This window comes from Mesorhizobium opportunistum WSM2075 (assembly GCF_000176035.2).
Lineage (GTDB): Bacteria > Pseudomonadota > Alphaproteobacteria > Rhizobiales > Rhizobiaceae > Mesorhizobium > Mesorhizobium opportunistum.
Genome location: NC_015675.1, coordinates 1 through 228,438, shown reverse-complemented (window position 1 = coordinate 228,438; position 228,438 = coordinate 1). Strand labels below are relative to the sequence as shown.

Below are 228,438 nucleotides of genomic sequence, written 5' to 3'. Positions count from 1 at the left end.
TCGGCGATCTGCTTCAACTGGTCGAAGGTAGCCGGCGGGCCGAGATCCCAGCCATACTTCTCCCTGAATTCCTTCTGCAGTTCCGGCTTGGAGAACCAGTCCTTGCGATAGGTCCAGCCGACGACGTCGCCCATGGCCGGCAGCGCCCAGTAGTTCGGCGTGTTCTTCGGCCATTCCGAATAGCCGACCACGGTTGCCGGCACGAAGTCGTCCATGCTGATTTTCTCCTTGTCGAAGAAGTCGTTCAGCTTGACGTAGTGGCCGTTCTCGGCGGCCCCGCCGATCCACTGGCTGTCGCCGATGATCAGGTCGCAGAGCTTGCCGTGCGAATTCAGCTCGTTGAGGAAACGGTCGGCGTAATTGGTCCACGGCACGAATTCGAATTTCATGCCGATGCCGGTTTCCTTGGTAAAATCCTTGGACAGTTCGACAAGCGCGTTTGCCGGGTCCCAGGCGGCCCAGCACAGCGTCAGGTCTTCAGCGTGCGCGGCGTTCGAGACGGCTGTCGACGCTGATATCGCCGAGGTCAGTCCCAACGCCAGTTTAAAGCTCGATTTCATGCCTTCCTCCCATTTGCGAAACGCGCCCGGATGACGGTTTCAAGAGCCCTCAACCCCTCTCCTCAGGGGCCTAAACATGGCAGCGCCAGAGCGCCGCGAATGTTTAGTAATTTGTTTAGTGATGCAATTTTTACTAAACAAGGCAAGCGAATTCGTCGCTGCGCCGCAGCATGACGGCGCCGGCATCTGAAAACGTTGGGAAAAGCGCGGAGCGTGGTGTCGACGGCCGCGGAGTCTGGAGGCCGTGCGGGCTGATTTCGACCAGGCTCGCAGGCCGTCTCCCGGCTCAGTCGACCTTCTTGGTGCTCACCATGACCGTCCGGATCGGTGGTGCCGGCGGCAGCAGCGCGCGAATGTCGCCGAAAGGAAATATCGGCTCGAAGCGGAAGGCTTCGGCCTGCGAGGCTTGCTCACCATTGCACTGGCCGGAGCGAAAAAGGTTCTGCGTCCGGGCGGCGTCGGCGAAGCGGTCCGGGTCCTGCGATTGGTGCATGCGGATGGCCTGCGCCTTGATCTCGGCGTGGTTGGAAATATCGATATAGTGCGTCGGCGAAAATCCGGTGCCGCCCATCGTGTCGGCATGCAGCACCGGAACGCTGAACGAGGCCGCGATTCGTACGCCGTCGGACAGCGCGCGGTGATCAGCGTGATAGTCGTTGGGTGCGTGCGTGATCACCAGGTCCGGCCCGATCTCGCGAATGAGCCCTTTCAGCGCGCCGATCAGCGCGGCGTCGGCCACCAGCTCGCCGTCGGGAAAGTCGAGGAAGCGCGGCGTCGCCCCCAGCAGCGCGGCCGCGGCCGTGGCTTCCTCGCGCCGGACACGGGCGAGAATGACGGGATCGCTCTTACCGCCCCTGGCCCCATCCGTGGCCACGGCAAAAGTGAGCTCTGCGCCTTGCGCCGCATAGGCGGCCATCGTACCGAACATGAAGATCTCGATGTCGTCCGGATGCGCACCGAGAGCCAGTATTTTCAATGCTTCTCTCCCCGGAAATGGAACAACGTGACGAACGGAATCCTGCTCGCGCTGATCGCCTATGCAAGCTATTCGGGCAGCGATGCCGTTATCAAGAGCCTGGGCGGACAGTTCACCGTCTTCGAGATCGGTTTCTTCGCCACCTTGTTTGCCGGCTGTTTCCTGTTCTTCACCCGCCCGGCGGGCGAACGCTGGCGCGATTTCTGGCGCATGAAGCGGCCATGGGCCGTGCAAGCCCGGGCCTGGGCCGGCATCCCGTCCGGGGTACTCAGCGTCTATGCTTTCACCCACATTCCCCTGGCCGAAGTCTACGCCTTGATCTTCCTGGCACCCTTGCTGGTCACCATCCTGTCGACCGTCATCCTGAAGGAAAAGGTCGGCCCCTGGCGATGGCTGGCCGTGGTCGCCGGCTTTGCCGGGGTGATGCTGGTGGTGCGGCCGGGCTTTCGTGAATTGAACCTCGGCCATCTGGCCGCCTTCGTGGTTGCCTTCCTCGCTGCGACCAGCGTCATCCTGATGCGCTCGCTCGCCCAGCAGGAGAAGCGCACGTCGATGCTCGGCGTACTCGTCGGCTATGGCCTGGTGTTCAACGGGCTCGGCGCCGCGACCACCTCGTTTACCTTGCCGAATGCCATGCAGTTGGTTTGGCTGGCGTTGGCCGGCGCCTTCACCGCCGGCGGACAATTGCTGCAGCTGCTCGCCGCCAAATACGCCCCAGCCAACCGTATTGCGCCGACACATTATTCGCAGATCGTCTGGGCGGTCATCCTCGGCGCGCTGTTCTTTCAGGAATATCCCGACTGGCTGTCGCTGGTCGGCCTCGCGGTCGTCGGCGGTTCCGGCCTGCTGACCATGGTGCGCGAGGAAGCAAGGCTGGGCACGGTGCGCTGGAACCCGTTTTCGCGGACCCGGCTTTGAGCTGGTGCCAGTTGCACGGCGACCGTGAGCGCTGATATGCGGACGCGATGATCGCAGAACCCTTGCCGCAACTTCCGGTATCAGCCGTGTTGCCGGCGCTGAGCGAGGCGCTTGGCTCCGGCAACAGCGCCGTGCTGGTGGCGCCGCCCGGTGCCGGCAAGACGACGCTGGTGCCGCTGGCGCTGCTCGATGCGCCGTGGCTGGGTGCCGGCAAGATCGTGCTGCTCGAACCGCGCCGGCTTGCCGCCCGCGCCGCCGCCCGCCGCATGGCTGAACTGCTCGACGAAGAACCCGGCGCCGCCGTCGGCTATGCCATGCGCATGGAAAACCGCACCTCGGCAAAAACCAGGATATTGGTCGTCACCGAAGGCGTGCTGGCGCGCATGATCCTCGACGATCCCGAATTGCCCGGCGTCTCGGCGGTGATCTTCGACGAATTCCACGAGCGTTCGCTCGATGGCGATTTCGGCTTGGCGCTGGCGCTCGATGTGCAAGGCGCCCTGCGGCCGGACCTGCGGCTGCTGGTGATGTCGGCGACACTCGATGGCGCGCGCGTCGCAAAACTCCTGTCGGGCGCGCCGGTTATCGAAAGCGAGGGCCGTGCCTTCCCCGTCGACATCCGCTACGACGAACGGCCTGCCGGCATCCCTATCGAGGACGCCATGGCCAAGGCGATCCGCAACGCTCTCGCGGACGAAAGCGGCAGCGTGCTTGCCTTCCTGCCCGGCCAGCGCGAGATCGAGCGCACCGCCGAGCGGCTGTCCGGCAAGATCGGCGCCGACACCGACATCGTGCCGCTCTATGGCATGCTCGACGGCAAGGCGCAGGACGCGGCGATCAAGCCGGCGCAACCAGGCCGCCGCAAGGTGGTGCTGGCGACCTCGATCGCCGAGACCTCGATCACCATCGACGGCGTGCGGGTCGTCATCGATTCCGGCCTGTCACGGCTGCCGCGCTATGAGCCAGCGAGCGGTCTCACCCGGCTGGAGACGGTGCGCGTCAGCAAGGCATCGGCCGACCAGCGCGCCGGCCGCGCCGGGCGCACGCAAGCTGGCGTCGCCATCCGGCTGTGGCGCGCCGAGCAGACGGCGGCATTGCCCGCCTTCACGCCGCCGGAAATCCTCGAAGCGGACCTTTCGGGCCTGCTGCTCGACTGCGCCGCCTTTGGCGTCGCCGATCCCGCGACGCTCGCCTTCCTCGATCCGCCGCCGGCCCCGGCGCTCAACGAGGCAAGGGTGCTGCTGCGCGCGCTCCATGCCATCGACGAGGCCGGGCGTCTGACCGAAGCGGGCGCGTCGATGCGCAAGCTCGCTCTGCCGGTGCGGCTGGCGCATATGGTCGCCGAGGCTGCGAAGAGCGGCCATGCCGGGGAGGCGGCCATGCTGGCCGTGTTGCTCACCGAACGCGGGCTTGGCGGCGACGGCGCTGATCTGGAGCGACGGCTGATGCGCTTTCGTGGGGAGAGATCGCCGCGCGCTACCGCCGCGCGGCAACTGGCTGAGAGGCTGGCAAGGCAGGTGGGCGGTACAAAACAAAGCGAAGCTGCTTCAGCCGGTCCTCTGCTCATCCACGCCTGGCCGGACCGCGTCGCCAAGGCGCGCGGTGAACGCGGGCGCTTCGTGCTGGCCAATGGCTCCGGCGCCATGCTCGATGCCGCCGATCCGCTGGCCGGCGAGCCGTTTCTGGTCGTCGCCGACCTGCAAGGCAAGGCGCAGAATGCGCGCATCGCGGCAGCGGCGGCAATCGGCGAGGACGACATCCGCGCCGCGCTGGCCGACCGGATCGAAACGCGCAGGCAAACGAGCTTCGATCGCGAGCGCAGCGCCGTGCGGGTGCGCGAAACCGTGCGCCTCGGCGCCATCACGCTCGCCGAGCGCATGCTGCCGCCGCCTTCAGGCGCCGATGCGGACAGGGCGATCCTCGACGCCTTGCGCGAACACGGATTGTCGCTGCTGAGCTGGAACAAGGAGGCCGAAACGCTGCGCCAACGGCTCTCATGGCTGCATCGTGGGCTTGGGTCGCCATGGCCCGACATGTCGGATGCTGCCCTCATCGAGCGCCTTGACGACTGGCTGCTGCCGTTCCTGTCCGGGGCCGCATCCTTCGCCGCCATCGATTCCGCTGCTGTTTCGGCCGGGCTGGCTTCGCTTGTGCCGCACGACCTCCAGCGCAAGATCGACACGCTGGCGCCGACCCATTTCGACGCGCCGTCCGGCAGCCATTTGCCGATCCGCTATGACGGCGAATGGCCGGTGCTGGCGGTGCGCGTGCAGGAATTGTTCGGCCTCGATCGCCATCCTTCGATCGCCAACGGCACGGTACCGCTGACGCTCGAACTGTTGTCGCCGGCGCACCGGCCGATCCAGACCACGCGCGACCTGCCCGGCTTCTGGCGCGGCTCCTGGGCGGATGTGCGGGCCGACATGCGCGGCCGCTATCCCAAGCACGTCTGGCCGGAAAATCCGCTGCAGGCGGCGGCTACTGCAAGAGCGAAGCCGAGAGGCACGTAACCTCGGGAAGCTTGGGCGGACCGCTTGGATCAGGAAGGATTCCCTTGAAAATTTGGCGCAAACATCAACCACTTCGTCATCCGCGGGCGGAGCAAGGAGCGCAGCGACGCGGCGCAGACCCGAGGATCCATGCCGGGACTCTGAAGCGTCACCACGGTCCAGAATTCTGCGCCGCTGCACTCCACGTCCAGGGTCGCGGCATGGATCCGAGGGTCTCCGCGACGGAGCTTCGCTCCTGCTTCGCCCAGGGATGACGACGTCGGGGGGCTTCGGCCAATCGCGAATGCCGACTGCGCACCGCTACTAGCGCTTGCCCTCTTGCGGCTGTAATCCATGGCCATGATCAACGTTTTGCGTTCGCCCGATTTCCAGCAGAGCCAGAGACTGCGCCTCAACACGCTGATCCGGCTGCGCTGGCTTGCCATTGTCGGCCAGAGCGTGACGGTGCTCGTCGTCGCCTACGGCCTGAAATTCCCGCTGCCGGTCAGCCTGTGCTTCGCGCTGATCGCCTGCTCGGCCTGGATGAACCTGTATCTCGCCTTCCGCTTTCCGGCGGCCCACCGGCTCACCCCGTTCGCCGCCTTCGGCATCCTGATCTTCGACAGCCTGCAGCTTGCCGGCCTGCTTTACATGACCGGTGGCCTGACCAATCCGTTCTCGCTGCTGATGACCGTACCCGTCGTCATCTCGGCGACGTCGCTGCCGTTGCGGCTGACCGCGCTGCTCGGCGGGCTGGTGATGATCGCGGCGACCTTGCTTGTGTTCATCCACCTGCCACTGCCTTGGCATGAGGGCGCGCCGCTGGAGATGCCCTTCATCTATGTCGCCGGCATGTGGATGGCGGTGCTGTCCTCGATCGCCTTCACGGCGATGTATGCCTTCCGGGTGGCGGCCGAAGCCCGGCTTCTGGCCAATGCGCTTGCCGCCACGGAACTGGTGCTGCAGCGTGAGCAGCATCTTTCGGCGCTCGACGGCCTCGCGGCGGCGGCGGCGCACGAACTGGGCACGCCGCTCGCCACCATCACGCTCGTCGTCAAGGAGATGGAAAAAGCACTCGGCAGCGATCCAAAATACGGCGAGGACGTAAAACTGCTTCGCTCACAGAGCGAACGCTGCCGCGAAATACTCAAGCGCCTCACCAGTCTGTCGACCGAGGGCGAAGCGCATCTTTCCCGCCTGCCGCTGACCTCGCTCGTCGAGGAGGTCACCGCGCCGCATCGCGACTTCGGCATCTCGATCAAGCTTCGGCCCGGCGAGCGAACCGGGCCGGAACCGGTCGGGCGCCGCAATCCGGGCGTCATCTACGGCCTCGGCAATTTGGTCGAGAATGCCGTCGATTTCGCCCGCAAGAGCGTCACCGTGCGCTGGAGCTGGGACGAGGCCATCGTCACCTTCTCGATCATCGACGACGGGCCCGGCTTCCCGCCCGAGATCATCGACCGCATCGGCGAGCCCTATATGTCGACGCGCCAGGGCAACGAAGCCGGCGGAGGCCTGGGGCTTGGCCTGTTCATCGCCAAGACGCTGCTCGAACGCTCCGGCGCCACGCTCGACTTCCGCAACTCGAGCGGACTGGGCGAGGGCGCCGTGGTGCAGATCTCGTGGCCCAGAAACGTCTTCCTGAACCCGGAATCGGCGCCCGCGACGATGTTTGACACTGCGTAAATTGGACAATAGCGACGCAAAACTATATCTGCGTAAAATTAAGGCAGCAGGATTTTTAAGACGATGACTGGCGATGAAAATATCGGTGCAATGGTTGAAGGCGAGGACACCTCCCTTCTGATCGTCGATGACGACAAGCCGTTCCTCACACGCCTGGCCCGGGCCATGGAAACCAGGGGATTCGTGGTCGAGACGGCCGAGAGCGTCGAGGAGGCGGTCGGCAAGGCGCGGGCCAATCCGCCCGCCTACGCCGTGGTCGACATGCGGCTCGGCGACGGCAACGGGCTCGACGTCGTCGCCGCCATCCGCGAGAAGCGCGAGGACTCCCGCACCATCATCCTGACCGGCTACGGCAACATCGCCACCGCGGTGACCGCGGTAAAACTCGGCGCCGTCGATTATCTGTCGAAACCCGCCGATGCCGACGACATCTTCGCCGCACTCACCCGCACCGCCGGCGAGCGCGCCGCGCCCCCGGAAAATCCGATGTCGGCCGACCGCGTCCGCTGGGAGCACATCCAGCGGGTCTACGAAATGTGCGAGCGTAACGTCTCCGAAACCGCGCGCCGGCTCAACATGCATCGTCGCACGCTGCAGCGCATACTGGCCAAGCGCGCGCCGCGTTAGGATCGCAGGACACGCGGGGCAATCGCTTGGATCGTTGCGGAGACCACCCAATTGTTGAAGACGGCGCCGCCCCTCATCGCCCTGCCGGGCACTTCTCCCCGTATAGTGACGGGGAGAAGGGGCTGACGCCGCGCCGACATCTCTTCTGCAGCGCTGACAATTGGCGAAAGCATCGATGACAAGACCCCTCTCCCCGTCACTATACGGGGAGAGGATGCCGGCAGGCAGGTGAGGGGCAGAGCTGGCGTTCGGAATTGGTTGATGGGGCAAATTCGAATCTGAGGTGACGGAGGCGACATGCAGGACTTGAAGCAGCGGCCGGTTTCCGTCTTCCGCGAATTTCTCGACAGCGAGGCGGCCGGCGGCGTCATTCTCATGGTGGCGGCGGCGCTTGCCCTGATCGTTGCCAACTCGCCGCTTTCCGAAACCTATTTCTCGGTTCTCCACGCCTATCTCGGCCCGCTCAGCGTCTCGCATTGGGTCAACGACGGGCTGATGGCGGTGTTCTTCCTGCTCGTCGGCCTCGAGATCAAGCGCGAGATGCTGGACGGCCAGTTGTCCACCTGGCCCAGGCGCGTGCTGCCCGGCGTCGCGGCCGCCGGCGGCATGGTGGTGCCGGCGCTCGTCTATGTCTTCGTCAACCGCGGCAATTCGGCCGCGCTCGCCGGCTGGGCTATCCCGACCGCCACCGACATCGCTTTCGCGCTCGGCGTGCTGTCGCTGCTCGGCAGCCGCGTGCCGGCATCGCTGAAGGTTTTCCTCACCGCGCTTGCCATCATCGACGACCTCGGCGCCGTCATTATCATCGCCATCTTCTACACCAGCGGCCTGTCGCTGGCGTATCTGGGAGCGGCCTTCGCCGTCATTGCCGCGCTCGTCGTGCTCAACCGCATGCGGGTGATGACGCTGGTGCCTTACCTGGTACTCGGCGCCATATTGTGGGTGCTGGTGCTGAAATCGGGCGTCCATGCCACGCTTGCCGGCGTGGCGCTGGCTTTGACCATTCCGCTCGAACGCTCCGCCGGGATCGGCCATGACCTCGACCGTTCGCCGCTGCACCGGCTCGAACATGGCCTGCACAAGATCGTGCCGTTCATCGTCATTCCGATCTTCGGCTTTGCCAATGCCGGCGTTTCGTTCGCCGGCCTGAGCCTTGGCGCGCTGATCGAGCCGTTGACGCTGGGTGTCGCCGCCGGCCTCGTGCTCGGCAAGCTGGTCGGCGTCTTCGGCTCCTCCGCGCTCGCCATAGGGCTTGGGCTGGCTGATTTGCCGGCCCATGCCGGCTGGCGGCATATGATCGGCATTTCGCTGCTCTGCGGCATCGGCTTCACCATGAGCCTGTTCATCGGCCTGCTCGCCTTCGCCAGCGATGTCGCGCTGCAGGACGCCGTCAAGGTCGGTATCCTTGCCGGCTCCTTCATCGCTGCCATCCTCGGCGCCGCCGTGCTGTTGATGGCACCGGCGGCTGGCGAGGAGAGCGAGGAGTAGCGCGCGTCCGGAAGCTACTCGCTCTCCCCGTCGAGCGCCGGAACCGACACGCCTGCCAACTCCGCCGCCAGCAGCCGTGAGGCTCCGGCGCGCGCGATCCGCAGCATCAGCGCCTTTCGCGTTGCCGCCGCCATGCGGTGCTCGGGTGCATCGCGTAGGATTTCGGCGCCGTAGCCGTCGGAGAGGATGAAGCCGCACTCCTCCGGAAAAATCTCCGAAGGCACGCCGGGATGGGTGGCGAAGAAGAACCGGTCGGAATGCAGCCGGTAGTCGGGCCATTTGCGGTCGACGCGAAAATCCTCGATCGAGGATTTGATCTCGATGATCCAGACGTCGCCTTGCCGGGTCAGCGCCACGAGATCGGCGCGGCGGCCGGTCGCCAGCGACAGCTCAGGCAACACATGCGCGCCCATTTCCATGAGCAGCCGCTGCACGCCACGCCGCACCAGCATGGCACGCTCCGACTGGCGCCCGTCGATCAATGGATTGATTGCAATAGGGGAGATGATTGGCATGGCAGGCACCATGCCAGATTCTGTTCACGGTTTGAACCCGTTTTTGTGGGGCGACTATCGGTTTGAGAAACCCAAAAGCCCCCAAAAGAAGTCAGGCCTCAGCTCTTGAAGGCCTAATTGGGAGGCAATACCATCGACTCGATGGGGTTGGTGAAGTGACGTTGAACGACGATAAGGGCGAACATCTTTGGGCATTTGACCTTGCCGCTTTGCGCGAGGCCTTCGGCAAGTACGTTCAGGAGCACAAGACCACGGTTCCTGAATGGGGCGAACACGCCAAGCTGTTCCTCGAAAAACAGAGAGATCACCAGGTACAGTCCCGCCTTCCGTGATCGCACCATATTTTCCTGAGTATAATCTGGTATTGATCCGGTGCGGCCTCACGCTGTGCCGATTAATTTTCATTTTTAACTATAAAGAATTGCAGGACTAAAGTCTTGCATCTCGCCAACGAAGGTCTGACGTAACCGCTTTGGTTCCGTTCTTGTCCATTGGATGTTCTATTACTTTAGTAAATCAGCATATAGCGCGATCTGCCCATTTTTTCGACGTTCGGTTTCTAGCCGGGCTTTCTTTTAGTCCTGGAGGTCCGGATTTCTCTCGATGACATCTGCGGTATGCCGACATGGGCCGACATGTCCTGTGCCTCGACTTCCTTTGCGGTGACTTCCCGCAGAGTGTTCAACAGCACCATGCCAGACACCTAGCTGTCGGTTGCGGGCCTCATCCATCCTTGCCATCTCCGCTCCACGGCGAGAATGCGACTTCCCGGGTGGAGACTGGACGGGGCCGCCGGCCACAGGCTGCCAACCGGGCTCCGGGGCAACGGCCCGATCCGCCCGCCTTCCGCGATCGCACCATAATTTGTCTGAGCGCGGTCTGGTAATGATCCGTCGCGGCCCCATGTCGCGCCGATCACCTTCCGTTCTTAACTATAAGCGGCAGGACTAAAGTCTTGCGTTGTCTGCGCAAAGGTCTGACGTAACCGCTTTGGTTCCGTTCTTGTCCATTGGACGTTCCGTACTTTAGCCAATTAGCATATTAGACTTACCTAAATCAGTTTTCGCGCGCGAGTCAGCCGAAGCACGCCTATCCGGTCCGTTCCAGACATTGAACGGATGGGTACACGAGGTCATCGCGCCGGCCGGCAAACCTCTTTTCGCTATCGCCTCGCCGAAACGGCTCCGTCGCCGGCCGCCCCCGCCATATCGTCCAGGATCGGGCAGTCCGGCCTGTTGTCGCCATGGCAGGCGTGGATCAGCGTCTGCAGGGTCGAACGCATCGACTGCAGCTCGCGCACCTTCTCCTCGATCGCCTTGACATGGGCAGCGGCGATCTCGCGCACGTCGTGGCTGGCGCGGCTGCGGTCCTGGTAGAGCGCCATCAGCTGGTGGCAATCATCGATGGAAAAGCCGAGATTGCGCGCGCGGCGCAGGAAGGCCAGCCGGTGGATATCGTCGCCGGAATAGTCGCGGTAGCCGTTGGCGGCGCGCGCGGGCGCGATCAGGCCGATCTCCTCATAGTAACGGATGGTCTTGGCCGGCAGGCCTGAGCGGTTGGCGGCGTCCCCGACATTCATGGCGGTTTCCCTGATTTTGCCGGCCCGCGGTTCGGGCCCATTGAATTTGCTTCACAATCTGGTGAAGGCTGTTGCCGAAATGCCATAGTGATACGCTTACCAGCAGGTAAGGCCCTGGATATAGGCATCGGGTGCTTGGCAAGCAAAGCAAATGCCAGCATGAATGATGGCGAGAAGGCGGCCGACTCGTGCCGCTCTAAGTTTGGGCGGGGCTCCGGATCACCTCATGCGCATGAAGTCGCTTGCAATAGTTGCCGCAATGGCGCTGTCCACTGCACTCGCCGGTTGCAGCACCATTGGCGGGCAGATATTTTCCAACGACTATGGCGCGGTGACCGATGCCGGTTACCAGCTGCCGCGCATCCCGATCGAGAAGGTGCCGTCGAAGTATCACCGCCAGGAAGTGAATTACGACACCAAGGAAAAACCCGGCACGATCATCGTCGACACGCAGAACAAGTTCCTCTACTTCGTCGAGGGCGACGGCCTGGCGATCCGCTACGGCATCGGCGTCGGCCGCGAGGGCTTCGAGTGGCATGGCACCGCCCATATCGCGATCAAGCGTGAGTGGCCGACCTGGACGCCGCCTTCGCAGATGATCAAGCGCCAGCCGGAACTCGCCAAGTTCGCCAGCGGCATGGAGCCGGGCCTGAAGAACCCGCTCGGCGCTCGCGCCATGTATCTCTTCAACAAGGGCGGTGACATGGGTTACCGCCTGCACGGCAGCCCGGAATGGAACTCGATCGGCAAGGCGATGTCGTCGGGCTGCATCCGGCTGATGAATCAGGACGTCATCGACCTTTATGATCGCGCCTCGGTCGGCGCCAAGGTCATCGTCCTCTGATCGTGGTCGCAAGGACCAGGGTCAAAGCAGTTCGTACGCGGACCGTCTAGGCAACAATGGACGTCCCAAAACAGAAAACCGGGCAATTCGGCCCGGTTTTTTGTTTTTTACAGTTGGCAAATAGAGCGAAACGATCAGGCGACCTGCTCGACCTGCTGCACTTCCGGCACGAAATGGCGAAGCAGGTTCTGGATGCCGTGCTTCAGCGTCGCCGTCGATGACGGGCAACCGGCGCAGGCGCCCTTCATGTGCAGGAACACGGTGCCATTCTCGAAACCGCGGAAGGTGATGTCGCCGCCATCCTGGGCCACCGCCGGGCGCACCCGCGTGTCGAGCAGCTCCTTGATGGTGATGACGAGCTCCTCGTCCGCCTTGTCGTAGAATTCGCCGGTCTGGCTGGTTTCGGCGGCGGGACCCGCCTTGGCCATGACAGGCGCGCCGGACATGAAATGCTCCATGATGGCGCCGAGGATCGCCGGCTTCAAATGCTGCCAGTCGGGGCCGTCCTTGGTCACGGTGATGAAGTCATAGCCGAAGAACACGCCGGTGACGCCGGGGATTTCGAACAGCCGGCCGGCCAGCGGCGACGCCACGGCCGCACTGTCGGCATCGCGGAAATCGGCGGTGCCTTCCAGAAGCACTTCCTTGCCGGGCAGGAATTTCAGCGTCGCCGGGTTCGGCGTCGATTCGGTCTGGATGAACATGGACGTCTCCGTGCCCGTATTGGGCAGATAGTTTGGAATAGTTCTAAATAAGCTCTATCGGCTGAACATTCAAGCGGAACGCGTCGCCGGAACGGCTGGCTGGCGGAATGTTTTTGCTAGCTGGGGAATCGAAATTCCTGGCAGGCTTCAGGCGAGACTGTCGATCTCCTCGTCGGAAAGATTCTGCGGCACCACAGTCACAGGGATCGGGAAGGCAGCACCCTTGCCGGCCACGGCGCCGACCAGCGGCCCCGGGCCTTCCTTGCCGGCGCCGGCCGCCAGCACCAGGATGGCGATATCCTGGTCTTCCTCGATCAGCCTGTGGATCTCCTCCGTCGGCTTGCCTTCGCGCACCACCATCTCCGGCTCGATGCCGAGCTTCTGGCGCACCTTGTTGGCATAGCCATCAAGCGCCGCGCGCGCCGTGGCGTTGGCCTCTTCTCGCATGATCTTCTCGACGCCCAGCCAATGCTGGAAATCATCAGGGACGATGACATAGAGCAGCACCAGCGTGCCGCTGGTGCTCTGCGCCCGCTTCGAGGCGTAGGCGACGGCACGCTCGCATTCCGGCGTATCGTCGATGATCGTCAGGAATTTCCTGCGATGACCGGCTTCACGGATGAGGCGTTTGGAGACCATGTCTATCTGCTCGATGTGTTTTCGGCCGCAATCTGCCACCGCCATCATTTGGCCGCAAGCGGCCGGCTGGCGGCGGTGTCTTGGTACAGGTCAGCCCTGTAGCAGGCCGACGATGTCGCGCACCGTCTTCATCGTCGTTTCGGCCAGCACGCCGGCGCGTTCGCCGCCATCCCTGAGCACCGCGTCGACATAGGCGCGATCGCCCTGGATGCGGCGCATCTCGCTGGCGATTGGCGCCAGCTTCTCCACCGCCAGATCGGCCAGCGCCGGCTTGAACACCGAAAATTGCTGGCCGCCGAATTCCTTCAGCACCTCGGCTTTGGAAAGCTCGGCGAGACCGGCATAGATGCCGACCAGGTTTTCGGCTTCCGGCCGGGTTTCCAGCCCGTCGACTTCGCTCGGCAAGGCTTCCGGATCGGTCTTGGCCTTGCGGATCTTCTTCGAGATGGTGTCGGCGTCATCCGTCAGGTTGATGCGCGACAGGTCCGACGGGTCCGACTTCGACATCTTCTTCGACCCGTCGCGCAGGCTCATGATGCGCGCCGCCGGGCCGCCGATGACCGGTTCGGTGATCGGGAAGAAGCCGTTCACCGTCTCGTCGCCGACCTGCATCTCGACGCCGACGCCAAGGCTGGCGATGCGATCGGAGAAGTCGTTGTTGAATTTCTGCGCGATGTCGCGGGTCAGCTCCAGGTGCTGCTTCTGGTCTTCGCCGACCGGCACATGGGTGGCGCGGTAAAGCAGGATGTCGGCGGCCATCAGCGAGGGATAGGCGAGCAGGCCCAGCGAAGCGTTTTCGCGATCCTTGCCGGCCTTGTCCTTGAACTGCGTCATCTTGTTCATCCAGCCGATGCGCGCCACGCAATTGAAGATCCAGGCAAGCTCGGCATGCTGCATGACCCGCGACTGGTTGAAGACGATATGCTTCTTCGGGTCGATGCCGGAGGCGAGGAACGCCGCGGTGATCGACCGCGTCTGGTCAGCAAGGTCATCATAGACGAGCTGCGCGGTCAGCGAATGCAGGTCGACGACGCAATAGATGCAGTCGGACGTGTCCTGCAGGGCGACGAATTTCTTGATGGCGCCGAGATAGTTGCCGAGGTGCAGATTGCCGGTCGGCTGGACACCAGAGAAGACGAGTGGCTTGAAGGCGGACATGGGTTTCCTCATGGCTTGTGGAGGGCCGTATAAGCATGATTCCAAAAAGTTGCAGACTTTTTGGAGCCAATCATGCGGCTGGAAACCGCGCGCGGCGAAAGTCTTGCGACGGCGCGCTTATGGACGAAGGGGGCGGCAGGATCAAGGGGCTGGTTGGCCCTCCAAAGGCTCCTCAAGATATTGACATTTTGATGTAGGTGGCTACATTATTTCCGCTACATTCGATTGGGTAGGCACGTTATGACGATCAACATCAACAACAAAGAAGCGGATGACTTAACGCGCACCTTCGCTAGAATTGAGGGCGTTGGCATAACCGAGGCGATCGTGATTGCCATGCGCGAAGCGCTTGAGCGCCGCCGCAATCGCGAGACGCCGTTGGAGACGGCGGCAAGGCTGCGCGCCGAATTTGGAATCGAGCTCAGCGAGCAGGCGCGCAAACCGCTGCCGCGCTCGGTCTACGACGAATTGTCCGGCGAAGACTGATGTTTGTCGACGCAGCCGCTATCGTCGCGATGCTCAGCCACGAGGCCGAAGCGCAGCGCTGCGCACGGGCCGTCTTGGAAGCATCGGCTCCGTTCACGTCGGCAATCGCGGTGTGGGAAGCGGCAATGGCCCTTTCGCGATCCGAAAAGCTAGCGGTGCCGGTCGAAGTGAGCCTCAAGATAGTCAGTCGTTTTCTCGAAGAACGGGCTATTGCCGTGCGGGAGCTTCCGCCTGCCGCTGACGCAACGTCATTGTCCGTTGAGGCTGCGTCGCGGTTTCGCAACAAGGCCATCCGACTGAATTTGGCGGATTGTTTTCACTATGCTTGCGCGCGCTACTATGCCGTCCCGATGCTTTCGACAGCCGACGAATTCCGGCTCACGGATCTGAAGACTGTTCCTTAGGCTGTGGTGTCTCCTTGCGTCCGACATTGCGCCGGATCATGCCGAAATCGGCGCCACCCGTGGCAAACGCTGTGACGAAGTAGAGCAGCGCTCCACCGGCGACGAGCGTCAGAAGCGTCGTCGCTTTGACCACCAGCGGCGAGCCGGGGCCGAGTCTGACGGCCAGCCAATGCTCCGCAAAATACAGCGCCACCGCCATCACCGCCGCCGACAGCACCAGGCGTGGAATGCGCTTCAGGAGCGGTACGTCGCGGCCCCAATGGCCGCGCCGGATAAGCACGCCAAGCAGCATCAGCGCGTTGACCCAGCCGGCCACGGCAGACGCCACTGCGATGCCGGGTGCGCCCATCCTGGGAAACAGCGTCAGCGCGGTGGCGACATTCACCGCCACCGAGATGGCGGCGAAGATCATCGGCGTGCGCGTGTCCTCGCGGGCGAAATAGCCGGGGGTGAAGGCCTTGATCAGCACGAAGGCCGGCAGGCCCAGGCCGAAGATCGCCAGGATCGCCGCCACCGTCGGCGTCGAATGGTTGGCGGCGAACGCGCCGCGCTCATAGACCAGCCGCACGATCGGCTCCGACATCACCCAGAGTGCCGCCGCCGCCGGCAAGGTCATGAACAGGGTGAACTCGACGGAGCGGTTCTGCAGATTGGCCGCCTCGATCAGATTGCCTGATTTCAACGCCCGCGACAGCTCGGGCAACAGCACGATCGCCACTGCCACGCCGACGACGCCGAGCGGCAGCTGATAGACGCGGTCGGCATAGGCGAGCGAGGACACGGCGCTGTCTTGCGCCGACGCGATCGCCGTGCCGATCAGCTGGTTGATCTGGGTGATGCCGCCGGTGATCGCTGCCGGCAGCGCTAGGATCAACAGCCGCTTCACGTTCGGCGTCATCTTCGGCCGGCGGAAGCCGATAGAGATGCCGGCGTTGCGCACCGCCACCCAGACGATGGCGAGCTGCACGATGCCTGCCGCCAAAACGCCCCAGGACAGGCTGAAGCCGACAGCACGTGCATCCAGCCCATGATACCAGGCGTAGCCAAGCACGCTGATCAGGATGATGTTGAGGAACGCGGGCGCGATCGCCGCCGCGAAATAGCGGCGCAGCGAATTCAGCATGCCCGCCATCATGGCGGCAAGCGACATGCAGATGAGGTACGGGAACATGATCGTCGCCAGTGCGACGGTCGTCTCGAACTTTCCAGGCGTGTCGGCAAAGCCCGGCGCCACCAGGTAGCGCACGATCAGCGGCATCGCCAGTTCCATGACGATGGTCAGCGCCAGCAGCGCGGTGAACAGCACGCCGAACACTTCCTCGGAGAAGCGCTTGGCGCCATCAGTGCCGTGCGTTTCGATCTCCTTGGCAAACAGCGGCACGAAGGCGGCGTTGAAGGCGCCCTCGGCGAACAGCCGGCGAAAGGTGTTGGGAAACTGGAAGGCGGCGTTGAACGCGTCGGCCACCGGCCCGGTGCCCAGTGCCGCCGCCATCAGCATCTCGCGGCCAAACCCCAGTGCGCGGCTCATCAGCGTGCCGGAAGCGACTGTTGCGAATTTCTTGACGAGGCTCATGCGTTCGGAGACTGCCTGTGAGCAATTCCAGGAAAAGCGTTAAACGGTTTTCCGTCCGGAATTGTGTTGAAACAAAAAGTTGGAGCTATTCGCCGTTTCCGTGAAACGGCGAATAGCTCTGGAGATTGGGACAAAGTGATGATGGCTCTCACTCGGCGGCCGCCTTGGCCCTGCCGCCGCGCTCCGGCGCGGCGCCTTCGAGCGTCGCTATCAGCCGGTTGCGGATCGTGGCAATGCGGGCCGGACTGTCGATCTTCTGGCCGGTGAGGTCGGTGACGTAGAAGGTGTCGATGACCTTTTCGCCGAAGGTGGTGATGTGGGCCGACGCAATGTCGAGCGACAGGTCGGACAGGGTTCTGGTGATCTCCGACAGCAGGCCAGGGCGGTCGAGCCCCTCGACCTCGATGACCGAAAAGCGGTTCGACAGCGCATTGCGGATTTCGGCGCGGGGCGGGATCTTGAACACCTTGGAGCCGCGCCGTGGCTTGGTGCGCTTCTCGATCATCTCCGGCAGCCAGCTCTTGCCGGACAGCACGTCCTCGATCAGCCGACCGACACGCTCGGCGCGCCGCCGCTCGTCCTCGTCACGGTCGAACTCCCTCGAGATCAGGATCGTGTCGAGGGCGCGGCCGTCCGACGTGGTGAAGATCTGCGCGTCGACAATGTTGCCGCCGGCGCCGGCGCATGCCCCGGCAATGACGGAGAGAAGACGCGGGTGGTCCTGCGCCAGAACGGTGATTTCGGTCACCGCTTCGAACTGGTGCGTCTTGACCATGGTGGCAAGCTTTTTGCCCGCCGCATCCGCATCGCGGATGAATTCGGCATGGCGAAGCTGGTCCGGCAGGTCGACGGTCAGGAGATAATTCTCGTAGTGCTGGCCGACATAGCGTTTGCGGGCCTTGTCTGGCCAGTCGGCGAGCGCCTCGGCCAGACGCTCGCGCGACGCCGCCGTCCGCTGCGCACGTGACACTTCCGAGAAGCCGCCGGTCAAAAGCAGTTCGGTCTCATAGTAGAGCGTGCGCAGCAACTGGCCCTTCCAGCCGTTCCAGACACCTGGTCCCACGCCCCTGATGTCGCAAACGGTCAGGATCAAAAGCATCTTCAGCCGCTCGACCGACTGCACGATCGCGGCGAAATCCTCGATGGTCTTGCGGTCGTTGAGGTCGCGGGTCTGCGCCGTCATCGACATCACGAGATGGTTCTCGACCAGCCAGGCAACGGTTTCGGTATCGGCCGGCGACAGCCCCATATGCGGGCAGATGCGGCGTGCGATCCGGGCGCCGGCCTCCGAATGATCCTCTGGCCTGCCCTTGGCGATGTCGTGCAACAGCACCGCGACATAGAGCGCCTCGCGGCTCTTCTTCAGGCCAGGCATCAGCGAATGCGACAGCGGATGCACCTTCTCGCCATCGCCGCGCTCGATCTCGGCCAGCACGCCGATACAGCGGATCAGGTGCTCGTCCACCGTGTAGTGGTGGTACATCGAGAACTGCATCATGGCGACGATCTTGCCGAAATCCGGGATCAGCCGGCCCAGCAGCCCGGCCTCGTTCATGCGGCGCAGGTTGAGCTCGGCATTGCGGTCCGACGTCAAAATGTCGAGGAACAGCCGGTTGGCCTCTTCGTCGCGCCTGAGCGACTTGTTGACCAGGCCGAGCGAGCGGGTGAGCAGCTTCAGCGCATCGGGATGGAATTCCAGCCCGTGCTTGTCGGCGAACCAGAATAGTCTCAGCAGATTGACCGGGTCGCGTTCGAACACCTGGTCGTCGGCGATGTTGATGCGATGGTTGTCGACAATGAAATCCGACGTGCCGGCCAGCTTGCGCTTGCGGCGCTGGAAGGTGAGGAAGATGCGGTTGAAGCCGGGAACATGCTTGGCCTGCTCCTCCTCCAGTGCCGCGCAGAAGATGCGCGTGAGGTCGCCGACATCCTTGGCGACGAGGAAGTAGTGCTTCATGAAGCGCTCGACCGCCGACAGGCCGGGATGGGTGGTATAACCCAGCCGTTCGGCGATCTCGCGCTGGATGTCGAAATGCAGCCGCTCCTCGGCCTTGCCGGTGAGGAAATGCATGTGGCAGCGCACCGCCCACAGGAAGTCCTCGGCCTTCTGGAATTCGCGATACTCGGCATCGGTGAAGACGCCCTTCTCGACCAGTTCTTCTCCAGTGCGCACCCGATAGAAATACTTGCCGATCCAGAACAGCGTCTGCAGGTCGCGCAGGCCGCCCTTGCCGTCCTTGACATTGGGCTCGACAAGATAGCGGCTTTCGCCGGCCTTGGCGTGGCGCTCGTCGCGTTCGGCGAGCTTGGCCTGGACATATTCCGGACCGGTGGTGCGCACCACCTCATGGTCGAAGCGCAGCATCAACTCGTCATAGAGCTTGCGCTCGCCCCACAGGAAGCGCGCCTCCAGGATCGAGGTGCGAATGGTGATGTCGGTGCGCGACAGCCGCAGGCACTCGTCGATGTTGCGGGTGGCATGGCCGACCTTCAGCCCGAGGTCCCACAGCATGTAGAGCATGTATTCGACTGTCTGTTCGCCCCACGGCGTCTGCTTGTAGGGCAAGAGGAACAGAAGGTCGATGTCGGATCCCGGCGCCAGCGTGCCGCGGCCATAGCCGCCGACCGCAACCACGACCATGCGCTCGGCCGACGACGGGTTCTTCACCCGGTAGACATGGGTCGCGGCGAAATCGTAAAGCGCCCGGATCAGCTCATCCATCACATGCGACAGCCGCTCGGCGCAGGCATTGCCGCCGCCATCCTGCCTCAGCATGGCCTCGGCTTTTCTGCGGCCCTCGGCGAGCCGGCCCTTGAGAAGCTGGAGAACGGCCGCGCGGATGACAGGGCTGGAACCATCGCCGGCGCTCGCCGCGGTCAGCGCCGTCATCTCGCGGCGCAAGGTTTCGCCGTCGATCAGTTCATCGAGCTTCAGGGAGATTTTCGCCATAGGTATCGGTTGGCCTTGCCTTTTGGGCGGCGTCTATAGCGCGTTTTCGCGGCGCTGGGTATGGGGCCGGCCGACAGCCCGGAATTGGCTTAGTCGATTGCCTCGATGGGGCCGAAGGGCACGACAATCTGCCGCCGCAGCCTGCAGAAGTCGGCGATCCACCTCATGGTCCGCCCGGCTTCCCGGCTGATTCTCACCGCCGTCGGCTTCCTCTGCCTTGTCATAAGCCCACTCGCGGTCCGCGCGGCATCTCGTTCCTGGTCGAGCAGGCTCGGCAGCCTGTAGCCGACGAACTGGTCTTGCGCGCAGAGGGCGGGAACAAGTTGGTAGATATTCCTGCCGGCCGACATAGCGGGGTTAAAGATGAGATCGTCGACAGCTATGTTGACTTGCGCCGTTGCCTCCAGAAACTCGCGCGCCATTTGCCGCGAGAGGAGATAACCCCCAGCCCCTGGATGGCCCTTGCGGAGCCGGACCGTGGAAAAACCGTGTCCGGCAGGGGCCCTTCTCCTCTGGATCACGGTTCTGGAGAAGAACGTCTCGAGCTTCACGACGTCCGCGTCCTCCGGAACCCAGCTCGTATCGCCCAGCAACGCACCGGCTCTGCCGGAAAACACCATGTCGTCCTCGAAGACGGCGCCGTACGGGGCGTCGTCCTGGGCGATGATCGTCCAGCAGGCACGATGGCTATGCAGGCAGGCGATCTCGCTGCCGGCGAGGGGCCGGATGGCATGTATCGCGTGCTGCGGCTGCTGCACCAGATTGGGATGTTCCTGGGCATCGATCCCCGCGACCCGCTCGAACCCAATGCCGATGCGGGCGAACTCCGATGTCATGTGGACAAGTCGGTCGGGAGATCGATCGAGATTGATGACCAGGCGCTTCATTTGACGAAATCGTTGTCTTCCGGGAGTGGCGGCGTTCTCTAGCACACCGGAGCCGGTGTCTGTTGACTTTTTAAGAGTATTTTGCGCCGTGATGAAATGATAGTGCCGAAATGGTCAATTTCTACTTTGCCGGCCACAGCAAGTTCGAAGCAGTGCCTGAACCAAAACTACCGGGCTTTCGGATACGGATCGGTCTTGCCCTTTGGGCGTCTAAAGCGCGTTCTCGTTGCCGCCGGCGGCCAGGCAAGACATCGGCTCTTCAGCCGCAGGGGGATCGAGCGCAATGACCGTATAATGCCGCAGCTTGCAGTGATCGACGACCCACTCGACGACCCGCCTGATTTCTACCCTTATCTTCTCGGCGAGGGGCTTTCTGCGCTTGATGGTCAGCCCGCTTGCGACCCATTCGGCTTCGCGCTCTTCGTAAAGCAGGCTTGGCAATCTGTCGCCCACGAACTGGTCCTGCGCACAGAGTGCGGGAACGAGTTGGTAGATCGTCTTGCTTGCCGACGTCGGGAACACGGGGTTGAAGAGGAGATCGTCGGCAGCTGCGCTGGCCTGCGCGGTAGCTTCCAGGAGGTCGCGCGCCATCTGCCTGGAGACGATGTAGCCGCCGGTCCCCATATGGCTCCTGCGAAGCCTGAATAGGGAGAAGCCGTTGCCGACGGCGATCCTTTTCCTCTGGATCATGGTCTTGCTGAAGAATGTTTCGAGTTTGACGGCATCGGCATCGGCCGAAATCCAGCCACTATCGGCCAGAAGGGCACCGGCTTTCGCGGAGAACACGACGTCGTCCTCGAAGACGGCGCCATAAGGGGCATCGTCTTGAGCGATGATCGACCAGCAGGCGCGATGGCTGTGCATGCAGGCGACCTCGCTGGAGGACAGGCGCCGGACGGCGTAGATCGAAAATTGTGGCTGCAGCACCAACTCAGGATGGTCACGGGCATCGGTCGCGACGATTCGCGCGAAGGCGATGCCGATGCGGGCAAACTCCGCCGTGATGTGGGCGAGCCGGTCGGGAGACCGATCAAGATTGATGACCAGACATTTCATTGATTTACCGGGATTCGAATTGTTGTCGGAGGGCCGAGCGTTAGCACACGCAGCGCTACGGAATGTCGACTTTTTCTGGGCGAACAGCCGGGTTGAGCCTCGAAATACGAATAATCAAAACAGCCCTTGACCTTCCAGTTACTGGAAGCACTACCTCCGGCTGGAAGCAGTTGGAAAGAGGCCTTCGCAATGGCGCATTCAGATCACGATCATCACACGCATGGCGGCTGCTGCGCGCCGAAAGCCGTGGACGCGGGCGCGGTCCTGCGCGATCCGGTCTGCGGCATGACCGTGGATCCGGCCGCCGGCAAGCCGACAGCAGAACATGGCGGCCGGCTCTATCACTTCTGCAGCGAAGGCTGCCGCACGAAATTCCAGGCCGAGCCGGAGAAATACCTGACGGCCATCGACCCCGTCTGCGGCATAAGCGTCGATCGCGCCACGGCCAGGCACTTTGTCCGCCATGAAGGCCAGGGCTTCTATTTCTGCTCCGCCGGCTGCAAGGCGAAGTTCGAGGCGGCCCCGCAAGCCTATCTCGGCGACAAGCCGGTGCCGGCGCCGATGCCCAAGGGTACGCAGTACACCTGCCCCATGCATCCCGAGATCGTCCGCGACAAGCCCGGCTCCTGCCCGATCTGTGGCATGGCGCTGGAGCCAATGGGCGTGCCGACTGGCGATGAAGGACCTAATCCGGAGCTGGTCGACTTCACCAGGCGGTTCTGGGTCAGCGCGGCCCTGTCGATCCCGCTTCTGATCGTCGCCATGGCGCCGATGGTCGGCCTGTCGTTCGAAGGACTGGTCGGGGATCGCACAAAGGTCTGGATCGAGCTGGCCCTGGCAAGCCCGGTGGTGCTTTGGGCCGCCTTTCCCTTCTTTCATCGCGGCTGGGAATCGATACTCAACCGCAGCCCCAATATGTGGACGCTGATTTCGCTCGGTGTCGGTGCCGCCTATCTCTACAGCGTCGTCGCCACGCTGTTCCCGGACATTTTCCCGCATCAGTTCCGCGGCCATGGCGGTGCGGTGCCGGTCTATTTTGAGGCTGCCGCCGTCATCGTCGCGCTGGTCTTCCTCGGCCAGGTGCTGGAATTGCGCGCCCGAGAAAAGACCGGTTCGGCGATCCGCGCCCTGCTCGATCTGGCGCCCAAGACAGCGCGGCGGATCGCTGAAGACGGCTCCGAGAGCGACGTCCCGCTGGACGGCGTCAAGGCCGGGGACCGCTTGCGCGTCCGTCCGGGCGAAGCCGTTCCGGTCGACGGCACCGTGCTCGAAGGCCGCTCTTCCATCGACGAATCGATGATCACGGGCGAGCCGTTGCCGGTCGAAAAGACCGAAGGCGACGCGCTGACCGGCGGCACGCTCAACAGGCAAGGCTCGCTGATCATGCGCGCCGAACGGATCGGTTCCGAGACCACGCTCGCGCGCATCGTCGAACTCGTCGCCAAGGCACAGCGCTCGCGCGCGCCGATCCAGGGGTTGGCCGACCGCGTTTCCTTCTACTTTGTTCCGGCCGTCGTCCTGGTTGCCGTCGCGGCCTTCATTGCCTGGGCGGTCCTTGGTCCAGAGCCCAGCCTGGTCTTTGCCGTCGTCTCGGCGGTCTCGGTGCTGATCATCGCCTGTCCCTGTGCGCTTGGGCTTGCCACGCCGATGTCGATCATGACCGCCACCGGGCGCGGCGCTCTTGCCGGCGTGCTGATCAAGGAGGCCGCCGCACTCGAACGCTTTGCCTCCGTCGACACGCTGATCGTCGACAAGACCGGCACGCTGACCGAAGGCCGGCCGAAGCTGACCGATATCGTAACTGCCAGCGGCTTTGCCGAGGACGACTTGCTGGGGCTTGCGGCAAGTCTCGAGAAGGGGTCTGAACACCCCTTGGCCGAGGCCATCGTCGAAGGCGCCGCGGCGCGCGGCGTGACCGTCGCCCACGTCGGCGATTTCGAGGCGACCACCGGCAAGGGCGTTTCAGGCACCGTGTCGGGCAAGACTGTCGCGCTCGGCAATGCCGCGATGATGCGCGATCTCGGCGTCGATGTTTCCGCCGTTGCGGCCAGCGCGGAGGCGTTGCAGGGCGACGGCAAGACGGCGATGTTCGTCGCTGTCGGCGGCAGGCTGGCCGGCATCGTCGCCGTTGCCGATCCGGTCAAGGCGACCACCGCCGAGGCGATCAAGGCCCTGCATGACAGCGGCTTGAGGATCATCATGGCGACCGGCGACAATGAACGCACGGCCAAGGCGATCGCCGGCAGCCTCGGTATCGACGAGGTGCGCGCCGGGCTCTTGCCGGAACAGAAGGCAGCGCTCGTCGACGAGTTGCGCGGCACGAGCGCCGGCGTCGCCATGGCCGGCGATGGCGTCAACGACGCACCCGCGCTTGCCGCCGCCGATGTCGGCATCGCCATGGGTACCGGCGCCGATGTCGCGGTCGAAAGTGCTGGCATCACCCTGGTCAAGGGCGATCTCAACGGCATCGTGCGGGCCCGCGCGCTGGCCCAGGCCACCATCCGCAACATCCGCCAGAACCTGTTCTTCGCCTTCCTCTACAATGTGCTTGGCGTACCGGTCGCCGCCGGCGTGCTCTATCCGCTCACCGGCACGCTTTTGTCGCCGATGCTGGCGGCGGCGGCGATGAGCCTGTCGTCGGTGTCGGTAATCGCCAACGCATTGCGGCTGAGAACGTTGAAACTCTGATCCAAACCCCCAAATACGAAATCCCTGCAACAGGAGACCATGAATGACCTTGGCTAAGAAACTCGTGCTTTTGCTGATGGCGGCCGGAATGCTGCTTGCAGTCTTCCTCGAAAGCGTCCCCGCGCAAAGCGAAGAGATGAAACACGACATGACCGGCATGGCAATGGGCGCGGAAAGCCCGTCGACCGAGGGCTACAAGGCGGCGATGGACAAGATGCACGCCGGCATGATGGCCTCGCAGTATACCGGCAATGCCGACGTCGATTTCGTCCGAGGCATGATCCCGCACCATCAGGGCGCCATCGACATGGCCAAGGTCGAGCTTGCCAATGGCAAGGATCCCGAAATCCGCAAGCTGGCCGAGGCGGTCATCGCCGCGCAGGAGACCGAGATCAAGCAGATGCAGGACTGGCTTGCTGCCCATCCGGTTAAATAGGGGTCCGACAGATCGCCGGGGGCGAGAACGCCTCTGGATTTCTCGCCCGGCCTGTGATGCGATCCGGTCCCGAACGGAGCCTGCCATGCCATCGACCGTCAGAACCACCACGCTGCCCTCCGGCGAAGCCATTGCCGTGCTCGGCCAGGGCACGTGGAAGATGGGCGAGGATATCAGGCGCCGTGGCGATGAGATCGCTGCTCTCAAGCTTGGCCTCGATCTCGGCGTCACGCTGATCGACACCGCCGAGATGTATGCCAGCGGCGGTGCCGAGGAGGTCGTGGCCGAAGCCATAGCCGGGCGCCGCGCCGAGGTTTTCCTGGTCTCGAAAGTTCTGCCGTCGAACGCTTCGCGCGCGGGCGTGCAGCGCGCCTGCGAGAACAGCCTGAAGCGCCTCGCCACCGACCGCATCGACCTCTATCTCTTGCATTGGCCTGGCAGCGTGCCCTTGGCGGAGACGGTCGAAGCCTTCGAGGCGTTGAAGAAAGCCGGCAAGATTCGCCACTGGGGCGTCAGCAATTTCGACATCGAGGAGATGGAAGACCTCGCCGGCTTGCCCGATGGCGGTAATGTCCAGACCAACCAGGTGCTTTACAATCTGGTCCGGCGCGGCCTCGAGTTCGATCTAGCGCCCTGGAGCCGCAAGCGCGGCATTCCGCTGATGGCCTATTCGCCGGTCGAACAGGGTGCATTGGCGCGCAATGCCAGGCTCGACGCGGTCGCCGCCCGCCATGGCGCCACCGCGGCACAAATCGCCCTGGCCTGGGTGATGCAGCAAGAGGGCGTCATCGCCATTCCCAAGGCCAGCAGCCAGGAGCACGTCCGCCAGAACTTTGCCGCGCTCGACATCAAGCTTATCGGTGAAGATCTCGCCGATCTCGACCGTGCCTTCCCGCCGCCGACGCGAAAGCGCGGGCTGGAGATGATCTAGACAGCGCAGGTCGCGTTCCTTCACACCCCCCTCTGGCCTGCCGGCGATCTCCCCCGCAAGGGGGGAGATTGGACGTAACCTTGGCTTTCGCCAATCACCAACAGTGTAGGATGAGCGGAGCGCGGGAGCTGCCGATCTCCCCCCTTGCGGGGGAGATGCCCGGTAGGGCAGAGGGGGGTGCTGTCCCGCCAGCCCTTACCGGCTACATCAGCCCCTTCAGCCGGTAAAGCGCCTCCAGCGCTTCCCTCGGCGTCATCTCGTCGGGATTGATCTCGCCGAGCGCGGCGCCCAGCGCGTCGCTCTTCACCGGCTTCGGTGCTTCGCGCTTCACCGCCACGGAAAACAGCGGCAAATCGTCGACCAGCCGGTTGGTCTTGCCGGAAACCTCGCCTTCCTCCAGCTGGTGCAGCACTTGTTTGGCCCGGTCGACCACCGCTTCCGGCAGACCGGCGAGGCGCGCCACCTGGACGCCGTAGGAGCGATCGGCCGCACCCTTTCCGACCTCGTGCAGGAAGACGACGTCGTTTTCCCATTCCTTGACGCGCATGGTGACGTTGTGGAGCCGCGCCAGCTTGCCGGCGAGCGAGGTCATTTCGTGGAAATGGGTGGCGAAAATTGCCCGGCAGCGGTTCTTCTCGTGCAAATATTCCACCGCCGCCCAGGCGATCGACAGGCCGTCGAAAGTGGCGGTGCCGCGGCCGATCTCGTCCAGGATCACCAGCGCCCGTTCGCCGGCCTGGTTGAGGATCGCCGCCGTCTCGACCATCTCGACCATGAAGGTCGAACGGCCGCGCGCCAGGTCGTCGGAAGCGCCGACGCGCGAGAACAGCCGGTCGACGACACCGATATGGGCCGATGCCGCCGGCACGAACGAGCCGGTCTGGGCGAGAATGGCGATCAGCGCGTTTTGCCGCAGGAACGTCGATTTACCGCCCATGTTGGGGCCGGTCAGAAGCCAGATCGCGCCGTTTTTGGCGTTCCCCTCCGGCGAAAGGTCGCAATCATTGGCGACAAACGGACCCTCGCCGGAACGGCGCAGGGCCTGCTCGACCACGGGATGCCTGCCGCCGGAAATCTCGAAGGCGAGGCTCGAATCCACCACCGGCCGGCACCAGGCCTCGCTTTCCGACAAAAGCGCCAATGCCGCCGAGACGTCGAGCACGGCGAGCGCATCGGCGCCGGCGCGGATTTTATCCGCCTCGCCGACCGCTTCCGCCGTCAGCGCATCGAAGGCGGCGAGCTCGATGCCGAGCGCCCGGTCGGCGGCATTGGCGATCTTGGTCTCGAGTTCGGCGAGTTCGGTCGTGGTGAAGCGCATGGCATTGGCCATGGTCTGGCGGTGGATGAAGCGCGCCTTGGCGCCATCGCTGCCGGTCATCACCGCATGATGGTTGGCGGTCACTTCGATGTAGTAGCCGAGCACATTGTTGTGCCGGATCTTCAGCGAGCGGATGCCGGTCTCCTCGATCAGCGAGCGCTCCAGCCCGGCGATCACTTTTCGCGACTCGTCGCGCAACGCCCGCATCTCGTCGAGTTCGCCGTGATAGCCGCCGCGCAGGAAGCCGCCGTCGCGCTTGAGCAGCGGCAGTTCCTCGCCAAGCGCCTGCGTCAGATGCCGGGCCAGCGCCTGGGGCAGCGCATGAATGGCGGCGAGCGCATCAGCCAATTCCTGGGGCAGGGCGGTCTCCGCAAAGATTTCGGCGATGGCGCCGGCCGCCTCGAAGCCGGCGCGCAATGCGCCGAGGTCCCGCGGGCCGCCCCGGTTGAGCGCCAGCCTGGAAAGCGCGCGCGGCATGTCCGCGACGCTCTTCAAGCTTGTCCGCACCGCCTGGCACAGCCGCGTTTCGGACCGAAAGAACGACACCGAATCCAGGCGTGCGCCGATCGCAGCCGGGTCGGTCAGCGGCGCCATCAGCCGGTCGGCGAGCAGCCTGGCGCCGCCACCGGTCACCGTGCGGTCGATCGCCTTGAACAACGAGCCTTCGCGGTTGCCCGACAATGTGCGGAGCAGCTCCAGATTCCCACGTGTCGCCGGATCGATGAACAGCGTCGAGCCCTGTTCCTCGCGCTCGGGCCGCGACAATGGCGGGCGCTCGGCCTTCTGCGTCTTCTCGACATAGGCAATGGCGCCCGAGATTGCCGACAGCTCGGCGCGCGAAAACGTGCCGAAACTGTCCGGCGTCGCCACGTCGAAGAAGCGGGCGATGCGCCCGGTGGCCGAGGCCGAATCGAACAGCGATGGCGGCTGCGGGTTGGCGACCCGGCCAAGCACGTCGAACACCGGCTTCAGCTCGGCATCGTAAAACACCGGTTCGGCGACGATCAGCTCGCGCGGATCGACGCGAAAAATGTCGGCCAGCAGCCGGTCGGCGGTGGTCTCGGCGACGCGGAAGGCGCCTGTCGAGATGTCGATCCAGGCCAATGCGAAGGAATGATCGGCTCCGCCCTTCACTCGTCCCAGCGCCATCAGGAAGCTCGATTCCGATGGCGCCAGCAATTTGTCCTCGGTGATGGTGCCCGGCGTCACCAGCCGCACCACGTCGCGGCGCACCACCGATTTGGAGCCGCGCTTCTTGGCCTCGGCCGGATCCTCGATCTGCTCGCAGACGGCAACGCGAAAACCCTGGCCGATCAGCTTCTGCAGGTAATCGTCGGCGGCATGCACCGGCACGCCGCACATCGGGATGTCATGGCCCTGGTGCTTGCCGCGCTTGGTCAAGACGATGCCCAGTGCCCGGCTGGCCTTTTCGGCATCGTCGAAGAACAGCTCGTAGAAATCGCCCATGCGGTAGAACAGCAGCGAATCCGGGTTCGCCGCCTTGATCTCGATGAACTGCTCCATCATCGGCGTGACGGCGGGCGCACCAGGCTGTAGCGGCGTCATCGCCTCGGGGGCGTCTGGCTCGTTCGGGCTGTGCATGTTCATGCGCGGCACGCTAGCAGATGTGATTGCCGGGTTTAATGCCGGAGCCTCGAAAAGCAGGGGACGACTGGCTGGTCGCTTGCCGGCATTTGCGCGCCGGCCTGCGATTCCCGCGCGCTGGCGGTTTACACGCGGCGGCGCGTGGTCTTAATTCGGACCGAAACAAGGCACCCGCTTCAAGGAGGTGCTGCACCGGCGAGGAAATCAGGACATCATGGCCAGGAAAACCGAGAACAGCGGTCCGTCCGTCAGCGCGCAGGAAGCGCTCGAATTCCACGCGATGGGCCGGCCCGGCAAGCTGGAGATCGTCGCCACCAAGCCGATGACGACGCAGCGCGATCTCAGCCTCGCCTATTCGCCGGGTGTCGCCGTGCCGGTGCGCGCCATCGCCGAGGATCCGAGCCGCGCCTTCGACTACACGACGCGCGGCAACATGGTCGCCGTCATCTCCAACGGCACCGCCATTCTCGGTCTGGGAAATCTCGGCGCGCTGGCCTCCAAGCCGGTCATGGAAGGCAAGGCGGTGTTGTTCAAGCGCTTCGCCGATGTCGATTCGATCGATCTCGAGGTCGACACCGAGGATGCCGAGGAGTTCATCAACTGCGTGCGTTATCTCGGCCCCTCCTTCGGCGGCATCAATCTCGAAGACATCAAGGCGCCGGAATGCTTCATCATCGAGCAGCGCCTGCGCGAGCTGATGGATATCCCGGTCTTCCACGACGACCAGCACGGCACCGCCATCATTTCGTCCGCCGGCCTGATCAACGCGCTGGAGGTCACTGGTCGCGACATGAAGACCACCAGGCTGGTCTGCAATGGCGCCGGTGCCGCCGGCATCGCCTGCATCGAGCTGATGAAGGCGATGGGTTTTGCCCCGGAAAACATCATCCTGTGCGACACCAAGGGCGTCGTCTACCAGGGCCGCACCGAAGGCATGAACCAGTGGAAGTCGGCGCATGCGGTCAAGACCGACAGGCGCAGCCTTGCCGAAGCGCTCGACGGCGCCGACGTCTTCCTCGGCCTCTCCGCCAAGGGTGCGCTGACCACCGCCATGGTGCAGTCGATGGCCAAGAACCCGATCATCTTCGCCATGGCCAATCCCGATCCCGAGATCACGCCGGAAGAAGTGGCCGAGATCCGCACCGACGCGATCATGGCCACGGGGCGGTCCGATTACCCCAACCAGGTCAACAACGTGCTCGGCTTCCCCTATATCTTCCGCGGTGCGCTGGATGTGCGGGCGACCACCATCAACGACGACATGAAGATCGCCGCCGCGCGCGCGCTCGCCGAACTGGCGCGCCAGGACGTGCCTGACGACGTCGCCGCCGCCTACCAGGGCAACAGGCCGAGATTCGGACCCAATTACATCATCCCGGTGCCGTTCGACCCGCGCCTGATCTCGGCCATTCCGCTCGCGGTGGCCAAGGCGGCGATGGATTCGGGCGTTGCCCGCAAGCCGATCCTCGACCTCGACCGCTACGCGCAGGAACTGTCCGCCCGGCGCGATCCGATCGCCTCCACCTTGCAGCGCATCTATGACCGCGTGCGCCGCCAGCCCAAGCGCATCGTCTTCGCCGAGGGCGAGGAGGAGCAGGTGATGCGCGCCGCCGTCTCCTATGTGAACCAGAAACTCGGCACCGCCATCCTGCTCGGCCGCGACGACGTCATCAAGGAGAACGCCAAGCACGCCGGCATCGACCTCAACAAGCAAGGCATCGAGATCATCAATGCCCGGCTGTCGCGCCGCAACGGCATCTACACCGACTACCTCTACGAGCGCATGCAGCGCAAAGGCTTCCTGTTTCGCGATTGCCAGCGCCTGATCAACAATGACCGCAACCACTTCGCCGCCTGCATGGTGGCGCTGGGCGATGCCGACGGCATCGTCACCGGCGTCACCCGCAACTATTCCACCGCGCTCGACGACATCCGCCGCGTCATCGACGCCAAGCCTGGTCACCGCGTCATCGGCGTCTCGATCGTGCTGGCGCGAGGCAAGACCGTGCTGGTCGCCGACACCGCCGTGCACGACATGCCCAACGCCGAGCAGATCGCCGACATCGCCGAGGAAGCGGCCGGCTTTGCCCGCCGCATGGGCTACGAGCCGAGGCTCGCAATGCTCGCCTATTCCACCTTCGGCCACCCGCAGGGCGAGCGCTCGGAGCGCGTCCAGGAGGCCGTGCGCATCCTCGACAAGCGCCGCGTCGACTTCGAGTATGACGGTGAAATGGCCGCCGACGTCGCGCTCAACGCACGCGCCATGGCACAATACCCGTTCATCAGGCTGACTGGTCCGGCCAATGTGCTGGTCATGCCGGCCTTCCACTCGGCCTCGATCTCGACCAAGATGCTGCAGGAACTTGGCGGCTCGACGGTCATCGGCCCGCTGCTGGTCGGCCTCAACAAGCCGGTCCAGATCGTCTCGCTGAATGCCAAGGATAGCGACATCGTCAACATGGCGGCGATCGCGGCCTATACGGCGGGGACTTGAGCGGCGATCCGGGCAGCAGGCAAGAGCCGATTGTGAGCCTGTGAACGCTTTTCCAGCGAAGCTCAGCCCGGCGGGAAAACCCGCGCGGCCTCGACCACATCCTCGACCTGATCCGCTCGCAGCAGATCGATCGGTATGCGGCCGTCGAGTTGCGCCGCCGGGCGTGTCAGCCACAGCCAGGCGAGCCTCGGATTGCCGATCAGCTTGAGCACGTCGCTTATGCCTGCCACCGGCCTGCCGTCGACGAACTGCGCCAGCGGGAAGACGTGTTTGCGGCCGCCCTTGCGCAAGGCGATGACATCGCCGCGTCGTTGCCAGCGGTGCAGGGTCGAACGAGCGATGCGCAGGTTTTCTTCCAGATAGGTCGAGCCGGCGACGCGGCCAGCCCAGTCCTCGATCAGCATCGATTCGAGGTCGTCGGATTGCGGGGAAGGTGGTTCGCCGGCCGACAACGGCACCGGCAGGCCGGCGGTGCCGGCTTCGCTGCGGCGCGCCGCTTCAGCCGCGAGCGCGCGCACGAATTTCTGGGCAAGGCCGGGAAGGTCGGCATGGATGGTATCGATGGCGCGCTGGTGTCTCGGCGACAGCGAGGTGACGGCGGACGCTATGCTGCCGGCAATCTTGCCGACGGAGACCACGGTGGATTGGTTTATGGCCTCGTCATAGTGGGCAAGCGCGCGTTCGACGTCTTCCGCGACCATCTCCGCGAAGTCGTCCTGCCCGAGACCGGTTGTCTGAAATCTGTTCATGCATCTGTCTTCCGGGCCGCGCTCCTCCCTTAGCCGCGGCCGGTTGCTGAATTTCTAGTGCTGAAAACGAAGATCGCGGCGGCAACGTCTCGCGCCGCCCGACAGCTTGCTGCCTTGCATTTTTGAACATCCCATCTGATTGCGGGCGCCCCGAAATGTTCAGTCGCGGGAGGCTCGCGATTTCGTGTAGGAGCGATATGTGACAGTGACGCGACGGTGAGCAGCGGGGCGCTTTTTCCTTCTCCCCTTGTGGGAGAAGGTGGATCGGCGCGCAGCGCCGAGACGGATGAGGGGTGCGTGACGGATCGCCGTCCTGTCAAGCTGGAGCACCCCTCATCCGTCGCCTTCGGCGACACCTTCTCCCACAGGGGGAGAAGGAAAAAAGTGCCCCTACAACAACCCCGCCTGCTCAGCCTCGCGGCGCAAATTCTGCCTTGGCCTTGGCCCGATCTGCTGGATCACCAATCCGGCCGCCAGTGAGCCAAGGTCACCGCAGGTCTTGAGGTCGCGGCCTTGCGTGTAGCCATGCAGGAAGCCGGCGGCGTAGAGGTCGCCGGCGCCGGTCGTGTCGACCAGCTCCTTGATGGCGGTGGCCTTGATGACCACGGTCTCGTCGCCGCGCACGATGACGGAGCCTTTCTCGGACCGCGTCACGGCGGCGATCCGGCAATCCTTGCGGATCTGCGCCAGCGCGTCGTCGAACGACGATGTCTGGTAGAGCGACTTGATCTCGTGGCTGTTGGCAAAGACGATATCGACGGTGCCCGAGCGCATCAACTCGAGGAATTCGTCGCGGTAGCGGTCGACGCAGAACGAATCCGACAGCGTCATCGACACTTCGCGGCCTGCCGCGTGCGCCAGCCTGGCTGTCTGCCGGATCGCTTCCTTGGCGCGCGGCGGATCCCACAGATAGCCCTCGAAATAGGTGACCTTGGCGCCAGACGCCTTGTCGGCCTCGACGTCCTCCGGCCCGAGCTCGACGCAGGCGCCGAGATAGGTGTTCATCGAGCGCTCGCCATCGGGGGTGACGAAGATCATCGAGCGCGCCGTCGGCGGCTCGCCCTTGAGCGGTTTGGTGTCGAAGGCGACGCCTTGGGCATGGATGTCGTGCGCGTAGATTTCGCCCAGCGCATCGTTGGAAACCTTGCCGAAGAACGCGGCTCGGCCGCCGAAGGAGGCGACGCCGGCCGCCGTGTTGCCGGCGCTGCCGCCGGAGGCTTCGATCGCCGGACCCATGCGGCTGTAGAGCAGTTCGGCGCGCTGGGTATCGATGAGGTTCATCGCGCCCTTGATGATGCCGTTGGTTTCGAGGAATTCCTCCTCGCACTGGGCGATGATGTCGACAATGGCATTGCCGATGCAAAGCACGTCATAATCCGGCATCAATATCTCCGCCAAAAACCAGAGCCAGCTTCTTGCCATGCAGGCCGGGCGCGGGTCTAGCGATTCGAAACGGCTTTGCCTAGAGCGCGGCACTCAACTTTGGCGGATCATCCCAGCGCATCCACGTGAGGCGCTACGACAATTCGACCGTGGCCGAAGCATTTTGTCGCGACCTTGCCTACATTCTGGCCTGTTCGATCACAGCCCGAAGGCGAGCCAGCGGATGCCGACACGAAACGATACAACGACCGACCTGGCGCTGCTCGGCGTGCTGGCTGTATTGTGGGGTGCCTCCTACACCTTCATAAAGATCGGCGTCGAGACGATCCCGCCGATCACGTTCATCGCCACGCGCACGTTGATTGCCGGCGCTATTCTTCTGGCCATCATCCATTGGCGTGGGCTCGCCATGCCCAGCGATGCGGCGAGCTGGCGCCGCTTCGCCTTCCAGGCATGCCTCAACAGCGTCGTCCCGTTCACGCTGATCGCCGCCGCCGAGCGCTCGGTGGATGCCGGCCTCGCCACCATCCTGAACGCGACGTCGCCGATCTTCACCTTCCTGCTCACCGCGCTGATCACCCGCCATGAACCGGTCACGCTGCGCAAACTGGTCGGTGTCGGCGCCGGCATTGCCGGCATCTGCCTCATCATCGGTACCGAAGCGCTGGGCGGTCTCGGTCATGAACTCTGGGCACAAGTCGCCATCGTCGTGGCGACGGTCTGCTATGCCGGCGCCGCGATCTTCGGCCGTGGCTTCAAGGGCCTCGATCCGATGCTGCCGGCCGCCGGTTCCATGCTCTGCGGCGCCGTTATGCTGGTGCCGCTCAGCCTGGTGGTGGACCAGCCCTGGACGCTCACGCCATCTCTGGCGTCGATCCTGGCGCTGCTCGGCCTCTCGATATTCTCGACGGCGCTCGCCTTCGTCATCTATTTCCGCCTCATCCACACGCTGGGCTCGGTCGGCACGACGTCGCAGGCCTATCTGCGCGTGCCGATCGGCGTTGGCATCGGCGCTGTCTTCCTCGGCGAAACCCTGGGGCCGACTGTATGGCTCGGCATGGCTTGTGTCGTTGCCGGCGTCGCGGCCATGACCATCCCGGTTCGCAAGCCGGCGCTTGCAAGATAGCTGCGCGCTTGTGCTCATGGCTTGGGCTGCCTATCTCGGGAGCGTCCGTCCATTCGGCGGTGTCTGCTCATCGAGGGTTGAAGCACGGTGATTTTCGACGCTGCCCGTACCGCGGCCCTTGAGCTGCTCTCGCCGCCTTTTCGGGCCGTCTTCCTCAAGACGCTGGGCTTGACCCTGCTGGCGCTGGTCGCCCTGTGGTTCGGCCTGACCAGCCTTGTCGAATGGCTGGCCTTGCCATGGCTGCAGACGCTGTTGCCGGGCATACCGTCCTGGGCCGGCTGGCTGGGCGGCATCATTGCGGCAATTGCGCTCGCCTTCGGCATGGCATTGCTCGTCGCGCCGGTCACGGCCGCGATCGCCGGCCTGTTCCTCGACGATGTCGCCGAAGTGGTCGAGCGCACCGACTATCCAGCCGATCCGCCCGGCCGCGCAATGCCGGCGCTGCGCTCGCTGGTGCTGGCGATAAAGTTCTTCGGCGTCGTCATCCTCGGCAACATCGTCGCCCTGTTGCTCCTGCTGGTGCCGGGCATCAACATCGCCGCCTTCTTCATCGTCAACGGTTACCTGCTCGGGCGGGAATTCTTCGAATTCGCCGCCATGCGGTTCCGTCCGGAGGAGGATGCCAGGGCCTTGCGCAGGCACCATGCCGGAACGGTGTTCCTCGCCGGGCTGGTCATCGCGGCCTTCCTCGCGGTGCCGCTGCTCAACCTGGTGACGCCGCTTTTCGCCGCCGCCATGATGGTGCACCTGCACAAGGCGATTTCGGCGCGCGAAGCGGCACGCCGCTCGCGGGACTAGAGCATTTCACCGTTTCACGGAAACGGCGAACCGCTCTATCTCTTTGTTTTTACGCAATTCCGGACGGAAAACCGTGTCACACTTTTCCTGGAATTGCTCTAACTCGGCTCAGCGGCGCAGGAATCCACCAGTAGGGATACTAAGCGGCGCGCCGCCGCTTTGCATGTCGACGACGGCCAGCATCATGCGCCCGGCCTGTTCATGAGGACTCGCGGAACAGCGCCTGCAACTTGCCGAACGGCATGGCGGCGCGGGTGAAGCCGAACGTGCCGTCCTGCTGGATTTCGCGCGCCGCCGTCTCCAGCATGCCGTAGGCGAAGTTGGTCAGCCACGGCCCGAGCGAAATGCGCTTGACGCCGGCCATGGCGAGATCGGCGATGGTGAAGCCTGGCCGCGCCATGACATTGACCGGCTTGCTCACCGCCGAACAGATGGTGCGCACCATCTCGACGTCGTCGATGCCCGGCGCATAGAGCACGTCGGCGCCTGCCTTCTCGAAGGCCTGCAGCCGCTTGATGGTGTCGTCGAGGTCGGACTTGCCCCACAAGAAGTTCTCGGCCCGCGCCGTGAACACGAAATCGCGCTTCAGCGCCCGCGCCGCCTCCACCGCCGCCGCGACGCGCTCGACCGCGTGGGCAAAATCATAGATCGGCTTGTCGGGGTCACCTGTGTGGTCCTCGATCGAGCAGCCGGCAAGGCCCGCCGCTTCCGCCGCGAAGATCGTTTCGGCGGCCTGCTCGGCGCTGTCGCCCTTGCCTTTTTCGAGATCGGCCGAAACCGGCAGGCTGGTCGCCGCCGTCACGTCGCGGCAATGATGGATCATCTGGTCGAAGGTCACGGCGCCATCCGGCAGGCCGCGCGAAAAGGCAAAGCCGGCGCTGGTCGTCGCCAGCGCCTTGAAGCCGAACGAGCCAAGCAGCTTCGTCGTGCCGACATCCCAGGGATTGGGCATGACGAAGGTCGAGGCATGCAGGTCGCGAAAGATCTTACCCTTGTCCATGGTAGTTCCCCCATCATGTGCAGTGCGATGGCGCCGATTTTAGCTTGCCCGCCTTGCCCGGGCAAACGAATGCGCCGGGTTCAGAAGCGTTTCTCGTTCTCTGCTGCCAATTTTTCGAACGCGTCGGAATCCTTGACGTAATGCGTCTTGTCCCAATGATAGGTGACGGAAATCTCGTGCGACGCAGCCTTGGGCGCGGCCTCGTCACAGCTTTCACCGCTTGGCTCGGTGGCGTCGGTGACTGTCGCCTTGATGGCGGCATAAGGCTGTCCGTCCGCGATGGTCTGGAACCCGATGTCCTGCTTGCGGCTGTAGGCGCACAGCTTCTCATCGAACGTATAGATCATGTCGACCAGTTCGAACCTGTCCTTGGCAACCATGATCAGTGGCGTGGCCACATAGTTCTGGTTCGAATTGAAATGCGCGCTCATGGTTATCAGCGCATCGTCGCCCTCGCCGATCGAAAGCTTGTTCGGCTCGCGGAAATAGGTGCTGCGGTCGACCGCGACATTGGCCGCGTCGAGCAATTTCGGCTTGGCCGTGATGTCGTACAGCGCCAGCACCGCGTAGCCCTCGGCGCTGTCGGGAGAATCGCCAAGGTCGAACAGCATCGCCAGCCGGTCCTTGCCGCCGGCCTTGATGGCCAGCACCGCGGCATTGAAAAAGCCCGAGGTCTCGGGTGGCGAACCGCCATCGTCCGGTCCCTCGATGTGGCGCATGTCGATGGGCGACCCGCCCTTGTAGAAGCCGTCCTTGTCCGCGGCGAGATCAGGGATGACCATCCTGGCAAGATCGAGATAGGTCACATCGGCGCGGCCGGGCAGCGCGCTGCCGAGATCCGGAAAGCTGACGGCTTGCGCTCCGGCTACAGCCCACGAGAACGGCAGCAGCACCAAGGCGATGATGAAGCGAAAGAGATTCGTTGGCATGGACGCCTCGGGCTGTCGGGCGCACGGACCGTAGCACAGCGCCCTACGGCGTCCAGCCCGTCCATCAAGCCCGGCGGATCAGTGGATCGGCACCAGTCCCGCCAGTTCGCGCATGTCGTCGAACAGGATGCCGCCGGCGTGGATCAGGCCATCGCGGTCGGAATAGGGGTCGCCATGATAGGAAAACACCCGCATGCCGGCGGCAATGCCGGCCTGCGTGCCGGCGACGCTGTCCTCGATGACGATGCAGTCGGCAGGCGGAAAGCCCATCGTCTTGGCCGCATGCAGGAACAGGTCGGGGAACGGTTTGCCGCGCGAGACCATGGTGGCGCTGAACATCGCATGTTCGAACAGCGGCAACAGCCCGGTCTGGCCAAGCGTGATGTGCATCTTCGAGATCCGGGCCGACGTGGCGACGCAATAGGCGATGCCGGCCGCGCGAACCGCCTCGATGAATTCGCGGACATAGGGGATCGCCTCGACGCCGTGGGCGAACAGGTCCGGCAGGCCGGCGTTCCAGCGATCGACGAAGTCGGCGCCGAGCCGGACTTCGGTCTGCGCCTCGATCTCCTTCTGCACCGACACCATGCTGCGGCCGGAGAAGTTCTTGCGGCAATATTCGAACGTCGTTGGATAGCCGGCCGCGGTGAGCCATTCGGCGAGGCGTCGGTTGGCGAGATTCTCCGTGTCGACCAGGATCCCGTCGCAGTCGAAGATGACCAGCTTTGGAATTTGCATCAGGCGGTGCCGGTCGATCCGAACCCGCCCGAGCCACGCGCCGTGCCGCCGGCCAGCGAGCGCTCTTCGACGCCCACCTGCGTCACCGCGGCGAAAACCAGCTGGGCAATGCGCATGCCGCGCGTCACGGCGAAATCCTCGTCGCCGAGATTGATCAGCAGCACCTTCACCTCGCCGCGATAGTCGCTGTCGACCGTGCCCGGTGAATTGAGGACGGTAAGACCATGTTTGAAAGCCAGGCCGGAGCGCGGCCGCACCTGGCCTTCCATGCCTTCGGGTATTTCAAGGATCAGCCCGGTCGGCACAAGAGCGCGCTTTCCCGGCAGGATCAGCAGCGGCCGGTCGTCAGGCACCGCCGCGCGCAGGTCCATGCCGGCGGCGCCGGCGCTTTCGTAGGCGGGAAGCGGTAGTCCTTCAGCGTGCGGCAACCTGACGACGCCGACAGTTGGACCGATGACGGAGGAGTTTTGGAGGGCTGCGCGCATAAAATCGATCCTATCGGCGCGATTGCCGATTCGGTCAATTCGCCCGCAAGCCTATCAACGGCTTTCTTTCAGGCATCAGTATGGCCTGAGGTGTGTTGAGATTCAGGTCAGGCCGAGTCGAAAACGGCGGATTTCGAGAACCGGAGCGGAGCGGACATTCGGTCCGTGAGCACCGGAAGCGGAGAAACCCGTCGTTTGCAGGCCGGCATCACCTGAATATCAACATACCTTAGCGCACTTCCATAGGAACCACCGTCGTCTCCTTGATCTCCTCCATCACGAAGGAGGCAGAGACATCCGACAGCGCCACCTTGGCGATCAGCCGCTGGTAGAGTCGGTCGTAGGCTTTCACGTCGGCGACGCGGGCGCGCAGGACATAGTCGAGATCGCCGGACATGCGGTAGACGCCGGTGATCTCGGAAAGACCGGTCACCGCCGCGCGGAACTTCTGCAGCCAGTCGGGATCGTGATTGGACGTGCGGACCAGAATGAACACCGAAAGGCCAAGTCCGAGCTTCTCGGCATCGACCAGCGCCACCCGGCCGGTGATGACGCCATCCTCCTCGAGCCGCTTGACGCGCCGCCAGCAGGCATTGCGCGACAAGGCCACACGTTCCGACAGCTGGTCGACCGACAGCGTGCCGTCGCGTTGCAATTCGGTCAGCAATTTCCGGTCGATTTCATCGATATTCAGCGCCATGTGGGATGTGTGTCCCACAAAATGGCAAAACACAAGGACATTTTGAGACCAATGAACCTGCAAAGCGTGTCAGGATACTCATATCGGAACCTGAAGCGCTGAAGGGAGCCAGCATGTCGGTCGCAAGGATTTTCACCTCTCATCCGGCCAAGGTCGGCGAAACCTATTTCAGCCACATGGCCTTTGCCGGCTGGTTCTCCTCGCGCCTGCTGATGGCGGCCAGTGCCGCGCTCGTTCACGCTTTCTTGCCATTTCTGTTTGAGACTACCGCCAGCCGAATCGTCCGCGAGCTTTACGAGCGGACGCATAACAGAGGCACACACGCGACCAATGAGCCCACGGGCCTTCTGGATCGCGCCTAAAGGACGATAGCGATGTGCCGGTGGGCGGCCTATCTCGGTGAAGCGGTCTTTCTCGAAGACATTCTTACCGCGCCCTGCCACTCGCTGATTGCCCAGAGCCACTGCGCCCAGGAAGCGAAGTCGCCGACCAATGGCGATGGTTTCGGCCTTGCCTGGTATGGCGACCGGCCCGAGCCCGGTCTCTACCGCGACATCCTGCCGGCCTGGTCCGATCCCAATCTGAAGAGCCTGTGCCGGCAGATCAAATCCGGCTTGTTCCTTGCCCATGTGCGGGCCTCGACCGGCGGTGCCACCAGCCGCATGAACTGCCATCCGTTCATCTCGGGCCGTTGGTCGTTCATGCACAATGGCCAGATAGGCGGCTTCGAAAAGATCCGCCGCGCGCTTGAGAACACGCTCTGCGACGCAGTCTTCGACCAGCGCGAAGGCACCACCGATTCCGAATTGTTCTTCCTGCTGATGATCGATGAGGGACTGGCCGACGACCCGCAAGGCGCAGTGTCGCGCGCCGCCAGCCGCGTACTCGACGCTTCGCGCCGCGCCGGCCTTGAACCGGTGCTGAAACTCACCGCCGCCTTCTCGGACGGGCAGGCGCTGCATGCGGTGCGCTATGCCACCGACGCTCACGCGCCGACGCTCTACACCTCCGCCCTGCGAAAAGGCGGCGGCCGCTGCATCGTGTCCGAACCCTTCGATCGCGAGGGCGGCGATTGGCAGGCCATCCCGCCGTCGAGCTTCGTCACCATGACCCGCGATGGCATCGCCATTCGACCGTTTGCGCCCGCATCCGCCAGGCTGGCCTTGGCCCTCTAGGTCGGCGCCGCGACACCCGGCGTTGGCACTTCAGGGGCTTTGCCGCGCGTGCTTCAGCCAGTGGCGGTCGAAGACATCGAGGATGGCGCGGAACTCGGCTGGCGGGATCTGGTGGACGCCGCCATCGCTACCTCCAACGAGGAACCGCGTGAGCTGCCGGTCGACCTGCTCGGGATGCTCGATGGACATGCCGACCGATGCCAGATCTGCCGAAATCGACTCATCGGGCAGCAGGTATCCGCCCCACGGGGTGGCGCCCCGCGCCTGATCGCGCAGACGCACCATGAGGATCCTTGTCAGCGACGGCTGCGCCTCCGGACCGATAATAGCCGTTCCACACATATAGCCGCCAAGAACACTCCCCGGCTGCGACCGCGGGAACAGGCTGACGAAGAACTGCGCATCCCCGCCGACTTCCTTCAGATGCATGTAAAGGGCACGCTTGGCTGGCGTGACCGGGCCGCCAATCACCAATTGGCCTGTCGGCAAGATTTCGCGATAGCTGGCGGTCAGGCCATGTGAGCCAGGCCCCGGCTCCATCGACAGGATGCCCCTGATGAATTGGCCGCGATAGTAAGGCGACCAGGCACGCGAATAGCATGCATACGTACCGGCAAGCGCCAAGGCGAGGCTGCGCTCTTCATGGTTGGACGAGGTCTCGAACTGAGACCCGGCGCGGCGTTCGAGATCTGCGCTGTCGATGTTGTGGCGGGTCGCGATAGCGGCCGTGAAGTTTGGCAGGTCGCAGTCGGCGATCCATGCGCCTGACTGTTCCAAGCCCAGCAGCTTCGCCCAGTCGTCATACACACTATGCTCGCGCGGCTGGGCGCGGCCCTGCAGCCATTTGTCGGCACGGCCGAGATCGAATGAGGTCTTCGGATTGACGGACCGGAAAGCCGCCGCCAGATCCTTGCGGGTTACCGTCCCCAACAACGCCGAAGTCAGCCGTAATTTCTGAGCAATGTGCTGTGCCACGCGGCTGCCTTTGCGGTTTGGTTTCCGCCATAACACGCTGCGGCAAACCTCCCATCCTTACTTTTCGATTTGCTAATATAAGAGGAATTCCAGAGAATTCCACGGCATTCCGCGCGTGCAGCCTTCCCGGCTTGTGGGCCGGCGCTAAGCTCGCGGAGGGCAAGGGGCATACTGTCAGCGAACGTTCTGAACGTGCGCCGGGGAGGTCATTCCCCTTTCTTTCGAAAAGCTGTGACACGCTCCCATCGAGCAACGGCGAAACCAGGCTGAGAAGCCCGGTAGCAACCGAACCGTAATGCCACCTCGAATTGAAGGAATGACCGGATGACCGCAAACGCCTCTTCCAGACTGACATTCATCGTATTTACCGCAGGCTGCATCGCACTGGTGCTGCTGTTTCGATACGCGCCGGCCGGCGACTCTCACTCGAGATATCTCAAGGGCGCAACGGCTGTGGTGGCCGCCAAGCCGACCCGCATCGACGTCGATAACGAGGCGCACGCCATTCGCTTCTATATCGACGGCAAGCAGGTCGCCCTGCTCGACGAGTCCGGATTCAGGCAGTGAGGCAGCCAAGCCGCGCACAGCGGCGAGGTGGAGTTGATGACTCCATAAAGAGGAACTTGGGCGCGACGCATGAGCCTATCCAGGAAATGCGCGCGCTTTGTAGCCAGAGAGGAAAACTGTCATGAAACTCGTTCTGTCCGCACTGCTCGTGCTGCTTGTCTTGTCGCAAGCGGCGGAGGCCAAGAAGAAAGTTGCGGTGACGCAAGACAATGCCGCCACGGCCCAGGTGACCCGGCCGCCCCTGGACGACACGTCGACAGGCGGGATCAGGTCGGCCGCGGGTGCAACCGCGACGGCCACCGAAGGGCAGCAATACCCGCCGGCGTTGTATTTCAATTTCCAGTAAGCCAATTGCTTGTCGACGCGGGTGCTTGTCGACGCAGGGGATCGATGATCCGCAACGGGATATCGCTTCGAGCTATTTAGGGAGAGCTCGAGGATCGCGGCTCCCCCCGAGTGCTGCCGGCCGGATGCCCAATCGTGATTGGCTGGCGAGGTGGAACCATAGCGAAGGTCACGGCCCCGTCGATGACCGGCAGGAACATTTCGCAGCCGAAATGAAGCGAGATCGTCGACTAAATCCGATTGGCCTTGACCGGCGCAATTCCAATCAAGCACAGCCGATCCTCGAATGCTCAACTCCGCTTGAAGCCGTGCCTCGATCCGCCATCTTAAAGGCGAGTGCGGCTAAGCCGGAGCATTCCTCATGGACATTGCCTTCTCCTCAACCGTCGATCTCGCCATGGCAATCGCCGCGCGCAAAATCTCCGCCGTCGAGGCACTCGACGCCCATCTGGCGCAGATCGACAGTCATAACGAGGCGGTCAACGCGGTCGTCTCGCTCGACAGGGAAGGCGCCCGCGAACGCGCCAAAAAGGCGGACGCAGCGCTGGTACGCGGCGAAGCGCTCGGTCCGCTGCATGGCGTTCCCTTCACCCTGAAGGACATGCACGAGACAGCAGGCATGAAAACAACGGTCGGCTTTCCCCCCTTCGCCGATTATGTGGCGAAAGAAGACGGGCCGGTCGCGGGCAGGCTGAAGGCGGCCGGCGGCGTGCTGATGGCCAAGACCAACGTCGCCAGTATGCTGTCCGATTGGCAGTCGAACAATCCGCTGTTCGGCCGCACAAGCAATCCTTGGAACCTTGAGCGCACCTCTGGCGGCTCCAGCGGCGGCGCGGCAGCGGCGATCGCTGCTGGCATGACGCCGTTCGATGTCGGTACCGACATGCAGGATTCGATCCGTCTCCCAGCCGCCTTTTGCGGCGTCTACGGCTTGAAACCAACGGAGCATCGCGTCTCGTTGGCCGGTGCCTTTCCCAATCCGGGCGATGCCGCGCGCAGCGTCCGGTTGATGTCCTGCGTCGGGCCGCTGGCGCGCAGCGTGGACGATTTGTCCTTGATCTATCGCATCATTGCCGGATCGGACGGGCGCGACACCGATCTGGCGCCGGTGCCGGTCGAGGACATGCCGAAGCTCGAGCTCAAGACACTGCGCATCGCTTTTGCACCGACCTTTCCCGGCTTCCCGGTGACCGACGCTATCGGTTCTGCTGTTGAAAATATCGCAAGGCAGTTGCAGTCGGCCGGCGCGACTGTCGAGAAAGCGAACCTTCCAAAACTGGATTTGCATGACGATCTCGCGCAAGGCGGCGCGCTGATCGGCATGATGATGGAGGCCGCGCAGCCCGAGCCGCCGGACGAGCCGACACCCGTCTCGCGCTGGTTCGAGGCGCTCGCCCGCCGTGACAGATCGATTCTCGCCTGGAATCAGTTCCTTGAAAAACATGATGCGCTGCTCTGCCCGGTCGCCATGACCACGGCCTTTTCACATTGCGAGCCTGGCACGCCGATCAAAGTCGACGGCAAGGACCAAAGCTATTGGATGCTGCCGGCCTATGGTGCTGTCTTCAACTACAGCGGCCACCCGGCGCTTTCGATGCCCTGCGGACAGAACAGCGACGGCCTGCCGATCGGCCTGCAACTGGTCGGCAGGCGGTGGTCGGAATCACGGCTGCTCGGCATCGCCAGGGCAATGACGCCGTTGACCGGTGGCTTCAGCCGCCCGCCAGGCTATTGAGCGAAGCGAGCCAATCCGTAAGGCGCCAGCAGCGAATCGCGCTCGCCATCAAGGATTTCACGAGCGGCAAACAGGCCGACGGCCGGCGCCAGCGTGATGCCGGAATGCATGACGCTGACATAGACACCGTCCATGCCCTCGGCGCGGCCGATGATCGGAAAACCGTCGATCGGCGTCGGCCGGTAGCCGACCGTGTGGAAATCGAGCGTCAGCCCGTCTCCGCCGCGCAGGCTGGCTTTCAGGACCGCGAACAGTTCGCTGGCGGTGACCTGCGCATCCATGCCGGGGTCGGCGCCGCTGAAATCGGAACCGGCGATGATACGGCCCTCGGCCGTCTGGCGCATATGCAGCCGCTCGGCCAGCACCAGTCCGTTCAGCAGTTTCTCGTGGGGCCGCGAGTGGACGATCAGGCCGGGTGGAGTCTCGAGCGGCAGATTTATGCCGGCGGTGGCGGCAATATCCGCCGAGCCGACGCCGGCCGCGATCACCACCTCGTCGGTGGCAAGCAGCCCATGCGATGTGTCGACGCCCGAAATCCTGCCGCCTGTCTGGACAAGCGCCGTCACCGTGCTGGAGATGATCCCCGCGCCGCGTCGTTCGGCATCGGCCAACAGCGCCTTCGTTGCCGCGACCGGCTCGACAACGCCCTCTTCGGCGACATGCAAAGCAACGTCCGGAAGTTCGATGAGATTAGGCTCTATACGGGCCGCGCCGGCGCGGTCGACGCGCTCGATGCCGTAGCCCCAGGTCGAATGCTGCGCGCTATAGGTTTCCATGTCGGTCGCCGACAGATCCCAGCACAGGCCGCCGCACCAACTGAGTGGCAGGCCGGGCAGGTCCCGCGCCAGCCGCGACCATTCGGCCATGGCGCGGGTGCGCAGCCGGAAATAGGGCTCCGGATTGCCCCATGTGGCATTGATCCAGGCAAAGGAGTTCGGCGTGGCGACCCCACCTGCGGCGCTGTCGGCGGCGATGACCGTCACCCGCGCCCCGGCCCTGGTCAGGTGCCAGGCCATGGAAGCACCGATGATACCGGCGCCGATGACGATCACTTGCTTGGCTGCGCCCATGCGGAACCTCCGTCGAACAGGGTCTTCTGATGCCATCGCATCGAACCTATCTCAAGTGCCGGCAGACCAATCCGGCCAAATCTGTTCGACAGGCCCGAAATGCGCTGCTAGAAGCCCACGCCACAGACAGGATTCCAAAAATTGGCTGAAGACATCGAACAGGCGGTATCGCGCCGTCGCACCTTCGCGATCATCGCGCATCCGGACGCCGGCAAGACGACGCTCACCGAGAAGCTGCTGCTGTTCGGCGGCGCCATCCAGCTTGCCGGCGAGGTCAAGGCCAAGAAGGACCGCATCCAGACCCGGTCCGACTGGATGAAGATCGAGCGCGAGCGCGGCATTTCGGTTGTCACCTCGGTGATGACCTTCGAGTATGAGGACAATGTCTTCAACCTGCTCGACACGCCCGGCCACGAGGATTTCGCCGACGACACCTATCGCACGCTGTCGGCGGTCGATTCGGCGGTCATGGTCATCGACGCCGCCAAGGGCATCGAGCCGCGCACGCTGAAGCTGTTCGAGGTCTGCCGGCTGCGTGATATCCCGATCATCACCTTCGTCAACAAGATGGACCGCGAAAGCCGCGACCCGTTCGAAATCCTCGACGAGATCGAGCAGAAGCTGGCGCTGGATACAGCGCCCGTCACCTGGCCGATCGGCCGCGGCAAGACATTTTCCGGCACCTACCATTTGGCGCTGAACGCGGTGCGCAAGGGCGACGACGAGAAAGAACGCACGCCCGTCAATGGTCCCGATTCCAACCGTGTCGCCGGCCTGCTGCCGGAGAACGAGCGCGAGGCTTTCATCGAGGAACTGGAACTGGCGCGAGAAGCGTGCCGACCCCTTGATATAGAAGCCTTTCGCGAGGGCCATCTGACGCCGGTCTATTTCGGCTCGGCGCTGCGCAATTATGGCGTTCGCGACCTGATCGAGGCGCTCGGCGCCTTCGGCCCGCCGCCGCGCGCGCAGGAGGCAGACACCCGCACGATCGAGGCGACCGAGGAGAAGATGACCTCCTTCGTCTTCAAGATCCAGGCCAACATGGACCCCAACCACCGTGACCGCATCGCTTTCGTGCGCGTCTGCTCGGGCAAGCTCGAGCGCGGCATGAAGGCCAAGCTGGTGCGCACGGGCAAACCGATGTCGCTGTCGGCGCCGCAGTTCTTCTTTGCCCGCACGCGCGTCACCGCCGACGAAGCGTTCGCCGGCGATGTCGTCGGCATTCCCAACCACGGCACGCTGCGCATCGGCGACACGCTGACCGAAGGCGAGGAGATCCTGTTTCGCGGCGTGCCGAATTTCGCGCCCGAAATCCTGCGTCGTGTGCGTCTCGGCGATGCGATGAAGGCCAAGAAACTCAAGGAAGCGTTGCACCAGATGGCCGAGGAGGGCGTCGTCCAGCTGTTTTCACCCGAGGACGGCTCGCCGGCCATCGTCGGCGTCGTCGGCGCGCTGCAGCTCGACGTGCTGAAGGAACGGCTGAACTTCGAATACACGCTGCCGGTCGAATTCGAAATGTCGCGCTTCTCAGTGTGTCGCTGGATCTCGGCCGACGACAAGGCCGAGACGCTGCGCTTCATCGAAGCGCATCGCGGCGACATCGCCCGCGACCTCGACAACGACCCGGTGTTTTTGGCCCAGCACGCCTTCTCGCTGAACTACGAAGCCGAACGCTGGAAAGCGATCCGCTTCGCCACCATCAAGGACTACCAGGTCCGCGACAAGGCGGCGTAAGCGCCAGCTTGCCTTCTCCCCGTTCACGGGGAGAAGGTGCCCGAAGGGCGGATGAGGGGCAGCGCGGCGTTGAGGGCTTCAATCAGCCTCTTGCAGCCGCTTCGATCGTGGCAATATCGATCTTGCCCATCTTCATCATCGCCGACATCACCCGGCCGGCCTTGGCCCTGTCCGGGTCCAGAAGCAGCTTCGGCAGCTGCTCCGGCACGACCTGCCAGGAGACGCCGAACTTGTCTTTCAGCCAGCTGCAGGGGCCAGGCTCGCCGTCCTCGGTGAGCTTCTCCCAGAAATAATCCACCTCTTCCTGCGTCTTGCAGTCGATCGACTGTGACATCGCCTCGTTGAACTTGAATTGCGGCCCGCCATTGAGCGCCTGAAACGGCACGCCGTCGAGTTCGAACGTGGTCACCAGCACCTTGCCTTCATCGGCGTGGCCTTCGGGCCAACGCATCACGCTCAGCACCTTCGAATTCTTGAAGATGGAGACATAGAAATTCATCGCCTCCTCGGCCTGGCCGTCGAACCACAGGCAGGTGGTGATCTTTTGCATGTCGTGCTCCTCGGTTTGCTCTTTTGCTGTTACAGGGAAACGGCTGACTCCGAGAATGGTGCCATTCCTGCCGTCTGCCCAAGGACGGCCATGCGCCGAGCGATCCGACAGCGGCCTGAAATTTTTTGCGATATCCGGTTTTTCGCGGAATCTGGCGCATAGCAAAATTGTGGCCAGACCGGACTTGCGCGTCTATAACGCCTGCGATCCGAATTCAGCGCCGCCGCGCCCTTCTTCGGCTGCGGCCAGCCACCAAGGAAAAAACATGCCTGCCTATCGCTCCCGCACCACCACCCATGGCCGCAACATGGCCGGCGCCCGGGGCCTCTGGCGCGCCACTGGCATGAAGGACAGTGATTTCGGCAAGCCGATCATCGCCGTGGTCAATTCCTTCACCCAGTTCGTGCCGGGCCATGTCCATTTGAAGGATCTTGGCCAATTGGTCGCGCGCGAGATCGAGAAGGCCGGCGGCGTCGCCAAGGAGTTCAACACCATCGCCGTCGATGATGGCATCGCCATGGGCCATGACGGCATGCTCTATTCGCTGCCGTCGCGCGAGCTGATCGCCGATTCCGTCGAATACATGGTCAACGCCCACTGCGCCGACGCCATGGTCTGCATCTCCAATTGCGACAAGATCACCCCCGGCATGCTGATGGCCTCGTTGCGCCTCAACATCCCGACGGTCTTCGTCTCCGGCGGGCCGATGGAGGCGGGCAAGGTGGTGCTGGCCGGCAAGACGCAGGCGCTCGACCTAGTCGACGCCATGGTCGCGGCCGCCGACGACAAGATCTCCGACGAGGACGTCAAGGTCATCGAGCGCTCGGCCTGCCCGACCTGCGGCTCCTGCTCGGGCATGTTCACCGCCAATTCGATGAACTGCCTGACCGAGGCGCTTGGCCTATCGCTGCCCGGCAACGGTTCGACGCTGGCGACGCATGCCGACCGCAAGCGGCTGTTCGTCGAGGCCGGCCATCTCATCGTCGATCTGGCCCAGCGCTACTATGAACAGGACGACGAGACCGCACTGCCGCGCAGCATCGCCTCCAAGGGCGCCTTCGAGAACGCCATGACGCTCGACATCGCCATGGGCGGCTCGACCAACACGGTGCTGCATATATTGGCTGCCGCGCATGAGGGCGAGGTCGACTTTACGATGGAGGACATCGACCGGCTGTCGCGGCGGGTTCCGGTGCTCTGCAAGGTGGCGCCGGCCAAGTCCGACGTCCACATGGAAGACGTTCACCGCGCCGGCGGCATCATGGCGATCCTCGGCCAGCTCGACAATGCCGGGTTGATCAACCGCGACCTGCCGACGGTGCACACATCAAGCCTCGGCGAAGCGCTCGACCATTGGGATATCTCCCGCACGACGAGCCAGAATGTTCGCGATTTCTTCCTGGCAGCGCCCGGCGGCGTGCCGACGCAGGTCGCCTTCAGCCAGGATCGCCGCTGGGACGACCTTGATCTCGATCGCGAGAAAGGCGTCATCCGCTCGGCCGAGACGCCATTCTCGAAGGACGGCGGCCTTGCCGTGCTGAAGGGCAATCTGGCACTCGACGGCTGTATCGTGAAGACCGCCGGCGTCGATGAATCGATCCTGAAATTCACCGGCCCGGCCCGCGTGTTCGAAAGCCAGGACGCCTCGGTCAAGGCGATCCTCTCCAACGAGATCAAGGCCGGCGACGTCGTCGTCATCCGCTATGAAGGCCCGCGCGGTGGCCCCGGCATGCAGGAAATGCTCTACCCGACCAGCTATCTGAAGTCGAAGGGCCTCGGCAAGGCCTGCGCACTGGTCACCGACGGCCGCTTCTCCGGCGGCACATCGGGCCTGTCGATCGGCCATGCTTCGCCGGAAGCGGCGGAGGGCGGCACGATTGGGCTGGTGCAGGAGGGCGACACGATCGAGATTGACATCCCCAACCGCACCATCCGCCTGGCGGTCAGCGATGAAGAGCTCGATGCCCGGCGTGCTGCAATGGAGGCAAAAGGCGCCCTGGCCTGGAAGCCCGCGGAAAAGCGCAAGCGCAAGGTGACGACGGCGCTCCGCGCCTACGCCGCCTTCGCCACCAGCGCCGACAAGGGCGCGGTGCGGCACGTACCGGAATAGCGCGGTTCTTCCCTTCTCCCCTTGTGGGAGAAGGTGGATCGGCGCGCAGCGCCGAGACGGTTGAGGGGTGGGGTGACGGAGTGCCAGCGGCGCCAAGCTGAAGCACCCCTCATCCGACCTCGCTACGCGAGGCCACCTTCTCCCGCAAGGCGAGAAGGAAGAAGCGCCTCACGGCATCAGCTGATACTCATAAAGCTTCTGATACAGCCCGCCCTGCTTGAGCAAGGTCCGGTGTGGGCCGCTCTCTACCACCTTGCCCCCTTCCAGCACCACGATCGTGTCGGCCTGGTGAACCGTCGACAGGCGGTGGGCGATGACGATCGTCGTGCGGCCTTCGGTCAGTTGCTGCAGCGCGTCGCGGAACAGGGCTTCTGACTCGGCGTCGAGCGCGCTGGTCGCCTCGTCCAGAAGCAGGATTTCGGCGTTGCGCAGCATGGCGCGCGCGATCGAGATGCGCTGGCGCTGGCCGCCGGACAAAAGGCCGCCATTCTCGCCGACATCGGTCTCATAGCCTTTCGCCTGCGCGATGATGAAGTCATGCGCGTTGGCCGCCCTGGCGGCGGCGATCACCTCTTCGTCGGTCGCATCCTGCCGCCCGAGCCGGATGTTGTGCATGATCGTGCCGGCAAACAGGAACGTATCCTGGCTGACATAGGCGATCTTTTCCCGCAGCGAGGCGAGCGTCGCGTGGGAGATGTCCTGGCCGTCGAGCAGCACCTTGCCGCCCTGCGGGTCGTACATGCGCATGATCAGGTTCAGGATCGTCGACTTGCCGCTGCCGGAAGGCCCGACCAGCGCCGTCATCTTGCCGGGCGCCAGGGTCAGGTCGAACCGATCCAGGACCGGCGGGCCATTTTGATAGGCGAAGCTGACGGCGTCGAAGCGGATCTCGCCCGGTCCTGCCAGAAGCGGTCTCGCATCCGGTTTTTCGGCCAGCGTCAGCGGTTCGTCGGCGAGTTGGAACATCATGCGCACGCCGACAATGCCGCTTTCGAGCGAGATGCGCACGCGCGCGAGCCGCTTTGCCGGTTCATAAGCCAGCAGCAGCGCCGCGATGAAGGCCATGATGTTGCCGGGCATCTGGCCGCCCTGCAGAACCAGCATGCCGCTCACCATGACCGCACCGGCGATCGCCAGCCCGGCCAGCGTCTCCATCACCGGGCTGGTCACCGCTTCCAGCGCGGCGATGTTGTTGGCCCTGTCCTCGACGTCTGAAACCGCCTTGTACATGCGCTTGCGCATCAGGCCTTCGAGGTTGAAGGACTTGACCACGCGCACGCCGATCGCGGTTTCCTGCATCACCTGAACGATCTGGCCGACCGAGCGGAACTCCATGGCAGCGAACTTGCGCACACGCTTCAGGATGCCGTTGACGCCATAGATGGCGACTGGCCCGACGACGAAGCAGATCAGCGACAGCGCCGGCTGCTGCCATACCATGACCCCAATCAGGGCAGCCAAGGTCACCAGATCGCGCACATAGGAGGTGACGATCAGGTCGAGCACGTTGCGCGCCGCCTGGGCATTGTTGGTCATGCGGGTGATCAGGTCGGACGACGAGGTCGAATGATAGAATTCGATGCCTTGCGCCAGGATGCGATCGTAGATCTTGCGCTGTCGCTCGGCGATGATGGCGTTGCCGACCCGGCTCATGAAATAGGCCTGCACGAAATTGGCGAGGCCCTTGACGACGAAGATTCCGGCGACCGCCAAGGCAATCATGTTGACGCGGTCGACCCGTTTGTCGATCACGAATTCATTGGTGATTTCGCGCAGGATCCAGGCGCTGGCAGCCGTCATGCCGGCCACCACCAGCATCGACAGGATGGCGGCGCCGTAGCCAACCCTGTGCTGCCGGAAGGATTCCCTGAGCAGCCTTGCGACGAGGCGCTGGTTTTCCGTCGAACGGAAGAAACGAAACAACGGCTGATCCTTGATGCCGGGAGGACGAAGGCGGCTTATAGAGGGAGTTGCCGCCGGAGGGAACTGTCCGCAACGGTCGGCAAGAAACGGCTGCGGCATGGTGCCTTTTGCGCCACCATGCCAGAGTGATTCTTCAGGGGATGACGAACGATGGATTTCGACCTTATCGTGCGCGGCGGAACGCTGCCTGACGGCACCATCGCCGATATCGGCATTATCGGTGAGACAATCGCGGCAATCGAGCCCGAACTGAATGTCACCGCCGGTGTGGCAATCGATGCATATGGCAATCTGGTGTCGCCGCCCTTCGTCGACCCGCATTTCCACATGGACGCGACGCTCTCCTACGGCATTCCGCGCATCAACGCGTCGGGCACGCTGCTCGAAGGCATTTCGCTCTGGGGCGAACTGAAGCCGCTGCTGACACATGAGGCGGTGCGCGACCGGGCGCTCGCCTATTGCGACTGGGCGGTGTCTATGGGCCTGCTCGCCATCCGCACCCATGTCGATGTCTGCGACGACCGGCTGCTGGCGGTCGAGGCGCTGCTCGACGTCAAGAAGGCGATCGCCCCTTACATAGACCTGCAATTGGTGGCTTTTCCGCAGGACGGCTTCTATCGCTCGCCGACGGCGCGCCAAAACACCATTCGCGCACTGGACATGGGCGTCGACGTGGTCGGCGGCATTCCGCATTTCGAACGCACCATGGCCGATGGTACGCGCTCGGTGACCGAACTCTGCGAGATCGCGGCAAAACGCGGCCTGATGGTCGACCTGCATTGCGACGAGACCGACGACCCGCTGTCGCGCCACATCGAGCAGCTGGCCTATGAGACGCAGCGCCTGGGCCTGCAGGGCAAGGTGGCCGGCTCGCACCTCACCTCGATGCATTCGATGGACAATTACTATGTCTCGAAGCTCCTGCCGCTGATTGCCGAGGCCGGTGTGTCGGCCATTCCCAACCCGCTGATCAACATCATGCTGCAGGGCCGCCACGACACCTTCCCGAAGCGCCGCGGCCTGACCCGGGTCAAGGAGATGCAGGCGCTGGGCATTCGCGTCGGCTGGGGCCAGGATTGCGTGCTCGACCCCTGGTATTCGCTCGGCACCGCCGACATGCTCGACGTCGCCTTCATGGGGCTGCATGTGGCCCAGATGTCGAGCCCGGCCGACATGGCGCGCTGCTTCGACATGGTCACCAGCGTCAATGCTGCGATCATGGGGCTCGATCATCTCGGCCTGGCGGTCGGCAAGCGCGCCAGCCTTGTCATTCTCGATGCCGGCTCTCCGATCGAGGCGCTGCGCCTGCGCGCCGAGCGCATTTGCGTCATCGCCAGGGGCAAGGTGGTGGCGGAAAGGACAAGGCAGGACACCAGGCTGTCCATCCCCGGCCGGCCGGCAACGGTCAACCGCAGGCATCAGGCCGGGTAGGCCCAGTCGATTCCCGGTTCTGGTCTCGCCCTTTCCCGGATTCTCCTCGTCAAAGTGGCCGCTTCCGTCTAGGACGCAGTTACGAAAAGGGAGGAATCGGGATCGGCATGACGCAACCCGTGGCGCAAAATTCCACGATCAGGAACGTGCTTCTGGCCGGCATTCTGCTCATGCTGGCCGGCGATTTCCTGTTTGCGCTGAACGATGCGATGGGCAAGTGGCTGGTCGCCAGCTTCTCCGTTGGCCAGGTGGTGCTGATCCGGTCGATCGGCGCCTTCTTCGTGCTTGGTCCGATGATCGCCAACCAGGGCGCCGGCAGACTGTTCCAGATGGAGCGGCCGGGGCTGCAGATCCTGCGCGTGGTGGCGACGACGCTGGACACAGCCTTGTTCTACGCCGCCGTCGTCTATCTGCCGCTCGCCGACGTCATGAGCTTCTACATGGCCGGGCCGATCTATGTCGCCGCGCTATCGCACTTCCTGCTCGGCGAAAAGGTCGGCTGGCGCCGCTGGGCGGCGATCCTGCTCGGCTTCTGCGGCGTGCTGATCATGCTGAAGCCGTCTTCGGCGGCGTTTTCGCTGTCGTCGGGCTTTGCGCTCGTCGGCAGCATCGCCTTTGCCTTTGCCATCATCCTCAACCGCCGGCTGCGCGGCACCAGCGACACCAATCTGGTGACGTGGCAGACCATCGGCACGCTGGTGGTCGGCGGCGTCATGACCATCGGCGCCTGGCAGACACCGTCGGCGCTCGATTTCGGCGCCATGCTGCTGCTCGGCATCGTCTCCTGCGGCGCGCATCTGATGATCACCAGGGCGCTCAAGCTGGCGCCGGCCTCGACGCTGGCGCCGCTGCATTACACGCTGCTGTTATGGGCGGTGGTCTTCGGGCTGGCGTTCTTCGGCGATGTTCCCGGCCCGCGCATCCTGATCGGTTCCGGCATCGTGGTGCTCGCCGGCCTGTTCATCTTCCACCGCCAGAAAGTGGTCGAGACCACGGTGCCGCCCGAAAACGTGCCGAAGGGCGTGAACTAGCCCCTACGCACGGCCGCCAGGTGCCGTGAAAACTCCGGCGTCTCCATCAACGCCTTGCAGCGGGCAAACCGCCCGTCGGCATAGGCGCGGAAGTCGTCGACCGGATTGTCGTTGGCGAGCTGGATCAGACCCCACAGCGTCCACAAGAGGTCGCACATCGCCTTGTAGATGACGACGCGGCCGCGCTCCGCCGGCGTCGCTTCGCCGCCGAAATAGGCGCGCATCATCTCCTCGTCCTGCGCGGCATCGAATCTGCCTTCCACGCTGAGGTCGCCGAGATCCCAGAGCGGGTCGTTCATCCCGGAATATTCCCAGTCGACGATCCACATCCGCTCTCCGGTATCGAGAAAGTTCTCGCACAGCGGATCGCAGTGGCAGGCGACGACGGGGAGCGGATGCGCGGCAAGCGCCGATCGCACGGTCTCGGCCTCGCGCACCACATCGTGATAGCCGGCGGGCAGCGCGACATTCTTGGTCGACAGCACCTTGAGATAGTCGTCGATCATCGCAAACAGTTCGAAGCGGAACGGGAACACGGCGCCCGAAGCATGCAGCTTGCGGAAGGCCTCGCCGGCACGCGCCGGACTGCCTGGCCGGGTCCTGAATTTCTCCGGCGACATCGTCTCGGCGCCGGCGATGAAGCGCGTCACCATCATCCCGGTGCCGGGGTCGACATGCAGCACCTCGGGGCTGACGCCTGCCTTGGCTGCCTCGTGCGCCGCCACCGCCTCATTGGCGCGGTTGATATACTCTTCCGTGCCCTTGCCGGGAATGCGCAGGCAGAACTCACCGGCCCTGAAGACCAGGTTGGTGAGGCCGCCGAGCCGATCCAGCGGCCCGGTATAGCCGGCCAGCATCGGAATTGCGGCAAGTTTCGCCCGCGCCTCGTCCGTCACCATGCCTTCGCCCCACGCGGTTATTTCTCGCCGCAACGGTTCCACAAATTTCGCCGTTTGGCTATCATCCGATCGAAGGCAACTCGATCGGGCGAGAAAGCATGACGGACGCTAAACACCTGGGCGCGCTCAGCGCAGCCTATGCCGCGACACGGCCCGAGGAAGTGGCGGCACTGTATGACCGCTGGTCGCAAACCTATGACGCCGACATGTCGGCCGCCGGCTACCGCCATCCGACGATCTGTCTTGCCTTGCTGGCCCGCCATCTGCCGCGCGGCTCAGTCCCGCTGCTCGACGCTGGCGCGGGCACCGGGCTCATCGGCGAATGGTTGAACATTGCAGGCTATCCTGAGGTCGAGGCGCTCGACATCTCGCAAGGCATGCTGGATCAGGCCGCCCGCAAGGGCGTCTATTCGGCGCTGCATTGCCTGGCGCTTGGCGGCAAGCTGCCCTTTGCCGATGATGCCTATGCCGGCATCGTCTCTGCCGGCGTCTTCACCTCGGGCCATGTCGGCGTCGAAGGGCTGGACGAACTGATCCGCATCTGCCGGCCGGGCGGCATCATCGTGCTGACGGTCAAGAACACGCTCTGGGATCAAGGTTTTGCCGCGCGCATCGCCGAACTCGAGGCGCAAAGCCTCGTCACCCGCGTCGAGGAAACGCGGCCTTATGTCTCCATGCCGGGCGAGGCCGACACCGTGCCCAGCCGCGGTCTTGCCCTGCGCGTCAACTAGAGCAATTCCAGGAAAGTGTGAGCGGTTTCCCGGGAAAAACGCGTAGCGCTTTTCTTGGGAATTGCGTCAAAACAGCAGAACCTAGGCCTTCACTCGCCCCGCTGCCGGATCGTACATCGGCTCGAGATGGATTTTGGCTGGCGCCCGCTCCATGGCCACGACCAGTTCATAGTCGCCCGAGGCGAGAAAATCGTCGCTCACCCCATCGGCGTTGCGCACATAGCCGTAGCCGATGTTCTTGCCGAGCGTGTAGCCGTAGCCGCCGCTGGTCAGATAGCCGACCGGCTCGCCATTGCGCAGGATGGTCTCGCGTCCGAGCAGTACGATGTCGGGATCATCGACCGTGAAGCCGGCAAAGCGTTTCTTCAATGCCGTGCCGTTGGCCTTCTCCAGCGCGCGCCGGCCGACAAAATCGGTGTTCTTGCGCAGCTTGACCGCCCAACCGAGCCCGGCTTCCTGCGGCGTGTCGTTGGGCGTGATGTCGGCGCCCCAGGCGCGATAGCCCTTTTCCAGCCGCAGCGATTCCAGCGCGCGATAGCCGACAGGGCGGATGCCATGCCTCTTGCCGGCCGTCATCAGCGCGTCGAAGACTTCACCGGTGGCGGCGATCGGTACGTGCAGCTCCCAGCCGAGTTCGCCGACATAGGTGACGCGCAACGCCCGTACCGTGTGGCCGGCAATGGCAATTTCCCGGACATGACCGAACGGGAATGCTGCGTTCGACACGTCCGCATCGGTCACATCAGCCAGTACATCGCGCGCCCGGGGGCCCATCAGCGACAGCGTGCCGAAATCCTCGGTGACATCGGCAAGCGTGGCATCGAGGCCCTCGCCGATATGGTCGCTGATCCACGAGGCATCGTGGGTGCGGAACCCGGTGCCGGTGACGATGTAGAATGTCTCCTCGGCCAGCCGCGCCACGGTCAGGTCGGCCTCGATGCCGCCGCGCGTGTTGAGAAGCTGGGTGTAGGTCAGCCGGCCGGCCGGCTTGCTGACGTCGTTGGCGCAGATCCAGTCCAGCGCCTTCGCCGCGTCAGGCCCGCTCAACTCGTATTTGGCGAACGACGACTGGTCAAATATGCCGACCTTTTCACGCACATGCCGGTGTTCGTCGCCAACCGCCGCAAACCAGTTCTGCCGGCCCATGGAATAGATGTCCCGCGGTTCGACCCCCTCTGGCGCGAACCAGTTCGGCCGTTCCCAGCCGAGCTTCGAGCCGAACACGGCCTGCTGCCGCTTCAGCCGCTCATAAAGCGGCGAGACGATGCGCGGCCGGCCGCTGACATATTCCTCGTGCGGGAAGCCGATCGTGTAGTGCTTGCCATAGGCTTCCAGCGTGCGGTCGCACACCCATTGCCGGTCGCGATGCAAGTTGGAAAAGCGCCTGATGTCGACCACCCACAGGTCGAGCGGCGCCTCGCCATCGACCACCCATTGCGCCAGCACCCAGCCGGCGCCGCCGCCGGACGCGATGCCGAAGGCGTTGAAGCCGGCGCCGACGAACATGTTGGCGCATTCCGGTGCCGTGCCGAGGATGAAATTGCCGTCCGGCGTAAAGCTCTCCGGCCCGTTGATCATCTGCTTGACGCCGACGGTTTCGAGCGCCGGCACGCGCGCGATCGCCTGTGTCATGTGCTGCTCGAAATGATCGTAATCGTCGTCGAACAGCCGGAATTCCCAATCGTCGGGCACGTCGCCGCCCGGCAGATCGGTCTTCCAGGCCTGCGGATTGGGCTCGTAGCCGCCCATCACCAGGCCGCCGACCTCCTCCTTGAAATAGGTGCGGCGGTCGGGGTCGCGGATGGTCGGCGCGTCGGTCGCCAGGCCAGCGATCTTCTCGGTGATGATGTACTGGTGCTTCACCGGCTGCAGCGGCACGTTGATGCCGGCCATGGCGCCGACCTGCCGCGCCCACTGCCCGGCACAGTTCACCACCTTGTCGCAGGCAATGTCGCCCTTGTTGGTCTTCACCGCGGTGATGCGGCCGTCCTTCATCTCGAAACCGGTGACGCGCACATCCTCGTAAAGCTTGGCGCCATGCATGCGCGCGCCCTTGGCCAGCGACTGCGTGATGTCCGAGGGGCTCGCCTGGCCATCGGTCGGCAGCCAGGAAGCGCCGACGAGATCGCCGGTTTCCATCAGCGGCCACATCGCCTTGACCTCCGCCGGCGACAAAAGCTGCATGTCCATGCCGAAGCTCTTCGCCGTCGTCGCCAGCCTTTTGTATTCGGTCCAGCGGTCGGCATTGGTGGCGAGCCGCAGGCAGCCGGTCATCTTCCAGCCGGTGGCAAGGCCGGTTTCGGCCTCCAGCCCCTTGTAGAGCTCGACCGAGTATTTGAGTACGCGGGTGATCGAGGCCGACGAGCGCAATTGCCCGACCAGGCCGGCGGCGTGCCAGGTCGAGCCCGAGGTCAGCTTGCCTTGCTCGAGCAGCACCACCTCGGCCTTGTGGTCGCGCGCCAGATGATAGGCCGTCGAACAGCCGATGATGCCGCCGCCGATGACGACGATCGCGGCATGGCCAGGCAATGTCATGATTTCAGGATCCCGTATTTTGTCCGGTAGTTTTCCAGCGCTGCGTCGAGCCGCACCAGGTTTTCCTCGGTATAGGCGACGTAGTCGATGCCCGGCGCGTCGAGATAGAGTTCCGACACCATGCTCCACATTGCCTCGCGCAGCAGCGAGGCGCATTGCATGGCCGCGTGCGAGCGGCGGATCGCCTCGTCCGGCTCCTTCATGAAATAGGCGGTCAGGAAAGCGAAGGATTCCTCATCGCTCATGCCGGCATTCGAGGCAACGCCGGAAAGGTCGAACATGGCCGTGTTGAAACCGGCATATTCGAAATCGATCAGCCACAGCCTGTTGCCGTCGTCGAGAATGTTGGCCGGCAACAGATCGTTGTGGCCAAAGACGATCGGCAGCAGTTTCTGAGCGCGCTCCAGTTCGTCCGCCAGTGTCAGCAGGTGCGGCAGTTCGCTGCGCTTGCGGCTGCCGCCTTCCTCCAGCGTACGTGCATAATCGCGGATGACGTGGAACACCCAGAACATGAAGCCGGCGCCGGAGATATGGTTGGGCATCTCCCGGTGGAAGCCGCGCATCAGGGCCGCGACCCGGCCAAGATTGGCGCGCACATCGTCGGCCAGATAGGTCCTGGCGCCAAGATACGCCGTCACCATGATCCCCGGTTCGGCATAGTGCACCGCCGGCGCAAAACCGGCGGCGTGCGCGGCCCGCGCGGTCATCACCTCTCGCTCGCGGAAGACATGGTGGAAGGGATAGTCCTGGCCGAAGCGCACGACATGCCGTCCCGCGGCGTCGCTGACCACATAGTTGGCATTGCTCAGGCCGCCGGGCAGCGGGGCGATCTCGATGGCCCCGGTCCAGCAGGGCAGGGCACGGATGCGGTCTTCTGCAATCACGGAGTTATCCCTGGTTTATGGCCTGGTTTGCTGGGTTTCGACGAGGCGCTACGGGCAGCGCGACGACAGCGGGGAGAAACGCGGATAATCTCGTCGGTGCGGGACGCCAGGATCGGTATCCCGCACCGCACCGACGAGCCCCGTGGCCAGGTTTTTGAGCCCGGCATCCGCCCCCGCGGATCTGAAAATTCCTTGCGCCAGCCAGATGCCAAGCTGTCTGACCAGTGAGTTGCGGCTCTGCCATCGCCCTCCCGTTGCAGCTCCGAACCCTCTGAGATTGGATTTCACGCCAAGGCTGCCCGGCTGTCAACAAAAAGATGTGACCTTTTTTGGGTATTTTGCCCGAAATGAAGGGATAGTTCCTTTAAAACCGCTTGAATTACCTTAGAATCGGTCAAAGTTCTGAACCCGGGAAACCAGATGGTCCATTCGAAACGCCACGGCGAAATCCTGCGGCTGCTGCAGGAGGAGGGCACCGTCACCATCGCCAGCCTGGCCGACCGGCTGGGTGTTTCGCTCGAAACCGTACGCCGCGACGTCAAGCCGCTCACCGGCGACGGCTCGGTCCTGAAGATGCATGGTGCCATCGGCCTGCCTTCGATGGTCGGCGAAGCGCCATTCGAACGGCGCATGCGCGAGAATGCCGATGCCAAGCGCGTCATTGCCCGCATGGTCGCCGCCACCATCCGCGACGGCGAATCGATCATGCTCGACACCGGCACCACGACCTCGTTCCTGGCGCGGGAACTGCTCGGCCACCGGCGGCTGACGGTCGTCACCAATTCGTCCGACATCGCCCGCACGCTGGCCACCATCAACGGCAACAAGGTCTATATGGCCGGCGGCGAGTTGCGCAGCGATTCCGGTGCCGCCTTCGGTGCCTCGGCCATCGAGTTCGTCAGCCGTTTCTCGGTCAGCCACGCCGTCATATCCACCGGCGCCGTCGATGCGGTGACGGGCGTCATGGATTATGATCTCGAAGAGGCGGAATTCGCACGCATGGTACTGTCGCGCGGCCAGCGCTCGCTTGTGATCACCGACCACACGAAATTCGGCCGCCAGGGCCTGGTCCAGGTCTGCAGTTTCGCCGGCTTTTCCGAACTCGCCACCGACCGCTTGCCGCCACGCGATATTGCCGCTGCCCTCGCACAGGCCGGCGCACGGCTCAGCATTGCCGGCGACGTTGCCGGATTCTGATCCAGTCTGTTGACGACTGGGCCTGTTGACGATTGGCCGACCGGCACTTCCCACAGCCGCTTGCGCCGTGTTTAGTCCGGCCATGGCTTTCACCATCCGCCAGTTGCAGTTCTTCATTGCCGTCGCCGAGCAAGGCACGGTGTCGGGTGCGGCTCAAAATCTTTCCATCTCGCAATCGTCCGTCACCGAAGCGATCAAGGAGCTCGAAAGCGATCTCGGGGTCGAACTGTTCGAACGCCATCCGCGCGGCCTCAACATCACCCACAAGGGCCACCAGTTCCTGCGCCACGCGACGAAGATTCTCGCCGACGTTTCCGATGCCCGCCGCTCCTTCTCCGGCGAGCAGGCGGCGACCGGCGGGCGGCTGCAACTCGGCGTCACCTCACTGGTCGCCGGCTATGTGCTGTCGGATCTGCTTTCGCGCTACCGCCGCGCCTATCCGGGCGTCGAGGTCTCGGCCATCGAGGACAATGGCGACTACCTCGAACATCTCCTGATCGGCGGCAAGCTCGACATAGCCGTCATGGTCACGTCCAATCTGCGCGACCGCACCGCCCTGCAATCGGAAATCCTCGAGGTCTCGGCCTATCGCCTGTGGCTGCCGCTCGGCCATCCGCTCGCCGGCGCCGACATCATCGGCATCGGCGACATCGCCTCCGAGCCGCTGATCATGCTCACCGTCGATGAGATCGAGGAGAACACCGGCAAGCTGCTGACGGCGATCGGCGCCAGGCCGCATGTCGCCTTCCGCACTCGTTCCGTGGAAGCCGTGCGCAGCCTGGTCGCCACCGGCGCCGGCGTGGCGCTGCTGCCCGACCTTGTCTACCGCCCATGGTCGCTGGAAGGCGACCGCATCGAATCGCGTGATATCTCCGGCTCCTTGCCGGTGGTGCAGGTCGGCATGGTCTGGCGGCGCGGCTCGGGCCTGCCGCAGTCGGCGCGCGATTTCATCGGGCTTGCCCAGTCGCAAAGGATGGTCCGCCAGCGCCTCTGATCCAGCAGTGTCAGCTATCGGAAAAACCGATACCGCCCTTCTGATAAATGAATTTGCGAAACCGGAGTTTTCCAAGCACTTTCCCTACAGGGAACAAAGCCGCCACAGCAGCGCGGCCCCTCAAATGGGAGATCGATGATGAATTCATTCCTGAAGTCATGCACGGCGCTGACGGTCGCGCTCGCCTTCTCCGGCCAGGCCATCGCCCAGGTCAAGGAACTCGGCAAGGGCGAAGGCGAGGTCAATATCGTTGCCTGGCCGGGCTATATCGAGCGCGGCGAGACCGACAAGGGCTATGACTGGGTCACCGCCTTCGAGAAGGAGAGCGGCTGCAAGGTCAACGTCAAGACCGCCAACACCTCGGACGAGATGGTCTCGCTGATGAACGAGGGCGGTTTCGACCTCGTCACGGCCTCGGGCGATGCCTCGCTGCGCCTCGTCGCCGGCAAGCGCGTGCAGCCGATCAACACCGATCTCATCCCGAGCTGGAAGTCGGTCGACGACCGGCTGAAGGACGCGCCCTGGTTCACCGTCGACAAGGTCCACTACGGCGTTCCCTATCAGTGGGGACCGAACATCCTGATGTACAACACCGAGGTCTTCAAGGAAGCGCCGAAGAGCTGGAACGTCGTCTTCGAGGAGATGAAGCTGCCCGACGGCAAGTCCAACAAGGGCCGCGTCCAGGCCTATGACGGACCGATCCACATCGCCGACGCCGCCAACTATCTGATGTTCCACAAGCCGGAACTCGGCATCAAGGACCCCTACGAGCTCAACGAAGACCAGTACAAGGCAGCCCTCGACCTGCTGCGCGTGCAGCGCACGCTGGTCGGCCGCTACTGGCACGATGCCGCCATCCAGGTCGACGATTTCCAGAACGAAGGCGTCGTGGCCTCCGGTTCATGGCCGTATCAGGTCAACACACTGGTCGCCGCCAAGAAGCCGGTTGCCTCGACCGTGCCGGAGGAAGGCGTCACCGGCTGGGCCGACACCACCATGATGGAAGCCGACGCGGCACATCCGAACTGTGCCTATATGTGGCTCGAACATTCGCTGTCGCCCAAGGTGCAAGGCGACGTCTCGGCCTGGTTCGGATCGCTCCCCGTGGTGCCCGCCGCCTGCAAGGGCAACGAATTGCTTGGCGAGGAAGGCTGCAAGACCAACGGCTACGACAATTTCGACAAGATCAAGTTCTGGAAGACGCCGGTCTCGAAATGCGCCACCCAGAACAACCAGTGCGTGCCTTACTACCGCTGGGTCTCGGACTATATCGGCGTCATCGGCGGACGGTGATTTCTCTTACCTCCCCCTCGCGGGGAGGGTCGACGCGCAGTGTCGCGGTGGGGGACTGTCCGATAGGTCCGCGCCATCACCCCACCCGTGGCTTCGCCGCGACCTCCCCCATCGAGGGGGAGGTGAAGCGGCGCGTGAATTCGTCCTCGTTTGACCCGCCAAAAAACAGACTGGCAGCCATGACATCAGCCGTTTCCTTCCAGAAGGTTTCCCGCCATTTCGGCAGCGTTCGCGCCGTCGATGCGGTCGATCTCGACATTGCGCCGGGCGAGTTCTTCGCCATGCTCGGGCCGTCGGGTTCGGGCAAGACCACGTGCCTGCGCCTGATCGCCGGATTCGAGCAGCCGACTGCGGGTTCGATCTCGATCTTCGGTGAGCGCGCCGAGGGCGTTCCGCCCTATCGCCGCAACGTCAACACGGTGTTTCAGGACTATGCGCTGTTCCCGCATCTCAACGTGCTCGACAACGTCGCCTACGGGCTGATGGTCAAGGGCGTCGGCAAGGCCGGGCGGCACAAGGCGGCTGAGGAAGCGCTGACGCTGGTGCGCCTGCCTGGCTATGGCGCCCGCCGCCCCGGCCAGCTTTCCGGCGGCCAGCGCCAGCGCGTCGCGCTTGCCCGTGCGCTGGTCAACCAGCCCAAGGTGCTGCTGCTCGACGAGCCGCTCGGTGCGCTGGACCTGAAACTGCGCGAGAACATGCAGGAAGAGCTGAAGTCGCTGCAGAAGGCGCTCGGTATCACCTTCGTCTTCGTCACCCACGACCAGGGCGAGGCGCTGTCGATGGCCGATCGCGTCGCCGTCTTCAATGACGGCAAGATCATGCAGATCGGCACGCCGGAGGACATCTACCAGCGGCCGAAGACGCGCTTCGTCGCCGATTTCGTCGGCTCGTCCAACGTGCTGCCGCCGGATTTCGTTCAGCGCTATTCCGGCCAGCACCGCTGGGGCAGCCTGCGTCCCGAATCCATTCGTGTCGGCCGCGCCGCAAGCGGCGAAGGCGTCGCCGCCCGCCTCGTCTCGACCAACTATCTCGGCGCCACCACCAGGCTGGCGTTCGATGCCGACGGCTTGAAGCTGCATGCCATCGTGCCGGCCGGCGCGGCCCTCCCGGCGGAAGGCGACGCCGTGGTGCTGACCTTCAACCGCGAGAGCCTGCATCTGATGGATGAGCCGGCATGATTGAGGTTTGCGCCAAGCACCCCCCTCTGTCCTACCGGACATCTCCCCCGCAAGGGGGGAGATTCGCTGTCACCAACGGCTTCCCCAATCGTCTCCGCTGCAGAACTGGCAGGACAGACAAGCTGCTGATCTCCCCCCTTGCGGGGGAGATGTCCGGCAGGACAGAGGGGGGTGTGACGGATCGCGGCCTGGCCTCGATTGATCCAATCGCCGCGGTCGCCCCATGACCATCGCCGCGCTCAACGCCAATCCCGCGCCCGCCATCCTGCCGGGCAGCGGCGGCCTGCGCGGCGCGCTGTCGGACCTGTTCTGGCGCCGGCCGCAGCTCCTGCTGCTCCTCATGCTGCTGCCGCCGGTTTTGTGGCTCGGCATCGTCTATATCGGCTCGCTGTTCGCCCTTTTGGCGCAAAGCTTTTTCTCCATCGACGAGTTCTCCGGCCTCATCAACCGGGAGTTCACGCTGAAGACCTATGGCGACCTGTTCCAGGCGGCCAATCTCGACATCATCCTGCGCACGGTGACGATGGCGGCGCTGGTCACGCTGGCCTCGGCCATTGTCGCCTTTCCGATCGCCTACTACGCCGCACGCTATGCGCGCGGCCGCTGGAAGGCGCTGTTCTATCTCGGCGTCATGCTGCCGCTGTGGTCGAGCTACCTGGTCAAGATCTATGCCTGGAAGCTGATCCTGGCCAAGGAAGGCATTCTCACCTGGCTGCTCGCCAAGCTGCATTTGCTGTGGCTGCTCGATGCCTGGCTGTCGCTGCCGGTGGTCGGCGGCAACTCGCTGTCGGTATCGTTCACCGGCACCTTCATCGTCTTCGTCTATGTCTGGCTGCCCTTCATGATCCTGCCGGTGCAGGCCGCGCTCGAACGCGTGCCCGCCAATCTGGTCGAGGCCTCGTCCGATCTCGGTGCCTCGCCGGGCCAGACCTTCCGCAATGTGCTGTTCCCGCTGGCGCTGCCCGGCATCGTCGCCGGCTCGATCTTCAGCTTCTCGCTGACATTGGGCGACTACATCATCCCGCAGATCATCGGCACCTCGCGCCTGTTCATCGGCCAGGCCGTCTATTCGCAGCAGGGCACCGCCGGCAACATCCCGCTCGCCGCCGCCTTCACCGTGGTGCCGATCGTCATCATGGGCTTCTACCTGTGGGGCGCCAAGCGCATGGGGGCTTTCGATGCGCTCTGACCGTGGTCAATCGGCTCCGCTCGGCCTGAAGATCGCCGCCGCCTGCGGCCTGCTGTTCCTGCATCTGCCGATCCTGCTAATCTTCGTCTATGCCTTCACGACGGAAGAGAAGAGCTTCGTCTGGCCGCCGCCCGGGCTGACCACGCAGTGGTTCGCCGTCACCTGGAACCGGCCGGATGTCTGGGAAGCGCTGTCGCTTTCGGTGCGCGTCGCCGCCATCTCGACGGCGATTGCTTTGATCCTCGGCACACTCTGTGCCGCCGCGGTGTCGCGGACAAAATTCTTCGGCCGCGAGACCATCTCGCTGCTGGTCATCTTGCCGATCGCCTTGCCCGGTATCATCACCGGCATCGCCCTGCGGTCGGCCTTCGCGCTCGCCGACATCCCGTTCTCGTTCTGGACGATCGTGCTCGGCCACGCCACCTTTTGCGTGGTCGTCGTCTACAACAACGCGGTTGCCCGCTTCCGCCGCACCTCCGGCTCGATGATCGAGGCCTCGATGGATCTCGGCGCCGACGGCTTCCAGACCTTCCGGCATGTCGTGCTGCCTAACATCGCCACCGCGCTGCTTGCCGGCGGCATGCTGGCCTTCGCGCTTTCGTTCGACGAAGTCATCGTCACCACCTTCACCGCCGGCCAGCAGCAGACCGTGCCGATCTGGATGCTGGAGGAGCTGATCCGTCCGCGCCAGCGCCCGGTCACCAATGTCGTGGCCATGGTCGTCGTGTTGGTGACGCTGCTGCCCATCCTGTTTGCCTATTACCTGACCCGCGACGGAGACCAGATCGCTGGGGGTGGAAAATGAAAACGGCGAATAGGGAGTAGCGAATAGCGAATAGGGAAATCGATACCTGACCCTATTCGCTATTCGCTACTCGCTACTCGCTCCTGATCAAGGAGGAACCCAATGGACACTCAGATGCTGATCGGCTCGAAATTCGAGAAGGGCACGGACGCCGAGGAGCCGATCCTCAATCCGAAGACCGGGGCGGCCATCCTCAACCTGCCCGAGGCCAGCCAGGCGCAGATCGAGGCGGCGGTAGCGGCCGCCGAACAGGCGTTCGTCTTGTGGTCGCGCACCACGCCGGCGCAGCGATCGGGCTATCTGCTCAAAATCGCTGATCGCATCGAGGCGGAAGCGAAGGAGTTCGCGGCGCTCGAGGCGCTGAACTGCGGCAAGCCGATCAATTCAGTGCTCAATGACGAGATCCCGGCGATCGTCGACTGCTACCGCTTCTTTGCCGGCGCTGTCCGTTCGATGCCTGGTGTCGTCGCCGGTGAGTATCTGCCCGGGCACACCTCGATGGTGCGGCGCGACCCGATCGGCATCGTCGCCTCGATCGCGCCCTGGAACTATCCGCTGATGATGATGGCCTGGAAGGTCGCGCCGGCGATTGCCGGCGGCAACACCGTCGTCTTCAAGCCGTCGGAGCAGACGCCGCTGACGGCGCTGAAGCTGGCGAAAATCCTGGCCGAGATCCTGCCCGAAGGCGTCGTCAACGTCGTGCTCGGCCGTGGCGACAGTGTCGGCAACACGCTGATCAACCACCCCAAGGTCAATATGATCTCGATCACTGGCGACGTCGCTACCGGCAAGAAGGTGCTGCAGGCGGCCGCCAAATCGGTCAAGCGCACGCATCTTGAACTCGGCGGCAAGGCGCCGGTCATCGTCTTCGACGACGCCGACCTTGGCTCCGTCGTCGCAGGCCTGCGCGCCTTCGGCTATTACAATGCCGGCCAGGACTGCACCGCCGCCTGCCGCATCTATGCCGGCAAGAAGATCTACGACAAGCTCGTCGCCGATCTCTCGTCGGCCGTATCGACCATCAAGTACAATCTATCAGACGATACCGAGAACGAGATCGGGCCGCTGATCTCGCGCCGCCAGCGCGACCGCGTGTCGAGCTTCGTCGAGCGCGCCTCGGAACTGAAGCACATCGAGATCACCACCGGCGGCAAGCCGGGCGAGGGCACCGGCTTCTACTATCAGCCGACCGTCGTTGCCGGCGCGCTGCAGGAGGACGAGATCGTACGCCGCGAAGTCTTCGGTCCGGTCGTCTCGGTCACCCGTTTCACGGAAGTCGACGAGGCGGTGGGCTGGGCCAATGACAGCGACTACGGCCTGGCGTCGTCGGTGTGGACCAAGGACGTCTCGCGCGCCATGGCGACGGCCGCACGCCTGCAATATGGCTGCACCTGGATCAACACCCACTTCATGCTGACCAACGAGATGCCGCATGGCGGGCTGAAGCAGTCAGGCTACGGCAAGGACATGTCGCTCTATGCGCTGGAGGATTATACCGCGGTGCGCCATGTGATGGTGGCGCATGGGTAGTAGCGCTTCTACCTCTCCCCCTGTGGGAGAGGTCGGATTGCCCCGATTTGCGCTTCGCAAATCGGTTGGCAATCCGGGTGAGGGGTAGCTTGGCGCCAAGCTGGAACACCCCTCATCCGTCTCGACGCTGACGCGTTGATCCACCTTCTCCCGCAAGGGGAGAAGGAAGGTCGAGCGTAATCGCTACTCCACGATGCGATAGATGTTCCACAGGCTGGTGCCCGACACGACAAAGGGCTCCATTTCCTTGCCCCATTTGGCATGCGCGTCGATTTTGCCGATCTTAGCGAAGAACGCCTCCAACTGGGCCAGGCTCTCGACCTGATGATGCGACTCGACCGTTGCTTCTCTCGCACCGATCGATCCCGTCATGATCTGGAATTGCAGGTCGGCGATGCCGACCTGCGACCCGATCTCGCGTTCCCATTTCTTGAGCAGTTCGAGCACGGTCTGCTTGTGTCCGAACTTGGCGTCGATCTGCCATCTCGCGCTGAACATTTTTGTTCTCCCTCGGTGGTTTGCGGTTGATCTACTCGTCCCAGGCCTGCACGACGGTCTGCCGTGCGATCTGCCCGTTCTTCAGCTCCAGCATCGCCGCGGCGAACACCTTGGTGCCATCCGGATAGGAGCAGGCCTGGGTGAAGGCCAGGCTGTCGCCGTTGGCGATGGTGGTGTCGACCTTGTGGGTCATCGCGCGGCTGCAGATGTCGTCCCAGAACGTCGTGATCGCCGCGCGCCCGCGGATTTCACGTGGCTTGCTCGGCGGGTTGTTGCGGTCGATCACCCGCACCAGCGCGTCATCGGCATAGAAGCTCGACAGCATCTTGCCGTCACGGCCTTCGATCGCCTTCTTGATCGCCGCGCCATCCACTGTTTGAGTCTTGGTCAGCATTTTATCCTCCATGTGCCCGTCTACCCGATCGGGCGGTTGATGCTTGGAAGCACGGCCTGTCGGTCATCGACGGGCCGTGTTTTTCACTGCGACTTCGCCTTCACGGCTGCGAAGACGTCGTCGGTCTGCTTCTTGAAGGTCGCCAGATCGACCTGGCTGCCGTTGAGGATCGTCGACCAGTGGCGCACGATCGCCGCCATCGCGATCGTCTCCTTGATCTCCTCGTCGCTCGCACCGTTGAGCTTGGCAGCCTCTGTGTGGAAATAGATGCAGTACTGGCAGGGGATCTGCGCGGCGACCGCAAGGCCCATCAGTTCCTTGGTCTTGCCGTCCAGCGCGGTGTTGGGGTTGAGCTGCACCCCCTTGATCTCGGCCCAGGCGCCGGCGATGGCGACGTCGGGCAGCGTCTTGAACATGTCCGGCACCGAACCGAGCGTTGCCTCGATGTCCTTGTAGGCGGCCGCCGCCGATGCATCCTCGGCTCTCGCGGGAGAGATCGTGAACAGCGCGCCAATGCCTGCCGCTATCACAAGTGATCTGACATTCAGGTTTGACTTGAGCATTTCATCCTCCGTTCGCAGTGCCTTCCTGGCGATACCCGCCTGGCCTGCATGGGGATATTGATAGCCCTTACATCGGCCTCGCCGCTTCGCCCGAAAGCGCCATGGCTCTCATGGCCCGTCCGGGCCAGCGTGCCTGACGGAAAATGCCGCCGCCGCCGCTCGCGAGGGAAGGTCGAGCTTGAGCAATATGTTGGCGACGTGGCGCTTGACCGTGTGCTCGCTCAGCCTGAGTTCGGCGGCGATCGCGGCATTGCTCTTGCCGTCGGCGATCAGGTTCACGACCTCGCTCTCGCGCACTGTCAGCGAGGCCGGCTCGGCCGCCTTGACCTTGGGACGGCAGGCCGGTTCCAAATGCTGTTCGGACATAGCGAGCACAAGCGCCAGCGGCTCGTCCAGCTCATCGATGCTGACACGCCCCGCTTCCACGAAGTGAAGTCCCGAACCGACCGCCAGGTCGGCGACCAGCCGCGACGCCAGTATGTCGCCGCGCCCGGCGTGAGCGGCGAGCTGAATGGTCACGCGACCCGTCAATCCTATGGGAGGGCCGCGCGTCTCGATCTCGCCGACATGCGCGCCCTGTGCGCTTGCCACGCCGATCTGCTGCGCTGCGTCGCGCAACGCCGCCGCGCAGCGCAATGCACGCCCAGGTCCATCGAAGCGTGAAATCATCATCTCGCCGTGTATATCCACGCAGCGCCCGCCATGGCGTCCGACAAGCGTCCGCCATGTTTCGTGGAAATGCTGGCTGCGTTCGCTCCACATCCGGTCGCCAAGCCGCGCCGTATCGTAGATACGTGTCACCAGAAGCGCCGCCAGAACGCGCTCCGCTTCCGCCACCGCGCGCTCGCCGGTCAGGAACTCCTCGATCAGGTCGGCCACCCTGTCGACATCGCCGGTCCAGATCGGATGGTCGCGCCCCGGGATTTCGACCAGCCGCGCATTGGGGATCTTCCTGGCCAGGAAGCGGCTGGCGTCGGGATCGACCCGGACGTCGTTGCGGCGATGGATCAGCAGCGTCGGCGCGCCGATCGCCGCCAGCACGCCGCGTATATCGATCTCGGCGTTCATCCGCGCCAGTGCCGCCGCCGCGGTCGGGCTTGCCGACAGGCGTTCGAAGCGCGCCCACCAGGTTGAAAAACGGGCATCGTCAACCCGGCCCGGCGCGAAATGGGGCAAGGTGGCGCCGGTGCCCCAGGCCGTCTCGGCCATCTCGATGAAGGCGTCGAGGCGCTCCGGCGGCATCACCCATTTGTGGAAATGCGCATAGCCGCCATAGAGCGCCAATGCCCGTGTCCGCTCCGGATAGGTGGCGGCGAACAGCATGGCCATCGGTGCGCCCTCGGAAGCGCCGAGCAGCGCGGCACGCCCACTGCCGGCCGCATCCATCACCGCGCGCACATCGTCCATGCGGGTTTCCAGGCTGGGCAAGTTATGGACATCGACACGGTCGGAAAGGCCCGTGCCGCGCTTGTCGAACAGGATCAGCCGCGAGAACGCCGAAAGCCGCTTGAGCAACCGGCTGTAGCCCTCGTCATCCCAGTGCAGGTCGAGGTTGGAAATGAAGCCTGGCACGAAGACGAGATCGAACGATCCCTGGCCGACCACCTGATAGGCGATCCGCACCTCGCCACTGAGGGCATATCGGGTCTCGATCGGCCTCACGAGTTTTCCGCCCGGCCTGACGATTTCTGATCGTCAACCATAGCAGAGCCGCGCCGCTTGCGGCAGCATAAACTTTAGCAGGCAGGAATATAAGCCTGCGTGGCCCCTGCGGCCTATTTTTGTGAGGCGGCGATGTCGGCCGGGGAGGCCTTCAATCCCAGCTTGAGATCGGCCTCGGCAGGCGAGATCGGCCGCTTGATCCTGGCGGAAGCGACCACGACGAGTTCGTCGAAGCCTTCGCCGCCACTGTCCAGCATCTCGAAGAACTGCCGGCGCATCCTGGGTTCCCAGAACTTGTTGATGTGCTCGGCGACGCCCGCGACACCCTCTTCGCGCGGCCTGGAGTGGAAAAAGGCCGCGATCTGGTTGGCCATGCGCACCAGCTTCTCGCTGGTGCTCGTGATGTGGTCTTCGTCATGCGACATGCTGGGCAACTCCCAAGACCACCCGGTCAGGGTGGGTGAAAACATCGAAATCATCGCCGCGCACCAGCGCCACCAGCGTCATGCCGGCCTCTTGCGCCGTGCGGATGGCAAGTGCTGTCGGCGCCGAGACGGCGATGATGAAGGCGGAACCGATCGCCGCCGTCTTCTGCACCATCTCGACCGAGACACGGCTGGTCACCACGACGGCGCCCGTCGAACCGTCGATGCCGGCCTTGGCCAGGGCGCCAGCCAGCTTGTCCAGCGCATTGTGGCGGCCGACATCCTCGCGCGCCAGGACGACGCCTTTGCCCGGAACGTAGAAACCGGCGGCATGCACGGCGCCGGTCTCGGCGTGCAGCGGCTGCACCTTCGACAGGAGCTTCACGGAGCGGGCGATATCGTTCGCATCAAGTGTAAGTTTTGACGCACCAACCGCATCGACGGAGCGCATCGCTTCCTCGATGGATTCGATGCCGCAGAGCCCGCAGCCGACCGGCCCGGCAAGCCTGCGCCGCCGCGCCTCGAAGCGCGTGTTGGCCTGGTCCTTCAGCCGGATCTGGATATCGATGCCGGCGCCATGATCCTCGACCTCGATCGCCTCGATTTCCCCAGTCACGGCGATGATGCCTTCGGTCAACGAGAAGCCGAGGGCGAAATCCTCGAAATCGGCCGGGCTCGCCATCATCACCGCATGGGTGGTGCCGGCGAACGAGAATGCCACCGGCGTCTCCTCCGGCACCATCCGGTTGGCCGCGACAGTGCCACTGGCGCGGTGCGCCAGGCGGGAGATTTGCGTAATGGCTTGACGTTTGCGGGTCACGCACCCCCCTCTGGCCTGCAGGCCCTTGGCAGCAGCCGTGGGGACCCGCGCCTTTCCTCTCTCCCGTCGATCGGGGGAGAGGTGTCAAGCGAAGCTTGACGGAGTGGGGGTCGACTGCACGCCAGATAAGCCGGATTGCCTGCTCTTTGGCTTGTGCCCGACTTCCGGCGGTAGTGTGTAGCAGGGCCGGCTTCCCCCACTCCGTCGCTGCTTCGCAGCGCCACCTCTCCCCCCTCCGGAGGGAGAGGAAAGACGCCAAGATTGGCGAGCTCGCGCCCTTCCTCTCCCCCGTCGATCGGGGGAGAGGTGTCGAGCGAAGCTCGACGGAGTGGGGGTCGAACAACCGTCGAGATTGATGCTTTTATCGTCGAACGCCTCGGCACGGCTACTCCGCCGCTTCCAGCGGTGCGATACGGCGGCTGTTGCGCGCTTGCTCGTCATAATCGCGCTGCCAGTCCGACGGCCCATTGGAGGCGCCGACCTGAACCGCCGTCACCTTGTACTCCGGACAGTTCGTCGCCCAGTCGGAGAAGTCGGTGGTGATGACATTGGCCTGCGTGTCCGGATGGTGGAACGTCGTATAGACCACGCCTGGCGACACCCGATCGGTGATCAGCGCCCGCAGCGTCGTCTCGCCAGAACGGCTGGTCAGCCGCACCCAGTCGCCATCGCGCAGGCCACGGTTCTCGGCATCGTGCGGGTGGATCTCCAACCGGTCTTCCGAGTGCCACATGACGTTGTCGGTGCGCCTTGTCTGCGCCCCGACATTGTACTGGCTGAGAATGCGGCCGGTGGTGAGCAGCAGCGGGAAGCGCGGCCCGGTCCGCTCGTCGGTCGCCACATATTCTGTGCGGATGAACTTGCCCTTGCCGCGCACGAAGCCATCGACATGCATGATCGGCGTGCCGAGCGGTGCCTTCTCGTTGCAGGGCCATTGCACCGATCCGACACGGTCGAGCAGCTCGAACGAGACGCCGGCGAAGCTCGGCGTCGTCTGGGCGATCTCGTCCATGATCTCAGAGGGATGCTGGTAGTTCCAGTCGAGCCCGATCGCGCGGGCAAGCTCCTGTGTCGCTTCCCAGTCGGCGTAGCGTGCCTTCGGCTCCAGAACCTTGCGCACCATGTTGATGCGGCGCTCGGCATTGGTGAAGGTGCCGTCCTTCTCGAGGAACGTCGAGCCCGGCAGGAAGACATGCGCGTAGTTGGCCGTCTCGTTGAGGAAAAGGTCGTGCACGACCACGCATTCCATGGCCGCCAGGCCGGCCGCGACATGCTTGGTGTCGGGGTCGGACTGCAGGATGTCCTCGCCCTGGATGTAGATGCCCTTGAAGGAGCCATCGACGGCGGCATCCAGCATGTTGGGGATGCGCAGGCCCGGCTCGTCGTCGAGCTTCACGCCCCACAGGCTCTCGTAGATGTCGCGCACGGCGTCGCCCGAAATATGGCGATAGCCCGGCAATTCATGCGGGAAAGAGCCCATGTCGCACGAGCCCTGCACGTTGTTCTGGCCGCGCAGCGGGTTAACGCCGACGCCCGGCCGGCCGATATTGCCGGTCGCCATGGCAAGGTTGGCGATGGCCATGACCGTGGTCGAACCCTGGCTGTGCTCCGTCACGCCCAGTCCGTAATAGATCGCGCCATTGCCGCCGGTGGCATAGAGACGCGCGGCACCCCGGATCAGCTCGGGATCGACGCCGGACAATTTGCCGACGGTCTCGGGGCTGTTTTCCGGCAAGGCGACGAAGGACGCCCAGTCCTGGAATTCCGTCCAGTCGCAGCGCTCGCGGATGAAGGCCTCGTTGAACAGGCCTTCGGTGACGATGACATGCGCCAGCGCCGTCAGCACCGCCACATTGGTGCCGGGCTTCAGCGGCAGGTGATAGTCCGCTTCGATATGCGCCGACTTGACCATCTCGGTGCGGCGCGGATCGAGCACGATCAGCCTGGCGCCCTGCCGCAGCCGCTTCTTCAGCCGCGAGGCGAACACCGGGTGTGCCGAAGCCGGATTGGCGCCGATGATGACGCCGACGTCGGTGTAATCGACCGAATCGAAATCCTGCGTGCCGGCCGAGGTGCCATAGGTCTGGCCGAGCCCGTAGCCCGTCGGCGAATGGCAGACGCGCGCGCAGGTGTCGACATTGTTGTTGCGGAAGCCCTGGCGCACCAGCTTCTGCACGAGATAGGTCTCTTCATTGGTGCAGCGCGACGAGGTGATGCCGCCAATGGATGTGCGTCCGTATTGATACTGGATACGGCGGAATTCCTTGGCCGTATGGGCGATCGCCTCTTCCCAGCTCACCTCGCGCCAGGGATCGCTGACCTTCTCGCGGATCATCGGCGACAGGATGCGGTCCTTGTGGGTGGCGTAGCCATAAGCGAAACGGCCCTTCACGCAGGAATGGCCGTGGTTTGCCTTGCCCTCCTTGTAGGGCATCATGCGAATGACTTCGTCGTCCTTGACTTCCGCCTTGAACGAGCAGCCGACGCCGCAATAGGCGCAGGTGGTGACGGCCGAGCGCTCCGGCAGGCCCTTGGCAAGCACGGTCTTCTCGCGCAGCGCATCGGTCGGGCAGGCCTGCACGCAGGCGCCGCAGGATACGCATTCGGAAGCGATGAAATCCTCGTGCATGCCGGCGACCATGCGCGATTCGAAACCGCGGCCCTCGATCGTCAGCGCGAAGGTGCCTTGCACTTCCTCGCAGGCGCGCACGCAGCGCGAGCAGACGATGCATTGCGCCGGATCATAGGTGAAATAGGGATTGGATTCATCGCGGGCGATGTAGTCGACCGCCAGTGAGCCATGGCCGGGCGCAACGCCGTCTTCCGGCTTGACGTGATTGCGGCCCTCGACGCCGTAGCGGTTCTCGGCCAGGCCGACCGACTTCGCCACCGCGTCGAACTCACTGGCGCCGGTTCCGGCCTTCTCGTTCCAGCCGGTCGGATGGTCGGAGACATAGAGTTCCATGACGCCGCGGCGAATGGCGTCGAGCCGCTCGGACTGCGTCTTGACCACCATGCCTTCGCCGACCGGCGTCGTGCAGGATGCCGGCGTGCCGCCGCGTCCTTCGATCTCGACCAGGCAGACGCGGCAGGAGCCGAACGAGTCCAGCATGTCGGTGGCGCAGAGTTTCGGGATCTCGACCCCGGCTTCCATCGCCGCACGCATGATCGACGTGCCTTCCGGCACGCTGATGCTGCGGCCATCGACGGTCAGCGTGACCTGCTTTTGCGCCTTCGATTCCGGGGTTCCGTAATCGAGTTCTTCGATGAGTGTCGGGAAGTCGGCCTTGATGTTCATCTGCCAGCTCCTATTCAGCAGCCACGCGCGCGGGCGCCGGCTTGAAATCCTCGGGGAAATGGGTGATCGAACTCATCACCGGGTAGGGCGTGAAGCCGCCCAGCGCGCAGAGCGATCCGAACTTCATCGTGTTGCAGAGGTCGGTGACCAGAGCGAGGTTCTTTTCCGGCTCGATGCCGGCGGCGAGCCTGTCGATGGTCTCCACCCCGCGCGTCGAGCCGATGCGGCAAGGGGTGCACTTGCCGCAGCTTTCGATGGCGCAGAACTCCATGGCGAAGCGCGCCTGCTTCAGCATGTCGGCGGTGTCGTCGAACACGGTGATGCCGGCATGGCCGATCAGCCCGTCACGCTTGGCGAATTCTTCATAGTCGAACGGCGTGTCGAACAGCGCGCGCGGGAAATAGGCGCCGAGCGGCCCGCCGACCTGCACGGCCTTCACCGGCCGCCCGGTGGCCGTGCCGCCGCCGATATCATCGACGATCTCGCCCAGCGTCAGGCCGAAGGCGGTTTCGAACAGGCCGCCATGCTTGACGTTGCCGGCAATCTGGATCGGGATCGTGCCGCGCGAGCGGCCCATGCCGAAATCCTTGTAGAAGGCGGCACCCTTGTCCATGACGACAGGGACGGAAGCCAGCGAGATGACGTTGTTGATCACCGTCGGCTTGCCGAACAACCCTTGGATCGCCGGCAGCGGCGGCTTGGCGCGCACCACGCCACGCTTGCCTTCGAGGCTGTTGAGCAGCGAAGTTTCCTCACCGCAGACATAGGCGCCGGCGCCGACGCGGATCTCCATGTCGAAGGCGTTGGGCGAGCCCAGCACGTTGGTGCCGAGCACGCCGGCTTTGCGGGCGACTTCGACGGCCTTGTTCATGACAGCCACCGCATGCGGATATTCCGAGCGGATATAGACGAAACCCTTGGTCGCGCCTGTGGCGATGCCGGCGATCGCCATGCCTTCGATCAGCACGAAGGGATCGCCTTCCATGATCATGCGATCGGCGAAAGTGGCGCTGTCCCCCTCGTCGGCATTGCAGACGATGTATTTGCGGTCACCCGTCGTATCCAGCACCGTCTTCCACTTGATGCCGGTGGGGAAGCCGGCGCCGCCGCGGCCGCGCAGACCGGACTCCGTCACCTGTTTGACGATGTCGGCGGGCGACATGGCCACCGCGTTCTGCAGGCCCTTCAGTCCGCCGAGCGATTTATAGGCGTCGAGCGACAGCGGGTCGTTGATGCCGCAGCGCGCGAAGGTCAGCCTGGTCTGCTTGGCCAGGAAGGGGATCTTGTCCGGCGCGCCCAGCCAGCGCTTGTGATGGCCGCCGGTGAGGAAGCCGCTGTCGAACAGGCTCTTGACGTCGGAAGCCTTGACGGGACCGTAGGCGACGCGGCCGTTGGCGGTCGCGACCTCGACCATCGGTTCCAGGAAATAGGCGCCGCGCGAGCCGTTTCGCACGATCTTGGCCTCGATGCCGCGCTCGGCGAGCTCCGCGCGAACCGCCTTGGCGACCTTTTCGGCGCCCAGCGCCAGCGCGCCGGAATCGCCGGGAATGTAGATGCGGGGGATCATGAGCGCACCTCGGCGACGATCTCGTCGATCTTGTCGTCGTCAAGCCGTCCTATCACCTCGCCGTCGAGCATTGCCGAAGGCGAACAGGCGCAAAGCCCGAGGCAATAGACGGGCTCGAGTGTAACCGATCCGTCGCGGGTGGTCTCATGGAAATCGATGCCGAGCAGCTGCTTGACCTTGGCGGCGACAGCATCCGAGCCCATCGACTGGCAGGCTTCCGCCTGGCAAAGCTTGAGCACATGGCGGCCGGCCGGCCGGGCACGGAAATCATGATAGAAGGTCACGACGCCATGCACCTCCGCCCTGGAGAGGTTCAGCCCGTCGGCGATGACGGGCAGCACGTCATGCGGCACGTGACCGAATTCCTCCTGGATGCCGTGCAGGATCGGCAGCAGCGGACCCTCGACATCCTTCAACTCTTGGACGATCGCGGCCGTGCGCGATGCGATCTCGGTACTTGCAGGCTGCATCGTCATGCAGCGCCCTCCCTGGTCGTGGCTTTCCCTATGCATGTCGCCCAAAAATGCGAAGCGGTGTTAGGGCAACGACATGCATAAGGCGCAATATCGCTAAGTGCTTAAGAAATCAGAGGAAACCCCCGAAATCAATAAAGCGGTTTCGTCGCTCGATAGAAAATTTCTATCAAGCGTCTTCTCAGGCATTTCTAGCCTAGCGATGGGTGCGGAAATCGTCTGCCAGCGCCATCGCCTCGTCCAGCAGCGCCTGCACGAGCGGCGTGTGCGGCTCGCGCGGTGCCGCCACCAGCCCGACGGTATGGCTGGCATCCGGCTCGACGATCGGTATGGCCCGGATCGGCTCCGAAAAGCCGAATGTTTCCGCGAGGTTGAGAGGCATGATCGATGACCATTTGCCGGTCCGGATATGCGAGAACAAGACAATCATCGAGTTGGATTCCAGCGTCGGCCGCACCTGCACGCCGGCTTCCGCCAGATGCTGGTCGATGATGCGCCGGTTCTGCATGTCCGGCGTCAGCAGGCAGAGCGGCAGATGGCTGATCTCGGCCCACGTCACTTTGTCGCGGTCGGAATAGGGGTTTCCGACCGCCGTGATCAGCTGGTAGCGCTCGTCATAGAGCGGCACGCTGGTCACCCGCCCCAGGGGTTCGTTGTCGAGATAGGTGATGCCGGCATCGACATCGAAATTGCCGAGCAGCGTCAGCACCTCGATCGACGTCCGCGACAGGACGGAAAAAGTGACGCCGGGATGCTTTTCGCGGAACGGCGTTGTCAGCCGCGCCACCATGGCCAGCGCCGTCGGGACGGCGGCGATGCGGATGCGGCCGGCAAGGCCGTGGCGCGCCGCGCGCATTTCCTCGCGCATGGTCCTTGAGTCGCCGACGATGCGCCGCGCCCAAACCAGCACCTGCTTGCCTTCCGGCGTCAGGCCCTGGAAGCGCGAGCCGCGCAGCACCAGCATGACGCCGAGCTGGCCTTCCAGCTGCTTGATCCCGGCCGAAAGCGTCGGCTGGGTGACGCCGCACACTTCCGCCGCCCGGCCGAAATGCTCTTCCTTGGCCAGCGCGATGAAGAATTCGAGTTTGTCGATCATGCCATCCTTCCGGTCGTCGCGCAGGCTCGGGCAATTTGTCCTTTGCCGCAAGCGATATGCATAACGCCCGCATCCACATCTTTTCAGCCGGCTTACGGTTCCCCGCGGCGCCGTGCGGCGCTATGTCAGTAAAACGGTCGTGAACCGGCCGCGATGGGAGACTGACATGCTGGGCTGGTTCCGCAAGCTGCTGCCGCGCGAAGATCGCTTCTTTGATCTGTTCGAGCGCCATTCCCGCACGGTGGTCGGCGGCGCGGAGGCGCTGCAGCTCCTCCTCCAGGGCAAGGATATCGATCGCTGGTGCCAGAAGATCGTCGATCTCGAGGACGAAGCCGACCACATCACCGCCGAAGTCCTGCTTGCCGTGCGGCGCTCCTTCATCACGCCGTTCGATCGCGGCGACATCAAGGACCTGATCCAGTCGATGGATGATGCCATCGATATGATGCACAAGACCGTCAAGACGGTGAGACTGTTCGAAAAGAAGGAATTCGATCCGCTGATGCAGGAAATGGGCGGCGTCATCGTCGCTGCCGCCAAGCTGGTGGCCGAGGCGATCCCGCTGCTCGCCAAGGTCGGTACGCACACGGTGCGCCTCAACGCCATCGCCGAAGAAGTCATGCGCGTCGAAAGCCGGGCCGATGATCTGCATGAGCAGGGGCTGAAAAACCTGTTCAGGAAACACGGCAGCAGCGACCCTATGGCTTATCTGATCGGCAGCGAGATCTATGGCCAGCTCGAGAAGGTGGTCGACCGTTTCGAGGACGTCGCCAACGAGATCAGCGGCATCGTCATCGAGAACGTCTAGGCAATGGAAGCCACCATAGCCTTTCCCCTGCTGGCCGGCCTTGTCGCCGTCGCGCTGTTCTTCGATTTTCTCAACGGCCTGCACGACGCGGCCAACTCCATCGCCACGATCGTCTCCACGCGCGTGCTGAGGCCGCATTATGCGGTGTTCTGGGCGGCTTTCTTCAATTTCATCGCCTTCATGTTCTTCGGCCTGCATGTCGCTGAAACCGTGGGCAAGGGCATCGTCGACGTCAGCATCGTCACGCCGGCGGTGATCTTCTCGGCTCTCGTGGGCGCCATCGTCTGGAACATCGTCACCTGGATCGCCGGCATCCCATCGAGCAGCTCGCACGCGCTGATCGGCGGGCTGGTCGGCGCCGGCGTTGCAAAGGCGGGCGTCGGCGCCATCGTCTGGTCGGGGCTCGGCAAGACGGTCGCTGCGATCGTTCTGTCGCCGGCAACGGGTTTTGTCCTGGCGCTCGTCCTCATCCTCGTGGTTTCGTGGCTGTTCGTGCGCCAGACGCCGTTTGCCGTCGACAGCACCTTCCGCGTGCTGCAGTTCTTTTCCGCCTCGCTCTATTCGCTCGGACATGGCGGCAACGATGCCCAGAAGACCATGGGCATCATCGCCGTGCTGCTCTATTCGCAAGGCATGCTCGGCGAGAAATTCTACGTGCCGCTGTGGGTCGTCCTCACCTGCCAGTCGGCGCTGGCGCTGGGCACGCTGTTCGGCGGCTGGCGCATCGTTCACACGATGGGCTCGAAGATCACCAGGTTGAATCCGATGCAGGGTTTCTGCGCCGAGACCGGCGGTGCCATAACGCTGTTCGCCGCCACCTGGCTCGGCATTCCCGTATCGACCACGCATACGATCACCGGTGCCATCATCGGTGTCGGCGCCGCACGCCGCGTTTCGGCGGTGCGCTGGGGCATCGCCGGCAACATCGTCATCGCCTGGATCGTCACCTTGCCGGCGACGGCGGCGATTTCGGCTCTCACCTATCTCGCCGTCAACCTGACGGGCTGAGGCAACATCGCGGCGCCCGGACCCCCCGGCAATCGCGATGCGGTCTACTGGCTCACAAGATTGAGGATGTTGCCGTCCGGATCCTTGAACCAGGCGACCTTCATGCTTTGGCCGACATGGACGTCACCCTCGATCGTCAGCCCGGGCATTTCGTAGTGTTCGAAGGCAACGCCTTTCGATTTCAACGATTTGACGACAGTCTCGATCTGATCGCCGACCGTCCAGGTCACCGCCGTCGCCTTGTTGGTCCCGGCAAATTGTGAATGATAGACATTGATGAACGTGTCGCCGCTTTTGTAGACGATCAGTTCGCCACCCATGTCGTCGACCTGCTTGAGGCCCAGAGTCCCCGCATAAAAGGCCTTTGCTCTCGCCAGGTCCTTCACCGCGATGTTGGCCGTGGCGTTGCTGTTTTCGAGCATGATCCTATCCTTCCCTGATTGTCTTCCCTCATCCTCATTGAAATAGGTCGCGCGCCATGCTTGGCGACTTGTGCCCGCCGGTGCTCTCGTTCGCATCGGCCAAGGAGGCGTCAAGGGGTGCGTCGAGGCGGCTGCTTGGTTCTGCCCGAAAACTACACTATCTGAGGGGCCGAACGCCGAGGAAAAGATCATGTCCGTTACCAAGGAAATCGTCACCGAGCGCCTGAAGACGGTCAATGGGCCTGACTTCACCAGCAATATCGTCGATCTCGGCATGGTCTCCGAGATATTCATCGCCGACGCAAAAGTGTTCTTCTCGATCACGGTTCCCGCCGCCAGGGCGCAGGAGATGGAGCCGTTGCGCGCCGCCGCGGAGCGTGTCGTCAAGGCAATCCCCGGTGTCGCCGGCGCCGTCGTCGCGCTGACGGCGGAAAAGAAGGGCGGTGGCATGGAGGCGCCGGTTCCGGCGCGTCCCGCTGCCAGGCCGGCACCATCGGCTCCGCCCGCCGCTGCGCGCGCCGCGCCGCATGCCCCAGCTTCGCACAGCCATGGCAAGCGCGGCGTGCCCGGCATCGAGGCGATCATCGCCGTTGCTTCCGGCAAGGGCGGCGTCGGCAAGTCGACCACCGCCGTCAACATCGCGCTTGGCCTTGCCGCCAACGGCCTGCGCGTCGGCGTGCTCGATGCCGACATCTACGGCCCGTCGATGCCCAGGCTGCTCAACATTCACGGCCGGCCGCAGACGGTCGACGGTAAGATCCTGAAGCCGATGGAGAATTATGGGCTGAAGGTGATGTCGATGGGTTTCCTCGTCGACGAGGAGACACCGATGATCTGGCGCGGCCCGATGGTGATGTCGGCGCTGACGCAGATGCTGCGCGAGGTCGAATGGGGGCGGCTCGACGTGCTTGTGGTCGACATGCCCCCCGGCACCGGCGACGCCCAGCTGACCATGGCCCAGCAGGTGCCGCTGGCCGGCGCCGTCATCGTCTCGACGCCGCAGGACCTGGCGCTGATCGATGCCCGCAAGGGGCTGAACATGTTCAGGAAGGTCGACGTGCCGCTGCTCGGCATCGTCGAGAACATGAGCTACTTCCTGGCGCCCGACACCGGCAAGCGCTACGATATCTTTGGCCATGGCGGCGCACGCCGCGAGGCAGAGCGCCTCGGCGTCACCTTCCTCGGCGAAGTGCCGCTGGAGATGGGCATTCGCGAAAGCTCCGATGAAGGTTCGCCGGTGGTGGCATCGAAGCCCGACAGCGCCGAGGCGAAGATTTATCGCGATATTGCTTCGAAGGTCTGGGATCGGGTCAACGAGGAGCGTGGCGCCGCCGAAGCGGCGGTGCCGAACATCGTCTTCGAGTGATTCTCAAGGGCGAGGGCCTAGCCGCCCACTTTCTCGCCGAAAGTCGAAAAGAATTGTCCGGCCAGCTTCTTCGAGGTCGACTCGATCAGCCGGCTGCCAAGCTGGGCGATCTTGCCGCCGACATCGGCCTTGGCCGCGTATTTCAGGACGGTGGCATCCGGCCCATCCTCGGTCAGCGTCACGTCGGCACCGCCCTTGGCAAAGCCGGCAATACCGCCCTTGCCTTCGCCCTGGATGGTGTAGGCATGCGGCGGCTTGAGGTTTTTCAGCGTCACCTCGCCGTTGAAGGTCGCCTTGATCGGTCCGATCTTCAGGACGACCGTCGCCGCCATCTCGGTCGGCGACTTCATCTCCAGGCTCTGGCAGCCGGGAATGCTCTCCTTGAGTACCGCCGGATCGTTCAAAGCTTCCCATACTTTCTGTATAGGTGCGGCGATACGTTCCTCGCCTTCGATCACCAAAGCCATCAAAACCTCCCGGACCACCGATGTCGGATTGGTCGTAGCGTGCGGGTCGATACATGTCTATCGCACCAAAGTGCGGGTTCAGATCACGCGTGCCCCTTGCCTGCATCCGCGCGTTGTCATATCGATTTGTCATACAAATACGGAGACCATGATGGCTGGCGCCCCCACGAAGAAGAAAAAGTTTCGCTCGCAAGAGTGGTTCGACAACCCTGACAATCCGGGAATGACCGCGCTCTATCTCGAGCGCTACCTGAATTACGGGCTGACGCGCGCCGAATTGATGTCGGGCAAGCCGCTGATCGGCATCGCCCAGACCGGCTCGGACCTTTCGCCTTGCAACCGGCACCACATCGAACTCGCCAAGCGTGTGCGCGAAGGCATCGTCTCGATGGGCGGCATTCCATTCGAGTTTCCGTGCCATCCGATCCAGGAAACGGGCAAGCGCCCGACCGCGGCACTCGACCGCAATCTCGCCTATCTCAGCCTCGTCGAGGTGCTCTACGGCTATCCGCTCGACGGCGTGGTGCTGACCATCGGCTGCGACAAGACGACGCCAGCGCTGTTGATGGCGGCGGCCACCGTCAACATTCCGGCCATCGCGCTGTCGGTCGGCCCGATGCTCAATGGCTGGCACAAGGGCAAGCGCACCGGCTCCGGCACCATCGTCTGGGAATCGCGCCAGCGCCTGTCGGCCGGCGAGATCGGCTATGACGAGTTCATGGACATCGTCGCCTCCTCGGCGCCGTCCACCGGCTATTGCAACACCATGGGCACCGCCACCACGATGAATTCGCTGGCCGAGGCGCTCGGCATGCAACTGCCGGGTTCGGCCGCCATCCCGGCGCCCTATCGCGAGCGCGGCCAGATTTCTTACGAGACCGGCAAGCGCATCGTCGAGATGGTGCATGAGGACCTGAAACCGTCCGACATCATGACGCGCAAGGCCTTCGAGAACGCCATCGTCGTCAACTCGGCGATCGGCGGCTCCACCAACGCGCCGATCCACCTCAATGCGATTGCCCGCCATCTCGGCGTGCCGCTCGACAATGACGACTGGCAGAAGATCGGCCTCAAGGTGCCGCTCATCGTCAATCTGCAGCCGACGGGCGAGTATCTCGGCGAGGATTACCATCATGCCGGCGGCGTGCCGGCCGTGGTGGCCGAACTGATGAAGGGCGGGCTGTTGCCGCATCCCGATGCGCTGACCGTCAACGGCAAGTCGATCGGTGACAATTGCAAGGGGGTCGCCAACGAGAATGCCGAGGTCATCCGCAGCGTCGACAAGCCGCTGAAGGCCAATGCCGGCTTCATCAACCTCAGGGGCAATCTGTTCGATTCGGCGATCATGAAGACCAGCGGCATCTCGCCCGAATTCCGCGAGCGCTATCTGTCCAACCCGAAGGATCCCGAAGCCTTCGAAGGCAACGCCATGGTCTTCGACGGCCCCGAGGATTACCACGCCCGCATCGACGATCCGGCGCAAGGCATCGACGAGCACACCATCCTGTTCATGCGCGGCGCCGGCCCGGTCGGCTATCCCGGTGGCGCCGAGGTGGTCAACATGCAGCCGCCGGCCTACCTGATCAAGAAGGGCATCCACGCACTCGCCTGTATCGGTGACGGCCGCCAGTCGGGCACGTCAGGCTCTCCGTCGATCCTGAATGCCTCGCCCGAAGCCGCGATCGGCGGCGGCCTGGCGCTGCTCAAGACAGGCGACCGCGTCCGCATCGATCTCAGGAAGGGCACCGCCGATATCCTGGTCACCGATGACGAGATCACGCGGCGCCGTGCCGAACTGCAGAACAATGGCGGCTTTCACTATCCCAAACACCAGACGCCGTGGCAGGAGATCCAGCGCGGCATGGTCGACCAGTTCTCCGAGGGAATGGTGCTGAAGCCGGCGGTGAAATACCAGGATGTCGCGCACACCAGCGGCGTGCCCAGAGACAATCACTGATCGCTCCGGGGACAATCATAGATTATTCCTGGCGACAATCACGGATGTTGGATCGACGGCTGGCGGCCTGCTTACGCAGGTCGCCAGCCGTGTTTCGTTTGGCGTGGCGCGCCGACGGCGGATAGAGACCGTGCGATCCTTGACAAGCGCGCCCGACAAATCCACTGTCATGGCAAGGGGTGTATCGCGAAGACCCCGTGAGGCGTCAGCCCAACGTTCGCGTCCAGGCTTCTCTATCAGGAGGTGGACGCCATGCCGTCAACAACCGCTATCACCGTATCGCAACTGTCCCGTCTGGTCGGTCTGCCGGGTGCACCCATGATCATCGATGTCCGCATCGATGAGGATTTCGACGCCGATCAGCGCCTGCTGCCGGCCTCATGCCGACGCAATTTCAAAACCGTTTCGACCTGGGCTTCCGAATTTGCCGGCAGCCAGGTCGCGGTCGTCTGTCAGAAAGGTCAAAAACTCTCGCAAGGCGTAGCCGCATGGCTGCGGCATGAGGGTATTTCCGCTGAATCCCTCGAAGGCGGCTTCGAAGCCTGGCGCGACGCGAATGGGCTTTTGGTCCGCACCGAAAAATTGCCGCCGCGCGATGAAAAAGGCCGTACAGTTTGGGTGACGCGATCGCGCCCGAAGGTCGACCGCATCGCTTGTCCCTGGCTGATCCGGCGTTTCGTCGATCCTCATGCGATCTTCCTGTTCGTCGAGGCGGCCGAAGTGCCTGCTGTCGCCGACCGCTTTCAGGCCGTGCCTTTCGACATCGACAATGTGTTCTGGAGCCATCGCGGCGATCGCTGCACCTTCGACACGATGATCGAGGAGTTCGGGCTCAAATCCGAGGCGCTCGATCGCCTTGCCCTGGTCGTGCGCGCCGCCGACACTGCAAGCCTCGATCTGGTGCCCCAGGCCGCAGGCTTTCTGGCTGCATCGCTCGGCCTGTCGCGCATGTTTCGCGACGATTTGGAGCAGTTGGAAGCAGGCATGCTGCTCTACGACGCGTTCTTCCGCTGGTGCCGCGACGCCACCGAAGAAACCCACAATTGGCCAGGAGCAGCTGGGGGTAAAACGGCATGAGCGCTCTTGTGCCGCAGGATGCGGCGGTAAACAGCGAGGCGCCGGCCGCACCGACCTTTGCCGAAGCCTTGAGGCTCTGGACGAAAATCGGATTGCTCAGCTTCGGCGGGCCGGCCGGGCAGATCGCCTTGATGCACAAGGAACTGGTCGAGGAGCGGCGCTGGATCGGTGAACAGCGTTTCCTGCATGCGCTGAACTACTGCATGCTGCTGCCTGGCCCGGAAGCCCAGCAGCTCGCCGTCTATATTGGCTGGCTGCTGCACAGGACGATCGGCGGCCTCGTCGCCGGCATGCTGTTCGTCGTGCCGGGCGCGCTCGTCATGCTGATCCTGAGCGTTCTCTACGCACTCTATGGCGACGTGCCGCTCGTCGAGGCGCTGTTTTTCGGGGTGAAGGCGGCGGTGCTGGCCATCGTCGTCCAGGCGGTGATCCGGATCGGACGGCGCGCCCTGAAAAACCCGGTCATGGTGTCGATCGCGGTCGCGGCTTTCATCGCCATCTATGCGTTGAATGTGCCGTTCCCGCTCATCGTCCTGTTCGCGGGCCTGACAGGATGGCTGGGAGACCGCGTCGTTCCAGGCCTGTTTTCCGGCTCCGCCCATGGCAAGGGCGACATTGCCGATATCAAGGGCGCGGTCGACCTGATGTTCGAGCGCGGCGAACTGACCCATGTCACGCCGACCAAATGGCATGCGCCGCGCACTGTCGCCATCTGGCTGCCGATCTGGCTCGGACCTGTTCTTGCGATCTGGTGGTTGACCGGCTCCGCGAGCGTCTGGACCGAGATAGGCCGATTTTTCAGCCTGATGGCGGTCGTCACCTTCGGCGGCGCCTATGCGGTGCTTGCCTATGTCGCGCAGGCTGCTGTCCAGTCCTTCGGCTGGCTCGCCCCTGGTGAAATGGTCGATGGTCTCGGGCTTGCCGAGACCACGCCAGGCCCGCTCATCCTGGTGCTGCAGTTCGTCGGCTTCATCGCCGCGTTCCGCCACCCCGGGGGGCTGGACCCATTGCTTGCCGGGTCGCTCGGAGCACTGCTCACGCTGTGGGTAACGTTCACGCCCTGCTTCTTCTGGATATTCCTCGGTGCGCCTTACATCGAGGCGCTGCGCGGCAACAAGGCCTTGTCGGCCGCATTGGGCGCGATCACCGCCGCCGTCGTTGGCGTCATCATGAATCTCGCTCTGTGGTTTGCCTTGCACGTCGTTTTCCGTGAGGTGCACACGATAGGTCCAGGCATGAATGTGCCGGTGCTCTCGTCGATCGACTGGCGCGCGGCGCTGCTTTCCCTGGCCGCCATGATCGCCATCCTGAAGCTGAAGATCGGCATGCTGCCGACGCTCGCCGGATCGGCTCTGGCCGGCGTCCTGTTGTTGGCGGTAAGCGGCTAATGCATGTCGCCCAAAAGTGACTCGGTTTTGGGAGAACGACATGCATCAAAACAAAGACCTAAAGCGCGGCGCTTTAGGATCCGTTGCCTTTGTAATCCGCTTGCGAACCACCTAACTGGTTGGAAACGGATTGGGCCATCATGGCAGGACGGCGCTCTTCCCTCGGCTTCCTCGGAATGTTCGGCCGCTCGGGCGATCTGAGGCAGCTCGACACGGCCTTGCGCGGCGCCGACCTGCATCCCGCCCTTGTGCCTGAGGGCGTAAAACTCACCATCGTCAATCTGATGAAGGACCATTGGCCCGACGAGCCGCCGCCGCAGGCCTATCCGCAAGTCGCGCGCCTGTTCAGCTATTGCATTGCCGGGCCGGAGACGTTCGAGCGGTCCCAAGGTCTGCAGCAGCGGCAGGATGCCGAGCAACGGATCGAGGCCGCGGTCGACGCCGGCGACAGTTTCGACGCGAAGATCGTGCTGATGGCGCTGCACGCCAAGCTGATCAATGCCGAAGTCGTCGAACGCTACGGGCTCGGCACGGACTAGGGTGCGTCGATATTCAGGTGATGCCGGTCTGCAAACGATAGCTTGCTGCGCTTCCGTTGCTCACGTACCCAAAAGTACGCTCCGCTCCGGTTCTCGCAAGCCACCGTTTTCGATTCGGCCTGACCTGAATCTCAACACACCCTTTGACGAGAGAAGCGGCGCTACCCGCCCATATTGGCGCGCGGCAGCTTGATCATCTCGCCAAAACGGGCGCGCAATTTGTCGTCGAGCGGCTTCGGCACGTGGCGCGGGAAACGTTCGGCAAGGACGCGCTTCTTCTCGATGATGGCGCGCTGCAGGATGTCGGGCCGGCCCTTCTCGTTCCATTCCTTCGGCGAAAACCGGTCGCCGACGGCGGGATAGAAATATTCCGTCTGCATCAACCGCAGCGTCTGCTCGTTGCCGAGATAGTGGCCCGGTCCCCTCAGGCAGACATCGGCGATGGTGTCGATCGACAGCGCCTCGTCGGTCACCTCGATGCCGCGCACGCAGCGCAGGCAGTGGCCGAGCATGTCATTGTCGATGATCAGGCTTTCCAGGCAGAAGCCGAGCAGCGATGCATGCATGCCCGCCGATTCATAGACCAGGTTGAGCCCGGCAAGGCCGGCCATCACATCGGTGATGCCCTTCTCGTAGCCGGACTGGATATCGGGCAGTTTCGAATCCGTCATGCCGGCGGCCGAACCACCCGGCAGATCGTAGAACTGTGCCATCTGCGCGCAGGCAGCCGTCAGCACCGCCTGTTCGGCCGAGCCGCCGGACATGGCGCCGGTGCGCAGATCGGACACGAACGGCCAGGTGCCGAAGATCGCCGGATGTCCCGGCTTCAGGGCGTTGACATAGACCAGACCGGCCAGCACTTCGGCCACGGCTTGCACGACGGCGCCGGCAATCGCCGCCGGCGCGGTCGCGCCGGCCTGTCCAGCCGACAGCAACAGGATCGGGATGCCGCCATCGACGCAGGCTTCAAGCACGCCACAGGCGTCCTCGGCGAACTTCATCGGCGGCACGACGAAGCAGTTCGAGTTCGACACGAACGGTCTGGCGCGGAAATTCTCCTCGCCGCCGGCGATGGCATAGAGCATTTCGAGCGCCGGCTGCACGTTCTCGCGCACCGTGAAAGAGGTGCCGACATGTTTGGACGTGCCCATCACGCAGGCGTAGAGCGTGTTGAAGTCCATTTCGAGCGGATCGGGAATGTCGCGCGGCACCATCGGCCGCTGGAAGAAATGGATGTTGTCGAGCCCCTCGACGATGCGGGCGGCGTCATAGATGTCCTGCAGCAGCGATTCGCGGTATTCGCGCTTCTCGACATCGACCAGATGGACCGCGGCACCGGCCGTGCCGTAATGCACGCGCTTGCCCTGGATCACCATATCGTGTTTCGGGTCCTGGCCGTGCAAGGTGAAATTCCGGGCAGCTTTCTTGATCGTGTCGAGCACCAGCGCGCGTGGAAAACGAATGCGGCCATCGTCGCCATAGGTGGCGCCGACCTTGGTCAGCGCCTCGATGCAGGAAGGGATGGCATTGGCAAAGCCGACCGTCTCCAGCAGCGTCAGCACCGCTTCATGGATGCGCTCTTGGTCATTGCCCGCCAGCGGTCCGTAGCTGCCGCCCTCGAGGCCGGCGCGCACCGGCTTGATGTCGTCGGCCAACGGCGCTGCCCGCATGGCGCGGCGCGCTTCGCGCCCGCCGGAGCGGCGCGAACGCTGGTCCGCCGCTTCCTGCTTTTCAACAACCACTGACATGGAGGCACTCCACCTTTTCTCGGAAACAGGGTGGCGGTTGGTCCACCATCGGCTGCTTCTTCCCCTTTGTGCCACGACTATGCCGCCGGCATTGGCACAGACTATGAGCCAGCCGGTCTGGTTGCATATGCCAGGGCTAAAGAAGCCGGAGCCGCTGTTATGCGGCTCCGGTCAAGGGGATCGGCGAGTGGATCAGGCCGCGGCCGGCCTGCGTCCGGCTGCGGTGGCGAGCTCGCGGATGCCTGGCTCGATATGCTGCAGGGCGATCGAGGAAATGCCCAAGCGCATGAAACGCGAAGGCTTTTCCGTGCGGTCGAAGAACCGGTCGCCAGGCTCTATGATGACACTGCGCGAGGCCGCGGCCTCGGCCAGTCCACGCGAATCAGTGCCGCGTGGCCCTTCGAGCCACAGCGAGGTGCCGCCGGCCGAGTCGGTCGAACGCCATTCCGGCAGGAAGGCGGAAATCGCATGGACCAGGCGCTTGCGCCGTTCGTCGAAGGCGCTCGACAGCCGCCGCACCAGCGCTTCGTGATGCCCGAGCGACAGGAAGAGTGCCACGGCACGCTGGTTGTTTGCCGGCGGGTGACGCAGCATGAAGCGGCGCAGGGCCCTGAGCTCCGCGATCAGTCCAGCCGACGCCACGATGTAGCCAAGCCGCAGGCCCGGAGCCAGCGTCTTCGACATCGATCCGACATAGACGACGCGGCCGGAGCGATCGAGGCTCTTCAGCGCCTGCTGCGGCGCCTCGTCGAGAAGCTGGCTGTCATAGCCGTCCTCGATGATGATCTGGTTGTGCCGGTTGGCGCGCGCCAGAAGATCCTGTCGCCGCTCGGCCGACAACGGCACCATGGTCGGGCAATGATGGCTGGGCGTGACGAAGACGAAGCCGGAATCATTGGGGATAGAAGAGGTTACGATGCCGGACTGGTCGACCGGCACTGGCTGGATGTCGGCGCCCGCAAGCCGGAAGATCGAGCGGGCATCGGGGTAGCCGGGATCTTCCATCGCCACCTTGGAGCCCTTGGTCATCAAAAGTGTCGCCAGCATGTAGAGCGCGTTCTGGGCGCCCAGCGTGACGATGATCTCGTCGGGATTGGCGAAGATTCCGCGCCGGGGCAGGAGCCGCGCCTGGATCTGCTCGATCAGGAGCGGATCGTCGCGATCGACCATGTCGGACGCCCAGTTGCGGATTTCCAGCACCGCCAGCGCCATGCGGTTGCACTCGCGCCACTCGGCGGTCGGGAACAGCGCCGGGTCGAACTGGCCATAGACGAACGGGTAGGACGACTTGATCCAGTTCTCGTGCTTGGCCGGCGGCGGCATATCGCTTGCCGCGATCTGCCGGCGTGCCTTCCAGTCGATCTCGTTGGCCTGGTCGGGCGCCTTCTGGTGCGGCTTGGCGGGTGTCGCCAGCACGTCGGGATTGACGAAATGGCCGCGACGCTCGCGCGCCACCAGGAACCCCTGGTCGACGAGCTGCTGGAACGCCAGAACCACGGTTCCGCGCGCCACGCCGAGTTTCTCGGCCAGGATCCGGCATGAGGGGAGCGGCATCGAAGCGGCGATTTGGCGGTCTAGGATGGCGGCCACGATCGCCTGGCGGATCTGTGCCTGGAGGGTTTGGCCGGATTCGGCCGAAATCCGGAACAGGCCGGACCATATGGCCGTGTCATTGCGCTGTGGCATGGGAAATGTTCCTCGATGGCCAGCTTTTTTCGTTTGGCTGGACCAGTCGAATGTAGCGGTGGCACAAGGGGTTGCGCCAATCAATTTTTCTGATCTTTGGGATTTATGCCAGTGATCCTTCGTCCGAGACCGCGCCGCTGATACATTCTGTCATCGCATCGTGATGCGATGCGGCATAACCGCGTATTGACCGGACCGAGTTCGGCTCAATAGTTGTGGCGCGACGACACGCGCCGGAAACATCCGGTCTGGTATGGTGCGTCGAAGACGCCAGGAGTTTCCCGCCAGTGGATCAGACAGCCTTCCAGAAACAACTCGCCGCCTTGCGCGACCATCGCGCCGGTGCGCCGGGCGACATGCGCCAGGCCTTCGCTGCCGATCCGCAGCGATTTGCGACGTTCTCCGCCACCGACGGTGATATGTTGCTCGACTGGTCGAAATGCGCCGTCGACGCGACCACCATGGATTTGCTGGAAGGGCTCGCCAAGGCTGCCGATCTCGAAGGTCGCCGTGCAGCCATGTTCGCCGGCAAGAAGATCAACATCACCGAGGACCGCGCCGTGCTGCACACGGCGCTGCGCAACCTGAGCGGCAAGGGTGTCACGGTCGACGGCCAGGACGTCAAGGCGGACGTGATCGCCGTGCTCGACGCGATGGGCGCCTTCGCCGACGCGATCCGCTCCGGCAAGGCGGCCGGCGCCACCGGCAAGAAGATCACCGACATCGTCAACATCGGCATCGGCGGTTCGGATCTCGGTCCGGCCATGGTGACCCTGGCGCTCGCCCCCTATCATGACGGCCCGCGCGCGCATTATGTTTCCAACATCGACGGCGCTCACATCCATGACACGCTGAAAAGCCTGTCCGCCGAAACCACGCTGTTCATCATCGCCTCCAAGACCTTCACCACCGTCGAGACGATGACCAATGCGCAGACGGCGCGGGACTGGGTGCAGAAGGCGCTCGGCAAGGAGGCGGTCGGCAAGCATTTCGCCGCCGTCTCGACCGCGCTCGACCTGGTCGCCAAGTTCGGCATCGCGCCCGATCGCGTCTTCGGCTTCTGGGACTGGGTCGGCGGCCGCTATTCGGTCTGGGGCGCGATCGGCCTGCCTGTCATGATCGCGGTCGGTCCACGGAATTTCCGCGCCTTCCTCGATGGCGCGCACGAGATGGACGAGCACTTCCGCACCGCGCCGCTGCGCAAGAACCTGCCGGCACTGCTGGGGCTGGTGGGCTGGTGGCACCGGGTGATCTGCAAATACCCGGCCCGCGCCGTCATCCCCTACGACCAGCGCCTGTCCAGGCTGCCGGCCTATCTGCAGCAGCTCGACATGGAATCGAACGGCAAGAGCGTCACCCTCGAAGGCACCGCGGTGACCACACCGACCGGACCGCTGGTCTGGGGCGAGCCCGGCACCAACGGCCAGCACGCCTTCTTCCAGCTGCTGCACCAGGGCACCGATTTCATCCCGGTCGAATTCCTTGCCGCCGCCGTCGGCCACGAGCCCGATCTCAAGCATCAGCACGACCTGCTGCTCGCCAATTGCCTGGCACAGTCTGAAGCCTTCATGAAGGGCCGCACGCTGGAGGAGGCGCGCGCGCAGATGCTGGCCAAGGGCATGAAGCCCGCCGACGTCGACCGCATCGCGCCGCATCGCGTCTTCTCGGGCAACCGGCCCTCGCTGACCATCCTCTACCGCAAGCTCGACCCGCGCACCCTGGGTCGGGTGATCGCGCTTTACGAGCACCGCGTCTTCGTCGAAGGAACGCTCTTCAACATCAACTCCTTCGACCAATGGGGCGTCGAGCTCGGCAAGGAACTGGCCACCGGCCTCCTGCCTGTCGTGGAAGGCAAGGAAAGTGCCGCAAAGCGGGACGCCTCGACCGCCGGCCTTGTCGGACATATCCACCAATTGCGTGGTTCGGAGTGAAGCGTTTGGCCGACATCAAGGGAATATTGTTCGACAAGGATGGAACGCTTGTCGACTTCAACGCGACCTGGCTTGGCGTCGCCGACTTCATGGCCATGGACGCGGCCGAAGGTGATCGCTGGAAGGCCGACAGGCTGCTTGCCGCGGCCGGCTTCGATTTCGCCAACCGCCGCTTCAAGCCTGATTCAATCTTTGCCTCGGGTACCAACATGGACGTCGTCGAATTGTGGTTCCCGCGGCTGTCCGACGAGGACCAGATGCTGGCCGTCGCTCGCTTCAACGAGATCACCTCGATGCAGGGCTCGGCGATGGCGGTGGCGCTGCCTGGTATCGTCGACACGCTGGCGGCACTGCATAAAAGAGCCTACCGGCTCGGTGTCGCCACCAACGATTCGACCAGCGGCGCTGAAAAGACGCTGGTCACGCTGGGCGTCGCCCAACTCTTCGATGCCGCCTATGGCTACGACGCGGTGGCCAATCCCAAGCCTGCACCCGACACGATCCAGGCCTTCTGCGATCTTACCGGACTGAAGCCGGCGGCGATCGCCATGGTCGGCGACAACCGCCACGATCTCGAAATGGCGCGGGCTGGTGGCTGCGGCCTGGCGGTGGGCGTGCTCTCCGGCACCGGCACGCGCGAATCGCTGGCCGAAATCGCCGACGTCATCCTGGATTCGGTTGCCGACCTGCCGGATTTCCTTTCGGCGCGGGTCAAGGAGACGGTCTGACGACGGGCGCCTGGGGGTCAAAACTCAAATCAACTTGAGCTTGCCCGCCAATGGTCGAGATGGGTGGAGCCTTGGGCCGTGGCGGTGCCGGTGACGGCGGCCCTGGGTTGGAGCCGTGGAGCGAGCAGCAGGACGCCGAGCGCGAAGGGAATGAGGCAGGCAAGCGCGTTGCGCAGGCCGACCAGGTCGGCAATGAGGCCGACGACCGGTGGGCCGATGACGTAGCCGGAAAAGCAGATCAGCGATAGCGACGCGACGTTCATGGCGGCGGAGCGGCCGGATTGACGGGCCGCTGCTGTAACCGATATCGGGAAGATCAGTGAGGCGGCAAAGCCCATCAGCGCAAATCCGACCAACGCCGGCCACACGCCGGGCGCGACCCAGATCACCAGCAGGCCCAGGACGCCCGAGACGCCGCAGCAGTGGGCGATGAAGACCGGTCCGACACGATCGACGAGCCGGTCGCCGGTCAGCCGTGTTGCGGCCATGACGGCGGCGAAGACGCCGAAGCCGGCACCGGTGAGCGCAGCCTGAGCACCATGCTCGATCCGCAGGTACACAGCTGCCCAGTCGGCCATGGCGCCTTCCAGCACGCAGGCGCAGAACGGCAGCAAGCACAGGACCAGCAGCGGGAAATCTGGCAAGGCCAAGGCCGGCCCCGGCTCCGACGAAATCGGGCTATGGCCGAGCCGGCCGGTCGAGGCGTAGGCCAGCGCCATCAGAATCGGGGCTGCGACGATGAGGGTTACGATGGCGTCCAGATGCAGCGACAGTGCCAGGCTGCCCAGCGCCGCACCGATGAGGTTGCCGACGCTCCACAGGCCGTGGCAGCTCGACATGATCCGCCGGCCGACGCGGGACTCGACGGCATCGGCGGTGGCGTTCATGGCGACTTCAACGCCGGCAATGCCGGACCCGTAGAAGAACAGTGCGATCGCAAAGCTCGGAAAATCCCAGGCGAGGCCGGGAAGGGTTGAGGTCAATGCCAGCCAGAGGAAGGTGACGCGGATGGCGGCCCGCTCGGAGAAGCGCGAGATGACGAAGGTTCCGATCAGCGGTAGCGATGACATGATGCCGAGCGGCAGAGCGGCAAGCGCCAACCCGAGCTGGCCGACGTCGAGGCCCAGATGCGCCTGGATGTCCGGCAGGTGCGGCAACCACTTGGCGATGATCAGTCCATCCATAAAGAAGATCAGGCGAATGGCAGTTACCGGCGACATTTCGAGCCTCCCTGATCGACTTGGTCAACACTGCTCGGCCGCATGGCGTCGCAAGTCGTCAGCAGGACTTGCGATCCGATGGACAGACTCGTCCCCGTCGGATTGATCAGGAAGACGTGGGAACCGCCGATAAGCCTGTCGGCAAAACAGCGTGCCAGTGGCTGCTCGGGATCACGATCCTCGGTTCGGGGCGTGATGGCGTTGAGGGTACAACCCTTGGCGAACGCCCTATGCCGGCTCAGTCCAACGCCAAGCCCGTCATTCTTCTCGCCATTGGCGACGTCAACATTGCTGGCGTGAGCACCCAGACGGAACAAGGCGCCAAATGCGTCAATCCCCCTGGAAAACGAACCGACCGTTCTCGCGGCAATTCTCGACACGCGCATTCCCCCCGCGAGCCAAGCCTGCGCTGACCCGATGACCTCTCGTCAGCGAAACATAAGTGAACTGCCGTAACGGCAGCGCTTGGTTGAACGCGTCGCCGAGCGCCGAACGTTAGATTCCAGTTAGGATATCGTCAGGCCGGAGAGAAAACTCGGTCCCTCGATCATTGCCTGTTGGCAAGTTGTCCCGGGCTGGGCGGGACGCCAGAGAAACCGGCTGATCTGTTGTTTGCCCTACGTCAATCGTGGCATCCGACCCCATGACCGCTATTGGCGCAAAGCGGTGCGCACTACGCTCGACATAAAGATCGGCTTTCTTGCCAGTCATCTTGAAAGCTGCCAGGCCGTTAACGGCCCCAGCGGCAAGTGCCCAGCACCGTTTCTCGTCCGGCCAATCAAGGCCGAGGAGAACTCACATGGGCCATTCTCAATTCGATGATGCCAACCGCGAACGCGCAGCTTGCGACCTGGTCAAGATCAGGATTCGCGATGTGGTCGCCGGACCGGAAATCAGGACCCGAGCAAGCGTCGTTCAACAGAAGACCGGTCGTCCCGTCCGGTTCGAGATCACGAGCGATGTGAGAGCCAGCCTTCTCTGTTGGCTCGAACGGCGTGGCGGCACGGTCAAAGACTATGCGTTTCCGAGCCGGATCAATCACGCTCACCACATGAGCACGATGCAGTACGCCCGCTTGGTTGACGAATGGGTGACTGCGATTGCCGTCCACTGCGCCGGTTGCGCGCGCAGATATGCAGACGATCCGACTGGCGCTCTACGCTCACCGGCGTACTTTGCTACTCGTCCATCAAGCCACGTTTGCGCAGGACGTCGTACTTGAGAATTTCACCCCTAATGGTGTCGCCCCATCGACCAACGAACGCCATCGTGTCGGTAGCATGGAGATGTGCAGTGAGTGCGGCCTGGTCTCTCCACCGCTCGGCGACCAGGAGGCGGCCGGCAAGCGGATCGTCCACAGCCGCGTCATAGGAAAGATTTCCGTCCCGCTGCCGCGTAGCTATGGCGAGGTTCTGGAGATCCTGGATAAACTCGGCGACCGACGAGGGCTCGACGTACATATAACCGGTAACAATCAGCATCATGGCTTACCTTGGTGGATCCCGCTCGACCCGTCTGCACTTCCGACGATCGGGCGGCTGAAAGCAACAAATCAGACGGCCAGCACGATCTTGCCTTGAATACTGCCGTCAGCGGCGCGCTGGTGCGCGCGCGATGCCTCGGCCAGCGGGAATGTGCTGTCGATGACGACACGCACAATGCCGTCCTCGAGCAGGCGGGCGATTTTTGCCAACTGCGCGCCATTGGATCGAACCTGTGTGGATGAGACCGTGATTCCCAGCTTCTCTGCCTCCTCGTGACCCGTGAAGCCCAGCGGGTTGATCAGGAACAGCGCGCCGCCCGGCTTCAGAACATGGAAGAAGCGCTCCATGTCCGCGCCGCCCACCGCGTCGAGGACAAGGTCGACGTCTCGGACGACTTCTTCGGTCGCGGTCGTCTTGTAGTCGACGAACTGATCCACGCCGAGATCTCGCATCAGCCCCTCGTTCTTGGCCGATGCCACCGCGATGACGCGAGCGCCCCGCCATTTCGCCAACTGGACAGCCAGATGCCCGACACCGCCTCCGGCGCCGTTGATTAGCACCGTCTTGCCGTCGAGCGGCACCGGCTCATGCCGGAAGGGCTGGAACGGATTCGGCTCGTCGTGGCCAAGTTCGATCAAGAACTGCCATGCCGTCAGAAGCGACATCGGTGCGCCGGCCGCATGAATATGGTCGATGCCGGCTGGTTTCAACGCAAGCTGCGATGCCGGCACACTGACATAATGCGCGTAGGCATTGCTACCCGTCATTAGCTCATGGGGAAAGCGAACCATTGCATAGACCTCGTCGCCGATGCTGAACTCACCGGCGTCGGCGCCAACCGCTTCAATGACGCCCGACACGTCCGTGCCGAGAATCAGTGGGAAGGATGCGTTGGGTCGCCATTCTGGCGGCAGTGCGCGATAGCCGTCCCGCAGATACCAGTCGGGCGGATTAAGCCCCGCCGCCTGGACGCGGACAAGCACCTCGCCGGGCTTCACATCTGGCCTCGGCGCGTCTTCGTACACCAGCACCTCGGGACCACCGAATGCGTGCAGACGGGCTGCCTTCATCTTATCGCTCATTTGGTCAAATCTCCGCTCATCATGTCGTTGGAGCAGATTTAGTGGCATCATCCTTGGTTGATAATCGGGGCAGATGGCGCTTAAGTAATGCCATGGTGGAACATATCGCCTTGGATCGGCTCACTGGTATCATCGCCTTCGCGCGTGCCGGATCGCTGGGCAGCTACACGGCAGCGGCGCGCGCGCTGTCGATTTCCCCGTCGGCGGTCAGCAAGAGCATCCAGCGGCTCGAGCGGCATTTAGGATTGTCGCTGTTTACCCGTACGACGCGGTCGCTCACCTTCACGCCCGAAGGGCGCGACCTGCATGAGCGCGCGCTGCGTCTGCTACGCGAGGCGGAGGAAATCGAGCAGGCGGCAATGACCGCGCGCTCCGAACCATCGGGCACGTTGCGCGTGGCCGCGTCGCTGCCGATCGGACTCCACCTGATCGCTCCGGCTTTGCCGGCTTTCCGTCGGCTCCACCCGAACCTGGTCGTCGATCTCAGGCTGGGTGACCAGACAGTGGACATGATTGAGGAAGGCATCGATGTCGCCATACGCATCGGTGATCTGGCTGACACCCGGCTGCTATCACGCAAGCTCGCACCCCATCGGCTTTGCTGCTTCGCCTCGCCGGCCTATCTCGAGGAACGCGGCACCCCGACCCATCCCGATGACCTGGTAGGGCACGACACCGTCAATCTTCGGTATCAGAGCACAGGCCAGACCTTTCGCTGGCCCTTCCGGATTGGCGACCACGAGATCGAGATCGTGCCCAATGCTGGTGTGGTCGCCGATGCCAGCGATGCCGTGCTCATCATGCTGGCAGCCGGTGGCGGGATAGGCATAGGCGCCTCCTTCATGGCGGCTCCCTATGTGAAGCGCGGCGATCTGGTCCCAGTGCTGTCCACGTTCGCCGTCGAGCGAAATAACGTCACCGTGCTCTGGCCGGCAAGCCGACGCGCCAACCCCGCGGTGCGCGCCTTTCTGACCATGCTCGACGCCGCTTTCATGCGGCGAATGGCAGTTTCAAGCATCGACTGATCTGGCGCGGAAGGGCCGCTTTCGACCCGCAAACTCGGTCATTCAGAGTGATTGGGTTGTGATCCTAGCGCCAGCGATCTTCTGCCCTCGAAACGAAAGACGCTGCTCGGTCTGGTCGCCGCACCCTTCGCGTCGCCAAAATCCGGCACCTTGTATTCGGCGACCAGGCGCAGCCGCGAGCGGGGCAGATAGGCCCGGCCCGGATCGCCGACCAGCACCTCGATGCCGGCGGCGAGGCAGCGGTCGAGGAAAGGCATGACGCGGCGCGCGACGTCCTGCCCGTAGAACACATCGCCGGCGAGCACCATGTCGACCGCCGGTGGCGCACCCTTGGTGACATCGTCTCCGACCACGGTGATGGCGACGCCGTTCGCCGCCGCATTGAGTGTAAGCGCGGCGACGCCGTTGCGGTCGATCTCGGCGGCAATCACCGTGCGCGCGCCGGCCTTCGCGGCGGCGATGCCGACGATGCCCGATCCCGCCCCGAGGTCGAGCACGCGGCGGCCCGTCACCGTCGACGGATTGTCCAGGATGTAGCGCGCCAGCACGGCGCCGCCGGCCCACGCATAAGCCCAGTAGGGCGGTTGCGGTTCGGGCCCGTCGTCGTCCGCATCACCTTCGTTTTCAGGGTCGACGAGCCGTCTCAAACCGCTGCCCGGATGGGCCGTGTAAAACCGGATTTCCGGAAGCGCGGGCACCGGGACGAGGCGCATGTTCGCCTTGATGAATTCAGCCGGGTCGAGGCGCAATCCATGATCCGGCCCACCATCGCCGGCACGATCGCTATCCAAGACCGTTCCTATTCGCGCAATGCCCGCCGCAGGATCTTGCCGACCGGCGTCTTCGGCAATTCGGTCCTGAACTCGATGTATCTCGGCCGCTTGTAGCCGGTCAGGTTCTCGCGGCAAAAGGCGGTGATCGTCTCCACGGTCAGGGCCGGATCCTTCTTGACGATGAACAGCTTCGGCACCTCGCCCGAGTGCTCGTCCGGCACGCCGATCGCCGCCACCTCGAGCACGCCCGGATGCATCGCCACCACCTCCTCGAGTTCCGTCGGATAGACGTTGAAACCCGAGACGAGGATCATGTCCTTCTTGCGGTCGACGATCTTGGTGTAGCCGCGCTCGTCCATGAAACCCATGTCGCCCGACTTGAAGAAGCCGTCCTTGGTCATCACCTTGGCGGTCTCGTCCGGCCGGTTCCAGTAGCCGGCCATCACCTGCGGCCCCCTGATGCAGATCTCGCCGACTTCTCCCAGCGGGACGTTGTTGCCGTCATCGTCGCGGATGGCGATTTCGGTCGAGGGCAGCGGCAGGCCGATGGTGCCGGTGAAGTCGCCGGAACTGAATTTGTTGGCCGTCGCCACCGGCGAGGTCTCCGACAGGCCATAGCCTTCCGAGACCGGGCAGCCGGTCAGCGCCTTCCAGCGCTCGGCGACGCCCTTCTGCACCGCCATGCCGCCGCCCAGCGTCAGGACCAGCGGCTTGAAGTCGAGCTTGCGAAAATCCTCGTTGTTGAGCAGCGCGTTGAACAGTGTGTTGAGACCGGGGAATATATGGATCGGGTACTTTCCCAGTTCCTTGACGAAACCTGGAATGTCGCGCGGATTGGGGATCAGTATATTCTGGCCGCCCATTTGCATGCCCATCAGCGCATTCACGGTCAGCGCGAAGATATGGTAGAGCGGCAGTGCGCAGATGAGGTTGAGATGCGCGGGTTTGGGCTTGATCGTATAAGCGTCCTCGACCCAGAGCGAATTCTGCGCGACGTTGGCCAGCACGTTGCTGTGCAGCAGGGTAGCGCCCTTCGAGATTCCCGTGGTGCCGCCGGTATATTGCAGGAAGGCGACGTCATTGGCGGCCACCGTGGCCGGCTTGAAATTCATGCCGCCGCCGGCCTTCAGGGCGGCGTTGAACTTGACATGGCCGGGCAACGACCAGGTCGGTACCATTTTCTTGACGCGGCGCACGACCAGATTGACGATCGTGCCCTTCAGGCCGCCGAGCATGTCGCCCATGGCAGCGACGACGACATGCTTGACCGAGGTCCTGGCGACGATCGCCTGCAAGGTGTTGGCGAAGTTTTCCAGGATGACGATGGCCTGCGCGCCGGAATCCTTGAGCTGATGTTCCAGTTCGCGTGGCGTGTAGAGGGGATTGATGTTCACCACCGTGTAGCCGGCGCGGACCACCGCCATCATCGCCACCGGATACTGCAGCACATTCGGCATCATCAGCGCGACGCGTGACCCCTTCTGCAAACCCGTCGACTGCAGATAGGCGCCGAAAGCCGCCGAAAGCCGCTCGAGCTCCGCATAGGTGATAGACTTGCCCATGCAGGTGAAGGCCGGCTGGCCGGCAAACTGCTTGCAGGCGCCAACGAGGAAGTCGCCGATGGAGTTGTAGGGAAGGGCCCCGATTTCGGCCGGCATGTTCTTGGGATAGCTCTTCAGCCACAGTTTTTCCGGCAGACCGGCGGTAAGTTCGGTGAGTGCTTTCGGCAGCCGCTTGGCCGGCGCCGGCTTCGGTGCCGGGACTGCCTTGGCCGGCAATGCGGCCTTCGCCGCCCCGGTCTTGTTCGCCCCAGTTTTTGCTGGAGAGGCCTTTGCTGGAGAAATCTTTGCGGCAGGGGCCTTTGTCGGAGAGGTCTTTGCCGGGGCGGCTTTCGCCGCCGGATTGGTGACGCTCTTGGTGGCAGCGGCCGCTTTTGCCGCGGGTGCCTTCACGGCGGGCTTGGCTGCTGTCTTCGCGGCCGCGGTTTTGGCCGTGGCCTTTCCTTTCCCGTCGGTGCCGGCGGCTGGTTTCGAGACTGCCTTGGCCGACGCCTTCACCGGCGTCTTCGATGCTTTTGCCACCCATTCCTCCCTAGCAATTCCTGTTCGACTGTTTCTTGGTTGCCGGTGCCGCGCCCACCTCCGATTGATGGAGACGTCCTTCGCTGCCGCCAGCCTGTCCATCCCAGCCTGTTTATCTATGTATTGCCTCTATCGGCGGCGGTGCAAGTCTTGCCCCAGCGGCAAGGTGCCGAAAGATTTGCCGTCGAAAATCTTTCCCGACGGCGACCTCTGGAACCGGCATCTTTCCCGGCACCTTTCGAAGTCGGGGATTGGTTGGAAGCGGCTGCGGCATCGATTCCACCAGATGGCAGATCAATAAAAAAATGCAGTCGTTAATAATAGCGTGAATAGAAAAAACTGCTAATTTTTTCTGCCATTTAGCAAAATCGCGGATTTTTTTCCTGCTTCCCGCGGGGCAAGCAAACGGGGTGTTCCAAAGCCGGAAAAACGGTGCTTATATGCGCGCTTCGCGAGCCTGATAGAGGGGCTTGGAAGAACATCAGGGAGTGCTCAATGAAGAAGAAACTGACTTTTGCAGCCGCGTTGCTGGCTGCAAGCGTCCTGGGAGGCGTGGCCAACGCGAAAACTCTGGTTTATTGCGCGGAAGCATCGCCAGAGGGTTTCGACCCGGCGCCGTACACCGCGGGCCAGACGTTCGACGCGTCCTCGCGCACCGTCTTCAACCGCCTCGTCGAATTCGATCACGGCAAGACCACGACCTCGCCGGGGCTGGCTGAAAGCTGGACGATCTCCGACGACGGCAAGGAATATACGTTCAAGCTGCGCAAGGGCGTCAAGTTCGCCGCCACCGACTATTTCACCCCGACGCGCGACTTCAACGCCGACGACGTGGTGTTCTCGTTCCAGCGCCAGGTCGACAAGACCGGCCCCTGGTTCCAGTACATCCCGGGCATCGCCTACCAGTATTACAATGACCAGTTCGGCGACAACATCACCAAGGTCGAGAAGGTCGACGATCTGACGGTGAAGTTCACCCTCAAGGAGCCGGCGATCACCTTCATTCCGACGCTGGGCATGGACTTCGCCTCGGTCGTCTCCAAGGAATACGCCGACAAGCTGCAGGCCGACAAGACGCCTGAACTGTTCAACCAGAAGCCGATCGGCACCGGCCCGTTCATCTTCGTCGACTATCAGACCGACGCCGCCATCCGCTACAAGGCCAACCCGGACTATTGGGGCGGCAAGCAGAAGATCGACGACCTTGTCTTCGCCATCACCACCGATCCGGCGGTGCGCGCGCAGAAGCTCAAGGCCGGCGAGTGCAACATCATGTCGTATCCGGCACCGGCCGACATCGCCGGCCTCCAGGCCGATGCGAACCTGAAGGTCGACGAGCAGGAAGGCCTCAATGTCGGCGCGCTGATGTACAACACCCAGCAGAAGCCGTTCGACGACGTGCGCGTCCGCAAGGCGCTCAACATGGCCATCAACAAGAAGGCCATCATCGACGCGGTCTTCCAGGGTGCTGGCCAGGTGGCGGTCAACCCGATCCCGCCGACCATGTGGTCCTACAACAAGGACGTGAAGGACGATCCGTACGATCCGGATGCGGCCAAGAAGCTGCTTGAGGAAGCCGGCGTCAAGGATCTCAAGATGAATGTCTGGGCCATGCCGGTGTCGCGTCCGTACATGCCGAACGCGCGCCGCACCGCCGAGCTGATCCAGGCCGATTTCGCCAAGGTCGGCGTCACCGTCAACATCGTCAGCTACGATTGGGGCGAATACCTCAAGCGCGCTTCGGCGGTCGATCACGACGGCGCCGTCATCGTCGGCTGGACCGGCGACAATGGCGATCCGGATAACTTCCTCGGCGTGCTCCTGAGCTGCGCTTCCGTCGGTTCGAACAACCGCGCGGAATGGTGCAACAAGGACTTCGATGCGCTCATCAACAAGGCCAAGACGGTTTCGGACCAGGCCGAGCGCACCAAGCTCTACGAACAGGCACAGGTCATCTTCAAGGAGCAGGCACCGTGGGCGACGCTCGCCCACTCCAAGGTGTTCATGCCGATGCAGAAGACCGTTTCCGGCTTTGCGATGGATCCTCTCGGCATCCACCGCTTCGACGGCGTCGATATCGCCGAATAAGGTTCGCGAAACGGGGGCGGCGCCACACGGTGCCGTCCCCACTCGCCCGCCATGCTGCGTTATATCCTCGGTAAGCTCGCCCTCATCATCCCGACCTTCATCGGGATAACCATCCTCGCCTTCGGCTTCGTGCGCATCCTGCCCGGTGATCCGGTGCTGGTGCTCGCGGGCGAACGCGGCCTGTCGCCCGAACGCCATACGGCGCTGATGCATCAGTTCGGTTTCGACCTGCCGATCTGGCAACAATACCTGACCTATCTGACCAACATCCTCAGCGGCGATTTCGGCACCTCGTTTTCCACCAAGACGCCGGTGCTCAAGGATTTCCTGGTGCGGTTCCCGGCAACGGTCGAGCTCGCCATCTTCGCCATGATCTTTGCCGTCGTGCTCGGCGTCGCCGCCGGCATCTTCGCCGCGATCCGCCGTGGCTCCTGGTTCGACCAGCTCACCATGGGCACCGCGCTTGCCGGCTATTCCATGCCGATCTTCTGGTGGGGCCTGCTGCTGATCATCGTGTTCTCCGGCACGCTGCACTGGACCCCGGTTTCCGGCCGCATCGACCTTCTCTACTTCTTCAAGCCGGTCACCGGCTTCATGACCATCGATTCCCTGATCTCGGGGCAGAAGGGCGCCTTCCGCTCGGCACTGTCGCACCTTGTCCTGCCCACCATCGTGCTCGGCACGATACCGCTGGCCGTCATCGCCAGGCAGACGCGATCGGCCATGCTCGAGGTGCTGGGCGAGGACTATGTGCGAACCGCGCGCGCCAAGGGCCTGGCGCCGCGTCGCGTCATCGGCCTGCATGCCTTCCGCAACGCGCTGATCCCGGTCGTCACCACCATCGGCCTGCAGGTCGGCACGCTCCTGACCGGCGCCATCCTGACCGAGAGCATCTTCTCCTGGCCAGGCATCGGCAAATGGATGATCGACGCCATTTCCAAGCGCGACTATTTCACCGTGCAGGGCGGGTTGCTTTTGATCGCCCTCATCGTCATGTCGGTAAACCTTATCGTCGACGTGCTCTACGCCGTCATCAACCCGCGCATACGGGCGAATTGACATGACCAACGAAGGCCCAGCCACAATCGAAGCCGCGACCGTCGTCAAGCCGCAGGACGCGCGGCTGCAGATGTTCGCCGAGTTCTGGCACTACTTCTCCGTCAACAAGGGCGCGGTGATCGGCCTTTTCGTCTTCGCGCTGCTGATCCTGATCGCCATCTTCGCGCCGTTGCTCGCTCCGCATTCGCCTGACGACCAGTTCCGCGACTTCTTCCTGACGCCGCCGGCCTGGCAAGCGGGCGGCAATGCGCAGTTCCTGCTCGGCACCGACGCCGTCGGCCGCGATATGCTGTCGCGCCTGATCTATGGCTCGCGCTTCTCGCTCGCCATCGGCTTCGTCGTGGTCACGACGGCGCTGATCTCCGGCGTCATCCTCGGCCTGCTCGCCGGCTACTGCCGTGGCTGGGTCGACACGCTGATCATGCGCATCATGGACATCATCCTGGCCTTCCCATCGCTGCTCCTGGCGCTGGTGCTGGTCGCGGTGCTTGGCCCTGGCCTCGTCAATGCCATGATCGCCATCGCCTTCGTGCTGCAGCCGCACTTTGCCCGGCTCACCCGCGCCGCCGTGATGGCGGAAAAGAACCGCGAATATGTCATCTCCGCCAAAGTCGCCGGCGCCAGCCATCTCAGGCTGATGCTGGTCACCATCCTGCCCAACTGCATCGCGCCCTTGATCGTGCAGGCGACGCTGTCCTTCTCCAACGCCATTCTCGAGGCGGCCGCACTCGGCTTCCTAGGCATGGGCGCGCAGCCGCCAACGCCGGAATGGGGCACGATGCTGGCCGAAGCGCGCGAGTTCATCCTGCGCGCCTGGTGGGTGGTGACCTTCCCGGGCCTCGCCATCCTGATCACCGTCTTTGCCATCAACCTGATCGGTGACGGCCTGCGCGATGCGCTCGACCCCAAGCTGAAGAGGTCGTGAGCATGTCCCTGCTCGAGATCAAGAACCTTACCGTTTCCTTCGACACCGCGGCCGGGCCGTTCATGGCCGTGCAAGGCATCGATCTGTCGATCGAGCCGCGCGAGGTGCTGGCGATCGTCGGCGAGTCCGGCTCCGGCAAGTCGGTGTCGATGCTGGCGGTGATGGGGCTGTTGCCCAACACCGCGACGGTCAAGGCCGACCGCATGGCATTCGACGGCGTCGACCTCCTGAAGCTCAGCCCGTCCGAGCGCCGCAAGATCGTCGGCAAGGACATCTCGATGATTTTCCAGGAGCCGATCGCCAGTCTCAATCCGTGCTTCACGGTCGGCTTCCAGATCGAGGAGGTGCTGCGCTTCCACATGGGCATGGATCGCGCCCAGCGTCGGGCCCGTGCCATCGAACTGATGAAGCTGGTCGGCATCGCCGATCCGGAAGAGCGGCTGAGCTCGTTCCCGCACCAGATGTCCGGCGGCCAGTGCCAGCGCGTCATGATCGCCATCGCCATTGCCTGCAATCCGAAGCTGCTGATTGCCGACGAGCCGACGACCGCGCTCGACGTCACCATCCAGAAGCAGATCCTCGATCTGCTGGTCTCGCTGCAGGCCAAATACGGCATGGGCCTGATCATGATCACCCACAATATGGGCGTGGTGGCCGAGACCGCCGACCGCGTCATCGTCCAGTACAAGGGCCGCAAGATGGAAGAGGCCGACGTGCTGTCATTGTTCGAATCGCCGAAAAGCAATTACACGCGCGCGCTGCTCTCGGCCTTGCCGGAGAACGCCGTTGGCGACCGGCTGCCGACCGTTTCCGACATGCTGTTCGAGCCTGCGCCCTCTGCTGCGGGAGCCTCGGCATGAGCACCACCGTCCTCGAAGGCAAGAACATCGTCCGCGACTACCACATCGGCGGCGGGCTGTTCACCGGACCGCGCACCGTGCATGCGGTCAAGGGCGTCTCCTTCACTGTCGACAAGGGCAAGACGCTCGCCATCGTCGGTGAAAGCGGCTGCGGCAAGTCCACGCTCGCCCGCATCATCACGCTGATCGATCCGGCGACGTCGGGTGACCTGTTCATCGACGGCAACAAGGTCGATATCGCCAGGGGCGGATTGACCAGGGAGATGCGCCGCAAGGTGCAGATCGTCTTCCAGAATCCCTACGGCTCGCTCAATCCGCGCCAGAAGATCGGCGACGTGCTGGGCGAACCGCTGCTGATCAACACCGACAAGCCAGCCGCCGAGCGGCGCGACCTGGCGATGAAGATGCTGAAGAAGGTCGGCCTCGGCCACGAGCACTATAACCGCTACCCGCACATGTTCTCGGGCGGCCAGCGCCAGCGCATCGCCATTGCGCGCGCTCTGATGCTCAATCCAAGTCTTCTGGTGCTGGACGAACCGGTTTCGGCGCTGGACCTCTCCGTGCAGGCGCAGGTGCTCAATCTGCTCGCCGACCTGCAGGACGAGTTCCAGCTGACCTATGTCTTCATCAGCCACGATTTGTCCGTCGTGCGCTACATCGCCGACGACGTGATGGTGATGTATTTCGGCGAAGCCGTCGAATACGGCTCGCGCGACGAGGTCTTTTCAGACCCCAAGCACAGCTACACCAAGACACTCTTCGCCGCGACGCCGCGCGCCGACGTCGCCTCGATCAAGGCGAGACTGGCTAAGAAGAAGGCGGCCTGAGGTCGAGCGTCACCGTGCCAGGCGAAGGTGGTCCGTCGCGGAGACCGCCATACCGCGAAGATAGCGATCCTTCGCGCCCCCCTCTGTCCTGCCGGCATCTCGCGAAGAGATCAGCTCACGACAGCTTCGCAACAATTGCGCGCAACGCCTCGCCGAAACGGTGGATCTCCTCGACGGTGTTGTAATGGACCAGCGAGGCGCGGATGGCGCCGCTGTCCATCGACAGATTGAGCCGCTTCATCAGGCGCGGCGCATACATGTGGCCGTCGCGGATGCCGATCTGCATCTCGGCCATTTCCTCGACGATCCGCTGCGGCGACAGCTTGCCGATGTTGAAGCAGAAAGTTGGCACGCGCTCATGGATGCGTGCCTCGTCGGCGACACCGTAGATGGTCGCCCCGCACCCTTTCAGCACAGCCAGCATCTCGCGCGCCAGCACAAGCTCGTAGTCGCGGATGGCGCCCATGCCGGCGACGATGTTCTCGCGCCGCGAGCGGTTGTTGGAAGGTGCTAGATTGCGGCCGATCAGTTCCAGATACTGCACGGCGGCATCCATGCCCGACACGTTCTCGTAGATGAAGGTGCCGGCCTCGACCTTGTAGGGCGGCTCGTCGGGAATGAAATCCTCGCGGAAGGTCGGCAGCCGCTTCAGCGTTTCGAAGCGGCCCCACAGGAAGCCCATATGTGGCGAGAAGTTCTTGTAGCCGGAGCAGACGAGATAGTCGCAGTCCCAAGCCTGCACGTCGATCAGCCCGTGCGGTCCGTAATGGACGCAGTCGAGGAACACTTCCGCGCCGGCCGCGTGCGCGATCTTCGCCACGGATGCCACGTTGACGATTGACCCGATCGAATGCGCCGTCACCGTGCAGGCGACGAGGCGGGTGCGCTCGGAGACCAGCGGGCGCAGATCGTCGACATGCAAATTGCCGTCCTCGCGCATCCGCCACCACTTGAATTTGGCGCCGGCGGGTTCCAGCGCGAGCCACGTGGCGATGTTGGCATCGTGGTCCATGTCGGTGATGACGATCTCGTCGCGCTCTCCTTCCGTGTCCCTGGCAAGCATCTGGCCGATGCCGAGGCTGACCAGTCGGATGAACGAGGTGGCGTTCATGCCGAAGCAGATTTCCGCCGGGCTGTAGGCGTTGATCAGCAGCGCCACGCTCTCGCGCGCGTCGGCAACCGACTGGTCGACGGTGACACTGCGGCCATAGCGGCCGCCGCGCTGCACATTGTGCGAAACCAGATGGTTGGTCACCGCGTCGAGCACGCTCTGCGGGATCTGCGCGCCGGCGGCGTTGTCCAGGAAGATGAAATCGCCGGCCCGTTGCAGGGCGGGAAACATGGCGCGGATGGCGTCGACGGGGAACGCGGCGGCGCTCGCATTGTCGGTTTGGTGCTTGTTCACGGGCAGGCTCCTGCGAAGGACTTGGTCGGGGTGGGTTAGGTTGGCGAGGTCAGCGCGTCTTTTCGGTCTTGAAGCGGTCTTCAAGCAGGCTGACGAGACGGACCATCGGCCAGAGGAAGATGAGATAGACCAGCGCCGCGCCGATCAGCGGCGAGGGATTGGCGTAGAGCGACTGCGCATTGGTCGCTTCCTTGAGCAACTCCGGCAGCGCCACGGTCGAGGCGAGCGAGGTGTCCTTGAACATGGAGACGCAATTGCTGGTCATCGGCGGGATCACCACGCGGATCGCTTGCGGCAGCACCACCTTGCGCAGGGTCAAAAGGAACGGCAGGCCAAGCGCCTGCGAGGCCTCGAACTGGCCGCGCGGAATGCTCTCTATGCCGGAGCGGAACACTTCCGCCGAATAGGCCGACATGATGATGGCGAACGCCGTCACGGCGGACGCCCAGGACGACAAGCGAATGCCGAGGAAGGGCAGCGCGTAGTAGATCAGGATCAGTACCACCAGCACCGGCAGGGCGCGGAAGATGTCGGTGTAGCCGACCGCCAGCCACCGCAGCGGCTTCGGCGCATAGAGCCGCAGCAGGCTGATCACCAGGCCGATCGGGATGCCGATGCCGATGCTCAGGATTCCGAGCAGCAGCGTGTTCAGGAAACCACGCAACAGCGCCGGCAGGCTCGACGCGATGACATCGGCGTTGAAGAAAGTGTCGATCAGCGACATGGAAGCGTTCCCGAGAGCAAAGCATGCTCAGGTTGAAACCAGTTGACCCGCGCCTGCAGCGGGGCGGCCCGCGGCAGCCGATGCCGGAGCATGAAATGAGTCGTGCCGGCGTGGAAGGCCGGCACGATGTCAATGCATTGCCGCTCAGGCCTTCGGCAGCGGCATTTCCTTGACGGTCGACGAATCGGCCGGCGCGTCGCTGCCGAACCACTTCTTGTGGATCGCGGCCAGCGTGCCGTCCTTTTTCATCGCGGTCAGCGCGTCGTTCAGCTTGCCGAGCAGCGGATGGTCCTTGGTCATCATCAGGCCGTACTGTTCGCCGGTCTTGATGCGCTGCTTGACCTTCAAATCCTTCATCTTGGTGAAGGAGTATTCCATGCCCGGAATGTCGCTGACGGCGGCATCGACGCGGCCGGCGCTGAGGTCGAGCAGCAGGTTCTGCTGCGTGTCGTAGCCCTTCACGTCGCTGAAGCCGTCGGCTTCCTGGTGCCCCTTGACCCAGGTCTCGCCGGTCGAGCCCGAAAGCACGCCGACGATCTTGCCCTTGAGGTCGGCCTCGGTGTTGACAGCGCTGTCGGTCTTCGTCGCGATGCCCATGTCGGAATCATAGTAGGGCTGCGTGAAGGACTGCGATTTCAGCCGCTCCGGCGTGATGGTGATCGACGAGATCGCGACATCGATGCGCTTCGAGGTGGTGGCGGCGAACAAGGCCTGGAAGCCGAGATCGGCGATATCGGTGGTCATGCCTGCGCGCTTTGCCGCTTCGTTGACGATGTCGACCTCGAAACCCTCGAAGGTGCCGCTCTCGTTCTTATACTCGAAGGGCGGATTGGTTGGGTAGGCGCCGACATTGAGCACATCGGCGGCATAGGCGGTGGCAGGGCCGGCGGCGATACCGATGGTGGCCGCGAGCAGGATGAGATTGCGACGGGTGAGCTTCATTGTTGGTCCCTCTGGGGTGTTCCCTCTGGTTGTTGATCGGGCGGGTTCCCCCGCACGGTTTCTTGCCGCCCCACCTCCCAGCGGGGCGTCAATTCATGGCAGCGAGCCTGCGCGCGCGATTGGCGAGATTCTTTGTATGCGGATCACGGGCGCGCACGCCATCGAAAGCATAGCGCGCGTTCGACGATGACTGGGCCGGTACAAACGACAAGGACTGAACCCCCTCCCACCCCGAACTCCACGACGGACTGGCCAGCAACCCCTTTGGCACGGCAGTCGCCCATCGACTTTGAATGCTTATCCGAAGTGCCGCGCTTTTCAAGGCGAAAGTTTTAAGCTTAAAAAGCTTGGCTGGCCTGTTGCCTGGCCGATGCGCCTTTTTTGCCTGGCGGCGCCAGTCTCAAGCCAATTCGTCGCGTGCGGCGGCGCAGTTGGCGGCGGTGCCGGCGCCAAGAAACATCGTGTCGCTGGCCAGCACGAAGAAACTCGCCCCGATGGCCGCCCATCGGCCGACATTCTGCGGGCTGGCGCAAAATATGCCCGATGTCCTGCCATGGGCGACCGTCGCGCCGATAATCGTCCGGATTGCATCAGCGAGTCTGCCAGCGCCGTTCGGTCCGACCGCATCGATCGACACCGAGAGATCGCCGGGGCCGACGAAGACCACGTCGACGCCGTCCACGGCCGTGATCGCCTCGATGTTGGCCAACCCCTCCGCTGTCTCGACCTGGACCGCGACGACGATCCTGTCGTTGGCGCCGGCCAGATATTCGGGAATGCGATAGCCATAGCCGGCGGCCCGGCCGGGTCCGACGCCGCGCTCGCCCTTCGGCGGATAGCGAGATGCCTTCACCGCTGCTTGCGCCTGGGCGGCGGTCGAGACGCGCGGCACCAGCACGCCTTGCGCGCCGCTGTCGAGCGCGGCCTGGATCGCTTCCGGCGCATGGCCGGGAACGCGCACCATCGCCGGTACGCGGTGGACATCGGCCGCACGCACCATGGTCTCGATCATGTCGCGCGAAATCTGCGCATGCTCCCAGTCGATGCAGAGGAAATCGAGGCCGGACTGCGCCATCACTTCGACCGCGACGGGATGAGGAATGGCGGCGAAGGAACCGACGAGGTTCGTCCTGCCGATGCATTTCTGGCGGAATTCGCTCATGCCGTTCCCTTTTTCATGCTGCCTGGATTCATATCCGCAAACCATCGCCAGACGAAGCTATTTCATGCTTGAAATATTTTCGCAGGGCCGTAGCGTGCAATCTTCGCCGGGAGGTCGCGACATGAAACCACATCCCTTGCACGGCCCCAACAAACTGAAGCTCGGCGTCTTTTCCACCAATGCCGATGGCGGCCTGGCCATCACCGATGTGCCGGAACGCTGGACGGCAAGCTGGCAGGACAATCTGACGGCAGCGCAAATCGCCGACCGCGCGGGCCTGGAGTTCATGCTGCCGATCGCCCGCTGGCGCGGCTTTGGCGGCCGCAACAATGTGCGCGAATGGTCGTTCGAGACTTTTACCTGGGCGGCGGCGCTCGCCATGGCCACCGACCGGATCGGCCTGTTCATGACCGTGCATGTGCCGCTGGTGCATCCGCTCTATGCCGCCAAGGCGCTGGCAACGGTCGACCACATCAGCCAGGGCCGCGCCGGCCTCAACATCGTCTGCGGCTGGGACCCCAGGGAATTCGGCATGTTCGGCACGCCGCTCGTCGAAAAGGGCTACGACCAGGCTGCGGAATGGATCGAGATACTCGAAAGGCTTTATGCATCGGGCGAGCCTCTCGACTATGAAGGCACCTACTATCGCCTCAAGGAGGCGGTGAGCCGGCCGGCCAGCCTGCAGGTTCCGCGCCCGGTGACCATGAACGCCGCTTTCGGCGGCCCGGGCCGCGATTTCGCCGCCGCCCGATGCGACTATCTGTTCACGACCTTCTCGGAGATGGGCGATGCCGGCAAGCATGTCGCCGACATCAGCGAGCGGGCCGACAGAGTGGGCCGCAATGTCGGCGTCTACACCGTGGCGCATGTCGTCTGCCGCCCGACCATGGAGGAGGCGCAGGCCTATTACACGCGCTATGCCGTCGACATGGCCGACCACGACGCGGTCGATGCCCACATGGCCGGCAAGAAGGAATTCTCGCAGTCGCACGACCCGCATGCCTATGACCGCTACCGGCAGCGTTTCGCCGGCGGCGCCGGCACATATCCTTTGATCGGAACACCGGAAACGATCGCCGCCGACATGGCCGCCATTGCCGGGCATGGCTACCAGGGCATCGCCCTGTCCTTCGTCAATTACACGCAGGAGCTGCCCTATTTCTGCGATCACGTGCTGCCGATTTTGCGGAAGGCGGGGCTGCGCGCATAAATTATTCCGGAATCACCGCCGTCGCCTGGATCTCCACCTTGGCGCGGTCCTCGACCAGCGCCATCACCTGCATGGCGGCCATCGCCGGAAAATGCCGGCCGATCACCTCGCGGTAGGCCTCGCCGATCCCCCTGAGATTGGCCAGATATTCGGCCTTGTCGGTGAAATACCAGGTCATCGAGGTGATGTGCTGGGGCGTGGCGCCCGCCTCGGCCAGCACCGCGACGATATTCGCAAGCGTTTGCTTCACCTGGCCGACAAAGTCGTCGGTTTCGAATTGGCACTGCCCGTTCCAGCCGACCTGTCCGCCGACGAAGACGAGCCGCCCACGCGCCGCGACGCCATTGGCGTAGCCGACCGGTTTGGCCCAGCCCGCCGGCTGCAAAATCTCGTGCATTTCAAGCCTCCCGGTATTTCAAAAATTCAAGTCTCAAAATCGAATGCCGCTCGCCGTCAGGCCGCGCCCATCACTTGCCGCGCGATGACCACTTTCTGCACGTCCGAGGCGCCCTCATAGATGCGCAGCGCGCGGATCTCGCGATACAAGCTTTCGACGATATGGCCTTTGCGGACCCCGTTGCCGCCATGCAGCTGCACGGCCTTGTCGATCACCTCTTGCGCCTTGTCGGTGGCGAACAGCTTGGCCATTGCCGCCTCGCGCGTCACCCGGGCCGCGCCCATGTCCTTGGTCCAGGCGGCGCGGTAGATAAGAAGGGCCGCCGCATCGACGTCGAGCGCCATGTCGGCGATGTGTCCCTGCACCATCTGCAGTTCGCCCATCGGCGCGCCGAACAGCTTGCGTTCGGCCACCCTCTTGATGCTCTCATCCAGCGCGCGGCGGGCAAAGCCGAGCGCCGCCGCGCCGACTGTCGAACGGAACACGTCGAGCACCGACATGGCGATACGGAAGCCGTCGCCGGGCTTGCCGATCAGTGCGGAGGCCGGCAGGCGCACCTGGTCGAAGGACAGCCGCGCCAGCGGATGCGGCGCGATCACTTCGAGACGCTCGGCGATGCCAAGCCCTTTGGCGTCGCCTGGCACGAGAAAGGCGGAAAGCCCCTTGGCTCCCGGCGCCTCGCCGGTGCGGGCAAAGACGACATAGAGATCGGCGATGCCGCCGTTGGAAATCCAGGTTTTTTCGCCCGTAAGGACATAGCCGTCGCCGTCGCGGGTCGCCGTCATCTCCGTGTTGGCGACATCCGAGCCAGAGCGCGGTTCCGACAGGGCGAAGGCCGAAATCGCCTTGCCGGCGCGTGTCTTCGAAAGCCATTGCTGCTGCTCCGGCGTGCCGAACAGGCTGAGCGCGCCAGTGCCCAATCCTTGCATGGCGAAGGCGAAATCCGCCAACCCGTCATGCCGCGCCAGCGTCTCGCGCGTGATGCACAAAGTGCGCACGTCGAGTGGTCCGGGATTGTCGGTGTCGAGTGCCGTCGGTTTCAGCCAGCCGTCGCGGCCAAGTTTCGTCACGAGTTCGCGGCAGGCGGCGTCGACGTCGTGGTGATCGACGGGGAGGTTTTGTTGGCACCAGGATTCGAGGTTTTCGGCCAGTTCCCGGTGGCGGTCTTCGAAGAAGGGCCAGTTGAGGAAGGAACGGTCAGGCATTGGTGCCTCCGCGGTTGAGGCGTTGCGCTCTACGGCGCCCCCCTCTGTCCTGCCAACGTCTCCATTGAACCGCCCATCTCAATCCCCCTCGAACACCGGCTTTTCCTTGGCCACGAACGCCTTGTAGGCGCGCTCGAAATCGCGCGTCTGCATGCAGATCGCCTGCGCCTGCGCTTCGGCCTCGATCGCTTGGTCGAGGCCCATCGACCATTCCTGGTTCAACTGCGTCTTGGTGATGCCGTGGGCGAAGGTCGGACCGGAGACGATCCGCGCCGCCATGTCGAGGGCATCGGCCTCAAGCGCGGCGGCATCCACCAGCCGGTTGTAAAAACCCCAGCGCTCGCCCTCGGCGGCCGTCATCGTGCGGCCGGTGTAGAGCAGTTCAGCGGCACGGCCCTGGCCGATGATACGCGGCAGGATCGCGCAGGCGCCCATGTCGCAGCCGGCGAGGCCGACGCGGGTGAACAGGAAGGCGGTCTTGGCTTCCGGCGTGGCGATGCGGATATCGGAGCTCATGGCGATGATGGCGCCGGCGCCGACCGCGACGCCGTCGACCGCCGCGATGATCGGCTTGCCGCAGTTGAGCATCGCCTTGACGAAATCGCCGGTCATGCGGGTGAAGGCCAGGAGCTCTTTCATGTCCATCTTGACCAGCGGACCGATAATGTCGTGGACATCGCCGCCGGAGCAGAAATTGCCGCCGTTGGACAAGAACACGACGGCATCGACATCGTCGGCATAGACGAGGTCGCGGAACGTGTCGCGCAGTTCCGCATAGCTGTCGAAGGTCAGCGGATTCTTGCGCTCCGGCCGGTCGAGCCGGACCTTGGCGATCCTGCCCTCGACTTCCCACAGGAAATGCTTCGGCTTGAGCCCGGCCATCCCGGTCATTCGCGTCCCTCCCAGTTGCTGCGGAATGAGGTCAGCATGCCTGTCAGCCGTCGCGCGTCGTCCTCGCTGACCTTGCCCAGCAGTTCACCGATCCAGCCCTCATGCGCGGCGGCGATGGTGGCAAAGGATTTGGTGCCTTCATCGGTCAGCCGCACCATCGAGGTGCGGCGGTCGCCGTTGCGGCGCGCGCGGGCCACCAGCCCTTCCGAGACCAACCGGTCGACAATGCCGGTGACATTGCCGTTGGACACCAAAAGGAAGCGCGACAGGTCGCTCATCAGCATGCCTTCCGGGGCGCGATAAAGTGCGGCCATTACGTCGAAACGCGGCAGCGTCGTGTTGAAGTCCTTCTTCAGCCGCTCGCGCAGTTCGGCCTCGATGGTGCGCGAGGCACGCAGCAGCCTGATCCACAGGCGCAAGCGGTCCTTGCCGGGTCCCGATGGCGCGGGCAGGGGGCCGGCTACCATGTTTCACCTCCCGAGATGGAAATCGCCTGTCCGGTGATCGATTGCGCCGCATCGCCGCACAGCCACAGCACGGCAGCGGCGACCTCTTGCGGCTGGATGAAGCGGCCTTGCGGATTGGTCGAGGCAAGGCTCGCTCGCGCCTCGCCGGCCGAACGGCCGGTCTTCTGGATAATGCGCTGGATGGACTGTTCCAGCATGTCAGTCTCCACGAAACCCGGACACACGGCATTGACGGTAACGCCGGACTTGGCCGTCTCGGCGGCTAGAGCCCGCATCAAGCCGACGACGCCATGCTTGGCGGCGACGTAAGGCGCGACATAGGCATAGCCTTTCAATCCGGCCGTGGAGGCAATGAACACGACCCGCCCTGCCTTGCGCGCGGCCATCCCCGCCAGGGCCGGTTTCACCGTCAGGAAGGCTCCGGTCAAATTGACGTCCAGCGTGCGCTGCCAATCGGCGAGCGTCGTCTTGTGCGCCGGCGTGCTGCCGGCCATCCCGGCATTGGCAACGACAATGTCGAAGGCCCCGCGCGCGGCTTCCGCCGTCTTGTAGAGCGAAGCTATAGAATTTTCATCGGTGACATCGGCGACGATGCCAAAGATCCGATCGCTCTCGCCGGCCACCTTGGCAAGTTCGGCCTCCCGGCGACCGCAAATGGTGACGTCGATGCCGGCGCCCGCCAGCGCCAGCGCGATGGCCCGGCCGACGCCGGAGCCACCGCCAGTGACCAAAGCATGCTTGCCCGCGATCGTTGCCGGGGCCGTCATACTTTCAGCCCCGCGGCCGCATCGCGTTCGGCCAGGCGGTAGAGTTGGTCGCGTCCGGGCAGATAGGGATCGGGCCACTTCACGCCACGGTCGCCGAGCGTCACGGCGGCATGTAGCGTCCAGTAGGGATCGGCGAGATGCGGCCGGGCCAGTGCCACAAGATCGGCGCGGCCGGCCATCAGGATCGAATTCACATGGTCCGGCTCATAGATGTTGCCGACCGCCATCGTCGCCATGCCAACCTCGTTGCGGATGCGGTCGGAAAACGGCGTCTGGAACATGCGGCCGTAGACCGGTTTCGCCAATACCGATGTCTGGCCGGCCGAGACGTCGCAGATGTCGACACCGGCTTCATGCAGCAGCCGCGCGATCTCGACCGCGTCGGCCGGTGTCACGCCTTCGATGCCGACCCAGTCATTGGCCGAGATGCGCATCGAGATCGGCTTTCCCGCCGGCCAGGCGGCACGCACCGCGCGGAAGATTTCGAGGGGATAGCGCATGCGGTTTTCCAGCGAACCGCCATATTGATCCGTGCGTCGGTTGGTGACCGGCGTGATGAAGGACGACAACAGATAACCGTGCGCGGCGTGGATCTCGAGCATGTCGAAGCCGCAGCGATCGGCCATCTCGGCCGAGGCCACGAACTGGTCGCGCACCCGGTCCATGTCGGGGCGGTCCATCGCCTTCGGCACCTGATTCTGCGGCGACCACGCGACGGCAGAAGCCGCCATGACCGGCCAGTTGCCGGAGGTCAGCGGCACGTCGGTGCCTTCCCAACCGAGCCGCGTCGAGCCCTTGGCGCCGGAGTGGCCGATCTGGGCGCAGATCTTGGCCTCGGTCTCGGTGTGGACGAAATCGACCAGCCGCTTCCATGCCACCTCGTGTTCGGGCGCGTAGAAACCGGGACAGCCGGGCGTGATCCGTCCCTCGGGGCTGACGCAGGTCATCTCGATATAGATGAGGCCGGCGCCGCCCTTGGCCCGCTCGGCATAATGGGTGAAATGCCAGTCGGTCGGGCAGCCGTCGACGGCCTTGTACTGCGCCATCGGCGAGACGACGACGCGGTTGCTGAGCTGCATGTCGCGCAGCTTGAACGGGGCGAACATCGGCGCGCGGCGCAGGCTGTTGCCGCCGGCGCCGGCCTGGCGCTGGAACCATTCTTCCGCGCCACCCAGCCATTCGGCATCGCGCAGCCGCAAATTCTCGTGGCTGATGCGCTGCGAGCGGGTCAAAAGCGAATAGTTGAACTGCACCGGATCGAGGCCGAGATAGCGCTCGACCTCCTCGAACCATTCCAGCGAGTTGCGTGCCGCCGACTGCAGCTTCAGCACCTCGGTGCGCCGCGCATCCTCATATTTGCGGAAGGCTGCGTCGAGATCCGGTTCGGTCTCGACATACTCGGCCAGCGCCACGGCGCTTTCCAGTGCGAGCTTGGTGCCGGAACCGATCGAGAAATGCGCCGATGCCGCCGCGTCGCCCATCAAGGCCAGGTTCTTGTAAGACCAGCGCTCGCACAAGACGCGCGGGAAATTGATCCAGGCCGAGCCACGGATGTGGTTGGCATTGGTCATCAGCGAATGGCCGCCAAGATGTTTGGCGAAGATCTTCTCGCAAACGGCGATCGATTCCTGCTGCGTCATGGCGCCGAAGCCGAAGTCGGCCCAGGTCTGTTCGCTGCACTCGACGATGAAGGTCGCGGTGTCGCTGTCGAACTGGTAGGCGTGCGCCCACACCCAGCCATGCTCGGTCTTCTCGAAGATGAAGGTGAAGGCGTCGTCGAATTTCTGGTTGGTGCCGAGCCAGACGAACTTGCACTTGCGGGTGTCGATGTCGGGCTTGAAGACGTCGACGAAGCTGTTACGTGCCCTGGAGTTCAGCCCGTCGGCGGCGACGACCAGATCATGTGTCTCCATGTAGGCTTTGGGATCGGCGATATCGCTCTCGAACATCAGCTTGACGCCGAGCTCGCGCGCGCGCCGCTGCAGCAGGATCAACAGCCGCTTGCGGCCGATGCCGCAGAAACCGTGGCCTGAGGAGACCGTGCGCACACCGTCATGGATGACGGCGATGTCGTCCCAATAGGCGAAATGCTTCTTGATCCAGACGGCGCTGACCGGGTCGTTCTTCGACAGATTGTCGAGCGTCTCGGCCGACAGCACGACGCCCCAGCCGAACGTGTCGTCGGCGCGGTTGCGCTCGTACACCGTCACATCATGCGCGGCGTCCCTGAGCTTCATCGAAATGGCAAAGTAGAGGCCGGCTGGTCCGCCGCCGAGAACCGCAACCTTCATCCGTGCGATCTCCTCTTCGCTTGCTGCATCTCAAGTATCGCGCCGGAAGCCAGATATTTCAAGCTTAAAGTTTTATGCCGAAATCATTGGTCAACATCGGGGCGGCGCGCTTGCGTGTCGCTCCGCAAGCGCGCCGCCAAATATCACTTTTCCGGGTTCTTGGGGCTCCACAGCACGGTCTCGGCGCCCTTCTCATAGGCCATCCCTTCTGGATAGCTGATCGCTTCCAGTTGCAGTCCCCAGGGCGCCTGGAAATAGAGGATGGTCTGGCCGGCGGCGGGCCCTTCCTTGACTGGCAATGGACCCAAGCGTGTCTTGACGCCCTTGCCATCGAGATAGGCTTTGGCGGCGGCGACATCGTCGACATAGAAGGCGATGTGGAAGCCGCCGATGTCGCTGTTCTTCGGCGTCAGGTCCTTCTGGTCGGGCGCGGTGTATTTGAACAGCTCGATGTTCGATCCATAGCCGCAGCGGACCATGGTAACCTGCTCGATGACAGCCTTGGGATCGACACCCAGGAGATCCTGCATGAAGGTGCCCTTGTCGTCGGCGAACGGGCCGAACGACATCGCCTTCTTGCAGCCGACCACTTCGGTGAAGAAGTCGACCGCTTGCTTCATGTCGGGAACGGTGATGCCCGTGTGATCGTGGCCGCGCATGCCCGGGATCGAGCCGGCGGTGGCCATGCCGGCGCTGCCGAGCATCGCGGCGGCGAGCGTTGCAATTGTGATTGTGGTCTTCATGTCGGTCCTCTCCATTGACGGGACTTGGGTCCTTGTGGTCGCACGTCCGGACCCGCTCTTCGGCGTGCGTATGCATTCATGTCGGCGCCTTGGCGGCGGAAGGAATGTCCAGCCAGCCCGCATCGATCTCGGGCAGCGGAATGGCCGCGATGAGGTCGCGCGTGTAGGCCTGCCGCGGCTTGTCGAACAGCGCGTCGGTGGCGCTCGCCTCGACAATCACCCCTTCGCGCATGACAATCACCTGCTGGCACAGCCGCCGGATGACGGACAGATCGTGGCTGATGAAGGCGACCGTCAGCCCCATCTCCGCCGCGAGCTTTTCCAGCAGGGTGAGGATCTGCGCCTGCGTCGACACATCCAGACCCGAGACGATCTCGTCTGCCAGCACGAATTTCGGCGACAGCGCCAGTGCGCGCGCAATGCCGACGCGCTGGCGCTGGCCACCAGACAGTTCGTGGCGGTAGCGGCTGGCAAAACTCTGCGGCAGGCCGACACGTTGCAAGGCCTCGGCGACGCGGCTCTTGAGGTTGTCGCCAAGGCCGTTCTGCTTGAGCGGAGCGGCGATGATGCTGGCAATGGTGCGACGCGGGTTGAGCGAGGACATCGGATCCTGGAAGATCATCTGCAGGTCGCGGCGCAACGGCCGCAGCTCCGTCTCCGGCAGATGCGTGATATCGCGGCCGTCGAAGCGGATGCTGCCGGCGCTGGGTTCCGAGAGCCGCACCAAAGCACGGCCGAGCGTCGACTTGCCGGAACCGGATTCGCCGACGATGCCGGTCACCGATCCCCTCGGCAGGTCGAAGTCGAGACCCTTCAGAATCTGGGCTAGGGGTGCGCGGCCGATCAGCGGCTTGCGCGTCATGTCGGGCAGCGCGACCTTCAGCCCGCGCACGCAAAACAACGGCTCAGCCATGCGGTCGCCTCCAGGCCTGGTCGGCAGCAGCGATCTCGGCGGCGAGCCCGGCCAGCACCGTCTCGTCCACCGGTTTCAGCGAGGCGAGTGGGTCGGTGTAGAGCGGCGTCGCGGCCATCAGCGCCCTTGTGTAGGGATGCCGCGGCGAGGCGAAGAGGTCAGCCGTCTCGGCCTCTTCCACCACTTTGCCGGCATAGAGCACCGATACCTTCTGGCTGATCTTGGCGACGACGCCGAGGTCGTGGGTGACGAACAGGATCGCCGTGCCATGCTCGCGCTGCAACTCAGCGATCAACCGCAGGATCTGCTTCTGCACGGTGACGTCGAGCGCCGTCGTCGGCTCGTCGGCAACGATCAGCCTTGGCTCGGCGGCGAAGGCGGCGGCGATCAGCACGCGCTGGCGCATGCCGCCGGAAAGCTCGTGCGGATAGCTTCTCAGCACGCGGTCGGGGTCGCGGATCTGCACCTCGTCGAGCAACTGGCGAATTCGAGTATCGGCCTTCTCTGCGCTCCAGCCGAGAATGCGTACCAGCCGGTCGGTCATCTGCGAGCCGATGCGGCGTGACGGGTTGAGTGCGGTCAGGGGATCCTGCGGGATCAGAGCCGTGCGCGCGCCGATCAGCGTGCGCCGTGCCTTGGGCGCTAGCTTGCCAAGATCCTCGCCTTCGAGCCGCATGTCGCCTTCGACGATGCGCACGCTCGACGGCAATACGCCGAGCACCGCCTTGCCGATCATCGTCTTGCCGGCGCCGCTCTCGCCAACCAGAGCTCGGACCTCGCCGGGCTGTACCGAAAGTGAAACCGAGCGCAGCACGCGTTGGCCGTTCGGCAGCAAGGCGCTCAGATTGGCGATATCGAGACAGGCGCTCATCGCAGCACCGGATCGAAACGCGTCTTCAGCGCTTCGCCGAACTGGCTGAACGACAGCACGGTGAGGATCAGCGTGATCAGCGGAAACACCAGCACCCACCAGGCCTGATGGATCGAAAGCCGGCCCTCGGCGATGATGCCGCCCCAGGTCGGATCGTCGGTCGAGATCGACAGGTTGACGAAGGACAGGATGGCCTCGACGATGACGGCGATGCCCATTTCGAGCGACAGCAGGGCCACGATCGACGGCACTACATTGGGCAGTACTTCGCGCAGCATGATGCCGATGCGGCCATAGCCGGCGATGCGGGCATTCTCGACATAGTCCATGCGCGACTGGCCCATCGTCTCGGCCCGGATCACCCGGCAAAAACGCGTCCAGTCGATGACGGCAATGGCGATGATGACGGAGCTCAGGCCGGTGCCGAGCACGGCGACCAAAAGGATGGCGAACAGCACCGGCGGGAACGCCATCCAGACATCGACGATGCGCGAGATGATGCGGTCGGCCCAGCCGCCGAAATAGCCGGCGATCAGCCCAAGCGTCGAGCCGACCAGGCAGGCGGCGATCGCAGCGGCAAAGGCGACGATAAAGGCGATGCGTCCGCCGAAGATAAGCCGAGACAACAGATCGCGACCAAGGCTGTCGGTGCCGAGCCAATAGCCGGGTTCGGCTCCATCGATCCAGAACGGCGGCAGCCGCTCCAGCATCAGATCCTGCGCCAGCGGATCCTGCGGCGCGACCAGCGGTGCCAAGATCGCCGCCAGAAGCGCCAGCAGCAGCCAGCCGCCGGCCAGCCACAGCCTGGGACTTAACCCGCGTCGTGAGGTGCGTGCCTCATCCATGGCGCAGCCTCGGATTGAGCAGCGCATACATCATGTCGACGGAAAGGTTGATCAGCACGAACAGCAGCGCGAAGACCAGCACGATACCCTGGATCAGCGGCAGGTCGCGATTGATGACGGCGTCGATCGCCATATTGCCGAGGCCCTCATAGGAAAACAGCCGTTCGACGATGACCGTGCCGCCGATCAGGAAGGTGAACTGCACGCCGACCAGGGTCAGCGTCGGCAAAGCCGCGTTCTTCAGCGCCTCTCGCAGAATGACCTGCGTTTCCGAAAACCCCTTCACCCGCGCCAGCACGACATAGTCGAGGTCGAGCACTTCCTTCAGCGACTGCTTCAGCAGCTGCGAGATGATCGCCGCCAGCGGCAACGCCAGCGCCACAGCCGGCATCAGCATGTGCTTCAGCAGGTCCCAGGTCAGGTCGAAACGCAGGCGTAAAATGCTCTCGAACAGATAGAACTGGGTGACGAAGGGCAGGTCGAGCTGCGGCGACACGCGGCCGGAAATGTCGAAGATCGGCACCAGCACGCCGAACAAAAGGATCAACACCAGGCCCCACAGGAAGTCGGGAATGGACAGTGCCGCCCCGCTGGCGATGTCGATGCCGGCCTCGACCGCGGTGCCGCGTTCACGAGCGCCGAGGACCGCCGTCGTGCCGCCGAGCGCCACCGCCATGACGAGCGCGACGATGGCGAGTTCCAGCGTCGCCGGCAGCCGGTTGAAGACAAGGCCGAGCACATCTTGCCTGAGCGAAATCGAGGTGCCGAAATCGCCCCGGGCCACGCCGGACAGCCAGATGAAGAATTGCTGCACGATCGTCTTGTCGAGCCCATAGAGCGCCCGCAGCCGGGCAATGTCGGCATCGGTCGCGCCGGGCGGCAGCATCATCGCGATCGGATCGCCGGGCGCGACGCGGATCACGACGAACACGACGACGGCCACGCCGAACAGCGTGATCAGCATCGTCAAAAGACGGATCAGGAAACGTTGCAGGAGCATGCCGGCGTAAGCCCAGTGCGTCTGATGGAACGAACGGCCCCCTCATCCGGCCGCTTCGCGGCCACCTTTTCCCGACGGGAGAAGAGGTCACGGATGGCTGCGCCCGTTCCTTCTTCCCGGCGGGGAGAAGGTGGCCCGAAGGGCCGGATGAGGGGGCCTGCGTAAGTTGGAGAGGCACGCCGTCTTTGCGACGGCATGCCTCCTAGCTTGCCTCAGGCCGGGGTCATCAAGGCCGGCAAAAGGGCGCCGGACACATGCTGGACCACGTTGACGCCCTTGGCATGCACGATCGGCTGCGCGTACTGCATCAGCGGCAGCACATAGGCCTGCTCGGCGATGTATTTGTCGACCGCCTTCCAGCCGGCAATGCGCTTGGCTTCGTCCTTCTCGCCCCATAGCGGGTTGATCATGTCGATCAGGTCCTGGCTGTCCCACACGGAATGCGGGCTCGGGCCATACATGGCAAAGCCGGTCGAAGTGGTTGGGTCGCCGATGGCATTGCCCCAATTGTAGAAGGCGGCTGGCGCCAGCTTGTCGGCGGCGCGCAATTCATAGTGCTTGGCGATTTCGTAGACCTCGATCGTCGCCTCGATGCCGACCTTGCGCCACATGCCGACGATCGCCTGGATCATCTCATAGTCCTTGGGCTTGAAGCCCTTGGTCGTCTGGATGGTGAACTTGACCGGCTTCTCGGGCGAATAGCCCGAGGCTGCCAGCAATTCCTTGGCCTTTTCCGAATTGTGCTCGACCTTGATCGAGGCGTCGAAGGCCGTATACTCCGGTGTCTCCAGCGTAGCGATCGGCTGGCCATAGCCCCGCAGTAGCCGCTTGACCAGAAGCTCCTTGTCCACCGCCATGACGGCGGCTTGGCGGACATTCTTGTCCAGCATCGCTTCAATGTCGTTGAAGAAGATCATGCCAATGTCGGAAACCGGCTTGCACGAGCCGGCAAGTCCCTCCTTGGCGATCAGCCGGTCATACTCCTCATAGGGGATTTCGAGCGTCACCTGCGAGGAGCCGGACTCGATCTCGGCGACGCGGCTCGCCGCATCGGCGACGAACTTGATCGTCACATTCTCGAAGGCCGGCTTGCCGCCCCAGTAGGTCGGATTAGCCTTCAGCCGCAGGAAGGCATTGCGCTCGAACTTCTCGACCATGTAGGGGCCGGTGCCGATCGGCGCTTTCTCGAAACCTTCGGCGCCTACCTTCTCGTAATAGGCCTTGGGCAGGATGTAGCCGGTCAGGAACGACATCCATTTGAAATAGACCGGGTCGAACTGCACGACATCGCCGGTGATCTTGTTGCCGTCGATCTTGAAGTTGTTGACGTTCTTCCAGACGAACTGGATCGGGTTGCCGGTCTTTTCGTCGCCCGCCCGCTGCAGCGACCACACCACGTCCTCGGGCGTGAAGGGCGAGCCGTCATGCCATTTGACGCCTTCGCGCACCGTCATCATCACCTTGGTGCGGTCGTCGTTCCAGCCCCATTCGGTGAGCAGGCCCGGCGCGAAGGACAGGTCCGGCTTCTGCGGGATGAACTGGTCGAACACCGACTGGTAGAGGCCCTGGATCGTCGGGTTGACCGCCGAGGGTCCGGTCGTCGGATCCCAGGACGGTAGGTTGACGTTATAGGCGATGGTCAGTTCGCCGGCGGCAGCCTTGGCGATCTGTGGCAGGCCGACGGCGGCCACCCCGAGTGCCGCGGCACTGTATCCCAGCAATTCGCGTCTGTTGATTGTCATGGTCGTTCCCCTTGTTGGTTATTGTCGTTGCGCGGCGGTGTCGGTTCATTGTCTCAGGCTTCGTGGGCAGCAGCGCCTTGCCTCCTCGTCGCCTCCATAAAATCTTCGGGCCTACCTCCCGCCAAGCTGTTGCGCGAGCATGAAGCCCGAGGCCGCACCGGTGCCCGCGCCCGGCCATGTCGCGGCTCCGGTGAGATGCAAATTGGCGACCGGCGTGTTCCAGCCGGCATAGCCGTGTGCCGGGCGGAACAAAAAGTTCTGCGCCAGATGGTGGCTGCCGCAGACCTGGTCGCCACCGACGAGGTTCGGGTTCTCGCGTTCGAGATCGATGGGCGAAAACACCGCCCGGCCGAGGATTTTACTCCGCAGGCCGGGCGCATAGGTCTCTATGATGTCGAGCACCCGGTCGGCGTAGACATCCTTGATCTGGTCCCAATGCGCGGGCGCGATCTTGCCGGCGGCATCGCCGAGGATTTCGGCGGGCAGCATGCGCACCTGCACCCACAGCACATGCTTGCCCTGGGGCGCGCGCGACGAATCGATCGCTGTAGGCTGGCCGACGACCAGCACCGGTTCGTCCGGCAGCATGCCTGCCATCGCCTGCTGGTAGGTGCGCGACATGGCGTCGAGCGACGGCGACAGATGCACATAGGCGAACTGCCGAAGTTCTGATCCCGCGCGCCAGTCCGGCAAGTCGTCGAGCGCCAGGTGGATCATCATCGTGCCCGGCGCATGGCGGAATTTCTGCATCGCCGTGTCGAAGCCGCTATCGCCCGAACCGTTCGCCAGCAGCTTGCCGGTCAGCGCCTTGGGCGCGACGCCGGCGATGACCGCCTTGGTGGCTGCATGCGTTTCACCCGAAGCGAGCCGCACACCGGTCGCCTTGCCGGCTGAAACCGTGATTTCCGCCACCTCGGCGCCGGTGACGATCCTGCCGCCGGCGGAGGTGACCATGCCCGAGAGCGCCCGGATGATGGTGTCGGCGCCGCCCTTGCCGAGCACCATGCCGAAGCTCTGGTTGGCCATCGATTCCAGATAGGGAAAGACGGCGCCGCCGGCGATGTCCGGCGCGAAGTCGAGATGCATGCCCCAGGTGGCGAGCGTCGCCCGCACATGCGGCGACTCGAAGTTTTCCTCAAGCCAGGCGCGGGGTGAGGACAACAGCAGCCGGCCAGTGTCGAGCGCGCCGGCAATGCCCTTCTTGCGCCACAGGGTCCACGCCGTGCCGGCCAGTGCGCGGGCGCTCATCGGCGAGCCCAGCAGCCGGAAAAGATGCTCGGCCTCGGCCGGGAAGGCGGCAACCAGCCTGCGCCATGCTGCTGCATCGGCGGCGGAGAAGGCGGCCATGCGGCTCGCGGTTTTCTCCAGGTCGTTGCTGACGCCGAACCAGCGTCCGTCCGGAAAGGCGCTGGCGAAACAGTCGGCGACCGGCGCGAACTCCAGCCTTTGGGCTTTCAATTCATTTGCATATTTTCGGTGGAAGGCGGAGCCGGCGAACAGGCTGAGATTCATCGCGCCGAAATCATGACGGAAGCCTGGAAGCGTATACTCGCGCGTCTGGACGGCGCCGCCGATTGCTGCGCTGCGCTCGAAAATCCCGGTTTTCCAGCCTTTGAGCGCCAGATGCGCGGCGCATGCCAGACTGTTGTGGCCCGCCCCGACAAAGATGGCGTCGAACTCGCTCACGCCCCGTTCCCATTTCCTTTATGCTTAAAGATAATTGCAGATGCATATGTTTTCGTCTAGTAGGATATTAAGGGCCGAGACGAGCCTTGATCATCATCGAAAAGAGGGAACAGAGACCATGGACACCCAAAAACTCCTCGGCGAGGTCGCCGGCCAGTTGCTTTCAGGCGCCATCAGGGTGGTCGACCTGTCGGCGCCGCTCGGGCCGGACACGCCCTTGATCAAGCTACCGCCGGAACTCGCCGTCGACACGCCGAAGATCGAAATCCACAACATCTCCCGCTATGACAAGAACGGCCCGTGGTGGGCATGGAACTGGCTGAAGCTCGGCGAGCATTCGGGTACGCATTTCGATGCGCCGCAGCATTGGATCAGCGGCAAGGACTATCCGGACGGCGCCACCGACACCATTCCGGCACAGAACTTCGTCGGCCCGGTCAATGTCATCGACTGCTCGAAGGAAGCCGCCGCCGACCATGATTTCCTGCTCACCGTCGACCACATCAAGGCATGGGAAGCCGAGCACGGCGCGATCAATGCCGGCGAATGGGTGGTGATGCGCACCGACTGGTACAAGCGCAACGGCTCTGAAGCCGAGTTCCTCAACGCCAACGAGACCGGCCCGCACACGCCCGGCCCGACGGCCGAAGCCATCCAGTTCCTGATCGGCAAGAACATCAAGGGCTGGGGCTCGGAGACGATCGGCACCGATGCCGGCAAGGCCGGCGGCATGGAAACGCCATTCCCGGCGCATACGCTGATGCACAAGGCCAACCGCTACGGGCTGGCCAGCCTTTGCAATCTCGACCAGTTGCCGCCGAAAGGCGCCATCCTGATCGCCGCGCCGCTGAAAATCGAGCACGGCACCGGCAGCCCGATCCGCGCCCTGGCGCTGGTGTCGGGAAAATAGGGCGAGATGGGTCTTCGGGAGAAGATCATGAGTGAAGGCGATGCGTTGGTGACAGGTGAGGGGTGGCAGGCTTGCAACGCCGCCACTCTACGGCGCCCCCCTCTGTCCTGCCGGACATCTCCCCCTCCTGGGGGGAGATTGGCCGTCACGATCGTTTTTGCCAATTTACGACGTGACAAGAATGGGTGGGGCGCTGGAGCTGCCAATCTCCCCACCAGAGGGGGAGATGTCCGGCAGGACAGAAGGGGGCGCCAAGGAACGCAACGCAGCACAGTTGAAGCACACGTCCTTTCATTGGGGAACACGTGCCGATGAAAGCCCCCGATCACATCATCGTCGGCAGCGGCATCAACGCGCTGGTCTGCGCGGCGATGCTGGGCGGCAAGGGCGCGAAGGTGCTGGTGCTCGAGCGCAACGACCGCATCGGCGGTTGCATGCGCACCGAGGAGATCACCGCGCCGGGCTTCGTCCACGATGTGATGGCGACGACCTTCGTGCTGTTCATCACCTCGCCGGCCTTTGCGGCATTGGGCGCCGATCTCGCCCGGCACGGCCTGGAATTCTGCAGCACCGGCACGCCGACCGGCGTGCTGCGGCCAGACGGCAGCCATGCCGTGCTCGGCACCGACCGCGCCGCCAACGTTGCCGCGCTCAACGCGATCGCGGCTGGTGACGGCGACCGCCACGCCGACGATGTCGGCGGCATCGAGCGCAATGCCGGCCTTTTGTTCGGCCTGCTCGGCGGCAGCCTGTGGTCCTACCCGACGGCGAAGCTGCTGGCCGGCGATGCCTGGCGGCGCGGTCCGCGTGGCCTTGGCGCCTTTCTCGGCGAAGCTTTGGTGCCGGCGCGCGGCTGGCTGGAAAGCACCTACCAGTCCGAGACCATCCGCGCGCTGTGGGCGCCCTGGGTGCTGCATGCCGGGCTCGGGCCTGAAGATGCGTTCTCCGGCCAGATCGCCAAGGTGATCGCCTTCGCGCTGGAAGCGGCCGGCGCGCCGATCGTCAAGGGCGGGGCGAAGAACCTGCTTTCGGCCTTCGAGGCGTTGATCACCGAACGCGGTGGCGTCATCTCCACCGAAGCCGACGTTGCCTCCATCATCCTGGCTGGCGGCCGCGCCACCGGCGTGCGGCTGGCCTCGGGCGAAACGGTCCACGCCAGCAAGAGCGTCATCTGCTCGGTGACGCCGACGCAACTCTACGGCCGGCTGCTCGGCGCGGAGGCGCCCAAGGTCGATATTGAGGCGACGCAGAAATATCGCTACGGCAAGGGCAATTTCCAGATCCACTACGCCCTCGACAAGCCGCCGGCATGGCGGGGCAATGGCTTGGACAAGGTGGCGCTGCTGCATCTGACGCCTGGACTGGACGGCGTATCGAAGGCCTGCAACGAGGCGGCGCGCGGCATGCTGCCGGAGGTGCCGACCATCTGCGTCGGCCAGCCGCATGCGCTCGACCCGTCGCGCTGCCCGGAGGGCAAGGCGATCCTGTGGCTGCAACTGCCAGAGGCGCCTCGCTTTATCAAGGGCGACGCCGCAGGCAAACTGCAGGCCCCGGCCGACGGGCAATGGACCGACGCGTTGCGCGAGGCCTATGCCGATCGCGCCGAAGCGATCCTCGCCAGCCATATCGACGGCTTCAAGGACAGCATCATCGCGCGCCGCGCCTATTCGCCGGCCGATCTCGAAGCGATGAACATCAATCTGGTCGGCGGCGATCCCTATGGCGGTTCGTCGGCCCTCGACCAGTCCTTCCTGTGGCGGCCGTTCAAGACCAGCCGCAACCATCAGACCGGCATCAAGAACCTCTACCATATCGGCGCCTCGACCCATCCGGGCGCCGGCCTTGGCGGCGGTTCCGGCTTTCTCCTGGCGGGGAGGCTGTGATGGAACAGAAGGTCGCCGAAAAGCGCCAGCGCATCTCGACCCTCGGGCAAATCGGCCTGCAGCAATTCGCGCCCTACCTGATGAACCGCATCATGGGCCGCTACAACGCCACCTTGCGCGACGATTTCCGCAAGCAGGGCCTGACCATTCCGCAGGTCCGCACGCTTGCGGTGCTGTCGGTCACCGACGGCATCACCGTCAATGATCTTTCGGTCTATACGGTGATCGAGCAGTCGACCTTGAGCCGCACGCTCGACACGCTGGAAGGCCAAGGCCTCGTGCGGCGTGAGCAAGGCGTCACCGACAGCCGCATCCGCCATGTCTTCCTGACCGACGAGGGCCGCGCCGAGTTCGCCCGCGCCTGGCCGGCCATGCATGACGCGTTCGAGGCGATGTTCGACGATGTCGACGATGCCGAATATGCAGCCCTCATCGCCACGCTGCAGAAGATGCTGAAGAACATTCGCAAGCACGACATCTGATGCATGTCGCCCAAAACTGGATCCGGTTTGGGGAAACGACATGCATAAACAAGGACTTTAGATGGACGCCGCCAATTTCGGCGGCAACGGAAGGAGGCAGAGATGGCCGAACGGTCTTTTGCCAAGGAAGTCGAAAAGCTCAGGCTCGGCGCCGGCGAAGAATTCGCCGGCGAGGGCATTCTCGCCATCACCAAGGCGCTGCTGCAATGCGGCGTCGGCTATGTCGGCGGCTATCAGGGTGCGCCGATCAGCCATCTGATGGATGTACTGGCCGACGCGCAGGATATTTTGGGCGAACTCGGCGTCCATTTCGAGGCCAGCGCCTCGGAAGCCACCGCCACCGCCATGCTCGCGGCCTCGGTGCATTATCCGATCCGTGGCGCCGCGACCTTCAAGTCCACCGTCGGCACCAATGTCGCCTCCGATGCGCTGGCCAATCTGGCGTCCGGCGGCGTCACCGGCGGCGCGCTGATCATCGTCGGCGAGGATTATGGCGAGGGCTCCTCGATCATGCAGGAGCGCAGCCATGCCTTCGCCATGAAGAGCCAGGTCTGGCTGCTCGACCCGCGGCCCAATCTGCCGTCGATCGTCAAGGCGGTGGAGGACGGTTTTGAGCTGTCCGAAATCTCCAACACGCCGGTCATGCTGCAGGTCCGCATCCGCTGCTGCCACGTCCACGGCCATTTCATCGCCAAGGACAATAAGCGGCCGCCGATGACGGTGGCCGATGCGCTGGAAGCACCGCGCCGCGACACCGGCCGTATCGTGCTGCCCCCCGCCTCCTTCCTGCATGAAAAGGAGAAGATTGCGAAGCGCTGGCCGGCGGCGGTCGACTTCATCGCCAGGAACAGGATCAACGAGTTCTTCGGGTCGGACCATGGCTCGGTCGGCATCGTCATGCAGGGCGGCATGTACAATTCGGTCATCCGCGCGCTGCAGCGGCTCGGCCTTTCCGACACCTACGGCGACGCCGACGTGCCGCTCTATGTGCTCAACGCCGTCTATCCGCTGATCGACGACGAGTTTCTGTCGTTCTGCGAGGGCAAGCAGGCGGTGCTGGTCGTCGAGGAAGGCCAGCCCAATTACATCGAGCAGGCCTTTGCCGCCATGCTGCACAAGGCCGGGCGTGGCACCAGGCTGGTCGGCAAGGAACATCTGCCGATGGCCGGTGAATACACTGGCCAGGTCATGCTCGACGGCATCGGCGCCTTCTTGCGCGCCGAGGCGCCGCATCTTTTGCCGGGCGAAGTGCGCGCGCCCAACAAGGTCGGCGATGGCGTCGACACCGCGGACCTCATCAACGTCGTGCCGGGCCGTCCGCCGGGTTTCTGCATCGGTTGCCCGGAGCGGCCGATCTTCGCCGCGACCAAGTTGGTCGAGCAGGAGTTGGGCAAGCACCACATCGCTTCCGACATCGGCTGCCATTTGTTCTCGATCATGCCGCCTTTCGAATTGGGCGCCACCACCATGGGCTATGGGCTGGGGCCGGCCTCGGCCTCGGCCTTCAATTCGCCGGACGCCAAGCGCCGTTCGATCTCCTTCGTCGGCGATGGAGGCTTCTGGCACAACGGCTTGACCTCCTCGATCGGCAATGCGGTGTTCAACAAGAATGACGGCGTCATCGTCATCGTCGACAATTTCTATTCGGCAGCCACAGGCGGCCAGGACATCCTGTCGTCGCGCGCCGGCAACAAGACCAAGTCCACGAAACATCCGATCACCGAGGCGGTAAAAGGCATGGGCGTCAAATGGCTGCGCCATGTCGACCGCACCTACGATGTCGGCAAGATGCAGGACACGCTGCGCGAGGCGCTGACGACGGAGGAGAAGGGGCCGAAGGTTATCGTCGCCTCGTCCGAATGCATGCTCAACCGCCAACGCCGTGAAAAGCCGCTGGTCGACAAGGCGATCAAGGGCGGCGAGCGGGTGATAAAACCGAAGTTCGGCGTCGACGAGGACATCTGCACCGGCGACCATGCCTGCATGCGGCTCTCCGGCTGTCCGTCGCTGTCGGTGAAGTCGCTCGACGATCCGCTGCGCGACGATCCGGTGGCATCGATCGACCAGAACTGTGTTGGCTGCGGCAATTGCGGCGAGGTCGCCGATGCGGCGGTGCTGTGCCCGTCCTTCTACCGCGCCGATGTCGTGCACAATCCGAGCCGTTGGGACCGCTTCCTCGAAGCCAGCCGCCGCGCCACCATTGGCCTGTTGCAGCGCCGCCGCGAAAGCCGGCGGCTGACCTTCGCCGATGCTTGACGCTGTCCCACCCTTCCGAGCTCGCCCCGGCGCCCAGGATGACGAGCGCGTCATCAAGCTCGCAGTGCTGGCGGTCGGCGGCCAGGGCGGCGGCGTGCTCGCCGACTGGATCACCGACGTTGCCGAGCGCAATGGCTATGTCGCGCAATCGACCTCGGTCGCCGGCGTGGCGCAGCGCACCGGCGCCACCATCTACTATGTCGAAATGGCCCGCGACACCGGCCGCCTGCCGGTCTTCGCGCTGTCGCCATCGCAGGGCGATGTCGACATATTGATTGCCGCCGAACTGATGGAGGCCGGCCGCGCCATCATCCGTGGCTTCGTGACGCCAGAGCGCACCACGCTGATCGCCTCCTCGCACCGCATCGCCGCCGTGTCGGAAAAGATCGAGCCGGGCGACGGCCGGGCCTCGTCGTCCAAGGTGCATGGAACGGCGGAGGCCGCATCGAAGCGCTTCATCGCCTTCGACATGGAGAAGATCGCCGCCGACAACGGCTCGATGATCTCGGCCAGCCTGCTCGGTGCTCTGGCGGGGTCCGATGCTCTTCCGTTCACGCGCGAAACTTACGAGCAGGCGATCGGTGCCGGCGGCCGGGGCGTGAAAGCCAGCCTTGCCGCCTTTGGCGCCGCGTTTGACCGCGCGCGTGGCGCGGCGGCGCCTGCGCCAAAGCCGTCGGAGCCGGCGATTGTCGAATCCGCCCTGGGTGCAGGGCGCGTCAGTGGTCCGCAAAGCCTGCTACAGGGCTGGCAGGCCTTGGCCGCCCGCATCGACCTGATGCCAGTCGCCATGCGCGACATGGCGCTCCGGGGCCTGAGAAAGGTGGTCGACTACCAGGACATCGCCTACGGGCGCGAGTATCTCGACCGGCTGGACAAGGCCATCGCGCTGGACGGCGCCGGACATGGCCACGCTTTGTCGATCGCGGCGGCAAAGCATCTCGCCAACGCAATGTGCTACGACGACATGATCCGCGTCGCCGATCTGAAGACGCGCTCGACGCGCGATAAACGTGTGCGCCGCGAGGTCGGCGTCAAGGACGGCTCGATCCTGCAGGTGACCGAATATTTCCATCCGCGCATCGAGGAGTTCTGCGGCACGCTGCCGGCGGGGCTGGGCAGCTATATCGAGAACCGGCCGAAGCTTGCGGCCTTTCTCGATCGTCGCATCAACCACGGCCGCCGCATCCGCACCGACAGCTTTGCCGGCTTCGCGGCACTCTGGTTCATCGGCGGCCTGCGCCGCTGGCGCCGTCGCCTGCTGCGCCACCAGGTGGAACTTGCACATCTGGAACGCTGGTATGCATTGGCGCTCAGCCATGTACCGGCCGACTATGCGCTGGCCGTCGAGATCCTCAATTGTCGCCGGCTGATCAAGGGCTACAGCGACACCCACGCCCGCGCCCAGTCGAAATTCGACCGCGTGCTGTCGGCGCTCGACCTGCTCAAGGGCCGGCACGATGCCGCCGACTGGATCCGCCGCCTGCGCGAGGTGGCGCTGAAAGACGAAAAGGGCGACATGCTCGACGGCGCACTGAAGACGGTGGCGACGCTGGGGCCAGATCCGGCACCTGGGACGCCCTAATTCCTGACAGATTCAACCGGTCGCCGCTTCCGTTTTCAACGACGGTGAACGCTGTTCATTTTTCCGCTTGAACAATGTTCAAGACGTGGTAGAGTGCAATTGTGAACGACGTTCATTTGATGAACATCAAGCGCAGTAAGGAAGTTTAACCAGCTCACGACTATCACTGGGATCGAAACAGCGCCTGCAACCCGCAGGGCCCACCGGCACACGCTGTCGTGGGGTTCCGCCAAATGGAAATCGCCATGAACACGCATCTGATGTTGTCCCGGCGCTTTGCGCCTCTGTTCTGGACGCAGTTCCTGTCCGCCTTCAACGACAATTTCCTCAAGAACACACTGGTGTTCCTGATCCTTTTCACGCTGGCTGCCGATCAGGCGGCTTCGCTGGTCACGCTCGCCGGGGCCGTCTTCATGGCCCCCTTCCTGTTGTTGTCAGCGCTTGGCGGCGAGATCGCCGATCGCTTCGACAAGGCGTTGATCGCGCGCCGGCTGAAATTCGCCGAGATCGCGGCGGCGGGAGTCTCCGTCGCCGGCATCGCGCTGTCGTCCATCCCGGTGCTGATGACGGCGCTGCTGATGTTCGGCATCATCTCGGCGCTGTTCGGGCCGATCAAATACGGCATCCTGCCCGACCATCTCGAGCGCAAGGAACTGCCCAAGGCCAACGCCTGGATCGAGTCGGCCACGTTTGCCGCCATCCTCGGCGGCACGATTGCCGGCGGCGTCGTCTCGGCCGATGGCATTGGCGTCATGGTGTTCGGACCGATCATGATGGCCTTGGCCGTCGGTTGCTGGTTCGTCAGCCGCTACATTCCGGCCACGGGTTCGGCTGCGCCCGATCTCGTCATCGACAAGAACATCTTCCGCTCGACCTGGCGTCAGGTCTCGGAACTGCGCACCGACAAGCGGATCTGGCGCGCCGGACTGATGACGTCGTGGTTCTGGCTGATCGGCGCCATCGTGCTTTCGATCCTGCCGACCTTGATCAAGGATTCGCTCGGCGGCAACGAAATCGCCGTCACCGCCTATCTCGCTGTCTTCGCTGTCTCGATCGCCATCGGCTCGGCCATTGCCGCATGGATGTCGCAGGGGCGCATCGTGCTCTTGCCCGCTCCTGTCGGCACGGCGCTGCTGGCGCTGTTCGGCCTGCATTTGGCCTGGACCATCTGGAGCATGCAGCCTTCGCCCAAGGCGGAAACCCTCAGCGCATTCTTCGCCGGTCCGAACACGATCCGCGTCGCGATCGACCTTGCCGGCATGGCCATCGCCAGCGCCTTCCTGGTGGTGCCGACCTTCGCCGCCGTGCAGGCCTGGTCGCCCGAAGCCCGCCGCGCCCGCGTCGTCGCAGCCGTGAGCATCGTCAATGCCGGCTTCATGACGGTGGGCGGTGTCGTTGTCGCCCTGATCCAGACGAAAGTCTCCACCGGCGGCATCCTCTTCGGCCTCGCCGCGGCCAACGCCGTCGCCGCCTGGCTGATGCTGAAATATCTGCCGACCAACGCCTTCCGCGACTTCGTCTCCATCCTGTTCCGCGCCTTCCTGCGCCTGGAGATAGAGGGCATGGAAAACCTCAAGGCCGCCGGCAAGGCACCGATCCTGGCACTCAACCATGTCAGCTTCCTCGACGGTCCGCTGGCGCTGACGCTGACCGACGAGGAGCCGGTCTTCGCCATCGACTACACCATTGCCCAGGCCTGGTGGATGAAGCCGTTCATGAAGCTCGCCCGCGCCTTGCCGCTCAACCCGGCCAAGCCGATGTCGACCCGCACGCTGATCAAGATCGTGCAAGGCGGTGATCCGCTGGTCATCTTCCCCGAAGGCCGCATCACCGTCACCGGCGGGCTGATGAAGGTCTATGACGGCGCCGCCATGGTGGCGGACAAGACCGGCTCGATGGTCGTGCCGATCCGCATCGACGGGCTGGAGAAAAGCCCGTTCTCCCGGCTGACGTCGCAACATGTGCGCCGCCGCCTGTTCCCGAAGGTCAAGGTGACCATACTGGAACCGGTCAAGCTGGAAGTGGCGCCGGAACTGAGGGGCCGTCAGCGGCGTGCCGCGGCGGGTGCGGCCCTCTATCAGGTCATGTCGGATCTCGTCTTCCGCACCCAGGACATCGACAAGACGGTGCTGGAAAAGGTCATCCTGACCGCGAATGAGCGCGGCATGAAACGGCTCGCCGTGCAGGACCCGGTCACCGGCTCGCTGAGCTATGGCAAGCTGCTGACGGCCGCCGCCGTGCTTGGCGAGAAATTCGAGACCCTTTATGCCGGCCAGCAGACGCTCGGCATCATGCTGCCCAACGCCAACGGCTCGTGCGCCACACTGCTTGGCGTCATGTCGGCCGGCAAGGTGCCGGCGATGATCAACTTCACCGCCGGTGCCGCCAACATCCTTTCCGCCTGCAAGGCGGCCGATGTGCGCACCGTGCTGACCTCGCGAGCCTTTGTCGAACAGGCCAAGCTCGGCGCCGTGGTCGAGGAGATGCGGTCGGTCGACATTGTCTGGCTCGACGATCTGCGCGCAACCATCGGCCTCAAGGACAAGCTGCTTGGCCTGTTGCGCAAGAGCACGCCGCGGGTCGCCCGCAAGGCTACCGACCCGGCGGTGATCCTGTTCACCTCAGGCTCGGAGGGTACGCCGAAGGGCGTCGTGCTCACCCACCGCAACATCCTGGCCAATGCCGCGCAGGCGGCCTCGCGGATCGACTTCCACTCGGGCGACAAGGTGTTCAACGTCTTGCCGATCTTCCATTCCTTCGGCTTGACGGCCGGCACGGTGCTGCCGCTGATTTCGGGTGTGCCGGTCTTTTTCTACCCATCGCCGCTGCACTACCGCATCGTGCCGGAGCTGATTTATGCATCCAACGCGACGATCATCTTCGGCACCGATACGTTCCTCAGCGGCTATGCACGCTCGGCGCACCCCTACGATTTCCGCTCGATACGCTATTGCTTTGCCGGCGCGGAACCCGTCAAGCCGTCGACCCGCATGACCTATATGGAAAAGTTCGGCGTGCGTATCCTGGAAGGTTATGGCGTCACCGAGACCGCGCCGGTGATCTCCATCAACACGCCGATGTACAACCGTTCCGGCAGCGTCGGCAAAATCATGCCCGGCATGGAGTATCGTCTCGATCCGGTGCCGGGTGTCGACGATGGCGGACGGCTGCATGTGCGCGGCCCCAACGTGATGGCGGGCTATTTGCGCGCCGAGAAGCCGGGCGTGCTCGAACCGCTGCCGGATGGCTGGCATGACACTGGCGACGTCGTCTCGGTGGACGAGGGGTTCATCACCATTTGCGGCCGCGCCAAGCGCTTCGCCAAGATCGGCGGCGAGATGATCTCGCTGGCCGCCGTCGAGGCGCTGGCGGGTGAATTGTGGAAAGGTTCGCTATCGGCCGTTGCGGCTGTAGCGGATGCGCGCAAAGGCGAAAAGCTGATCCTGATCACCGAGGCTCCCGGCGCCACACGCGCGGATCTCCTGGCCTTCGCCAAGGCGAACGGTGCCATGGATCTGATGGTGCCCGCCGAAGTACGCGTCGTCCCGAAAGTGCCGGTGCTCGGTTCCGGCAAGCTCGACTTCGCCGGCGTCACCAGGCTTGTGCAGGGAGAGCCGGTCGCCAAGGTCGAGGCCGCCTGATCCGGGCGGCACGCGCGACGTGCGCTGAAGCTCTAGTTAGCGAGCTTCAGCGGATTGGAGCGGCACAAGCGAATGCAGTGGCGCGGCCTGTGGGAAAAGATGCAGCAGGCCTGAATCGACGCGCCGCCGCAGATGCGCATCCACCGCCGCCCGATCGCTGCAGCCATGGAAGCTGCCGCCGCAATGGTCGCGCAGGCGCACCAGATCGGCCATGACGGGCGACATCGGCAGGCCGGCGGCATCGAGCAGGCTGGCGCCGAGGAAGCCGACATCGAGCGGTGCCATCCCGGGCATCGGACGCTTGAGCGGATGGTTGAAGGTGGTGAGCGTGTAGAAGGTGCGGTAGGCAATCGAATCCGGCCTGGCCAGTGCGTCGCCGCCAGCGATCGCGTCGACGAACGGCTTGGTCGCCGACGACTGGTGATCGCCGAATTCGAGCACCACGGCGCCACGCTCCCCGACATCCGCCTCGCGGCCGGCGAGGAAGTCCTGGAAATCGCCGCGCGCCACCGCCATCCGGCGCAGATATTCGCTGACCTGGACATCGTCCGAGAAAGGTTCTCCGGCAACCTTCAGCTCGGGCTCCAGTCGCCCCTCATAGGGCGAGTGCGGAAACATGGTCTGGATTTCGAGGAACAGCGGCCGCCCGTCCTCCTTGCGGTGGCGGGCGATGAACGCCTCGGCCGCGTGGTAGTAGAAGTTGTCGCGCAGGTGATAGAAGGGCGCCGCGATGGCTTTGATGTCGAGGACGGTTTCGAAACCGATCGATTTCAGGAACGGCCCTTCATTGACGAAAGTGAAGTCCATCGGCGTCATCACGGCGGTTCGATAGCCGCAGCGCGCCAGCACTTCCGGCAAGGCGCCGGCAACCTTGTCCTGCAGCGTGATCGTCAAATAGGGGCTTCGCCAGCCGAAATCGGTGGCTGAAAGGCCGGTCATCAGCGACAGATTGGTGATCCAGGTGCCGCCGCCAAAGGTCTCGACCTGCATTGGATGTGGCGTGCCGGCTCCGGGGGCGAACCTCTGCAGGAATCCCGCACCATTGCCGACCTGCGGAAAGTTGCCGGGATCGGACTGGCTTTCGCTGAGCACGAAAAAGACATCGGGAAGATGAGCCCGGTCGCCGCAGTCGACCGTGTCGGCGAAAGGCGTTTGCGGCGCAACCGCCTGCAGCCGCTTCTCGAAGGCCGGCTCGGCGACCAGATTGCGCAGGTCGAGCAGCGAGACAAAGAAGGCCGACATGTGCCGGCCCTGCATATAGTAGAAATAGCGGTCCTTCGAGGCTTCGGCCGGAAAGGTCAGCGGCACCAGGACGACGAGCGCCGCCATGATCAGCACGCGCACCGATACCGGCCAGCCAATTTTCCGGTCGAACCGGAACAGCACGATCGCCGCCGCGATGCCGAGCGCCAGCGCAATGACGACCGGCACGATGAGATGGAGGTAGGAGCCGAGCAGGAAGCGATACACTTCCGCATCCCTCGACACGAAGACCGCGTCGTAGAAGTGCAGCGAAAATCCCTTCATGCGGAATTTGATCGCCGAAACCGCGGTGATGAAGGCAACGCTCATCCAGGCGAGATAGACGGAGAAGGCAAGACGCCCGCAAGCCAGCAACAGAAGCCCGGCAAGGGCCGCCACCAGCGCCAGCGAGAACGGTACCGACAGCCATTCATGCTCGGCCCGGCCGGCGGCGAAAATCCCGGCAAGGCTGACCAGGACCAGGGCCAGCGGGTGGCAGAATAGCCGAACAAGTCGTTGAAGCTGAACCACAGATTTTCCCATCGATATGCCTCAGCATGGTTTGGGAAACTCTTCGAATATTTGCGCGGGAAGAACAAATGTATAGTGAATTTAACCTTAATCCTGGGTGGCAGGGTTTCGGGAGCGGCACCCGCTTCAGGCGATGAGATCCCGCATCGGCTTCACCGCGGCGGACTCCGGAAACACCTTGTCGCCAAGTATCGCGGCGGAAAGGCCGAACTGGTCGGCGAGCAGGCCCTTCAGCACCGCCCTGACGTCGCTGGTCGGCGCCAGGTCGCGTTGCTCGAAGAGCTGAGCCGGCTTCAATCCGGGCCAGTCGGCGATGACGCGGCCGCCCTTGATCGCGCCTCCGGCCAACAGCACCACGGTGCCGGTGCCGTGGTCGGTGCCGACCGTGCCGTTGATCTGCGCCGTGCGCCCGAACTCGGTGATGGCGACGATCGCGGTGTCCTTCCAGCGTTCGCCGAGGCCCTTTTCGAATTCCTCGAAGGCGCCGTCGAGGCCACCGAGCAAAGTGGCGAGCCGGCCGGTCGCGCCGCCCTCGTTGACATGCGTGTCCCAGCCGTCGAAGGCCAGTGCCGCGACGCGCGGCCCGTCATCGGCCGCGATCAGCCTGGCGGAGCCTTGTGCCGCCTGCCGCATGCCGGCGGCGCTGTCGAGGCCGCCTTTAGGCTTCATCGCCTTCGCTCCCATCTGGTCGTCGAGCGCCATCTTGTCAGTGTCGAGCCCATTTCGCAGCGCCACCGCCAGCACCGGGTCGCGATGCTGATAGAGATCGAGAACCCGTGCCGCGAGGTCGCCGGCCGGCGCCGGCAGCGATTGCGGCGCCCAGCCGAGCACAGGGGCTGCGCCGCGGATCACCAACGGTGTCGACGGGCCGACGGCCAGACCGCCAAGCGTCGCCACACGATCGCCCGCCGGCAGGCTCTCGAGCGCCCGGTTGAGCCAGCCGGTGGCGACATGGCCGGGGCCAGCAAAGCCGCTTTCCAGCACATCCTGGCCATCGAAATGCGAGCGCTCGCGATAGCCTGTCGCTGCCGCATGCACCACCGCTGCCTGGCCGTCCTTGAACAGCCTGGCGAATACCGGCATCGCCGGATTGACCGCGAAGAAACCGTCGAGCGGCAGCGCCGCGTGCGGGCCGGCGAGCGATAAGGCGATGTCACCGTGCAGGCCGGCATAGTCCGGATCGCCCACAGGACCGACCGCCGAGAGGCCGTCGAGTGCGCCTCGCAGGACGATGACGATCAGGCGCGGGTCGCGATTGTCGGCGGCACGCGCGAAGCGGGGCAGGTAGGCCCAGGCAAACAGCGCGCCGCCGGTCATCAGCATGGCGCGGCGCGAAGGGTTGGGGACCTCACACAGCAGGCTCATGGCATCATCTCCATGGGAATTGTCCGCACCAAAACGATCTTCGCTCGCGCTATCGTCGCTGGAATTCCGACGCCATCATGAGCAGCGCCAGGCCTTGTTGCTTGGACTCGGCGCGGGCCACCGCTTGCCGCGTCTCCGGTGACGCGGAGGGACCGATGACGGCGTCGAGCATGTCGCTGGGATTGCCGATATCTCTGGCCTGCCGGGCCGCCTGCCAGGCGATATCGAGGCGGACCTTCATGCCTTCCGCCGACGCCCAGCTGGCGGTCAGGTCGGAAAACCCATTCGGTCCCGGCGGCTGCCAGAGCGGCTCGCCCAGCGCGTTGAGCCAGGCGAGCGACTGGCCGGGATCGTTCGGACCCGGGCCGGCCGCTCTTCGGATGGCGGCGACATAGTCGACTGGCGAGCGCATCTTGGCCAATGGCGTCGACCAGGCCTCCGGCATGTCGATGAGCGCCGCCGCCAACGCCCTGAGATTGCCGTCGCTCTTGGCGAAAACCTTGGCGAGGCGCGCGACCGCCGCCGCTGGCGGGTCGTCCGATATGAAATGGCGGGCGAACTTCGTGGCGATGTGCCGTGCCGTCGCCGGATGGCGGGCGATATCGTCGAGCGCGGCCTCGGCCTGGCCCATGCCGCCGGCCGGATAGGTCTTGCCGAGCAGCACCGCGTCGCCCGGCTCATGCGCATTGGCATTGAAGACGGAACTGCCGGGTTCGCCCAGCCGTCCTTCCCGTCCGGCCATCGTCCAGCCGGTCAGGATGCGGGCGAAGCTGGTGACGTCGGCTTGGGTATAGCCGCTGCCGACGCCGAGCGTATGCAGTTCCAGGGTTTCACGGGCGAGGTTCTCGTTGAGGCCGCGCTTTCGGTTCTTGCCGGCACGGGAGTCCGGGCCGATCGATTGCTGGTTGTCGAGATAGAACAGCATCGCCGGATGCCGCTCCACCGCCATCAGCATGTCGGCGAAGCGGCCGAGCACGAAGGGCCTGATCGCTTCCCGTTCGAAGGCACCGGCGCTCGCCCGCACGATGTTGTCTTTCGCCACGGAGACACAGAAATGGTTCGACCAGAAATAGACCAGGCGTTCGACAAAGCCGCCTTGCGCCCGCAGCGCCTTGTCGAAGCGCGCCTGTGCTTCGGCCCGAAACAGCGTGGCCTCGACCGGCGGTACGGGTTTGGTCGGAGCTGCGGGAGGCGGTACGGGTGGGGCAGGCATAATCGGAGCCGGCGTGGTCTGGGCGCGCATGTTCTGGGCCGGCATGTTTTGGGCGTTCGCCGTCGCCGGTTGCCCCACGGCGGCAGCCATACGCTCGCGGTCGAGCTTGCGCTGGAAATTTGCCGCCATGCTGGCCTGGATGGCTGACGTGCTGCCCGGCAGGTTCGGATAGGCTGGATCGTCAAGTGAAATCATGGCGATGTCGGGCTGCCGCAGTTCCGCCTTCAGGTAGCCGCGCGGGTCGCCGGCAATCCTGTCGCGGTCGCCGGGCCTTGCCCCTAGCCCGAAACGGTTGAACACGACGAGGACTGGATCTGGGACTGGATCTGGCGGGGAATTGGAGGCCGGGATAGCCAAGTCAGCTCTCCATTGCTTGGGTTCGCGCGCGAGGCGCGAGAGCCCGTTCGAGCCGTTTCATGCTGTTCAACTAGGGGCCGACGCGGCTGGCCGGCCCCGAGGCTCCTACCAGCGATGCCAGCGGTGCCAGTGGCGGTGCGGATGCCAGCCGTAGTAGGCCGGTCCATGCCAGTAGCGATAGCGCGGGTAGACCACCACGCGATTGGGGACGCAGCGACCCCAGGGATTGGGATGCCAGCCGGGTCCGCAACCCCAGGCGACGTGCTCGACCAGCGCGGCTGGCTGGGCAAGCGACACAATTGGCATTGCCGAGGATGCCGCAACCGTCGCGACCGTTCCGGTCACGGCAAGGGCGGCGGTGATGGCGTATTTTCTCAGTTGGTTCATGATCGTACTCCGAATGGTCCCAAAGTTGAGAATCTGCCCGCACCACGCGGGGTCGGCAGATCCCGCCCTTCGCTTCGTTAAACGGCGGCTTCGGCATTTTCCGTCGGTCGTTACGGCGATTTTTTTGGCGTGGCGGATGGTTGCTGCCCGGCGCGTCTTGTCAGCCCTTCGGCCAGCACGCTGCGCTCATCGGCGGAGCCTGCCGCCGCGAATTCGATGATGCGCTGCTCCAGCCGCGTGCGCACGGTGATGTCGGCATTGCGGGCGCGCTCCAGTGCTGCCGACAAAGCCGCGGTGTCGAGGACGGGCTGCCGCAACAGGTCCGCCGCCTCGCGCCTCGCCTGCTGGCCGTCGAGGATGATGTCGCGCGACTCGCGGCGGACTTCACGCAGTGCCTTGCGGAACAGCATGCGCTCCTGATCGGGAAGCCGGCCGCCGGCCGCTTCCAGCGAATAGCCCTGGGCCGGCTTGCCGCTTCTTATCCAGACGGCTCCGCCGGCAAGCGCGCCGGCCAGGAAGACATTCAGCACCACCGACGCGATGAGGAAATTGCGGCCTGTGCTCATAGGTCTTCCTCGATCGTGTCGTCGGGCCCGGCATCGCCGAACGCCGTCGCGTTGGCATCGAGTACATAGTGGTCGGGCTGAACCTCCGGCGTGACGACGGTCACCAGGGCCAGCCCCGCGACGGCGCCGGCAAGACCGATGCCCGCAAGTCCCATCCCCACCCACCAAAACCGCTGGCGCCGACGCCGGGTGAGATGTTGGCCGGCAGTCCGCAGGATGGCGTCGTGCAGTGCCTTGCCTGGGTGCGGGACGCTGTAGCGGTCGAGCAGGGCATCGAGCCTGCCGGCGTGCCCCGAAATAGCCTGGCCCGCCTCGCTTGAAGCGAATGCGGTCGCCGCCTCGCGTTCGGTTTGCGGCCATCGGCGCAAGTCGCTGCCATAGGCCGCGGCCAGTGCCGCGAAGCGTTTGGCGTCCATCGCCCGACTGTTCTCTTCGGTCATCTATTTTCCCCTTGCCCAAAGGTGCCGCGTGCCCCGATGGAAACCGGTGCCCGCCCGGCAAGCTGCGACAGAAGCCGCGCGTTCGTGGTCGTGCGTGTCTTGGTTATGCCTTTCTCAGTCATGCCCTTCTCAGTCATGGACACCATCCCTGGCCAGGATCATCTGCAAAGCCCGCCGGCCGCGCGAAAGCAGGCTTTCCAAGGCATCGACGCTGATCTCCAGGGTCGCGGCCGCCTCCATGTTCGACATCTCCTGATAGTAGACCAGGACGATCGCCTCGCGCTGGCGCGGCGCGATCGCCTGCAGGGCCTGCTCGACGCGAAACGCGTCTTCCCGCGGATGGGCGTCGGGAAGCGGCGCCGGGTCGGCCACGTCCGGCACATCGTCGGTCACCCATTCGCGGCGCCGGCGCAGCCGGTCGTAGCACAGGTTGAGCGTCACCCGGTGGATCCAGGTGTCGAAGCGTGCATTGCCGCGCCGCCAGCTCGATGCGTGGCGCCAGATGCGCACGAAGGTTTCCTGCGCGACATCCTCGGCCTCCGCCGCGTCGCCCAGCATGCGCGCGGCCAGCGACAGTATGCGCGGCAGCTTGCGCGCGACGAGCGTCTGCACCGCCGCGGGATCGCCAGCACCGACCCGACGAACCAACTCCTCGTCCGGATCGGCGCTCATCGGCTGGCGCGCTCCCGATATTCATCACGCTTCATGGCCTCTTGGTCATTGCTCCGGCTTGGGAGCGGATTTGTGACCTGGCCTCTCGTCGGCCGTCAGAACGCCATCGCCATTCTTGTCCAGCTTGGCGAAGCGCTTGGCGAAGAAGGCATCGAGTTCGGCGCGATCGATGAAGCCGTCATGGTTCGAATCGATGCGCGCGAAGGATTTGGCGGGATCGCCCTTGCCGTTGTGCTTGGCCTGAAAGGCTCCCCACTCTGGCTGGCTGATCTTGCCGTCGCCGTCCGTGTCGGCGGCCATGATCGCCTTCTCCCGCCGCTTCTGGAACTTGGCCAGGGTGAGGTCGGGCTTGGCCTTCGGCGCGGCGGGGGCGGCAGCCGGCGGCGTGGCGGCAGGCGGCGTGGTGGTTGGGGGCGCGTCGGCTGGGGGCTGCGTCGCCGTCTGGGCGAAGGCGGCCACGGTCAGCAGGCTCAAGGCAGCGACAAGGATCGAACTGCGTATCATGGTCGGCATCTCCGGTTGGCGCGTTGGCCACGGCCTGTGCCGAGGTCACGCTTCAACCGTTAAACGCCGCGACGGCGGAAATCCGTCGGTCGCTCTGCGCCGATCATGCCGATTGTCCGCGACATCGCGACAGCGCTGGTTCCGAGAGCCGTGGGAATGCCCCTGATCCGGCCCCTGGACAGGAATTATGTCGATTGGTCGGCGGCCACCAACTGGTCCGATTTGAAACCCGCATGTTGGGGTGTCCAGACGTCGCCTTCCTTGTTGAACCAATGGCACAGATACACGCCGGAAGCGGCACCGTCGCTGACTGTCATCTTCGGGCCTCCCGACTTCAGCTTGACGACGTCTCCGGTCTTGAAAGTGTTGGGCATTTTCGACCTCCCATGCTGACGTCTGGGAGTTTCCCACCAAACCCGAGTCGCGACAATGGCGGATGTGGGTTGCCGGCGTCTCGATCCACTGCACAGGCAGTGACGAAGGCGCTGGTTACGGCACGTGGCAGGACGACATGAGCGGAGCGTAACTGGTGCCGCTTGCGTGACTCGAACACGCGACCCCCGCATTACGAATGCGGTGCTCTACCAACTGAGCTAAAGCGGCCCGGGAGGCCGAAGCCATCCAAGATGGGCTGGGTGATAGACGCAACCGGCCGCGAATTCAAGATGCGACTTGGCAAATCATTGAGGAGCGTCCATTGCGATGAAAACCGGGTTCACGCGTCCCCAAGCGTGAAAATCGCCGCGATATTCCGATTTTGTTTGCCGGAATATCGCGAAGATGGACTTTCGACAGCCCGTCGAGGCAGAATGCGGCTGCCCGCCCGTTGATTGATTGGTCGCCTGCGGCTAACCATCACGCCAGGTTAGGCGATTTGCAGAGGGATTTCGCTTGGACGCGATCGAAAAAGCGATCCGGAACGCCTTGGAAAAGGGCAATGCCGAGGACCGCGCGTTCCGCGAGCGGGTCTACCGGTCGGCCTTTGCCGCGCTTGACCGTGCGCTCCAGGCCAATCCCGGCGTGACCGTGGAAATGGCCATCAAGCGCCGCAAGTCGATCCAGGCGACAATCACCGAAATCGAATCCGAGTTCCTGCCGGCGGTGCCGGATGTTGGCCTGGAGGTCGACGCACCGGCGGCCGAGCCCGCGCCCGGTGCGGCGCCCGCGATCGAGATCGGCGACAAGTCGCCATCGCCCGCTGCCGCCGTCGACAGCCCTGCGCAGCCCGCGTCCGACGCGCCGCGCTCGCGCGTGCTGCCGGTCGTTCCCGACATCATGCCGGACGCGACGCTCCCCGGTGCGCCGGCTATCGACATGTCCGCCCCCGCCACGTCCGGTGCCGCGACGGAAGTGGCGCCCGACCGCGACGAGCGGCGCATTCGCGGACGCCGCCTGCCGCTGACCGCCATCTTCCTCACCGTGACCGTGCTTGCGGCCGTAGGCATCGGCTTGTTTTTCGCCATGCAGACCGGCGTGTTCAAGACGGCGGCGCAGCTCGATACGGCGCCACCTGAAGCGCCGCCAACGGTCGAGGACGATGATTTCACCCCGGCCGATGGCGCCAACGCACCCGCAAAGCCGGGGTCCGCGGACCAGTCGCGCGACTGGATCAATGTTTTCTCGCCGACCGACCCGACGCATGTCGCCGCTCCCTCGGACGCCAAGGCCGAGGTGATGAAGGACGACAGCGGGCCGTTCCTGCGCATCCAGTCCGGCGCCTCCGGTTCGGCGGTTGCCTTCGACGTCGGGCAAGGCGTGCTGGAGAAACTCGCCGGCAAGCACGCCGTGTTCGACATCCTCGCCCGCGCCGAGGACGGCAAGGACACGCAGATCTCCGTCGACTGCAATTTCGGCGAGCTTGGCGACTGCGGCCGCAAGCGCTACGCGGTCGGCCAGCAGCGCAACGAATATCTGTTCGACGTGAAATTCCCCGACAAGCGTCCAGGCTCGGCCGGAACCATCGCCATCAATTCCGATTTCGACAAGCAGGGCAAGGCGGTCGATATCTACGAGATCCGCGTGTCGATCGAGCCCTGAACGGAGGCTTCTGCCGTAAAGTGATCTATCGGTCGAGCAGTGCCTGCAGCGTCTCGATTCGGTCGGCCTCGTTGGCCGGCTTGTCCCAGCGCAGCCGCGAAATGCGGGGAAAGCGCATGGCGACGCCGGATTTGTGCCGGGTCGAGCGGTTGAGCCCTTCGAAGGCGACTTCCAGCACCAGCCCATTGTCGCGGTCGGCCCGCACCGAGCGCACCGGTCCGAAACGCTCGACTGTGTTGTCGCGGACATATTTGTCGATCTGCCTCAGCTCCTCGTCGGTGAAGCCGAAATAGGCCTTGCCTACCGGCACCAGTTCCTCCTCGCCCTCGGCTCCGGACCAGACGCCGAACGTGTAGTCCGAGTAGAAGCTCGACCGCTTGCCATGGCCGCGCTGGGCATACATCAGCACCGCGTCCACCGTGTGCGGGTCGCGCTTCCATTTGAACCATGGGCCTTTCGGCCGGCCGGCGACATAGGCCGAATCCCAGCGCTTGAGCATCACCCCTTCGATGATCGGATGCGGCGGCGCCCGGCGTAAATCCTCCAGCGCCTGCCAGTCGGTGAAGTCGACGAAGGGCGACAGATCGAAGCGGCTCGGGTCGAGCGTCCCCATGAAGGCTTCGAGGCGGGTGCGCCGTTCGCGGAACGACAATCCGCGCAGATCCTCGCCGCCGATCTGCAGCAGGTCGTAGCAGCGCATGAAGGCCGGGTATTGCTGCTGCATCTTCGGGGTCACCGTCTTGCGGTTCAGCCGCTGCTGCAGGTCCGAAAAGGTTCCTGTCGCCTCTCTGGGATCGCCGACCAGCAGCTCGCCGTCGAGCGTCGCCGAAAAATTCATGGCGTCGGCAAGATCGGGAAAGGCGCCGGAGACATCGTCTCCGGTGCGCGAATAGAGCCGGCGGACACCGCCTTCGGCCACCGCCTGGACGCGGATGCCGTCCCATTTCCATTCCGCCGCATAGTCGGCGGGATCAAGCTTTTCGAGATCGCCGTCACCGATCGGGTTCGACAGCATCACCGGGCGGAACAGCGCCAACGCGGTGTTGTGGGGTTTGTCGGCCTTGCCCTCCAGCCAGGCAAACAGCGCCGTGTAAGGCGGCGACAATCCGTGCCAGAGCTCCTCGATCTCGGCGACATCGACCTTGCCGAAATCCGCCAGCGCCTGTTTGGCGAGCCGCGCCGACACACCGATGCGCAGGCCGCCGGTGACCAGCTTGATGATGGCGAAGCGCGACGAGATGCCGGCACTGTCGAGCAGCCCCGCCAGTATCTTCGGGCCGTCCGAGCGGCTCGCCGCCTGCAGTTTCGCCACAACCTCGCCAAGCGTCGGCTCGCGGTTCGGGATGTGCCCCGATGTCTGCGGCCAGACCAGCGACACCGTCTCGGCGAGATCGCCGACATAGTCATAGGAATAGCCGAACAGCACCGGGTCCATGCGTTCGGTGACCAGCGTGCGCAGCATTGCCGGCTTGATCGCGGCTATGTTGAGGTCGCCTGTGATGGCGGCCAGCGCCAGGCCGCGGTCCGGGTCCTCGACGCTGCGGAAATAGTCGGTCAGCAAGGTCAGCTTGCCATTGCGCGACGGCGTCAGCACCAGGCGATCGAGAAGCTCGGCGAAGCGGTTCATGGTGACACTGGGCGAGCATGGCGCTTCGGCACACCCCCCTCTGTCCTGCCGGACATCTCCCCCGCAAGGGGGGAGATTGGCAGCTTCGATGCCGGCACTTTCCTTGCGCCGTTGGCGATTGGCGAAAGCGGTGGTGACATCCGATCTCCCCCCTTGCGGGGGAGATGGCCGGCAGGCCAGAGGGGGGTGTGAAGGATCGCGACGCCGGCGATTAGTTGATCAGCAACTAACATCAATCGCCCTCGTCCTCATACCCCACCAGATGCAACGGTCTCGCGGCGATGCCTTCCAGCTCGCACCAGCGCACCAGCGCTTCCTCGCGCCCATGGGTGACCCAGATTTCCCCGGCGCCGGTCTCCTTGATGGTGGCGGTGAGCTCGTCCCAGTCGGCATGGTCCGAGATGATCAGCGGCAGCTCGACGCCACCTTGCTTGGCGCGCTGGCGGATGCGCATCCAGCCTGACGCGAAGCATGAGATCGGATCGGGAAAACGCCGCGCCCAGCGGTCGGCGAAAGCCGCCGGCGGGCCGACCACGATGGCGCCGGCAAAATCCCCCTTGCCGTCTTCCACCGTCGCCGGTTCGAGCATCCCCAGCTCGATGCCCTGGCTCTGATAATAGTCGCTGAGCTTGGCCAGCGCGCCATGGATGTAGAGCGGCTTGTCGTAGCCAGCGTCGCGCAACAGCCGCATCACCCGTTGCGCCTTGCCCAAAGCATAGGCGCCGACCAGATGCGTGCGCTCCGGGAATTGCGCGGCCGATTTCAGCAGGCGGGCGATCTCCTCCGTATCGGGCGGATGGCGAAACACCGGCAGGCCGAAAGTCGCCTCGGTGATGAACACGTCGCAGCGGATCGGCTCGAACGGCGCGCAGGTCGCATCCTTCTGCCGCTTGTAGTCGCCGGAGGCGACGATGCGCGTGCCCTGATGGTCTACGCATATCTGCGCCGAACCCAGCACATGGCCGGCCGGATGGAAGCTGACGTCGACGCCGTTGAGGACGATCGTTTCGCCAACCCGTGCGGCTTGGGTCGTCCCGGCAAAATCCTCGCCATAGCGCAGGCCCATGATGTCGAGCGTCTGCCGCGTCGCCAGCACCGAGCGGTGGCCGGAACGTGCATGGTCGGAATGGCCGTGCGTGATCAGTGCCCGGTTCACCGGCCGCACCGGATCGATGAAGAAATCGCCCGGCGGGCAGTAGAGGCCTTCGGGCCGGGGGTGAAGCAGGTCGCTGGCGCGCATCGCCCCAAGATAGGATATAATTCCGCCACGGGAAGCCTGTTGCCGGAGACTGCTGACTCCCCGTCAAAACATGACTGGCCAGTTCAATTCGGCTTCTGTTTGCTCTACAGAGGCGATGGCTGGCGGTTCTGCCGGCGGAACCCATCATCATGAAGCCGCTTCAGACGTCGTCGGGCGATTTGAACGCTGATCGCCGTGCCGATTATGCCGAAATGCTCTTTGCCTCAGGCGATCACGCCCAGGCGGCCGAACTGCTGCTCGGCGCGCTGGAACTGGCACCGCGATGGGCGATGGGCTGGTTTCGCCTCGGTGAGATGCAGCAGACCTCAGGCAGGGCCGACCTGGCCGCGCAGGCCTGGGCGACGTCGCTGAAGCTCGATCCGGCGGACCGGCAGGGCGCATCCCTCAAGCTGCAGCTGATCGGCAAGGGGCCCGCGGCCCCGGCGCCGCCGAGTGCCTTTGTCGAAACGCTGTTCGACCATTATGCCGAAACCTTCGACACGGCACTGGTCGACAGGCTCGGCTACCGGCTGCCCGAGTTTCTTGACCGACAGATTCGCAAGGCAAGGCCGGGTCGCTTCCGCCTGGCGCTCGACCTTGGCTGCGGCACCGGGCTGATGGGCGAGCGGGTGAGGCCGATCGTCGACCGGCTGGAAGGGTTCGACATTTCCGCCGCGATGCTGAGGAAGGCGCGGGCAAAAGGCATCTATGACGCGCTGGTGAAGGCGGATCTGCAGGGATTCTCCTATTCGGGCGACAAGGCCGATCTGGTGACGTCGGCCGATGTGCTCATCTATGTCGGTCGCCTCGAAGCTCTGGTGGAGACGGTCGCCGGCCTGCTTGCCGGCGGCGGCCTGTTTGCCTTCTCCGTCGAAACCATGGCGGAGGCCGGCGACTTCGCGCTGCAGACGTCGCGGCGCTACGCCCATTCGCAAGCCTATGTCAGGCGCACGCTCGAGGCCAACGGGCTTTCGGTCCTGGCGCTGGAGCCGACGACCATCCGGCTGGACCGCCATGAGCCTGTCAAAGGGCTGGCCGTTGTGGCAGGGAAGGCTTACGCCGCCTGAGCTGCACAATCTTGGTGTGGTGATCCTGCTCTCGTGCGTACGGCTGCGAAAAAGTCTGATTTGCGTGCGCGACTGATATTTGCGATCTGGTCGCATCAGGCGGGATATCAGGAGGAGCATTTCAGATGCGCTGGAACATGATGATCTTGGCGTCTTGCCTGGCAACGGCCGGCTGCGTGGGCAATTCGATGTCCGAGCGGCAGGACGCCAACATAGAGTCCTCCCTGCAGTATGACAGCGTGCCGTGCGATCAATTGCTGGCGCGGCGCAATGGATTGGCGCAGCAATACAACCTTCCCACGACGGCAAAACCGACCTTTTACAATCCCGCGATGGGCTTTGGCCCGTTCACGCCCGACATGCGCTCCAAGGCCAAGCGCGACAGCGACAAGGCATCCGGCGAGATCGATGCCATGAACCGGTCGATCGAGCGCCGCGACTGCGGCAAGCCGGACAAGCAGAAGAAGTTCGCCCTGCCCAGCTAGTCGCAGGCAGTAGGCTGCGGCTTCGTAAGGGTGTCATCGGATGAAACTCTCGGACCTTGGAGACCGCATATGCGTCCTGGGACCGTCCAACAGCGGCAAGTCGACCCTGGCCGACGCGATTGCCCGCAAGCGTGGCCTGGAGCCCGTTCACCTCGACCTGCTTCATCATCTGCCCGACACCGACTGGGAACCGCGTCCAAAGGCCGAATTCATCGCCTTGCATGACGCCGCGATTGCCGGCGAACGCTGGGTGATGGACGGAAATTACTCGATCTGCATGCCGCAACGCTTTCAGCGGGCGACGGGACTGATCCTGCTGGATATCTCCACGCCGGCAAGCCTGCTGCGTTATTTCAGGCGAACGCTGTTCGAGAAGGAGAGGCGCGGTGCCCTGCAGGGCGGGCGCGACAGCGTCAAATGGGACATGATCCGCCATATCGCCGTGACCACGCCGAAAAACCGCGAACGCTACCAGGCGTTGTTCGAACAGGCAGACCTGCCAAAGTTGCAGTTGTCTTCCATCAAGGCGATCAAGCAATGCTTCCGCAAGTGGGATCTGGCCAGATGAGGACGGTCCCCGCCTAATACCCCGCCTTGCGGTCCACCAGGTTATCGAGCTTTTCGCCGCGCTCGAAGGCGTCCATCTGGCGCAGCATGATCGGCGCCAGGTGGACCGGGTCCGAGGTTGCCGCGGCGTGCGGTGTCACGAACACCTTTGGGTGTTTCCACAGCGGACTGGTTTTCGGCAGCGGTTCGACCTCGAACACGTCGAGGCTCGCTTCCTTCAGCGTGCCGTCGTCCAGCGCCCGCGCGATGTCGGCGTCCTTCTGCAGGCGGCCGCGTCCGGCATTGATCAGCACCGAGCCGCCGAGACCGTTGCGTTTCCGCAGTTCCTTCAGCACGCCGTAGTTGATGATGCCTTGCGTGTCCGGCGTCAGCGGCAACAGCACCACCAGTATATCGGTCGCCTTGAGGAAGGGGATCAATCCGGCCTCGCCGCAATAGGTCGCCACGCCCGCCATCGGCCGGTCGGTGCGCGACCAGCCATTGACCGCGAAACCGAGCGACAAGAGCACCGAGGCCGCGGCGCGGCCGAGATTGCCGAGCCCCATGATGCCGACGGAAATGTCGCTAGCCGCCCTCTGCTGCGGCTCGTGCCAGATCTTCTTCTGCTGCTGCGAACGGTAGAGCATGCCCTGGCGATGATGATCGAGCACCCGCCAGACGACATATTCGGTCATGTGCTGGGTAAGGTTGTCGGCGACGACCCTGACGACAGGCACGTCGGGCAGGCCGGGGTCGGCGAAGACATGGTCGACGCCGGCGCCGATCGAGAAGATGGCGCGCAGATTGGGCAGCGACGACAACAGGTTGGGCCTCTGCTTCCACACCACCGCATAGGTGATCGATGGATCCTTGGCGCCGTCCGGCTCCAGCACCACCTCGCGCTCGGCCGACAACAGGTCGCGCCAGCGCTGTGGATGAAAGCCGGTAACGGCAAGCAGGATGCGGCCTTTTTCCATCGCGGTCTTTCAGTCTCTCTCTATGCAGTCACTGGCTGACAATGCCGACCGGAGCGGTCTCTATCTTGAAGGCCGCCGCGATCAGCGCCCGAGTATAGTCGGTTTGCGGATTTCCAAAAATCTGTTCGGAAGGACCGGCTTCGACGATCTGGCCGTTGCGCATGACGATGACGTCGTTGGCCAGCGCCCGGATGACCTTGAGATCGTGGCTGATGAAGAGATAGGCGAGGTCGTGCTTGGCCTGCAGGCTGCGCAGGAGGTCGACGACCTGCGCCTGCACGCTCATGTCGAGCGCCGATGTCGGCTCGTCCAGCATGACGAAGCGCGGATTGAGCACCATGGCGCGCGCGATGGCGACGCGCTGGCGCTGGCCGCCGGAGAACTCGTGCGGATAGCGGTTGCGGGTCGCCGGATCGAGCCCGACCTCCTTCAGCACGGCGGCCACCTTGTCGTCCCGCTCGTCGGGCGACAGCTTCGGCTCGTGGATCTTCAGGCCTTCCTCGATGATCTCGGCGATCGACATGCGCGGGCTGAGGGAACCGAACGGATCCTGGAAGACGATCTGCAATTCGCGCCTGAGCGGCCGCATGGCGTTGAAGGTGAGCTGGTTGATGTCGCGCCCGTTGAACTGGATGGTTCCCGTCGACGAGATCATGCGCGCCAGCGCCAGGCCGAGCGTCGTCTTGCCGGAGCCGGATTCGCCGACCACGCCCAACGTCTGGCCGGCGCGCACGGTGACATCGATGCCGTCGACCGCCTTCACATGGTCGACGGTGCGCCGGAAGAAGCCTTGCTTGATCGGGAACCAGACCTTGATGTCCTTGCCGGTCATGACCGGCTTGGCGTCGGCATTGGCGGCCGGCGGCTTGCCCTTCGGCTCGGCGGCCAGAAGGTGACGCGTATAGGGGTGCTGCGGGTTGGCGAAGATGTCCTTGGTCGGTCCGGTCTCGACGATCTTGCCCTTGGTCATCACGCAGACCCGGTCGGCGATCTTGCGCACGATGCCGAGATCATGGGTGATGAACAGCATCGACATGCCCTTGCGGCTCTTCAAGCCGGCGAGCAGTTCGAGGATCTGCGCCTGCACGGTGACGTCGAGCGCCGTCGTCGGCTCGTCGGCGATCAGCAGTTCCGGCTCGTTGGCCAGCGCCATGGCGATCATGACGCGCTGGCGCTGGCCGCCCGACAGCTGGTGCGGGTAGGCGTCGAGCCGCTTCTGCGGATCGCGGATGCCGACCTCGTTGAGCAGGGCCAGCGTGCGCGCCTTGGCCGGACGGTCGGCCATGCCCTGGTGCAGCTTCAGGATCTCGACGATCTGCTGCTCGATCGTGTGCAGCGGATTGAGCGAGGTCATCGGCTCCTGGAAGATCATGGTGATCTTGTTGCCGCGCACCTGGCGCAACTGCTTCTCGTTCATAGCCAGGAGGTCGGTGCCCTGGAACAGGATCTTTCCCGAAGGATGGCTGGCGCTGGGATAGGGCAACAGCTTCAGCACCGACAGCGCCGACACCGACTTGCCGGAGCCGGATTCGCCGACCAGCGCCACCGTCTCGCCCTTGGCGATGTCGAACGAGATGTGGTCGACGGCGACAGACTGGCCGCCGCCCTGGCTGAAGGCGACGCTGAGGTCCTGGACGCGGAGCAAGGGGGCTTCGCTCATCTGAATGTCTTGCGCGGATCGAAGGCGTCGCGCGTCGCCTCGCCGACGAAGACCAGCAGCGACAGCATCAGCGAGATGACGACGAAGCCGGAAATGCCGAGCCACGGCGCATTGAGGTTGCGCTGCGCCTGCTTGAGCAGTTCGCCCAGCGAGGCCGAGCCCGGCGGCAGGCCGAAGCCGAGGTAGTCGAGCGAGGTCAGCGTCGAGATCGAGCCTGAGAGCAGGAACGGCAGGAAGGTCAATGTCGCCACCATGGCGTTGGGCAGCAAATGCCGGAACATGATGGTGCGGTTGGGCACGCCGAGCGCCCGAGCCGCGTTGACATATTCGAAGTTGCGGGCGCGCAGGAATTCGGCCCGCACCACGCCGACCAGCGCTACCCAGGAAAACAGCAGCATCAGCCCGAGCAGGATGAAAAAACCCGGCGGCAGGATGGCGGCCACAATGAGCAGGAGATAGAGCACCGGGATCGCCGACCAGATTTCGATGAAGCGCTGGAACAGGAGATCCGTCCAGCCGCCGAAATAGCCCTGCAAGGCGCCGGCGCCGACGCCGATCAGAGCCGAACCGGCGGTCAGGATAAGGCCGAACAGCACCGAGATGCGGAAGCCGTAGATGACCCGTGCCAGCACGTCGCGCGCCTGGTCGTCGGTGCCCAGCCAGTTCCAGTTGCCGACATTGCAGGCCGGATCGGCGGCACCTTGCGGATACTGGTTGCAGCGCGTCTTGGCATCATATTCCCATGACGGCTTGGCGGGTGCCGCTTCGGGAATGGCGTTGTTGACGGTCTGGTAGGAGTAGCGCACCGGCGGCCAGATCATCCAGCCATGGGCGTTGATCTCGTCCTGGATGACCGGGTCGCGGTAATCGGTGACGGCATAGAAGCCGCCGAATTTTTCCTCGGGATAGGCGACCAGCACCGGAAACAGGATCTCGCCCTTGTAGGAGGCAATGATCGGCTTGTCGTTGGCGATGAATTCGGCAAACAGCGACAGCACGAACAGGACGAGGAATATCCACAGCGACCAGTAGCCGCGCTTGTTGGCCTTGAAATTCTGCAGGCGGCGCTTGTTGAGCGGCGACAGAAATGGCCGTGGCATCCGCTCCGGCACCACGCCGGCGGTAACGCTTGCCTCCGACATCAGACGTCTCTCCGCTCGAAATCGATGCGCGGATCGACCCAGGTGTAGATGAGGTCGGACAGCAATCCGATGAACAGGCCAAGCAGCGAGAAGATGTAGAGATTGGCGAACACCACCGGATAGTCGCGCTCGACCACTGACCGGAAGCCGAGTAGGCCGAGGCCGTCGAGCGAGAAGATGTTCTCGATCAAGAGCGAGCCGGTGAAGAAGGCCGAGATGAAGGCGCCGGGGAAGCCGGCAATGACGATCAGCATGGCGTTGCGGAAGACGTGGCCGTAGAGCACCTGCCGTTCCGACAGGCCCTTGGCGCGCGCGGTCACCACATACTGCTTGCGGATTTCTTCCAGGAACGAGTTCTTGGTCAGCAGCGTCGTCGTGGCGAAGGCGGACAGCACCAGCGCCGTCAGCGGCAGGGTCATGTGCCAGAAATAGTCTACGATCTTGCCCCACCAGGACAACTGGTCCCAATTGTCCGAGGTCAGGCCGCGCAAGGGGAACCAATCCCAGAACGAGCCGCCCGCAAACAGCACCATCAGCATGATGCCGAACAGGAAGCCTGGAATGGCATAGCCGACAATGACGACACCGCTGGTCCAGATGTCGAAGGGCGTGCCGTCCTTCACCGCCTTGCGGATGCCGAGCGGGATCGAGATCAGGTAGGACAGAAGCGTGATCCACAGCCCGATCGAGATCGACACCGGCATTTTTTCCAGGATCAGGTCGAGCACCGAAATGTCGCGGAAGTAGCTGTTGCCGAAATCGAAGCGGGCATAATTCCACAGCATCATGCCGAAGCGCTCGAGCGGCGGCTTGTCGAAGCCGAACTGCTTCTCCAGCTTCTTGATGAATTCCGGATCGAGCCCCTGCGCGCCGCGATATTTCGAGCTGACGTCGCCGGCGACGTCGAGATTGGAGCCGCCCGCATCGCCGCCACCGCCGCCGAGGCGGTCGCTGCCGCCCTGGTTGGTCAGCTTGGCGATGACCTGCTCGACCGGGCCGCCAGGCGCGAACTGGATGACGGCGAAGGAGATTGCCATGATGCCGAACAGCGTCGGGATCATCAAAAGGATGCGGCGCAGGATGTAGGCGCCCATCAGACGTGGTGCTCCTCGAGGAGGACGAGTGTGTCTTGAGGTACCCCTAAGGCCGTCGCTTCAGACCAATTGTCGACGCTGGCGCCGCCCCTCATTGTCCTGCCGGACATTTCTCCCCGTATAGTACCGGGGAGAAAGGGGCTGGCCGCAGTCTCGGTGCTTTTATTGCAACGCTTGTGATTGGCGAAACCACCGATGAGAGCGCCCCTCTCCCCGTCACTATACGGGGAGAGGATGCCGGCAGGCAGGTGAGGGGCGGCGCCAACGCCCGCAAGAAATTCAGCCTTTGCCAATTTTTGCCGCCTTGCCCTTATCGAACCACCAAAGCGTCTCGGCCGGAAAGCCGAAATCGGGCTTTTGCTCGACAAAGCCGAACATGTCCCAATAGGCGACGCGGTGATTCGCCAGATAATATGTTGGAATCCAGTCTAGCCGCGCGCGCAAGACCCGGTCGAGCGCCCTGAGCGCGGTAACGAGTTCGCTTCGGCTATGCGCCTTGCCGGCCGCCACGATCAGCGCATCGATGGCTTTGCTTTCCGTGCCGGGATAATTGCGCTGCCCCGGCGTTTTCGCCATTCGGGAATCATAGAGCATCTCCAGGCTGTCGTCGGTGGGCGTCGCCCCGATCGACCAATGCAGCACGGTAAGATCGAAGTCGAAATCGCTGTGCCGCTGTTCATACTGTGCCGAATCAATTTGACGGATCGAGGCGTCGATCCCGATCGCCTTCATATTCTCGGACCATGGGGTGAAGATACGAACGATGCCATCATCCTCCGCCAGCATTTCAACCCTCAGCCGCTCGCCCTTGTCGTTGACGACGAAATTGTCGGCTCGCTTCCAGCCGGCTTGTGCAAGCAGCCTCGAAGCCTCGCCCAGCAGCTTGCGGTCATGGCCCGAACCGTCGGACAGAGGCTGCGTCACTGCTTCGCCAAAGACCTCTGGCGGCAACTCGGCCCGGAACGGCTCCAGCAGGGCCAATTCCCCAGGCGAGGGCAGGCCTTCGGCCTTGTAATCCGACCGTTCGAAGTTCGATTGAGAACGATCGTAGGAGCCGTAAAACAGCGCCCGCTTCATCCATTCGAAATCAAAGCATCTGGCGATCGCACGCCGCACCCGCTCGTCGCGGAATTGCGGACGACGCTGATTCAGCGCCGCACCCTGCATGTCTGGCGCTTTCTCACCTGGAAATTCCCGTTTTACGACCTTGCCGTCCTTCAGCGCCGGAAAGTCGTAACCGGTTGCCCACACACGCGCGGTGAATTCCTCGCGAAAATGCGTGTCGCCTTTCTTGAACGCCTCGAATGCCGCCTGCCGGTCAAGATAAAAGTCGATACGAATGCGGTCGAAATTGTACAGGCCGCGGTTCACGGGTAGATCGCGGCCCCAATAGTCGGCGACGCGTTCGTATTCGACGGTCTGTCCGGCGGCCACGCGCCCTATCTTGTAGGGCCCCGAGCCGAGCGGCGGCGTCATCGTCGAGGCATCGAAAACATTGTCCGCATAAAAGGCTTTGGACACGATCGGCATCGCCACGATCGCAAGGATGTTTTGCGCCGATTGCTCGCCGTTGAAGTTGAGATCAAGGGTGACGGGATCGATCGCGACCGCCTCCGTCATGTGCCGCAGCGCTTTGGAAAGGTTCGGGTGGCCCTGCTCTTTGTAGAGTTTCAACGCGAAGGCGACGTCTTCGGCGGTCAGCGGCGAACCGTCGTTGAACCGCGCTTGCGGTCGCAGGTTGAAGCGGAAGCCATTGCGGTCTTGCGACAGGGTAACGGACTCGGCCAGCAGGCCATAGACCGCGTCCGGCTCATCGAGCGCGCTTGCCATCAGGGCATCGAAACAGAGTTCTGTGCGCGGTGGCGAATCTCCCCGCAACACCAGGGAATTCAATGTGTTGAAAGTCAGGAAGCTTTGGTTGAGGGTGGCGTTAGGCGGCGCAAAATTCATCTGGCCGCCCTTGGGGGCGTCCGGATTGACATAGTCGAAATGGGTGAAATCCGGCTTGTATTTGAGGTCGCCGAAGGCGGAGAGCCCATGCAGTTTCACGCCGGTGGCAATGTCGGCGAAAGCCTTGCCCGGCAGCATCGCGGCGGCAGCGGCGGCAGTGCCAAGGGCGAGAAAATCACGGCGGGGCAGCACCGCCATCAATTGCCGCTCCTGTATTTGGCAGCCAGGGCCTTTTCCTTGTCGAGGTCGATCCACCAGGAATTCTGGTCGGCGCCGATATAAGACGGCTGCTTGGCCGGAATGCCGAATTTGTTCCAGTAAGCCAGCCAGACCACGGCTCGATAGTATTGCGGCACCACGTAGTAATTCCACAACAGTACCCGGTCGAGTGCATGGGTGGCCGCAACCAGATCGTCGCGGTCGGTGGCGAAGATGATGCGGTCGACCAGGGCATCGACGACCGGGTTCTTGATACCGGCGTAGTTGCGCGAGCCACGTCTGTCGGCAGCCTTGGAGCTCCAGAAGTCACGCTGCTCGTTGCCGGGCGATTCGGACTGGCCGAGCTGCCCGATAATGACGTCATAGTCGAAATTGTTGACGCGGTTGATGTACTGCGTCTGATCGATCAGACGCAGCGTGGCGTCGACCCCGATTTTGCGCAGATTCGCGATATAGGGGCTGGCGATGACCTGATCTGTGTCGTTCCAGCCGAGGATTTCAAACTTGAACGGTTCGCCGGTCTTGGCGTTGACCATCTTGCCGCCCTTGATGACCCAGCCCGCCTTGGCGAAGAGATCGACAGCCTGTTTGAGATATTTTCGCTCCGCCTGAGGTGAATCGTAGACCGGCAGCTTGAATTCCTGGGTGAACAGTTCAGGCGGCAGCTTGTCACGATACTTTTCCAGAATCTCCAATTCCTTGCCTTGCGGCAAGCCGCTTGAGGCCAGTTCCGTGCCTTGGAAATAGCTGCTGGTGCGAGTGTTGAAACCGTAGAACAGCGTGCGGTTCATCGTCTCGAAGTCGAACGGGTAGGTCAAAGCTGCGCGCACCAGACGGTCCGCGAACAGCGGTCGCCTCTGGTTCAGCATGAAGGCCTGCATCGGCTCGGGCGAGGTGGTCTTGAATTCCTTTTTGATGACGTCGCCAGCCTTGATGGCTGGGAAATCATAGAATGTCTTCCAGCGCTTCGAACTGTTTTCCGGCTTGATGTCATCAAGTCCGCCCTTGGTGAAGGCTTGCCATGCCGCATTGTCGTCGAGAATGTAGGTGAAGCGCTGTGTGTCGAAGTTCTCGCGGCCGATCTTCACCGGCAGCTTGGCCGCCCAATAGTCCGGCACGCGCTGCCAGACGATTTCCGACCCAGGCTTGAAGCTGACGATCTTGTAGGCGGCCGAGCCGAGCGGGATTTCCAGTGTCGGCTTGGTGACGTCGCGCTTCTTGCCATTGGCATCCGTACCTTCCCACCAGTGCTTCGGCAGCACGGCGAGATCGCCGAGGATCTTCGGCAGTTCCCGGTTGCCCTTCTGACTGAAGTGGAACTCGACCTCGCGGTCGGAGATCGCCACCGCATCGGTGACGTTCTCGAAATAGCGGCTGTATTGCGGGCTGTTCGCCTTCAGCACCTGGAACGACCAGATCACGTCGTCGACCGTGATCGGCTGGCCGTCATGCCATTTTGCGCGCGGGTCGAGCCGGTATGTCGCCGAGGAATAGTCATCGGGATATTTGTAGGCATCGGCGATCAGCGGGTGGCTGACGCTGCCTTCGTCGGTCGCCTGCTCCATCAGCGTGTCGTAGAGCAGGCCGCCGCCGAAGCCGACGAGGCCCGCCGCTGGCGATCCCTGCACGATGTAGGGGTTGAAGCTGTCGAACGTGCCGAGCACCACCGAGTTCAGCGTGCCGCCCTTGGGCGCGTTCGGGTTGACGTAGTCGTAGTGCTGGAAATTGTCGCCGTATTTGGATTGGCCGATCAGCGATGAGGTGGTGCGCCATTCGTCGGCACGCGTCGTCTGCAATCCCGCCGTCAGCAGGGCAGCCGCCAGCAACGATTTGAGAAGCGTTCGGCCAACCGTCATGCACTGTCCTCTTCGCACTGCCTGCATCATCGCGCTGCCCGTCTTCGCACTGCTCGTCTTCGTACGGCTTGTCCCGAACCAATCTAGATGATTTGGCGCTGGTGAAAACCGCCATGCGCGGCTTTGTCGCCGCACATGCCGTTTTCCTAACGAAAAAGCCGGGCTGAACCCGGCTTTTTCAAGATCGATACGACGATATCTGGTTATTTGGCCGGAGCAGCGGGAGCCGGTGCTGCGGGAGCGGCCGGCTTGGCCGGTGCGGCGCCGTCAGCGGGCTTTGCCGGAGCGGCTCCATCGGCGGGCTTGGCCGGTGCGCCGGCATCGGCGGCGGCACCAGGTGCCGGCAGCGGCTTGGGATTGTCCGACAGCGTGCGCAGATAGGCGATCACGTTGGCGCGGTCCTCGTCCTTGGGCAGGCCGGCGAAGCCCATGGCCGTGCCCTTCACGAATTTCTTCGGCGAGGTGATGAAGTGGTTGATGTTGTCGTAGGTCCACTTCTCGGTGCCGCCTTTGGAGAATTCCTTCATGCCGGCCGAATAGGCAAAGCCTTCATGCTCGGCAACCGGACGGTCGACGAGGTCCCACAAATCGGGGCCGACCTTGTTGGGGCCGCCCTTTTCACCGGAATGGCAAGCCTGGCATTTCTTGAAGACGGCGGCGCCTTGCTCGACATTGGCGGTCGCCAGCAGGTCGGCGATCGGCTTGGCCGCGGCGGCCGGCGCGGCCGGGCCGCCTTCGGCTGGCTCGGCGGCCTCGATGGCGAAGCCGGGCTTTTCCGGCGCCGGCGAGGCAAACAGCGCATCGGACACAATACCGACCGAGAAAACGACGAAAACGGTTCCGAGCAATCCGGCGAGCAGCTTGTTGACTTCGTTGGAATCCATACGCCCCTTGCTCCCTTTTCCGGCGGACTGATCCGTCCACTCCGTCCGTCGGTATCGAGACCCACCCTCCAGGGCCGGTCAAATCGGGCGGAAACTAGGTCTTTTGCTCGGGCGTTGCAACACCTATAAGGGCGCTTCCAGTGAGACCTTTTGCCACTTTTCCCCTCCTCTTTCCGAACGCCTTGCCATCGCGATGTCCACCTTGATCCTGATCCCGGCCCGCATGGCCTCGACCCGCCTGCCGGGCAAGCCGCTGGCCGACATCGCCGGCGCTCCGATGATCGTCCATGTCGCCCGCCGCGCCGCCGAAGCCGGCCTAGGCCGGGTGGTGGTGGCAACCGACACGCAAAGCGTGGCCGAGGCGGTGCGCGCGCACGGTTTCGAGGCGGTGATGACACGGATCGATCATGAATCTGGCTCCGATCGCATCCACGAGGCGCTGGTCGCGCTCGATCCCGGGCGCAAGGTCGAAACCATCGTCAATGTCCAGGGCGACCTGCCGACCATCGATCCCGGCATCATTGCGGCTTCGCTCAGACCGTTCGAGGACAGGGCCGTGGATATCGCCACGCTCGGCGTCGAGATCGTTCGCGACGAGGAAAAGACCAATCCGAACGTCGTCAAGATCGTCGGCTCGCCGCTGTCGGCTACCAGGCTCAGGGCACTGTATTTCACCCGCGCCACAGCACCTTGGGGCGAGGGCGCGCTCTATCACCATGTCGGCCTCTACGCCTATCGCCGTGCTGCACTCGAGCGCTTCGTAGCGCTGAAGCCGTCGCCGCTCGAGCGCCGCGAGCGGCTGGAGCAGTTGCGGGCGCTGGAAGCCGGCATGCGCATCGACGCCGAGATCGTCCAGTCGCTGCCGCTCGGCGTCGATACGCCGGAAGACCTCGAACGCGCCAGAACCATCCTTGTAAATTGAACTATCCTCGCAAATTCAACTATCCCCTTCGAACAGAGACACTTTTGAATCGAGACTTGGCCCATGCCTGAAAAGACCAACAGAATATCCTTCCAGGGCGAGCCGGGCGCCAATTCCGACACTGCCTGCCGCAATGTCTTCCCCTCGATGGAGCCGTTGCCGTGCCCGACCTTCGAGGATGCGTTCAACGCGGTCGAGACCGGCAAGGCCGATCTCGCCATGATCCCGATCGAGAACACCATCGCCGGGCGTGTCGCCGACATCCATCATCTGCTGCCGGAATCGAAGCTGCATATTGTCGGCGAATATTTCCTGCCCATCCATTTCCAGCTGATGGTGTTGCCCGGCGTCAAGCGCGACGAGATCAAGACCGTGCACAGCCACATCCATGCGCTTGGCCAGTGCCGCAAATACGTCCGCAAGAACGGCTGGAAGGCGATCGTCGCGGGCGACACGGCGGGTGCGGCCAAGATGGTCTCCGAGGTCAAGGACCGCACCATGGCTGCCTTGTCGCCGGCGCTTGCCGCGACGCTCTACGGGCTCGACCTCATCGAGGAGAATGTCGAGGACACCGATTCCAACGTCACCCGTTTCGTCGTCCTGACCAAGAACAAGCAATGGGCCGAGCGCCCGTCACCCGACGTCAAGATGATGACGACCTTCATCTTCCGCGTCCGCAACGTGCCGGCAGCGCTTTACAAGGCCATGGGCGGCTTTGCCACCAACGGCATCAACATGACCAAGCTGGAGAGCTACCAGCTCGGTGCGTTCACGGCGACGCTGTTCTACGCCGACATCGAGGGCCATCCCGACGATCCGCTGGTCAAGCTGGCGCTGGAAGAACTCCGCTTCTTCTCGCGGGAAGTGCGCATCCTGGGCGTCTACCCGGCCAGTGAGTCGCGTGAGCAGTGGAAGGTGGCGGACTGAGCTACCAGCCCAGCGGCACGTAATCGATCTCGAGAAATTTCTCGACCTCCGGCACCCAGCGGTCGCGCACGAAGGCGACATGGTCGGGATGGTCGTTGTATCTCGTATAGGCGGCTTGGTCGGCGAACTCCATCGAGAAGCCGAACTGATAGTCGTTTTTGGGGCTGACCTGCCGCAACTGCTCGAAATGCGTGACGCCCCGGATCGCCGTGAGGATTTTCCTGGCGTCGACGAGGAACCGCTTCTCCTCCAGCGAGTGTGGCTGATGTTTCAGCGTGAAGACCACTGTGTGACGGATCATTTGCCTCTCCTGCAATGACTTTCGGTATTCGTTATTCGCTGTCCACCCAGGCTCGGATCAGGTGATGCGCAATGGCGCCTTTCGGCGGCGTGACCAGATTGCCGGGATGTTCCCGGGCCAGCATCAGGCGCACCTCGTCGCGGCCGAACCAGCGGCAGTCTTCCAACTCGTTGAGGTCGGCCTGGATGTCCTCGTTGAGCGGCTCGCCGAAGCAGCCGATCATCAGCGAATAGGGAAACGGCCAGGGCTGGCTGGCATGATAGACGACGCGGCCGAGCCGGATGCCGGCTTCCTCCAAGGTCTCGCGACGCACCGCCGCCTCGATCGTCTCGCCCGGCTCGATGAAGCCGGCCAGTGCGGAATACATGCCCGGCGCGAAATGGGCGCCGCGCCCAAGCAGGCATTTCTCCCGGGTCGCCGTCAGCATGATCGCCACCGGGTCGGTGCGCGGAAAATGCTCGGTGCCGCAATTCGGGCAATGCCGCTTGTAGCCGCCGGCCCGCATTTCCGATTGCGTGCCGCATTTGCTGCAGAAGCGATGGCTGGCATGCCAAGCGAGCAGGGCGGCGCCCTGCGCCATCGCGCCGGCGGCCGCTTCGTCGATCAGCCCTTGCATGTAGACCGAGCGGTAGTCGATCGCCTTGACGGTTTCTGGCAGCTGTTCGGGATCGACGCCGGCCAGCACGGCGACAACCGGCCCCTGTTCGGAGAAGCCGAGCAAAACGCCTCGGTCGAAGGCAGGCTTGAAAGGCTCGCTCTCGGTGAGCCCGAACCAGGGATCGAGGCTGCCGCCTTCCCTGAGCTTCAGATGAAGCCGACCGCCATTCATCAGGAGCAGCCGCGTCGTCGGATCGGCAAGCGCCTTGTCGACCGAATCGTCGGCGCGGTTTTCGGATTGGCGGTCGATCGTGTTGCCGGCGAAGCCGACGAATTGGCTCGGCTCGCGCAAGGGCGCGTCAAACAGGCTGAAGCTCATAGGGACTCTGATGCTTTGGGATGACATGTCTTGGGATGAACACAGGGGAACGCTTATAGCGCCGCCCTTATCGTTTCGGCAAACCGGCGCAGCTCGGAACGCTGGTAGGGCTCGCGCAGGCCGTGCCCCCATACCGGACCTGGCCAGCCGGCATCGCCTTCGGAACGGGCGACAATATGGATATGCAGCTGGCGCACGATGTTGCCGAGCGCGCCGGTGTTGATCTTGGTGCAGCCGGTCACTTTCTTCAGCGCCTGCGCCACCATATTGGTCTCGAAGGTCAGCATTGCCTGGTCGAGCGGGGTCATGTCATGGATTTCCTCCGCGCCAGGCCGCTGCGGCACCAGCAGCAACCATGGCCAGCGGCGATCGTTCATCACCCGCAATTCGCACAGCCCAAGCCACATCAACTGCTCGCTGTCCGCCTCCAGCCGGGCATCCAGCGTGAATCCGGCCTTGAGGCCCGGCAACATCGGCGTTTCCCTTACTTTGCTTTTCTTGGTTTCCTCGAACCATGAACGCTAGAGCGGCTGCATCGGGGCTGCAAGCGAATCTCTTGGGGATGATCTCGATTCGCTTGCGCACTTGCATTTCGTCGCGCAATTGCCGATATGGACAGCGGGAGGTTGGTGGTGGACGATCCACTCGCCAACCGGGTCAGGTCCGGAAGGAAGCAGCCCTAACGAGCCCGGAACGGGTCATTGTTCCAGCCTCCCACCTCATCGGCCCTCCTCGCGACATTGACGACGCATTGCAGCGCGGGCGAGACTATGCGCAGGAATCGGCCGCCTTCGGGCGCAGCCTTTTGGAGCTTTACGGGCGAATGAGCGAAGCGGGAAATGAAAAGGCCGCTGCCTATCGCGTGCTGGCGCGCAAGTACCGTCCCTCGAACTTCTCCGAGCTCGTCGGCCAGGAGCCGATGGTGCGCACCCTCACCAACGCCTTTGCCACCGGCCGCATCGCCCAGGCGTGGATGCTGACAGGCGTGCGCGGTGTCGGCAAGACCACCACTGCGCGCATTCTGGCGCGGGCGCTCAATTACAAGACCGCCACCGTTGATCAGCCCTCGGTCGACCTTGCCGTGCTCGGCGAGCATTGCCAAGCGATCATGGAAGGCCGCCATGTCGACGTCATCGAGATGGACGCCGCCTCGCACACCGGCATCGACGACATAAGGGACATCATCGAACGCGTGCGCTATGCGCCGGTCTCGGCCCGCTACAAGGTCTACATCATCGACGAAGTGCACATGCTGTCGACACAGGCCTTTAACGGCCTTTTGAAGACGCTGGAGGAACCACCTCCGCACGTGAAATTCATCTTCGCCACCACCGAAATCCGCAAAGTTCCGATCACCGTCCTGTCGCGCTGCCAGCGTTTTGACCTGAGGCGCATCGATGCCGGCGCGCTGGTCGCGCATCTCTCCTCGATTGCCGGCAAGGAAGGCATTTCGGTCGACGACGACGCGCTGGCGATGATCGCCCGCGCCGCCGAGGGTTCGGCCCGCGATTCGCTCTCCATCCTCGACCAGGCGATCGCCCATGGCGCCGGCTCCGTCAGCGCCGAAGCGGTACGGGCCATGCTGGGCCTCGCCGATCGCGCCCGCATCGTCGATCTGTTCGAACATGTGATGAAAGGCGATGTGGCGGCGGTCCTGGCCGAATTCCGCGCGCAATACGACACCGGCGCCGATCCGGCCGCCGTGCTGACCGATCTTGCCGAGTTCAACCATCTGGTCACCCGGTTGCGGTTCGTGCCGACCGCCATGGACGACGCCTCGCTGTCGCAGGACGAGCGGCAGCGTGGCGCCGACTTCGCCCGGGCGCTGTCGGTCAGGGTGCTGTCGCGGACATGGCAGATGCTGCTCAAGGGCATTCCCGAGGTGCAGTCCTCCAACCGGCCGGTCAGCGCCGCCGAAATGGTGCTGATCCGGCTGGCCCATGCCGCCGACCTGCCGACACTGGACGAGGCGCTGCGATCGCTCGAGGGCGCTTCTCCGGTTCAAAATGGCGCGCCGCGCCCGAATGGGGTGCCCGCGGGTCCCGGCAATGGCGGCGGCGCCAGCGCGGTCGCGCAGACCCGCATGCCATCCGGGCAGGGCGGCGCACAGACCATGCGGCTGGTCGAGGCCACCCCTGCGCCGGTCGCCTTCGTAGCACCTCCGCCGCCGGCGCCGGAGGCGCAGCCGGTACCGCTGAAATCGCTCGCCGACATCGTTGCGCTTGCCGATGCGCAGCGCGACATCGCCTTCAAGGTGCTGGTCAAGCGCTGCATTCGCCTCGTGCGCATCGAGCCCGGCCGTATCGACGTCAGCCTGACCGACGATGCGCCCAAGATGCTGCTCAACGACCTGACGATGAAATTGCGCGCCTGGACCGGCCGCAACTGGCTCGTCTCGTTGTCGAAGGAAGAGGGCGGACAGACGCTGGCCGAAATGGAATCGACCAGGCGCGAGAACGCTTTCCTCGATGCCAAGAGCGATCCGGCCGTGGCTGCCATATTGGCGCGCTTTCCCGGTGCCAAGATCATCGACGTGCGCATTCCCGACGCGCCGGAAGCGGACGCGGACCAAGCCGAAGTGCCGGTCGAACCGCCGGCGGATGACGACGACGCCTGACAAACCAAGAACCCCGACCAACCAAGAACAAGGATCGGACCATGAAAGATCTTCTCGGCCTGATGGGCAAGGCAAAGGAAATGCAGGCCAAGTTCCAGGCCATGCAGGACGAGATTGCCACGGTCGAAGCCGCCGGCCAGTCCGGCGGCGGCCTGGTAAGCGTCACCCTGACCGGGAAATTCGAGATGAAGTCGCTGAAGATCGATCCGTCGCTGTTCAAGGAGGACGATGTCGAAGTCCTCGAGGACCTGCTGCTCGCCGCGCACAATGACGCCAGGGTCAAGGTCGAGCAGATCATGCAGGAAAAGACCAAGGCGCTGACCGCCGGCCTGCCGATTCCGCCGGGAATGAAACTGCCGTTCTAGGTCCGGCGGCCGCAGCTCCATGACCGATGAGCCGTCCGAAAGACTGATCGAGCAGCGTATCCGCAACAGGATCTACGAGATCCTGGAAATCCTCGCCGATTGCGACGCGGGCGTCGATCTCGTCGGCATCAAGGGCTACTTCTATCTGTTCGAGGACTTCGTCCACCGCCCGTCGATCGAGGCCGGCACGTCGGCGCTTTCCAGGGAGGAGCGCGCGGTCGTGCTGGAGATCGCCGAATTCCTCGAGGCGGCCTCCGAAACAAATCCCGACTTCACCAAGGCCGAATTCATCCACAGCGACTGGCCGGGAAGGATCGCGCCGGCGGCCAGGAACGCTCGTAGGCTCTTCCTCGCACGCGGCCTGTTTTCTGAGAAAGTCGAGGAACTCGAGCCCGGCCAGCCGGCCGTGGCGGCGGCAGGACGATAGAGCGGTTCAGGAAGAGCGTGATTCGGATTTCCCCTTCCGAATTGCGGCGAAACAGAGAGAAAGCGGTCATCGGTTTTGTGAAACGATGGCTCGATCTATCTGAAAAGCCAAGAAATTGTGCTAATTATGCAACAGTACCCTGCTAATAACGTTTTGGCCATCATTTTGCCCGAAAGTGTCTCATTCTTGCCGCAGCCTGGGGGCGGGCATCGAAGTGAAGTGAGAGGGTTACCTGTTGATTGTCACGCGATGGAAGGCGCCGCTGTTGCTCGGCGTCGTTACCTCTCCGCTGTTCTTGGCTGCATGCAGCCAGACCACGTCGCACGGCATGTCCGTTGCCAGCCTGACTGACGCCATCACGCCGAGTTTCCTCAGTTCGCGCGCCTACAGCCACACGCCGAAGGACAGGGAATGCCTGGAAAGGGCGATGTTCTTCGAATCCAACCGCTCGAGCCGCGACGGCATGATCGCCGTCGGCACCGTGGTGATGAACCGGCTGCGCTCCGGCAACCATGGCAGCACCATTTGCCAGGTGGTGGGCGAGCCTGGACAGTTCGCGCCCGGCGTCATGACAAGGCCGATGAATTCGCGCGCAATGCCCGATGTCGAGGAAGCCGCCGACGCCGTGCTCAAGGGCGAGCGCAAGGCCAAGCTCAAGAACACCATGTATTTCCATACCGCCGGCCTGCGCTTCCCCTACAAGAACATGCACTACACCATGGTTGCCGGCGGCAACGCCTTCTACGAGAAACGTGGCCGCAACTGGCAGCCGCTGCCCGATGAGCCGATGGTTGCCTCGGTGGAGACAGAAAAGCCGGCCGTCCCGGTCACGATGGTTGCCTCGGCGGAGCCGGTTCGCTCGGACAGGAAGCTTGTTCGCAACGCCCCGGCACAGCAGCAGGCCCCAACACAACAGGCCCCAACACAACAGGCCTATGTGACTGCGGCAGTCGAACCGGCGCGCCCGTTCAAGATGGCCACTGCCCCTGCCCAGCAGACCTACGTGACCGCGGCCGCGGCACCCTCGGCGAAGTCTGCCCGCGTCGCATCGAAGCCGGTGGCAGTTGCCATGCAGGAGCCGATGGAAGAACCGGATGCCGCCCGTTTCGGCGGAACCTTGAACAAAAAAATCATCAGTTCGGTCCAGGGCGAACCGCAAGAGGCGTCGATGGGATTCCAGTCGACACCCGAGAACACCGACGCCATTGGCGCGATGATCGTCAGCCAGGGCCGGCCGCTCGAAACCAACTGATCCGCGTCGCATGGCAGCATGGGGCGTCATGCGCTGCCGCGGGATGTTCCAAAGCGCTCTGAAAAATCCTAGATCAGAGCGATGTCGAAACGAATCGCCGGTCCCGAGATCGAACGCCTGATCCAACTCCTGGCCAAGGTGCCGGGTCTTGGCCCCCGTTCGGCCAGGCGTGCGGCTCTCCATCTGATCAAGAAGAAGGAGCAGCTCCTGTCGCCACTCGCCGCCGCCATGGGCGAAGCCGCCGACAAGGTGCGCATCTGTTCCACTTGCGGCAATGTCGACACCTCGGATCCTTGCATGATCTGCACCGATCCACGCCGCGACGCCACCACCTTGATCGTCGTCGAGGACGTCTCGGATCTCTGGGCGCTGGAGCGGGCAGCGGCGATGAACGTGCGCTATCATGTGCTCGGCGGCACGCTGTCGCCGCTCGACGGCGTCGGCCCCGACCAGCTCAACATCCGCTCGCTGATCGACCGCGTCGCCGGCGGCGAGGTCAAGGAAATCATCCTTGCCGTCAACGCCACGGTCGAGGGCCAGACCACCGCGCACTACCTCACCGACCAACTGTCCGGCTTCGACATCAAGGTGACGCGCCTTGCGCATGGCGTGCCGGTCGGCGGCGAACTCGACTATCTCGACGAAGGCACGCTGGCGGCTGCACTTAGGTCGCGGACGGCGTTTTGACGGGGGTGGTTCTGAAATGACAGCACCTTACGGCGCCCCCCTCTGTCCTGCCGGACATCTCCCCCACAAGGGGGGAGATCGGCTGTCGTCACGACCTTCACTAATCTCCAACTTTGCAAGAAGAGAGCCGGAGCTGAAGCTGCCGATCTCCCCCCTTGAGGGGGAGATGGCCGGCAGGCCAGAGGGGGGCGCCACAGAGCGTGGACTTCGCCAGTTCTGTCTCGCATTTTTCCTGGCTGCACTTGCCTTCCTCGTCTTTTCCACACCAGCCTCCGCCGCCAAGATCGACGACCAGTTCCGCGCTTGGCTGCAGAACGACCTCTGGCCGCAAGCCAAGGCCCAAGGCATCTCGAAAAGCACCTTCGACGCCGCCTTCGACGGCATCAAACCCAATCTGAAGCTGCCCGACCTTGTCATGCCAGGCGAGAAGCCGAAGACGCCGCAGAAGCAGCATCAGGCCGAATTCGGCTCGCCCGGTGCCTATTTCGCCGAGAAGACCATTGGCGCCGTCACAGCGGGCGGACGCGCGCGCGAAACCGCCAACGCCAAGACGATTGCCGCGATCGAAAAACGCTATGGCGTGCCCGGTGAAATCCTGCTGGCCATCTGGGGCCGCGAGACCGGCTTCGGCGCGGCAAAGATGCCTTACGACGCCTTCGAGGTGCTGGGCACCAAGGCCTTCATGTCGACCAAGAAGGATTTCTTCCGCACCGAGCTTTTGGCCGCGCTCGAAATCGTCGAGCGCGGGCTTGCCCCGGTCGGCGCGATGAAATCGTCCTGGGCAGGCGCACTCGGCCAGCCGCAATTCATGCCGACCTCGTTCCTGAAGCATGCCGTGGATTTTGACGGCGACGGACGCGTCGACATCTGGAACTCGACGCCGGACGTGCTTGCTTCGATCGCCAACTATCTCGTCCACTATGGCTGGGTGAAGGGCCGTGGCTGGGGTTTCGAGGTGACCGTGCCCGAGACGGTCTCCTGTTCGCTGGAAGGCCCCGACCAGGGCAAGAAGATCTCGCAATGGGTAGCGCTGGGCATCAAGCGTGTCGGCGAAAAGCCGTTTCCGGCGAGCGAGTTGAAGGCCGAGGGCTTCCTGCTCATGCCGGCCGGCCGCAGTGGGCCTGCCTTCATCGCCACGCCCAATTTCTACGTGCTGAAGGAATACAACACCAGCGACCTCTACGCGCTGTTCATCGGCCACGGCGCCGACCGTATCGCCCACGGCGACTCCAATTTTTCCGGCGCCTGGGGTCCGGTCGGCGATCTCCACCGCTCCGACATAGCCGCACTGCAGCGGACCCTGGAGGCCAAGGGCTATGACGTCGGCAGCGCCGACGGCCTGCCCGGCTTCAAGACCCGCCGTTCGATCGGCAAATGGCAGGCCAAGAACGGACAGGCCTCGACCTGCTTTCCCGACGCCGGCCTGGTTACCGCGCTGAAATAGCGCCGAAATTGGCAGATTTTTCTCGATACGCGGGCCCGATTGGACTGAATATGCGTCGACTTGCCGCCTGCCATTCTGGTCCAATGAACCGTCGCATTAATGCGCGTTGCTCGCCACGAGGTCGCCGAATATGGTGTTGACCAACTGGACAAAAACCACGACGGTAAGTGGGCAGAGGGCCATGGCCGGCCCCGAAAAGAATACTGCAACCCTGAGCCGGGAACTCAGGTCAACAAAACAGGGAACAATCACCATGATGATGGAAAAGTTTGCTCTACGCTCCCGCATCTTGCTTGCTGGTGCCGCCATGTCCGCGCTGCTTCTGGCCGGCGCGCCGGCAGGTGCGGTCACGCCCGCAGATACGCTGGTCGAAGGTTTCGCGATCGACGACATCATCTCCATGGATCCGGGCGAGGCGTTCGAGCTGTCGACCGCCGAGGTCACCGGCAACACCTACGATCTGCTGGTCCGTCTCGATCTCAGCGACACCTCCAAGGTCAAGCCCGATCTCGCCGAGAGCTGGACCGTTTCGGACGATGGTCTCACCTACACATTCAAGCTCAAGCCCGGCCTGAAGTTCGCCTCCGGCAACCCGATCACCGCGGCCGATGTCGCCTATTCGTTCGAGCGCGCCGTCAAGCTGGACAAGAGCCCGGCCTTCATCATCGACCAGTTCGGCATCAGCGGCGACAACGTCACCGAAAAAGCCAAGGCGGTCGACGACACCACCTTCCAGTTCACCGTCGACAAGGCTTATGCGCCGAGCTTCGTGCTGAACTGCCTCTCGGCAACCGTCGCTTCGGTGGTCGATGCCAAGCTGGTCAAGGAACATGTCGCCGCGGTCACGCCGAGCGCCGACTACAAATGGGACAACGACTTCGGCAATGCCTGGCTGAAGACCGGCTACGCCGGTTCGGGCGCCTACAAGCTGCGTGAATGGCGCGCCAACGAAGCCGTCGTCATGGAGCGCAACGACAATTATTACGGCGAGAAGGCCAAGCTCGCCCGCGTCATCTACCGCAACATGAAAGAAAGCTCGGCCCAGCGCCTGGCGCTCGAAGCCGGCGATATCGACGTCGCTCGCAATCTCGAGCCGAACGACCTCGACGCGATCGCCAAGAACGCCGACCTCACCACAACCAGCGCGCCGAAGGGCACGGTCTACTACATCAGCCTCAACCAGAAGAACCCGAATCTGGCCAAACCAGAGGTTCGCCAGGCCTTCAAATATCTCGTCGACTACGATGCGCTGAGCTCGACCATCCTCAAGGGCATCGGCGAAATCCATCAGACCTTCCTGCCCAAGGGCGTGCTCGGTGAACTGGACGAGAACCCGTTCAAGCTCGACGTCGCCAAGGCCAAGGAGTTGCTGGCCAAGGCAGGCCTGCCCGACGGCTTCAGCGTAACCATGGACGTACGCACCGGCCAGCCGACGACCGGCATGGCGGAATCGATCCAGCAGACGCTCGGCCAGGCCGGCATCAAGCTGGAGATCATCCCCGGCGACGGCAAGCAGACGCTGACCAAGTACCGCGCCCGCAACCACGACATCTATATCGGCCAGTGGGGGCAGGACTATTTCGACCCGAACTCCAACGCCCAGACCTTTGCCTCGAACCCGGACAATTCGGATGCAGGCAAGTCCAAGACATTGGCCTGGCGCAACGCCTGGGACATTCCGGATCTGACCAAGCAGACGGAAGCGGCCCTGCTGGAGAAGGATTCGGGCAAGCGCGCCGATATGTACAAGGATCTGGAGAAGAAGATCCTCGACACCAGCCCCTTCGTCGTCATCCACCAGCAGCTGGAAGTGGCTGGCCTGCGCAAGAACCTCAAGGGCTTTGCGCTCGGCCCGAGCTTCGACACCAACTTCGTCGGGCCGGTTTCCAAGGAATAACGCCGGCGGACGCGCAGCATGAGCGCAGTTGAAAACGAGGGCGGGCGCGGCGGCGCCCGCGCCTATGCACTTGCGTCGTCGCTCGGCCGCTTCCTGGTCATCGCGGTGACGACCTATCTTGGTCTTCTCGCGGTGACCTTCTTCATCGGCCGAGTCATCCCGATCGACCCGGTGCTGGCGGTGCTCGGTGACCGGGCGCCGGCCAATGTCGTCGAACGCACGCGCCGCGAGATGGGTCTCGACCTGCCATTGATCGAGCAGTTCTACATCTATGTGAAACACGCGCTGAGTGGCGATTTCGGCACTTCGGTGCTGACCACCAATCCGGTCATGACCGACATCCGTCGTGCGCTTCCGGCAACGACCGAGCTGGCGACGCTCGGAACGTTGATCGGCGCCCTGCTTGGCGTACCGCTCGGCGTGCTGGCCGCGGTCAGGCGCGGCAGCCTCATCGACCAGATCGTTCGCGTCATCGGCCTGATCGGCTACTCCGTGCCTATCTTCTGGCTCGGCCTGCTCGGGCTCGTCCTGTTCTACGCCAAGCTGCAATGGGTGGCTTTTCCGGCCCGGCTCGACGTCGTCTACGAATACACCTTCACGCCGATCACCGGCTTCTATCTTCTCGATTCGGCGATGCAGGGGCAGTGGGATGTCTTTTACGACGCCTTCCGGCACATCATCCTGCCGGCCTCGCTGCTCGGCTACTTTTCGCTCGCCTATATCAGCCGCATGACGCGCTCGTTCATGCTCAACGAACTGGCCCAGGAATACATCGTCGCCGCGCGTGCCAAGGGCCTGTCGGAAACGCGCATCATCTGGGGCCATGCGCTGCGCAACGCCGCCGTGCCGATGGTGACAGTGATCGCGCTCTCCTATGCCGGACTGCTCGAAGGCTCGGTGCTGACTGAGACCGTCTTCTCCTGGCCGGGCATCGGCCTCTACATCACCAATTCACTCCAGAATGCCGATATGAACGCCGTGCTCGGCGGCACCATCGTCATCGGCTCGGTGTTCATAGCCATCAACCTCCTGTCCGACCTGCTCTACCGCGTCCTCGATCCGAGGACGAAGGTTCAATGAGCAAAGGTATCCCACTTTCGGGCTCGGTTGCGGCCAACCACCCCCACTCCGGCCCTTCGGGCCACCTCTCCCCCTGCCCGGGGGAGAGGAAAACCCGGACGTACGCTTGGCGCATTTCCTCTCCCCCGTCGAACGGGGGAGAGGTGGTCTGCGAAGCAGACCGGAGTGGGGGTCGACACCTTCAAGAGGCATCGACATGACCGCCTCCGACGTTCGCCCCCTCTCCCGGCGCGACTGGCTGCTCAGCGAGCGGCCGGCATCGCGCATGCAGGCAAGGCTCGGCCGCGCCTATGTCGCCTGGCGGCGGTTTTCCGCCAACCGGCTGGCCTTCGTCGGCCTGCTCATCATCATCGCCTTGCTGGTTATTGCCGCCCTTGCCGGCGTGCTGGCTCCCTATTCGCCAACCTTCGGCGATCTCAAGAACGCGCGGCTGCTGGCGCCGAGCGCCGAGCACTGGTTCGGCACCGACGATCTCGGCCGCGATATTCTTTCGCGCATCCTCTACGGCTCGCGCTGGACACTCTATGTGGTCATCCTGGTTGCCATCATCGCGGCGCCCATCGGTCTCCTGGTCGGCACCGTCGCCGGCTATGCCGGCGGCTGGACCGATGCCATCCTGATGCGCATCACCGACATCTTCCTCGCCTTTCCCAAGCTGGTCCTGGCGCTTGCCTTCGTCGCCGCGCTTGGCCCCGGCATCGAGAACGCGGTGCTTGCCATCGCCATCACCTCCTGGCCGCCTTACGCGCGCATCGCCCGCGCCGAAACGCTCACCGTGCGCAATTCCGACTACATCAAGGCGGTGCAGCTGATGGGGGCTTCGCCCTTCCGCATCGTGCTGCGCCACATCATGCCGCTCTGCATCTCCTCCCTGATCGTCAGGGTGACGCTCGACATGGCCGGCATCATCCTGACCGCCGCCGGCCTCGGCTTCCTCGGCCTCGGTGCGCAGCCGCCATTGCCCGAATGGGGCACCATGATTGCGTCTGGCCGTCGCTTCATCCTTGACCAATGGTGGGTGGCCGGTGCGCCGGGCTTCGCCATCCTCATCGTCAGCCTTGGCTTCAACCTGCTCGGCGATGGCCTGCGCGACGCGCTCGATCCCCGGAGCGGTGACCAATGAGTGGCGACCAATGAGTGGTGATCAATGAGCAGGGAGACGAAGACGCTGCTTGAGGTCGACGATCTGCGCGTCACCTTTCCGACGCGCACCGGCCTGATCGAGGCGGTGCGCGGCGTTTCCTTTTCGCTTGGCCGCGAGCGCCTCGGCATCGTCGGCGAGTCGGGCTCGGGCAAGTCGCAGACCGGCCGCGCCATCATGGGACTGACACCGCCCCAGGCAAGGATATCGGCGAACAAGCTGGCGTTCGACGGCATCGATCTGCTCGACATCTCGCCGCGCCAACGCCGCGCGCTGCGGGGCAACCGCATCGCCATGATCCTGCAGGATCCGAAATATTCGCTCGACCCGGTGATGAGCATCGGCCGCCAGATCGTCGAGACGCTGCGCACGCATGAGAAGGTCTCCAAGGCCGAGGCGCGCGAGCGCGCGCTGGCCATGCTGGAGGCGGTGCAGATCCGCGACCCCAAGCGGGTGTTCGACCTGCATCCGCACGAAGTCTCCGGCGGCATGGGCCAGCGCGCCATGATCGCCATGATGCTGATCGCCGGGCCGGAGATGATGATCGCCGACGAGCCGACCTCGGCGCTCGACGTCACGGTGCAGCTCGACGTGCTCGGCATTCTCGACCGGCTGGTCAGCGAGCGCGGCATGGGGCTGATCTTCATCTCGCACGATCTGCGCTTGGTCTCGTCATTCTGCGACCGTGTCATCGTCATGTACGCCGGCAAGGTGGTCGAGCAGCTCAAGGCATCCGAACTCGGCCGGGCCCAGCATCCCTATACGCGCGGCCTGCTCAACTGTATGCCCAAGATCGGCGCCGATCGTCACCCGCTGCCGGTGCTCGACCGCAAGCCGGAGTGGGCGGCATGACATCAGCGATCGCCGTCGATGGACTGGAAGTGATCTTCGATCGCTTTCGCGCGCTGAAGGGCGTCAGCCTCGACGTGCAGCCGGGCGAATCCTTCGGCCTTGTCGGCGAATCCGGCTCCGGCAAATCGACGCTGCTCAGGGCGATCGCCGGCCTCGCGCCGGTCGCTTCCGGCAGCATCGCCGTCAACGGCAAGACGCTTGGCACGCGCCGCGACAAGGCCTTCTACCGCGAGGTGCAGATGGTCTTCCAGGATCCATATGGCTCGCTGCACCCGCGCCAGACCGTCGACCGCCTGCTGCAGGAGCCGCTGGCGATCCATGGCTTTTCCGACGGCGAAAAACGGATCCAGCGGGCGCTCGACGAGGTCGGCCTCGGCAACGGTTTCCGCTTCCGCTATTCGCATCAATTGTCCGGCGGCCAGCGCCAGCGCGTGGCGATCGCGCGCGCTCTCATCCTCGAACCCTCGATCCTGCTCTTGGACGAGCCGACCTCGGCGCTCGATGCCTCGGTGCAGGCGGAAGTGCTCAACTTGCTGGAAGAGGTCCGCCGGCGGCGCAAGCTGACCTTCCTGATGGTCAGCCACGACCTCGCCATCATCACCCATATGTGCGAGCGGCTGATGGTGATGCAGAGCGGTGAGGCGGTGGAGAATCTGACAGCAAGCGATCTTGTCGAGCGCCATGTGACCAAGGATTATACGCGCAATCTGCTGAGGGCGAGCGAGGGGTTCGTGAGAACCGTTTGAATTCGTTCTTCTGTGCACAGATCGACGGTCTTGGGGGATTCCATGGAGCAATGGAGATTTGAAGACCCACCCAACGTGGCGGTGCTATCGGACCGAGGCATATTTAAAAGTGGCGATTGGATCGCATACGTTGTGCATGAAGCTGATGACGACGATAGCTACAGCGATGAAGGTGGCAGCTGGCAATTCCACAACAGCGAAACTGGACCTGTTGACGAAGGCGACATTATGATCGTGCGGAGGGATGAAAGCATCCTGGAATTGGCCGATTTGCCAAAGGGCTGGCATGCTTGGCGCAGTTCCAAATCGTCGCCGTGGCAGCGCGCCAAATCACTCCCTGTACCCTCCAACGACAATGAATGATCCGGTTACGTCCTAGGCCGGAGTTTGCACTGGTTCGCCGATATCCGGAACGGGTGGCTCATCCCGGGCTTTCGGCTCCTTGATCCGGAACCACGTCACGTAGAGCGCTGGCAGGAACAGCAGCGTGATCGCCGTACCCGCGATGATGCCGCCCATCATTGCGTAGGCCATCGGCCCCCAGAACACTTCGCGCGCGATCGGGATCAGCGCCAGGCTGGCTGCCGCCGCCGTCAACGCGATCGGCCGCATGCGGTGTTCGGTCGCCTCGATGACGGCCGCCCAACGGTCCTTGCCCTCCCGGACGAGATCCTCGATCTGCACGATCAGGATAACCGAGTTCCGGATCAGGATGCCGATCAGCGCCAGCACGCCCAGGATGGCGACGAAGCCGAGCGGGGCGCCGCTCGGTACCAGGGCCGCCACCACGCCGATCAGCCCGAGCGGCGCCACCGCCACCACCAGGAACAGGCGCTGGAAGCTTTGCAATTGCACCATCAGGATGGTCGCCATCACGAACAGCATCAGCGGCACCACGGCGGCGATCGGACCTTGGCTTTTGGCGCTCTCCTCGACCGAACCGGCGGTTTCGACCGAATAGCCTGGCGGCAGCTTGGCGATGAAGGCATCCACCGATGGCTTGAGTTCGTTGACCACCGTGGCCGGCAGCACGTCGCCGACCAGGCCGGCCCGCACGGTGATCGTCGGAATGCGGTCGCGTCGCCACACCGTCGGCTGTTCGAGGTCGTAGCGGAAATTGGCCACAGCCGCGAGCGGGATGGCCTCGCCGCTGCTGGTCGGCAGCTGCATGTTCTGCAGCGTCCCGATCGAGCCGCGCTCGGCATCGCGTGAGCGCGCCACGACATTGATCAGATAGGTGGCGTCGCGCACCTGCGTGATGGTGGCGCCGCCGACCGTGCTGTTCAGCGCGCTGGCGATGTCTGAGGAGGTGATGCCGAGCTGGCGTGCCTTGTCCTGCAGCACGTCGACCCTCAGCACGCGTTGCGGCTCGTTCCAGTCGAAGGTCGATGCGGCGAGCTTCGGATTGGCCGAGATGACGCCGGCGAATTGCTGCGCCAGCTCGCGCACCGTCTGGATGTCGGGTCCGCCGACGCGGTATTGCACCGGGCGGCCGACCGGCGGGCCGAGTTCGAGCAGCTTGACGAAGGCGTCGGTGCCGACGAACTCCTCGCGCAGCAGCTTTTCCAGCGCCGGCTTCACCCGGTTGCGCGCCTCGATGCTCTTGGTGACGATCACGGTCTGGCCGAAATAGGGGTTGGCCGGCTGCACGTCATAGGCCAGCACGAAGCGCACCGCGCCCTGGCCGATATAGGACGAGAAATGATCGATGTCGGGATTGCCGACCAGCGCCCGCTGCTCGAAGCGCTCCATCTGGTCGCGTGTATCCGCGATCGACGAATTCTGCGGCAGGTTCCAGTCGACGATCAGCTCTGGTCGGTCCGACGGCGGAAAGAACTGCTGCTGCACCAGGCCGAAGCCGGCGATCGAGCCGGCAAACAACAGCACGGTGGCGATGATGGTCAGCCAGTGATGGCGCACCGAGCCGACAAGCACCCGCCGGAACAGCGAGGTGAAGCGGCCCGGCTGGTCGTGATGCTTGGTCTTCATCGTCGCCGGCAGGATGGTGACGCCAAGTAGTGGAGCAAACAGCACCGCCACGATCCATGACACCAGAAGCGACACGGCGATCACCACGAACAGCGTGAAGGTGTATTCGCCGGCGGCGCTGTTGTTGAGGCCGATCGGGATGAAGCCGGCGACGGTCACCAGCGTGCCGGTCAGCATCGGGAAGGCGGTCGAGGTGTAGACATAGGTCGCCGCCTTGCGCAGATTGTCGCCGACCTCCAGCCGCGCCACCATCATCTCGACGGCGATCATCGCGTCGTCGACCAGGAGCCCGAGCGCGATGATCAGCGCGCCCAATGAAATACGCTGCAGCGAAATGCCGAGATAGGCCATGACCGTGAAGGTGATGGCCAGCACCAGCGGGATCGACAGCGCCACCACGAAGCCGGCGCGCATGCCGAGGCTGATGAACGACACCGCGAGCACGATGGCCACCGCCTCGAACAGCGCGCGGGTGAAGCCGGAGACGGCCTCCTCGACGATGACCGGCTGGTCGGCGACCAGATGCACGCCGACGCCGACCGGCAGGTCGGCCAGCACCTTGTTCATCTCCTTGTGCAGCGCCTCGCCGAATTCAAGCAGATTGGCGTTTGGCTTCATGCCGATGGCGAGCCCGATGGCGTCCTGGCCGTTGAAGCGGAACAGCGCTGTTGGTGGATCGGCATAGCCGCGCGTGATCGTCGCCACGTCGCTCAGCCGGAAGAAGCGGTCGTTGACACGCAGATTGATGGCGCGAAGGCTGTCCTCGGAGGTGAACTGGCCGCCGACGCGCACGCTGATGCGCTCTGGTCCGGACTGGATGACGCCGGACGGCGTGATCGCGTTCTGCGCCTGCAGGCTTGCAACGATCGCCTGCTGGTTGAGGCCGAGTGCCGCGATCTGGCGGGTCGAGAATTCGAGATAGATCGCCTCGTCCTGCGCGCCGACCAGATCGACCTTGCCGGCATTGGGCACGGTGAGGATCTTGGTGCGGGCGTCCTCGACATAGTCGCGCAGCTGGCGCGGCGTCAGTCCGTCCGACGTGAAGGCGTAGATGTTGCCGTAGACATCGCCGAAGCGGTCGTTGAAGAACGGTCCCTGCACGCCTTGCGGAAACTGCGCCGCGATGTCGTTGACCATGTTGCGCACCTGAATCCAGTTCGGCACGACATCGCGTGCCTTGGTGGTGTCCTTCAGGTTGACGAAGATGACGGTCTGGCCGGCGGTGGTGACGGACTTGGTGTAGTCCAGGCTGTCGAGTTCCTCGAGTTTCTTCTCGATACGGTCGGTCACCTGCTGCACGGTCTCCTTGACCGAGGCGCCCGGCCAGTTGGCCTGGATGATCATCGTCTTGATGGTAAAGTTGGGGTCTTCCTCGCGGCCGAGATGGAGGTAGGAGAAGATGCCGGCCACCACGAAGACCAGCATGAAATACCAGACCATGGAACGGTGGCTGAGCGCCCAGTCGGAGAGATTGAAGCCCTTCATCAGACGCCGCCCTCCGGCACTTTGACCTTCTGGCCTTCGCTCAGGCTGTGGACGCCCGCGGTGACCACGCGCATGCCGGCCTCAAGCCCCTCCGCGACGATGAACGTGGCGGCGCCCTTGGCGGCCAACTTTATCTCTTTCGCGCTTACGCTCGATGTCTGTGGGTCGACGATCCATACCTTGTCGGCACCGTCCTTTTCGAGCAGCGCCGACAGGGGCAGTTCGATCGTCGGCGTCACCTTGGTCATGCGCGTCGCCGTCACCGTCGAGCCGAGCCGGAAGGCTTGCGGCGGATCGGTTAGCGTCAGCTTGACGCGCCGGGTGCGGGTCGAGCCCTCGGACTGCGGCGCGATCTCGCGCAGCTTGGCCTCGGTCTGGATCGTCGGCAGCGATTGCAGGATGACCTGGAACGGCGTGCCGGCCGCGAGATCGCCGGTCAATTGGTCGGGAATGTCGACCACTGCCTCGCGCAGGTCCGAGCGCGCCACGGTGACGACCGTCTGGCCTGGCGAGACCGTCTGGCCGACCTCGGCGCCGACGGCCGTGACGACGCCGTCGAAGTCCGAGAACAGCCTGGCATAGCCAAGCTGTTCCTGCGATTTGGCAAGCGAAGCCTTCGCCCGCTCCACATTGGCCTCGGCCGCTTTGCGTGCCTGCTGCGCGGCATCGAAGACAGCTTGCGTGGTGTTGGCCGCGGCAAGCAGCTGGCGCTGGCGCTCCTCGCTGGCGGCTGCGTTGGCAAACTGCGCCTCGGCGTTGGAGAGTTCCGCCTTGGCCGCCTGGACAGCGAGCTCCAGCGCGGTCGGATCGAGCGTGGCGATCGTCGTGCCCTTGCTGACGATGTCGCCGACCTTGACATCGCGCGAGACAACCCGGCCAAGCAAACGGAAAGCAAGGTCGGCGCTGACCTGCGGCTCGACCGAGCCGGCAAAGCCGAAAATCTGCGTGGTGCGCGGCTCGACCACCACCGACAGCACCGGCCGGATGATCTCGGGCGGCTTTTCATCGGACTTCGAGCAGGACGCGAGCGCGCCCAACATGAACAGGCCGAGCAGGATGGATGGCAGCCGGCTCATTGGCCTGCTCCAGATATCTCTACGGTCTGTCCAGGGCTAAGCAACTGTCCGCCCGCGGTGACGACGCTTTGGCCCTCGTTCAGTCCCTTGGCGATCGCCACCGTGCCGGAACCGAACGCCAGCACCTCGACAGGCGCCATTGTCACCGCCTTGGTCGAGGGGTCGACGATCCAGACCGCCGGCTTGCCGGCGCTGGACGTCAGCGCCTGCCAGGGCAGCAAAATAGCCTTCGCCTGTTTGGCGCCGACCGAACCGATGACGGCTGCCCCCAGCGGCATGCCGGCGGGCGTATCGGGAATGCCGACCTTGACCCGGATCGAACCGGAGGCCGGATCAACCGCCGGCGAAATTTCGCGCACCTTGCCCGTCGCCCTGACCTGTGGATCGGACAACAATGTGATCGTTACCGCCGGGGAGGCGGGAGTCCGGGCGACCAGCGTCTCCTGTACGTTGAACACCGCGTCGCGGTCACCGTCCTCGGCGACGGTGAAGACGGTTTGCGCCGCTTGCACCACCTGGCCGGTTTCGACCTGGCGGGCGGTGATCACGCCGGCGGCTCCTGCCTTGAGCTCGGTGAAGGACAGGTTTTGCTGGGCGTTGGCGAACGCGCTCCGCGCGGCATCGACGCTGCCTTGCGCCACCTTCTGCGCCTGGTCGGCCGCGTCATAGTCGCGCCGCGTGGTGAAGCCCTGGGCCAGCAGTGTCTTCTGCCGCTCGAAGGCGGCGGCGGACTGGGTCAGCTGCGCCTGCGCGGCATCGAGATCGGCCTGTGCCGAACGCAGATCGGATTCCTGCTCCTGCGGGTCGATGCGGGCAAGCACCGTGCCCTGGTCGACATGCTGGCCGACATCGACGAGCCGCTCGGCCACGCGACCGCCGACCCGGAACGACAGATTGTTCAACGTGCGCGCGGCGATCACGCCGGTCAGCGAGGTTCTCGGCGCATAGTCGGCCATCGCCACTGTCTCGGTGCGCACCATGATGGGCAGTTTTTTGGCCGCCGCCTCCTGCTTTTGGCAGCCGGCCAGCAGCAGCACCGTCGTGCAGGCGAAGATCGTCGAAGCGGCTGTAAAAGACAAAAGGCGGGGAGCTTGGGCCGATGGCGGCGAGACGGACGATGTCGCGTTCCTGCTCATGGGCTCCCCCAGCCGCGGGCCGCTCGCTGAGCGCGATACCTCGCGGACATCGGGAGGATAATCGATCCCCGGAAAAAGGAAACCGCTCTCGTACGCGTATCGCACGGCTGGTCAAGGTTGGGGATCCGCCTGCCGCAGGCCCAATCGCCCGCCGGTGGTGCCGACTTGAGGAAAACATGAAATAAGGTCAGAAGACGGTATCAAACGAGAACGGGCGCCGGCCCGATGAGGGACATCATGAAGAATTCAGCCATTTCCGAACGCAAGAACCAGTCGATCTCGCGCGGCGTCGGCATGACCACGCAAATCTATGCCGACCGGGCTGAAAACTCGGAGATCTGGGATGTCGAAGGCCGCCGCTACATCGATTTCTCCTCGGGCATCGCCGTCGTCAACACCGGCCACCGCCACCCAAGGGTGATCGAGGCGGTCAAGGCGCAGCTCGATCGCTTCACCCACACGTGCCACCAGGTGGTGCCCTATGAGAGCTATGTGCGGCTGGCCGAACGGCTGAACGCCATGCTGCCCGGCAAGTTCGAGAAGAAGACCATTTTCGTGACCACCGGCGCGGAGGCGGTTGAGAACGCCATCAAGATCGCTCGCAACGCCACCGGCCGTCCGGCGGTCATCGCCTTCTCCGGCGGCTTTCATGGCCGCACCTTCATGGGCATGGCGCTGACCGGCAAGGTGGTTCCCTACAAGGTCGGCTTCGGCGCCATGCCGGGCGACGTCTACCATGCGCCGTTCCCGGTGCCGCTGCACGGCGTTTCCACAGCCGATTCGCTGGCCGCGCTGGATCGTTTGTTCAAGGCCGATGTCGATCCGGCCCGCGTTGCCGCCATCATCGTCGAGCCGGTGCAGGGCGAGGGCGGTTTCTACGAAGCGCCGCGCGAGTTCCTGACCGCGCTGCGCAAGCTGTGCGACCAGCATGGCATGCTGCTGATCGCCGACGAAGTGCAAACCGGCTTTGCCCGCACCGGCAAGATGTTCGCGATGGATCATCATGAGGTGGCGGCCGACATCACCACCATGGCCAAGAGCTTGGCCGGCGGCTTCCCGCTGTCGGCGGTCACCGGCCGCGCCGAGATCATGGATGCGCCCGGCCCCGGCGGCCTCGGCGGCACCTATGGCGGCAGCCCGATCGGCGTTGCCGCCGCACACGCGGTTCTCGACGTGATCGAGGACGAAAAGCTGTGCGACCGCGCCAACACGCTGGGCGCGCGGCTGAAGCAGCGCCTGCAGTCGATCCGTGACGACGTTCCCGAGATCGTCGATATAAGGGGCCTCGGCTTCATGAACGCGGTCGAGTTCAACGACGTCAAGAAAGGCTTGCCGTCGGCCGAGATCGCCAACGCGATCCGGCTGAAGGCGCTCGACAAGGGCCTGATCCTGCTGACCTGCGGCGTCTACGGCAACGTCATCCGCTTCCTGGCGCCGATCACCATCCAGGACGAAGTCATGAACGAAGCGCTCGACATCTTGGAAAGCTCGATCCGCGAAGTCTGCGCCGCCTGAACTGAAGCGCTCCTCTTCTCCCCGTCACTATACGGGGAGTTGAGGAGCGATCCGCGAAGCGGGCGAAAAGCCAATTGCTTGGCTTTTCTGACGACGAACGCCGGCAGGCGGATGAGGGGCGGCGCAGACGTTCTAAACTGACGCCTATCGCCATACAGCCTCGTCTCGACCGGCAGATTCCTTATTGGCCCTGCGCTCTTTTTCGCAGTGCTGCGAAATAGCCATCATCAACCGGGGCGCCCGGCTCGGATGACGCGCCCTCAAGGAGGAGACGTCGAAGCAGTTGACGGTCTTGATCGCGGCGGATCAACTCTCGGACATATTCGCTGCTCACGACGTCTCTCCGACTGGTGATTGCTCGAACAAATTCTTCAAACTAGCCGACAGCCTTCGCCGGTTCGACGGCTTGAAACGCAGCTAGCGCCGCTTTCAGCCCATCCGGTCCCGCCGCCACCGTTTCCGGCGTCGGTGAGAAACCCGCACCGAGCATCTTGCGGCCAAGCATGTGGTCGCCGGGCCGGTTGACCGATTCGATGCCGAGCAGCCGATCCCCGGCATAGTGGTAGATCGAGAACTTGTTGTCGGGCAGGTCGCCCAGCAGGACATGGCTATTGCCGCCGGCGGTCAGCCCGACCATCTGCAATTTCATGTCGCCAATGTCGGACCAGAACCACGGCACCGCGCAATAGGCATCGGCATGGCCGGTGATGGTGCGCGCCGCGAGCCGCGCCTGGTCGGTGGCGTTCTGCACGGATTCCAGCCGCACGTCGCCGCCGGTGAACCAGTGCCGGTAGGAGGCGGCATCGCCGATGGCCAGGATTTCCGGCACCGAACTGCGCATCTGGTGATCGACGCGGATGCCGTTGGCGATGGCAAGGCCGGCGTCCTGCGCCAGTTCGACATTCGGCACGGCGCCGATGCCGACGATGACCATGCGCGCCGGCAGCCTTTCGCCTGATAAGGTGATCGCGGCGGCGACATGGCCGTTTTCACCTTCGAGCTTTGCAATCGAGGTGCCGGTGAGGATGCGCACGCCTGTCGCTTCCAACCTTTGGCGGACATGGCTCGCCACCACCGGTGCAACCGCGCGGCCGAGCAGACGGTCGACTGCCTCCACCACTGTCACCGTGCGGCCGGCCGCACGCAGCGTCGCGGCGATCTCCAATCCGATGAAACCGCCGCCGAGGATGACGACGTCGTCGCTCCTTGCACTCAATTCCCGGATCAGCCGCGCATCGGAAAGCGAGCGCAGCGACAAAACGCCGGAAAGATCCGCACCTGGCAGCGGCAGCAGGCGCGGGCGCGATCCGGTCGCCAGGATCAGATGGTCGAAGGCAAGTGCGCCGCCGCCGGAGATCTCCAGGCTACGACGGCCGGCATCGATGCGCTCGATCCTGATGCCGGGCCGGTAGTCGATGGCGTTACCGGTGTAGAAGGCTTCGCCACGCAAGGGTTGCGGCTTGGCTTCGGCATCCTTGATGAAGGTCTTCGACAGCGGCGGCTTGTGATAGGGCAGTTCGTTCTCATCACCGATGAGGATCACCGGCCCGTCATAGCTATCCTCGCGCAGGCTTGCCGCCGCTTGCACGCCTGCATGACCCGCACCGACAATGACCACGCCGTTCTTCATCGCATTCCAATCCCGGTTCGATTCTAGGATGTCTCGCCAAGTGGCAATTGTCTGACGCCGCCGCAAGAGCGTGTCTGCGGGTCGCACCCGGAATGGCGGCTGTCAATCGTGCAGTTCCCTGGCCTGCAGTCCCGGGCAAGGACGGTGCAGCAAGGTCATAAAGTTGACCGTTGTAGTTTAGAATAGTTCTAAACTATTGTTTCAATTGGCTTTTCCTGTCGATTTTCGTTGACTTCCATCGGCGTCGAAGCTTTATGGAAACCTGCGCGCTGGCGCATCCCCTGATGTTTGGGCCTTGAACCCGTTCGATTGGAGGCATTTTGGTGTCTTTCTTCCGCGAACCGCGCGATGGCGGCAAGTCTTGTGCCTTATGGCATCGATGTGGCCTGGCGCCGATTGCCGCGCGCGCCATTCATGAAATTCCCGAGAAACTGGAGAGCGATAATGACAGCACGATATGGCGGCAGGCTTGCGGCGATGGGTGCCACGGCCTTGCTGACAGCAGCGGTGTTCGTGCTGCCCGCCAAGGCGCAAACCGATGCTAAAGCGGTCGTCACGACTTATTCCGACATCGCGCTCGCCAAATACGAGGATTCGCTGACCACGGCGCAAGCCCTCGACAAGGCGGTCGACGCGCTGCTCGCCAACCCGTCGGCGGATACGCTCAACGCCGCGCGCGACGCCTGGAAGGCATCGCGTGTTCCCTACCAGCAGACCGAGGTCTACCGTTTCGGCAACAAGATCGTCGACGACTGGGAGGGCAAGGTGAATTCCTGGCCGCTGGACGAAGGCTTGATCGACTATGTCGCCAAGAGCTACGGCACCGAGTCCGATGCGAATTCGCTCTATACGGCCAATGTGATCGCCAACAAGGAAATCGAGATCAACGGCAAGAAGGTCGATGCCTCGAAGCTTTCGCCGGAATTCCTCTCCGGTACGCTGCAGGAGGCTGGCGGCGTCGAGGCCAACGTCGCCACCGGCTATCACGCCATCGAGTTCCTGCTCTGGGGCCAGGACCTGCATGGCACCGGCCCGGGCGCCGGCGAGCGCCCCTATACCGACTATGATCTCAAGAACTGCACCGGCGGCAATTGCGACCGCCGTGCCGAATATCTGAAGTCCGCCAGCACACTCCTGGTTTCGGACCTGCAGGAAATGGTCGACGACTGGAAAGCGGACGGCGCGGCGCGCAAGGCCCTGGCCGACGGCGAGCCGAACACCGCCATCTCGACGATCTTCACCGGCATGGGCTCGCTGTCCTACGGCGAACTGGCCGGCGAGCGCATGAAGCTCGGCCTCTTGCTGCACGATCCCGAAGAGGAGCATGACTGCTTCTCCGATAACACCTACAACTCCCATCTCAACGACGCCATCGGCATCCGCGCCGCCTATCTCGCCAGCTATACCAGGCTCGACGGCACTGTCGTCTCGGGACCTTCGGTGCACGAGATGGTGAAGACTGCCGATCCGGCGATCGACAAGGAACTGTCTGACAAGCTCGACGTCACCGTCGCCAAGATGGAGGCGATCAAGGCGCGGGCCGAGGCCGGCGAGGCCTATGACCAGCAGATCGCCGAGGGCAACACCGAAGGCAATGCGACCGTGCAGGCCGCGATCGACGCCTTGATCGACCAGACCAAGTCGATCGAGCGCGCCGTCGGTTCCCTGAAGCTCAACGCCATCGCCTTCGAGGGCTCCGACAGCCTTGACGCACCCGACAAGGTGTTCAAGTAAGCGCCGAACTGGAGCCTGGTCCGGAGCCCAATAATCGGCTTCGGAGTGGGCTCCGGAAGCGAAACAAGCCACGGCGCGGAAGGCGCCGTCAGCCACTCGGGCACTGTAAATGCTGATCTGCCATTGCAACATTATCACCGAGAAAGAGATCGAGCAGACGATCATCGATCTGCTGGACCAGGATCCATGGCAACTTATCGTGCCGGCAAAGGTCTACCACACGATGCAGAAGCGCGGTCGCTGTTGCGGCTGTTTCCCAAATGTGGTCGAAACGATCATTCGGGTCACCGAGAATTACCACACCCGCTCGGAGGCGAGTGGCGTGGACATCGTTTCACACCTGGACCGCGTCAGGGGCCTGCGCGTCCAATACGGGAGCAGAATTCATGAAAGGCGAACCGCAGGTCATCGAGCGGCTTAATGAAGCTCTGTTCTTGGAACTCGGAGCGGTCAATCAGTATTGGGTGCATTTCCGTCTGCTCGAGGACTGGGGGTATGCCAAGCTGGCCAAGAAGGAGCGGGCGGAATCGATCGAGGAGATGCACCACGCCGACAAGCTCGTCGCCCGCATCATCTTCCTCGAAGGCCATCCGAACCTGCAGTCCGTGGCGCCGTTGCGCATCGGGCAGAACGTCAAGGAAGTGCTCGAATCCGACCTTGCCGGCGAATATGACGCACGCACCGCCTACAAGCGCTCGCGTGAAATCTGCAACGAGGCCGGCGACTATGTGTCGATGAAGCTGTTCGAGCAATTGCTGGCCGACGAGGAGGGGCATATCGACTTCCTGGAGACGCAGCTCGATCTGCTGGCCTCGATCGGCGAGGAAAAATACGGCCAGCTCAACGCCGCATCGGCGGACGACGCGGAGTAAGGATATGCGGGAATGCGGCGCCCATTAGAATTCTTGCGCCGCTTGCGGCGGGCGGAAAGCTCGCCGCCCCTTCGGAAGCCAGCCGGTTCGACGGGTCGGCGCTGCGCCATTCTCGTGCTGGCGCTGACCTCGTCGGCGCTGGCCGGCGACCTTCAACCCGCCGGCCTCGCCACCACGCGCACCGACCTCGATGCGAAGGATCAGGCGCGTGTCACCGCCATCACCAGGCCGACCGCGGATTTCTCCAAGCCCGAGCGGTTCGAGTTGATGCAGGGTGGCGCCGGAACCTCGGAGAAGGACGTCAACCGCGACGCCTTCTCGCAATCGTCGGCCAACATCACCTTCGAGGAAGAAGGCACCTTCAAGCTCGGCAATGCGCTGTTCCGCAAGAACTGGGTGTCGTCGCCATCCTCGACGCAGGCCTCGGACGGGCTTGGCCCGCTGTTCAACGAACGCGCCTGCCAGAATTGCCATCTGAAGGATGGCCGCGGCCGCCCGCCGCAAGGCGACCTTGGCAGCACCTCGATGTTCCTGCGCTTGGCCCGAGACGCCAGCAGCGCGGAAGAGAAGGCCGCCCTTGCCGACCACCAGGTGCTCAACTTCCCCGACCCGGTCTACGGCACGCAGCTGCAGGAACTAGCGGTGCCCGGCCTGCGCGGCGAAGGCAGGATGCATGTCGACTATCAGGAACGTAAAGTAGAGCTGACGGATGGCACCGTGGTTTCCCTGCGCAAGCCCAGCTATTCGGTCACCGATCCCGCCTATGGGCCGCTTGATCCGCGCACGACATTGTCGCCGCGCCTGACGCCGCCGATGATCGGGCTTGGCCTGATCGAGCAGATCGCGCCGGCCGACATTCTGGCCCATGCCGATCCGCAAGACCATGACGGCGACGGCATTTCCGGCAGGCCGAACATCGTGCGCGACGGCCAGGGCGGGGAACTGACGCTTGGCCGTTTCGGCTGGAAGGCGCAGACCGCATCGATCCGCCAGCAGGCGGCCGATGCCTTTGCCGGTGACATCGGCATCTCGACGCCTGAAGAATCGAAACACTGGGGTGACTGCACTATAGCGCAGGCAAAATGCCTTGCTATGCCGAACGGCGTCCAGCAGCGTCTTGGTTCCGCCGAAGCGCCGCCACCGGTGATGGATCTCGTCACCTTCTATTCGCGGAACCTGGCCGTGCCCGCACGCCGCGACCGCGACGCGCCCGATGTGCTCGCCGGCAAGAAGGTCTTCTACGACATCGGCTGCGTTTCCTGTCACGCGCCGAAATTCGTCACCCGCCGTGATGCCCCTGACAAGGCGCAGGCCTTCCAGCTGATCTGGCCCTATTCCGACTTCCTGCTGCACGACATGGGGCCTGATCTTGCCGACGGACAGGCCGTGGGTGAGGCCACGGGCAACGAATGGCGCACCCCGCCGCTGTGGGGCATCGGCCTTACTGGGACCGTCAACGGCAATTCCTTCTTTCTGCATGACGGACGCGCGCGCAGCCTGACCGAGGCGATCCTGTGGCATGGTGGCGAGGGCCAGAAGGCGCGCGACCGTTTTGCCGCCGCCAACGCCGCTGAGCGCAGTGCGCTGCTCGAATTCCTGGAGTCACTTTGATGCTGAAGCGTTCCGCGCTGTTTCTCGTTCTTCCGCTGGCCCTGCTGGGCGCCTTGCCCGCATCGGCGGCGGTGAAGGCCTCCGATGTCATCCAGCGCGCGATCGACGGCTTTGTCCGCCCGGCCTATGCCGGCCTGCATGAGCACACGCAAGCCCTGGCGAAGGCGATGCACGAGCTGTGCGAAGCGCCTTCGCCAGGGGAACTCGACGCGGCGCGGACCGAATTTTCGGCCACGGTCTATGCCTGGTCGTCGGCCGAGATCATCGGCCTTGGGCCGATCAAGGAAAACAACCGGCTGGAGCGCATGCTGTTCTGGCCGGACCGCAAGAGCATCGGCCTGAAGCAGGTGCAGGCGGCATTGTCGGCCAAGGATCCGACCGCGACCGATCCGGCACAGCTGGCCGGCAAGAGCGTTGCCATGCAAGGCGCGCTGGAATTCGTGCTTTTCGGCGACGGCGCCGACGCGTTGGCGGGCAAGGACGATCCCTACCGCTGCGCCTACGGCGCGGCGGTAGCCGGCAATATCGGGACCATGGCCAAAGACGTCAACGACGCCTGGAACAAGCCCGACGGCTTTGCGGCTCTCTGGGCCAATCCAGGGCCGCAAAACCCGCTTTACCGCGACGGCAACGAAGCCGTGACCGAACTGGTCGGCGTCTTCATCAACGAGCTGGAAATGGTTCGCGATGTCCGCCTGAAGGGGTTTCTGGGTGGCAAGCCTGAGGCCGACAAGCCGAAACAGGCGATCTACTGGCGTTCGCAAAACACCGGCAATTCGCTGGCCGGAAACCTGGACGGCATCGATCGGCTGTTCCAGGTCTCGAAGCTTGGCAACGCATTGCCTGAAGATGCGCGCTGGATGGCGGAATCGATCCACATCCAGCTCGTCAACGGCGTCGCCACCGCGAAGTCGGTCCAGGGTCCGATCGACAAGGCACTCGCCGATCAGGCGCTGCGCGGCAAGCTCGAGCATTTCGCACTGATCACCTCCAGCCTGTCGACCCTGATCGGCACCCGGCTGACCGCCGAATTCGGCCTGACCGCCGGCTTCTCGTCGCTGGATGGAGACTGATCCTTGAAAACGCCACTCATCGATCGCCGGGATTTTCTCCGGGCCGCGGGCATCGGCTTTGCCGCGGCGATGGCGCCGTCGGCGTGGGCCATGACGCTTGCGGCGGACGCTGTCTTCGCCACCGCCTTCGTCAAGCGTGACGGCAGTTTTGGCGCCGCCGTCCTGTCCGAGGCCGGCAAGGTGCTGCACACGATCGACCTGCCAGATCGCGGTCATGACGTCACCTTCGATCCGATGTCGAAGCGTTCGGTGGTCTTCGCCCGCCAGCCCGGCACCTTCGCTGTCGTCTTCGATCATACCGGGCGCGACGCCCCGCTGACCATCGCCAGCATCCCTGGCCGGCATTTCTTCGGCCATGGCGTGTTCTCGCCCGACGGCGCCTTGCTCTACGCCACCGAGAACGACTTCGACAATGCCGCCGGGGTCGTCGGCGTCTACGATGCGCGCGCGAAATTCAGCCGTGTCGGCGAATTCCCGACGTATGGGATGGGGCCCCACGAGCTTCTGCTGCTGGGCGACGGCAGGACGATCGCGGTTGCCAATGGCGGCATCGAGACCCATCCGGATTACGGCCGGGCCGAGCTCAACATCGCCACCATGAAGCCGTCCTATGTGCTGGTCGACCGCGTCACCGGCGATCTCATCGAAAAGCACGAACTGCCGGCGCCACTGCACCAACTGTCGATCCGCCACATGGACACCGACCAGGCCGGCACCGTCTGGTTCGGTTGCCAGTACAGGGGGCCGGGCACGGATCGTCCGCTGCTGGTCGGCCGCGCCGCGCGCGGCAAGGACTTGCAGTTGCTCGACATGCAGGGGGACGTGCTGGCCGGCTTCCGCAACTATATCGGCTCGGTCGCCGCCAATCCTGGATCCGGCACCGTTGCCGTATCGTCGCCGGAAGGCAATTCGTTGGTCGTGATCGATGCTGCCAGCGGCCAGGTCCTCTCGAACAGCGCGCTGGTCGAGGTCTGCGGCGTGGCGCCGGATGGGACTGGCTTCATGGCCACCACGGGTGCGGGCGAGATCATCGAGGGCAGCGGTGCGATGCGGTCGGAGCCGGACTATGTCTGGGACAACCACATGCTGCGCATCGAACAGGTCGCATAGCTCGCCCTTCGAAGCGAAGCCGCTTAACAAATTATGCTTGCGGTGGCGCGCCTTGGCGGGCACAGGGAGGTGTTTCTCGGAACCGGTTGTTTCATGAAAGTGCTTGCCATCGACTGTGCCGCCAGCCTCTGCGCCGCCTGCGTCTACGACGCGGCGGTTGGGCTGGAGCTTGGCCGCTCGGTGCTCGATCTCGGCAAAGGCCATGCCGAGCATCTGATGGCGGTCATCGCCGAGGCGCTGAAGGCGGGCGCGACCGACTATGCCGGTCTTGGCGCCATTGCCGTCTCCGTCGGCCCAGGTTCCTTCACCGGCCTGCGCGTCGGCGTCTCGACCGCGCGTGGTCTGGCGCTGGCGCTTAAGATTCCCGCGATCGGTGTGACGACGCTCGAGGCGCTGGCGGCTGAAGCAGCAGCGGCATTTCCTGGCCGCGCCGTGCTGGCGGCGCTCGATGCCGGGCGTGAAGAGATCCATGCTGCTCTCTATGATCAAATGTCAGTTTTGACTTACGGTCCGGCCGTGGCCACGCTGGCTGAGGCCACTGGAATGGCGATCGAAAGCTCTGCGGTGCTCGCCGGCACCGCGGCAGCACAGATCGCCGCATCGGCCGGTCGTGGTTTCGATATCGGGCCTCGGACGGCCACCGCCGACATCCTCACCTACGCCCGGCTGGCCGCCGTCAAGGGCGCGGGCGAGAGGCCGAAACCGCTTTATTTGCGCGGTGCCGACGCTAAGCCGCAGGCCGGGTTCATTTTATCAAGGCAACAAAATTAATGCGCATTCCTTTCCTTCAGCCGCGCCGCCGGGACTATGCGCTCGAGCCGCTCAGGATTACCGACAGCCCGGCCGTCTCGCTGCTGCATCGCGAGGACTTCGTCCGCCCGTGGACCGATGGCGAGTTCGCCGCCTTGCTCGAACAGGACACCGTGTTCGGTTACGCCGCACGCGAAACGGGGCAGGGCGCCAAGCCGCCGGTGGGCGTCGTGCTGGCCCGGCTGGCCGCCGGCGAGGGCGAGATCCTGACAGTTGCGGTGGGGCGATCGCATCGTCGCCAGGGGCTTGGCTGGCAGTTGATGGATGCGGTGCTGCGTGAGCTGCACGCCCAGCGCGCCGAAGCGCTGTTCCTCGAAGTCGACGAGACCAATGTCGCCGCGATCGCCCTCTACCGGCGGCTGGGCTTCCGCGAGGTCGGCAAGCGGCCGGACTACTACAAGTCGCCCGATCGCGGACCCACCGGCGCGCTTGTCATGCGCCGCGATCTTCGCTAGCCAGAGATCGGGGTAGGGCGATGATCAAGAAAATCAGGATTTTCCTGGCCCTGGGCCTCGTCGTCGCCGGTTCGCTGATCCTCGTGCCGTTGCAGATGCTGTCGATGAAAACCGGCTGGTGGCCGGAAACATTCATCCTCAAGATCTGGCATCGGCTGATCCTCAGGGCGCTCGGCATGCGCGTCCATGTCAAGGGGACGCTGTCCGACAAACGGCCCTTGCTGGTTGCTTCGAACCACATTTCCTGGACCGACATCATGGTTCTGGGTTCTTTTGCCGATGTAAAATTCATCGCCAGGGCCGATATGGAAGGCTGGCCGCTGATCGGCATGCTGTCGAAGCTGCAGCGCACCGTCTTCATCGAGCGCGAACGCAAGCGCTCCTCGGGCGACCAGGCGAGCGAGATCGCCAATCGCATGGCCAAGGGCGACGCCATGGTGTTGTTCGCCGAGGGCTCGACCGGTGACGGCAATGCCATCCTGCCCTTCAAGAGCACCCTGTTCGGCGCCGCCTCGATGGCGATTTCGGAGGGCGCGGCCGAGCAGGTCTTCATCCAGCCGGTGGCGATCGCCTATACCCGCCTGCACGGCGTGCCGCTCGGCCGCCGCCACCGGCCGATCTCGGCCTGGATCGGTGACGAGGACTTGATGCCGCATCTCAAGGTGCTGATGGCGGAAGGCGCACTCGATGTCGAAGTGCATTTCGGCGATCCGATCGCGTTTTCCAAGGGTTCGAACCGCAAGGAAACGGCGAAACTGATGGAAAGCCAGGTGCGCGATATGATGATGGCGGCACTCGCCGATCCGCGCCCGAGCCGCTAATTCCAGCCCCGCGTCTGCGGGCGCATGGCGAGAATCGTCTGTTTTTTGTCACGGAAAGGCGTTAGAAGCCGCCAGATGGACTTGAACACGATTGAAAGTGACGACATCGGCACGCTGGCTGGACATCCGGCGGTGCACGCCGTGGCAGCGAAAAAGGTCTTCATCAAGACCTATGGCTGCCAGATGAACGTCTATGATTCACAGCGCATGGCTGATGCGCTGGCCGCTGACGGCTATACCGCGACAGGTGCCATCGGCGAGGCCGATCTGGTGCTGCTCAACACCTGCCATATCAGGGAAAAAGCCGCCGAGAAGGTCTATTCCGAACTCGGCCGCATCCGCGACATGAAGGCGGAGCGCGCCAGCGTCGGCCGCGAGTTGCTGATCGGCGTTGCCGGCTGCGTGGCGCAGGCCGAAGGCGCCGAGATCATCCGCCGTTCGCCCGCCGTCGATCTGGTCATCGGGCCGCAGACCTATCATCGCCTGCCAGACGTGTTGGCGAGAGTGCGCGGCGGCGAGAAGATCGTCGAGACCGACTATGCCATCGAGGACAAGTTCGAGCATCTGCCGCAGCCGAAGCGCGCCGAGGTCATCAAGCGCGGCGTGACCGCCTTCCTCACCGTGCAGGAAGGCTGTGACAAGTTCTGCACCTTCTGCGTCGTGCCCTATACGAGAGGCTCCGAAGTCTCGCGGCCGGTGGCGCAGATCGTCGCCGAGGCCGAGCGCCTGGCCGAGGCCGGGGTGCGCGAGGTGACGCTGCTTGGCCAGAACGTCAATGCCTGGCACGGCCAGGGCGACACCAAGGGGGGCAGGACCGAGGAATGGGGCCTTGGCCGGCTGCTGCATCGGCTGGCCCAAATCCCGGGGCTGGCGCGGCTGCGCTACACCACCAGCCACCCGCGCGACATGGACGACGAACTGATCGCCGCCCACCGCGATCTGCCCTCGCTGATGCCTTATTTGCATCTGCCCGTGCAGTCCGGATCGGACCGCATCCTCAAGGCGATGAACCGCAGGCACACGGCGAGGGATTATCTGGCGCTGCTCGACCGCATCCGCGCTGCCCGGCCCGACATCGCGCTATCAGGCGATTTCATCGTCGGTTTCCCCGGCGAGACGGAAGCCGATTTCGAGGCGACCATGGAACTGGTGCGCCAGGTGAACTACGCCTCGGCCTTTTCGTTCAAATATTCGCCGCGTCCGGGCACGCCGGGCGCCGAGATGGCCGATCACGTGCCGGAGACGGTCAAGGACGAGCGCCTGCAGCGTCTGCAGGCGCTGCTCTTGAAACAGCAGCAGGATTTCGGTCTGAGCCTGATTGGCAGTACAATCGACACGCTGATCGAGAAGCCCGGCCGCCAGTCCGGCCAGAAGGTCGGCCGTTCGCCCTGGCTGCAGCCGGTTATTGTTGATGAAAAGGCCGGCGAAATCGGTGACATTATCCAGGTGCGAATCACGAAGACGGGCTACAACAGCCTGTTCGCCGAATTGGCCTGAGGGTCTCGGCAGATGAGGAGAGACGGTTGAGCGCAGCAGAGCTGAAGAACCTGCCCCCGGTACCGGCATCTGGGGCTTCTGATATGGCGCACATCGTTCTGACTTTCGACAACAACAAGCTTGCCAGCGCCCTTTACGGCCAGTTCGATGAAAACCTTGCCCGGCTCGAGCAAAAGCTCGGCGTCGACATACGCTCGCGCGGCAACCAGCTGACCATCAAGGGATCCGCTTCGGCCGCCGAGCAGGCACGCCGCGCCTTGGACAATCTCTACGGGATCCTCCAGAAGGGCGTCGATATCGGCCAGTCCGACGTCGACGGCGCCGTGCGCATGGCGGTCGCCGCCGACGATCAGCTCACGCTGCCGACGCTGGAGCGCAAGGGCAAGGTTTCCGCTGCCCAGATCGCCACCCGCAAGAAGACGATCTATGCCCGCTCGCTCAACCAGGACGCCTACATGCGGGCGCTGGAGCGGTCGGAACTGGTGTTCGGCATCGGTCCGGCCGGCACCGGCAAGACCTATCTGGCGGTGGCGCACGCAGCGATGCTGCTCGAACGCGGCATGGTTGAACGCATCATCCTGTCGCGGCCGGCCGTCGAGGCCGGCGAACGGCTGGGCTTCCTGCCGGGCGACATGAAGGAGAAGGTCGATCCCTATCTGCGGCCGCTCTATGACGCGCTCTACGACATGATGCCGGCCGACAAGGTCGAGCGTGCGATTGCCGCCGAAGTCATCGAAATCGCGCCGCTCGCCTTCATGCGCGGTCGCACGCTGGCGCATGCCGCCGTCATCCTCGACGAAGCGCAGAACACCACGCCTATGCAGATGAAGATGTTTCTCACCCGTCTCGGCGAGAACTCGCGCATGATCGTCACCGGCGATCCCACCCAGATCGACCTGCCACCGAGCACCAAATCGGGCCTGGTCGAGGCCTTGCGTGTGCTCGACGGCGTGGCCGGCGCTGTAACCGTGCGCTTCAACGATATCGACGTCGTTCGCCATCCGCTGGTGGCGGAAATCGTCAGGGCCTATGACCGCGACGCCAAGCTGGCGCGCGGCCTCGGTGCCGAGAATTGATCTGACGATGCGGCCTCATGCCTGAGGACAGCACATCCGTCGACGGGAGCCTTCCCGTCGAGATCGATATATCGATTGAAGCGGGCGACTGGCCCGCTGAGGCAAGCCTGGCGCGATTGGTCGATCGCGCTGTCGCGGTTGCTTTCGCCGAAACTGGTGCGGCAGGACAATCCGAACTCAGCATCGTTTTTTCCGACGACGCTCATATCCGAACCTTGAATGCAGACTGGCGCGGCAAGGACAAACCCACCAACGTCTTGTCTTTCCCGGCTTTTCCGCATGTAAAGGATGGTCCATTGCCGCCGATGCTGGGCGACATCGTGCTCGCCGCCGAAACGGTGGCGCGCGAGGCGGCACTGGAAGACAAGCCCTTGGAGAACCATATCACCCATCTCGTGATCCACGGCCTGCTGCACCTCATGGGCTACGACCACGAGACCGACACCGAGGCCGAGGCGATGGAAGCCGTCGAACGCGCAGCGCTTGCAAGGCTTGCCATTCCCGATCCCTACGCGTAACTACAAAAGACCAATTGACCGGACGAAGATGAACGACAAACCAGAGACTGCCGCCCGCCCCGACGCCGGCAGTGCGCCCAAGGCTTCCGATACGTCGGAAGAGGGATCAAGTCCGAGTACCGTTACTCCTGGTGCTACCAGCACCGGCAGCGTTGCCAGCGAAACTTCGCCTGCCGGCCCCTCCCTGTTCGAACGCGTGCTGGGCCTGTTCCGGCAACGCAACGGCACCAGCCTGCGCGAGGAAATCGCCGGCGCGCTGGCCGAGACGGCGAGTGATGCCGGCGCCTTCTCGCCTGGCGAACGCGCCATGCTCAACAACATCCTGCGCCTGCGCGAAGTGCGGGTCGAGGACGTCATGGTGCCGCGCGCCGACATCCAGGGGGTCGAGATCACGACGACGCTCGGCGACCTACTGGGCACCTTCGAACAATCTGGCCATTCCCGCATGCCGGTCTATTCCGAGACGCTCGATGATCCGCGCGGCATGGTCCATATCCGCGACGTTCTGGCCCACATCACCAAGCTCGCGCGCGTCAAGAAGGGCCGCACGACCAGGAAGACGCCCGTCGCCACGCAGCTCGATCTTGCCCAGGTCGACCTTTCGCGCACCATCGGCGAGCTCAACCTGATCCGCCAGGTTCTGTTTGTGCCGCCATCGATGCTTGCCTCCGACCTGATGGGCCGCATGCAGACGACGCGCACGCAGATGGCGCTGGTCATTGACGAATATGGCGGCACGGATGGCCTTGTCTCGCTCGAGGACATCGTCGAAATGGTCGTCGGCGACATCGAGGACGAGCATGACGACGACGAGCCGATGATCACCCAGGCCGGTGACGGCGTGTTCGTCGTCGACGGCAAGGCCGAGATCGACGAAGTCGCCAAGATGATCGGCGAGGGTTTCGCCGCCGGCGAACATGGCGAATATGTCGACACCATCGGCGGCATGATCTTCAACACGCTCGGCCGCGTGCCGGCGCGCGGCGAGGTGGTGCAGGCCATCCCCGGTTTCGAGTTCCATGTGCTCGATGCCGATCCGCGCCGCGTCAAGCGCGTGCGCATCGTGCAGAGCCAGAAGGGCGAGCGCCGCCGGCGCGCCACGGCGCGCACCGAGCAGGCGTGAGCGTTTCGCGCGCTCGATGACGATCGACGACCCGTTCAAGCATGCGAGCCTGGGTTCCGGTGTATTTTACAGGGATCCGCGTGCCGCGTTGGACTGGCTCGAAGCGGCTTTCGGCTTCGAGCGCAGCATGGTGGTCAGCGATGCCGAGGGCAAGCTCGTCCACGCCGAGATGCGGTTCGGCGATTGCACCATCATCGTCGATTCCGAATGGAGCGATTATGTCGCCAGCCCGGCTTCGGTCTCGGGCAAGAACACGCAGTCGGTCTATGTCAGGTTGAAGGACGGACTGGATGGCCATTGCGAGCAGGCGCGGGCGGCCGGTGCTGTAATAATCCAGGAGCCGGCGGACCAGTTCTACGGCGAACGCCAGTATCGGGCGCGCGATCCCGAAGGCCACGTCTGGACTTTCTCGCAGACCATCCGCGTCGTGTCCCGCGAGGAGGCCGAACGGCTTGGTGGCATGCGGATAGAGGGCTGGCACCGGTAGCCGCTTCGGTGGGAAACCATAGTCGACCGGCCAGCGTTTGGAGCGCGGACCGCGGCCTGTTAAATCTTCCTTCCTGATTCGCACGACTCGGAAGTATGCATGGTGCGCCTTGCCGGCCGGATAATTCTGCTTTGGGGTTGGCGGCGCGCGCTCGTGGCCTTTCTCGCAGGCGCCCTGGCGGTGCTTGGCCAGGCGCCATACGATTTCTTCGCCGCTTGCTTCATCTCGTTTCCGGTGCTGGTCTGGTTGCTCGACGGCGCGACCGGCGAAGCCTCCGGCAGCCTGTTTCGGCGCCTGCGGCCGGCTTTTGCCGTCGGCTGGTGGTTCGGCTTCGGCTATTTCCTCGCCGGTCTCTGGTGGATCGGTTCGGCGCTGCTGGTCGAGGCCGACAGCTTTGCCTGGGCGCTTCCGTTCGCGGTGATCGGCATTCCCTTCGCGCTCGCCTTTTTCTATGGCTTTGCAACAGTGATCGCCCGGCTCTTGTGGAGCAGCGATATCGGCCGCATCGCGGCACTCGCCTTCGGCTTCGCGCTGGCCGAGTGGCTGCGCGGCTTCCTGTTCACAGGTTTTCCCTGGAATGCGATCGGCTACGCGGCGATGCCCGTGCCCCTTCTGATGCAGAGCGTCTCGGTGACCGGCATGGTCGGCATGAACGCGCTCGCCGTGTTCCTCTTCGCGCTGCCGGCGCTGCTGGCGGCGCGCCGGCACCTGCGCCTTGGCGCGGCGCTGTTTGTCGTGCTCGCCGCCGCCCATGTCGGCTTCGGCTATGTCAGGCTCGCCGCTCCCGAAAAACCGGCGGAGCGCAGTTTGAATGTCCGCATCGTTCAGCCGGCCGTGGACCTGTCGGAGAAGTGGGACGCCTCGGTGCGCGATCGCATCTTCGCCACCTTGCTGGGCCTGTCCGCCAAGGCGCCGGACCCCAGTCACGACAGGCCGCAGCTGATCTTGTGGCCGGAAACCTCGGTGCCGTTCCTTTTCACCGAGCGCCCTGACGCGTTGACGGCGCTGGGCGACATGCTGGGCGACGGCCAGATGCTGATCGCCGGCGTCGTTCGCGAGGAAGGCGGCTCGGCCGCCGGTGCCGACAGCCGCTACTATAATTCGGTGGTGGCGATCGACGACAAGGGCGAAATCGCCGATGCCGTCGACAAGGTCCATCTGGTGCCGTTTGGCGAATACCTGCCATTCGCCGATCTGCTCAGCCGTTTCGGCATCGAACAGCTCGTCGCCGGGCCGATGACGTTCACGGCCGGCAACGAGCGCCACGCCATCACGCTGCCGGGCGGCCTTCGTGCCCTGCCATTTATCTGCTACGAGGTGATCTTTCCCGACCTGGTGGCAGTTGACGCTACGTCAGCACAGCTTATTGTGAACGTTACCAATGATGCCTGGTTCGGCGACACGCCGGGGCCGTATCAGCATTTCAGGCAGGCTCAGATTCGCGCTGTGGAGAACGGGTTGCCCTTGTTGCGTGCCGCCAACAATGGCATCTCGGCCGTTGTCGACCCACGTGGACGCATCGTCGATGCGCTGGCGATCGACGCGCGCGGGGCCATTGATGTGAAGGTGCCTATTGCCGAACAGGCAGTCGTTTCCGAGGGGCAGCGACGCATTAACGGAATGCTGATCATGTTGCTGTTTGCGCTGGGCGGGGCACTGTTGAACGTAAGGCAAAGGCTACGGGTGAATTGACAGTTGGCACATTAGAAACTCATACTGTACCGCCTGAAATTTCTCGAAGCCGGTGGATCATACTGTTGGGGCAGTCGCCTCCGGCTTTGTTTGGGCGAGAAAAAAATCACAAAGCCGAAAAAATTCGGCGAGGAAAAAATGACAGAAGAAAACAAGAAAAAGCCGAATCCCATAGACATCCACGTTGGAAGCCGCATCCGGCTTCGCCGCAATATGCTCGGAATGAGCCAGGAAAAGCTGGGCGAGAATCTCGGCATCACATTTCAACAAATCCAGAAGTATGAAAAGGGCACCAACCGCGTCGGCGCCAGCCGCCTGCAGGCGATTGCTTCCATACTCGGCGTGCCCGTCGCCTTCTTTTTCGAGGATGCGCCAGGCCAGGAATCCTCGGCCAACCGCGGCTTTGCCGAGGATGCGTCGATGGCTTTCGCCGTCGAATTCTGCGGCAGTCCAGAAGGACTCCAGCTCAACCGTGCCTTTGTCAAAATCGCCGACGTCAAGGTGCGCCGAAGGATCATCGACCTTGTGAAGTCGCTCGCCGCCGACGATCTCGACTGATCCGTAATGCGCTTCGAACCGGCGGCACCGCGCCGCCGGTGGCATAAAATATCGGCTCCGACATTCATGCCAGGACGGCGGCGACGCTTGACGAGCAGCGCTTTGCCCCGCTAACACGTGGCGCGCCAAAATCGGCAGCCTGCCGATCGTTTTTCAAGAGGGGACACCCGTGACGCGGCAGAACTACTTCTTTACCTCGGAATCCGTTGCCGAGGGCCATCCCGACAAAGTCTGTGACCGGATTTCCGACGAGATTGTCGATCTGGTCTACCGTGAGGCCAAGAAGACCGGCATGGACCCGTGGAAAGTCCGCGTCGCCTGCGAGACCTTGGCGACCACCAACCGCGTCGTCATCGCCGGCGAGGTGCGCGTTCCAGAGACGCTGCTGAAGAAGGACAAGGCCGGCAACGTCCTCATGGACGCGGCGGGCCACCCTGTCGTGAATCCGGCGAAGTTCAAATCTGTCGCCCGCAAGGCTATCCGCGAGATCGGCTACGAACAGGCCGGTTTCCACTGGAAGACGGCGAAGATCGAAGTCCTACTGCATGGCCAGTCGCCTGACATCGGCCAGGGCGTCGACAACGCCGCCGATCGCCAGGGCGAAGAAGGTGCCGGCGACCAGGGCATCATGTTCGGCTATGCTTGCCGCGAAACGCCGGACCTGATGCCGGCGCCGATCTACTACAGCCACAAGATCCTCGAACTTCTGGCCGCCGCCCGTCACCAGAATAATGGCGAGGCCGGTAAGCTCGGGCCGGACGCCAAGAGCCAGGTCACCGTCCGCTACGTGGACGGCAAGGCCGCCGAGGCTACGCAGATCGTGCTGTCGACCCAGCATCTGGATTCAAGCTGGGATTCCAAGAAGGTCCGCAAGGTCGTCGAACCCTACATCCGCGAGGCGCTCGGCGACCTCAAGATCGCCGACGACTGCATGTGGTACATCAACCCGACCGGCAAGTTCGTCATTGGCGGACCGGACGGCGATGCCGGGCTGACCGGCCGCAAGATCATTGTCGATACCTATGGCGGTGCGGCACCGCACGGCGGTGGCGCCTTCTCCGGCAAGGACACCACCAAGGTCGACCGTTCGGCGGCCTACGCGGCGCGCTATCTGGCCAAGAATGTCGTGGCGGCCAAGCTTGCCGACCGCTGCACCATCCAGCTTTCCTACGCCATCGGCGTCGCCCAGCCCTTGTCGGTCTATGTCGACCTGCACGGCACCGGCAAGGTCGACGAGGCAAAGCTCGAGGATGCGCTGCGCACCGTGATGGACCTGTCGCCATCCGGCATCCGCCGTCATCTCGATCTCAACAAGCCGATCTATGCCAAAACGTCGTCCTATGGCCATTTTGGCCGCAAGGCTGGCCGTGACGGGTCCTTCTCCTGGGAGAAGACCGATCTGGCCAAGGCGCTCAAGGATGCTGTCGCGGCCTGAGCGCCCGACAGATCCTGCGGCACCAGATGAGCCCCGACGACAGGCCAAGCCGTGCGACCGAAGCCTTCTTCGGCCGTCGGCGTGGCAAGCCGGTCCGCCCGCAGCAGGCGGCTGCCCTGGAAAGCGGTCTCGGCACCTACCGACTCGATCTGACGGCTGAAGCGCCGTCGGAGCTGCGCACCCTGTTCGAAGCCGACGTCTCGGCCGTTCGCCTTGAGATCGGCTTTGGCGGCGGCGAACATCTTCTGCACCGCGCCATCGAGGCGCCGACAACCGGATTTGTCGGCGTCGAGCCCTTCGTCAACGGCATGGCCAAGATGATGATGGCAGTTAGGCAGCGGCCGCTGGCCAATCTGCGTGTCTTCGATGACGATGCCACCCGGCTGCTCGATTGGCTGCCGCCGGCATCGCTCGACGGCATCGATCTTCTCTATCCGGATCCCTGGCCGAAGAAGAAGCACTGGAAACGGCGCTTCGTCAGTGCGGTCAATCTCGACCGCTTCGCGCGCGTCCTGAAGCCAGGCTCAAAGTTCCGCTTCGCGTCCGACATCGACACTTATGTGAATTGGACCTTGCTGCATTGCCGGGCGCATGGCGCCTTCGCATGGCAAGCAGCGGATGCCGGCGACTGGAACAGCCCCTATGCGGGCTGGCCGGGTACGCGTTACGAGGCGAAGGCCATTCGCGAGGGCCGGCGGCCGGCCTATCTGACCTTTGTCAGGACATAGGCGCCCTCACGGCGCCTCTCGTCAGATTTTCAAAAACGGCCGATCCTGTTGAAGATAGCCGGGTCCATGTCCACCTTGCGCAGGTCGTCGGCACGCGGCTTGCGGCCGGCTTCCACGGCGCGCGAGGCGGCGACCGCGCCGCCGAATGCGGTGAAGAGGTCGCCCAAGGCGGAAAGTAGTCTGCGGTTGCCCATGATTTTGTCCTTTCGCGCGCCACAGCGCCGCGTCCATTCGTGTCGTGGCTAATAAATAAGGACACCCTGCCGCCTTTCGCAGGGGGGTTGCCGCATGGGCGCCATGCGCCTGGAGCAATGCTGACGCCGTCAGGGCTTTTGCCGGCCTTGCACGGCGGGTTGTCACGGCGGGCTTGAAACACAGGCGGTGTTCGTTTATATCAGCCTCAAATTCTTGGTCGGTATGACGAAGAGTGGGTCCACCCGGTCCCGCTCTTTTTTATTACCTGCCGGGTGAATCGGACCGAAAAGTGCGAAGCGGTTTTCGGATGGTTCCGATGCGCAAACTAAAGAACTTGCGAAACGAACGACAGGCAATTGATGACTGCAATGACAAGCGAAGGTGACGACCGCATCATCCGCGAAAGCGGTATCGATGCGCGCATCGCGCTGATCATCCAGCCGGTGCTGCGCGGCATCGGCTTTCGCCTCGTGCGCGTGCATCTGTCCGGCCAGAACGGGCTGACGCTGCAGATCATGGCCGAGCGCGAGGACGGCACCATGACCGTCGAGGATTGCGAAGAGGTCAGCCGCGCGGTGTCGCCGGCGCTCGATGTCGACGATCCGATCGAGAAGGCGTACCATCTCGAAGTCTCTTCGCCCGGCATCGATCGGCCGCTGGTGCGCAAATCGGATTTCGTGACCTGGACCGGCCATTTGGTGAAGATGGAAACATCGGTCGTCGTCGCCGATCGCAAGCGTTTCAAGGGCAAGATCGCCGAGGCTGGTGAGAACGATGTGCTCATCGAGCGCGACAAGGCGGCCTATGGCGAGGAGCCGACGGTGCGCGTACCCTACGACGCCATTTCCGAGACCCGGTTGATCCTGACCGACGACCTCATCCGCGATGCGTTGTCGAAGGACAACAGGGCGCGCAAGGAAGCCAAGAAACGCCGCGGCGAGCCGGACGACGACGTGCCCGAGGGTACGGAAGCCGACGCCACGGAAGAACACGAACAGGAAAGTTGATTGAGCTGCCGGGCGTAAAAGCCCGGCTGACAGGCTCGGGAGAAAAAACATGGTTGTAAGCGCCAACAGACTTGAACTGCTGCAGATTGCCGACGCCGTCGCGCGTGAAAAGTCGATCGACAAGTCGATCGTCATCGCCGCCATGGCCGATGCGATCCAGAAGGCGGCGCGCTCGCGTTACGGCCAGGAGACCAACATCCGCGCCGACATCAATCCCAACACCGGTGAGATGAAGCTGCAGCGGCTGATGGAAGTGGTCGAGAAAGTCGATGACTACGCCACCCAGATCGCCATTTCCTCGGCGCGCGAGCGCAATCCCGATGCCCAGCTTGGCGACTTCATCGCCGAACAGCTGCCGCCGATGGATTTCGGCCGCATCGCGGCCCAGTCGGCCAAGCAGGTCATCGTGCAGAAGGTGCGCGAGGCCGAGCGCGACCGCCAGTATGACGAATACAAGGACCGCATCGGCGAGATCGTCAACGGTACCGTCAAGCGCGTCGAGTATGGCAACGTCATCGTCGATCTCGGCCGTGGCGAGGCGATCATCCGCCGCGACGAGCTGATCCCGCGCGAAAACTACAAATATGGCGACCGCGTCCGCGCCTATGTCTACGACGTGCGTCGCGAGCAGCGCGGCCCGCAGATCTTCCTGTCGCGCACCCATCCGCAGTTCATGGCCAAGCTCTTCACCATGGAAGTGCCGGAAATCTACGACGGCATCATCGAGATCAAGTCGGTCGCCCGCGACCCGGGCTCGCGCGCCAAGATCGCCGTCATCTCGCGTGACAGCTCGATCGATCCGGTCGGCGCCTGCGTCGGTATGCGCGGCAGCCGCGTCCAGGCCGTCGTCGGCGAACTGCAGGGCGAGAAGATCGACATCATTCCGTGGTCGCCCTCGGCCGCCTCCTTCATCGTCAACGCGCTGCAGCCGGCCGAAGTCGCCAAGGTCGTGCTCGACGAGGACGCGGAGCGCATCGAGGTGGTGGTTCCCGACGATCAGCTGTCGCTGGCCATCGGCCGCCGCGGCCAGAACGTGCGTCTCGCCTCGCAGCTCACCGGCTGGGATATCGACATCCTGACCGAGGCCGAGGAGTCCGAACGCCGCCAGAAGGAATTCGTCGAGCGCTCGGCGCTGTTCATGGAAGCTCTCGACGTCGACGAGATGGTCGGCCAGGTGTTGGCCTCGGAAGGCTTCACCAGCGTCGAGGAAGTCGCCTATGTCGATGCCGGCGAAATCGCCTCGATCGACGGCTTCGATGAGGACACCGCGTCGGAAATCCAGACCCGTGCCCGCGAATATCTCGAGAAGATCGAGGCCGAGCATGACGACAAGCGCAAGGCGCTGGGCGTCTCGGACGAGCTGCGTGAAATCCCCGGCATCACCACCGCCATGATGGTGACGCTCGGCGAGGACGGCGTGAAGACGATCGAGGATTTCGCCGGCTATGCCGCCGACGACCTGACAGGCTGGAAGGAACGCAAGGACGGCGAGACCAAGGTGTATCCCGGCGTTCTGGCCAATCATGGCGTTTCGCGCGCCGATGCCGAGCAGATGGTGCTGAATGCCCGTCTCAAGGCCGGCTGGATCACCGAAGACGAGCTTGCAGCCGAAGAAGCACCGGCTGACGAAGCCGTTGGTGCGTGAGGTGAAACCGCATCGCACACAACCCGCCCTTGGACGAGATGAACGATCGCACCTGCATCGTCACCCGCAAGCAGGCCGAACCGGATGAATTGATCCGGTTCGTCGTCGGCCCGGATTCGGCCGTCGTTCCGGATCTCAAGAGAAATCTGCCCGGCCGTGGTTGCTGGGTGAGCGCTGACCGCCTACATATCGAGAAGGCGGCGGCAAAGAACCTCTTTGCCCGCGCCTTTAAGGCACAGGTGGTCGTGCCGCCCGATCTGGGCGGCATGGTCGACGGGCTGCTTTCCAGATCCGCTCTGGGTATGCTGGGCCTCGCCCGCAAAGCAGGCGCGATTTCTCTTGGTGCCACCAAGGTCGAGAGCGCAGTGCGCGGTGGACTGGCACTTTTCGTGCTCCACGCGACCGAGGCGTCCGACGACGGCGTACGCAAGATCAGCCAGGCGCGGCGGGCGACCGTCCATATCGGCGGCCCCTCCATCCTTGCCTACAAACTTTTCTCCGAGGCCGAGTTGAGCTTGGCATTGGGGGGTACAAATGTGATACATGCTGCCGTCCTCGCGGGAGACGCGGGTAAGGCGGTCCAGAAGCGCATGGTTGCGCTTGACCGATATCGGGGCGGTACCCCGGACGATCTGGCAATGCTTGCGGCCGTTGCTGACGAAGATGATGCTGCAGAGGATATGGAATGAGCGATACGAAATCGGGCGACGACAAGACGTTGAGCGTTACGCCGAAGAAGACCTTGACGTTGAAGCGCCCCGGCATGGAACAGGGCACCGTGCGCCAGAACTTCTCGCATGGCCGTACCAAGTCGGTCGTGGTCGAGACCAAGAAGCGCAAGTTCTCGCTGCCCGGTGACAAGCCGGAGCCGGTTGCTGCTGCCCCTGCGCCCGTCTTCACGCCGAAGCCCGCGGCGGTCGTGGCCGCCCCACCCGTGGTGCAGGAAGCGCCCAAGGCGCCTCCGCCCCCGCCGCCTCCGGTCGAGCGCAGCGGCATGGTGCTGAACGAACTGTCGCGCTCCGAAATGGAAGCGCGTCGCAGGGCGCTTGAAGGCTCCAAGGTCCGCGAGGTCGAGGACCGTCAGCGCGCCGCCGAGGAAGCCAAGCGCCGCGCCGAGGACGAAGAGCGCCGCAAGCGTGAGCGTGAGGAATCCGCGCGCCGTCAGGCCGAGGAAGAGGCACGCCTGCAGACGGAAGCCGAATCCCGCCGTCGTGCCGAGGAAGAGGCGCGCCGCCGCGCGCCGCTGGCAGCCGAGTTGGCGACCGCCGACGAGGAGGAAGAGGTCAAGCCGAAGCGGACAGGTGCCGGTGCGCCGGTGCGCCGCCCGGTCACGCCCGAAGTGGCGCGGCCGGCCAAGCCGACCAAGGGCGAGGAAGACCGCCGCCGTGGCAAGCTGACGCTGAACTCCGCGCTTACCGACGAGGATGCGCGGGCCCGTTCGCTGTCGTCGATGCGCCGCCGCCAGGAAAAGTTCAAGCGCGCGATGCACAATGAGCCGCGCGAGAAAGTCATGCGCGAAGTGATCCTGCCCGAGACCATCACCATTCAGGAACTGGCGCAGCGCATGTCCGAACGTGCGGTCGATGTGGTCAAGTTCTTCATGAAGCAGGGCCAGATCCTGAAGCCCGGCGACGTCATCGACGCCGACACGGCCGAACTGGTCGCCACCGAATTCGGCCACACGGTCCGCCGCGTCGCCGAGTCCGACATCGAGGAAGGCCTGTTCAACATCGCCGACAATGCCGAGGACCTAGTGTCGCGTCCGCCGGTCGTGACCATCATGGGCCACGTCGATCACGGCAAGACCTCGCTGCTCGATGCCATCCGCAATGCCAATGTCGTCTCCGGCGAGGCCGGCGGCATCACCCAGCATATCGGCGCCTATCAGGTCGAGAAGAATGGTCAGAAGATCACCTTCATCGACACGCCCGGCCACGCCGCCTTCACGGCAATGCGCGCTCGCGGCGCCCAGGCCACCGACATCGCCATCCTGGTGGTGGCGGCCGACGACAGCGTGATGCCGCAGACGATCGAATCGATCAGCCATGCCAAGGCGGCCGGCGTTCCGATCATCGTGGCGATCAACAAGATCGACAAGCATGACGCCGATCCGCAGAAGGTTCGCTCCGAACTGCTGCGCCATGAGGTCTTCGTCGAATCCATGGGCGGTGAAGTGCTGGACGTCGAAGTGTCGGCGACCAAGGGCACCAATCTCGACAAGCTGCTCGAGGCGATCCTGCTGCAGGCCGAAATCCTCGACCTGAAGGCCAATCCGGACCGCACCGCCGAGGGCGTGGTCATCGAGGCGCAGCTCGACAAGGGCCGTGGTCCCGTCGCCACCGTTCTGGTGCAGACCGGCACCTTGATGCCGGGCGACATCCTCGTCGCCGGCAACGAATGGGGCCGGGTGCGCGCGCTGGTCAACGATCGCGGCGAGCAGATCAAGGAAGCGCCGCCGGCAATGCCGGTCGAGGTGCTCGGCCTTCAGGGCACGCCGCAGGCCGGCGACCGCTTCGCCGTGGTCAACAACGAGGCCCGCGCCCGCGAGATCACCGAGTATCGCCAGCGTCTGGCCCGCGAGAAGGCGGTCGCCAGGCATGCCGGCCAGCGCGGCTCGCTCGAACAGATGATGTCGCAGTTGCAGACAAGCGGGCTGAAGGAATTCCCGCTGGTCATCAAGGGCGACGTGCAGGGTTCGATCGAGGCGATCAACGCGGCATTGGACAAGCTCGGCACCGACGAGGTGCGTGCGCGCATCGTCCACGCCGGCGCCGGCGCCATCACCGAAAGCGACGTCTCGCTGGCGGAAACGTCGGGTGCGGCGATCATCGGCTTCAACGTCCGCGCCAATGTGCAGGCACGTGCCGCCGCCGCGGCCGCTGGCATCGAGATCCGCTACTACTCGATCATCTACAACCTCGTGGATGACGTGAAGGCGGCTCTGTCGGGTCTGCTGTCGCCGGAGCGCCGCGAAACCTTCATCGGCAATGCCGAGATCCTCGAGATCTTCGACATCACCAAGGTCGGCAAGATCGCCGGCTGCCGTGTCACCGAAGGCAAGGTCGAGCGCGGTGCGGGCGTGCGCCTGATCCGCGACAACGTCGTCATCCACGAAGGCACGCTGAAGACCCTCAAGCGCTTCAAGGACGAGGTTTCGGAAGTCCCAGGCGGCCAGGAATGCGGCATGGCCTTCCAGAACTACGAGGACATGCGGGTCGGCGATGTCATCGAGTGCTTCCGCGTCGAGATGGTGACCCGGACGCTCTGAGTTCGAGTGGCTTGTTAATATCGGGCGGTGGTCGAAAGGCCGCCGCCCTCAAGCCTGTTGAGATTGCCTGTTGAGAATGACTGTTTGAGACATGAGGCACGGTCCTATCCCGAGCCTCACGCTTTCAGGATTGAGAAAAATGCCCCGTTCCACCACATCCGGCCCATCCCAGCGCATGCTGCGCGTCGGCGAGCAGGTACGCCATGCGCTCTCCGAAACGTTGCAGCGCGGCGACATCATCGACCCGCTGATCGAGAATTCGGTCGTTTCGGTCTCCGAAGTGCGTATGTCGCCCGATCTCAAGATCGCCACTGCCTTTGTTTCTCCGCTCGGCGCCAAGGATGCCGAGGCCGTGATCGAGGCGCTCAACAAGCATGCGAAATTTGTCCGCGGCCGTGTCTCCGGCGCGCTTCGGCAAATGAAATACATGCCGGAGTTCCGCTTCAGGCTGGACACCTCCTTCGACAATTTCGCCAGGATCAACGACCTGCTGAAGTCGCCCGAAGTGGCGCGTGATCTCGACGCGGACGACGACAAGGCCCAAGAAGACAAGGCCCAAGAAGACAGGGCCAAAGACGACAAGGCCAAAGAAGGCAAGGACAGCGAATAATGGCGCGCCGCGGCAAGAAGAAGGGCCGGCCGGTCTCCGGCTGGGTGGTGCTGGACAAGCCCGTCGGCATGGGCTCGACCGAGGCCGTCTCCAAGATCAAATGGCTGTTCCAGGCCGAAAAGGCCGGCCATGCCGGCACGCTGGACCCGCTGGCGTCCGGCATGCTGCCGATCGCGCTCGGCGAAGCCACCAAGACCGTTCCCTACGTTCAGGACGGCGCCAAGGTCTATCGCTTCACCGTGGCCTGGGGGCAGGAGCGCTCGACCGACGACCTCGAAGGGCCGGTGACGAAAGAGGCTGACCAGCGACCGTCGGAAGCCGAGGTCAGGGCGCTGCTTCCCAAATACACCGGCGTCATCATGCAGACGCCGCCGCAATTCTCGGCCATCAAGATTGCGGGCGAACGCGCCTATGACCTTGCCCGCGAAGGCGAGACCGTCGACATTCCGGCCCGCGAAATCGAGATCGGCCGTCTCGACATCGTCGAGCACGGCACCGATCAGACCGTTTTCGAAGTCGAATGCGGCAAGGGCACCTATGTGCGCTCGCTGGCCCGCGACATGGGCCGCGATCTCGGCTGCTTCGGCCATATCAGCGAATTGCGCCGGGTCGAGGTCGAGCCGTTCACGCCGGAGGATTTCGTCACCGTCGCGGAACTCGAGGCGGCCCGTTTCGGCGCGCCGGGCGAAGACGTTGTGGGCGAAGACATTGAGGGCGAAGGCAAGTCGGAAGCGGCCGATGCCGTCGACGTTGTGGAAGCGCCGGTCGATTTCGGGGCGATCGATGCGCTTCTGGTCGATACGTCCGCCGCGCTCGACTGTCTGCCGCAGATCGCCATCAGCGACGACGCGGCGACCAAGATCCGCCTCGGCAATCCGGTCATCATCCGTGGCCGCGACGCGCCTGTCGAAGCCGAGGAAGCTTGCGCCACGGCACGCGGCAAGCTGGTCGCCATCGGCGCCATCGAGCAAGGCATGTTCAAGCCCAAGCGGGTCTTTGCCGGGTGACGGCTGTCGTCTAATCTCGGTTTCACTCTACGCTCGAGGGGCATATGGCAAAGGCCGAGGCGGTGAAAAAGCGGACGCCGGTGAAGACGCGGCGGCCACCGGTCGGGGCCTCGCCAGGCACGCTGATCGCCGATCCGGCGGCGCGCCGTTCGGAACTGCGGCTGACGATGATCTCGCCGCAGAAGTACAAGACCATCGAAAACGCCAGCATCGACGATGTCGAGGCCAATTGCCACAAATGGCCTGTCATCTGGCTCGACTGCACCGGTCTCGCCAACATCCAGCTGATCGAGGAGATCGGCCGCATCTTCAATCTGCATCCGCTGGCGCTGGAGGACGTCGTCAACACCGGCCAGCGGCCAAAGGTCGACTTCTTCGAGGACCATGCCTTCGTCGTCGTCCGCATGATCGACGATGTCACCTCGCACCGCTATGAACAGATTGGCCTCTTCGTCGGCGAGAACTTCGTCGTCACCTTCCAGGAGCGCGAGGGCGACCCGTTCGATCCCGTGCGCAAGCGCATCGAGAGTTCGGCGCCCAACCGGTTGCGGGCGCGCGGCGCCGATTATCTCGCCTATGCGCTGATCGACGCCATCGTCGACAGCTATTTCCCGCCGATCGAGGCGGCCGGCGATCTGGTCGACAGCATCGAGGATGAGATGCTGCACTCACCGCACAAGCATCAGATGCGGCAGCTGCACGAATTGCGGCGCGACGCCAATGTCCTCAAAGGCGTGCTGTGGCCGATGCGCGATGCGCTGGCGACGCTGATCCGCAACGACGTGCCCTATGTGAAGGCCGAAACCAAGGTTTTCCTCAACGACACGCTCGACCATTCGCTCAGGCTGATCGAGTTGGTCGAGACCCAGCGCGACATGCTGACCGGGCTGATCGAGATGCATCTGTCGCTGAGCCAGGCCCGCACCAACGACGTCATCAGCTATCTCACCATCGTCTCGGTCATCTTCATGCCGCTCACCTTCCTGGTCGGTGTCTGGGGCATGAACTTCGATCCTGAATCCTCGCCATGGAACATGCCGGAGCTGAAGTCCTACTACGGCTATCCCGTATCGCTGCTGTTCATGGCAGTTGTGGCGGTCGGGTTGATTGCCTTCTTCAAATGGAAGAAATGGCTTTAGCAGCGACAAACTTGGCATTTGGGCTGGAAAAGCCGGCTTGTGAATTGGGCTGGTGTTTTCCGGGGAATTGCACTATATGCGCCGCAGCACAGCGCCACGACGCTTTGCTTGCACCGGCCCCTGCTGGACGACATCCCGGCTGAGGGCGACCCGTTTCCTCGAACAGATAAGGAAAAGCACGATGTCGATTACTGCCGAGCGCAAACAGGAATTGATGGGTGAATTCGCAACCGCCAAGGGCGATACCGGTTCTCCGGAAGTCCAGGTGGCCATCCTTTCCGAGCGCATCAAGAACCTGACCGACCACTTCAAGGACCACAAGAAGGATAACCATTCCCGCCGTGGTCTGCTCGCTCTCGTCTCCCAGCGCCGCAGCCTGCTTGATTATCTCAAGCGCAAGGACGACGCGCGCTACCAGACGTTGATCGAGAAGCTCGGTCTGCGCCGTTGACGAATTGACTGGCGGGCTTTCCTCGGAAAGCCCGCCAGTCGCGCATTCTGCCAGTCTTATAGATTGGCCAGACCCGGTTTCGAGCGCGCAGAGGGCCACTCGAAACCGCCCATGGACGGTCATGGGGCAGGATTGCAGGACGCTCGCGCGCTCACCGCGCTGAAACCACCCGAGCTTCCCGTTGTCTTGCCCGTGGCTGCCCGAGAAAGGAAGCCAGGGAAAGGGCATCCGCGCACCGTGAAACGGCGCGGCCCTTTCCGCTTATTAAGGACAAGATATGTTCAACCACCACAAAGTGGAAATCGAATGGGGCGGCCGTCCGCTCATCCTCGAAACCGGCAAGATCGCGCGCCAGGCTGATGGCGCCGTGCTCGCCACCTACGGCGAGACCAAGGTGCTGGCCACCGTCGTTTCGATGAAGGAGCCGAAGCCCGGCCTCGACTTCTTCCCGCTGACCGTCAACTACCAGGAAAAGACCTATGCCGCCGGCAAGATTCCGGGCGGCTATTTCAAGCGTGAGGGCCGTCCGAGCGAGAAGGAAACGTTGGTTTCCCGCCTCATCGACCGCCCGATCCGCCCGCTCTTCGCCGACGGTTACAAGAACGACACGCAGATCGTCGTCACCGTGGTCCAGCATGACCTCGAGAACGATCCGGACATCCTGTCCATCGTCGCCACCTCGGCCGCGCTGACCCTGTCGGGCGTTCCCTTCATGGGACCGGTTGGCGGTGCCCGTGTTGGTTACATCAACGGCGAATACGTTCTCAACCCGCACATCGACGAGATGCAGGAATCCAAGCTCGACCTCGTCGTCGCCGGCACTGCCGACGCCGTGCTGATGGTTGAGTCCGAAGCCAAGGAACTTGGCGAAGAGCTGATGCTCGGCGCCGTCATGTTCGGTCACAGGGGCTTCCAGCCGGTCATCGACGCCATCATCAAGCTGGCCGAGGTCGCCGCCAAGGAGCCGCGCGATTTCACGGCGCCGGACTATTCCGTGCTCGAAGCCGAGATGCTGAAGATCGTCGGTGACGAGCTCAGCAACGCCTACAAGAACGTCGACAAGCAGAAGCGCTACGCCGCCGTCGACGCCGTCAAGGCAAAGGTCAAGGCAGCCTTCGCTCCGGCCGAAGGCGACGAGGCCAAGTACACGTCCGAGCAGATCGGTTCGGTGTTCAAGGAACTGCAGGCCAAGGTCGTGCGCTGGAACATCCTCGACACCGGCTCGCGCATCGATGGCCGTGATCTGAAGACGGTCCGCAAGATCGTTTCCGAAGTCGGCGTGCTGCCGCGCACCCACGGTTCGGCGCTGTTCACCCGCGGCGAGACCCAGGCGCTGGTCGTTGCCACGCTCGGCACCGGCGAAGACGAGCAGTATGTCGATTCGCTGACCGGCATGTACAAGGAGAAGTTCCTCCTTCACTACAACTTCCCTCCCTATTCCGTCGGTGAGACCGGCCGCATGGGTTCGCCGGGCCGCCGTGAAATCGGCCACGGCAAGCTCGCCTGGCGCGCCATCCGCCCGATGCTGCCGAGCGCCGACCAGTTCCCCTACACGCTGCGCGTCGTCTCCGAGATCACCGAGTCCAACGGCTCGTCCTCGATGGCCACCGTCTGCGGCACCTCGCTGGCGCTGATGGATGCCGGCGTTCCGCTGGCCAAGCCCGTCGCCGGCATCGCCATGGGCCTGATCAAGGAAGGCGAGCGCTTCGCCGTTCTGTCCGACATCCTGGGTGACGAAGATCATCTCGGCGACATGGATTTCAAGGTCGCCGGCACCACCAGCGGCATCACCTCGCTGCAGATGGATATCAAGATCGAAGGCATCACCGAGGAGATCATGAAGATCGCGCTGGACCAGGCCAAGGATGGCCGCCAGCACATTCTCGGCGAAATGGCTCATGCCCTGACCGGTGCCCGTCCCGAACTCGGTGAGTTCGCGCCGCGCATCGAGGTCATGCACATCCCGACCGACAAGATCCGCGACGTCATCGGCTCGGGCGGCAAGGTCATCCGCGAGATCGTCGAGAAGACCGGCGCCAAGATCAACATCGAGGACGACGGCACGGTCAAGATCGCTTCCTCGAACGCCAAGGAGATCGAGGCGGCGAAGAAGTGGATCCACACCATCGTCGCCGAGCCGGAAGTCGGCGAGATCTACGAAGGCACGGTCGTCAAGACCGCTGACTTCGGCGCCTTCGTCAACTTCTTCGGTCCCCGCGACGGCCTGGTCCACATCTCGCAGCTCGCCAACGAGCGCGTTGCCAAGACCTCCGACGTCGTCAAGGAAGGCGACAAGGTCTGGGTCAAGCTGATGGGCTTCGACGAGCGCGGCAAGGTCCGCCTGTCGATGAAGGTCGTCGACCAGGCCTCCGGCAAGGAAATTGTCCGCGACAAGAAGTCCGAAGGCGAAGAAGACGCCGCCTGAGCGGTCTGACAGGAAAATCGAAGCGGGCGCGGCTTATGTCGCGCCCGCTTTCGTTTATGGAGCAAAGGCATGTCCACTGAGGCGCTGAAGACGCTGTTCCATCCGTTCGAGGTCGAGGCTCTTCCCTTGCCGCGAAAGGATGAGCGCATGCTCTTCCTCGGCGCCGAGCCTGGCCTGCGGCTGCCGCAGGGTTTCGAGGCCGCGCTGCATGTCGTGCAGGGCTTCCGCCCGCATTTCCGCGCGTTGCAGGCGGCGAAATTCACGGTTACGCCGCAACCGGAGGGCGACGGTTTCGATGCCGCGCTGGTGCTCGCCGGCCGCCATCGCGGGCAGAACGAGTTGCGCATCGCGGAAGCGCTGGAGCGCGTGGTGCCGGGCGGATTGATCGTCGTTGCCGGCGGCAAGGATGACGGCATCGCCAGCCTGCGCAAGCGCATCGACGAGCTTGTGCCGCTCGACGGCCATATGCCGAAATATCACGGCGTTGCCTTCTGGCTGCGCCGTCCTGCCGATCCGGCGGCCGCACAAGAGTTGCGTGCCGCCAATCCCGTCTTGCTGGTCGAAGGCCGGTTCCACACCGCGCCCGGCATGTTCTCCTTTGATCGGATCGACGCCGGCTCGAAACTGTTGGTGGATAATTTGCCCGGCGATCTGCGTGGCAACATCGCCGATTTCTGTGCCGGCTGGGGTTATGTGGCGGCGGAAGTCGCCTCACGGTCCCCTGGCATAACGGCGCTTGACCTCTATGAAGCGGATTTCGCGGCGCTGGAGGCGGCCAAGCGCAATCTCGGCGCGGCGGCCCTGGTGCCGGGCTTCTTCTGGCTCGATCTGCTCGCCGAACCTGTCGAGCGCCGTTATGACGCCGTCGTCATGAACCCGCCATTCCATCGCGCCCGCGCGGCTGAGCCGGAAATCGGCGCCGGCATGATCCACGCGGCAGGCAAGGCGTTGAAGCCGGGCGGGCGGCTGTTCATGGTCGCCAACCGTCAGTTGCCCTACGAGCCGGTTCTCAAGGCCGCATTCTCAAGCCACGCGGAGCTTGCCCGCGATGGCATGTTCAAGGTGTTGTCCGCGCGTCGCTGAGGTGATGCGTTCAATGCAGATTGGCGACGCGCCGGACTTCATCGGTGGCGTGGGCGTCAGTCACGCTGAACTTGAGCGGAGCCGGCCGGCCGAACAGGTAACCCTGCACCACTTCGCAGCCAGCTGCCCGTAGCAATGTCGCCTGGCTCTCGGTCTCGACGCCTTCGGCGATGATGCTGACGCCGAGTGCACGCGAAAGTCCGACAATGGTCGAGACGACTGCGCCGGAGCTGGAATCGGTGTCGATGCGGCTGACGAAGGAACGGTCGATCTTCAGCTTGCCGAACGAGAAATCGATGAGATAGCTGAGGTTCGAATAGCCGGTGCCGAAATCATCGACGGCGACCGAGATGCCCATTTCGGCAAGCTCTTTCAGGATGGCGGCCGCACGGTCGCGATCCTGCATCATCGCTGTCTCGGTGACTTCCAGTTCCAGCCGTGACGGCTTGATGCCGGTGGCCCTCATCGCGTCGCGGACGATGCCGACGAAGTCCTTGGTCATGAACTGGACCGGCGAGATGTTGACGGCGACGAAGCAATCGTCCGGCAGATGGCGGGCGTCGCTGCAGGCTTTGCGCAGAACCCACTCGCCGATCGGATTGATCATCCCGGTTTCTTCGGCGATCTGGATGAACTCCATGGGCGGGATCATGCCGCGTTCGGGGTGGTTCCAGCGGATCAGGGCTTCATAGCCGACGATGCGGCCGGTCGGCAGGTCGAGCTGCGGCTGATAGTGAAGGTCGAAATCCCCGCGTTCGAAAGCAGTGTGCAATTCGGATTCGACCCATTGGCGATAATCGGCGACTCGCCCCATCTCGCTGTCGAAGACCGACCAGTTGCCGACGCCGCTGGCGCGCGCATTCTGCAGCGCCAGGTTGGAGCGGCGCAGGATAAGCACCGGATCGACGCCATCCTTGGGCATGGCCACGATACCCACCGACAGGCTCACCGATTGCTGATGGCTGCTGAGTTCATAGGGCTCCATCATCTCGTCGATGAGCCTCTCGACCATGCTTTCCATCGTTCCCGGGATCTGATGATCCGGCAGCAGCACCGCGAACTCGCCGGCGCCGATGCGCCCGATCAGCGCGCGTGCGGGCACACAGCTCTGCAGCCGCTTGGTGAAGGCGCGGATCAGTTCGTCGCCCTGGGTATAGCCGATCGCGTCGTTGATCTGCTTGAAGCGGTCGATGTCGATGTCGATCAGGAACACCGGTTCGCCGGTCCGGCTTGTCGTGCATGCCGCCTCGGCGATCTTGCCGACCATCGCCGGGCGCCCCAGCAGTCCTGTCAGCTTGTCGAAATGGGTCTCGTTGAAGACGAAATCCGCCGATTCATCGACGCCGGCGAAGAAGGACATTGCCGCCACCGACGCCGCCAGCGCGCAAAGCGCAGCCATGATCGCGACCATCATGTCCGCCGATATGCCGGCAAACCCACCGCCGAGGCCGTACTTGAGACCCCAGATGCCAAGGACGAAACTGCCAATACCCGAACTTGCTATCGTGAGCAGTCGGAACACTGGTGTTCGCTTCGGATTGCTGACGGCAGGCATTAAAAATCCCCAGACTGCGGGGACTCTATAGCGGAAATCTTCTTAAAATGAGTTGCCGCGAATGCGTCCAATTTTACTGGAGAGCATCTTTTTTACTGAAAGGCACTTCGGACGCGGCTCAAGGCAAGGCGACGCTTCAGTCGCGCGTACTATCCGTCTGCTTCAACTCGTCGAGCGTCGGCATCGAGACGATGTGGTAGCCGGAATCGACATAGTGGATTTCGCCGGTGACGCCCGAGGAGAGGTCCGACAACAGATAAAGCGCCGAGCCGCCGACCTCGTCGATGGTCACCGTGCGGCGCAGCGGCGAGTTGCGCTGCTGGTAGGAGAACATGTGGCGGGCGTCCGAAATGCCGGCGCCGGCGAGCGTGCGCACCGGTCCCGCCGAGATGCCGTTCACCCGGATGCCGCGCGGGCCGTAATCATTGGCGAGGTAGCGCACGCTGGCCTCGAGTCCTGCCTTGGCGACACCCATGACATTGTAGTTCGGCATGACGCGGACCGAGCCGGCATAGGTCAGCGTGATCATCGACCCGCCATCGTTCATCAACGCGGCTGCATGGCGGGCGATCTCGGTAAAGGAATAGCAGGAGATCACCATGGTGCGGACGAAGTTGTCGCGGCTGGTGTCCGCATAGAGACCCTTAAGCTCATTCTTGTCGGAAAAGCCGATGGCATGGACGACGAAGTCGAGCCCGCCCCATTCCTTGTTCAGCGTCTCGAACGTGGCGGCGACCGAAGCGCTGTCCTCGACATCGCAGGGGACGACAAGTGCGGCGCCGAGCTTGTCGGCAAGCGGCTTGACCCGGCGGCCGAAGGCCTCGCCCTGGTAGGTGAAGGCGAGTTCCGCACCATGCTCGGACAGCTTCTTGGCAATGCCCCAGGCGATCGAATGATCGTTGGCGACGCCCATGACAAGCCCGCGCTTGCCCTTCATCAGTCCGTTCATGGCCGCCAAATCCTTATTTAAAAATGCTGGCCTTGTACAAAAACAATGGCCCTATGCGGAATAGCGCTGGAAAACGAGTGTCGCGTTGGTGCCACCGAAACCGAAGGAATTCGACAGAACGGTGTCGATCTTGGCGTTGTCGATGCGCTTTCGCACGATCGGCATACCCTCGAATTCAGGATCGAGCGTCTCGATATGGGCGCTCTCGCCGATGAAGCCGCCTTGCATCATAAGGATCGAATAGATGGATTCCTGCACACCGGCTGCGCCCAGCGAATGGCCGGTCAGCGATTTCGTCGAGGTGATGAACGGCATCTTCTCGCCGAACACTTCGCGGATCGCGCCCATTTCCTTGGAATCGCCCACCGGCGTCGAGGTGCCGTGGGTGTTGATGTAGTCGACCGGCGTGGAAATCGTCGACATCGCCTGGCGCATGCAGCGAATCGCGCCTTCGCCTGACGGCGCGACCATGTCGTAACCGTCAGAGGTCGCGCCGTAGCCGACGATCTCGGCGTAGATCTTGGCGCCGCGCGCCTTGGCGTGCTCCAGCTCTTCCAGCACCAGCACGCCGGCGCCGCCGGCAATGACGAAGCCATCGCGATTGACGTCATAAGCGCGCGAGGCGGTCGATGCCTTGTCGTTGAACTTGGACGACATGGCGCCCATGGCGTCGAACAGGTCCGACATCGTCCAGTCGAGATCCTCATGGCCGCCGGCAAAGACCATGTCCTGCTTGCCCCACTGGATCAGTTCGTAGCCATTGCCGATGCAATGCGCCGAGGTCGAGCAGGCCGACGAGATCGAATAGTTGACGCCGTGGATCTTGAACCAGGTGGCCAGGGTGGCCGACGCGGTCGACGACATCGCTTTCGGCACCGCGAACGGGCCGATGCGCTTGGGACTGCCGTTCTTGAGCGTTGTTTCGGCCGCCTCGACGATGGTGCGGGTGGAAGGCCCGCCCGAGCCCATGACAATGCCGGTGCGTTCATTGGTGACGTCGTCCTCGCCGAGGCCCGCATCCGCGATCGCCTGGTCCATGGCGACGTGGTTCCAGGCCGCGCCCTGCGACAGGAAGCGCATCGCGCGGCGGTCGATCATGGCGGACGGGTCGAGCGTCGGCGCTCCCCAGACCTGGCAGCGGAAGCCGTGCTCGGCGAAGGAATCGGAGAAGCTGATGCCGGATCTGGCGTCATGCAGCGAGGTCTGCACCTCGTTGGCATTGTTTCCGATCGACGACACGATGCCGATGCCTGTGACTACGACACGTCTCATTCGCAACTCCTTCCAGGGATGCTGGCCAGTGGATCGGCCAGGGCTGCGGTCAAGCGACCGCCGACTGCTTCGACAGACCGACTTTCAGGTCCGTCGCCGCATATATGGGCTCGCCATCCGCCTTCATCCAGCCATCGGCGATGCCCAGGACCAGCCTGCCGCGCATCACGCGCTTGAAATCGACGCCATATTCGACCTTCTTCACCGATGGGGTGACCATGCCCTTGAACTTGACCTCACCGGTCGACAGCGCCATTCCCTTGCCGGGTTCGCCGAGCCAGCCGAGGTAGAAGCCGGTCAACTGCCACAGGGCGTCGAGGCCGAGGCATCCAGGCATGATCGGATTGCCGATGAAGTGGCAGGCGAAGAACCAAAGATCCGGCTTGATGTCGAATTCCGCGCGGATGAAACCCTTGTCGAAGGCACCGCCCGTTTCACTGATCTCGGTGATGCGGTCGAACATCAGCATGGGCGGGTAGGGCAGCTGGGCATTGCCCTCTCCGAACAGCTCGCCGCGGGCGCAGGCCAGCAATTCGTCGTAGTCGTAGCTGGGTTTACCCGCCATCAATCTCATCCCCATTCGTCCGGGCGGTAACGCGCCCTTGTCGTCGGTGTCCTAACACAATCTGTTTCAGGCCGGAAACCGGCGTTTGCGCTTAACCCGCCAGTCTGCCCGGGTCAATGCGCGCTATTGATCGCATTCCGGCGACAGAATATATGTCAACAGGGGTCCGGTTTCGGCAGACATTCATTTTTTTGCCATTCTGGGCGTGTCTTGAAGCGGGACTGTGAGCTTGGAAGACCAGATGGACCGGGGCTGCCGGAAGGAAAATGTCGCTGTGGACAAGCGGGTACGTGAAGCCGGCCTGAGGCCGACGCGTCAGCGCATCGCGCTGGCCGACCTGCTCTTCGCCAAGGGCGACCGCCATTTGTCGGCCGAGGAACTGCATGAGGAGGCGCTGGCCGCCGGCGTGCCGGTGTCGCTGGCCACCGTCTACAACGCGCTTCACCAGTTTACCCAGGCGGGGCTGCTGCGCATCCTCGCCGTCGAGGGCGCGAAAACCTATTTCGACACCAACACTTCCGACCACCACCATTTCTACATCGAGGGCGAAAACCGGATTTTCGACATCGCCAACGGCCCGGTGACGGTCACCAACCTGCCTGACCCGCCCGAGGGCATGGAAATCGCCAATGTCGATATCGTGGTGAGGCTGCGTCCCAAGCGCCAGGAATCACCGGCAGGGCCAGAACAGTCGGCGAAGCCAGAATAATCCGCTTGGCCGGACAATCGGAATGAAACCCCTCGACCTGATAATCCGGCTCGAATGGGTCGTCGTGGCGGTGGCCGCTATTGTCTTCTACGCTTCGTCGGGCATTTCCTGGTGGCTCTTTGCCGTGCTTATCCTGGCGCCGGATCTGTCGATGCTCGGCTACCTCGGTGGGCCGCGCCTTGGCGCGATAGCTTACAACGCCTTGCATATGCTGATCGCACCGGTGCTTCTGCTGCTCGCCGGCCACCTGCTAGGCAATGCGGCCGCTATCACGGTCGCGCTGATCTGGATCGCCCACATCGCCATCGACCGTTCCTTGGGCTACGGCCTCAAGCTGTCGACCGGCTTTCAGGATACTCATCTGGGCCGCATCGGGCGCAAACCGGGGGCGTTCAGTCCTTGACCCGCTCGCCGGGATAGGCGCCCCACACCGTCGACTGGGCGAGCCAGCCGGTGTGGCCGCCGAGCGTCATTTCGCACCACTGGCCGTCGCAGGACTTGATCATGCCCATGACGCCCGGCTCGACGATCGCTATCACCCTGGCGTCCTTGTCCGGGCTGTTCAGAAGGTTGATCTGGGCACCCTTGCCGCGCTGCCAGGGCGCAATGATCGCGGTACGCCGGCCTGAAAGCAGCGACTGGTTGATCCAACCTTCCGAACCGTCGGCATCACGCACGCGGCGCCACGTATCGAATTCCTGGATGATCTCCATCGGCAGGCCGGCCTTCATATACATCCAGTCGACCGAGTAATTGGCCCCCGGGCCGACGCGCGAGTTGACGCGTCCGGATTTCAGGCTGACGAATCGCGGCAGCGGCAGGCCGCTCGGCCCCAGCGTGACGGCGCCCTGGGCAGGTGCGGCCGCGCCCTGCGCCGCCGCGAGCGGAGAATAGAGGAGAGTGCCGAGAAATGCTGCGCTGAGGACCAGGCGAAGCGACGCGAAACCAGACACTTTCGTTCCTTTCGGCGCCGGCCTGATGGCTGCTGCGCCCCTTTTTCTTTGTCTTCGGCGGCACCGCTTGTTACATGGGTAAATCGGCTACCGCGACCGGCTTTCAGTTTCGCCGGTCTTGGTTAAAGAGGTCTCAACGAGGGAAACAATGGCAGGCAAAAAGAAGCCTCTCGTGGTCATCACGCGAAAGCTGCCCGACCCGGTCGAGACCCGCATGCGCGAACTGTTCGACGCGAGGCTGAATGTCGAGGACCGGCCGATGACGCAGCCGGAGCTGGTTGCCGCGGTCAAGGAAGCCGACGTTCTGGTGCCGACCGTGACCGACCAGATCGACGCCGCACTGATCGCCCAGGCCGGCGACAACCTCAAACTGATCGCCAATTTCGGCAATGGCGTCGACAAGATCGACGTGGCGGCGGCTGCCAAGAAGGGGATCACCGTCACCAACACGCCCAACGTGCTCACCGAAGATACCGCCGACATGACCATGGCGCTGATGCTGGCGGTGCCGCGCCGGCTGGCGGAAGGCGCCAACGTGCTCACCGGCGACAAGAAATGGGTCGGCTGGTCGCCGACCTGGATGCTTGGCCGGCGCATCTGGGGCAAGCGGCTGGGCATTGTCGGCATGGGCCGCATCGGCACGGCTGTGGCGAGGCGGGCCAAGGCTTTCGGCCTTTCCATCCACTATCACAATCGCCATCGCGTGCTGCCGGCCGTCGAGGACGGGCTGGAGGCGACCTACTGGGAGAGCCTCGACCAGATGTTGGCCCGCATGGACATCATCTCGGTCAATTGTCCGTCGACGCCAGCCACCTTCCATCTCCTGTCGGCGCGGCGGCTGGCCTTGCTGCAGCCGACGGCCTACATCGTCAACACCGCGCGCGGCGACATCATCGATGAGGAAGCGCTGGTCAAGCTGATCCAGGACGGCAAGATCGCCGGCGCCGGCCTCGACGTCTACGAGCACGAGCCGGCGCTCAACGGCAAGCTGCTCAAGCTTGCCGCAAGGAACAAGGTCGTGCTGTTGCCGCATATGGGCTCGGCGACGCTGGAGGGCCGTATCGACATGGGCGAGAAGGTCATCATCAACATCCGGGCTTTCGTCGATGGCCATCGGCCGCCGGATCGCGTGCTGCCGCTCCGAACCTGACGGCAAATGAAGCCAGGGTCTTACGAAAGGGCCTTGCGCATGGTGATCGAGGTCGGCCTGCTGTAGCCCTCATGCGCCGTCCGTTCGGTCTCGTGAAAGCCGAGGCGGGCAAAGGCGGCGTGATTGGCGGTGAGCTCGATCCGCGTCTGGAGCTCCAATGCTGCCTTGCCGCGGTCGAGCGCAAGAATTTCGACCGCCCGCATCAGCCGCCGGCCGATGCCTTGTCCTTGGCAGTCCGGCTCGACGGCGAGCTTGCCGACATAGAAGTCGTCAGCCCTTTCGATGGCAAAGACGCAGCCGACGATCCTGTCGCTGTCGAGAGCCACGAAGCCGCTCTCCAGGCGGGCCTTGTCGCGCAGGGAATCGACGGTGAGCCGGTGAGCCGATGACGGCGGATCGATGACGCCGTCCATGAAGGCGAAGGCGCGCATGATGAGTGCGAGCACGTCATCCCAGCGGTCGAAGTCGGCCGGGATTCGGGTAATCGAGGGCGCCGAGGTCCGCGCCAAGGTCAGCCTCTCTTGTAGCGGATCGTTTCGAAGCGCGCGGCGAGCGCATCGTAGAGCAGCAGCCGGCCGACCAGCGGCTCGCCGATGCCGGTGATCAGCTTGATCGCCTCCATTGCCTGCAGCGTGCCGACAACGCCGGTCAACGCGCCAAGCACCCCGGCCTCGGCGCAGGACGGCACCAGGCCCGGCGGCGGGGCTTCCGGGAACAGGTCGCGATAGCCGGGGTTCGGCTTGCCATCCTTGCCGTCCTCGAAAGGCTTCAGCACGGTCACCGAGCCGTCGAAACGACCGACGGCGGCATGCACCAAGGGCTTGTGCTCGCTCGCGCAGGCATCGGCCACCACGTAGCGGGTCTCGAAATTGTCGGAACCGTCGACGACCATGTCATAGCGAGCGACCAGCGCAGGGGCGTTGTCCGCGGTCAGCCGGAATGTGTGCGTCTCGACGTTGGTGTTGGGATTGATGCGGGCGATTGCGGCCTCGGCGCTATGGGTTTTCAGCAGGCCGACAGTATCGGTGCCGTGAATGACCTGACGCTGCAGGTTGGAGAGCGACACGGTGTCGTCGTCGACGATGCCGAGCGTACCGACGCCGGCTGCCGCAAGATATTCGAGCACCGGCGCACCCAAGCCACCGGCGCCGATCACCAGCACGCGTGCTTGCTTGAGCTTCTGCTGGCCGGAGCCGCCGACCTCCGGCAGCACGATGTGGCGGGCATAGCGTTCGATCTCGTCGGCGGTGAGCGCATTGGTCATATCAGGACCATATAGCGGGTCAAAAACCTTGACGACATCCATGCAACAAAAATCTAGACGGTTGGCCCAACGATGCCGTGGTCGACCGTCAGGAACTGCGCGCGGCCCTGCAGGCTGGAAAACAGCGCCGCATCGGTTCCCGTCATGAAAGCCTGGCAGTTCAACTCCTCGAGGATCGAAAACAGTGCCGCCCGCCGTCCTCCGTCGAGATGTGCTGCGATCTCGTCGAGCAGCAGGATCGGTGTCATCCCGGACACCTCGCCGGTCAGCCGGGCATGCGACAGAACGATACCGACCAGCAATGCCTTCTGCTCGCCGGTCGAGCAGAGCTCGGCCGGCATCGCCTTGGGGCGATGCCGGACCAAGAGATCCGACCGGTGCGGGCCCTCGAGCGTGCGCCCGGCGGCGCGGTCGCGGTCACGGCCATCGGCAAGCGCCCGCCGGAACCGCTCCTCGACATCGACCGCCGGCGTGCCGGCGATCTCGGCTTCCAGATCGCCTGCAAGGCCGATATCGGCCTGCGGGAATGGCCCGCTGTCGGGCAGCCTGTCGATCATGGCGGCCAGCAGGCGCACCATCTCGGCGCGTGCCGCGGCGATGGCGACCCCGGTCTCGGCCATCTGTATCTCGATCGCCTCGAACCAGCGGTCGTCCCGCGAATTTTCGGTAAGCAGGCGGTTACGGCCCCGCATCGCCTTCTCGTAATCCAGGGCGCGCTGGCCGTGACCGGGATCGATCGCCAGCACCAATCGGTCGAGAAACCGCCGGCGATCCGCGGCCGGCCCGGTGAACAACGTATCCATGGCCGGTGTCAGCCACACGACGCGCAGCCATTCCAGCATGTCCTCGGCCGACCGTGCGGTGGCGCCGTTGATACGCACCCGCCTGCCGCCCTCGCTGTCACCGCCGGAAATGCCGGTGCCGATCTCGACCTGGCCGTCGGGCCCGTCGAGCCTTGCGTGCAGTGCAAAGCCGCCGTCGCCGCCCGCGCGCGCGACATCGGCGTAGGGAGCGCGGCGCAGGCCACGCCCGGGCGTCAGAAAGGAAATTGCTTCGAGGAGATTGGTCTTGCCGGCACCGTTGTCGCCGGAAAAGACCACCGCGCCTGGCGCGAGGTCGATCGCCAGCGCCGCATAATTGCGGAAATTAGTAAGTGTTAGCTTACTTATATGGGTTTGTCCTGGCAACCGCTATCCGCCTACAGAAGTCGCCGCAACATAGCTTTCGCTGCCGGCCGTGCCGCGAGGCAACCGCCGCGCGGGCTATACCCGCATCGGCATCAGCACGTAAAGCGCGGTCTCGTCGGCCATGTCGTGGATCAGCGTCGGCGAACCGGCATCGGCCAGCATGAATTTCGCTTCCGTGCCGGTCAGCTGCGCGGCGACATCGAGCAGATACTTGGCATTGAAGCCGATCTCGATCGGGTCCGACGAATAGTCCGCCGCCAGTTCTTCCGTGGCGCTGCCTGAATCCGGGTTGTTGACCGCGAGCGTCACCTGGCCTTCGCTGATCGAAAGCTTCACCGCACGGCCGCGTTCGGAGGAAATGGTCGAGACCCGGTCGACCGCGGCGGCAAAGCTCTGGCGGTCGAGGATCAGCTTCTTGTCGTTGCCGGTCGGAATGACCCGCTGATAATCCGGGAAGGTGCCGTCGATCAGCTTCGAGGTCAGGACGACGCTGCCGATGGTGAAGCGGATCTTGGTGTCCGACAGTTCGGTGGTCACGGCGACATCCGGATCGTCGACCAGCTTCTGCAGCTCGCTCACCGTCTTGCGCGGAATGATGATGCCCGGCATGCCCTCGGAGCCAGCCGGCGCATCGATCTCGGCGCGTGCCAGGCGGTGGCCGTCGGTCGCCACCGAGCGCAGCTTCAGCTTGCCGCCGACCTCGTGCGTGTGCAGGTAGATGCCGTTGAGATAGTAGCGCGTCTCTTCGGTGGAAATGGCGAACTGCGTCTTCTCGATCAGTCCCTTCAGGGCAACCGAATCGAGGCGGAAGATATGCGAGAAGGATCCGGCCGATAGCTCGGGAAAATCGGATTGCGGCAGGCACTGCAGGCGGAAGCTTGAGCGTCCGGACGTCACCGTCATTGCGTTGCCGTCTTCATCCGTCTTCAACATCACCTCGGCGCCGTCGGAGAGCTTGCGCACGATATCGTAGAGCAGGTGCGCCGGAACCGTCGTCGCCCCGCCGCGCTCGACCTTGGCCGGCGTCGCTTCCGTCACCTCCAGGTCAAGGTCGGTGGCCTTCATTTCGAGGCTTGCGCCTTCGGCGCTGAGCAGCACGTTGGACAGGATCGGTATGGTGTTGCGCCGTTCGACCACACGGTGGACGTGGTTGAGCGACTTCAGGAGATTGGACCGTTCCAGGATAACACGCATGACGAAACAGGCTCGCTTGAAAGGATGAGCGGGTCTCCGGCTGGCGGCGCCCCGCGAAAGGTCTGAACAGGCTCAGAATCTGCGTAAACTGACAGGAAAAAGCCTGCAAACGCAAGCCCGCGCGACCGGTTCGGGCCGGCTGCACGGCCTTTCTGGGGATAAAGGGTACGAAGACCGCCAGCCGCTGGGCAGAATCGGGAATCCGGATCGTCTCCAGGCAATGCCGTGCGCCCGTTCCTGGCCCATGGCATTGCAAGCAAGTCATTGAATTCCAGCGCGGTTCTGGCTTGCCTGTCCCGGATCGGTCAGGCCTGGTCGTTGATCAGGCGCCGCAGCAGCTCGAGTTCCTGCGCCAGCGTGTTGTCGTTGCCGGACAAATCCTCGATCTTGCGCACGGCGTGCAGCACCGTGGTGTGGTCGCGGCCGCCGAAACGCCGTCCGATTTCGGGCAGCGAACGCGGCGTCATCACCTTTGACAGGTACATGGCGACCTGCCGCGGCTTGACGATGGTGCGCGTGCGCCGGTTGGACAGCAATTCGGTCTTCGACACGTTGTAGTGGCGCGCCACGATGCGCTGGATATCCTCGATCCGGACCCGCTTCGGTTCGCCGGTGCGATAGATGTGGCCGAGGATCTCGTCGATGCGGTCGATGGTGATCTGCGGCTCGAACGACTGACGGAACAGCAGCTGATTGAAGGCGCCTTCCAGTTCGCGGCCGCTGCCGGTCACGGTGCGGGCGACGTGGTTGAGGATTTCCTCCGAGATGTCGAGCGATGCGTCGTCGACCCTGGCGGTGGCCAGGCGCAGTTTGAGCATGCCGAGGCGCATGGCGAAATCGGGCGCCGACATTTCGAGCGCGACGCCGCCGTTGAGACGCGAGCGTACCCGCGGTTCGAGCGATTCCAGTTCCGACGGCGGCCGGTCTGCGGCAACGACCACTTGCTTGGCGCTGTCGAGCAGCATGTTGATCAGATGGCAGAATTCGTGCTGGATCGACTTGCCCTGCAGGAACTGCATGTCGTCGATGATCAAGAGATCGATGTCGCGCAACTGTTCCTTGAGCGTCAGTGCATTGTTGTCACGGATTGCGGTGGCAAAGCGCCACATGAAATACTCGGCCGTCAAATAGACGACGCGTGATTTGGGGTTCTGTTTCAGGGATTCCGCGGCGATTGCTTGCAGCAGATGGGTTTTGCCGAGCCCTACGGTCGCGTGCAGGAAAAGCGGATTGAAGCGCACCGCGCTCGACTGCGATTCCGCCACGGCCTTGGCGGCGGCGAAGGCCACCCGGTTCGACGGCCCCTCGATGAACGAGCCGAACGTGTAGCGCGGGTCAAGCGGCGATCCCAGCACATTGTGGCGGAATTCGCTCTCGATCGCGGCGCCGGGGCGCGGCACCGGGGATCGCTCGATCCTGCCAGGGCTCACGGTGCCGGCGGCCAGCGCCGTCTGCGTCTGCCGCGTCATCTTGCGCACTGGCGCCAGTTCCGGCTCGGCATGGCTGCGCCCCTGGCGGGTGGCCGTGCGCACGATGATTTCGATCTTGAGGAGATCGGCATCTTCCTGCTTCCACAGTTCGGAGATCAGGTCGAGATAATGGCCGTTGATCCAGGAGCGCAGGAACGCGGTGGGCACCGAGATGCGGACAATGCCCTTGGAGGCCTCCGCGACCTTCATGCGGCCGAACCAGCTCGAATAGACCTCGGCTCCCAGACGCGCCTTCAACTGGGCCTTGACCCGGTCGAACTTCTGTTCCGCGTCGCTGGAGACCGCCATGCCGTTTGCTCCAATCAAAGTTCCTGGAAATGGAAGGTCGCCCGTAAGCTCCCTTTCGACGCCGCTCTGCATGATCGAGTTCCTTGTCTTTTTGTACCTGTTTTCCGCCGGGAATGCGCCTCCTGCATCCGTGATCCGGCGACCTAAGTCTTTGCTACGATGCCCGCTGCCGCCGCCGGCAGATGAACGTCGCCCATTACCGGGGGGACCGGTGCCGGCCTTGAAAGCCAGTCCGCGTTGGGTATGTCAGGGCAATACAACACCGCCCGGCGAAAAGAGCGCCGGCGCGCCGTCTACCTGCCATGTCTTGTTACGCCAGTCCCCTACCGTATCAAAAAAAGACAAACCAAACCCGTTCGCGGACTTGATCCGCGTTGCAAATCCCGCCAAATTGCGCTGGCCGATTCGGGCTGGGTTAAGGGCCAATGGCCCGTCCCTTTTTGATGAACCGACATTACCGAAATCGCTGTGGATAGGGCAAGGCCACCTCTAACGGATTTTTAAGGAATCTGGTTAGCGCCGGTAGGTTGGTGCTCTATGGCGTAGTGGTATATTTTGACAAAGCCATTGTGATTCAAACCCTTTTCCGGCGAATATGAAAAAGCCGGGCCGGCGCGAAATTTTCTGAAATAATTCTCTTGACAGCCAGTTGTCCTCCCGTCGCTCCGACGCGCTGTGGACAAGTTGTGGATGACCATCAATAACTGGTTGAAAAATAAGGGCTATTTCTGAGGGGTGAGAATTTT

205 protein-coding genes, 1 tRNA gene, 1 other RNA gene and 1 pseudogene (1 of these 208 only partly in view) are annotated in these 228,438 nt (G+C 63.8%); 106 read left to right on the top strand and 102 right to left on the bottom strand.

What is annotated here, in order from left to right; all coding sequences use genetic code 11:
• Both MESOP_RS01025 and MESOP_RS01020 read right to left on the bottom strand, forming a co-directional pair.
• Positions 1 to 560, bottom strand: the beginning of a protein-coding gene (locus MESOP_RS01025; protein WP_013891452.1) for an ABC transporter substrate-binding protein. It extends 772 nt beyond the left edge of the window; 560 of the gene's 1,332 nt are visible here — the first part of the coding sequence; the start codon lies at positions 558 to 560; the stop codon falls past the left edge of the window.
• Positions 561 to 846: 286 nt separating this feature from the next.
• Positions 847 to 1,536, bottom strand: a complete 690-nt coding sequence (locus MESOP_RS01020) for a PIG-L deacetylase family protein (RefSeq protein ID WP_013891451.1) — start codon at positions 1,534 to 1,536, stop codon at positions 847 to 849.
• Between the two features lie 27 nt (positions 1,537 to 1,563).
• Between MESOP_RS01020 and MESOP_RS01015 the strand changes: the two genes are divergently transcribed.
• The 5 genes from MESOP_RS01015 to nhaA all read left to right on the top strand — a co-directional run bounded on the left by MESOP_RS01015 (position 1,564) and on the right by nhaA (position 8,744).
• A complete protein-coding gene (locus tag MESOP_RS01015; protein WP_013891450.1) occupies positions 1,564 to 2,454 on the top strand; it encodes a DMT family transporter in 891 nt (296 codons plus the stop codon).
• Between the two features lie 47 nt (positions 2,455 to 2,501).
• A complete protein-coding gene (gene hrpB, locus MESOP_RS01010; protein ID WP_013891449.1) occupies positions 2,502 to 4,964 on the top strand; it encodes an ATP-dependent helicase HrpB in 2,463 nt (820 codons plus the stop codon).
• Positions 4,965 to 5,297: 333 nt separating this feature from the next.
• The gene (locus MESOP_RS01000; RefSeq protein ID WP_013891448.1) at positions 5,298 to 6,629 is read left to right on the top strand and encodes an ActS/PrrB/RegB family redox-sensitive histidine kinase; all 1,332 of its coding nucleotides are present in this window, start codon (positions 5,298 to 5,300) and stop codon (positions 6,627 to 6,629) included.
• A 63-nt stretch (positions 6,630 to 6,692) separates the two neighbouring features.
• Positions 6,693 to 7,256, top strand: coding sequence for an ActR/PrrA/RegA family redox response regulator transcription factor (locus MESOP_RS00995; RefSeq protein ID WP_013891447.1), 564 nt, complete (start codon positions 6,693 to 6,695; stop codon positions 7,254 to 7,256).
• 297 nt (positions 7,257 to 7,553) lie between these two features.
• Positions 7,554 to 8,744 carry a Na+/H+ antiporter NhaA gene (gene nhaA, locus MESOP_RS00990; protein WP_013891446.1) on the top strand — a complete coding sequence of 397 codons (1,191 nt, stop codon included), beginning with the start codon at positions 7,554 to 7,556 and terminating at the stop codon, positions 8,742 to 8,744.
• 14 nt (positions 8,745 to 8,758) lie between these two features.
• Here nhaA and MESOP_RS00985 read toward each other — a convergent pair whose 3' ends face one another.
• Positions 8,759 to 9,259 carry an MmcB family DNA repair protein gene (locus MESOP_RS00985; RefSeq protein WP_049802431.1) on the bottom strand — a complete coding sequence of 167 codons (501 nt, stop codon included), beginning with the start codon at positions 9,257 to 9,259 and terminating at the stop codon, positions 8,759 to 8,761.
• Between the two features lie 161 nt (positions 9,260 to 9,420).
• On the opposite strand from MESOP_RS00985, the gene MESOP_RS35505 reads away from it, so the two are divergent.
• The gene (locus MESOP_RS35505) at positions 9,421 to 9,591 is read left to right on the top strand and encodes a hypothetical protein (protein ID WP_167313534.1); all 171 of its coding nucleotides are present in this window, start codon (positions 9,421 to 9,423) and stop codon (positions 9,589 to 9,591) included.
• Positions 9,592 to 10,421: 830 nt separating this feature from the next.
• Here the strand turns inward: MESOP_RS35505 and cueR are convergent.
• The gene (cueR, locus tag MESOP_RS00975; protein ID WP_013891442.1) at positions 10,422 to 10,838 is read right to left on the bottom strand and encodes a Cu(I)-responsive transcriptional regulator; all 417 of its coding nucleotides are present in this window, start codon (positions 10,836 to 10,838) and stop codon (positions 10,422 to 10,424) included.
• A 226-nt stretch (positions 10,839 to 11,064) separates the two neighbouring features.
• Between cueR and MESOP_RS00970 the strand changes: the two genes are divergently transcribed.
• On the top strand, positions 11,065 to 11,682 hold the full coding sequence (locus tag MESOP_RS00970; protein ID WP_013891441.1) for a L,D-transpeptidase: 618 nt from the start codon (positions 11,065 to 11,067) through the stop codon (positions 11,680 to 11,682).
• 134 nt (positions 11,683 to 11,816) lie between these two features.
• On the opposite strand, the gene MESOP_RS00965 is transcribed toward MESOP_RS00970, so the two are convergent.
• From MESOP_RS00965 to trpS, 3 genes are all read right to left on the bottom strand, one after another.
• Positions 11,817 to 12,386, bottom strand: a complete 570-nt coding sequence (locus MESOP_RS00965) for a NifU family protein (RefSeq protein ID WP_013891440.1) — start codon at positions 12,384 to 12,386, stop codon at positions 11,817 to 11,819.
• 147 nt (positions 12,387 to 12,533) lie between these two features.
• Positions 12,534 to 13,025 (bottom strand): universal stress protein, encoded by a 492-nt coding sequence (locus MESOP_RS00960; protein WP_013891439.1) that lies wholly within the window; start codon positions 13,023 to 13,025, stop codon positions 12,534 to 12,536.
• Positions 13,026 to 13,115: 90 nt separating this feature from the next.
• Positions 13,116 to 14,183, bottom strand: a complete 1,068-nt coding sequence (gene trpS / locus MESOP_RS00955) for a tryptophan--tRNA ligase (protein WP_013891438.1) — start codon at positions 14,181 to 14,183, stop codon at positions 13,116 to 13,118.
• 240 nt (positions 14,184 to 14,423) lie between these two features.
• Here trpS and MESOP_RS00950 point away from each other — a divergent pair, with 240 nt between their 5' ends.
• Both MESOP_RS00950 and MESOP_RS00945 read left to right on the top strand, forming a co-directional pair.
• On the top strand, positions 14,424 to 14,669 hold the full coding sequence (locus tag MESOP_RS00950) for a type II toxin-antitoxin system VapB family antitoxin (protein WP_013891437.1): 246 nt from the start codon (positions 14,424 to 14,426) through the stop codon (positions 14,667 to 14,669).
• Entirely contained in the window at positions 14,669 to 15,073 is a 405-nt protein-coding gene (locus tag MESOP_RS00945) for a type II toxin-antitoxin system VapC family toxin (RefSeq protein WP_013891436.1), read from the top strand. Before MESOP_RS00950 ends, MESOP_RS00945 begins: the two co-directional genes overlap by 1 nt.
• Here MESOP_RS00945 and murJ read toward each other — a convergent pair.
• From murJ to MESOP_RS00925, 4 genes are all read right to left on the bottom strand, one after another.
• Positions 15,048 to 16,646: a murein biosynthesis integral membrane protein MurJ gene (gene murJ, locus MESOP_RS00940; RefSeq protein WP_013891435.1), complete on the bottom strand. Its 1,599-nt coding sequence runs from the start codon at positions 16,644 to 16,646 to the stop codon at positions 15,048 to 15,050. The genes MESOP_RS00945 and murJ overlap by 26 nt on opposite strands.
• A gap of 148 nt (positions 16,647 to 16,794) precedes the next feature.
• The gene (locus MESOP_RS00935) at positions 16,795 to 19,596 is read right to left on the bottom strand and encodes a [protein-PII] uridylyltransferase (RefSeq protein WP_013891434.1); all 2,802 of its coding nucleotides are present in this window, start codon (positions 19,594 to 19,596) and stop codon (positions 16,795 to 16,797) included.
• An 89-nt stretch (positions 19,597 to 19,685) separates the two neighbouring features.
• A complete protein-coding gene (locus MESOP_RS00930; protein ID WP_013891433.1) occupies positions 19,686 to 20,483 on the bottom strand; it encodes a glycosyltransferase family 25 protein in 798 nt (265 codons plus the stop codon).
• Between the two features lie 210 nt (positions 20,484 to 20,693).
• On the bottom strand, positions 20,694 to 21,539 hold the full coding sequence (locus MESOP_RS00925; protein WP_013891432.1) for a glycosyltransferase family 25 protein: 846 nt from the start codon (positions 21,537 to 21,539) through the stop codon (positions 20,694 to 20,696).
• Between the two features lie 189 nt (positions 21,540 to 21,728).
• Here MESOP_RS00925 and MESOP_RS00920 point away from each other — a divergent pair, with 189 nt between their 5' ends.
• The 3 genes from MESOP_RS00920 (at position 21,729) to MESOP_RS00910 (ending at position 25,594) form a co-directional block, all read left to right on the top strand.
• Positions 21,729 to 24,227 carry a heavy metal translocating P-type ATPase gene (locus MESOP_RS00920; protein ID WP_013891431.1) on the top strand — a complete coding sequence of 833 codons (2,499 nt, stop codon included), beginning with the start codon at positions 21,729 to 21,731 and terminating at the stop codon, positions 24,225 to 24,227.
• Positions 24,228 to 24,270: 43 nt separating this feature from the next.
• Positions 24,271 to 24,663 (top strand): CopM family metallochaperone, encoded by a 393-nt coding sequence (copM, locus tag MESOP_RS00915; protein WP_013891430.1) that lies wholly within the window; start codon positions 24,271 to 24,273, stop codon positions 24,661 to 24,663.
• 85 nt (positions 24,664 to 24,748) lie between these two features.
• Positions 24,749 to 25,594: an aldo/keto reductase gene (locus MESOP_RS00910; RefSeq protein ID WP_013891429.1), complete on the top strand. Its 846-nt coding sequence runs from the start codon at positions 24,749 to 24,751 to the stop codon at positions 25,592 to 25,594.
• A 202-nt stretch (positions 25,595 to 25,796) separates the two neighbouring features.
• Here the strand turns inward: MESOP_RS00910 and mutS are convergent, their stop codons facing one another.
• On the bottom strand, positions 25,797 to 28,520 hold the full coding sequence (gene mutS, locus MESOP_RS00905) for a DNA mismatch repair protein MutS (RefSeq protein ID WP_013891428.1): 2,724 nt from the start codon (positions 28,518 to 28,520) through the stop codon (positions 25,797 to 25,799).
• 211 nt (positions 28,521 to 28,731) lie between these two features.
• On the opposite strand from mutS, the gene MESOP_RS00900 reads away from it, so the two are divergent.
• On the top strand, positions 28,732 to 31,011 hold the full coding sequence (locus MESOP_RS00900) for an NADP-dependent malic enzyme (protein ID WP_013891427.1): 2,280 nt from the start codon (positions 28,732 to 28,734) through the stop codon (positions 31,009 to 31,011).
• Between the two features lie 62 nt (positions 31,012 to 31,073).
• Here MESOP_RS00900 and MESOP_RS00895 read toward each other — a convergent pair whose 3' ends face one another.
• Together MESOP_RS00895 and MESOP_RS00890 are read right to left on the bottom strand one after the other, a co-directional pair.
• The gene (locus MESOP_RS00895; RefSeq protein ID WP_013891426.1) at positions 31,074 to 31,760 is read right to left on the bottom strand and encodes an antitoxin Xre/MbcA/ParS-like domain-containing protein; all 687 of its coding nucleotides are present in this window, start codon (positions 31,758 to 31,760) and stop codon (positions 31,074 to 31,076) included.
• 390 nt (positions 31,761 to 32,150) lie between these two features.
• Positions 32,151 to 33,143: an adenosine kinase gene (locus MESOP_RS00890; protein WP_013891425.1), complete on the bottom strand. Its 993-nt coding sequence runs from the start codon at positions 33,141 to 33,143 to the stop codon at positions 32,151 to 32,153.
• Between the two features lie 223 nt (positions 33,144 to 33,366).
• Between MESOP_RS00890 and MESOP_RS00885 the strand changes: the two genes are divergently transcribed.
• A complete protein-coding gene (locus MESOP_RS00885) occupies positions 33,367 to 34,269 on the top strand; it encodes a DMT family transporter (RefSeq protein WP_013891424.1) in 903 nt (300 codons plus the stop codon).
• 87 nt (positions 34,270 to 34,356) lie between these two features.
• The gene (locus MESOP_RS00880) at positions 34,357 to 35,067 is read left to right on the top strand and encodes a sulfate transporter family protein (protein ID WP_013891423.1); all 711 of its coding nucleotides are present in this window, start codon (positions 34,357 to 34,359) and stop codon (positions 35,065 to 35,067) included.
• 199 nt (positions 35,068 to 35,266) lie between these two features.
• On the opposite strand, the gene MESOP_RS00875 is transcribed toward MESOP_RS00880, so the two are convergent.
• The 5 genes from MESOP_RS00875 to MESOP_RS00855 form a co-directional block, all read right to left on the bottom strand.
• Positions 35,267 to 36,067, bottom strand: coding sequence for an isocitrate lyase/PEP mutase family protein (locus MESOP_RS00875; RefSeq protein ID WP_013891422.1), 801 nt, complete (start codon positions 36,065 to 36,067; stop codon positions 35,267 to 35,269).
• Positions 36,068 to 36,147: 80 nt separating this feature from the next.
• Positions 36,148 to 36,996, bottom strand: coding sequence for a hypothetical protein (locus MESOP_RS00870; protein ID WP_013891421.1), 849 nt, complete (start codon positions 36,994 to 36,996; stop codon positions 36,148 to 36,150).
• 78 nt (positions 36,997 to 37,074) lie between these two features.
• On the bottom strand, positions 37,075 to 37,734 hold the full coding sequence (locus MESOP_RS00865) for an HAD family hydrolase (RefSeq protein WP_013891420.1): 660 nt from the start codon (positions 37,732 to 37,734) through the stop codon (positions 37,075 to 37,077).
• A complete protein-coding gene (dut, locus tag MESOP_RS00860; RefSeq protein WP_013891419.1) occupies positions 37,734 to 38,219 on the bottom strand; it encodes a dUTP diphosphatase in 486 nt (161 codons plus the stop codon). The genes MESOP_RS00865 and dut overlap by 1 nt, the downstream gene beginning before the upstream one ends.
• Positions 38,220 to 38,448: 229 nt before the next feature.
• Positions 38,449 to 38,919 carry an Lrp/AsnC family transcriptional regulator gene (locus tag MESOP_RS00855; protein ID WP_013891418.1) on the bottom strand — a complete coding sequence of 157 codons (471 nt, stop codon included), beginning with the start codon at positions 38,917 to 38,919 and terminating at the stop codon, positions 38,449 to 38,451.
• A gap of 113 nt (positions 38,920 to 39,032) precedes the next feature.
• On the opposite strand from MESOP_RS00855, the gene MESOP_RS00850 reads away from it, so the two are divergent.
• Both MESOP_RS00850 and MESOP_RS00845 read left to right on the top strand, forming a co-directional pair.
• Positions 39,033 to 39,281 carry a DUF6356 family protein gene (locus MESOP_RS00850; RefSeq protein ID WP_013891417.1) on the top strand — a complete coding sequence of 83 codons (249 nt, stop codon included), beginning with the start codon at positions 39,033 to 39,035 and terminating at the stop codon, positions 39,279 to 39,281.
• 12 nt (positions 39,282 to 39,293) lie between these two features.
• Positions 39,294 to 40,094: a class II glutamine amidotransferase gene (locus tag MESOP_RS00845; RefSeq protein ID WP_013891416.1), complete on the top strand. Its 801-nt coding sequence runs from the start codon at positions 39,294 to 39,296 to the stop codon at positions 40,092 to 40,094.
• A gap of 30 nt (positions 40,095 to 40,124) precedes the next feature.
• Here the strand turns inward: MESOP_RS00845 and MESOP_RS00840 are convergent, their stop codons facing one another.
• On the bottom strand, positions 40,125 to 41,069 hold the full coding sequence (locus MESOP_RS00840; protein WP_041163952.1) for a hypothetical protein: 945 nt from the start codon (positions 41,067 to 41,069) through the stop codon (positions 40,125 to 40,127).
• 324 nt (positions 41,070 to 41,393) lie between these two features.
• Between MESOP_RS00840 and MESOP_RS00835 the strand changes: the two genes are divergently transcribed.
• The 3 genes from MESOP_RS00835 to MESOP_RS00825 all read left to right on the top strand — a co-directional run bounded on the left by MESOP_RS00835 (position 41,394) and on the right by MESOP_RS00825 (position 43,716).
• Entirely contained in the window at positions 41,394 to 41,636 is a 243-nt protein-coding gene (locus tag MESOP_RS00835; protein WP_013891414.1) for a hypothetical protein, read from the top strand.
• Positions 41,637 to 41,757: 121 nt separating this feature from the next.
• Positions 41,758 to 41,982 carry a hypothetical protein gene (locus MESOP_RS00830; RefSeq protein WP_013891413.1) on the top strand — a complete coding sequence of 75 codons (225 nt, stop codon included), beginning with the start codon at positions 41,758 to 41,760 and terminating at the stop codon, positions 41,980 to 41,982.
• Positions 41,983 to 42,342: 360 nt separating this feature from the next.
• Complete coding sequence (locus MESOP_RS00825) at positions 42,343 to 43,716, top strand: amidase (RefSeq protein WP_013891412.1); 1,374 nt, start codon at positions 42,343 to 42,345, stop codon at positions 43,714 to 43,716.
• Here MESOP_RS00825 and MESOP_RS00820 read toward each other — a convergent pair.
• Positions 43,710 to 44,786: an NAD(P)/FAD-dependent oxidoreductase gene (locus MESOP_RS00820; RefSeq protein WP_013891411.1), complete on the bottom strand. Its 1,077-nt coding sequence runs from the start codon at positions 44,784 to 44,786 to the stop codon at positions 43,710 to 43,712. The two genes, MESOP_RS00825 and MESOP_RS00820, sit on opposite strands and share 7 nt — an antisense overlap.
• Before the next feature lie 141 nt (positions 44,787 to 44,927).
• Between MESOP_RS00820 and MESOP_RS00815 the strand changes: the two genes are divergently transcribed.
• Positions 44,928 to 46,520 (top strand): peptide chain release factor 3, encoded by a 1,593-nt coding sequence (locus MESOP_RS00815; protein WP_013891410.1) that lies wholly within the window; start codon positions 44,928 to 44,930, stop codon positions 46,518 to 46,520.
• Between the two features lie 82 nt (positions 46,521 to 46,602).
• Here the strand turns inward: MESOP_RS00815 and MESOP_RS00810 are convergent, their stop codons facing one another.
• Positions 46,603 to 47,070, bottom strand: coding sequence for a VOC family protein (locus tag MESOP_RS00810; RefSeq protein WP_013891409.1), 468 nt, complete (start codon positions 47,068 to 47,070; stop codon positions 46,603 to 46,605).
• A gap of 265 nt (positions 47,071 to 47,335) precedes the next feature.
• Between MESOP_RS00810 and ilvD the strand changes: the two genes are divergently transcribed.
• A complete protein-coding gene (gene ilvD, locus MESOP_RS00805) occupies positions 47,336 to 49,180 on the top strand; it encodes a dihydroxy-acid dehydratase (protein ID WP_013891408.1) in 1,845 nt (614 codons plus the stop codon).
• 168 nt (positions 49,181 to 49,348) lie between these two features.
• Here ilvD and MESOP_RS00800 read toward each other — a convergent pair whose 3' ends face one another.
• The gene (locus tag MESOP_RS00800; RefSeq protein ID WP_013891407.1) at positions 49,349 to 51,103 is read right to left on the bottom strand and encodes an ABC transporter ATP-binding protein; all 1,755 of its coding nucleotides are present in this window, start codon (positions 51,101 to 51,103) and stop codon (positions 49,349 to 49,351) included.
• Positions 51,104 to 51,253: 150 nt separating this feature from the next.
• Between MESOP_RS00800 and MESOP_RS00795 the strand changes: the two genes are divergently transcribed.
• Positions 51,254 to 52,534, top strand: coding sequence for an amidohydrolase family protein (locus MESOP_RS00795; RefSeq protein ID WP_013891406.1), 1,281 nt, complete (start codon positions 51,254 to 51,256; stop codon positions 52,532 to 52,534).
• Between the two features lie 107 nt (positions 52,535 to 52,641).
• The gene (locus MESOP_RS00790) at positions 52,642 to 53,565 is read left to right on the top strand and encodes a DMT family transporter (RefSeq protein ID WP_013891405.1); all 924 of its coding nucleotides are present in this window, start codon (positions 52,642 to 52,644) and stop codon (positions 53,563 to 53,565) included.
• Here MESOP_RS00790 and MESOP_RS00785 read toward each other — a convergent pair.
• On the bottom strand, positions 53,562 to 54,464 hold the full coding sequence (locus MESOP_RS00785; protein ID WP_013891404.1) for a phosphotransferase family protein: 903 nt from the start codon (positions 54,462 to 54,464) through the stop codon (positions 53,562 to 53,564). The genes MESOP_RS00790 and MESOP_RS00785 overlap by 4 nt on opposite strands.
• Before the next feature lie 98 nt (positions 54,465 to 54,562).
• Between MESOP_RS00785 and MESOP_RS00780 the strand changes: the two genes are divergently transcribed.
• Complete coding sequence (locus MESOP_RS00780) at positions 54,563 to 55,195, top strand: class I SAM-dependent DNA methyltransferase (RefSeq protein ID WP_013891403.1); 633 nt, start codon at positions 54,563 to 54,565, stop codon at positions 55,193 to 55,195.
• Positions 55,196 to 55,276: 81 nt separating this feature from the next.
• On the opposite strand, the gene MESOP_RS00775 is transcribed toward MESOP_RS00780, so the two are convergent.
• Complete coding sequence (locus MESOP_RS00775; protein WP_013891402.1) at positions 55,277 to 57,730, bottom strand: GcvT family protein; 2,454 nt, start codon at positions 57,728 to 57,730, stop codon at positions 55,277 to 55,279.
• Complete coding sequence (locus MESOP_RS00770; RefSeq protein ID WP_013891401.1) at positions 57,727 to 58,614, bottom strand: phosphotransferase family protein; 888 nt, start codon at positions 58,612 to 58,614, stop codon at positions 57,727 to 57,729. The genes MESOP_RS00775 and MESOP_RS00770 overlap by 4 nt, the downstream gene beginning before the upstream one ends.
• Positions 58,615 to 59,034: 420 nt before the next feature.
• Here MESOP_RS00770 and MESOP_RS00765 point away from each other — a divergent pair, with 420 nt between their 5' ends.
• The 7 genes from MESOP_RS00765 (at position 59,035) to MESOP_RS00735 (ending at position 66,800) form a co-directional block, all read left to right on the top strand.
• Positions 59,035 to 59,811, top strand: a complete 777-nt coding sequence (locus MESOP_RS00765; RefSeq protein ID WP_013891400.1) for a DeoR/GlpR family DNA-binding transcription regulator — start codon at positions 59,035 to 59,037, stop codon at positions 59,809 to 59,811.
• 82 nt (positions 59,812 to 59,893) lie between these two features.
• Positions 59,894 to 60,805: a LysR family transcriptional regulator gene (locus MESOP_RS00760; protein ID WP_013891399.1), complete on the top strand. Its 912-nt coding sequence runs from the start codon at positions 59,894 to 59,896 to the stop codon at positions 60,803 to 60,805.
• Between the two features lie 138 nt (positions 60,806 to 60,943).
• Positions 60,944 to 62,098: an ABC transporter substrate-binding protein gene (locus MESOP_RS00755; protein ID WP_013891398.1), complete on the top strand. Its 1,155-nt coding sequence runs from the start codon at positions 60,944 to 60,946 to the stop codon at positions 62,096 to 62,098.
• 179 nt (positions 62,099 to 62,277) lie between these two features.
• Entirely contained in the window at positions 62,278 to 63,276 is a 999-nt protein-coding gene (locus MESOP_RS00750) for an ABC transporter ATP-binding protein (protein ID WP_041163951.1), read from the top strand.
• A 223-nt stretch (positions 63,277 to 63,499) separates the two neighbouring features.
• Positions 63,500 to 64,465: an ABC transporter permease gene (locus MESOP_RS00745; RefSeq protein WP_013891395.1), complete on the top strand. Its 966-nt coding sequence runs from the start codon at positions 63,500 to 63,502 to the stop codon at positions 64,463 to 64,465.
• Complete coding sequence (locus MESOP_RS00740) at positions 64,455 to 65,270, top strand: ABC transporter permease (protein WP_013891394.1); 816 nt, start codon at positions 64,455 to 64,457, stop codon at positions 65,268 to 65,270. The genes MESOP_RS00745 and MESOP_RS00740 overlap by 11 nt, the downstream gene beginning before the upstream one ends.
• Before the next feature lie 102 nt (positions 65,271 to 65,372).
• Positions 65,373 to 66,800, top strand: coding sequence for a gamma-aminobutyraldehyde dehydrogenase (locus tag MESOP_RS00735; protein WP_013891393.1), 1,428 nt, complete (start codon positions 65,373 to 65,375; stop codon positions 66,798 to 66,800).
• 183 nt (positions 66,801 to 66,983) lie between these two features.
• Here MESOP_RS00735 and MESOP_RS00730 read toward each other — a convergent pair whose 3' ends face one another.
• The 10 genes from MESOP_RS00730 to MESOP_RS00685 form a co-directional block, all read right to left on the bottom strand.
• Positions 66,984 to 67,298: a hypothetical protein gene (locus tag MESOP_RS00730; RefSeq protein WP_013891392.1), complete on the bottom strand. Its 315-nt coding sequence runs from the start codon at positions 67,296 to 67,298 to the stop codon at positions 66,984 to 66,986.
• A gap of 31 nt (positions 67,299 to 67,329) precedes the next feature.
• A complete protein-coding gene (locus MESOP_RS00725) occupies positions 67,330 to 67,692 on the bottom strand; it encodes a nuclear transport factor 2 family protein (protein ID WP_013891391.1) in 363 nt (120 codons plus the stop codon).
• A gap of 83 nt (positions 67,693 to 67,775) precedes the next feature.
• Positions 67,776 to 68,255, bottom strand: a complete 480-nt coding sequence (locus MESOP_RS00720; RefSeq protein WP_013891390.1) for a carboxymuconolactone decarboxylase family protein — start codon at positions 68,253 to 68,255, stop codon at positions 67,776 to 67,778.
• Between the two features lie 108 nt (positions 68,256 to 68,363).
• A complete protein-coding gene (locus tag MESOP_RS00715; protein WP_013891389.1) occupies positions 68,364 to 69,917 on the bottom strand; it encodes an alpha/beta fold hydrolase in 1,554 nt (517 codons plus the stop codon).
• 113 nt (positions 69,918 to 70,030) lie between these two features.
• Positions 70,031 to 70,342, bottom strand: a complete 312-nt coding sequence (locus tag MESOP_RS00710; protein WP_013891388.1) for a formate dehydrogenase subunit delta — start codon at positions 70,340 to 70,342, stop codon at positions 70,031 to 70,033.
• Positions 70,332 to 71,162, bottom strand: a complete 831-nt coding sequence (gene fdhD, locus MESOP_RS00705; protein WP_013891387.1) for a formate dehydrogenase accessory sulfurtransferase FdhD — start codon at positions 71,160 to 71,162, stop codon at positions 70,332 to 70,334. Before fdhD ends, MESOP_RS00710 begins: the two co-directional genes overlap by 11 nt.
• Before the next feature lie 385 nt (positions 71,163 to 71,547).
• Positions 71,548 to 74,460, bottom strand: coding sequence for a formate dehydrogenase subunit alpha (gene fdhF / locus MESOP_RS00700; RefSeq protein WP_013891386.1), 2,913 nt, complete (start codon positions 74,458 to 74,460; stop codon positions 71,548 to 71,550).
• 10 nt (positions 74,461 to 74,470) lie between these two features.
• Complete coding sequence (locus MESOP_RS00695; RefSeq protein ID WP_013891385.1) at positions 74,471 to 76,027, bottom strand: formate dehydrogenase beta subunit; 1,557 nt, start codon at positions 76,025 to 76,027, stop codon at positions 74,471 to 74,473.
• Positions 76,024 to 76,503 (bottom strand): formate dehydrogenase subunit gamma, encoded by a 480-nt coding sequence (locus MESOP_RS00690; RefSeq protein ID WP_013891384.1) that lies wholly within the window; start codon positions 76,501 to 76,503, stop codon positions 76,024 to 76,026. The genes MESOP_RS00695 and MESOP_RS00690 overlap by 4 nt, the downstream gene beginning before the upstream one ends.
• A 193-nt stretch (positions 76,504 to 76,696) precedes the next feature.
• Positions 76,697 to 77,596, bottom strand: a complete 900-nt coding sequence (locus MESOP_RS00685; protein ID WP_013891383.1) for a LysR family transcriptional regulator — start codon at positions 77,594 to 77,596, stop codon at positions 76,697 to 76,699.
• Positions 77,597 to 77,762: 166 nt separating this feature from the next.
• Between MESOP_RS00685 and MESOP_RS00680 the strand changes: the two genes are divergently transcribed.
• Positions 77,763 to 78,404 carry a DUF47 domain-containing protein gene (locus tag MESOP_RS00680; RefSeq protein WP_013891382.1) on the top strand — a complete coding sequence of 214 codons (642 nt, stop codon included), beginning with the start codon at positions 77,763 to 77,765 and terminating at the stop codon, positions 78,402 to 78,404.
• A 3-nt stretch (positions 78,405 to 78,407) separates the two neighbouring features.
• Positions 78,408 to 79,412, top strand: a complete 1,005-nt coding sequence (locus MESOP_RS00675) for an inorganic phosphate transporter (protein WP_013891381.1) — start codon at positions 78,408 to 78,410, stop codon at positions 79,410 to 79,412.
• A gap of 44 nt (positions 79,413 to 79,456) precedes the next feature.
• Here MESOP_RS00675 and MESOP_RS00670 read toward each other — a convergent pair whose 3' ends face one another.
• Entirely contained in the window at positions 79,457 to 79,834 is a 378-nt protein-coding gene (locus tag MESOP_RS00670; RefSeq protein ID WP_013891380.1) for a VOC family protein, read from the bottom strand.
• A gap of 187 nt (positions 79,835 to 80,021) precedes the next feature.
• Between MESOP_RS00670 and MESOP_RS00665 the strand changes: the two genes are divergently transcribed.
• Complete coding sequence (locus tag MESOP_RS00665) at positions 80,022 to 81,200, top strand: Mrp/NBP35 family ATP-binding protein (RefSeq protein WP_245265113.1); 1,179 nt, start codon at positions 80,022 to 80,024, stop codon at positions 81,198 to 81,200.
• Between the two features lie 17 nt (positions 81,201 to 81,217).
• Here the strand turns inward: MESOP_RS00665 and MESOP_RS00660 are convergent, their stop codons facing one another.
• Positions 81,218 to 81,667: an SRPBCC family protein gene (locus tag MESOP_RS00660; RefSeq protein WP_013891378.1), complete on the bottom strand. Its 450-nt coding sequence runs from the start codon at positions 81,665 to 81,667 to the stop codon at positions 81,218 to 81,220.
• Positions 81,668 to 81,818: 151 nt separating this feature from the next.
• Between MESOP_RS00660 and MESOP_RS00655 the strand changes: the two genes are divergently transcribed.
• The 4 genes from MESOP_RS00655 (at position 81,819) to MESOP_RS00640 (ending at position 86,628) form a co-directional block, all read left to right on the top strand.
• A complete protein-coding gene (locus MESOP_RS00655) occupies positions 81,819 to 83,624 on the top strand; it encodes an IlvD/Edd family dehydratase (protein ID WP_013891377.1) in 1,806 nt (601 codons plus the stop codon).
• Positions 83,625 to 83,876: 252 nt separating this feature from the next.
• Complete coding sequence (locus tag MESOP_RS00650) at positions 83,877 to 84,701, top strand: chromate resistance protein ChrB domain-containing protein (RefSeq protein WP_013891376.1); 825 nt, start codon at positions 83,877 to 83,879, stop codon at positions 84,699 to 84,701.
• On the top strand, positions 84,698 to 86,089 hold the full coding sequence (gene chrA, locus MESOP_RS00645; protein WP_013891375.1) for a chromate efflux transporter: 1,392 nt from the start codon (positions 84,698 to 84,700) through the stop codon (positions 86,087 to 86,089). The genes MESOP_RS00650 and chrA overlap by 4 nt, the downstream gene beginning before the upstream one ends.
• Positions 86,090 to 86,229: 140 nt before the next feature.
• Positions 86,230 to 86,628, top strand: coding sequence for a hypothetical protein (locus tag MESOP_RS00640; protein WP_013891374.1), 399 nt, complete (start codon positions 86,230 to 86,232; stop codon positions 86,626 to 86,628).
• Between the two features lie 161 nt (positions 86,629 to 86,789).
• Here MESOP_RS00640 and MESOP_RS00635 read toward each other — a convergent pair whose 3' ends face one another.
• Together MESOP_RS00635 and pdxR are read right to left on the bottom strand one after the other, a co-directional pair.
• On the bottom strand, positions 86,790 to 88,376 hold the full coding sequence (locus MESOP_RS00635; protein ID WP_013891373.1) for a trimethylamine methyltransferase family protein: 1,587 nt from the start codon (positions 88,374 to 88,376) through the stop codon (positions 86,790 to 86,792).
• 192 nt (positions 88,377 to 88,568) lie between these two features.
• Positions 88,569 to 90,062, bottom strand: coding sequence for a MocR-like pyridoxine biosynthesis transcription factor PdxR (gene pdxR, locus MESOP_RS00630; protein ID WP_013891372.1), 1,494 nt, complete (start codon positions 90,060 to 90,062; stop codon positions 88,569 to 88,571).
• A gap of 287 nt (positions 90,063 to 90,349) precedes the next feature.
• On the opposite strand from pdxR, the gene pgi reads away from it, so the two are divergent.
• Together pgi and MESOP_RS00620 are read left to right on the top strand one after the other, a co-directional pair.
• Positions 90,350 to 91,993: a glucose-6-phosphate isomerase gene (pgi, locus tag MESOP_RS00625; protein ID WP_013891371.1), complete on the top strand. Its 1,644-nt coding sequence runs from the start codon at positions 90,350 to 90,352 to the stop codon at positions 91,991 to 91,993.
• 5 nt (positions 91,994 to 91,998) lie between these two features.
• A complete protein-coding gene (locus MESOP_RS00620) occupies positions 91,999 to 92,721 on the top strand; it encodes an HAD family hydrolase (protein ID WP_013891370.1) in 723 nt (240 codons plus the stop codon).
• 29 nt (positions 92,722 to 92,750) lie between these two features.
• Here MESOP_RS00620 and MESOP_RS00615 read toward each other — a convergent pair whose 3' ends face one another.
• The 4 genes from MESOP_RS00615 to MESOP_RS00600 all read right to left on the bottom strand — a co-directional run bounded on the left by MESOP_RS00615 (position 92,751) and on the right by MESOP_RS00600 (position 96,507).
• Positions 92,751 to 93,941, bottom strand: coding sequence for an MFS transporter (locus MESOP_RS00615; RefSeq protein WP_013891369.1), 1,191 nt, complete (start codon positions 93,939 to 93,941; stop codon positions 92,751 to 92,753).
• Positions 93,929 to 94,321, bottom strand: coding sequence for a hypothetical protein (locus MESOP_RS00610; protein ID WP_150111167.1), 393 nt, complete (start codon positions 94,319 to 94,321; stop codon positions 93,929 to 93,931). Before MESOP_RS00610 ends, MESOP_RS00615 begins: the two co-directional genes overlap by 13 nt.
• Positions 94,322 to 95,119: 798 nt before the next feature.
• On the bottom strand, positions 95,120 to 95,422 hold the full coding sequence (locus MESOP_RS00605) for a putative quinol monooxygenase (RefSeq protein WP_041164456.1): 303 nt from the start codon (positions 95,420 to 95,422) through the stop codon (positions 95,120 to 95,122).
• A 71-nt stretch (positions 95,423 to 95,493) separates the two neighbouring features.
• Positions 95,494 to 96,507, bottom strand: a complete 1,014-nt coding sequence (locus MESOP_RS00600; protein WP_013891367.1) for an NADP-dependent oxidoreductase — start codon at positions 96,505 to 96,507, stop codon at positions 95,494 to 95,496.
• Between the two features lie 92 nt (positions 96,508 to 96,599).
• Here MESOP_RS00600 and MESOP_RS00595 point away from each other — a divergent pair, with 92 nt between their 5' ends.
• A complete protein-coding gene (locus tag MESOP_RS00595; RefSeq protein WP_013891366.1) occupies positions 96,600 to 97,532 on the top strand; it encodes a LysR family transcriptional regulator in 933 nt (310 codons plus the stop codon).
• Positions 97,533 to 97,570: 38 nt separating this feature from the next.
• Here the strand turns inward: MESOP_RS00595 and MESOP_RS00590 are convergent, their stop codons facing one another.
• Both MESOP_RS00590 and MESOP_RS00585 read right to left on the bottom strand, forming a co-directional pair.
• A complete protein-coding gene (locus MESOP_RS00590) occupies positions 97,571 to 98,323 on the bottom strand; it encodes a class I SAM-dependent methyltransferase (protein WP_013891365.1) in 753 nt (250 codons plus the stop codon).
• 8 nt (positions 98,324 to 98,331) lie between these two features.
• Positions 98,332 to 100,035, bottom strand: a complete 1,704-nt coding sequence (locus MESOP_RS00585; RefSeq protein ID WP_245265112.1) for a long-chain fatty acid--CoA ligase — start codon at positions 100,033 to 100,035, stop codon at positions 98,332 to 98,334.
• Positions 100,036 to 100,072: 37 nt separating this feature from the next.
• Between MESOP_RS00585 and MESOP_RS36080 the strand changes: the two genes are divergently transcribed.
• From MESOP_RS36080 to MESOP_RS00560, 6 genes are all read left to right on the top strand, one after another.
• A complete protein-coding gene (locus MESOP_RS36080; protein WP_245265040.1) occupies positions 100,073 to 100,687 on the top strand; it encodes a hypothetical protein in 615 nt (204 codons plus the stop codon).
• 194 nt (positions 100,688 to 100,881) lie between these two features.
• Positions 100,882 to 102,474 carry an ABC transporter substrate-binding protein gene (locus tag MESOP_RS00580; protein WP_013891363.1) on the top strand — a complete coding sequence of 531 codons (1,593 nt, stop codon included), beginning with the start codon at positions 100,882 to 100,884 and terminating at the stop codon, positions 102,472 to 102,474.
• A gap of 51 nt (positions 102,475 to 102,525) precedes the next feature.
• Positions 102,526 to 103,533, top strand: coding sequence for an ABC transporter permease subunit (locus tag MESOP_RS00575; protein ID WP_013891362.1), 1,008 nt, complete (start codon positions 102,526 to 102,528; stop codon positions 103,531 to 103,533).
• A gap of 70 nt (positions 103,534 to 103,603) precedes the next feature.
• Positions 103,604 to 104,458: an ABC transporter permease subunit gene (locus MESOP_RS00570; protein WP_174324787.1), complete on the top strand. Its 855-nt coding sequence runs from the start codon at positions 103,604 to 103,606 to the stop codon at positions 104,456 to 104,458.
• A 2-nt stretch (positions 104,459 to 104,460) separates the two neighbouring features.
• Positions 104,461 to 105,318: an ABC transporter ATP-binding protein gene (locus MESOP_RS00565; protein WP_013891360.1), complete on the top strand. Its 858-nt coding sequence runs from the start codon at positions 104,461 to 104,463 to the stop codon at positions 105,316 to 105,318.
• Positions 105,315 to 106,145, top strand: a complete 831-nt coding sequence (locus tag MESOP_RS00560) for a dipeptide ABC transporter ATP-binding protein (RefSeq protein WP_013891359.1) — start codon at positions 105,315 to 105,317, stop codon at positions 106,143 to 106,145. The genes MESOP_RS00565 and MESOP_RS00560 overlap by 4 nt, the downstream gene beginning before the upstream one ends.
• Before the next feature lie 115 nt (positions 106,146 to 106,260).
• Here MESOP_RS00560 and MESOP_RS00555 read toward each other — a convergent pair whose 3' ends face one another.
• From MESOP_RS00555 to MESOP_RS00540, 4 genes are all read right to left on the bottom strand, one after another.
• Positions 106,261 to 107,550, bottom strand: a complete 1,290-nt coding sequence (locus tag MESOP_RS00555; RefSeq protein WP_013891358.1) for a cysteine desulfurase-like protein — start codon at positions 107,548 to 107,550, stop codon at positions 106,261 to 106,263.
• A 49-nt stretch (positions 107,551 to 107,599) separates the two neighbouring features.
• Positions 107,600 to 108,274 (bottom strand): amino acid ABC transporter permease, encoded by a 675-nt coding sequence (locus tag MESOP_RS00550; RefSeq protein WP_013891357.1) that lies wholly within the window; start codon positions 108,272 to 108,274, stop codon positions 107,600 to 107,602.
• A gap of 144 nt (positions 108,275 to 108,418) precedes the next feature.
• Positions 108,419 to 109,216 (bottom strand): ABC transporter substrate-binding protein, encoded by a 798-nt coding sequence (locus MESOP_RS00545; protein WP_013891356.1) that lies wholly within the window; start codon positions 109,214 to 109,216, stop codon positions 108,419 to 108,421.
• 400 nt (positions 109,217 to 109,616) lie between these two features.
• Entirely contained in the window at positions 109,617 to 110,378 is a 762-nt protein-coding gene (locus MESOP_RS00540) for an HpcH/HpaI aldolase family protein (protein WP_013891355.1), read from the bottom strand.
• Positions 110,379 to 110,499: 121 nt separating this feature from the next.
• On the opposite strand from MESOP_RS00540, the gene MESOP_RS00535 reads away from it, so the two are divergent.
• Entirely contained in the window at positions 110,500 to 111,588 is a 1,089-nt protein-coding gene (locus tag MESOP_RS00535; protein WP_013891354.1) for an LLM class flavin-dependent oxidoreductase, read from the top strand.
• Position 111,589: 1 nt separating this feature from the next.
• Here the strand turns inward: MESOP_RS00535 and MESOP_RS00530 are convergent, their stop codons facing one another.
• The 13 genes from MESOP_RS00530 to MESOP_RS00470 all read right to left on the bottom strand — a co-directional run bounded on the left by MESOP_RS00530 (position 111,590) and on the right by MESOP_RS00470 (position 125,406).
• Entirely contained in the window at positions 111,590 to 111,985 is a 396-nt protein-coding gene (locus tag MESOP_RS00530; RefSeq protein ID WP_013891353.1) for a RidA family protein, read from the bottom strand.
• Positions 111,986 to 112,041: 56 nt separating this feature from the next.
• Positions 112,042 to 113,190 carry an acyl-CoA dehydrogenase family protein gene (locus MESOP_RS00525; protein ID WP_013891352.1) on the bottom strand — a complete coding sequence of 383 codons (1,149 nt, stop codon included), beginning with the start codon at positions 113,188 to 113,190 and terminating at the stop codon, positions 112,042 to 112,044.
• A 78-nt stretch (positions 113,191 to 113,268) separates the two neighbouring features.
• The gene (locus MESOP_RS00520; protein WP_013891351.1) at positions 113,269 to 114,081 is read right to left on the bottom strand and encodes an enoyl-CoA hydratase family protein; all 813 of its coding nucleotides are present in this window, start codon (positions 114,079 to 114,081) and stop codon (positions 113,269 to 113,271) included.
• A complete protein-coding gene (locus tag MESOP_RS00515; protein WP_013891350.1) occupies positions 114,078 to 114,548 on the bottom strand; it encodes a MarR family winged helix-turn-helix transcriptional regulator in 471 nt (156 codons plus the stop codon). Before MESOP_RS00515 ends, MESOP_RS00520 begins: the two co-directional genes overlap by 4 nt.
• Positions 114,542 to 115,315 carry an SDR family NAD(P)-dependent oxidoreductase gene (locus MESOP_RS00510; protein WP_013891349.1) on the bottom strand — a complete coding sequence of 258 codons (774 nt, stop codon included), beginning with the start codon at positions 115,313 to 115,315 and terminating at the stop codon, positions 114,542 to 114,544. Before MESOP_RS00510 ends, MESOP_RS00515 begins: the two co-directional genes overlap by 7 nt.
• The gene (locus MESOP_RS00505; protein WP_013891348.1) at positions 115,312 to 117,606 is read right to left on the bottom strand and encodes a bifunctional salicylyl-CoA 5-hydroxylase/oxidoreductase; all 2,295 of its coding nucleotides are present in this window, start codon (positions 117,604 to 117,606) and stop codon (positions 115,312 to 115,314) included. The genes MESOP_RS00510 and MESOP_RS00505 overlap by 4 nt, the downstream gene beginning before the upstream one ends.
• Before the next feature lie 143 nt (positions 117,607 to 117,749).
• A complete protein-coding gene (locus MESOP_RS00500) occupies positions 117,750 to 118,349 on the bottom strand; it encodes a VOC family protein (protein ID WP_013891347.1) in 600 nt (199 codons plus the stop codon).
• Positions 118,350 to 118,425: 76 nt separating this feature from the next.
• Positions 118,426 to 119,262 (bottom strand): ATP-binding cassette domain-containing protein, encoded by an 837-nt coding sequence (locus MESOP_RS00495; RefSeq protein WP_013891346.1) that lies wholly within the window; start codon positions 119,260 to 119,262, stop codon positions 118,426 to 118,428.
• Positions 119,255 to 120,133 (bottom strand): ABC transporter ATP-binding protein, encoded by an 879-nt coding sequence (locus MESOP_RS00490; protein ID WP_013891345.1) that lies wholly within the window; start codon positions 120,131 to 120,133, stop codon positions 119,255 to 119,257. Before MESOP_RS00490 ends, MESOP_RS00495 begins: the two co-directional genes overlap by 8 nt.
• Positions 120,130 to 120,978 (bottom strand): ABC transporter permease, encoded by an 849-nt coding sequence (locus MESOP_RS00485; protein ID WP_013891344.1) that lies wholly within the window; start codon positions 120,976 to 120,978, stop codon positions 120,130 to 120,132. Before MESOP_RS00485 ends, MESOP_RS00490 begins: the two co-directional genes overlap by 4 nt.
• The gene (locus tag MESOP_RS00480; protein WP_013891343.1) at positions 120,971 to 121,978 is read right to left on the bottom strand and encodes an ABC transporter permease; all 1,008 of its coding nucleotides are present in this window, start codon (positions 121,976 to 121,978) and stop codon (positions 120,971 to 120,973) included. Before MESOP_RS00480 ends, MESOP_RS00485 begins: the two co-directional genes overlap by 8 nt.
• Before the next feature lie 212 nt (positions 121,979 to 122,190).
• Positions 122,191 to 123,720 carry an ABC transporter substrate-binding protein gene (locus MESOP_RS00475; protein ID WP_013891342.1) on the bottom strand — a complete coding sequence of 510 codons (1,530 nt, stop codon included), beginning with the start codon at positions 123,718 to 123,720 and terminating at the stop codon, positions 122,191 to 122,193.
• Between the two features lie 111 nt (positions 123,721 to 123,831).
• The gene (locus tag MESOP_RS00470; RefSeq protein WP_013891341.1) at positions 123,832 to 125,406 is read right to left on the bottom strand and encodes a phytoene desaturase family protein; all 1,575 of its coding nucleotides are present in this window, start codon (positions 125,404 to 125,406) and stop codon (positions 123,832 to 123,834) included.
• A gap of 118 nt (positions 125,407 to 125,524) precedes the next feature.
• Between MESOP_RS00470 and MESOP_RS00465 the strand changes: the two genes are divergently transcribed.
• From MESOP_RS00465 to MESOP_RS00440, 6 genes are all read left to right on the top strand, one after another.
• Positions 125,525 to 126,316, top strand: a complete 792-nt coding sequence (locus MESOP_RS00465; protein ID WP_013891340.1) for a cyclase family protein — start codon at positions 125,525 to 125,527, stop codon at positions 126,314 to 126,316.
• A gap of 311 nt (positions 126,317 to 126,627) precedes the next feature.
• Positions 126,628 to 128,199 (top strand): phytoene desaturase family protein, encoded by a 1,572-nt coding sequence (locus MESOP_RS00460; RefSeq protein ID WP_013891339.1) that lies wholly within the window; start codon positions 126,628 to 126,630, stop codon positions 128,197 to 128,199.
• Positions 128,199 to 128,681, top strand: coding sequence for a MarR family winged helix-turn-helix transcriptional regulator (locus tag MESOP_RS00455; RefSeq protein WP_013891338.1), 483 nt, complete (start codon positions 128,199 to 128,201; stop codon positions 128,679 to 128,681). The genes MESOP_RS00460 and MESOP_RS00455 overlap by 1 nt, the downstream gene beginning before the upstream one ends.
• A 102-nt stretch (positions 128,682 to 128,783) precedes the next feature.
• The gene (locus tag MESOP_RS00450; RefSeq protein ID WP_013891337.1) at positions 128,784 to 130,937 is read left to right on the top strand and encodes a thiamine pyrophosphate-dependent enzyme; all 2,154 of its coding nucleotides are present in this window, start codon (positions 128,784 to 128,786) and stop codon (positions 130,935 to 130,937) included.
• On the top strand, positions 130,930 to 132,519 hold the full coding sequence (locus tag MESOP_RS00445) for an indolepyruvate oxidoreductase subunit beta family protein (RefSeq protein WP_013891336.1): 1,590 nt from the start codon (positions 130,930 to 130,932) through the stop codon (positions 132,517 to 132,519). Before MESOP_RS00450 ends, MESOP_RS00445 begins: the two co-directional genes overlap by 8 nt.
• A gap of 245 nt (positions 132,520 to 132,764) precedes the next feature.
• Positions 132,765 to 136,160, top strand: a complete 3,396-nt coding sequence (locus MESOP_RS00440) for an acyl-[ACP]--phospholipid O-acyltransferase (RefSeq protein WP_013891335.1) — start codon at positions 132,765 to 132,767, stop codon at positions 136,158 to 136,160.
• Between the two features lie 36 nt (positions 136,161 to 136,196).
• Here MESOP_RS00440 and MESOP_RS00435 read toward each other — a convergent pair whose 3' ends face one another.
• From MESOP_RS00435 to MESOP_RS00390, 10 genes are all read right to left on the bottom strand, one after another.
• Positions 136,197 to 137,945, bottom strand: a complete 1,749-nt coding sequence (locus MESOP_RS00435) for a sulfatase-like hydrolase/transferase (RefSeq protein WP_013891334.1) — start codon at positions 137,943 to 137,945, stop codon at positions 136,197 to 136,199.
• Positions 137,946 to 138,059: 114 nt separating this feature from the next.
• Positions 138,060 to 139,298, bottom strand: coding sequence for a DUF1501 domain-containing protein (locus MESOP_RS00430; RefSeq protein ID WP_013891333.1), 1,239 nt, complete (start codon positions 139,296 to 139,298; stop codon positions 138,060 to 138,062).
• Between the two features lie 49 nt (positions 139,299 to 139,347).
• Positions 139,348 to 140,868, bottom strand: coding sequence for a DUF1800 domain-containing protein (locus MESOP_RS00425; RefSeq protein ID WP_013891332.1), 1,521 nt, complete (start codon positions 140,866 to 140,868; stop codon positions 139,348 to 139,350).
• A gap of 105 nt (positions 140,869 to 140,973) precedes the next feature.
• Entirely contained in the window at positions 140,974 to 141,255 is a 282-nt protein-coding gene (locus tag MESOP_RS00420; RefSeq protein WP_013891331.1) for a GCG_CRPN prefix-to-repeats domain-containing protein, read from the bottom strand.
• 110 nt (positions 141,256 to 141,365) lie between these two features.
• On the bottom strand, positions 141,366 to 141,821 hold the full coding sequence (locus MESOP_RS00415; protein ID WP_013891330.1) for a periplasmic heavy metal sensor: 456 nt from the start codon (positions 141,819 to 141,821) through the stop codon (positions 141,366 to 141,368).
• Positions 141,818 to 142,261 carry a hypothetical protein gene (locus MESOP_RS00410; protein ID WP_013891329.1) on the bottom strand — a complete coding sequence of 148 codons (444 nt, stop codon included), beginning with the start codon at positions 142,259 to 142,261 and terminating at the stop codon, positions 141,818 to 141,820. The genes MESOP_RS00415 and MESOP_RS00410 overlap by 4 nt, the downstream gene beginning before the upstream one ends.
• Before the next feature lie 129 nt (positions 142,262 to 142,390).
• A complete protein-coding gene (locus MESOP_RS00405; protein ID WP_013891327.1) occupies positions 142,391 to 142,933 on the bottom strand; it encodes an RNA polymerase sigma factor in 543 nt (180 codons plus the stop codon).
• Between the two features lie 45 nt (positions 142,934 to 142,978).
• Positions 142,979 to 143,437, bottom strand: a complete 459-nt coding sequence (locus tag MESOP_RS00400) for an EF-hand domain-containing protein (protein WP_013891326.1) — start codon at positions 143,435 to 143,437, stop codon at positions 142,979 to 142,981.
• A gap of 185 nt (positions 143,438 to 143,622) precedes the next feature.
• Entirely contained in the window at positions 143,623 to 143,811 is a 189-nt protein-coding gene (locus MESOP_RS00395; protein ID WP_013891325.1) for a YodC family protein, read from the bottom strand.
• Between the two features lie 153 nt (positions 143,812 to 143,964).
• Positions 143,965 to 144,040 (bottom strand) — tRNA-Thr (locus tag MESOP_RS00390).
• A gap of 288 nt (positions 144,041 to 144,328) precedes the next feature.
• On the opposite strand from MESOP_RS00390, the gene MESOP_RS00385 reads away from it, so the two are divergent.
• The gene (locus MESOP_RS00385; RefSeq protein WP_013891324.1) at positions 144,329 to 145,474 is read left to right on the top strand and encodes a hypothetical protein; all 1,146 of its coding nucleotides are present in this window, start codon (positions 144,329 to 144,331) and stop codon (positions 145,472 to 145,474) included.
• A 25-nt stretch (positions 145,475 to 145,499) separates the two neighbouring features.
• On the opposite strand, the gene MESOP_RS00380 is transcribed toward MESOP_RS00385, so the two are convergent.
• On the bottom strand, positions 145,500 to 147,101 hold the full coding sequence (locus MESOP_RS00380) for a cisplatin damage response ATP-dependent DNA ligase (RefSeq protein WP_013891323.1): 1,602 nt from the start codon (positions 147,099 to 147,101) through the stop codon (positions 145,500 to 145,502).
• Between the two features lie 232 nt (positions 147,102 to 147,333).
• Positions 147,334 to 148,341 (bottom strand): ligase-associated DNA damage response exonuclease, encoded by a 1,008-nt coding sequence (locus MESOP_RS00375; RefSeq protein ID WP_013891322.1) that lies wholly within the window; start codon positions 148,339 to 148,341, stop codon positions 147,334 to 147,336.
• 149 nt (positions 148,342 to 148,490) lie between these two features.
• On the opposite strand from MESOP_RS00375, the gene MESOP_RS00370 reads away from it, so the two are divergent.
• From MESOP_RS00370 to MESOP_RS00360, 3 genes are all read left to right on the top strand, one after another.
• Positions 148,491 to 149,408: a methyltransferase domain-containing protein gene (locus tag MESOP_RS00370; RefSeq protein ID WP_013891321.1), complete on the top strand. Its 918-nt coding sequence runs from the start codon at positions 148,491 to 148,493 to the stop codon at positions 149,406 to 149,408.
• Positions 149,409 to 149,533: 125 nt separating this feature from the next.
• On the top strand, positions 149,534 to 149,893 hold the full coding sequence (locus tag MESOP_RS00365) for a hypothetical protein (RefSeq protein WP_013891320.1): 360 nt from the start codon (positions 149,534 to 149,536) through the stop codon (positions 149,891 to 149,893).
• A 40-nt stretch (positions 149,894 to 149,933) separates the two neighbouring features.
• Positions 149,934 to 150,461 (top strand): P-loop NTPase family protein, encoded by a 528-nt coding sequence (locus MESOP_RS00360; protein ID WP_013891319.1) that lies wholly within the window; start codon positions 149,934 to 149,936, stop codon positions 150,459 to 150,461.
• 13 nt (positions 150,462 to 150,474) lie between these two features.
• Here the strand turns inward: MESOP_RS00360 and MESOP_RS00355 are convergent, their stop codons facing one another.
• The 7 genes from MESOP_RS00355 to MESOP_RS00320 form a co-directional block, all read right to left on the bottom strand.
• Complete coding sequence (locus MESOP_RS00355) at positions 150,475 to 151,416, bottom strand: 2-hydroxyacid dehydrogenase (protein WP_013891318.1); 942 nt, start codon at positions 151,414 to 151,416, stop codon at positions 150,475 to 150,477.
• A gap of 28 nt (positions 151,417 to 151,444) precedes the next feature.
• Positions 151,445 to 153,076: an ABC transporter ATP-binding protein gene (locus MESOP_RS00350; RefSeq protein WP_013891317.1), complete on the bottom strand. Its 1,632-nt coding sequence runs from the start codon at positions 153,074 to 153,076 to the stop codon at positions 151,445 to 151,447.
• Positions 153,073 to 154,218, bottom strand: a complete 1,146-nt coding sequence (locus MESOP_RS00345; RefSeq protein WP_013891316.1) for an ABC transporter permease — start codon at positions 154,216 to 154,218, stop codon at positions 153,073 to 153,075. Before MESOP_RS00345 ends, MESOP_RS00350 begins: the two co-directional genes overlap by 4 nt.
• On the bottom strand, positions 154,218 to 155,312 hold the full coding sequence (locus tag MESOP_RS00340; protein ID WP_013891315.1) for a microcin C ABC transporter permease YejB: 1,095 nt from the start codon (positions 155,310 to 155,312) through the stop codon (positions 154,218 to 154,220). The genes MESOP_RS00345 and MESOP_RS00340 overlap by 1 nt, the downstream gene beginning before the upstream one ends.
• Before the next feature lie 279 nt (positions 155,313 to 155,591).
• The gene (locus MESOP_RS00330; protein ID WP_013891314.1) at positions 155,592 to 157,460 is read right to left on the bottom strand and encodes an extracellular solute-binding protein; all 1,869 of its coding nucleotides are present in this window, start codon (positions 157,458 to 157,460) and stop codon (positions 155,592 to 155,594) included.
• On the bottom strand, positions 157,460 to 159,337 hold the full coding sequence (locus MESOP_RS00325) for an extracellular solute-binding protein (RefSeq protein WP_013891313.1): 1,878 nt from the start codon (positions 159,335 to 159,337) through the stop codon (positions 157,460 to 157,462). Before MESOP_RS00325 ends, MESOP_RS00330 begins: the two co-directional genes overlap by 1 nt.
• Before the next feature lie 203 nt (positions 159,338 to 159,540).
• Complete coding sequence (locus MESOP_RS00320; RefSeq protein ID WP_013891312.1) at positions 159,541 to 160,221, bottom strand: c-type cytochrome; 681 nt, start codon at positions 160,219 to 160,221, stop codon at positions 159,541 to 159,543.
• A 193-nt stretch (positions 160,222 to 160,414) separates the two neighbouring features.
• On the opposite strand from MESOP_RS00320, the gene MESOP_RS00315 reads away from it, so the two are divergent.
• A complete protein-coding gene (locus tag MESOP_RS00315) occupies positions 160,415 to 161,143 on the top strand; it encodes a 3-deoxy-manno-octulosonate cytidylyltransferase (protein ID WP_013891311.1) in 729 nt (242 codons plus the stop codon).
• A gap of 63 nt (positions 161,144 to 161,206) precedes the next feature.
• Positions 161,207 to 162,070, top strand: coding sequence for a prephenate dehydratase (locus MESOP_RS00310; RefSeq protein WP_013891310.1), 864 nt, complete (start codon positions 161,207 to 161,209; stop codon positions 162,068 to 162,070).
• 1 nt (position 162,071) lies between these two features.
• Here the strand turns inward: MESOP_RS00310 and MESOP_RS00305 are convergent, their stop codons facing one another.
• The 3 genes from MESOP_RS00305 to MESOP_RS00295 are packed head-to-tail and all read right to left on the bottom strand — an operon-like array spanning position 162,072 to position 163,820.
• Entirely contained in the window at positions 162,072 to 162,371 is a 300-nt protein-coding gene (locus MESOP_RS00305) for a Dabb family protein (RefSeq protein WP_013891309.1), read from the bottom strand.
• Between the two features lie 31 nt (positions 162,372 to 162,402).
• Entirely contained in the window at positions 162,403 to 163,347 is a 945-nt protein-coding gene (nudC, locus tag MESOP_RS00300) for an NAD(+) diphosphatase (protein WP_013891308.1), read from the bottom strand.
• 53 nt (positions 163,348 to 163,400) lie between these two features.
• Positions 163,401 to 163,820, bottom strand: a complete 420-nt coding sequence (locus MESOP_RS00295) for an HIT family protein (protein ID WP_013891307.1) — start codon at positions 163,818 to 163,820, stop codon at positions 163,401 to 163,403.
• 148 nt (positions 163,821 to 163,968) lie between these two features.
• Between MESOP_RS00295 and ffs the strand changes: the two genes are divergently transcribed.
• The 7 genes from ffs to MESOP_RS00265 all read left to right on the top strand — a co-directional run bounded on the left by ffs (position 163,969) and on the right by MESOP_RS00265 (position 170,139).
• Positions 163,969 to 164,065, top strand: an RNA gene (gene ffs / locus MESOP_RS33165) — signal recognition particle sRNA small type.
• Between the two features lie 105 nt (positions 164,066 to 164,170).
• Positions 164,171 to 165,964, top strand: coding sequence for a DNA polymerase III subunit gamma/tau (locus MESOP_RS00290; protein WP_013891306.1), 1,794 nt, complete (start codon positions 164,171 to 164,173; stop codon positions 165,962 to 165,964).
• Positions 165,965 to 166,005: 41 nt separating this feature from the next.
• Complete coding sequence (locus MESOP_RS00285; protein ID WP_013891305.1) at positions 166,006 to 166,329, top strand: YbaB/EbfC family nucleoid-associated protein; 324 nt, start codon at positions 166,006 to 166,008, stop codon at positions 166,327 to 166,329.
• A gap of 19 nt (positions 166,330 to 166,348) precedes the next feature.
• Positions 166,349 to 166,756 (top strand): hypothetical protein, encoded by a 408-nt coding sequence (locus tag MESOP_RS00280; RefSeq protein WP_013891304.1) that lies wholly within the window; start codon positions 166,349 to 166,351, stop codon positions 166,754 to 166,756.
• Between the two features lie 235 nt (positions 166,757 to 166,991).
• Positions 166,992 to 168,008, top strand: coding sequence for a cell wall hydrolase (locus MESOP_RS00275; protein WP_013891303.1), 1,017 nt, complete (start codon positions 166,992 to 166,994; stop codon positions 168,006 to 168,008).
• An 81-nt stretch (positions 168,009 to 168,089) separates the two neighbouring features.
• Positions 168,090 to 168,695, top strand: coding sequence for a recombination mediator RecR (recR, locus tag MESOP_RS00270; RefSeq protein ID WP_013891302.1), 606 nt, complete (start codon positions 168,090 to 168,092; stop codon positions 168,693 to 168,695).
• Between the two features lie 166 nt (positions 168,696 to 168,861).
• Positions 168,862 to 170,139, top strand: coding sequence for a lytic murein transglycosylase (locus tag MESOP_RS00265; protein WP_013891301.1), 1,278 nt, complete (start codon positions 168,862 to 168,864; stop codon positions 170,137 to 170,139).
• Between the two features lie 96 nt (positions 170,140 to 170,235).
• Here MESOP_RS00265 and MESOP_RS35495 read toward each other — a convergent pair whose 3' ends face one another.
• Positions 170,236 to 170,448, bottom strand: a complete 213-nt coding sequence (locus MESOP_RS35495; protein ID WP_167313524.1) for a hypothetical protein — start codon at positions 170,446 to 170,448, stop codon at positions 170,236 to 170,238.
• Here MESOP_RS35495 and MESOP_RS00260 point away from each other — a divergent pair.
• The 6 genes from MESOP_RS00260 (at position 170,393) to MESOP_RS33155 (ending at position 176,218) form a co-directional block, all read left to right on the top strand.
• Complete coding sequence (locus tag MESOP_RS00260; RefSeq protein ID WP_041163947.1) at positions 170,393 to 172,036, top strand: ABC transporter substrate-binding protein; 1,644 nt, start codon at positions 170,393 to 170,395, stop codon at positions 172,034 to 172,036. The genes MESOP_RS35495 and MESOP_RS00260 overlap by 56 nt on opposite strands.
• A gap of 18 nt (positions 172,037 to 172,054) precedes the next feature.
• A complete protein-coding gene (locus MESOP_RS00255) occupies positions 172,055 to 173,116 on the top strand; it encodes an ABC transporter permease (RefSeq protein ID WP_013891299.1) in 1,062 nt (353 codons plus the stop codon).
• Between the two features lie 196 nt (positions 173,117 to 173,312).
• On the top strand, positions 173,313 to 174,239 hold the full coding sequence (gene nikC, locus MESOP_RS00250; protein WP_013891298.1) for a nickel transporter permease: 927 nt from the start codon (positions 173,313 to 173,315) through the stop codon (positions 174,237 to 174,239).
• A gap of 24 nt (positions 174,240 to 174,263) precedes the next feature.
• Positions 174,264 to 175,109: an ABC transporter ATP-binding protein gene (locus MESOP_RS00245; RefSeq protein ID WP_013891297.1), complete on the top strand. Its 846-nt coding sequence runs from the start codon at positions 174,264 to 174,266 to the stop codon at positions 175,107 to 175,109.
• Entirely contained in the window at positions 175,106 to 175,855 is a 750-nt protein-coding gene (locus tag MESOP_RS00240; protein ID WP_013891296.1) for an ABC transporter ATP-binding protein, read from the top strand. Before MESOP_RS00245 ends, MESOP_RS00240 begins: the two co-directional genes overlap by 4 nt.
• A gap of 42 nt (positions 175,856 to 175,897) precedes the next feature.
• The gene (locus MESOP_RS33155) at positions 175,898 to 176,218 is read left to right on the top strand and encodes a hypothetical protein (protein WP_013891295.1); all 321 of its coding nucleotides are present in this window, start codon (positions 175,898 to 175,900) and stop codon (positions 176,216 to 176,218) included.
• A gap of 12 nt (positions 176,219 to 176,230) precedes the next feature.
• Here MESOP_RS33155 and MESOP_RS00230 read toward each other — a convergent pair whose 3' ends face one another.
• From MESOP_RS00230 to MESOP_RS00220, 3 genes are read right to left on the bottom strand one after another with little or no spacing between them, the layout of a single operon-like run.
• Positions 176,231 to 179,329 carry an efflux RND transporter permease subunit gene (locus MESOP_RS00230; protein ID WP_013891294.1) on the bottom strand — a complete coding sequence of 1,033 codons (3,099 nt, stop codon included), beginning with the start codon at positions 179,327 to 179,329 and terminating at the stop codon, positions 176,231 to 176,233.
• Positions 179,329 to 180,405 (bottom strand): efflux RND transporter periplasmic adaptor subunit, encoded by a 1,077-nt coding sequence (locus MESOP_RS00225; RefSeq protein WP_013891293.1) that lies wholly within the window; start codon positions 180,403 to 180,405, stop codon positions 179,329 to 179,331. The genes MESOP_RS00230 and MESOP_RS00225 overlap by 1 nt, the downstream gene beginning before the upstream one ends.
• The gene (locus MESOP_RS00220) at positions 180,402 to 181,541 is read right to left on the bottom strand and encodes an efflux RND transporter periplasmic adaptor subunit (RefSeq protein WP_013891292.1); all 1,140 of its coding nucleotides are present in this window, start codon (positions 181,539 to 181,541) and stop codon (positions 180,402 to 180,404) included. Before MESOP_RS00220 ends, MESOP_RS00225 begins: the two co-directional genes overlap by 4 nt.
• Before the next feature lie 237 nt (positions 181,542 to 181,778).
• Between MESOP_RS00220 and MESOP_RS00215 the strand changes: the two genes are divergently transcribed.
• Positions 181,779 to 183,056, top strand: a complete 1,278-nt coding sequence (locus MESOP_RS00215; RefSeq protein ID WP_013891291.1) for a 4-aminobutyrate--2-oxoglutarate transaminase — start codon at positions 181,779 to 181,781, stop codon at positions 183,054 to 183,056.
• Positions 183,057 to 183,237: 181 nt separating this feature from the next.
• Here the strand turns inward: MESOP_RS00215 and MESOP_RS36075 are convergent.
• Together MESOP_RS36075 and MESOP_RS00210 are read right to left on the bottom strand one after the other, a co-directional pair.
• Positions 183,238 to 183,387, bottom strand: a pseudogene (locus MESOP_RS36075) (type II toxin-antitoxin system ParD family antitoxin); the annotation flags it as partial.
• Between the two features lie 45 nt (positions 183,388 to 183,432).
• Complete coding sequence (locus MESOP_RS00210; protein ID WP_013891290.1) at positions 183,433 to 184,686, bottom strand: NAD(P)/FAD-dependent oxidoreductase; 1,254 nt, start codon at positions 184,684 to 184,686, stop codon at positions 183,433 to 183,435.
• A 444-nt stretch (positions 184,687 to 185,130) separates the two neighbouring features.
• Between MESOP_RS00210 and MESOP_RS00205 the strand changes: the two genes are divergently transcribed.
• The 18 genes from MESOP_RS00205 to trmB all read left to right on the top strand — a co-directional run bounded on the left by MESOP_RS00205 (position 185,131) and on the right by trmB (position 202,286).
• Positions 185,131 to 186,420 (top strand): imelysin family protein, encoded by a 1,290-nt coding sequence (locus MESOP_RS00205; protein WP_013891289.1) that lies wholly within the window; start codon positions 185,131 to 185,133, stop codon positions 186,418 to 186,420.
• Between the two features lie 109 nt (positions 186,421 to 186,529).
• Entirely contained in the window at positions 186,530 to 186,841 is a 312-nt protein-coding gene (locus tag MESOP_RS00200; RefSeq protein ID WP_013891288.1) for a hypothetical protein, read from the top strand.
• Complete coding sequence (gene bfr, locus MESOP_RS00195; protein WP_013891287.1) at positions 186,807 to 187,292, top strand: bacterioferritin; 486 nt, start codon at positions 186,807 to 186,809, stop codon at positions 187,290 to 187,292. Before MESOP_RS00200 ends, bfr begins: the two co-directional genes overlap by 35 nt.
• Positions 187,293 to 187,304: 12 nt before the next feature.
• Complete coding sequence (locus tag MESOP_RS00190; protein WP_013891286.1) at positions 187,305 to 188,903, top strand: di-heme oxidoreductase family protein; 1,599 nt, start codon at positions 187,305 to 187,307, stop codon at positions 188,901 to 188,903.
• A complete protein-coding gene (locus tag MESOP_RS00185) occupies positions 188,903 to 189,976 on the top strand; it encodes an imelysin family protein (RefSeq protein ID WP_013891285.1) in 1,074 nt (357 codons plus the stop codon). Before MESOP_RS00190 ends, MESOP_RS00185 begins: the two co-directional genes overlap by 1 nt.
• 3 nt (positions 189,977 to 189,979) lie before the next feature.
• Positions 189,980 to 191,086 carry a DUF1513 domain-containing protein gene (locus MESOP_RS00180; protein WP_013891284.1) on the top strand — a complete coding sequence of 369 codons (1,107 nt, stop codon included), beginning with the start codon at positions 189,980 to 189,982 and terminating at the stop codon, positions 191,084 to 191,086.
• Positions 191,087 to 191,179: 93 nt separating this feature from the next.
• Entirely contained in the window at positions 191,180 to 191,857 is a 678-nt protein-coding gene (gene tsaB, locus MESOP_RS00175; protein WP_041164451.1) for a tRNA (adenosine(37)-N6)-threonylcarbamoyltransferase complex dimerization subunit type 1 TsaB, read from the top strand.
• Positions 191,857 to 192,351 (top strand): GNAT family N-acetyltransferase, encoded by a 495-nt coding sequence (locus MESOP_RS00170; protein WP_013891282.1) that lies wholly within the window; start codon positions 191,857 to 191,859, stop codon positions 192,349 to 192,351. Before tsaB ends, MESOP_RS00170 begins: the two co-directional genes overlap by 1 nt.
• Before the next feature lie 20 nt (positions 192,352 to 192,371).
• Positions 192,372 to 193,172, top strand: coding sequence for a lyso-ornithine lipid O-acyltransferase (olsA, locus tag MESOP_RS00165; RefSeq protein ID WP_013891281.1), 801 nt, complete (start codon positions 192,372 to 192,374; stop codon positions 193,170 to 193,172).
• A 75-nt stretch (positions 193,173 to 193,247) separates the two neighbouring features.
• Complete coding sequence (miaB, locus tag MESOP_RS00160) at positions 193,248 to 194,669, top strand: tRNA (N6-isopentenyl adenosine(37)-C2)-methylthiotransferase MiaB (RefSeq protein WP_013891280.1); 1,422 nt, start codon at positions 193,248 to 193,250, stop codon at positions 194,667 to 194,669.
• 83 nt (positions 194,670 to 194,752) lie between these two features.
• Positions 194,753 to 195,745 (top strand): PhoH family protein, encoded by a 993-nt coding sequence (locus MESOP_RS00155; protein ID WP_023766987.1) that lies wholly within the window; start codon positions 194,753 to 194,755, stop codon positions 195,743 to 195,745.
• Positions 195,746 to 195,762: 17 nt separating this feature from the next.
• Positions 195,763 to 196,263, top strand: coding sequence for an rRNA maturation RNase YbeY (ybeY, locus tag MESOP_RS00150; RefSeq protein ID WP_013891278.1), 501 nt, complete (start codon positions 195,763 to 195,765; stop codon positions 196,261 to 196,263).
• 28 nt (positions 196,264 to 196,291) lie between these two features.
• Positions 196,292 to 197,386, top strand: a complete 1,095-nt coding sequence (locus MESOP_RS00145) for a hemolysin family protein (RefSeq protein ID WP_013891277.1) — start codon at positions 196,292 to 196,294, stop codon at positions 197,384 to 197,386.
• A gap of 16 nt (positions 197,387 to 197,402) precedes the next feature.
• Complete coding sequence (locus MESOP_RS00140) at positions 197,403 to 197,873, top strand: VOC family protein (RefSeq protein WP_013891276.1); 471 nt, start codon at positions 197,403 to 197,405, stop codon at positions 197,871 to 197,873.
• A 99-nt stretch (positions 197,874 to 197,972) separates the two neighbouring features.
• Positions 197,973 to 199,565, top strand: coding sequence for an apolipoprotein N-acyltransferase (lnt, locus tag MESOP_RS00135; RefSeq protein WP_013891275.1), 1,593 nt, complete (start codon positions 197,973 to 197,975; stop codon positions 199,563 to 199,565).
• A 138-nt stretch (positions 199,566 to 199,703) separates the two neighbouring features.
• Positions 199,704 to 200,123: a helix-turn-helix domain-containing protein gene (locus MESOP_RS00130; RefSeq protein WP_013891274.1), complete on the top strand. Its 420-nt coding sequence runs from the start codon at positions 199,704 to 199,706 to the stop codon at positions 200,121 to 200,123.
• A gap of 169 nt (positions 200,124 to 200,292) precedes the next feature.
• Positions 200,293 to 201,558, top strand: coding sequence for a methionine adenosyltransferase (gene metK, locus MESOP_RS00125; RefSeq protein ID WP_013891273.1), 1,266 nt, complete (start codon positions 200,293 to 200,295; stop codon positions 201,556 to 201,558).
• Positions 201,559 to 201,584: 26 nt separating this feature from the next.
• Positions 201,585 to 202,286, top strand: a complete 702-nt coding sequence (gene trmB / locus MESOP_RS00120) for a tRNA (guanine(46)-N(7))-methyltransferase TrmB (protein WP_013891272.1) — start codon at positions 201,585 to 201,587, stop codon at positions 202,284 to 202,286.
• A gap of 29 nt (positions 202,287 to 202,315) precedes the next feature.
• Here the strand turns inward: trmB and MESOP_RS35490 are convergent, their stop codons facing one another.
• Complete coding sequence (locus tag MESOP_RS35490) at positions 202,316 to 202,480, bottom strand: hypothetical protein (RefSeq protein ID WP_013891271.1); 165 nt, start codon at positions 202,478 to 202,480, stop codon at positions 202,316 to 202,318.
• Between the two features lie 360 nt (positions 202,481 to 202,840).
• Between MESOP_RS35490 and rimP the strand changes: the two genes are divergently transcribed.
• From rimP to MESOP_RS00070, 10 genes are all read left to right on the top strand, one after another.
• A complete protein-coding gene (gene rimP, locus MESOP_RS00115) occupies positions 202,841 to 203,488 on the top strand; it encodes a ribosome maturation factor RimP (protein WP_013891270.1) in 648 nt (215 codons plus the stop codon).
• A 49-nt stretch (positions 203,489 to 203,537) separates the two neighbouring features.
• Positions 203,538 to 205,133, top strand: a complete 1,596-nt coding sequence (gene nusA / locus MESOP_RS00110) for a transcription termination factor NusA (protein WP_013891269.1) — start codon at positions 203,538 to 203,540, stop codon at positions 205,131 to 205,133.
• A 38-nt stretch (positions 205,134 to 205,171) separates the two neighbouring features.
• Complete coding sequence (locus MESOP_RS00105; RefSeq protein ID WP_013891268.1) at positions 205,172 to 205,822, top strand: RNA-binding protein; 651 nt, start codon at positions 205,172 to 205,174, stop codon at positions 205,820 to 205,822.
• Positions 205,819 to 208,401 carry a translation initiation factor IF-2 gene (gene infB / locus MESOP_RS00100; protein WP_013891267.1) on the top strand — a complete coding sequence of 861 codons (2,583 nt, stop codon included), beginning with the start codon at positions 205,819 to 205,821 and terminating at the stop codon, positions 208,399 to 208,401. The genes MESOP_RS00105 and infB overlap by 4 nt, the downstream gene beginning before the upstream one ends.
• A 139-nt stretch (positions 208,402 to 208,540) precedes the next feature.
• Positions 208,541 to 209,011 carry a 30S ribosome-binding factor RbfA gene (rbfA, locus tag MESOP_RS00095; RefSeq protein ID WP_013891266.1) on the top strand — a complete coding sequence of 157 codons (471 nt, stop codon included), beginning with the start codon at positions 208,541 to 208,543 and terminating at the stop codon, positions 209,009 to 209,011.
• On the top strand, positions 209,011 to 210,018 hold the full coding sequence (truB, locus tag MESOP_RS00090) for a tRNA pseudouridine(55) synthase TruB (protein WP_013891265.1): 1,008 nt from the start codon (positions 209,011 to 209,013) through the stop codon (positions 210,016 to 210,018). The genes rbfA and truB overlap by 1 nt, the downstream gene beginning before the upstream one ends.
• 44 nt (positions 210,019 to 210,062) lie before the next feature.
• Positions 210,063 to 211,157: a magnesium/cobalt transporter CorA gene (gene corA, locus MESOP_RS00085; protein WP_013891264.1), complete on the top strand. Its 1,095-nt coding sequence runs from the start codon at positions 210,063 to 210,065 to the stop codon at positions 211,155 to 211,157.
• Between the two features lie 181 nt (positions 211,158 to 211,338).
• On the top strand, positions 211,339 to 211,608 hold the full coding sequence (rpsO, locus tag MESOP_RS00080; RefSeq protein WP_006202929.1) for a 30S ribosomal protein S15: 270 nt from the start codon (positions 211,339 to 211,341) through the stop codon (positions 211,606 to 211,608).
• Positions 211,609 to 211,885: 277 nt separating this feature from the next.
• The gene (gene pnp, locus MESOP_RS00075) at positions 211,886 to 214,033 is read left to right on the top strand and encodes a polyribonucleotide nucleotidyltransferase (RefSeq protein WP_013891263.1); all 2,148 of its coding nucleotides are present in this window, start codon (positions 211,886 to 211,888) and stop codon (positions 214,031 to 214,033) included.
• 69 nt (positions 214,034 to 214,102) lie between these two features.
• A complete protein-coding gene (locus MESOP_RS00070) occupies positions 214,103 to 215,116 on the top strand; it encodes a class I SAM-dependent methyltransferase (RefSeq protein WP_013891262.1) in 1,014 nt (337 codons plus the stop codon).
• Positions 215,117 to 215,126: 10 nt separating this feature from the next.
• On the opposite strand, the gene MESOP_RS00065 is transcribed toward MESOP_RS00070, so the two are convergent.
• The 4 genes from MESOP_RS00065 to fabA all read right to left on the bottom strand — a co-directional run bounded on the left by MESOP_RS00065 (position 215,127) and on the right by fabA (position 219,457).
• Positions 215,127 to 216,671: a putative bifunctional diguanylate cyclase/phosphodiesterase gene (locus MESOP_RS00065; RefSeq protein WP_013891261.1), complete on the bottom strand. Its 1,545-nt coding sequence runs from the start codon at positions 216,669 to 216,671 to the stop codon at positions 215,127 to 215,129.
• A gap of 136 nt (positions 216,672 to 216,807) precedes the next feature.
• Positions 216,808 to 217,620 (bottom strand): enoyl-ACP reductase FabI, encoded by an 813-nt coding sequence (fabI, locus tag MESOP_RS00060; RefSeq protein ID WP_013891260.1) that lies wholly within the window; start codon positions 217,618 to 217,620, stop codon positions 216,808 to 216,810.
• Positions 217,621 to 217,671: 51 nt separating this feature from the next.
• Positions 217,672 to 218,892: a beta-ketoacyl-ACP synthase I gene (gene fabB / locus MESOP_RS00055; RefSeq protein ID WP_013891259.1), complete on the bottom strand. Its 1,221-nt coding sequence runs from the start codon at positions 218,890 to 218,892 to the stop codon at positions 217,672 to 217,674.
• Between the two features lie 49 nt (positions 218,893 to 218,941).
• Positions 218,942 to 219,457: a 3-hydroxyacyl-[acyl-carrier-protein] dehydratase FabA gene (gene fabA / locus MESOP_RS00050; protein WP_013891258.1), complete on the bottom strand. Its 516-nt coding sequence runs from the start codon at positions 219,455 to 219,457 to the stop codon at positions 218,942 to 218,944.
• Between the two features lie 241 nt (positions 219,458 to 219,698).
• On the opposite strand from fabA, the gene irrA reads away from it, so the two are divergent.
• Positions 219,699 to 220,166 carry an iron response transcriptional regulator IrrA gene (gene irrA / locus MESOP_RS00045; protein WP_013891257.1) on the top strand — a complete coding sequence of 156 codons (468 nt, stop codon included), beginning with the start codon at positions 219,699 to 219,701 and terminating at the stop codon, positions 220,164 to 220,166.
• A 22-nt stretch (positions 220,167 to 220,188) separates the two neighbouring features.
• Complete coding sequence (locus MESOP_RS00040) at positions 220,189 to 220,569, top strand: DUF4260 domain-containing protein (RefSeq protein ID WP_013891256.1); 381 nt, start codon at positions 220,189 to 220,191, stop codon at positions 220,567 to 220,569.
• Here the strand turns inward: MESOP_RS00040 and MESOP_RS00035 are convergent.
• Positions 220,559 to 221,119: an SH3 domain-containing protein gene (locus MESOP_RS00035; RefSeq protein ID WP_013891255.1), complete on the bottom strand. Its 561-nt coding sequence runs from the start codon at positions 221,117 to 221,119 to the stop codon at positions 220,559 to 220,561. The two genes, MESOP_RS00040 and MESOP_RS00035, sit on opposite strands and share 11 nt — an antisense overlap.
• 148 nt (positions 221,120 to 221,267) lie before the next feature.
• On the opposite strand from MESOP_RS00035, the gene MESOP_RS00030 reads away from it, so the two are divergent.
• Positions 221,268 to 222,269 carry a 2-hydroxyacid dehydrogenase gene (locus MESOP_RS00030; RefSeq protein ID WP_013891254.1) on the top strand — a complete coding sequence of 334 codons (1,002 nt, stop codon included), beginning with the start codon at positions 221,268 to 221,270 and terminating at the stop codon, positions 222,267 to 222,269.
• 20 nt (positions 222,270 to 222,289) lie between these two features.
• Here MESOP_RS00030 and MESOP_RS00025 read toward each other — a convergent pair whose 3' ends face one another.
• From MESOP_RS00025 to dnaA, 5 genes are all read right to left on the bottom strand, one after another.
• Positions 222,290 to 222,778, bottom strand: coding sequence for a GNAT family N-acetyltransferase (locus tag MESOP_RS00025; protein ID WP_013891253.1), 489 nt, complete (start codon positions 222,776 to 222,778; stop codon positions 222,290 to 222,292).
• A 2-nt stretch (positions 222,779 to 222,780) separates the two neighbouring features.
• Positions 222,781 to 223,533, bottom strand: coding sequence for a molybdopterin-synthase adenylyltransferase MoeB (locus MESOP_RS00020; RefSeq protein ID WP_041164449.1), 753 nt, complete (start codon positions 223,531 to 223,533; stop codon positions 222,781 to 222,783).
• Between the two features lie 53 nt (positions 223,534 to 223,586).
• Positions 223,587 to 224,720 carry a DNA replication/repair protein RecF gene (recF, locus tag MESOP_RS00015; protein ID WP_013891251.1) on the bottom strand — a complete coding sequence of 378 codons (1,134 nt, stop codon included), beginning with the start codon at positions 224,718 to 224,720 and terminating at the stop codon, positions 223,587 to 223,589.
• A gap of 75 nt (positions 224,721 to 224,795) precedes the next feature.
• A complete protein-coding gene (gene dnaN, locus MESOP_RS00010) occupies positions 224,796 to 225,914 on the bottom strand; it encodes a DNA polymerase III subunit beta (RefSeq protein ID WP_010913340.1) in 1,119 nt (372 codons plus the stop codon).
• Between the two features lie 305 nt (positions 225,915 to 226,219).
• On the bottom strand, positions 226,220 to 227,764 hold the full coding sequence (gene dnaA, locus MESOP_RS00005) for a chromosomal replication initiator protein DnaA (protein ID WP_013891250.1): 1,545 nt from the start codon (positions 227,762 to 227,764) through the stop codon (positions 226,220 to 226,222).
• Positions 227,765 to 228,438 lie beyond the last annotated feature (674 nt).

Bases quoted from the DNA above. Each gene is read 5' to 3' on its own strand.
- hrpB (WP_013891449.1), top strand. From the start codon at position 2,502: ATGATCGCAGAACCCTTGCCGCAACTTCCGGTATCAGCCGTGTTGCCG.
- MESOP_RS01000 (WP_013891448.1), top strand. From the start codon at position 5,298: ATGGCCATGATCAACGTTTTGCGTTCGCCCGATTTCCAGCAGAGCCAG.
- MESOP_RS00995 (WP_013891447.1), top strand. From the start codon at position 6,693: ATGACTGGCGATGAAAATATCGGTGCAATGGTTGAAGGCGAGGACACC.
- nhaA (WP_013891446.1), top strand. From the start codon at position 7,554: ATGCAGGACTTGAAGCAGCGGCCGGTTTCCGTCTTCCGCGAATTTCTC.
- MESOP_RS00985 (WP_049802431.1), bottom strand. From the start codon at position 9,259: ATGCCAATCATCTCCCCTATTGCAATCAATCCATTGATCGACGGGCGC.
- cueR (WP_013891442.1), bottom strand. From the start codon at position 10,838: ATGAATGTCGGGGACGCCGCCAACCGCTCAGGCCTGCCGGCCAAGACC.
- MESOP_RS00970 (WP_013891441.1), top strand. From the start codon at position 11,065: ATGCGCATGAAGTCGCTTGCAATAGTTGCCGCAATGGCGCTGTCCACT.
- MESOP_RS00965 (WP_013891440.1), bottom strand. From the start codon at position 12,386: ATGTTCATCCAGACCGAATCGACGCCGAACCCGGCGACGCTGAAATTC.
- MESOP_RS00960 (WP_013891439.1), bottom strand. From the start codon at position 13,025: ATGGTCTCCAAACGCCTCATCCGTGAAGCCGGTCATCGCAGGAAATTC.
- trpS (WP_013891438.1), bottom strand. From the start codon at position 14,183: ATGTCCGCCTTCAAGCCACTCGTCTTCTCTGGTGTCCAGCCGACCGGC.
- MESOP_RS00950 (WP_013891437.1), top strand. From the start codon at position 14,424: ATGACGATCAACATCAACAACAAAGAAGCGGATGACTTAACGCGCACC.
- MESOP_RS00945 (WP_013891436.1), top strand. From the start codon at position 14,669: ATGTTTGTCGACGCAGCCGCTATCGTCGCGATGCTCAGCCACGAGGCC.
- murJ (WP_013891435.1), bottom strand. From the start codon at position 16,646: ATGAGCCTCGTCAAGAAATTCGCAACAGTCGCTTCCGGCACGCTGATG.
- MESOP_RS00935 (WP_013891434.1), bottom strand. From the start codon at position 19,596: ATGGCGAAAATCTCCCTGAAGCTCGATGAACTGATCGACGGCGAAACC.
- MESOP_RS00930 (WP_013891433.1), bottom strand. From the start codon at position 20,483: ATGAAGCGCCTGGTCATCAATCTCGATCGATCTCCCGACCGACTTGTC.
- MESOP_RS00925 (WP_013891432.1), bottom strand. From the start codon at position 21,539: ATGAAATGTCTGGTCATCAATCTTGATCGGTCTCCCGACCGGCTCGCC.
- MESOP_RS00920 (WP_013891431.1), top strand. From the start codon at position 21,729: ATGGCGCATTCAGATCACGATCATCACACGCATGGCGGCTGCTGCGCG.
- copM (WP_013891430.1), top strand. From the start codon at position 24,271: ATGACCTTGGCTAAGAAACTCGTGCTTTTGCTGATGGCGGCCGGAATG.
- MESOP_RS00910 (WP_013891429.1), top strand. From the start codon at position 24,749: ATGCCATCGACCGTCAGAACCACCACGCTGCCCTCCGGCGAAGCCATT.
- mutS (WP_013891428.1), bottom strand. From the start codon at position 28,520: ATGAACATGCACAGCCCGAACGAGCCAGACGCCCCCGAGGCGATGACG.
- MESOP_RS00900 (WP_013891427.1), top strand. From the start codon at position 28,732: ATGGCCAGGAAAACCGAGAACAGCGGTCCGTCCGTCAGCGCGCAGGAA.
- MESOP_RS00895 (WP_013891426.1), bottom strand. From the start codon at position 31,760: ATGAACAGATTTCAGACAACCGGTCTCGGGCAGGACGACTTCGCGGAG.
- MESOP_RS00890 (WP_013891425.1), bottom strand. From the start codon at position 33,143: ATGCCGGATTATGACGTGCTTTGCATCGGCAATGCCATTGTCGACATC.
- MESOP_RS00885 (WP_013891424.1), top strand. From the start codon at position 33,367: ATGCCGACACGAAACGATACAACGACCGACCTGGCGCTGCTCGGCGTG.
- MESOP_RS00875 (WP_013891422.1), bottom strand. From the start codon at position 36,067: ATGGACAAGGGTAAGATCTTTCGCGACCTGCATGCCTCGACCTTCGTC.
- MESOP_RS00870 (WP_013891421.1), bottom strand. From the start codon at position 36,996: ATGCCAACGAATCTCTTTCGCTTCATCATCGCCTTGGTGCTGCTGCCG.
- MESOP_RS00865 (WP_013891420.1), bottom strand. From the start codon at position 37,734: ATGCAAATTCCAAAGCTGGTCATCTTCGACTGCGACGGGATCCTGGTC.
- dut (WP_013891419.1), bottom strand. From the start codon at position 38,219: ATGCGCGCAGCCCTCCAAAACTCCTCCGTCATCGGTCCAACTGTCGGC.
- MESOP_RS00855 (WP_013891418.1), bottom strand. From the start codon at position 38,919: ATGGCGCTGAATATCGATGAAATCGACCGGAAATTGCTGACCGAATTG.
- MESOP_RS00850 (WP_013891417.1), top strand. From the start codon at position 39,033: ATGTCGGTCGCAAGGATTTTCACCTCTCATCCGGCCAAGGTCGGCGAA.
- MESOP_RS00845 (WP_013891416.1), top strand. From the start codon at position 39,294: ATGTGCCGGTGGGCGGCCTATCTCGGTGAAGCGGTCTTTCTCGAAGAC.
- MESOP_RS00835 (WP_013891414.1), top strand. From the start codon at position 41,394: ATGACCGCAAACGCCTCTTCCAGACTGACATTCATCGTATTTACCGCA.
- MESOP_RS00830 (WP_013891413.1), top strand. From the start codon at position 41,758: ATGAAACTCGTTCTGTCCGCACTGCTCGTGCTGCTTGTCTTGTCGCAA.
- MESOP_RS00825 (WP_013891412.1), top strand. From the start codon at position 42,343: ATGGACATTGCCTTCTCCTCAACCGTCGATCTCGCCATGGCAATCGCC.
- MESOP_RS00820 (WP_013891411.1), bottom strand. From the start codon at position 44,786: ATGGGCGCAGCCAAGCAAGTGATCGTCATCGGCGCCGGTATCATCGGT.
- MESOP_RS00810 (WP_013891409.1), bottom strand. From the start codon at position 47,070: ATGCAAAAGATCACCACCTGCCTGTGGTTCGACGGCCAGGCCGAGGAG.
- ilvD (WP_013891408.1), top strand. From the start codon at position 47,336: ATGCCTGCCTATCGCTCCCGCACCACCACCCATGGCCGCAACATGGCC.
- MESOP_RS00795 (WP_013891406.1), top strand. From the start codon at position 51,254: ATGGATTTCGACCTTATCGTGCGCGGCGGAACGCTGCCTGACGGCACC.
- MESOP_RS00790 (WP_013891405.1), top strand. From the start codon at position 52,642: ATGACGCAACCCGTGGCGCAAAATTCCACGATCAGGAACGTGCTTCTG.
- MESOP_RS00785 (WP_013891404.1), bottom strand. From the start codon at position 54,464: ATGGTGACGGACGAGGCGCGGGCGAAACTTGCCGCAATTCCGATGCTG.
- MESOP_RS00780 (WP_013891403.1), top strand. From the start codon at position 54,563: ATGACGGACGCTAAACACCTGGGCGCGCTCAGCGCAGCCTATGCCGCG.
- MESOP_RS00775 (WP_013891402.1), bottom strand. From the start codon at position 57,730: ATGACATTGCCTGGCCATGCCGCGATCGTCGTCATCGGCGGCGGCATC.
- MESOP_RS00765 (WP_013891400.1), top strand. From the start codon at position 59,035: ATGGTCCATTCGAAACGCCACGGCGAAATCCTGCGGCTGCTGCAGGAG.
- MESOP_RS00760 (WP_013891399.1), top strand. From the start codon at position 59,894: ATGGCTTTCACCATCCGCCAGTTGCAGTTCTTCATTGCCGTCGCCGAG.
- MESOP_RS00755 (WP_013891398.1), top strand. From the start codon at position 60,944: ATGAATTCATTCCTGAAGTCATGCACGGCGCTGACGGTCGCGCTCGCC.
- MESOP_RS00750 (WP_041163951.1), top strand. From the start codon at position 62,278: ATGACATCAGCCGTTTCCTTCCAGAAGGTTTCCCGCCATTTCGGCAGC.
- MESOP_RS00745 (WP_013891395.1), top strand. From the start codon at position 63,500: ATGACCATCGCCGCGCTCAACGCCAATCCCGCGCCCGCCATCCTGCCG.
- MESOP_RS00740 (WP_013891394.1), top strand. From the start codon at position 64,455: ATGCGCTCTGACCGTGGTCAATCGGCTCCGCTCGGCCTGAAGATCGCC.
- MESOP_RS00735 (WP_013891393.1), top strand. From the start codon at position 65,373: ATGGACACTCAGATGCTGATCGGCTCGAAATTCGAGAAGGGCACGGAC.
- MESOP_RS00730 (WP_013891392.1), bottom strand. From the start codon at position 67,298: ATGTTCAGCGCGAGATGGCAGATCGACGCCAAGTTCGGACACAAGCAG.
- MESOP_RS00725 (WP_013891391.1), bottom strand. From the start codon at position 67,692: ATGCTGACCAAGACTCAAACAGTGGATGGCGCGGCGATCAAGAAGGCG.
- MESOP_RS00720 (WP_013891390.1), bottom strand. From the start codon at position 68,255: ATGCTCAAGTCAAACCTGAATGTCAGATCACTTGTGATAGCGGCAGGC.
- MESOP_RS00710 (WP_013891388.1), bottom strand. From the start codon at position 70,342: ATGTCGCATGACGAAGACCACATCACGAGCACCAGCGAGAAGCTGGTG.
- fdhF (WP_013891386.1), bottom strand. From the start codon at position 74,460: ATGAACATCAAGGCCGACTTCCCGACACTCATCGAAGAACTCGATTAC.
- MESOP_RS00695 (WP_013891385.1), bottom strand. From the start codon at position 76,027: ATGATCCCCCGCATCTACATTCCCGGCGATTCCGGCGCGCTGGCGCTG.
- MESOP_RS00690 (WP_013891384.1), bottom strand. From the start codon at position 76,503: ATGACGATGCAGCCTGCAAGTACCGAGATCGCATCGCGCACGGCCGCG.
- MESOP_RS00685 (WP_013891383.1), bottom strand. From the start codon at position 77,596: ATGATCGACAAACTCGAATTCTTCATCGCGCTGGCCAAGGAAGAGCAT.
- MESOP_RS00680 (WP_013891382.1), top strand. From the start codon at position 77,763: ATGCTGGGCTGGTTCCGCAAGCTGCTGCCGCGCGAAGATCGCTTCTTT.
- MESOP_RS00675 (WP_013891381.1), top strand. From the start codon at position 78,408: ATGGAAGCCACCATAGCCTTTCCCCTGCTGGCCGGCCTTGTCGCCGTC.
- MESOP_RS00670 (WP_013891380.1), bottom strand. From the start codon at position 79,834: ATGCTCGAAAACAGCAACGCCACGGCCAACATCGCGGTGAAGGACCTG.
- MESOP_RS00660 (WP_013891378.1), bottom strand. From the start codon at position 81,667: ATGGCTTTGGTGATCGAAGGCGAGGAACGTATCGCCGCACCTATACAG.
- MESOP_RS00655 (WP_013891377.1), top strand. From the start codon at position 81,819: ATGGCTGGCGCCCCCACGAAGAAGAAAAAGTTTCGCTCGCAAGAGTGG.
- MESOP_RS00650 (WP_013891376.1), top strand. From the start codon at position 83,877: ATGCCGTCAACAACCGCTATCACCGTATCGCAACTGTCCCGTCTGGTC.
- chrA (WP_013891375.1), top strand. From the start codon at position 84,698: ATGAGCGCTCTTGTGCCGCAGGATGCGGCGGTAAACAGCGAGGCGCCG.
- MESOP_RS00640 (WP_013891374.1), top strand. From the start codon at position 86,230: ATGGCAGGACGGCGCTCTTCCCTCGGCTTCCTCGGAATGTTCGGCCGC.
- MESOP_RS00635 (WP_013891373.1), bottom strand. From the start codon at position 88,376: ATGTCAGTGGTTGTTGAAAAGCAGGAAGCGGCGGACCAGCGTTCGCGC.
- pdxR (WP_013891372.1), bottom strand. From the start codon at position 90,062: ATGCCACAGCGCAATGACACGGCCATATGGTCCGGCCTGTTCCGGATT.
- MESOP_RS00615 (WP_013891369.1), bottom strand. From the start codon at position 93,941: ATGTCGCCGGTAACTGCCATTCGCCTGATCTTCTTTATGGATGGACTG.
- MESOP_RS00605 (WP_041164456.1), bottom strand. From the start codon at position 95,422: ATGCTGATTGTTACCGGTTATATGTACGTCGAGCCCTCGTCGGTCGCC.
- MESOP_RS00600 (WP_013891367.1), bottom strand. From the start codon at position 96,507: ATGAGCGATAAGATGAAGGCAGCCCGTCTGCACGCATTCGGTGGTCCC.
- MESOP_RS00595 (WP_013891366.1), top strand. From the start codon at position 96,600: ATGGTGGAACATATCGCCTTGGATCGGCTCACTGGTATCATCGCCTTC.
- MESOP_RS00580 (WP_013891363.1), top strand. From the start codon at position 100,882: ATGAAGAAGAAACTGACTTTTGCAGCCGCGTTGCTGGCTGCAAGCGTC.
- MESOP_RS00575 (WP_013891362.1), top strand. From the start codon at position 102,526: ATGCTGCGTTATATCCTCGGTAAGCTCGCCCTCATCATCCCGACCTTC.
- MESOP_RS00570 (WP_174324787.1), top strand. From the start codon at position 103,604: ATGTTCGCCGAGTTCTGGCACTACTTCTCCGTCAACAAGGGCGCGGTG.
- MESOP_RS00565 (WP_013891360.1), top strand. From the start codon at position 104,461: ATGTCCCTGCTCGAGATCAAGAACCTTACCGTTTCCTTCGACACCGCG.
- MESOP_RS00560 (WP_013891359.1), top strand. From the start codon at position 105,315: ATGAGCACCACCGTCCTCGAAGGCAAGAACATCGTCCGCGACTACCAC.
- MESOP_RS00550 (WP_013891357.1), bottom strand. From the start codon at position 108,274: ATGTCGCTGATCGACACTTTCTTCAACGCCGATGTCATCGCGTCGAGC.
- MESOP_RS00545 (WP_013891356.1), bottom strand. From the start codon at position 109,216: ATGAAGCTCACCCGTCGCAATCTCATCCTGCTCGCGGCCACCATCGGT.
- MESOP_RS00540 (WP_013891355.1), bottom strand. From the start codon at position 110,378: ATGAGCGAATTCCGCCAGAAATGCATCGGCAGGACGAACCTCGTCGGT.
- MESOP_RS00535 (WP_013891354.1), top strand. From the start codon at position 110,500: ATGAAACCACATCCCTTGCACGGCCCCAACAAACTGAAGCTCGGCGTC.
- MESOP_RS00530 (WP_013891353.1), bottom strand. From the start codon at position 111,985: ATGCACGAGATTTTGCAGCCGGCGGGCTGGGCCAAACCGGTCGGCTAC.
- MESOP_RS00525 (WP_013891352.1), bottom strand. From the start codon at position 113,190: ATGCCTGACCGTTCCTTCCTCAACTGGCCCTTCTTCGAAGACCGCCAC.
- MESOP_RS00520 (WP_013891351.1), bottom strand. From the start codon at position 114,081: ATGACCGGGATGGCCGGGCTCAAGCCGAAGCATTTCCTGTGGGAAGTC.
- MESOP_RS00515 (WP_013891350.1), bottom strand. From the start codon at position 114,548: ATGGTAGCCGGCCCCCTGCCCGCGCCATCGGGACCCGGCAAGGACCGC.
- MESOP_RS00510 (WP_013891349.1), bottom strand. From the start codon at position 115,315: ATGACGGCCCCGGCAACGATCGCGGGCAAGCATGCTTTGGTCACTGGC.
- MESOP_RS00505 (WP_013891348.1), bottom strand. From the start codon at position 117,606: ATGAAGGTTGCGGTTCTCGGCGGCGGACCAGCCGGCCTCTACTTTGCC.
- MESOP_RS00500 (WP_013891347.1), bottom strand. From the start codon at position 118,349: ATGAAGACCACAATCACAATTGCAACGCTCGCCGCCGCGATGCTCGGC.
- MESOP_RS00495 (WP_013891346.1), bottom strand. From the start codon at position 119,262: ATGGCTGAGCCGTTGTTTTGCGTGCGCGGGCTGAAGGTCGCGCTGCCC.
- MESOP_RS00490 (WP_013891345.1), bottom strand. From the start codon at position 120,133: ATGAGCGCCTGTCTCGATATCGCCAATCTGAGCGCCTTGCTGCCGAAC.
- MESOP_RS00485 (WP_013891344.1), bottom strand. From the start codon at position 120,978: ATGGATGAGGCACGCACCTCACGACGCGGGTTAAGTCCCAGGCTGTGG.
- MESOP_RS00480 (WP_013891343.1), bottom strand. From the start codon at position 121,978: ATGCTCCTGCAACGTTTCCTGATCCGTCTTTTGACGATGCTGATCACG.
- MESOP_RS00475 (WP_013891342.1), bottom strand. From the start codon at position 123,720: ATGACAATCAACAGACGCGAATTGCTGGGATACAGTGCCGCGGCACTC.
- MESOP_RS00465 (WP_013891340.1), top strand. From the start codon at position 125,525: ATGGACACCCAAAAACTCCTCGGCGAGGTCGCCGGCCAGTTGCTTTCA.
- MESOP_RS00460 (WP_013891339.1), top strand. From the start codon at position 126,628: ATGAAAGCCCCCGATCACATCATCGTCGGCAGCGGCATCAACGCGCTG.
- MESOP_RS00455 (WP_013891338.1), top strand. From the start codon at position 128,199: ATGGAACAGAAGGTCGCCGAAAAGCGCCAGCGCATCTCGACCCTCGGG.
- MESOP_RS00450 (WP_013891337.1), top strand. From the start codon at position 128,784: ATGGCCGAACGGTCTTTTGCCAAGGAAGTCGAAAAGCTCAGGCTCGGC.
- MESOP_RS00445 (WP_013891336.1), top strand. From the start codon at position 130,930: ATGCTTGACGCTGTCCCACCCTTCCGAGCTCGCCCCGGCGCCCAGGAT.
- MESOP_RS00440 (WP_013891335.1), top strand. From the start codon at position 132,765: ATGAACACGCATCTGATGTTGTCCCGGCGCTTTGCGCCTCTGTTCTGG.
- MESOP_RS00435 (WP_013891334.1), bottom strand. From the start codon at position 137,945: ATGGGAAAATCTGTGGTTCAGCTTCAACGACTTGTTCGGCTATTCTGC.
- MESOP_RS00430 (WP_013891333.1), bottom strand. From the start codon at position 139,298: ATGAGCCTGCTGTGTGAGGTCCCCAACCCTTCGCGCCGCGCCATGCTG.
- MESOP_RS00420 (WP_013891331.1), bottom strand. From the start codon at position 141,255: ATGAACCAACTGAGAAAATACGCCATCACCGCCGCCCTTGCCGTGACC.
- MESOP_RS00415 (WP_013891330.1), bottom strand. From the start codon at position 141,821: ATGAGCACAGGCCGCAATTTCCTCATCGCGTCGGTGGTGCTGAATGTC.
- MESOP_RS00410 (WP_013891329.1), bottom strand. From the start codon at position 142,261: ATGACCGAAGAGAACAGTCGGGCGATGGACGCCAAACGCTTCGCGGCA.
- MESOP_RS00405 (WP_013891327.1), bottom strand. From the start codon at position 142,933: ATGAGCGCCGATCCGGACGAGGAGTTGGTTCGTCGGGTCGGTGCTGGC.
- MESOP_RS00400 (WP_013891326.1), bottom strand. From the start codon at position 143,437: ATGATACGCAGTTCGATCCTTGTCGCTGCCTTGAGCCTGCTGACCGTG.
- MESOP_RS00395 (WP_013891325.1), bottom strand. From the start codon at position 143,811: ATGCCCAACACTTTCAAGACCGGAGACGTCGTCAAGCTGAAGTCGGGA.
- MESOP_RS00380 (WP_013891323.1), bottom strand. From the start codon at position 147,101: ATGAACCGCTTCGCCGAGCTTCTCGATCGCCTGGTGCTGACGCCGTCG.
- MESOP_RS00375 (WP_013891322.1), bottom strand. From the start codon at position 148,341: ATGCGCGCCAGCGACCTGCTTCACCCCCGGCCCGAAGGCCTCTACTGC.
- MESOP_RS00370 (WP_013891321.1), top strand. From the start codon at position 148,491: ATGAAGCCGCTTCAGACGTCGTCGGGCGATTTGAACGCTGATCGCCGT.
- MESOP_RS00365 (WP_013891320.1), top strand. From the start codon at position 149,534: ATGCGCTGGAACATGATGATCTTGGCGTCTTGCCTGGCAACGGCCGGC.
- MESOP_RS00360 (WP_013891319.1), top strand. From the start codon at position 149,934: ATGAAACTCTCGGACCTTGGAGACCGCATATGCGTCCTGGGACCGTCC.
- MESOP_RS00355 (WP_013891318.1), bottom strand. From the start codon at position 151,416: ATGGAAAAAGGCCGCATCCTGCTTGCCGTTACCGGCTTTCATCCACAG.
- MESOP_RS00350 (WP_013891317.1), bottom strand. From the start codon at position 153,076: ATGAGCGAAGCCCCCTTGCTCCGCGTCCAGGACCTCAGCGTCGCCTTC.
- MESOP_RS00345 (WP_013891316.1), bottom strand. From the start codon at position 154,218: ATGTCGGAGGCAAGCGTTACCGCCGGCGTGGTGCCGGAGCGGATGCCA.
- MESOP_RS00340 (WP_013891315.1), bottom strand. From the start codon at position 155,312: ATGGGCGCCTACATCCTGCGCCGCATCCTTTTGATGATCCCGACGCTG.
- MESOP_RS00330 (WP_013891314.1), bottom strand. From the start codon at position 157,460: ATGGCGGTGCTGCCCCGCCGTGATTTTCTCGCCCTTGGCACTGCCGCC.
- MESOP_RS00325 (WP_013891313.1), bottom strand. From the start codon at position 159,337: ATGACGGTTGGCCGAACGCTTCTCAAATCGTTGCTGGCGGCTGCCCTG.
- MESOP_RS00320 (WP_013891312.1), bottom strand. From the start codon at position 160,221: ATGGATTCCAACGAAGTCAACAAGCTGCTCGCCGGATTGCTCGGAACC.
- MESOP_RS00315 (WP_013891311.1), top strand. From the start codon at position 160,415: ATGTCCACCTTGATCCTGATCCCGGCCCGCATGGCCTCGACCCGCCTG.
- MESOP_RS00310 (WP_013891310.1), top strand. From the start codon at position 161,207: ATGCCTGAAAAGACCAACAGAATATCCTTCCAGGGCGAGCCGGGCGCC.
- MESOP_RS00305 (WP_013891309.1), bottom strand. From the start codon at position 162,371: ATGATCCGTCACACAGTGGTCTTCACGCTGAAACATCAGCCACACTCG.
- nudC (WP_013891308.1), bottom strand. From the start codon at position 163,347: ATGAGCTTCAGCCTGTTTGACGCGCCCTTGCGCGAGCCGAGCCAATTC.
- MESOP_RS00295 (WP_013891307.1), bottom strand. From the start codon at position 163,820: ATGTTGCCGGGCCTCAAGGCCGGATTCACGCTGGATGCCCGGCTGGAG.
- MESOP_RS00290 (WP_013891306.1), top strand. From the start codon at position 164,171: ATGAGCGAAGCGGGAAATGAAAAGGCCGCTGCCTATCGCGTGCTGGCG.
- MESOP_RS00285 (WP_013891305.1), top strand. From the start codon at position 166,006: ATGAAAGATCTTCTCGGCCTGATGGGCAAGGCAAAGGAAATGCAGGCC.
- MESOP_RS00280 (WP_013891304.1), top strand. From the start codon at position 166,349: ATGACCGATGAGCCGTCCGAAAGACTGATCGAGCAGCGTATCCGCAAC.
- recR (WP_013891302.1), top strand. From the start codon at position 168,090: ATGTCGAAACGAATCGCCGGTCCCGAGATCGAACGCCTGATCCAACTC.
- MESOP_RS00265 (WP_013891301.1), top strand. From the start codon at position 168,862: ATGGCCGGCAGGCCAGAGGGGGGCGCCACAGAGCGTGGACTTCGCCAG.
- MESOP_RS00260 (WP_041163947.1), top strand. From the start codon at position 170,393: ATGATGATGGAAAAGTTTGCTCTACGCTCCCGCATCTTGCTTGCTGGT.
- MESOP_RS35495 (WP_167313524.1), bottom strand. From the start codon at position 170,448: ATGGCGGCACCAGCAAGCAAGATGCGGGAGCGTAGAGCAAACTTTTCC.
- MESOP_RS00255 (WP_013891299.1), top strand. From the start codon at position 172,055: ATGAGCGCAGTTGAAAACGAGGGCGGGCGCGGCGGCGCCCGCGCCTAT.
- nikC (WP_013891298.1), top strand. From the start codon at position 173,313: ATGACCGCCTCCGACGTTCGCCCCCTCTCCCGGCGCGACTGGCTGCTC.
- MESOP_RS00245 (WP_013891297.1), top strand. From the start codon at position 174,264: ATGAGCAGGGAGACGAAGACGCTGCTTGAGGTCGACGATCTGCGCGTC.
- MESOP_RS00240 (WP_013891296.1), top strand. From the start codon at position 175,106: ATGACATCAGCGATCGCCGTCGATGGACTGGAAGTGATCTTCGATCGC.
- MESOP_RS33155 (WP_013891295.1), top strand. From the start codon at position 175,898: ATGGAGCAATGGAGATTTGAAGACCCACCCAACGTGGCGGTGCTATCG.
- MESOP_RS00230 (WP_013891294.1), bottom strand. From the start codon at position 179,329: ATGAAGGGCTTCAATCTCTCCGACTGGGCGCTCAGCCACCGTTCCATG.
- MESOP_RS00225 (WP_013891293.1), bottom strand. From the start codon at position 180,405: ATGAGCCGGCTGCCATCCATCCTGCTCGGCCTGTTCATGTTGGGCGCG.
- MESOP_RS00220 (WP_013891292.1), bottom strand. From the start codon at position 181,541: ATGAGCAGGAACGCGACATCGTCCGTCTCGCCGCCATCGGCCCAAGCT.
- MESOP_RS00215 (WP_013891291.1), top strand. From the start codon at position 181,779: ATGAAGAATTCAGCCATTTCCGAACGCAAGAACCAGTCGATCTCGCGC.
- MESOP_RS00210 (WP_013891290.1), bottom strand. From the start codon at position 184,686: ATGAAGAACGGCGTGGTCATTGTCGGTGCGGGTCATGCAGGCGTGCAA.
- MESOP_RS00205 (WP_013891289.1), top strand. From the start codon at position 185,131: ATGACAGCACGATATGGCGGCAGGCTTGCGGCGATGGGTGCCACGGCC.
- MESOP_RS00200 (WP_013891288.1), top strand. From the start codon at position 186,530: ATGCTGATCTGCCATTGCAACATTATCACCGAGAAAGAGATCGAGCAG.
- bfr (WP_013891287.1), top strand. From the start codon at position 186,807: ATGAAAGGCGAACCGCAGGTCATCGAGCGGCTTAATGAAGCTCTGTTC.
- MESOP_RS00190 (WP_013891286.1), top strand. From the start codon at position 187,305: ATGCGGCGCCCATTAGAATTCTTGCGCCGCTTGCGGCGGGCGGAAAGC.
- MESOP_RS00185 (WP_013891285.1), top strand. From the start codon at position 188,903: ATGCTGAAGCGTTCCGCGCTGTTTCTCGTTCTTCCGCTGGCCCTGCTG.
- tsaB (WP_041164451.1), top strand. From the start codon at position 191,180: ATGAAAGTGCTTGCCATCGACTGTGCCGCCAGCCTCTGCGCCGCCTGC.
- MESOP_RS00170 (WP_013891282.1), top strand. From the start codon at position 191,857: ATGCGCATTCCTTTCCTTCAGCCGCGCCGCCGGGACTATGCGCTCGAG.
- olsA (WP_013891281.1), top strand. From the start codon at position 192,372: ATGATCAAGAAAATCAGGATTTTCCTGGCCCTGGGCCTCGTCGTCGCC.
- miaB (WP_013891280.1), top strand. From the start codon at position 193,248: ATGGACTTGAACACGATTGAAAGTGACGACATCGGCACGCTGGCTGGA.
- MESOP_RS00155 (WP_023766987.1), top strand. From the start codon at position 194,753: ATGGCGCACATCGTTCTGACTTTCGACAACAACAAGCTTGCCAGCGCC.
- ybeY (WP_013891278.1), top strand. From the start codon at position 195,763: ATGCCTGAGGACAGCACATCCGTCGACGGGAGCCTTCCCGTCGAGATC.
- MESOP_RS00145 (WP_013891277.1), top strand. From the start codon at position 196,292: ATGAACGACAAACCAGAGACTGCCGCCCGCCCCGACGCCGGCAGTGCG.
- MESOP_RS00140 (WP_013891276.1), top strand. From the start codon at position 197,403: ATGACGATCGACGACCCGTTCAAGCATGCGAGCCTGGGTTCCGGTGTA.
- lnt (WP_013891275.1), top strand. From the start codon at position 197,973: ATGGTGCGCCTTGCCGGCCGGATAATTCTGCTTTGGGGTTGGCGGCGC.
- MESOP_RS00130 (WP_013891274.1), top strand. From the start codon at position 199,704: ATGACAGAAGAAAACAAGAAAAAGCCGAATCCCATAGACATCCACGTT.
- trmB (WP_013891272.1), top strand. From the start codon at position 201,585: ATGAGCCCCGACGACAGGCCAAGCCGTGCGACCGAAGCCTTCTTCGGC.
- MESOP_RS35490 (WP_013891271.1), bottom strand. From the start codon at position 202,480: ATGGGCAACCGCAGACTACTTTCCGCCTTGGGCGACCTCTTCACCGCA.
- rimP (WP_013891270.1), top strand. From the start codon at position 202,841: ATGACTGCAATGACAAGCGAAGGTGACGACCGCATCATCCGCGAAAGC.
- nusA (WP_013891269.1), top strand. From the start codon at position 203,538: ATGGTTGTAAGCGCCAACAGACTTGAACTGCTGCAGATTGCCGACGCC.
- MESOP_RS00105 (WP_013891268.1), top strand. From the start codon at position 205,172: ATGAACGATCGCACCTGCATCGTCACCCGCAAGCAGGCCGAACCGGAT.
- infB (WP_013891267.1), top strand. From the start codon at position 205,819: ATGAGCGATACGAAATCGGGCGACGACAAGACGTTGAGCGTTACGCCG.
- rbfA (WP_013891266.1), top strand. From the start codon at position 208,541: ATGCCCCGTTCCACCACATCCGGCCCATCCCAGCGCATGCTGCGCGTC.
- truB (WP_013891265.1), top strand. From the start codon at position 209,011: ATGGCGCGCCGCGGCAAGAAGAAGGGCCGGCCGGTCTCCGGCTGGGTG.
- corA (WP_013891264.1), top strand. From the start codon at position 210,063: ATGGCAAAGGCCGAGGCGGTGAAAAAGCGGACGCCGGTGAAGACGCGG.
- rpsO (WP_006202929.1), top strand. From the start codon at position 211,339: ATGTCGATTACTGCCGAGCGCAAACAGGAATTGATGGGTGAATTCGCA.
- pnp (WP_013891263.1), top strand. From the start codon at position 211,886: ATGTTCAACCACCACAAAGTGGAAATCGAATGGGGCGGCCGTCCGCTC.
- MESOP_RS00070 (WP_013891262.1), top strand. From the start codon at position 214,103: ATGTCCACTGAGGCGCTGAAGACGCTGTTCCATCCGTTCGAGGTCGAG.
- MESOP_RS00065 (WP_013891261.1), bottom strand. From the start codon at position 216,671: ATGCCTGCCGTCAGCAATCCGAAGCGAACACCAGTGTTCCGACTGCTC.
- fabI (WP_013891260.1), bottom strand. From the start codon at position 217,620: ATGAACGGACTGATGAAGGGCAAGCGCGGGCTTGTCATGGGCGTCGCC.
- fabB (WP_013891259.1), bottom strand. From the start codon at position 218,892: ATGAGACGTGTCGTAGTCACAGGCATCGGCATCGTGTCGTCGATCGGA.
- fabA (WP_013891258.1), bottom strand. From the start codon at position 219,457: ATGGCGGGTAAACCCAGCTACGACTACGACGAATTGCTGGCCTGCGCC.
- irrA (WP_013891257.1), top strand. From the start codon at position 219,699: ATGGACCGGGGCTGCCGGAAGGAAAATGTCGCTGTGGACAAGCGGGTA.
- MESOP_RS00040 (WP_013891256.1), top strand. From the start codon at position 220,189: ATGAAACCCCTCGACCTGATAATCCGGCTCGAATGGGTCGTCGTGGCG.
- MESOP_RS00030 (WP_013891254.1), top strand. From the start codon at position 221,268: ATGGCAGGCAAAAAGAAGCCTCTCGTGGTCATCACGCGAAAGCTGCCC.
- MESOP_RS00020 (WP_041164449.1), bottom strand. From the start codon at position 223,533: ATGACCAATGCGCTCACCGCCGACGAGATCGAACGCTATGCCCGCCAC.
- dnaN (WP_010913340.1), bottom strand. From the start codon at position 225,914: ATGCGTGTTATCCTGGAACGGTCCAATCTCCTGAAGTCGCTCAACCAC.
- dnaA (WP_013891250.1), bottom strand. From the start codon at position 227,764: ATGCAGAGCGGCGTCGAAAGGGAGCTTACGGGCGACCTTCCATTTCCA.